This is a genomic window from Nostoc edaphicum CCNP1411, from assembly GCF_014023275.1.
In the GTDB taxonomy this organism is placed as follows: domain Bacteria; phylum Cyanobacteriota; class Cyanobacteriia; order Cyanobacteriales; family Nostocaceae; genus Nostoc; species Nostoc edaphicum_A.
In genome coordinates this window covers 576713-807398 of the sequence record NZ_CP054698.1, presented here as the reverse complement: position 1 = coordinate 807398, position 230686 = coordinate 576713, and the positions used below count along the sequence as shown (strand labels likewise).

Below are 230686 nucleotides of genomic sequence, written 5' to 3'. Positions count from 1 at the left end.
TAATGTTTGCCCCTCCCTTATGCAGCACGCACTTTCAGCATGGGTTAAGTTGCGCTGAACGCAGCCACCCTATATATATTACTCATTAGAGGTGATTCATTTCGTGAGATTTTTAGCATTTATACCAGAATTTATAAAAAATTCGTAATTCTGACTAGCCAATTAGATTTACAACGAAATTTCGTAGCACCTCTAACGTTTGTGGATTTATTTCATGCCCCATGTCAAATTCGTGATATTCCACCGCCACTCCTAGAGACTGTACAGTTTCTCGTGCCTTCAAAGCAGCTTTTAGGGGTACAACTTCATCATATCTCCCGTGGCTGATTAAAATCGGTGGAATCCCACTTTTCGCTGCTGTTAGGGCATCAGGATGTAAATACCCACTCATGACAGCTAAACCTGCTAGGGGTAATTTTGATCCGACATCTAAAGTCATTGCCCCACCTTGAGAAAATCCACATAAAATGGTGCGTGATAAAGGTACGCCAGTGGTACTTTCTAAAGATTCCAAAAAATCTGTTAACAGTTGCCGACTTTCTACCAACCCTTCATACATATTTTCCACCCGCAGGTCATACCATGCCCTCCCTACAGGGGAATAGGGATAAGGATAAGGTGCATTGGGTAATACAAACTGGTAATCAGGTAAGTTGAGCAAGGGTAACAATGATGCTACATCTTCAGCATTAGCTCCCCAACCATGCAAAGTAACAATTAAACCTGCGGGGGGTTGAGAAGTGGCTCTAGGAACGGTAATAACTTGTAAAGACAGAGGTTTACTCCTAAACTTTTACTATTTTAATAAATCCTATCTCTTCAAGCAGACTTAGTATTTAGCTAATTTCCTGCCTGCCAAAGGAGGAGAATAGAAATGTAATTCTTCTTTATACTGCTGTTTCCAGAGAATACCACGTTCTTTTACAGGTTGCCGACGGCTCCCTTTAATTCCATCATAAAGATCATTATAAAAATAAAATTATTCCTATCTTTGGGATTGCAGCAAGGTAGTGATAAAGTATTTTTTACTACCTACTAATTGTTGTAAATTTAATTAATAGTCAATTTTTCCACTTGTAATTTTGAACTGTTTATGTCTAACCTGCCACCACTCAATACAGAAACGATTTGGGCAATTATTGAAGATAAATTTGATGATGCCACAGTTAATCAGTTGCTATGGCATTATTTAGGCTATCGCTATGACTCCTCAACTGCACAATGGGACGCTAGCCAAGTTGCACCAGAATGGCAGAATGATTACCCACAACCACCAGATTTTATGGAATCTCGCCCCGCAACAGTTAAGTTGACTCGTTCTATTCCTGCTGAAAATAAACAAATGTTAAAAGAAAAACTGGGCTTCAAAGGATATAAGATTGGTGAATTTGGACCTCGGCAAACTCGTAGAGCAACAGCGGCAAATTGGTTGTTAAGTTATCTGCAACAAACTAACGGCACAATTCAGTAATCTGATCAGCAGTCATTTGACAAAAAATATCCTATTTTTAACGACTATACCAATCCGATTTGATTGGGTGAAAAACTTTAAGTATATCTAGGGTTATTTCCATAGCCCAATACAGTTCAGATAAGACCAAAACACTTGTAGAGACGGCGATTTATCGCGTCTCGAAAACCCACAATTTTGTACAATTAGCCCTTAACCCAAGCGTATTTTTACGTAGCCCACCACCCGAAGTTTTTGGTGCGTAGGCTACGGTATAACACAAGTCAGTTGCCACAACGGATAGCGCAGCGTAAAGCCTTCTCTTCTCTTTCAGAGACGCTAACGCGAACGAGAGTCTTCGCTTAGAGCAAGTAATGGAGCGTCGATAACCTCTGCAAAGCACTGGCTCTCCTACGTGTATTTAAAAAATCGGCGTTGCATATTTGCGGGATGATTTTGCTAGTTTTGTAGGATGGGCATCTTGCCCGTCCCTTGTATTTCAAGGCGGGTGAGACGCCCACCCTACAAGAATCATCCCTTGATTCAGCAACGCCAAAAAATTAAATATGAGTCTTATATCTACTATATTAGAGTTTAATAAAAAACTATTGATTTAGTTGCTTAATTTTTGCAATTATATGTAATAGGTGTTTAAAAATATTAGTCTTATAGGCGCAATATACAATACAGTAAATCTGTATTGTAGTCAATCAATAAGTGTTAAAAACAGCCAAAAATCAAAAAACCATAGTTAACTTTTATAAAGTTTTTAACAATTATTCCTGAAGATAGAAGCACTGCTGAACTAATTATTTCTCTAGAGCGATTTGCAAATTCAATTGAGCATCAGAGAATACTCCTATCAACCCTTGATATTACAAACACTTCTATGGCAAAGCCAATTGAATTTAATTTATTTGCACCTTACAACAAAGGAGCCGCATTAATTGGTTCTTTTTCTGATTGGCAAGAAATTCCAATGGAAAAAGGTGATGATGGTTATTTTCGTACAAGTGTTGAACTAGAAGATGGCGATTATAAATATAAATTTCGCGTTCAATCAAATTCATGGTTTTTTGAACCGGAACAATGGGTTGAGGTTACAGACCCTTATGCAACAGATATAGATGAACTGAGTGGAAAAGATGATGGTGTTATCCACATCAAAGATGGGCAAAGGATTACTGATACATACGTTTGGCAACATGATGATAAGCCTTTACCTGCTGACCACGAATTGGTAATTTATGAATTGCATGTTGGTGACTTTTCTGGTGGCGAGGATGACCCTTATGCACGAGGTAAGTACAAACATGTCATTGAAAAGTTAGATTATTTGTGTGAACTGGGAATCAACGCTATTGAGTTGATGCCGCTTAAAGAATATCCTGGTGATTATAGCTGGGGTTATAATCCACGTCATTTCTTTGCAACAGAATCAAGTTATGGTTCTACTGCTGGGTTGAAAAAATTGATTGATGAGTGTCATGCCAGAGGCATTCGTGTAATTCTTGACGGTATTTATAACCACTCAGAAGCATCTGCTCCTTTAACACAAATTGACCACGATTATTGGTATCATCACGAACCTCGTGACCCTGATAACAACTGGGGGCCTGAGTTTAATTATGAACATTATGACGAAAAATTAGATATTAAGCCAGCCTGGAAATTTACTGGTGAGGCAATCCGTTTCTGGATTGAGGAATATCATCTTGATGGTATTCGCTATGATGCAGCACGGCAAATTGCTAATTACGACTTCATGCACTGGATTGTTCAAGAAGCCAAAAAAACTGCTGGTGCAAAACCTTTTTATAATGTTGCTGAACACATTCCTGAAACTACCAGCATTACTAATGTAGATGGGCCAATGGATGGTTGCTGGCATGACAGTTTTTATCACTGCATTCTAGAACATATCTGCGGTGATACATTTGATTTAGAGCGTCTCAAAGATGTTATTGACTGCAAGCGCCAAGGCTTCTTGGGTGCCACCAATGTAGTAAATTACCTCACCAACCACGACCACCACCACATTATGGTAGAACTGGGGAACCGTGAGATTTTTAACGAAGAAGCCTTTAGGCGGGCTAAATTAGGAGTAGCCATCCTCATGACTGCTGTTGGCGTACCTTTGATTTGGATGGGAGAAGAATTTGGCGAGTACAAACCTAAACAACCTGAATCATCAAAAATTGATTGGACACTGTTAGGTAATGATCTCAATCGTAGTTTATTTGAATCATACAAAGGTCTAACCAACCTGCGTAAAAGTAATCATGCACTTTACACAGAAAATATTGATTTTATCCACGAAAATGCAGATGCAAAAGTATTAGCTTATACTCGTTGGAATGATGAAGGTTCTCGTGTAGTCGTAATAGCAAATTTCTCAGAAAACTTCCTTGCTGGCTATCATGTTCCTAACTTTCCTAGTGCTGGTACATGGCATGAGTGGACAGGCAATTATGATGTCGAAGCTGGTGATGATGGCATCATAACTGACTTGGGGCCATACGAAGCTAAAGTATTTGTATGGCAGTAAAAATATACACTACAACTCAATCAGTAGTCCAATAGCAAATAAAAAGGGGAAAATATTTCCCCTTTTTCATTTATTATCTTAATCATCTACAGTCTAATTAGAAATTTGTCAAGCACAAAACAGGCTATTTTAAAAGATCATGGGTTTGTGTTACAATTCTGAATTGAAGTGCGTACATAAAATTGCCAAATCATCCCATGCACAACACATTATTTAATAGTAATATCGACAACGCGAACATTGAGAACGATCGCATTTTATTAACTCCTAATGAAGTCAAATCAAAATTACCTTTAACAAAATTAGCAGAACAAAGAGTTTTAGCATATAGACAAGAAATAGAACATATCCTAGATTTTCAGGATCGCAGAAAATTTATAGTAGTTGGCCCATGCTCAATCCATGATCCAAAAGCAGCGCTCGAATATTCTGAGAGGTTGAAAATATTGGCCGAGCGAGTCCAGGATAAGCTGCTACTAATTATGAGAGTTTACTTTGAAAAACCAAGAACAACCGTAGGCTGGAAAGGGTTAATTAACGATCCAGATATGGATGATTCTTTCCATGTAGAGAATGGCTTATTAATTGCACGGGAGCTATTATTAAAAATTACAGAACTGGGATTACCTGCTGGCACAGAAGCACTAGATCCGATCATCCCTCAATACATTAGTGAACTGATTACATGGTCAGCCATTGGAGCACGCACCACTGAATCACAAACTCACCGCGAAATGGCAAGTGGACTTTCAATGCCTGTGGGTTTTAAAAACGGTACTGATGGCAATATTCAAGTAGCTTTGAACGCTCTCCAATCAGCCGGAAACCCGCATAATTTTCTGGGAATTAATCAAAACGGACAGGTGAGTGTATTTCAAACTAAAGGTAATGGTTATGGTCACGTAATTTTAAGAGGTGGTAGTCAACCTAACTTTGATGTAGCAAATGTAAAAGTGGTAGAAGAGAAATTAAAACAGGCAAATTTACCACCGAGAATTGTTATTGACTGTAGCCACGGTAATACCAATAAAGATTACAAATTACAAGGTGCTGTCTTAGAAAATATTATTCAGCAAATAGTGGATGGCAATACATCAATAGTTGGCATGATGCTGGAATCGCATTTATATGAAGGTAGTCAACCAATTACTGGTAAGGAAGAATTAAAATACGGTATTTCTGTAACTGATAAATGTATTGGCTGGGAAGAAACCGAAAAAATTATTTTGGCTGCTCACAAAAAACTTAAATAAACACTAAGTGATATTTTGCCCCGGAAGATACTCTCTGCTTGTGGCGACCCCTTAAAAAAGCAGGGCTATTTTATCCACAAGGGCAAAAAGTTTGTCAATCTGGAGTTTAGAGGTTGTTTGAAAAGTCTAAATTATTACTTGCCTCTGTGACTAGAAGTCGCGGCTACACATACAAAACCCGCCTACGCGGGTTATAAAACAATACGGTTCATTTAAGGGCTAATTGTACAAAATTGTGGGTTTTTGAGACACGATAAATCGCCGTCTCTACAAGTGTTTTGGTCTTATCTGAACTGTATTGGGTTATCAAACTCGATTTTCTGCTAGTCCACGCAGGTGGACTTAGCTTGTGTAGTAGCGAATTATATTCGCTCAAAACTTTTCAAACATCCTCTTAGACTAAAGGTAGGCGATCGCTAACAAAAAAATGTACGTCTAGTTATGATACATTCAATCCAAAGGAGAATCCCTATAGCTTAAGGAGTTACGCGATCGCACTTCCTTATGTAAATGCATTTTACCACTACAGGCAATATCTATTACTGTTACTTACAACTTGTGAGTTAAATCACACTAGCAATCTAAGCACTGAAATAAAATTATATTTATGCATAAAATATTACGGACAAAATGATGGAGTTACTTGAACTAATTTTGGTGCTAGCTACAGTAGTTGGTATTGCAGACGGGAACACAATTTTGGTTAAAGATAATGCAGGACAAACAACCACAATAAAGCTAGCGTGTATTAATGCACCAGAGGCAAATGGTCAGCCATCTGGTTTAGCAGCAACACAAAAGCTAAAACAGCTACTACCACCTCAAACTCCTGTTGTAATTAGAAACACAGAACAACTCAAAAACGGTCACGCAGATGGTGAAGTGTTTGTGAATAATCGGTCAGTAAATCTCCTTTTGGTAGAGTCAGGTAATGCTATAGTTGACCGAGAATCTTTACAAAATTGCTACGAGAGCAAAACCAAATTTTTAATTGCAGAAGCTAATGCTCAAAATAAGCGCTTGGGATTATGGCAACAACCAAAAGTGCGATTGAAGTTTAATGCCAAGTAAGCACTTAATATTGCCAGTTATTATTAATTGCATTTACTTAATTTAGGGCAGCTTTAGAATTGCTGTACTTATTTCATTATTTCCATTTTTTATATTTATTTTTTGTCAAGAGTTGCGTTTTTAATATCACCAATCAATTCATCAATCCTTGATTGAGTAGTGTTCCAAGAACACATAAAACGTACTCCTCCTACACCAATAAATGTATAAAATTGCCAGTTCTTGGCTTTTAAGCTGTGAATGATTTGTTCAGGTAATTTAACAAATACGGCGTTGGCTTCTCTAGGAAACATTAAGTCAACGCCTTCTATGTTTAATAGTTGATTTTCTAAGTATTCAGCACATTGATTAGCATGTCTAGCATTTTTTAGCCAAGCACCAGTTTCCAATAAACCCAACCAGGGAGCGGAAATAAACCGCATTTTTGAAGCTAGCTGTCCTGCTTGCTTGCATCGATAGTCAAAATCCTCTGCTAATGCTTTGTTGAAGAAAAGAATCGCTTCACCCAATGCCATGCCATTCTTTGTACCACAAAAACACAATACATCGATTCCAGTTTTCCAGGTAATTTCAGCAGGGCTTTGATTCATGGCAGCAACTGCATTTGCAAAACGAGCGCCATCCATGTGAATCTTTAAGTTATACTTTTTCGCAACTTCTTTAATACTTAAAAGTTCTTCAATAGAATATAAAGTTCCTAATTCAGTTGATTGTGTAATACTAATAACTTTAGGTTTTGGATAATGAATATCAGCCCGCTTAGTGACAATTGCCTCTATCGACTCTGATGTTAATTTGCCATTTTTACCTTGAGCAAGTAACAGTTTAGAACCATTAGATGCAAATTCGGGTGCGCCACATTCATCTGTTTCTATGTGAGATGTCTCATGACAAATAACGCTGTGATATGACTGACAAAGAGCAGCTAAAGATAAAGAATTTGCTGCTGTACCGTTAAAGGTAAAAAATACTTCACAATCAATTTCAAATAGTTCCCGAAAATAATCTGTGGCTTTTTGAGTCCATTCATCATTTCCATAAGCTGGAACACTACCATAATTTGCCCTAATCATATATTCCAGTGCTTCAGGACAAATACCAGAAGAATTATCACTTGCAAATTGTTCTAATTGGCTACTCATCATTTTTACTTTGATTTTTTAACAGTAATTATTACAATACTAGTAAATATTTTTGGACTTTGCCAACTCCAAGATTGACAGACAAGCCTATTAAACTCTCCAATCATCTATTGAAGAAGAATTCAGAAGTCAGAATTCAGGAGTCATATATAAAAAGTTGAAAATCTGAATATTTTGATTTTCACAAATTAAATTTTATTTTTATATCTGGCATAAACCTATTAATTAGCTTTTTGTTGTCGAGCTTTTCTCTTAGTAGTTATAATACAAGTAAGTACATTTGTACTAATAAACAGTTTTGCTGATGTCTACAGAAAATTAGAGTCTTAGTTTACCCTCACTGAGACGTTTAATTACTGCGGTGTCTTTGTCAGCCTTGCGTTGAGAGTATTTTGAGACGTTAAACATCGCAAATGACTAAATATTATGCTAAAAAAATAAAGTTTGCTAATCAGAATGCTAATCATATACTTATGATGTAGTATACAATGCCCTACCAATAACTATGACATCACTATTGGGCATATTTGTCCTTTGTTAGTTCTCAGTAGTCATTTGTTTATTTTCTACTGACTAATGACCAATGACCAATGACTAATAACTAATGACTGAACCATTGATTGAACTGAAAGGTGTTTCTAAGTCCTTTGGTAGCCATAAAGTTCTAGATAATGTAGACTTGACCATTTACCGGGGAGAAGCACTGGGGATTATTGGCCCATCGGGGACTGGTAAATCAACTATCTTACGAGTAATGGCGGGGTTACTTACTCCCGATGAAGGAGAAATTTATGTGCAAGGAGTGCGGCGAGACGGTTTGATTGAGGATGGTGGCCAGCAGGTTGGCATTGGTATGGTGTTTCAACAGGCGGCGCTATTTGATTCGTTGACAGTGGAAGAGAATGTAGGATTTTTACTTTATCAAAATTCAAAGCTGCCGCGATCGCGCATCCGAGATTTGGTAAAAGAAAAATTGGAGATGGTAGGTTTACCGGCAATAGGCCACCTCTACCCCGCCGAACTTTCCGGGGGAATGCGAAAACGGGTGAGTTTTGCCCGTGCAATTATGTCTAACCCCGATAGTCCCAGCGAAGGCGCAGAAGTTCTACTATATGATGAACCAACAGCTGGACTTGATCCCATTGCCTCAACAGTAATCGAAGATTTAATCCGCCATTTGCAATGTTTACATGGAGTTTGTAGTACTTATGCTGTTGTTACCCACCAAGACAGCACTATCCGCCGTACAGCTGATAGACTTATATTTCTCTATGAAGGTAGAGTGCAGTGGGAGGGTACAGTTAGTGAAATATACAACACAGAAAATCCCTTGATCAGACAATTTATTAGTGGAAGCGTTCAAGGCCCGATTAAAGTCGCCGGCTAGAAACTCAAAAGTGAGGAGTTAAGAATGAGGAATGAGGAGTTAAATTCAACTCCTCACTACTAACTTTTAACTCCTAATTGGTTGTTGGTTGTTGGTGGAGGTAAAAAAATGCGAGGTCTTATGACAAGCCGCTTCGCGTCTGGGCGAACATTTAGAGAAGGTTCTGTGGGGTTATTACTCTTGCTAGGACTAGGGGTATTTGGATTACTTTTTCTGTGGTTAAATAGGTATACTGCTGCTGGTCGTTCATACAAAATTATTGTAGAATTTGCCAACGCTGGCGGAATGCAAAAGGGAGCAGCAGTTCGCTACCGTGGCGTTAAGGTAGGAACTATTTCCCAGGTTAGACCAGGGCCAAATGCCATCGATGTAGAGATTGAAATTGCCCAAACTGACCTAATTATCCCCCGGAATGTAGTAGTGGAAGCTAATCAAAGCGGGTTAATTAGCGAAAGTATTATCGATATCACACCAAGAACAACCTTACCTTCTGGGGTCGTGACTGCTAAACCCCTAGATAAAAGTTGTGATACCAGTCTCATAGTCTGTAATGGCTCTCGGTTAAAAGGTCAGGTTGGTATCAGTGTTGATGCACTCATTCGCAGTTCAACTGAGCTAGCTGCTGTATACAATGACCCAAAATTTTATAGAAATATTAATAGGGTTCTAGAAAGTACCACAGGTGCAGCATCCAGTTTTACTGAGCTAAGTCAGGATTTACAAGGTTTAACCAAAAGTTTACAACAACAACTTACTACCTTTTCCGCCACGGCTAATTCAGTGCAACGGGCGACAAACCAACTTAATACATCCGCGAATCAAACAGTAAATAAATTTGGTGCAACTGCAACTCAAGCAAACCGTTTGCTGAACAACTTGGATAATCTGTTGACAACAAATCGTTCGGCGCTGGTTGGTGCTTTGAACAATATCACCGAAACTAGCAACCAACTGCGTGTTACAGTCAGTACCTTATCACCATCTGTGAATCGATTGACTCAAGGTGAATTACTCAACAATTTAGAAACTCTTTCAGCAAATGCAGCGCAAGCCTCAGCTAATTTACGCGATGCTTCTCAAACTTTAAATGATCCAAAGAATGCGGTGCTGCTGCAACAAACCTTAGATTCAGCACGAGTAACCTTTGAAAATACCCAAAAGATTACATCTGATTTAGATGAATTGACAGGTGATCCTAATTTCCGAAACAATCTGCGGCAATTGGTAAATGGTTTAAGTGGTTTAGTCTCTTCTACACAACAGATGCAGCAGCAAGTGCAAGTTGCTACTACTCTAGATTCTGTAAAAGCTGCTGTGAGCAAACCAAAGAATCTAATTTCTACCCCAGCACCAACCCAACAGGCGACGTTTAATGACAAGTCCTTACCCGTTTACGTGATTAATCCCTCACCGGCTAATTTTGGAAATATCGACACCAACCTTGAAGCAAACCTTAATCCATCTATCCCTAACTCATCCCAAGAAAACCTTTTGAAGCAGCTGCGGGAGTATGGCAAGCAACGGGAGCAACTGGAGACAGGGGAAGAGGCAATACAAGTTGACAATTTTAAGTAAAATATTTTGCAGATTTAGCTAGCAGGGTGGAATACCAATTACTTAAGCTGGATTTAGATCCCCGACTTCTTCAAGAAGTTGGGGATCTGGGCGGCAACTTTTGTAACAAAATCTCCAGAATTAGCGATCGCCATTCCAGTTGAGAGTAGATATAAATCAATTAAAAATTAAAAAACTTCTGCCCCCTGCCCTATTCCCCATTCCCCATTCCCCATTCCCCATTCCCCATTCCCCATTCCCCATCATTAATTCCAATCCTGTTCATCCTTCTTACCGCGACTTTTGTAAATTCCCCCCAAATCGTGAATTTGACGAGTTTTCTCAAAAAGCTCGGCTTCGCTCAAACCCCACTGCTGCAAGACTTTATCTAGGTCTTTTTGGATGTCTCTCGCCCCTGGAAACCCTTGATAACGCATTCGCAGTCTAGCCAATTCTGCTAAGTTATAGTCTGTCGCCTCTTGAGCGAGTAAAATATCAATAAGGGGGCGATCGCGGTTATAAAGTGGATGTTGTTGATCTTTACCTGCCTTTGCTTCAGTCATTGTCAGTCCTGAGTTTAGAGTGCTAAGTCCTGAGTTTTAAGTTTAGCTGACAGTGAAAAACAGGACAGACAAAAGAAAATTGTCAAATACCGAAAACTTAACTGTCAACTTTGTAACTCTTGACTTCCTACATACTCCACTCAGCACTCACTACTAAGTACTCAGCACTCCTAGTAGACGGCAAGTACACCTGATGTCTTACGGCTCTCAACACTGCCACTTAACTTTAAATAAAGTTACATTAGTCCTTAAGAAAATACAAAAAACTTTAGATGAGGGTGAATTTATCTCACCCAAAGTCCAAGCAGCGAGGGAGCAAGAACCCATTATGTTTGAACACTTCACTTCCGAAGCCATTAGAGTAATTATGTTAGCTCAGGAGGAAGCACGTCGCCTGGGACACAATTTCGTAGGAACTGAACAAATTCTCCTGGGTTTGATGGGAGAAGGAACTGGGGTTGCTGCTAAAGTGCTGGCTGAATTAGGCGTTACCCTCAAAGACGCACGTCGCGAGGTAGAAAAAATTATTGGTAGGGGTTCTGGCTTTGTACCACCAGAAATTCCTTTTACTCCTAAGGTGAAAAGCCTCTTCGAGCAATCGTTTAAAGAAGCTCATAGTCTAGGACAGAATTACATTAACACTGAACACTTACTCTTAGGATTAACCGAGGCTGGTGAAGGTGTCGCCGCCAAAGTACTGCAAAATCTAGGGGTTGACTTCAAGGCTGTCCGCAGTGCCATAGTTCGCCGTTTGGGTGAAAATGCACCGGCTTTCGCTGGTAGTGGTAGTCAAAAGCGCACTCAACCGCTAACTATGGAAGAATTTGGCAGAAATTTGACCAAATTAGCCCAAGAAGGCAGACTCGACCCTGTAGTTGGCCGCGAGAAAGAAATTGAGCGGGCAATCCAAATTCTCGGTCGCCGGACTAAGAATAACCCAGTGTTGATTGGAGAACCAGGAGTTGGTAAAACTGCGATCGCAGAAGGTCTAGCTCAACGGATTGTCAACCAGGATGTTCCCGAAACCTTACAGGACAAGCAAGTTATCAGCCTCGATATGGGGTCATTGGTAGCTGGAACTCGTTTCCGTGGCGATTTTGAAGAACGCATCAAAAAAGTCGTGGAAGAAGTCCGCACTGTGGGCAATATCATCTTGGTGATTGACGAAATTCACACCTTGGTCGGCGCTGGTGGTACAGAAGGTGGCTTGGATGCAGCCAACATCCTTAAACCTGCCTTAGCACGAGGTGAACTCCAGTGCATCGGCGCAACTACCCTTGATGAGTATCGGAAGCACATCGAGCGCGATGCCGCCCTAGAGCGTCGTTTCCAACCGATTAAGGTTGGGGAACCCTCAGTAGAGGAAACCGTACAAATTCTTTACGGCTTGCGCGGTGCTTATGAACAACACCACAAAGTCACGATTTTGGATGCGGCACTTGTGGCAGCAGCAGAATTATCAGATCGCTATATTAGCGATCGCTTTTTGCCAGATAAGGCAATAGACTTGATTGATGAAGCTGGTTCTCGCGTTCGTCTGCGGAACTCTCAAAGTTCTCCTAACAAAGAACTCAAGCGTGAACTCGCTGGCGTTACCAAAGAAAAAGAAGCAGCAGTCAGAGTCCAAGATTTTGACAAAGCTATACAACTGCGCGACCAAGAATTAAAACTTGCAGAACAATTGCAAGCAACCTTCACACCAACCGAGCAACCTGTCAACTCGACTGTAGTTGACGAAGAAGACATCGCCCAAATCGTTGCCTCTTGGACTGGCGTACCAGTCAACAAACTCACTGAATCTGAGTCAGAGTTGCTCCTGCACCTAGAAGACACTCTGCATCAGCGGCTTATCGGTCAAGAGCAAGCAGTCTCGGCTGTATCTCGCGGTATCCGTCGCGCCCGTGTCGGACTGAAAAATCCCAATCGTCCCATTGCTAGCTTTATCTTCTCTGGCCCGACTGGAGTCGGTAAAACAGAATTGGCGAAGGCACTAGCTTCCTACTTCTTTGGTGCGGAAGACTCGATGATTCGGCTAGATATGTCGGAATACATGGAAAGCCACACCGTCGCCAAGTTAATTGGTTCGCCTCCTGGCTATGTCGGATACGACGAAGGCGGACAACTTACAGAAGCCGTGCGGCGGAAACCCTACTCAGTGTTGCTATTCGACGAAATCGAAAAAGCACACCCCGATGTATTCAATATGCTGCTGCAACTCTTGGATGACGGCCACCTTACCGATGCCAAAGGTCGGAAAGTTGACTTCAAGAACACGCTGATCATTTTGACTTCCAACATCGGTTCCAAGGTGATTGAAAAAGGTGGTAGTGGTTTAGGCTTTGACTTTGATACTCAAGCCGACGCTAGTTATAACCGCATCCGCACCTTGGTAAATGAGGAATTGAAAGCTTACTTCCGTCCAGAGTTCCTTAACCGTCTCGATGAGATTATCGTCTTCACCCAGCTTTCTAGGGATGAAGTGAAGCAAATTGCTGAAATTATGCTTCGTGAAGTTTCTAAGCGCTTGACAGAAAAGGGAATTATCTTAGAAGTTAGCGATCGCTTCAAAGAGCTTGTAGTACAAGAAGGCTACAACCCTAGTTATGGTGCTAGGCCATTACGTCGGGCAATTATGCGCCTTTTAGAAGATTCTCTCGCTGAAGCAATGCTGTCAGGTGAAATTACAGATGGAGACACAGCGCTTGTCGATGTTGATGATGACTCTAAGGTGAGAGTGCAAAAATTAGAAAAACGAGAATTACTCTTAGCAAATGTTGGCTAATTTTATACCCGATCACTTTTTGTTGTAATATTTGAGAAATACTCTAGCCTCTCATCTAAGTAGAGGCACAAGCAGGGGCATCTCCGACAAACATAAAGTGAAATGGTATTATATCTTTCACCCCTGGTAGAAATACCGGGGGCTTTTTTATCGAACAGAATTCAGGAGTCAGGAGTCATTCTGAATTCTGACCGAAAAAGCGGATAGCGTAGCGTTAGCTAGTCTTGCCTACGGCACGCCAAGGGTGAACGAGCGTCTTGATTCTGAATTCTGAATTCTGCATTCTTCTTCAAGTAATTTTTTTGGATACAACAACACACGGGGACAATACAGTTAGTTCTCAGAGGTTGTTTTAAAAGTATTTTGCTGTGACTTTAGGCACTTATAGATCCCCCCTAACCCCCCTTGAAAAGGGGGGAACCTGAATCAAATTCCCCCTTTTTAAGGGGGATTTAGGGGGATCTAGAATGTTTTGATGACTAAAAAGAGGACTTTTCAAACATCCTCTCAAGACTCCTGCATTAACGTGCTATAAATTTGACCACTTATATACTGTCCGCCTAATTAGCTTAATAAAGTAATCTTTAGCCCTTATTTTAATCTCAAAAAATAAAATAATAGACTATTTAAACTTGCAATTGACCACTAATTTACGAAATCTTTGTTTCTTTTCAAGATGTTAAAAAAATATTTGTCGTTAAAACAAGATAGAAGTAAAAGATTCAAACCATTGGTGAATAGGCTTTTAGCGTCGTTTACCTAATCTTTATTATACTTATGTTTATTCGTACCCTCCTATTTATTTCGTGATAACTAGCTGTTTAAGTGTCTTATCTGTCCTTGCATTTTCACCATAAATTTGAGAATATATTGAAGTTAAGCAAAATCCATCAACATCTATTGAGTAATAACGTCACCACTTACCAAAGTTGACATAGAGAAAACCTAAACGTAGATTTTTTGTTATTAAGTAAAAATTTTAACTAATAAAAAGCCATGTGGTTTTTTGGGAAACAATTTTTACCATCTTGTCACCCTCTGTATGGATTGTCATTTTACTTAATAGCTAAACACGCATTTAGTTTCGTCGATTTCGGCAAGATTTATGTGACTATTTTACTCTTCAAAAAGAAAAAATGTGTTTAAAAACTAGTATAAAATGCTGCAAAAAAGTTACTAAATAGTTCTGTTCTCTGTCTTTAGACATAACTTTATATACCTATATTGACAGAAATAACTTACTATATAAATATATGTAACATGGATGAAAATTTGATTGTGCTTACTAATCCATTGTCATAAATATCATCAGATGTAGTCAGAAGTTTTTACAGATTAAGAAGTTTTTGAAACTTCGGAGTGAAAATTCTGGTACTTGGAGAAAAGTCAGCAGCTTTTCTTGCTTGCATAAGAGTGTTCGTGCAGCTATTAATGCAAAAGATCATTATTGTCTGATAGTGATTTTATTAAAAGCCCTACAGTTCTCATTATCAATCTCGGCTATCGGCTAGTGTTCAGTGTGTATATCGATCTCGGCTATCGGCTATCGGCTAGTGTTCAGTGGTGTATCGATTTATAAGCTAACTGGAAAAACGTAATCATGTAAATTCGGATTTTGAAATGAATCAGGCTAATCAAATAACTGTGCGGTCATGATTTACTATTGTGGCTAAGTTGCCAACGAGTATATGTCCTACACAGAATACGCATCACCAAATAAGGTTGACGCACACTTTGATTTCTTTTGAAAACAAAGGTTAAAAGACCTATTTACCTAAAGTCGAAATCATAACCTTTACCTTTACCTCATCCAAAATGGGAGTTCTGGTTAGTGAAACTTAACTTTAAGAAGGTGATCAGTTAAGGTGTGCGATCGCATCATATTTGAATTGTGGTCATTGTTGCTTCTAATTGTTAGCAGAAGCTACAACTGTCCATTTTTGTGATGCCGCATTATACCAAGTTGCCAAAGATATTTTTTTATAACTTCATTTACAACATTAAATGAAGGCAATGAAATCTCTGGTAAACATTAGGTGAGCCAGGAATATTATTTTGCAAACAAAATAATATCTCTGACAATTTGGTATTACCAAAAATACACAGCTATTAATGATTCACGAATGAGATTGTGATTGTTCAAGCAATTCAAACAAAGGATGTGATTTGCAAATGCTTAATCATGTAGCTATGCAGTGTAAATTTGATGATCTCTTCCAATATCTTCTCATCATTTCTTAATCGCCCCTCTCCCAAACTTGGGAGAGGGGGAGTGATGAGAATTAAAACAACTAACTTAGTTGTAAACAAGCCAAATACTTTTTTTAAACCCAAAAGCAAGGATTAATTTATGGCAATTAGAAATGGAACACCCGATTCCGATACCCTTCAAGGTACCAGTGCAGCTGACACGATTCGTGGCTTTGCTGGTGATGATCTGTTATTGGGATCAGGTGGGAATGACCTCATTCGAGGCGGGGAAGATAAGGATACTCTGTTTGGTGGAGCCGGTGCCGACAGACTATTTGGCGATGCTGGCGAGGACTCCCTCTTTGGTGAGGGCGGTAATGACACCCTCTATGGTGGGCAGAGTGAGGACGATGTTCTTGATGAGAAAAACTTCCTCGATGGCGGCGCTGGTAATGACTTGCTCTTTGGTGGCTTTGAGGATACTCTGTTCGGCGGAGCTGGTAATGACACTCTGACAACTGCTAATAACAGTTTCGGTAAGAGCAATCTCAACGGTGGTGCAGGCGCTGACTCCCTGATTGGCAGTGACAGCTTTATAGAGGGTGATACCCTTGATGGCGGCGCTGGCAATGATTTCCTCGATGGTTTCGGCGGTGATGATTTCCTTATCGGTGATGACACTTTGGGTGTGGCTGGCGCTGATACCCTTTTTGGTGGAGATGGTAACGACACTCTCCAAGGCGATGCTGATAGCTTAAGTGGTGGTGGCAATGACTACCTCGATGGCGGAATCGGCGATGACTTCCTCGATGGTTTAGGTGGTGATGACATCCTCTTAGGTGGGGATGGTTTTGACACCCTCGATGGTGGGGATGGCAATGACAGCCTCAATGGTGGTCTTGGCAGTAGCACCCTAAATGGTGGTCTTGGCGATGACACTCTCCAAGGCGGCGCTGAAGCTGACTTCTTAGAAGGTGGGCCCGAAGAATTTGACGGCGACGACTCCCTTTTAGGCGGGAATGGTTTTGACACCCTAGTGGGCGGTTCTGGCGATGATACCCTGCTGGGTCAAGGTGGTGATGACAATCTTAATGGTGGAACAGGAGTTGATAGCCTTGTAGGCGGTGCTGGCAATGACACCCTCTTCGGTGGACAAGACGCCGAAGAAGGTCAAGCCGCACGCGACACCCTGACTGGCGGTGCGGGTACTGACATATTTGTGTTGGAAGAAGTAGGGTTTGAAGTACCAGATCCCGGCGAACCACCTGTACCTGCTCCTGTAGGCGACATTATCACTGACTTCCAGGATGGTGTAGATTTCTTCCAGGTTGACTTACCGTTTGAGGAACTCACAATCAGCCGTGTTGTTATTAATGGTCAAGCTAGTAGTCGGATTTCCATTGCTGAAACTGGCGAACTGTTAGCGACCGTAATTAACGTGGCTCCTGCACTGATCACAGAGTTCGATTTTCTATCGTAAGAAATGGGCAACCAGGCGGTGTACTTGGGTACCAGCCAAGTAGCACACACCTGATAGTACCCAGAAAATCAACAAAGCAGCCGCAGCGTCACGATAACGTACTGAGCCACTTTTGGGGTTGATTGTTTCAATTTTATCTCTCCTGCTGTCTTTATAGTTGAAGACGGCAGGAGACTAATAGTCTGCCAACCCAAAAATGCAGGGTGAAGATTGGGGAAAGAGATGAAACACCTTTACCGAATGGCACTAAGAAAAGCCCAAAAGCTTGTGTCGTCTCGTTCCCAGCCTGGAGGCTGGGAATGTATTTAAAAGAGGCTCTGCCTCAATTCAAGCTACTGGAGGCAGAGCCTCCCAGAATGGATTCCCAGCCTGGAAGCTGGGAACCAGTTATCTTTTCTTAGTGCTATTCACCTTTACCCTTTTCTCTTTACCCACCAAGTTCCCTTGGAGAACTACTAATAATCAAAGAGCAATGCGAATTTTATTTCTGCATCCAAATTTTCCTGCCCAATTTCGCAATGTAGCTGCTGCTTTAGCCAAAGACAAAGATAACCAAGTTTTCTTTGGAACTACTCGTCAGGAAGATAATTTACCAAGCGTTAATAAGGTAATTTATAGCCCTACACGAGAAGCTCGTCCCGAAACTCATCACTATGTTAGACCTCTAGAAAATGCTGTCCTTCAGGGTCAAAGTGTTTATAGGCTGGCAGAAAAACTCAAAGCCCAAAAATTTATTCCCGATGTTGTCTATGGTCATTCGGGTTGGGGGCCGACTTTATTCATCAAAGATATTTTTCCCGATGCCAAATTACTATGCTATTTCGAGTGGTTTTATCATGCTCATGGCTCCGATGCAGATTTCGATCGCAGCGAACCCTTAACTTCTGACGATAAAGCCCGGATTCGGATTAAAAATGCTCCGATTCTACAGGATTTATATAGTTGCGATCGCGGTCTTTCTCCCACCTATTGGCAGCGTCAGCAATTTCCCTCGGAATATCACAATAAAATCAATGTCCTTCATGATGGCATTGACACAGAATTCTTTTGCCCCAAACCGGGAGCAAAATTAATTCTCCCACGCATCAATCTAGACCTTTCTCACGCCAAAGAAATCGTCACTTATGTAGCGCGGGGTATGGAGCCTTATCGGGGATTTCCCCAGTTTATCGAGGCGGTAGCTTTACTCCAACAACAACGTCCGCATTGCCATGTCGTAATTGTGGGAGAAAACCGTGTAGCTTACGGCAAACAACTACCTGATGGTAAAACCTACAAAGAGGTGATGCTGGAAAAATATGATCTTGACCTGAGCAGAGTTCACTTTACAGGTTGGCTACCTTATTCTGAATACCTGCAAGTTCTCCAAGCTTCTTCTGTCCATGTTTATCTCACTCGTCCCTTTGTCTTGTCGTGGTCAATGTTGGAAGCTTTATCTGTAGGTTGTTTGTTGGTAGCTGCCAAAACTGCTCCCGTAACTGAGGTGATCCAAGATGGTGTTAATGGTCTGTTGGTAGACTTTTTTTCACCCCAGGAAATTTGCGATCGCATTACAGAAGCACTCACCCATCCAGACAAAATGGCCTCAATTAGGGTCAAAGCCAGGGAAACAATCTTAGAGCGCTATAACTTGTCGCAGTTATTACCCCAACATCTGCAATGGATACAACAGCAAGAAAATCAGAGCAGTAATCTAATTTCTCTACATAAAAAAGCTCAGTTAGAACTGATTACCACGACTCAAGATAATCACTCAAATTCATCAACAACACTCTTACAAGTGCATAACCAGACGGTAACAACTCAAGATATTATCCCTCTCTTGAATCGATACCAACTGCTATCAAAGCTCCAGGAAGAACTTTTGATTGATGAAGTAATTACACCCTTTAGCTGCACACCAGAAGAAGAAGCCAAGTGTTACCAAGACTTGTGCAAACAGCATCAATTGACATCAGAAGCTGAACGTCAAAATTGGTTGCGGCAGCAGAATATGACTGAAACACAATTTTTAGATTTAGCAACCCGCAACCTGAGAATTGAAAAGTTTAAACAAGCCACTTGGGGTAGTAAATTAGACTCCCACTTTTACAAACTCAAGCCAAAACTTGATCATGTTATCTACTCTTTAATTCGCCTTCGGGATGCGGCTGTTGCTCAAGAACTTTACTTCCGTCTTGTAGAAGGTGAACAGTCCTTTGCTGAAATTGCAAGGCAATACTCTCAAGGTGGAGAAGCTCAGGCTGGTGGCTTAGTGGGGCCAGTTGCATTGAGTACACCCCATCCCAAACTAGCCCGAATCCTCGCCATCAGCCAACCAGAGCAGGTATCGCCACCAACCCACATCGGAGATTGGTGGGTAATCGTGCGGTTGGAAAAGCTCATACCAGCCCAACTTAACGAACCTATGCAGCAACGGTTGCTCAACGAACTTTTCTCTTCTTGGTTACAAGAGCAACTACAACAACAGACTTTTCAACAACAAGTTGAAGTCCAAAAACCAGCTTAATTTTTTTTAAGGAGCATAATATGACAGCTTTCAACTTTAGTGAACAGAGCCTAGTCGGAAACAATTTTAACGGTCAAAACTTAAATGGCTCCAATTTTTTCAAAGCTACCCTTACAAATGTTCAATTCGTCAATACAGGGCTGCGAGGCACTAACTTTGAAGAAGCAAAGCTATTTAACGTAAATGCATCTGGTGCAATTTTTGCCCCTAATAATAACTTTTCTCAACCAGCTAATTTGTTCAAGGTGACATTAGAAAATGTCAATTTCAGTGGAGCCAATTTGAGACAGGCTAATCTGTCGCTGATTAACACGAAATTCATCAATCTATCAAACGCTAACCTGACTAATGCTAATTTGCGGGAAGCTAATCTCAGTGGTGAACAATCTGAGCGCCCCAACCTGAGAGGTGCTAACTTCACGGGAGCCGATTTATTTAAGGCGAAGCTAAAAGCCGCTGACTTTACAGGTGCAACGCTCGTGAATGCCAGCTTTCTAGAGGCTGAGTTGGATAGTACTATTTTGGTCAACGTCGATGCAACGGGGGCTGACTTTCGTCTGACAAACTTGACCGATTTTACCTTACAAAACTCTATTTTTGATCTGGCTAATTTCAGTGATCTCTCCATCAGTGATGTAGAACTACTAAATCCAACACAGTCAGGTAATGTTAAATTTCGTGGCGCGAATTTCAGCAACGTTTCCGCAGAAGATTTGATTTTAACTGGTGCTGATTTTAGTTCCTTCATAGATGCCAATGGCAATGTTACAGTAACAAACTTGAGTGGGGCTGACTTTGCTGATACTGATTTGAGTGGAGCTAACTTTACCCAAGCCAACGCAGAAGGTCTTTTTTTTAATGGACTTGCCGTTGGTGCAAATTTCACGGATGCCAACTTGAGGAACGCTAATCTGTCTAAAGGGGACTTTACCGATGCCATTTTCGTGGGAGCGGATCTTACTGGTGCGATCGCAGATGATGCAATTGGTCTAGATATTGGAGATGAATTTAACAACACCCTCACCGGAACCAGCAACAACGATAATCTCTTTGGCTTTGCTGGGAATGACACCTTAATTGGTAATGCAGGGAATGATTATCTAGACGGCGGTTTAGGCGCTGATTCTCTATTTGGTGGTGGCGGAAATGACACCTTGTTTGGTGGTGCTGGTGCTGACAATCTCACCGGTGGTGCAGGTAATGACTACCTCAATGGTGGCGCTGGCAATGACACACTTACTGGAGGGAATGGCAGTGATACCATTCGCTATAACTTGGGTGATGGTCAAGACCGAATCAACGAATTTGTAACAGGAGCAGGGGGAGATATCCTTTCTTTCGGTGGTATTGCTGCAATAGATGTGCGTATTGTCAACGGTAATAGTCAGTTCCGATTAGGAGATGGCATCGTGAACAATGCAAATTTTGGTACTGGACAGTTGTTATTCACCCTTTTTGGTACTACCTTTACCCAAGCTGACATTAGTACAAATATTGATCCAAGCAACAGTTCTGTCTTCCAGTTCTCGTAAGCTTATGGAAACCTGAGTCGATAAAATAGGCTCAGGTTTTTGTAATACCTTCGCCAAAAAAAGATCGACTCATGGCGAGATTGATTCTTCTGCCAACAATTCTGATGCTGCTTCACCATTAACAGCATTATCGGAATCACTAGATTTAGAAAACCCATCTGCTACATCTTTGAGAAAACCAGCTACAGGTACTGCTATTACCAAACCTAAGACTCCACCAACATTTGTTCCGACAAGCAAAGCAATTAACACCCATATTGGTCGAATACCAGTAAATTTACCTAAAAGACGTGGTGCGATCGCCTGATCAATTAACTGGTCAATGACAACAGCTACCGCAAAAACCTTTACTGCTAACCAAAAGTTATGTGTGGCTATGATGAAAGTTATTACAACAAGACTGACGACATCACCAAAGGGAATTAAGCTCAAAAGCCCAACTCCCAAACCAAAAAGTAAAGCAAACTGGACTTGAAAACCTAAAAACAATAATGTTATTGAAACACCCATCAGCAAAGCTAAAGTTCCCTGACCAATCAAATAATTTTGGAAGTTTTGCTGAATAGACTGGCTTACCTGTTGAGCTAGACTTCCAGGTAACTTCTTAAATATACCCTCCCAAATTCTTGGGCCATCTAACAACAGGTAAAAAGTCAGCACTACTATGATTAACGCCTCAGAAACACTATCAATTGTATCTATAATAATGCTTAAAAGTTTATCTGAAATAAACTCTAATTCATTGGGTAATTGGTCATTAATTTGCACTAATAACTGACTTAAATTCACATTTATTCTATGTCTAAAAAACCATTCATTTACAATCTGAAGTTTTTCTTCGCTAGAATCAATCCATTGGGGAAAGACTTTAACCATCTCATTAAACTGCTCTAAAATAATGGGCAGTAAAGTGATACCCAGAGCAACGATAATTATCAATGCTGATATAAAAACTAACGCTACTGCATAGCCACGTTTAAGTCCTCGCTTTTGGATAATTGAAACAGGATAGTTTAAAACGAATGCCAGCAAAGTAGCCAAGACAAGAATTGTGACGACAGGTTGAAAATTTTTAACGAGTAAAAATACTAGCCAACCATTAAGAAAAGCTAGAGGAAATAGTAGCGTAAAAATTAACCATCTAAGTAGTTGATTCAGTGAAAAATTCATAGTTGATTTTAAAATCAAAATTATTCTAATTTCTACATTGAACCTGAGAACTAAATATGCACAAGGGGAAATAGTTGAAGAAGAATTCAGGAGTCAGAATTCAGGAACGGAGCCGGAGACGCTCCGCCTCCGGTCAGAATCAAGACGCTCTCTACGAGACGCTAAAAGCGAACGCGGACTCGCTAACGCTGCGCTATCCGCCAGTCATACAGAATACCTTTCCTGTATTCTGACTCCTGACTCCTGAATTCTGTTCGATAAGAAAAATATTTCCCATTCCCTACTATTCCAAATTTTAACTTTCAGCAAAAGCTAAAAATTGCTCCTCATTTATTCGCCCTGCTTGATACAGAGTATTAGTAATTTCTGAAATAGTTAAAACCGCATGACTCCGATAACCATTTTGCTGTAATCTAGCTTTTACCCCTTGTTCATGGTCGATAAATACTACAATATCATTAACATTTAATCCTGCTGATTCTAACTTTCCTGCCCCTTCCATGACACTTTTGCCACTGATGAGAATATCGTCAACTACTACAACTGTTTCACCAGGGTGAAAGTTACCTTCAATTACTCTCCGCGTTCCGTGTGCCTTTACCTCTTTACGAGGGAAAATCATTGGACAATGAAGGCGCAAAGCTAAACCAGTCGCAGTAGGTAAAGAACCATAAGGAATACCTGCTAACCTATCAAAATTCAGGTTTTTCAAAATATCCTCATAAGCTGTGAGAACTTGATTAAAAACTTGAGGATTGGAAATAATTTTGCGTAAGTCGATGTAATAAGGAAATATAGCTCCCGATGCTTGGACAAAGCTGCCAAACATAATGCAGTCAATATCATAAAGTTGTAAAATCAAATCCTGGTGGGGATGCTGATTGAGTAAACAAACATCAGGAAACCACACAGAACATGTGGAATTTTCGTGAATAATTTCAGCTTTTATTTGATTAATTTCTGCACGTAGAGACTGGATTTGCTCAGATAATTGTGTGTTTCCCAACATATCTTGAGGAACAGGAATCAGCAAACCATCACCGTTAGCATTCAAGCCTACTTCTAAAATTTGCTTCAGGCTTTGACCCTCTGCCCAGATGCTACGCGCCATAATAATTCGTTCCGGCGCGATCGCTCGAATAAGTCCTAAAACTTCAGGATTTGTAGTTCCCACTTCCAAACCCAATTGTTCTGGAGTTCCCCAAGTTTTTGATTCTTTTACCACCTGTAAATAAAGAGGTGATTCATTTGTAGGATATTGCTGTAAAGCTTCTGCACCTGGATTAGAAGTACAGCATAAGATAAATACCGCTTTATCAGGATAGACCAAAAAAGGTGCTACATGATCTTGTCCTGTGTAGGGACTGAGAGTGATTGCATCTACCTGCCATTCTGTAAACACAGTCCGAGCAAAAATAGTACTAGTATTTAAGTCACTGTGTTTGGCATCTAAAATAACTGGGATGTGGGCTGGAATAGCTGCTAAAGTTTTGTACAGCAGTTCTAAACCTGGAATACCTAACGCTTCGTAAAAGCCAAGTGTTGGTTTATAAGCACAAACGAAATCAGCAGTTTCAGCAATAATGAATTGTAACCACTTCTCCAAACCAGCGATGAGTTCTTCAGATTCATACCGCACAGGCATCATCTCTGGATTTGGATCAAGTCCTACAAATAGTAAGCTTTGATTTTGCAAGATATTTCCATTCAATTTATCAAAAAAGTTCATATTTTTTAAATAAAAAAGAGTCATTTGTCATTTGTCGTTGGTCATTGGTTATTAGTACCCGCGTCTATTTATCTCCATGACCAGAGTTTTTTTACTAAAACATTGATTCTGTTAGTTGAGTGCCTCCAGCTTTTTGCCCTAATCGAGAGTGAATCACTGCAAATAAGATAACCAGCGGTACTGAGGCAAAGTGAACGATTCGCAATGCTTGCCAATTGCCAAACAAATCCACTATCCAGGGAAACTGAGCAGGTTTATACATTCCTATTCCTGTAAATAAGGCCAGCAGCAAAATAGGAATAATTGCTGTATATGCAATCCGATGCCAAGCATAAATTAGACGCTTAGAATTTTGAGTTTTTTGTAATGCTTTGAAGTCATTAGCACCGACAAACCGATGTCGCCAACGCCGGGTAATTAAAATGTAAATTCCATACCACAAGAGATTTAGGGAGAATAGCCACATTGCTGCAAAATGCCAGTGTCTACCTCCTGCAAGCCAACCTCCTAAAGTAAATATCGGAGGAATGTGCAAACCTGCACGTCCACCAAAAACAGGGTTGGCGTTGTAAATTTGTAGTCCACTGGTGAGCATGATAAATAGACTAATGATGTTACACCAGTGGAAAATTTTGGCTCCTATTGCTTGAGTGGGTGGCTTTCGAGTTTGAGAAGGAACGGTCGAATTCATAAATTTTGATTGATAAAATTCGCTGTTTACCTGTCTTGGTTAAATAGCCTAGCAAGTTTGAGGATGGTTAACTTAGCTTTATTTTCCCATCATTAGATCCAGTATTCTGACATTGATGGTCTACCATCTGCTGTTTTAACTGTCAGTTTAGGTATAGCTAGGGTTGTTCTAAGCTAAATTTTCCAAATTGGGCGATGTCTTACAGCAGTCTGCTCGTAACAACACGATAAATTGCATTCCATCACTTCCTCGCTCAAAGGATTGCTGATGCTTGAATCCCAATTTCTGCCATACCCGTATCGCACGCTTGTTGAATGCCGCAATTGTTACCCGAAAAGCTTTTGGCTGAAATAAACTATCTGCAAATTCCAATACGGCATTGGCATACTCAGCGCCTTTTCCTCGTCCGGTCAAGTCAGGGCGAATCCCCATACCAATATCCAACGCCTGCTCATGGTAATCACCACCACTTACCTGTCCATCTTGTCCAAAAGAACAGTAAGCTACCAACTCGCCATTCTCATCCAGAATACTGTAAAAGGTGTTCTGGGGGTGCAGAATATGTTGTAGTAGATTAGCTTCTGGCTCTGAGTAGTTATATAAATCATAGAGCGGCTCGTATCGCCAACTTAGGAAAGCGTGTGCATTACTCTCATTCATGAGGTTAAAGGTGAACATTACTTTACTCTGATGTTTGTACTACCCTCACCCTAACTTTGAGATGCGCTCAGTATAACTCGACGAGACTAATCCCGAATGGAAGAATGACATTATCTTTTAAGTTACTCAATGGTATTGAGGCTAATAAAAATATTTCTTTCCAATAATAGATATAAGAGATTAATAAGAACTAACTAAAAAATCTATCTTTGGAAAGATGCCCTTTGAATCTTTTGATTCAACAAGAGTATCTAAAGTAAGGTATATACCAATAAATAAACATATTAACTAAATTTAATGATATAAATTTCTTGTATAACATTTATAGCAATGTTTACGATAAGAAAAAACAATAATAAATAATGAAATACAATGCCTAGACTCATAGGAAAACGCTCTAATAATGGAGCAAATACAACTGTTTTAATCATCCTTGTTGCCATATTTGGGGTATTACTCGAATACTTTGGCATGATTGATCTCGTTCCCAGTTTTGGTAGAGAGGGACGATATTTTCAGCTTAAAGGTCAAGTAACCAACGAACAAGTGATTGAACAAGAAAATCAATATAGAAGGGATAGATAAATGCGTAAAGGTAGTGATGTTATAGATAAAGTTGTCGTTACCTACGACACAGGCGAGAAAGTTGTCCGAATTATAGATTTAATTTTTGACCAGAAACGCAATCAACTTTTGGGTTTTCTCGTTGCAGAAAAAGGACTATTTCGAGATGCAAAAGTGATTCCTCTGGAAGAAGTGCAAGCGATTGGGTTAGATGCGATTGTAGTTAACTCGAAAGAATCTGTTGTTAAAGCACATCGTGTCCCTGCAATTAAAGAGATTCTGCACCAAAATATTGTGCTGAGAAAAAAGAGAATTCTGACTACTGAGGGACTTGACCTTGGTGGATTGGTCGATTTGTTCTTCGATGAGCATAGTGGACTGGTGGAAGGATACGAAGTTTCTGGTGGTGTATTTGCCGATGCTTACTCAGGGCGATCGTTCGTTCCTGCTCGTGAAGCCCTGAAAATTGGTTATGATGTTGCCTTTGTACCTCCAGAAACCTCTCAAATGATGGAAGAACAGATCGGTGGTATCCGAGGAGCAGTTCAGGCAACTGGAGATAGATTACAGGAATCAGCTGAGACTACCAATCGCAGACTACAAACAGCATCTCAAACTGTGAATGAGCAGATGCAAAGCTCAGTAGAGAGTATGAACCGTGTGCTACAGGAAGCAAGTCAGAATGCAGGTGAGCAATTGCAAGCTGTAACTGATGCCACTAGCAGCAAACTGCAAGACCTCAATCGAGATGCAACTGCTTCCCTAACAAACAATTTGGTTGATCCTGCCGAGCAAAAGGTATATGTGATTGGCAAGTATGTTGAGCGGGATGTGCTGACTCCAGACGGGAATGTACTGCTACTACAGGGGCAGGAAGTGACGCTAGTCGATGCAGAAGCGGCTGATCGCATGGGTATCCTTGATGAACTCTATCGAGCTACGGGTGGCAGTCTGACTGTCAATATCAGTCGCAATTTGCAAGCAGCAACAGAATCTACTAGCAATCGAATTGGGAGCCTAACTCACAGTAGCGCCGCTAATCTGCGTCACTCGCTTGATTCGCTAGTAGGACATGTGGCGATCCAGCAGGCAAGAGGGCGTAGAGTCGTACAAACAGTGCGTGCCAACGATGGCTTAATTATTGCGGCATCTGGGCAAATTGTAACGGAATCCCTTCTTGATCGGGCCCAGACTTACGGTAAAGAAGCAGAATTGCTGAACGCTGTCGGTCTGACTCTGGCAACGGCAGTCGGTTCTACCGCAAGTGACAGATGGTTAGAAAACAAAGTTCAACTGCGCGACGGGGCAAGTATTGCTCAAGAGAATCTCAACACTTTTTGGCAAGCCTTGAAAGCGAAGGCAGAAAACTTACAAGGACGCGGCACACGAGCAATGAAGAAGCAACGGATTGAACAAGCTCTGGGTCGTCCAGTTACCCGTGTCATTCTTGACCCAGAAGACAACGTGATTCTGAATGTAGGTGAATTGATTACACATCGCGCTGTTAGTCAAGCTGAAGAAAGTGGAGTTCTGAATATCTTACTGAGTTCGGTCTATACCAAGGAGCCACAAATCTCTGATCAGGAGTTACGTGCTTCAGAATATGGAATGGCAGCCTTGGCGCATCATGGTAATGGGGTAAAATGAACAACCGATGCTGTTGGCAACGCTCGTGTTGATAGATTTCTTAAATATTACCTAAAAGCTGGCGTGTTTTCTCATAGCGGCATAGTGTCTTGCTGTTGTATTCATTTCAATGACCAACTCTGTACCTTGACCTAATTGAGAATTACACTTCAGTTTACCTTGATGTTTTTCAACTATAATTTGCCGACTAATTGATAGCCCTAATCCTTGACCTTTGCCTACTGGTTTGGTCGTAAAAAATGGTTCAAATATATGTCTTTGGATATGGGGAAGTATCCCTTTGCCATTGTCAAAAATGCGAATTATAATTTTGTGTTTTTTTCCTAGTCGTTTATCATTTACCCAAGGTTCATTACTATTGACCAATGATAAATGACTGCTAACAATTTCTGTATTAATCAAAATTTTGGGAGTAAAAGAATAATCATGTTTCATCCTCTCTTCTAAGGCATCAATAGCATTAGTTAAGATATTCATAAATACCTGATTTAGTTCACCAGGGTAACATTCGATTAAGGGTAATTCACCAAAAGTTTTAATTACTTCAATCCCGGCTCTATCAGGTTTTTCTTTCAGACGATGCTGTAAAATTCTCAGAACACTATCAATTCCTTTATGCAGGTCAACCTTTTTCATTTGACCTTCGTCGGAGCTTGAAAAATTCTGCAAGGCGAAAACAATTTCTTTGACGCGCTCAGAGCCAGCTCGCATTGACCACAACAATTTTAAAAAGTCTGTTTTCACAAAACTAAGGTCGAGGTGTTGCAGATGTAAGGCAATGACTGGGCTGGGTGTGGGATAGTGATGTTGGTAAAGTTCTATGATTCTGATTAAGTCTTCAGCATATTGACTGGCGGGATGGAGATTGCCGTAGATGAAGCTAACCGGGTTGTTAATTTCGTTAGCCATATCCGCCACCAGTTGACCGAGATTAGCCATTTTCTGGTTTTGCAATAACTGCTTTTGGGTATATTTGAGTTCATCAAGGGTAGTTTCTAGCTGCTGTGATTTTTCCCTAATTTGGTCTTCGGTAGATTGGCGTTGGGCAATTTCTCTTTGGAGTTGTTCAAATTGTTGGTATTGTTGAGTAGCGTAGGCGCAGCCCGTCGTAGACATCGCCTTATCCTGAGTAATATCCTTGTGCGTCCCCGCCATCCGCACTGGTTTCCCGGATTTATCCCACTGAAATACTTTGCCACAAGTCAGAATCCACTTCCACTCCCCGGATTTGGTCAACATTCTGAATTCAACTTCAAACACTGGTGTGCATCCTTGGAGATAATCGTGCAATACCTGGCGAATTCTGGGTAAATCTTGTGGATGTATAAGTTGCTCAAAGGATTTATAATCGTTGTCGATTTCGTCTACTTCATATCCCAGAATGTGCTTCCACTGAGGATCATAATAGGTTTTGTCAGTTATGAGATTCCAATCCCACAACCCCAAGCCACTGGCGATTAATGCCATTTGTAAGGCGGCTTGTGAGTATTGACAAGCATCTAAATTTTCTTGAGATAAGTCTTTTGGTTCTGGCAAACTCGGCGAATCTTTTACTGACAATGGAACTTCCGGTTCATGGGTAGTGGGTTCTTCGATATGCATAGCTGCTGGTACGATGAGGAAGATATCCTGTAGCTCTCTCTCTACGCTGTCTTAGCACCCTGACGATCCTGTTACGGACAAATCGTCTACTTGGTTTTATCGGGCTGTAACTTAGGTTCAGAGATATATCAGCCCATATCATCAACTGGGATGGAATTTAGAAAAAGGTAAACAGACGAATGTAACCTGTGTTGCGATCGCAATGGCAATTTTTTAGAAAAAAAAATAGCTACATTGTGTGCATCTACATTCTAAGATATGTCGAAAAAAAGTAGTTCAAATCACATAAAATTACCTAAAAACTCGGAAATTTTTGTAAAAAAAATTCTATGATTAAGTCACGTCAAATTTTTAAGGATACAAAAAATTGCCAAGGCTTATCTGTAGCTTTTTTGACCAAGACTGGCTGCTCTCTATACAAAGCAGGGTAGATTGAGTTGCAAAGTTTAATGGTGTGAGAAAACGTCATGCTGAATTAGAGTTAATGAGTAATGACTATAGATGAAATAGTATTGCTACTAAAAGCCAGTCAAGCAAACGGTTTAACGACACTCCAAGAGTTGATATTGCGTTCTTCGTGGGAAGGAAAAACCTATGCCAATATAGCCTGTGAAGCTGACTACGGCGAAGAACGTGTCAAGAAAATTGCTGCTCATTTATGGCAATTATTAAGCTGTTTATCCAAAGAACCGATAAATAAGTCCAATTTCCGTCAGACTCTAGAAAATCATCATCTCAGCAAAGCACATCAGCAGTTAGTTAAAGAATTCAACCGAGCAGCTACGGCGATATCCTTAGAATTTCCTAGTGGGTCAGTATCCCTTAATTCCAGATTTTACATCTCTCGCCCGCCAATTGAAGAACTTGCTTACGCAGAAATGGCTGAAGCTGGGAGTGTCATTTGCATCAAAGCACCCAAGAAGATGGGGAAAAGCTCTCTGGTTCTCCGGTTACTTGCACGCGCTAAGAAACAAGGCTTTCACACCGTAACTTTGGACTTTCAGCAAGCAGATAAAGCAGTTTTTGCCAGTTTGGATAAATTTTTGCGCTGGTTATGTGCCAACGTCAGTCGGGAGTTACAGCTAGAACCAAAACTCAATGATTATTGGCACGAAGATATGGGTAGCAAAGTCAGCTGCTCTATCTATTTCCAACAATATTTACTGCCTGCACTCTCAAGTCCCCTTGTTTTGGTATTAAATGAAGTGGATTGGGTGTTTGAGTATCAGGAAATAGCTGGAGAATTTTTACCGTTAGTGCGATCGTGGCATGAACAAGCCAAAAGGGTAGAAATTTGGCAAAAGCTGCGTCTGGTTCTGGTTTATTCAACGGAAATTCTGATTCCCACAAAACTGACTCAATCGCCGTTTAATATTGGTTTAACAATTAATTTACCTCCCTTTACCAAAGAGCAGGTGCAGGATTTAGCCCAACGTCACGGTTTGGATTGGACAGATGGTAAAGATGCCGACAGTTTGATGGCAATGGTGGGAGGAAATCCTTATTTAGTGCGATTGGCACTGTATCACTTTGTGGGTAAAGGTGGATTACAACGGGATTTAAGACAGCTATTGCAACAAGCAACCACAGAAGCCGGAATTTATCACGATTATTTAAAGCAGTATGTGTTAGCACTACGAGATGAGCCAGAATTGGGAAATGCTTTTTATGAAGTAATTAATACTACAAGTTATGTGAAATTAGAGCCAGCATTGGCATATAAATTACAGAGTATAGGGTTAATTAATTTAGAAGGCGATGTCAACGACGGGCTACGCCTACGCAGTACTCCTGCGTGTGAATTATATCGTTTATATTTCCGACAATATCTGAAAAAAAGTGAGCATTTCAACAATAGTTATGTTGAACGGTTGAAACAAGAAAATCAACAGTTGTTTGTCCTCTCTAGCTTAGATGAACTAACTCAATTAGTTAATCGCCGCTACTTTCAAACCTACCTACAAATTGAGTGGCAAAGATCCGCTCGTCAAAGCACTCCCATATCACTGATTTTGTGCGATATTGACTATTTTAAAATTTATAATAAAACTTACGGAAATTCGGCAGGAGATGAGTGTTTACGGCAAATCGCTAATACTATCTGTAACTGCATCAACCACTCACCAAATAATAGCAGTTTTTCATACAGTAAGAGCATGATTTCTTCTACTGCTAGTGCTTTTGTGATTTCCCAGAGAGGAGATTTTAGAGAAGAAAGCAGTAGAGTGTTAGTGGCTCGTTACGGTGGTGAAGAATTCGCCATTCTTGCTCAAGTAGAGATTACGGTTGCAATGGACATTGCCGAACATATTCGAGATCAAGTAAAAGCTTTAGGGATTAAGTGTGAGTATCCTAGCATTGGTGGTTTACCTGCTGCTGTTTTAACTGTGAGTTTAGGAGTGGCTAGTGTTATTCCGGCAATAGAAACTGAGCCTGCTACTTTAGTTAATGCTGCCGAGGAAGCACTCTATAAAGCAAAAAGAAAAGGACGCGATCGCGTTGTAGTTTAATGAAAGCGACGGGAAACTCCATCCCCTTATGGGTGGAGCAGGGATAGTTGCCCCGTCGCTTGGGGCATTGGGCATTGGGCATTGGGCATTGGGCATTTTTCAATTTAGTGGGGGTGCAAAAACGCCGATTATTCAGACGCGAATCGAAAATACTCACATCCCTACTCCCTACTCCCTACTCCCTACTCCCTCGTTAATGCTTGATAGCGACCTAAAGCTATTAAAGGAAAGTATTGTTGATACAGATGATACTTGAGATAAAAATGGCAAGGGAAGCCTGTGCCTGTAAAGTCCGCCTCAAACCAAGTACCATCAGGCTTTTGAGTTGCCACTAAATAGCTAATTCCCCGTTCAATCACCTCAAGAGCTAATTTCCCAGTAGCTTCACCTGCTGCGATCAACCCAATTAAGGCCCAAGCAGTTTGAGATGCAGTACTATTTCCTTTGCCTTTGAGACTGGGATCATCATAGCTGCGGCAAGTCTCGCCCCAACCACCATCTGGGTTTTGACATCCAACTAACCAAGCTGCTCCCCGTTCTATACTGAGTTTATGCCTTTGAGGGTCAATTAATGCTAAGGCTGACAAAACGCCACTTGTACCATAGATATAATTTACACCCCAACGACCAAACCAACAGCCTTCAGTTTCTTGTTCGCGCAGAAGATAAGTTAGCGATCGCTCTAAACTATCACTATCAATTGACAAATCACAAGCACCAAGCATTTCTAGTACTCTAGCCGTAACATCTGCGGTGTTTGGATCGATCATGGCTTTCAAATCGCCATAAGGGATGGAGTTGAGCCAATCTTGATCGTTATCTAAATCAAAAGCAGCCCACCCGCCTGGTTTACATTGCATAGATGCAATCCAGTTTAAGGCCCGAGCGATCGCAGCTTGCTTGATTTTTTCATTGGGAAGTTTCGCTAAATGTAGCGCCATCACCACTACAGCCGAGTCGTCTACATCGGGATAAAAGCGATTGTCAAACTCAAAAGCCCAAGCCCCTGGTTTTCCCTGGCGATTTTTTACAGCCCAATCACCGTAATCCAAAATTTGTTTTTGTAATAACCATTCTCCAGCCTGAACCACAGCCGGATGATCTGGTGCAAAGCCAGATTCTATCAAAGCACGCATCGCCCAAGCTGTATCCCAAACTGGTGAAACACAAGGCTGTACCCGGTAGCTATCTTCTGTTTCAATGGCAAAGTTATCAATTGCTTGCAAACCTCGTTCCACAATGGGATCGCTTCGGTCATAGTCCAGACACCGCAAAGCTAACATTGAATTCAGCATCGCCGGTATAATGCCGCCCCAGTCGCCTGTAGCTTCTTGGCGCTCTAAAATCCATTTTTCGGCGGCTTTGATGCCTTCTTCACGGAAGGGTACTAAATTCAGGCTTTCTGCCAACTTGAAGCCCTGATCAAGGGTGAGGAATAAATCTGTCCAGTCGCCACTTTGGGGTAATTCCCACCGGACTCGATCAACACCTTCAGCGTATAGTTCATCTAGGTTGATAGTTGGATCGGTGATAAAAACAGGTTTGCGATCGCATACAATCAGCAACGGCACAGTACTAGAACGCGCCCAGCTAGACATCTCGTAGATATTGACAGGAAAAGCTTTTGGCAACAGCATTATCCAAGGTGGTAGCGAGGGAATACCGCGCCAGTTGTAGCAGCCAATCAAGGCTAGATGCAACTTGGTAAAAATCCGAGTTTTGCTGATCCCACCGCGTTGGAGAATAAAGGCTTGCGCCCGAATCATCGCCGGATCGTTTGCTGGTACACCTAGCAGCCTCAGCGCCATGTAGGCTTCAACTGAGGTGCTAAGTTCTCCGCCATCACCATAATAAAGTTCCCAACCGCCATGCTCTCGTTGCTCTTGACGCAGATATGCTTCAACTTTGTGTAAAGGTCTGGTTTGGTCTGTTCCCCAAATCTTATGGAGGAGGACGGCTTCAGCAGTGATGGTGACATTCGATTCCAACTCAGCCCACCAGTAACCTGCCGAATTTTGAATCGAAAGCAGATATTCTTGACTGGCTGCGATCGCATCTGCGACTTGATTGACTTTTACCCTGTCTTGTGTTTGCATCAAATACTATTTAACCTCAACACCCAACACTAGTTTTGAATACGACAATCCGATAAAAAAATTTTTCCTATATTCAGTAGACATAGTATTCTGTCTGAGTCGCTGAAAATTTGCAATAGGTCATGGATGTAATTGTATTAGGATTGATGCTCTTATCCTTGACAATTTGGTTAGGATTACTGTGTTTTTGGGGACAATTTTGGCGGACAGACCAACAATTAGAGGTTACAGAAACTCAGCTACAATCTTTACCTGTGGTTTGTGCCGTCGTTCCGGCGCGTAACGAAGCTGAATTGATACCAACTAGTTTGCGATCGCTCCTTCTCCAAGATTATCCTGGTTCTTTCAACGTTTTTTTGGTAGACGATCGCAGCACAGACCGGACAGCAAATTTTGCCGAAGGAGTTGCACACGCTGTAGGTAAACCCCAGCAGTTGCATATTATCACTGGTGAATCACTGCCTCCTGGTTGGTCGGGTAAACTTTGGGCAGTTGAACAAGGTATAAAAAGCGCTAGTAAACTCGCACCTGATTATTTTTTGCTAACTGACGCAGATATCGAACATGATCCTGCTAATCTTCGCCGACTGGTTGCTAAAGCTGTGCAGGAAGATTTAGACCTGGTTTCGGTAATGGTGCGACTTAGGTGTGAAAGCTTTTGGGAAAAACTTTTGATTCCAGCTTTCGTCTTTTTCTTCCAAAAACTCTATCCCTTCCGCTGGGTGAATAATCCCAACAATCCCACAGCCGCCGCCGCTGGGGGATCTATTCTGATCGCCCGTGAAGCTTTAGAGCGAATTGGGGGTATTCAAGTCATTCGCAAAGCTTTAATTGATGATTGCGCCCTAGCTCAGGCTGTTAAGAAAAGCAGAGGAGATAAGGAAAATACCCCATTCCCAATGCCCAATGCCCCATACCCCATGCCCAATCAAGGACGTATCTGGCTAGGATTGAGTAGCTTGACTCGCAGTTTGCGTCCCTATGACTCGCTGGCGACGATTTGGGATATGGTTGCTCGTACTGCCTATACCCAACTGAATTATTCTCCATTACTACTATTGGGAACTTTAGTAGGAATGCCTCTGATTTATCTAGTTCCACCTGTGTGTGTAATTCTGGGTGCAGTTTGGAGTAATTGGGCGATCGCACTTACAGGTTTATTTGGATGGCTGTTAATGGCGTTGGCTTACTACCCCACGATCCGATTTTATAAATGTTCTCCCTGGTTAGCTTTTAGCTTACCTGCGATCGCTTTTCTCTATACCCTGATGACTCTAGACTCAGCACTACGTCACTGGCAAGGACGCGGCGGCGCTTGGAAAGGAAGAGTTTACACCAATCCAGATAATTTATAGTGACTTGTCCTTCTCAAATTACAGTGGCCAAATATAAGGCGCGAAAGCTAAAATTAAAATAAGCCGGAAGTCGTTGATTTCTGCAAGCCGCACACTCGTGACTTTTAGTCATGCGAGGTTCAATAAAAGATTTATGACAACCGCAACACCAACACATAATCCTGTTATTGTCCCCGAAAAGCTGCCTTTTCTGGAATCAATTTGTTGGCAGACAGCCGATGTCTATCGCTTTACTCCAGAACAAATGCTGAGTCGCTATGAGCGTGGCTGGCAGTATCACAATCTATTTAATAATCTTGAAGGTGAAGAACTCAATTTTCTTCAGGAACTCGCCAGACGCTATAAATCCTGGTTGCAAGTTTGTTTATGACCTTTAGGTTTGAACACCATAATCAAATTCTCACAGTTCTTGAATCTTTAGATTCGGACATACTTAGGAAGGGTTCTGCTTACTTCGGTGGCGGAACCCTTCTTGCATTTGAGTTTGAAGAATATCGCTGGAGTAAGGACGTTGATTTTATTGCTTCTGTTGGTACAGAAGGCTATAAGTATCTGCGGACAGTAGTCTTTGAGAGTGGGCATGAAGCATTATTTCGGGATTTAAGTAAAATCCAAGTTGGACGCAGTACAACTGACCAATATGGAATTCGGATGATCGTTTTTGTGGATGATGTGCCGATTAAAACGGAAATTATTGCCGAAACTCGTTTTCAAGTAGACCCACCAAGATATCCGAAGTGGTCACTCGTTCCTTGCTTAAGCCTTAATGACTGTTTTACCTCTAAGCTGCTATCAAATTCTGACCGTTACGCGGATGACAGCGTAGAGGCAAGAGATTTAATCGATCTAGCAATTCTTAGGCTGCAATCTTCAATCCCTCAAGCATCAATTGAGAAGGCTGAAAAAGCCTATCAGGTTATGCGCCCTTTGAAAAGAGCGATCGAACTATTTCAGGGAAGACCGGATTACAGGGAGAAATGCTTTCTCGGTCTACAAGTCGATCAAGCTCAGATACCCAAAATTATCGACGGTATTGATTTACTTTCTACAGATTTAGGTTTATCTCACACCCCAAGAGTTTTTCGAGAAGAACATGATATCTTTGCTGATTTAGAAACACAAATTAGAAAACAAGAAGATTCTTAAACAGGTAGCTCAAGAGTGCTGAGTGCTGAGTCATGAGTGCTGAGTAGGGAATCTTACTTTTTCTACTCATCACTGGCTCAACGCCCCGCTACAGCTAACGGAACTCGGAACTATTCTGCCCAATGCCCCATGCCCAATGCCCCATGCCCAATGCCCCATGCCCAATGCCCCATGCCCAATGCCCAATGCCCTAAATCCTTGAAGCTGTTTGTTTAGCACTCGCAGGGACAACAGGCAATGGTTGAGCGGCTTTCAATACCGCATCCAGCAGCCCTGGAAACAGCATCTCTAAATCTTCACGCCGCAGGATGTTAATGTGATGTGTCCCTTCCTTCCGTGTAAAGACTATCCCCGACTCTCGCAAAATCTTGAAGTGATTGGACATGGTAGACTTAGCGATCGCAAAATCAAACCTCGCACAACATTGTTCCCCCTCAGTCGCCAACAGGCGCACAATCTCTAGCCGCACCGGATCGCCCAATGCATACAACACGCCCGGTAAAGAAATATTTTTTCTATCTGGATGATAAAGGAATTTCATAGTTGCATTATCTCATCAGGTGGCATATATTTTTATTATTCGATATTATCGAATTATAGAATTAATTAGGAAGGCAATTTATGTCATCCATTACAAACGTCACAGAAGCCACATTCAAGCAAGAAGTTTTGGAAAGTGAAATTCCGGTCTTAGTGGACTTTTGGGCACCGTGGTGCGGCCCTTGCCGGATGGTTGGCCCAGTCGTCGATGAAGTTGCTGCGGAATACGAAGGACAGGTAAAATTTGTGAAGCTGAACACAGATCAAAATCCTACTGTCGCCAGCCATTATGGAATTCGCAGCATTCCGACGCTGATGGTTTTTAAGGGAGGTCGCCAGGTCGATACTGTCGTAGGGGCAGTCCCAAAAACTACCTTGAATAAGACCTTAGCACAGCATCTTTAATTTAAGTTAGGGGCATAGGGAATTGGGCATTGGGCATTGGGCATTGGGCATTTGCTCCTCTGCCCCTCTGCCCCTCTGCTCCCCAGTCCCCACTCCCCACTCCCAGATCATTCTGTTTCAACTAACGGGGAAAGAGCGAAATGGACTTGAAATTACAGGGTAAATCCGCACTGGTGAGTGGCTCAACCGCAGGTATTGGTTTTGCGATCGCTCTTGGGCTAGCTCAAGAAGGTGCATCAGTAATTGTCAACGGTCGGTCTGAAGAAAGAGTAACCCAAGCGATCGCTAAAATTAAGCAAAGTACACCGGACGCAAAAGTTTCTGGTGTTGTTGCTGACGCAGCCACTGCATCAGGGGTAGAGAAACTCTTTCAAGAGGTTCCTCACGTTGATATCCTCATAAACAATGTCGGTATTTATGAGCCAAAAACCTTCTTTGATATTACTGATGAAGACTGGTTAAATATATTTGAGGTTAACGTCCTCAGTGGAGTCCGTTTGAGTCGGCAATATCTGCGAAAGCAGCTAGAGCAAAACTGGGGGCGGATAATTTTTATCTCCAGTGAATCTGCTATTCAGATCCCAGTAGAAATGATTCACTATGGCACAACTAAGACAGCGCAACTAGCCATTGCAAGAGGTCTAGCAGAAATGACTATTGGGACTGGAGTCACAGTCAACTCAGTCCTACCAGGGCCAACCCGCTCAGAGGGCGTTGAAGAGTTTATTATCAACCTGGCGCAGGAACGTGGGATTAGTCCAACGGAAGTTGAGGCTGAGTTTTTTCAGAATGTGCGTCCAAGTTCCTTAATCAAACGCTTTGCAACTAATGAAGAAGTAGCAGCGATCGTAGTTTACCTTTCTAGTCCGCTAGCATCAGCAACAAATGGTGCAGCTTTGCGGGTAGATGGTGGCGTTATTCGGTCGATTGTTTAGTGTGGGGCATGGGGCATGGGGCATGGGGAATGAGGAATAGACAGACAAGGGAAATAGCTAATGCCCAATTCCCAATTCCCAATGCCCCATGCCCAATGCCCAATGCCCAATGCCCAATGCCCAATGCCCAATTCCCAATGAGTAAAAATAATTTGGAGATATAACCAATGACAACTGATATCAACTTATTCTCTCCTTGTCAATTAGGGAATCTGGAACTACCTAATCGGATAGTGATGGCACCCTTAACCCGAAACAGGGCAAGTGAGGGAAACGTACCACACCAACTTAATGCTACTTACTACGCTCAACGTGCTTCTGCTGGACTGATTATTGCAGAAGCATCACAGGTAACTCCTGAAGGACAGGGCTACCCAGCGACACCAGGAATTCATTCATCAGAACAGGTGGAAGGATGGAAGTTAGTAACTGATGCAGTACATCAGGAGGGAGGAAGAATTTTTCTGCAACTATGGCATGTAGGCAGAATTTCTCACCCAGACTTACAACCGAATGGAGCTTTACCTGTGGCGCCTTCTGCGATCGCTGCGAAAGGTGAGGCTGCAACCTATGAGGGACCAAAACCCTTTGTTACTCCCCGTGCTTTAGAAACTTCAGAAATACCGCAGATAGTCGAACAGTACCGTCAGGGAGCGGCAAATGCTTTAGCTGCTGGCTTTGATGGAGTGGAAATTCACTCAGCTAATGGTTATTTAATAGATCAGTTTCTCCGCGATCGCACCAATCAACGTACAGATAAATATGGGGGTTCCATTGAGAATCGGACTCAATTCTTGTTGGAGGTGACGGAGGCGGTAACTAGTGTGTGGGATTCTAATCGGGTAGGAGTACGTTTTTCTCCCAGTGGAACTTTTAACGATATGGGTGATTCCAATCCCCTAGAGACATTCGGTTATGCGGCTCAAGCATTGAACCAGTTTAATTTGGCATATCTGCATCTTTATGAAGCCACAGAAGCAGACATCAGACATGGCGGGATAATTGTACCCACTAGTCACATACGCGATCGCTTTACAGGTACACTCATCGTCAATGGTGGTTATACGCGTGAAAAAGGCGATGCTGTACTGGCAAACAAAGCAGCAGATTTAGTTGCCTTTGGCACATTATTTATATCAAATCCTGATTTACCCCGACGCTTGGCTTTAAATGCGCCACTAAATGAACCTAATCAAGCAACCTTTTATGGTGGCGATGAAAAGGGATACACAGATTACCCATTTTGGTCGGCTGCTAATGAGGCGGTAGCTAAAGCGTAATTCGTAATTCGTAATTCGTAATTATGACTTTATGGCTGTGTCTTATATGGGTGTAGCCAAGTTGTTTGTTCTGAAACAAGAATTGAAGAAGAATTCAGGAGTCAGAATAAATCAGTCGGGAATTCAGACCCGCGACTGATTGAAAACCACCAAATCTACGATTTGGTGGGGGTGCAAAAACGTCGGTTATTCATCCGCTTTTTCATTCAGAATACCCAACTGAATTCTGACTCCTGACTCCTGAATTCTGTTCGATAATTTTTATTTTTGTTTCATGAATAAATATATTGGCTTGTATCCTAATTAGGAATTACGAATTATTTGGTCATCACTCAACTATCAGGAGAATCTCATGAGTCCTATCACCCAAACCCAACCTTTAGATGTACCGAGTGCGATCGCTAAACGTCGTTCCATCAAAACTTTTACAACAGACCCCATTGCCCCAGAACTACTCAAGCAACTAGTAGAGTTAACCGTGGCAGCACCCAGCAGCTTTAATATCCAGTCATGGCAAATTATTCTTGTGCAAGATGACGCACAAAAGGCCGCACTAGCAGCAGCATCGTGGAATCAACAGCAAATTATCCAAGCACCTGTTACCTTTGTGTTTGCCGCCGATCCTAATGCCGGTGAAGAAAACTTAACCCCAATTCTAGAGCAAGCTGCCGAAACTGGAGCATGGAATGAAGGCACGGTAAACTATTTCAAAGCCGCCATCCCGCAATTTCAAGCTGGGCTAGGCGACAAGCGACGCGAATATGCCATCAAAGATGCCATTATTGCCGCTACCCATTTGGTGTTAGCAGCAGAAAGTCTGGGATTATCCACTTGTTTTATGAACGGTTGGGTTGAGGATCAGGTAAAGGAAGTCATTGGGGCTGGGGATAATCCAGATTTAGCGATCGCTGTTGTTGTTCCTGTTGGTTATGCAGCCGAGCCACGCTTAAATCCAGGTCGTCTGCCATTCTCCTCCAACGTCTCTGTGGATAGAATCGGTAATCCTTATGCAGGATAAATTTTCCTAAATTGGTATGGGGCATAAGACAAGATGGTAAAAAAGTCGATTTCTGAGCCTCATTAATGGAGTTCAAAAACTCATCAACGAAGCTCAAAGACTCGTGAATGAGTCTTTAATAGTCATTCACAAGTACCTACTCGATCAATTTAGATATTGATCTCTGCTCCACCACTCCCAATACTGTTCGGTTAAGACAAGAGACGCGATGAATCGCCGTCTCTACAATAATCAGTCCTTTGTAGAGACGGCGATTTATCGCGTCTTTGTAATGATTCATCGCGTCTTTGCGAGCTAGAATTTTCATCAAAAAACCTTAACCGAACCGTATTAGATTCACAACTATCTTCAGTTACGCTCAATTCTTAATCTATGAATGTTTTAATCGAATGGCATTAAGAAAAGCTTTAAGCTAGGCAGAATAAGCACTACAGGTTTAAAATATGGCAACAACAGCTTTAATTGTCGGTGCAGGTGATGGACTGAGCGCTTCTTTAGCTCGCCTATTTGCCAAAGAAGGATTTACCGTAGCTTTAGCGGCTCGCCAAATTGAAAAACTCACTCAATTGAGCAGTGAAATTGGGGCGGTTAGTTTCGCCGCTGATGCTTCAAAGCCCGATGAAGTAGAACAGTTATTTATTGATATTGATCATAAAGTCGGTTCCCCGAATGTTGTCGTTTACAATCCTAGTTTTCGGGTGCGGGGGCCTCTTGTTGATCTAGACCCTGGTGAGGTGGCAAAAACCCTAGATATCACTGCTTATGGTGGCTTTCTTGTAGCCCAAGCTGCTACCAAAAGGTTTTTGCAACTTGGTGGCGGTGCTATATTTTTTACTGGAGCCTCAGCCAGTGTTAAAGGTTATCCGCTGTCTGCTCCCTTTGCAATGGGTAAATTTGCACTGCGCGGTTTGGCTCAGAGTATTGCTAGAGAATTAGCACCAAAAAATATCCATGTGGCGCATTTCGTGATTGATGGTGGAATTCGTTCGGCAGTCCGCCAAGATCCAGTGGATAATCCTGATAGTACTCTTGACCCGGATGCGATCGCTCAAACTTATCTCAATATCCTCCACCAACCCCGCAGTGCTTGGACTTATGAAGTAGAACTACGTCCGTGGGTAGAGAATTTCTAGCCTAGACAATTGTTACAAGAAGAGTTTTGAAGGTATGAAAATTGATTTTGGTGCAACTGCTACTGATTATGCAAAACACCGCGCTGGCTTCCCCAGTTCATTATTCAACAAACTGTCTGAATATGGTATAGGTTTACCAGGGCAGAATATTGTTGACCTCGGTACAGGAACAGGAACACTAGCGCGGGGTTTTTCTGATAGGGGTGCTTATGTAATTGGTATAGACCCATCAGTGTCACTTTTAGAACAAGCCATACAGTTAACTGAATCTGTCCAACTCAAAGTAGATTATCGAGTTGCAACTGCCGAGAATACCGAATTACCAGATGCAAGTGCAGATGTGGTGACAGCTGGACAGTGTTGGCATTGGTTTGATCGTCCGCGTGCCGTCCAAGAAATTACTCGGATCTTGAAAGGAAATGGCTCGATCGCGATCGCTCATTTTGATTGGATACCCTTAAAAGGTAATGTAGTTGAAGCCACAGAACAACTGATCAAAGCTCACAATCCAGCATGGAATTTGGGCGGCGGTAATGGATTGTATCCCCTGTGGTTACAAGATATTGGCGAAGGAGGATTTAGAGAAATCCGCACATTTTCTTACGATGTATTTGTACCTTATACACATGAGGCTTGGCGGGGGCGAATTCGTGCTAGTGCCGGTGTGGGAGCCAGTTTGACACCAGAAAAGGTAGAAGTATTTGACCAGGAATTGGCAAAATTACTCGAAGCAAGATATCCCACACCAATTCTTGAAGTTCATCATAGAGTTTGGGCTGCGATCGCCAAATCACCGCAACCTAATTCGTAATGAGGCTACGCACAGTCGCTAACCCTGCGCTAAGGTTGTCAGTTTAAGTATTTTAAATTTCCAGAAATTAAATTATTCAATTTTGGGAGCGCAGATGATCGTTAGATTCTTCCTCCCCTGCTCCCCCCTGCTCCCCCCTGCTCCCCCCTGCTCCTCCTGCTTCCCCTGCTTCCCCTGCCCCCCTGCCCCCCCCTGCCCCCCTGCCCCCCTGCCCCCCTGCCTACATAGCAATGAGATATTTATTTGTAAGTTGTAAGTCCCTTACCTTAATGATGGGTGCGTTGGTCAAATTCTCACTTTGGTCGCCTCCAACAGCTTGACACTGGCATAAATAGCATCAATATAAGGTGTGGGGATTTGAGTGAGTTTTCCCAATTCTGCCACCGCGCCAACAATAGCGTCTATCTCAGTGGGGCGTCCGACTTCAATATCTTGTAGCATTGAGGTTTTGTGGGCACCAACATTTTCTGCCCCATTAATTCGCTGTTCCAAAGTAATACCAAACTTTATACCCAAATTTTCTGCGATCGCTTGAGTTTCAATCATCATCTGTCGCGCTAGTTCACGAGTGAGGGGATAGCGACAAATATCCTCTAAAGTAGCACCAGTCAGGGCACTAATGGGATTAAATGCCACATTACCCCACAATTTGATCCAAATTTCCGTGCGAATTTGATTACGGATTGGTGCTTTGAATCCTGCCTGTTTTAAAGTCTGTGCCAATAATTGAATGCGTTCGGTTTTAGTGCCGTCAATTTCACCGAGAGTAAAGCGATCGCCTTCAATATGCTTAATTACACCTGGTTCAATTATCTCAGTTGCCGGGTAAACCACACAACCGATGGCGCGGTCAGCACCTATACTAGCTTCAATAATCCCATCTGGGTCAACAGATTGAATCCGCGTACCTTCATACTCACCGCCATATTGACGAAAGTACCACCAAGGAACGCCATTTTGGGCTGTTACCACCATCGTGTGAGAATTGTAGAGTGCAGGAAGAAAAGGTGCGATCGCAGGAACACTGTGAGCCTTGACAGTTAAAATTACTACATCTTGTGGCCCTGCTGACTGGATATCACTAGTGGCCAAAGATGGAGTAGCAATTTGGCTGGAACCATCTGCCATGACCAACTTTAGTCCTTTTTTTTGAATTGCCTCTAAATGAGAACCACGCGCAATCACGGTCACTGTTTCACCTGCCAGTGCCAGTTTTGCCCCTAAATATCCACCAATCGCGCCCGCGCCAACAATACAGATTTTCATTTTGTCGAAAAAATATAGATCGTGGAAGACGGTATCCAGTTCAGTTCCAAGTAGTGAGTTTCCCACCTTAAAGTGCTACGGTGTACACACAAGTCCTAAAAACCTAGCTTGATAAGCATTTCCTCGTTCCCAGTCTCCGACTGGGAATGCATTCATTGAGTCTCTGACTCAATACCAGATTGGAGGCAGAGCCTCAACGAGGAGCATTCCCATGCAGAGCATGGGAACGAGATAAACGAGAGAACAATGAAAAATCAAGCTTTTTTTGACTTGTGTATACACCGTAGCCTTAAAGTGGGGAAGATTCACAACTACTACTTCTAACTCATTACTTCTAACTCATTACTTCTAACTCATTACTTCTAACTCATTACTTCTAACTCATTACTTCTAACTCATTACTTCTAACTCATTACTTCTAACTCAGCACTCAGCACTCACTAGCCGCTAGGCTTTGCATCGCTGACAGTAAGTCTTGATGAACAGATTTTGAAGCAGCTACTATCAATCCAGGTAGGCTATAGTTTTTACAAGTATGCAGTGGCGGTAAAGGCGAACCGTCCAGAGTAGTTACAATCCAGCCAGCCTCTTTCGCAATAAAAGCGAGTGCAGCACTATCAAGAAATTTACCCGATTTAATAACTGCTCCACTTAAATCACCGCTGAGAATACCATTGAGATTAGGAATTTGAATATCACTAGAGTAATCAGTCGCTATATCGATTACTTTATATCGATCTTTTAGTAAATGTGCGATCGCATTCATTCCCCATCCCAACAAAATAGAAGGTTTGGCGGATGTTATATGTAACGGGGCACAGGCTTCTAAGTTCATCTCCAGCGTCCCTTTAAAAGCACCTTCGCCTCGAAGGGCGTAAAAATAAATGTTTTGGGCAGGAGAAATGGCAATTACTGCTTCAAAGTCATCCGAATTTAAAATACTGAGAATAATTTGATAATTAGAATGTCCATCCATATAAAACTTCGTGCCATCAATCGGGTCAAGCGTGACTAAGTAATCACCTTCTGAACCGAGTTCGATAGCGCGAAAATATTTGGTGTTGTTAGAACTTTCATATTCTTCGCCATAAAAGCGAATATCTGGGAAAGTGCCCAGCAATACTACTTCTACCAGGTTTTGAATAGCCACATCCGCATCAGTAAGTGCAGCAGCAAAAAAGTTTTTTGCTTGTTCTTTGGCGGGAAGTGCAGCAATTTTTGGTTGAAGAAAATTGGCATAGGCTGCTGCTACTTTGAGATGGGGGAGTAAAGTCTCCAAAATTAATCGAGTAGTTGGTTTTGTGGACATTGCAGCAAACTCCTTTCAGAAATAATCTACCGTTGACAGGGCGATAGAATTCTATATCTAGACAAAATTACGGTATCATGTGGATGTAATGATACCACCGTTGCTATATTACTTTAATCTGTTTGTCTCAAAGAAACTATAGAGAGAATCGCAATTTTTATCGTAAAATTAAGGCTTTAAGACCGAATGTCAACACCTAGCTAAAGTTTCAGTCAGGCTTTAAATTCCCATCTGAAAATCTCTTCTCTACAAGATCCTATGCGTAGCTTGCTTCCCTGTAAGGGTAGGATTTTGAATTGTTATTGATGGTTTTAGGAAACTTTTTCGAGCTTTTTCTGAGTGAATTTGGATAGCTTGTTACGCGTAAGCTAAAAATAGAAGTGGGTTAAGGGATGGTGATTATGGTCGCAGAAAAACTAATGGGTAATTCACTATCTTCTAATCCTAAATTTTTCAAACCTGGTTTAGTTGGCGCAGAAAACATCTCTAGATAACCTGGTTTGGACAAAAAACTAGCGAAAAATGGACTAGAATAACTTCCTTCCGAAGTGGAATATGCAAAACCCTTACCCGTTAACTGCTGAGTATTAAGACTAATTAAATCATCAACATCAAAAGGTTCGTTTCCTGGCATTGGAGTCCCAGGCGCTTGCAAACCAGTAATTATTTCACCATTTCGTGTACCAGTAATTCCAGTAATCAGGTAAAAACCTAAATTGTTAGGGGTGTCATTAGTGGTGAAAGTACCGTTTGCCGCTATGCCAGTACCAGAATAACTCCAGTTCCAACTTAAAGCAGAGGCGGCTGGCATTGTCCCGAAAACTAATCCAAAAGTGGTGGCGAGGACTATGGCATATAGAGCTAGATTTTTCATGGAAGTCGTTAGTGCGATCGCGGATTTTGTAGAAGGTTCCCGTGTATTATACGGAAATTAAGTAAAGATAGTATTATCAATCTTGCCTATTTACCCACTCAGCACTCAGCACTTGGAACTCAGCACTCTTCATTTAGCAGCGATCAAATAACCACGTTAAAGCAGCATCAACATTACTAACCTGTTCTCCTGGCGGGATAGGTGGACGATTTACCATAACAACCTTTACACCCAGTTCTCGCGCTGCAATAATCTTGGCCTTTGTTGCATCGCCACCGCTATTTTTGCTCACGATGGTATCAATCTTGTTATTAATCAGGATTTGTCTTTCATTATTGAGAGTAAATGGCCCGCGATCGCACAATACCATTCCCGGTGGTACTAAAGCTTCATCGCCAGGAGGGTCAATCATCCGCATTAGAAACCAAATTTTCTCTAGATAAGCAAAGGCAGCGAGTTCTTGCCTACCCACTGTCAAAAATACCCGCTGTGCCTGGTTTTGCAGTGCTGTTGCTGCGGCTTCAACGCGATCAACTTCAATCCAGCGATCGCCACTTTCTTTTTCCCAAGGCGGACGAATTAACATCAGACGGGGGACTCCAACTTCCGTTGCGGCATCTGCTGCATTAAAGGAAATCTGAGTCGCAAAGGGATGGGTTGCATCAATTAATAAGTCGATTTGCATGATTCGCAGATAGCTAGCCAACCCCGCCACCCCACCGAAACCTCCAACCCGTAAATCCCCCAACGGTATTGACGGTTCACGGGTGCGGCCAGCTAGAGATGTGATTGCTTCTAACCCTTGGATAGTCGCAACCTTGGCAGCTAGTTCTGCCGCATCTCCCGTCCCACCTAGAATCAAAACGCGCATCATTAAAAAGGAGTCAGAATTCAGAATTCAGGATTCAGAATACTCTACCCATAAACGGATAGGTTCAAGGAAGAATATTTGAATTTATTTTTGCCCACGGTGAAAGAGGTTTTAATCTATACTCAAACTCTCGCGGATTTGCTTTGCTTAACTCTATCCGCCACTCGTACAGAATTCATACTGAATTCTGTTTTGATAAAGGGGGAATTTTTGCCAAAATACCTTTTTTTAGTGCTTCTGGACGCTCTGACCAAGGCAGTAAACCGTCTGCTTTAGCATAGTATTGACTAGCACATTGCAGCACCGCAGAAGCACTACCATCAACTGCTAAGTCACCAAATAAATATGTTAATTTCCCTTTGGCAGCAAAGGCGACTACACAAGAACGATTACAAGCACTCATGCATTCAACTTCCTGAATCGGAAATTCATCTCGTAAGTCCCAATCTTGGGCAAGCTGCTGAAGTTGGTGTAAAAGTTTTTCACCACCACTTTCGCCTAAGCGTTTTCCATTTTGCCAAACACTGGCACAGGTTTTACAAACAAATAAAGTATGATTAGCAACACCCAAAGGATTGGTTGGGGAAATATTTACAGTCGTAGTCATCTGTACCTCGCAGATATGTGAAACTGATAAATCTATTTCGGCGGGCATCCTGACTCACTCAATTTGGTTCCTTAATCTCAAATTAGTTCACAGTTGCGGGACAGCGCCGGATTTGCACCGAACTTTCCCCGTTACCTCTGGTAGCTGACTCCCACCAGAACCGAATAACCTTATCGATCATACACTAGTGGTCTATCGCATTAGTTACGAGGAATGAATAAGTTCGTAGTAAGGACTTTAGTCCTGGATTTTTAAGCACTGAAGTGCTTACTACAAACTCATGATATTTAATGCGATAAATCACTAGTACAACACGGCGGAAATAAACCAATCATTCCAAATCAACGAAACCCTTATGCTGTATTCATTTTTAATTTTTAATTTTTAATTTTTAATTCCGCCTTGCGGTACTAGGGTTATCGGAGAATACGAAACGACAAGCTTTGCGCCAACATCAAACTGGACGACAACCAGACAAAATACTGTGCATATTCACTACTTGTCCAATAACTGCGATCGCAGGCGCACCAAATCCAGTTTGCTCTACCTGCTCTACAATTGTCTCCAAAGTACCAATCAATTCTTCTTGTTCGGGGCGCGTACCCCAGCGCACCAAAGCAATGGGCGTTTCTAAATTCAACCCAGCTAAACTTAATTGTTCGACAATATAAGGCAGATTGTGAATTCCCATATAAATTACAATGGTTTCGGAACCGTGAGCGATCGCACTCCAATTCACTATCGGTCTATACTTACCTGCTGCTTCATGACCAGTTACAAATATCACTGACGAACTATACAGTCTATGCGTCAAAGGTATACCTGCATAAGCTGCTGCTGCAATTCCCGATGTGATACCGGGCACTACTTCCGTTGATATTCCAGCTTTGACTAATTCTGCCATCTCTTCACCACCGCGACCAAAAATAAACGGATCGCCACCTTTTAGCCGTACTACAATTGCATGATCCTGCGCTTTCTCAATCAGCAATTGAGTTGTTTCTTCCTGGAACAGCGAATGTTTTCCCCTCCGCTTACCAGCATTAATTTGCTCGGCTTGGGGATTAATCATTGCCAGAATTGCCGGACTCACTAAGGCATCATAGATAACGACATCTGCACATTCCAACAAACCTTTGGCCTTCAGGGTAATTAAACCTGGATCACCTGGCCCCGCACCTACTAAATAAACCTTTCCCAAATAATTGTTCTCCTGTTTCTCTGTGCGGTTCATTTATCTGTTAAATCCCAAATTAGCTCGGCTAATTCTGCACTTGCTCCCAAGGGCTGCGCCAATTGGAAATTCACCGCAGAAAATTGTAATTTTAGCTCCTCTATTGAGGCCGCGATCGCATCAGTTATTCCACCAGCGAATAAAAAGTATGGCAAAATTGCAATTTCTCTATAACCAGCAGCTACTAACTCTTTCACCCGTGATTCTAAACTAGGAGGCCCAGCCCAATAAGCAGCCACTACTCCCAAACTCGCCGCCATTGCTTCCACAGTTTCTTGAGAACCTGCGCGACGGCTACCATGAGCTAAGAGAATCCATGCTTCTGCTTTTGTCGCAGCTATTTGCTTTGCCAGTAATTTCTCTAAATTGGGGTGAGAGCCTAAATATGGTTGCAACTCAATGATGATATCTTCACCAATAGCCTGTTGTGCTAGGGCTACTTCGGCGGGAATATCTGTCATCACATGCACTCCCGGCAGCAGAAATAGCGGTACAATTTTTAGGCGCTGATCGTTTTGAGGTAGTTTGCGATCATCGCCAAAAGCGCTCTTAGCAAATTGTTGAATCTGCTCGTGTAAAGGCTGAGGACTCATTTCTAAAGCAGCTACACCAACCAGATGTTCGCTATTTAATGAGTTGAGATTTTCTGGCAATTGATTACATACCAGCCCTGCTAGTTGCTGCATAGCAATTTCTGGGCGGCGATCGCGGCTTCCGTGAGATACTAAGAGATAGGCAGATGACATCGGCAAAAATTGAACTTTCAGTTACTATTCTTACTTAATATTAAGTTGGGGGGTATATAGATACCCTGATGAGAAGGAGTCAGAAGACAGAATTCAGAATCCATTCTGGATTCTGGCTCAGGAATTGCTGAATTCTTCTTTGGTAATTATTGAAGAAGAATACTGAATTTTGGATTCTGACTTGTTCTTCAAATTCTCCCCCTTCTGCTTGACTTATTGTTCTTCAGCAGTGTAAGTATAAAATTGATCAAAAGCTCCCACTGTTTCAAATTTATAAGAAGGTATCCAAGAACTTATTTTTAAATCTGTACGGTAAACGCTAAAAATCATGTAATTTTGTCTTTCTGTAGTCCTGGCAATAATTTCTTGGATTTGCGGGTTAGCCGAGTCAACCAACTTATCACAATTAAAACGGATTAAATTTTCTATAATATTCGTAGTATTTTTGCATACATCGGTTTTTAAATATTCTGACAACCTTTGTACTGCATATTTTTCATATTCAACCTGACTGGGATTGGTCTTCGCCATTGTCACACCCAAGGCGGCGAGTCCTGCTGCTGCTCCAGTATATGCAATGATGGTCAATGGTTTCATGTTTGCCAAGTTAAATTCGTTGTAAATCGTTAGATTCCAGAGACTCTAAATCAACTGAGTCCGTTCCTTGAATAAAAACTCTTGATCGCTAGCCAAATTATTGCTATAATTCAAATTGTTGAATGGCGAGCGTAGCCAAGTGGTTAAGGCAGTGGTTTGTGGTACCACCATTCGTGGGTTCAATTCCCATCGTTCGCCCTATATAATTCCATAATGATCCATATATTCCTATAAAAGGTGGGTTGTGGTTCTGAACTTTCATAACCATCACTTTAGCAAGAATCTGTCGTCTATAAGTTCATAGACTTGGAATGGTTACAAATCCACGATGATTAATTAGCTTATATTATCAAGAAGTTGATGTATATAAGCTAATCTACTTTCTAAATGAAAATTAGTATACAGCTTAAATATTGATCCCCCCAAAGATAGAATTTAAATTATTTTTTACCTATACTGATTATCTTTCACTAGCAATTAATCTAATTTTATTCCTTAAGATAGATGATTTTTTTAATTAAATTATTTTTTTGCGAATACAGTTTTCCACTATAAATTTAATACTATTTTTATTATTTCCATAGATTTTTTCAATACCTAAAACTCTAGTGTTAAACAGCAAATAAGATTACAATAGACTGTTAATTGCTGTATGTAGCAATTTGTACTTGATTAACTTTGAAAGTTATTAAGTTAGGTAAACCGAAAAGTTTAAGTATGTCCTGTACCTTTTCGCTTTACCTTACCTAATAAACTTGGCGAACTATTAGGTAACAAGGAATAATGTTAAAACGTCGCGTAATACTAGCTGGTTTGAGTGTACTTAGCTTAACGTTAGCTGTGAGTACTAAAGTCTATGGTAGTTCCACTAGCGGGCCAGATGCTTGGGAGACTGTCTACAATGATGCAGTTGCTGGAGCAACAACGACAATTTCAGTGCCGCTTTTAGGCTTTTTATTGTCAGTTGTCTTACAAATATTCTTCAATTTGGCAGGTTTTTGGGGCGGTTAATTCTTGGTCTCATACCTAAAAGGAGTCTCAATAGAGGCTGTTGCAGTGTAGTTTTTGGTAATTTCTCAGCCTGTGTAGATGCTCTGCGTCTTGTTGCCAGACATCGCCTGAATAAATTTTTCATTTATTAACGCAGATTATCCCATAGCCAAATATTCCATAACCCGTGAGGACTTTTCTTGCTATGTTCAAACCTCGCACAATTTTTAGTGCCTTAAATGCAATTATCCTAGCATTTGCCATCAGCACACTGATATGTATACAACCCGCATTTGCTGTTGGCGGAACTTGTAATCCAACTGTGGGAAACCTACCTATATGCCCAAGTACCGCACCTTCCGAATCAGCTAGTTTTGTTGACCCAACAGCAACAATCATCAATCCCACAAATATTACCTTGGGCGAAAAAGTTTACGTTGCTCCATTTGCCCAGTTAGATGCTACTAATGCTCCTATTAGTATTGCAGCAGATTCTAATGCTCAAGACCAAGTGAAAATCACAGCTTCAGGAACGGGAGTGCAGATTGGCGAGCGTGTCATTATGGCACACATGGCCATTGTCAAAGGTGCAGCTAAAATTGGTACTCAAGGTTCCACAGGGCCTTTTACCGACGCAGTTACCAATACTCAGTTTAGCAACACTGTTCCAGAGACTTTTCTCGCTTTCAACTGTGAAATAGATGGTGCAACTATAGAAAGAAACACAGTAGTAAACTTTCTGGCGCGAGTTGGCCCTGGTGTCACCTTACCTGCTGGTAAAGTTGTCTTGCCTGGTAAAAACGTTACAACAAACCTACAAGCTACTAGCGGCATCTTAGGGAAGGTGGCAAACTTGACACAAGCCGACGTTGCATTAATGGAAGGCATCATTGAAGTTAATGAAGCATTTGCCAATGGATATACAGACTTAGCCAGAGCAGACTTGACCAACGTAACAGGAATTAATTATGCTCCCGTCACCTTCTTTAACTCTGGAGGTCTGCCGCAGATAGGTGGAACTCCAACTCGTAATCCTAACTATCGTAACCGAATTATCGGTAATCTTACTTTCCAAGATTCTTTAGCAACACTCAACCACAATCTAGCTAATAGAATTTCGCTACGTGCTGATGAAGGTGAACCTTTTAATGTTGGGTCAATTGCTGGGATGGCAAACGATGTTGTCTTTCACGCTTTAGAGACTACTAGTTTGACTCTTGGTAATGGAGTTGGTTATGGGCCTCGCGCTCTAGTTCATGGCGGTAGGCAGATTGTCAATGGTGTTGCTAATGGCCCCGAAACTAGCATAGGTGATGCCGTAGGGTTAGGGCCGAACTCTGTTATATTCCGCGCCAGCATTGGTAACAGATCAGCAATTGGGCGAAGAAGCGCAGTATTCAACTCTACAGTAGCTCCCAGAACGCATATCCGTTCTCAAACAATCTATGCAGACAACGGCAACCTGATTTTACCTGTGGAGTGGTAAGCAACTGACTTTCGCATCATGATGAATCGGAAAATATTGTCGGTGCAATTACAATGCCTACGATTGATTGCGCTGTTCACTTTGATATTCGGATTGATACTAGGTGTTGATGACAGTTCATCTATAGCTGCTGAAATCACCTCAAATCAGCCTCAAGTTGTACAACCTTCAGTCACCGGACTTGTCTCTACATTGTCGGATGAAGTCGAGGAATTACCACCAGACTTAATTCGCTGGTCAACTTACTGGCAACTTTGCTGGGAAGCATATCCTGAAGCTAAAGAGTACGAACTACAAACGGTGCTTGTGGAAGGGAAGTCTTCAAAGTTGAAACGTCAAAGCGATCGCTGCTTTCGTATACAAGCTGCATCTAATGAAAACCAAAAATCACAAGGATTACTCAACCGTGATTTGATCTTGCTAATGCATAAAATTCAGCTTGGTTATCGAGTGCGAGCCGTCTTAGATAACAACCGCGTTAGTGAATGGTCTCAAGTAATGGCAGTCGGTGCAACTACTACCTCTGAATTGAATGGTACTCAGCATACCTGTGATAGCGCTTGTGGTACCAACGATAGCACTGAGAGTGAGTTTTTCTAATGTTTGTGGTGCAATCCCAGCGCGAGGATACCCTAGTAAAGGTGCTTGTCCTTCATAAAAGGGAGATTTTCTCTGATGAGAATAGCTTTTGCTATTTGGGAACGCAATGGGTCAATGAGATTTGCGATCGAAAACCCACAATTTTGTACAATTAGCCCTTAACCCAAGCATATTGACATATACATGGTGTCGTTAGTACATACACCATAAATGCCTAACTCAATATACAAATCTGAGACAGTAATAGTCATGCTTCCCCTTGAACCATTGTTTTGTCCTTGTTGTACTCCAGCCATATTACATTTGCTGACTCAATCCGACCTGACTCAGCACTTACTCCAATTAAGAACGAGGTCAGTTTCTGCGCCTATCAGAAGGAATCAAAAACAGTAGCAGCAATCTCTCTATCCGTAGCAGGGCAAACGTATCTAATGTTTACTACAGGTCGCTTGAATATTTAGACTTAGCCCTGTTTTCTCCTTTTGAGAGAATGTAATAACCGAAAGAGTTGCGAAGCTTTGTTTTCCAGTTTTTGTCTTTGAAGAAGGCAGGAAGCAGTATTCCCTTCTGCCAACTGAGCCTCCTGCCCTCTGCCTTTCTTGATAAATTTTAGTTTCTATTAGAAAATAAAGCTTTAAGTCTTGATGAAATCAAAGTTTTAGACTTTGGCTTCGATTATCGAACAGAATAGAGGCGTCAGTCGTCAGAATTCAGCATGAATTTTGACCGAAAAAGCGGATAGTGTCCCCCTTCAACTTATTTACCCTTTTCCCTTCTTCGTGAACATCAGTCACTTCTCTACGAGAACTTCTGCGTAGCTTGCTTATTTTTAAGAGTAAGTTTATTGCCATTTTTATATCAAGATTCCCGACTTTTTGGAAAAGTCGGGAATTTTAACATGAGCATCAGAAGTTTTTGAACACACATTTAACTGTTAGAAAATGCCTAGAAGAATGATAACAGTCAGCCCACAGAAAGCAAGCAAAGAGATAATCAGAATGTTGCCTATACTGTGATCGGAAGTTGTTAACTTATGTGTATTGGTAGCCATATAAATCAACCAGATTTAAACAACCTTGCTGAAATTATAACTAGGGCAAATCCAGATTAGTCTATCTCTGAACAAAAATTGATTTTAATTCGCGGAGCGTAACGAACTATTTTAAGCTTTTGCTGCCGTATTTTCTGCGCTAACATACCCTACGTGTATTTCAAAAATTAAAAACTAGTCCTATAAGTACAGGAATGTTAACATTTTAAAAAAATAAAATAAGTATTGATTTACAAGTCTTACCGAGCTTGAGAGATAAATATTGACCTTATCGGTGTGCTGATAATCAGATAGATGTAAATTGTTGATATAATCAAGTTTAATCAAGAATTTGAGGGCATGATAGATTGCGCCCAAAATATTATTATGCAGTTATTTACTAACATCTATCAAAAGAAATAACAATTGTATTCCTTTAGTTAGATCCAAAAATACTGAGTCATAGATACTTTAAGTAAAGTAGAACATGATTTAAGTGCCTGCTGAAAAGTCTATACTTGTAGGTACACAGATAAATATAATTTATCTGTGTTATTTCATGTTTATATCTTGTTTAAGAAAAGGTAGAGAATTATTTGTCTTACCTTGAAAGTTAACAATGCAAACATCGTTATCTAGTGGAGTTGCCATGTCTGAATTGCTTCAAGCAGTCTTAGATAGTGAAGAAAGAAGTGATTTACGTTCCTTTATTAGTGAATTACGCCAACAAGATAAAAAATACTTGCTGCGGAACGACATACTCAATGTGTATAGTGAGTATTGTTCTAAGTCCCAGAAGCCTGAATCTTTTTATACTTCCTCGGAGTTAGGCAAACTTATTTACTATACTCAGGAAATAATTCAGGAGGACTCAAACTTCTGTTTCATTATCCGTTCTAAGATTGCCAGCCAAGAAGTTTATTGGTTGACATCAGACTTGAGCATTGAGCCGATGACGGTGCAGGATTTGCTGGATTTGCGCGATCGCTTGGTGGACAAATCTCATCCTAACGACGGCGGCTTGCTAGAATTGGATTTCGGCCCGTTTTATGACTACACCCCAGTCATCCGCGACCCCAAAAATATTGGTAAGGGAGTACAATTTCTCAACCGCTATCTATCCAGCAAAATATTTCAAGACTCCAAACAATTGCTGGACAGCTTATTGAATTTCTTGCGGCTGCACCAATACAACGGTGTGCAACTGCTAATCAACGATCGCATTCAATCACAACAGCAACTTTCCGAGCAAGTAAAAAAAGCTATCGGTTTTGTTAATAATCGCCCCGAAGAAGAACCCTACGAACAATTCCGATTCCAATTGCAGTCAATGGGTTTTGAGCCAGGTTGGGGTAATACCGCAGGGCGAGTGCGGGAAACCCTAAATATTCTCGATGAATTGATTGATTCTGCCGATCCTCAAACCCTAGAAGCTTTCATTTCTCGCATCCCGATGATTTTTAGAATCGTCTTGGTGTCAGCTCACGGTTGGTTTGGGCAAGAGGGCGTTTTGGGGCGTCCCGATACCGGCGGTCAGGTGGTTTACGTCCTTGACCAAGCAAAGAGTCTAGAGAAGCAGCTACAAGAAGATGTCTTGCTAGCTGGCTTAGAGGGATTGAATGTTGAGCCAAAGGTGATTATTCTCACCCGCTTAATTCCCAACAGTGATGGTACTTTGTGCAATCAACGACTGGAAAAAGTTTATGGTACCGAAAACGCTTGGATTTTGCGAGTACCTTTACGGGAATTTAATCCCAACATGACTCAAAACTGGATTTCTCGGTTTGAGTTTTGGCCTTATCTAGAAACTTTCGCCATTGACTCAGAAAGAGAACTACGCGCAGAATTTCACGGCACACCTGACTTAATAGTTGGAAACTATACTGATGGAAATTTAGTGGCATTCTTGCTGGCGCGACGATTGAAAGTTACCCAATGTAATGTTGCCCATGCTTTGGAAAAATCTAAATACTTGTTCAGTAACCTCTACTGGCAAGAATTAGAGGACAAATATCATTTTTCTTTGCAATTCACAGCTGACTTGATTGCGATGAATGCTGCCAATTTTGTGATCAGCAGCACCTACCAAGAAATTGTCGGAACACCGGATAGTGTGGGACAGTACGAGTCTTATAAGTGTTTCACTATGCCGGAGTTGTATCATGTGACCAATGGCATTGAATTATTTAGTCCCAAATTTAATGTCGTGCCGCCTGGAGTAAACGAAAATAATTACTTCCCCTACACCCAGACTAAAGACCGGGTGGAGAGCGATCGCCAACGCCTAGCAGAAATACTCTTTACTCTGGAAGATCCCACGCAAATATTTGGCAAACTCGACGATCCTAACAAGCGCCCTCTCTTCTCAATGGCGCGTCTTGACCACATCAAAAACCTCACGGGTTTAGCTGAATGCTTTGGTCAAAGTAAAGAATTACAGGAGCATTGCAACTTAATTTTGGTGGCGGGTAAATTGCGCGTCGAAGAATCAGGCGACAACGAAGAACGTGACGAAATTATCAAACTCTACCAAATAATTGATCAGTACAATCTCCACGGAAAGATTCGTTGGCTGGGTGTGCGCCTGACTAAAAATGATTCTGGTGAAATTTACCGAGTGATTGCCGATCATCAGGGAGTTTTTGTCCAACCAGCTTTATTTGAAGCTTTTGGTTTGACAATTTTAGAGGCGATGGTTTCAGGCTTACCTACTTTTGCTACACAATTTGGCGGCCCATTGGAGATTATTCAAGATAAGGTTAATGGTTTCTACATTAACCCAACGAATTTAGAAGAAACAGCCACAAAAATAGTGGATTTTATCACTAAATGCGAACAAAATCCTAACTATTGGAATGAAATTTCTTTGCGAGGAATTGACCGGGTTTACAGCACTTATACCTGGAAAATTCACACTACCAAGCTGTTATCATTAGCACGGATTTACGGCTTCTGGAACTTTACATCGAAGGAAAATCGGGAAGATTTATTGCGGTACATTGAGGCTTTGTTCTATTTAATTTACAAGCCAAGAGCGCAACAGCTATTAGAGCAGCATCAGTATCGATAGTTTGTCATTTTTTCATTTGTCATTTGTCATTTGTCATTAGCCAAGGACTAAGGGCTAAGGACAAATGACTAAATTGTTAATGCCCGCCAGGTTCGTTGACCAACTACTCCATCTGTTGATAAATTCCGCTGATTTTGAAAGGCTTTGACAGCAGTCTCTGTCAGTGCGCCATAAATCCCATCCACTCTGACGGTATAACCATTAGACACTAACAGCCGTTGTAAGACTCTAACAGCAACACCAGAGCTACCGAAATAAAGAGTCGGCATAGGTTGGCTACTAAACTTCTGGAACCGTCCTGTAGCCTTTACACGAATTCTACCTCCAGCCTGAGCATATTTCTTAGGCTGACCTAAGTTAGAAGAAGCTAGAAACTGATTATTTTTGCCGATTTTCTTAAGTATGTGTTCTTTTGTTAGTGCGATCGCTGAGGGAGAAGTCTGGGAAACCTCATCTGTCTGCATGAATTCAGGTGGTGTGACTTGAGCAGTCATCTCTAACTGACTCTGTTTTGACTGGTTTACGTCATTTTCCATCTGAAATAATTGCTGCTGTGGCAAATTGGCCCCAGATGCTTGTCTTATTGTTAATACGCCCGTCATCATCAGGCCAATTTCACTCATTGTAGTTCATTTTACTTCAAGCAATATTTCTTTTAACTAACAACATTGCTGTTGTCCGGGATAGTTCATACTGACCAAATAAAAAAATCATGTACTAATTTTTTCAGATAATATTATCAGGCTCATGTTTCCTCACCTCCTATTGCGTTTAATCAGACTAATATTATTAGCTTTGTGCTTTTTTTATCTTTAATCCAGCCATCAATATGTCAGATATGATATTTAAATCAACGGTTTAGACAATAACACACTATATGATCATCTGGGAATGTCATGAAACAAATTTGCCTAGTTGTCTTATGCTGGTGCTTGGTATGCTGATGCTGCTTTTATCATATTTATACTGCCACAAAAAATACTGCTGCATTCACTTAGTCAGTTTTTTAATCATTGATCAATGCAACATTTGATAACAACAATCAATTGTTAATTACAAAAAAATTGTCCTCTCTCAGAGGTTATTTTGAAGAAGAAGTCAGCATTCATAAATCAGAATTCAGTAACTCTGGAAGTCTTCAGGCATAATTCCTAAATATCAACTTTTTTAGGAAATTTTTCTCGGAAAGCGCATACTTTAGCTTCAAGATAATGAAACCGCACAACATTGTTGCACGGTCTTAAATTTTAACTAGAGTTTAAACTACTGCACGACAAAATTACATAGGGGCACTGAATTTTTTTATACAATTCTCTTGCCTAGCTTGTGTTAATTTTTATAACATTTTTAAATGTTGAGAAAAGAAGCACCTTAAAAAAATACGTGTAGGCGTAGCCAGTCGTTAGATATCGCTTAGTACGCCTAGTTATGGATACTGAAAAACTTTTTACCTTTTCTCATCTCGCCACAAAGCAATACCACCTAATAAACCAGTGATATTGGGGATGAGTTTGACATTTAACGGTAGCTGTAAATTCACTCTCACAGCTTCACCGCCGCCAATGTAAAGGTAATCATAATTGAACAGATGTTGCAAGGATGCGATCGCTTTTTCTAAACGCCTATTCCATCTTTTATCACCAATTTTTTCTAACTCTGCACGCCCCAACTGCTGCTCGAAAGTCTCTCCTTTGCGAAACGGATGATGCCCCATTTCCATATTCGGCACCAGCTTACCATCTATAAATAAAGCCGAACCAAACCCCGTACCCAGAGTAATCACCATTTCTAGACCTTTACCTGCGATCGCACCAAACCCCTGCATATCTGCATCATTAATCACCCGCACAGGCTTGTTTAAATGTTTTAATAATGCTGTTTCCAAATCAAATCCGATCCAATCTGGATGTAAGTTTACCGCTGTTTCTGTGACTCCACACCGCACCACACCAGGAAAACCGACCGAAACGCGATGAAATTCACCTTGAGCCGCCGCCAACACAACAATTGCATTAATTACAACCTCCGGTGTAGCAGGTTGGGGTGTATCTAAACGTGCCCTTTCCGTTACAGGATGCCCCGTAATATCCAAAACCATTGCCTTAACGCCACTACCGCCAATATCAACCGATAGGGTACGAATCGATCCATTTTCTTCAACCATTGAGTTACATCCTTGTTAATGCTTGGCTTGGTATTTCGTTATTATGCTCTGTTGAATTTGATAATATCTGGATGTTTGGAGAGTCTTTATATTAGGAATTGGGAATGGGGAATGGGGCATGGGGCATGGGGGAGAAGAGAGACAAGGGAGATAAGAGGGACAAGGGAATAAATAACCCATGCCCAATGCCCAATGCCCAATGCCCAATGCCCCATTCCCAATACCCCATTCCCAATGCCCTAAAATATAAATTTAACTAATATGCATAGCTTCATTCCACCAGAACGCTTTTTTCCCTACCTTACCTGGACTGATATTCAGGCAATGCCAGATAAGGAGAATGTGGTAATCATCCAGCCAGTAGGGGCAATTGAGCAACATGGCCCTCATTTGCCTTTGATTGTAGATGCTGCGATCGGTGTGGGGGTGCTGGGAAAAGCAATGGAAAAGCTGGATGCCAGTATTCCCGCTTATGCTTTACCAAATCTTTATTATGGCAAATCTAACGAACACTGGCACTTTCCCGGTACGATTACCCTGAGTACGGCAACTCTCACGGCAATCATTATGGAAGTGGGAGAAAGTATTTACCGGGCTGGCTTTAGAAAACTGGTGTTAATGAACTCCCACGGCGGACAACCCCAAGTTATGCAAATGGCGGCGCGAGATTTGCACGTTAAATATGATGACTTTTTGGTATTCCCCTTGTTTACTTGGCGCGTGCCTCATATAACTAAAGATTTATTGACTCCGAAAGAGGCAGCGCTAGGAATGCACGCTGGAGACGCTGAAACTAGCATTATGTTATCGATTTTGCCAGAACAAGTGAAGCTAGAGAAAGCTGTTGCAGAATATCCACCAGAACAGTCAGAAAGTAGTTTATTGAGTTGGGAGGGTAAGTTACCTGTGGCTTGGGTGACGCGAGATATCAGTAAAAGTGGAGTAATTGGCGATGCGACTACCGCAACAAAAGAAAAAGGCGATCGCATCCTCGAATCTGTCTCTAACGGTTGGGTACAAGTTATTCAAGATATTTATGCCTATCGACAATCAAAAGTAGACGAGGGATAGAAGCTTTTTACTCAAAGTTAAAAATCCAATACATTCAATGCAGGACAGCATCTAGATTTGCTAATGTAAGAATAATGGAAATAGTACTAGCGTCGCTGCTGAAAATCTATCGGGTAGCAAATTTCTATTGAAAGTAATATTAAGAGAAAGAATTATGACGACATTTGAACCCAAGAGCCTCCGCTCTTATAGCCAAGAAGATGTTCAGCAAATTCTGCACTTAGCGATCGCTCGTCAAGCTGATGACAAAGACACAGAATTTTCTTATGAACAGATATTAGAAATTGCTGCTGAGTTAGAAATTTCACCTGAATCTTTAAAATTAGCAGAGCGTGATTGGGTAGTTCAACAGGGCCAAGTTCAACAGCGAAAAGCTTTTGACACATACCGTATCAGAAGATTTCAGAAGCGTATAGGCAATTATGCAATTTTCAATGGCTTTTTGATACTGGTTGATTTAATTGCTGGTGGCGGAATTTCTTGGTCGCTGTATATTTTACTATTCTGCGGATTACCTGTAGGGCTGGATGTCTGGAATACCTTTCAAACCAAAGGTGAAGAGTATGAAATGGCATTCCAAAAGTGGAGTCGCAACCATCAAATCAAGAAAACCATCAGCACAGTTTTGAATAAGTGGTTTAAGGCATTGCAGGCTTAGGAGATTTTCTGGCGTAAGCGTCTGTGTCGTGTCTCGTAAAGGATGTTTAAAAAGTCCTCTTGTCAGTATCAAAAATTTTAGATACCCCTAAATCCCCCGATAAATTGGGGGATTTTGATTCTGGTTCCCCCCTTAAAAAGCTACCATGTATACACAAGTCGAGTTGGGAATCAAATGGCTAAAAAACAAGAGGCTATTAAAATTTATTGATATTCTCTTTAAGAAAATGTAGTCTGTGGCGAAAACTTTCTCAAAAAAGTAAAGGACAAGTATGATTCTTGTCCTGAATGGTTAAAAGAGCAGATTCTACGTCGAATAGGTTAGATAAGATTAATTCTCTGTAGTTGTGGGTGCGTAAAATTGCAAGCGACCGATGCCGAGAAATTGACCAGCGGTTTGCTCACCAGAGGGAAAAGCTTTTACACCAAATAAATAGACGCCATCATAAAAAGGATTGCGGTAAGCTTGTAGACCAATAGTAACTGTCTTTCCTGGTTGGACAGGAGTATCAAAAATTACTGTGAAAGTCTGTTGTTTTTTGTCGCCTTTTGCAGCTTTAAGTGGCAATTTTGAACCTTGGCTATTACGTGTACCTTCAAAAGCAAAAGTATCTTTCTGATTAAATTTAATATCTTCAGTCCCCTGAATCTGGTTAAAGGTAACCTGCTGCAACGGCTCTCCAGCAGTGGCTGGCACTTCTAAAGTGAAATAGTACGTCGTATCCGAAACACTTGTATCGGTGTATGGAGTGCTTGCACTAACTAAACGCGGTGGTTGGGTAAAGGCGATGCCTAGGTTGGGCTGCGCCAACGCGCCATTACTTAGGGTAACTGCATTGGCTACCGAATGAGGTACTAAATATAGTCCAGTACTGACAACAAATAGAGTAAGCTGTTACGCAGCTAGATTGTATAATATTAGATTAAGTAATTAATTTAGTATCAGCCATCTATGCCAGCAAAAAATCATCTTTCCCAAGAGCAGAAGGAAAGGCTACTAAAAACGCTAAAAGAGCATGAAAATCCCTACGTAAGAGAAAAGATTCTGATTTTATTATTAATGAATGATGGAAAAACTTATCAAGAGATTAGTAAGTTTTTAGATATTGCATATCCAACAGTAGCATATTGGGCAGTTCACGGCGATCCAGATAACCTAGAAAGTTTTTTAGATGGAAGAAGAGAAGGGAACTTCCGCAAAGTTACCAAAGAATATGAGGATTTATTATTAGAAATAATTGAAAAAGAGCCACTAGAGTATGGGTATGAATTTGGTCGTTGGACAGCAGCAAGACTAGCTACATACCTCGAAAAGATAACAGGAATTAAGTTAAGTGGTTCACAAGTTGGGAGAATATTAGAGCGAAAAAAGTACGTTTACCTTTGGGCAAAATACAGCCTAGAGGACAAACAGAATCCTGAAATGCGTAAGGCATTTAAAGAAAAATTGTCAGAATACTTAAGAATAACAAAGGAAGCCCCAGAGCGTTTACAGGTATGGTTTTGGGATGAGAGTGGATTTAGTTTAAGAGTGATAAGAAGAAAAAACTGGGGTAAGAAAGGTACAAGGAAACAAATCACAGGTCAAAGAAGAAGAGGAAGAGTAAATATTATGGGAGGGTTACGTTATCACGACAAGAAGAGAATGAATTTTGTGATTAAAAAAGGAAATGCCGATGTATTTTATGAGCAGCTTCAATCTTTGAATAATTTTCTATTGCAAGAATGGATAGAGCAAGGAAATAGAATTGAGACTTTCAATAAATGTTCTGCGAAAATAGTGATTATCTTAGATAATGCCAGCTTCCATAAAAGAAAAGATATTTTAGTTCGTATCAAGGCAGAAATGCCAAATATTATCCTGGAATTTCTACCACCTTATAGTCCAGATTATAATTTGATTGAATTGGTTTGGCATTCAGCAAAAGAATATATAGCTCATAGATTGTTCGAGTCAGTATCACAGCTAGAAGAGTTGTTAAATAAATTGTTAAATGAAGGAGGTCTTATTATTAAATGGGAACGCAAAATTAAAAATAAAGGTAATGCTGTTTATTAAATTTAGCTGCGTAACAGCTTACTAAAAAAATTAGTAACGTACTTCATAATTTATATTTTTACCTCAATGATTTTTCTTTGAGACTCAAATTCTTGAGTCTTGCTTCAAACACCTATATTTAAGCCTGAGTAAACGCATGATTACAGACTCTAAAATCAGCAAATGTAATCAAGCTTATCGGCTATTTATTAGGCTATTTTGCTGTAATTCTAGCACGCAATTTAAAGTTGTCCAGGAATAAAAAACAGATAGTTAAAGTTAAATGAATTACTAATTTTGCTGGAATTTTCATTAGTAAATTCACTCAAAAGTCGATGATTTTACTGGGCTTTAACTACACAAAAACACCTATAAATTGATATATTTACCGTAGTTTACTTATTGCATACATCTCTAAGTCGGTAGATTTTTGTAGTTATAAATAGTAAATTATCTGAAAAAACAATTCCCGCTCTGCCTCTAGTACTGCAAGGCGGAATTAAAAATTAAAAATTAAAAATTAAAAATGAAGACAGCGTAAGGGTTTTATTGATTGGGAATGGGTGGTTTATTTCCGCCGTGCTGTACTAGTCAGATATTGAGTCTCTGACTCAATGAATGCATTCCCAGTCTCCGACTGGGAAGGAGGAAATGCTTATCAAGCTAGGTTTTTAGGACTTGTGTGTACACCGTAGCTTTGCAAAGGGGGGAAATATCCTGTTCTCCCCCAATGCATCGGGGGAGTTAGAAGGGGTGAATTATATGCAGCTTCACAAAGAAACAGTATTAACTGAACTGTATTGCTCTAGAGGACTAGTATTTGATTTTTGAAATGCACGTAGTGGACTGTGTAGGCCAAATAGTGCATTAGACGTAGTTTGGGTGGAGCGGAGTGTAACCCAACATATATAAGGATGTTGGGTTACGCAAAGCCTCCAACCCAACCTACAATTTTTTTGCACCATTTTAGCCTAGACAGGCTACTACAAGACTACCGAGCTTTTTTCAGAAATCAAATATGATTCCTATATAAGAGATGGTGCGTGTAGCTTGCTTCCCCATAGGGGTGTGCTTATCACCAATATTTCGACCATTACCATTGTGAAAATGGGTGTTTTACTAGATTGCTGTTGAAATATCTGAAGTCATCAGAAACTTCTTCTCCAATCCAGGTTGGTAGTTCAATTTGTTGGTTTTCATCACTGAGTTCAACTTCTGCTAAAATCAATCCTTTATTAACACCATCAAACTCATCTATTTCCCAAATTAAACCGCCCGACTCTATTTTATATCTGATTTTTTCTATAAAGGGACGTTCACACAATGTTTCAAGTATTTCTTGAGCATCTTCAAGAGGAATAGGATACTCAAACTCTAATCTGGAATATTTAATATTAGGGCCTTTAATTGTCAAATAACTTTTTTCTCCTACTATACGTATACGTACAGTCCCTTTGTCCTGTGTGGCAATGTATCCTTGACGATAGACACTACCCTCAGCTAATCCTCTCCAGCTATCTCCTCTCACTAAATATTTCCGCTCTATTTCTTTGGCCATTTTATTTATGTGCAATAACTCAGTAAATTTTCTTTTTGAAGTTGTTCTTTCGCTAAAGTCAATGCTTGATGAGCATTTTTAAACTTTGTTTCATCTATAAATTTATTACCAAAGCGCTTTAAATAAGCTTCCAGATACCGAATACGTAAGCGTGGATCAGTCGGACTCTGAAGAAATGGAAGATCAGCTTCAACCATAAACCGGATAGCCAACAAGGGAATAGGGCTACGAAGTGGACGAAAGTTTGGGTTGTGCAAACCAGGACTGTCATTACGTTTATGAAATTCTCCTATCATCAGTCCTGACTCAACAAACAAAGGTTTAAGTTTTTGTTGGACACTATCTATTAGTTTAGTAGCGTCTTCTATATGAACGTCAGGAAAGATAAGTAAAAAAGCTTTATTGATTGCTAATTCCTGCTCTTTAATATCCATTTCAAGAAAGATATCTCGGTAGCGTCCAACAACATCTTCTAATTGTTCTGAATACAAATCTTTTGTGCGAATAACTGCCAGACGAATAGTATTTGACTTGAGAGATAAAGGTACAAAAGGGCAAACTGCACCGGTTCTCCCTAAGCTAGGATGAGGTCTTCCTAAAAAATTTTTCACCCAATCCATAATTTCAATTAAGTAAGGAAGGTCTTCATGTTGCTGGAGTTGTTCGATTTCACGAGTTGTATAGAGTTGCATGATCTTGAGTGAAATGGAATAATTGTTTAATTCTGAATCCAAAATCAGTTTTATAATATTATGTATTGGGAACTAATTATTATCTAAATAAAGAAAAAGCCTTGAACTTTTCTTATTTTGGGTTCATCTGTGGCTTATGGCATATAAAAATTATCTCCCATTTTTGTGAATTTAAAAAAATTTATGCCGATCAATACACAAACATATTTTTGTATCAAGCAACTTGTGTTCATTAATTTTTGGCATTTTAGTCAGAATACATATGTATTATCCAGCAGATGATCCAATTTTTTTTACACTCTTAAGCTTCTATTATTTTTACCAAAACAATTATAAAGTTTATATCTAAATACTTATTCTTACTGTAAAATTTTAATATTGACTTGACAGCAACTATAAAGCTAATATCAAGTTTGTATAATTTTATTTAAGTAAAATATCAAAAATTAAGTCCAATTTTATTGAAAGGACAAAGGGATGGGGAGGCTGGATGATCTGCGGCTTCTAGTGTTCCCCGTATCCCTACTGTTAAAGCTTCCTTCTTCGTAGGGGTATGCAGACTTGTTGGCACAGCCTTTCATGGAGTAGAGGCTGCGCTATTGGGGGAAAACGGCCCTCAGACAACTCTTGGCAACGCACTGGTTCCCTTACAAAAAAATTGGATATTTTTTGAATTGGAAGACCCTTATTTATCAACAAATTCTTTCACCACTGCCATAGCATCAGGAGGAATCTGGGTAATTAAGCGAAATGGGAATGCGGGAGTCGAAGCAAACTGGGCATAATCTGATGTCAGAAACACAGCGTAGTTTTTAGCTTCTGGAGTCATCTGTGCAGCAAAAGCCAAAGCTATAGCTTTAACGTACTTACGTACATCAGCGGCTTGTTCACCCACAACTTCACCGCCACTAATCGGTGTATTCGGTTGTCCTGCCTGATCCAAAGTGGTACTGGGATCTTTTACACTTAGATGAGTACCGCCAAGTATACCAGCTAGCCATTTGGGGGATGGAATTTTGTCAAATCCCACAATCTGTTCAGTTAAAGCTGGGGTGGTTTTATCTACGGAACCTGCTAACACTAGGGTAGGAACTTGCACCTTAGTTAACCCAGTTTCGCCAAAAATCAGAGAAGTTGTTGGATTAAGAGCGATCGCCTGTTTGATTCTAGTATCCCGTAGTTGATAGCTATTTTCTGGCAATTCTTCAGCGATGCACTGCATACCTTCTGCCAGACTCAAGCTAGTCAAGTTCTTTTTGCAGCGTTGTTTGAGATGTTCCAGTTGTAACTCGGCTCCAGCAATTGCTAAAGCTGTACCACCACCAAAAGAATAACCAACAACCATCGCGTTCGTAGTTGCAAGTTTCCCAACAAGGGGATTATTAGCCGTTTGATTGAGCTTTTCTAATTCGTCGAGGACAAAACTAATATCTTGAGGGCGATACAAAAACTCTTGAGGCTTTACAATTCTGGTTTTACCTTGTAATGCCAAGTTAGTATTTGCCTCATTACTACCGGGATGTTCTAAAGCTGCTACTACATAACCGTGGGATGCTAAATGTTCTGCGAGGTAACGCAAGTCGGTGCGGACTGACCCGAAGCCGTGAGAAAAGACAATTACGGGTTTGTCGGGAGTTGCAGCAGTTGACCAGTAAATATCAACTGGGATTTTGCGATCGCGCTTTTGGTCATTTAGGCTTAAGTTGAGTATTTTTACTTGGGCGCTTCCTGGTTGACTCGGATCAAAAGGGAAAGAAACCTGTGGTGTTATGGGGTCGAGTTGGGGAGCGATCGCTAGCATAAATTGTTGAGTACGCCAAAAAGCTGTATTCAAACTCCCTGCAACCACAAAAGCCTGTGGTAAATCAATTTCTAGGCGTTTACTGGGATAAGCCGCGATAAAACTCAGTATAGAAAGACCCTGCGGTGCAGTAGAGCCTAATACTAATCCTGCTCTCAGTGCTTGTACCCCAGCTTTGTCCTTTCGGGCTAAAGCTGTAGCAAAGTCATTGAGAATAGTTGTGCCAATCTGAGTATTAACTAACCGATTAATGGTGACAACATTCATCGGTATATTCATGCCCAGCGCCCCTAAGAAAAAGCGGCGTTGTTCTTCAGATAATCTTTTAGCATAAGGCTGCAAACTTCCAGGTAATTTTCCAGTTTTTGCAGCTTTTTGCAACTCAGCAAGAGAGATGGATTCTGTAAATAAACCCAAACGCACCACAACTGTGTCAGCCGCAATGGCCGAAGCATTTGTCCCGAACGATGTAAGTATAATCGCACCAAAGAAACCCGCAACTGTCTTAAGACTTCTCCAACTTATTCCCATAAATATTTATACCAAGTGTTACTTACGGGAATATAACGGATATTTGTGTATTTGACTACCCCATTAATTGCCTAAAAATAAAAGTAGATTTTTTCCTGAACTTGATTGCGATGTCTACGATGGGCTACGCCTATGCTCTGATCTCCTCAAAGTAACTGCTAATCCAAACAGAGCCACATCAAAAGCATAACAAAAGCAACAAATTGTAGAATTTATTACAGCTAAAAAATTGAGCATAAATCAGTGTTAACAGCCACAAAAGCTCGATTGGTTCTCAGCTAGGTTTAATACTGTAACAGCGACAATCAAAAATTATTTATTCAGAGTAGCTAGATTTATGTATGGGGTCAAAGAAATCAGTGGTAATCCCATCCCAACAAGAGGGATGGAAGGAATAGCCACCTGCCGATTGAGAGGTTATTTTAAAAGTGTTCTACTGTGATTTTAGGCACTTTTAGATCCTCCCTAACCTCCTTAAAAAAGCTAATGACCAATTAACAATGAAAATGACTGTTAGAACTTGTTGCAGAGGTGTTGCAGGTGGATAGTCTTACTGCTGTAGCTGCATTATCATTACTCATCAAATTCTACCAGCCGCCTCAAAACTTTTTCTTAGATTTATGCGTCACAGACTCCGCTATATTTTAATTTTGCTGCTCTCCTTGAGTATTATTACACTGTGGTGGCCTGTGAATAACTCTGATTGCAATTACGAGACTTTTCTCACATCAAAAACTACAAAATTCCAAGTACGCGCTACTAAAGTTATTGTTCAGCCGTGGCGTGGCCGTCACCATGTATATGGCATCTTTATGATTCCTGATGAATACAAACAATCTCCATTTTTTGTGTTAACAGTCCAAGGTGCTGGCAGTTATTGTTCAAAACAATTTGGTTATAGAAAAAACTTTAATGATATCTTGGCTGAACCAGGCACTTATCTGGTGAGGAAATTTATTAGAACTCGAACAGCTCTGCGGCTTATTCTCCAAGGTTTGTACTTCGAGATCAACAATAAAGATAACTGGACGTTAACTTTCCCTGAACCAAACACTAGTACCGCAAGGCGGAATTAAAAATTAAAAATTAAAAATTAAAAATTAAAAATTAAAAATGAAGACAGCGTAAGGGTTTTGTTGATTGGGAATGGGTGGTTTATTTCCGCCGTGCTGTACTAGTCAAGATAATTCATAATACATGAATCAGTTTGGTGGTTGAGTTTCCAAAACTTCGGTCTTCTCTAATAAGGCAGTAGTCGCATTGACTACAATCTGTGCTGCTCCTGTGAAGAACGATCGCTCGATAGTCGCTGGAACATCGCTAGGTTGATGATAGTGGGGAGTGCGTAAATTTGCGGTATCTGTGACCAGCACAGCACCCACACCTTGATACCAAAATGGTGCATGGTCGCTGCGTAGGGTATCGGGTGTCAGTAAACCTTTAAAAGGAATCGGCACTGTCAAGACTGCTGGCAGATTTGATTCTTCTTTATTCAGAGCGATTGAGGGGACGTTCTGCGAGTTTTGAAAGGCATTCAGCAAAGGCAAATGTTCTGTATCACCGACTACTGCCAAAAAGTCGCCCTTGTCGCTAGGTGGGGTAACAGGCAATCCGGCAGGGTATTTTTGACACCCAGGAGTGTAACATGCATAACCTACCATATCCATAACGATCGCTCCGCCTAAATTTTGCAAGCGTGCTGTCTTGCTCACAAAAGCCTGACTACCCAAAAGTCCTATTTCTTCCTGGTCAAAAAAAGCTAGCTGTAACGTCCGTGGTGTGGGACGAGAACCGAGTAACCGAGCTACTTCCAGCAATACGGCTATACCACTGGCATTATCATCGGCACCGGGGGATAAAGCAACAGTGTCGTAATGCGCTCCCACAAGAATTGCTTTAGCGGCTTTGTTAGTTCCTGGGCGTTCAGCAAAAATATTCACACCGTCGGAGAACTTTTCTAATTTAGGTTTCCAGCCTAATTTTGTGAGTTCAGTTGTGATATAAGTGCGAGTAAGCGATCGCTCTTTTGTTGTGTAGCGCTGAAAATTTAACTTTTGGACATGGGTTAACAGTCTGTCAGCAGACACTTGTAGGGCATTGTCAACTTCCTGTAACTCTGGCTGTGGTTGGGGTGTTTCCACTGGAATGTTTTGAACAATTTCTGGTGAGGGACGCTGTTCAAAAAATGTGCTACCTCTGCTACCCACCACAGCAACGGCCATCAGTACCAACAGCATCAGCCAAATCCATTTTTTCATGTAATTTATCCTTGGCTTCCAGACTTAGGGTGAGTTCGACAAGTCTTATTTGACCTCTCCCCCAACCCCTCTCCGACACGGAGAGGGGAGCAAAAAGCTGAATTTTTCCTTGCTCCTCCCTTTCCGTTTCGGAGAGGGAGGCTGGGAGGGAGAGGTTCATCGAACTCACGTCAGACTTAGGGTAGCGCAAATCCCCAGGCAGAATGAATGAATCATCGTCTAGATCAACATCAAAATTTTCTCATAAAGTCTCAGTAGTTTTTTGTTGTTCTGTGTCCGCTGAAATTGTTCCTTTACTTCCAGCGAGTCCGAATAAATACTGGTTTACTCCTTCTGCCTCCTGCCTCTTTCAAGAAATAGTTCTATTTTCTAGATTTTCCTAATTTCTTAAAAGACTTCAAGATAGGTTGAGACTTTAACACTGAAGCTGCATATTCCGCGATAATTTTATGACCAGCAGTTGTAGGATGGATGCTGTCCCAGAATAAGAACCTATCTGGGTTGGCTTTACATTCAAATGATGGAGTAGAAGCTGGTATAGTTATTAAAACTGAGCTTCCTATGCAAGAGTCGAGTACATTTGTAAACTCATATTGTCTAGAATTAGCTAAAAGTTGTTTAAATAAATAATTAACATCTAAAAAAATGATGTTTACATTATTTAGTTCTTGGCTTAAAGAATTGAGGCTTTTAATCAACTCGACATTATATTCACTGGCCGAATCGTTGAGTTGTGTGGAGGTTGAACTATTTCTTGTACCCGGTAAGTCTCCCAAATTGAATAAATTAGACACTAGGATGTTTTTAGCCCCAACATTGGCAAGAGCACGCACCGCTGTTGATATATTTGTAACTGGCTGGCTAGGATTTACAGCACTTTGAGAGTAAAGGAAATCATTTGTACCGCCCCACACTATATAAAGTGCATTTGGGTTAACCGACTTATTAACTGCTGTAAATTTCTTAATCTGAGATAAGACTCCTGTTAAATATAAACCAGGTACAGGAGGTATAGTAACGTTATATAACCCAGATTTAGCACCACCAACAGCAAGGTTAGTAATACCAGAGGGATTTAAGCCCATATCTTGCGCAAGATATTCTACCCAGACTGGCCCATTAGAAAAACGTCCATCTTTGTAAGGTGGCGGGGGAATACCTATACCCAATTCACTTTTTGTGATATTGTAAAAATTCTCATCATCAGAATAACTGTCACCAAACACATAAATCTGTTCAAAATCAGCAGCTTCTGACTTCAGTGTAAACATGAATGAGAATAAGAAAAACGCTGCCATTAAAATTGTGTTTTGCATAATATTTTATTCATGTATTTGAGCAATTTTACAAATGACTGGGCAAGAGCAACTCAAAGATTTATTGCAGTAATTTTTTTGCCTAAAGTAAGCGCAAAAATACGGGTTTTGAGACAGAAGGTAGAGTTGTAAATTGTTTATATCTGATTTAAAGTCCTGCATCGTGTAAGTAAGTCGGCGTAAATAATTAAAGGTTTGTAGTGGGGACTTTAGTCCTCTTTTAAGGGCTAAAGCCCTTACTACGAGATAATTCAATTGAGTTTTACATGACTTAATGTAGTTTGATTTATTCTTGCCCACTTACTTACCTCATTTACTTGCAAAATTCTGTAAGTATTAAAATCATTTCAGACTTAGTTGTTAACTATTGATTGAAAAAGGCAAAAATTAATAAATAAAGCTTTTATATTTTTATATATACTCGCCTAATATTTATTAACCTGTAACAAATATGCTAATTTATAGTTAAGTAAGCCATTGATTTTGACTATATATATTAAATAAATAATTGTTTCAAGTTTTAGTTAAATCTTACTACATAAGTTTTTCTTTAGTTTAGTAAAATCAAGACTTTACTGCCATGTTGATAACTTTGTTATTAATTCAAACTCTCGACATGAATTACTTATTGCAAAACAAACTAGCTATGATTATTTAATATCAGTTTCAAACTTTCAAGTCAATAAAAATGCAACAAATATAGAATTTCTCAAACCCTCAAATACTTAGACAGCCGTAATATACTCTACTTAATATTTACTTTATAAATAGGCTCTCAGGGAAAAGTACTTATCAATCGACAGATGGCTTGTTGTGAGCATCTCACTTTTGTAAAAAGCCTAGCGAATTCCATTTGCGGCTACATGGGACAAAACCTACCTACGCGGGTTTCCAATTTCTTAAGTCCGCCTGCACGGACTTAGTTTGTGTAGCCGCGATTTCTAATCGCCAGGTATATTTGCTTTTTTCTTTCCTCATAAGTAAACATCAAGTTTGACGCTTTGTCTTTTGACAGCGATCGCAACTTCAGTTAAAGTGCCGCACTAGAGGAGTACTGAGTACTGTTAGCGGTAGCGGGGCGTTTAGCCCGTACTAAGCAAAGAAGAAGAGGAAAAAAGTTCTTCTTAATTCTTCAAAATCTTTATTTTGACACTCAAGACTCATGACTCAGAACTCAGGACTTTTTTTATGGTAGATTTACTGCTGATTTCAATCCTGGGGTTCCTGGGGAGTTTTGGACATTGCTTTGGGATGTGTGGCCCTCTAACAGTGGCGTTTTCCCTGTCTCATCAGCCAAAAATAGCGCAAACAGCCTCTTTGGGACGGACATCAACCTTAGAAAAGTCCGACACTTGGCAACAGCAATTAAAATTTCACATTCTGCTAAACCTGGGGCGAATGTTGAGCTACGCTCTAGTCGGTGCTGGCATTGGGGCGTTGGGTTCAGTATTGTTGCAAGGTGGACAGCTAGCGGGTGTTGGCAGTGACTTCCGGCGCTGGATGGCGATTTTAACTGGTGTAATGCTGATTTGGTTTGGCTTAGGACAAGTAAAACCCGATTTACTGCCGCGCATTCCCGTATTACATCCCCTATTGCAAGGTAGTTTACACGATCGCCTCAGTACAGGAATGGTTAAGCTTTCCTTAAAAACCAAATGGTGGACACCAATGCTTTTGGGGATGACTTGGGGTTTAATGCCCTGTGGTTTCCTGTATGCAGCCCAAATTAAAGCCGCTGAAACTGGCAATTTATGGATGGGTACAGCTACTATGCTGGCTTTTGGCTTGGGAACCCTACCCACGATGCTGGGGGTAGGCGTCTCTACATCATTGGTAAGTAAAGACAGGCGCAGTCAGTTGTTTCGATTAGGCGGTTGGGTGACGCTCACCATCGGCATCATCACCTTATTGCGGACTGGTGACACAATGGTAGATTACACCGGACACGCCGCTTTAATTTGCTTAATTTTGGCGCTAATTGCGCGTCCCATTAGTGGCTTGTGGGCTTCACCACTGCTTTATCGCCGGGGCTTGGGGGTGGGATCTTTTGTGCTTTCTGTGGTTCACACCGTCCACATGATAGAACACTCATTGCAATGGAATTTTGCCGCCTTTTCTTTTCTGCCGCCAGAATTTCAGTGGGGTATGGCTGCGGGTGCTGTAGCATTGGTATTAATGTCCCCCGCCGCTTTCACGAGTTGGGAATCTTTGCAAAAATCTTTGGGCAAGCGTTGGCGACAGATTCATCTATTGGGTGTGCCAGCCTTGCTCTTGAGTGCCATTCATGCTGTGTTGATTGGTTCCCATTACCTGGGTTCTTTGCAATCAACTTGGGGAAATAAATTAGCAGCCGTACTGATGGGAATTATTATCCTCAGTGTACTGATAGTGCGTTGGGCAAAGCCCTTGCCGTAGGCATCGCGCTTTTTTTGGTCAAAGTTAGCCGTAGAAAAGTTTTATGTTCCCCCAACCAAATCGCGGTAAATCATCCTTATTTTCTGGCTCCATCCCAACGAGTCAAAAACAGAGGCGTTACCCGCTCAAAAACATTTTTTGGCAGAGTCAAGGAACAATAAAGTATTTATTATTCCTGAGTTGCTTAGTTATATCAATAACTAATCTGTACCCTGCATCTGCTCATAAAGTGGAAGTATCCGGAGATGTCGGCGGTACTCTCCACATTGAACCAAATGATAATCCCCGTGCTGGAGAACCCTCTCAAGCTTGGTTTGCACTTACCCGCAGAGGTGGAAGGGTGATTCCCCTCTCACAGTGTAATTGTGAGTTGGCTGTTTATGCCCAACCATACGCAGCGGGAGAGCCACCACTCCTAGAACCACAGTTAGAACCTGTGTCAGCTGAACGCTATAAAGGCATCCCAGGGGCGGAAGTTGTCTTTCCCAAGCCAGGGATTTATGAGTTGCAACTAAATGGTAAACCCGTTTCTGGGGCAAGATTCAAACCCTTTGAGTTCAAATTTGAAGTTACTGTAGCAGGTGGATCTACACAGAATTCACGAAACCTACGAGATGTCAATGGTGATTTGGTAGAGGGTGAATCTCAAAAATTACCAACTTGGGCGATCGCACTTCCAATCCTCGGATTTATCGGCATCTTAGTTGTCGTACTGCAAAATATGAGGCGGAGTGGGGAGTAGGGAGTGCTGAGTGCTGAGTGCTGAGTGCTGAGTGGGGGAGCAGGGGAAGCAAATAATTATTATTCTTTCCCATTGCCCATTCCCCATTGCCCATTCCCCATTCCCCATTCCCCATCCCCTCCTATTTGTGTCGCTTTTGATGCCACTGCCACGCATGAGTGACAATATCTTGGATGGATAGATACTGAGGTTGCCAGCCTAAGATTGTTCTGGCTTTCTCGCTGGTGCCGATGAGAATTGGGGGATCGCCAGGACGGCGATCGCGTTCTTCTACTGGTATGGAAATTCCTGTTATCTGTTGGGCTGCGGCAATAACTTCTCTGACGGAGAAACCGCTGCCATTACCCAAATTAAAAACTTCGCTATCGCCACCTTTTAATAAATATTCCAATCCCAAAATATGAGCATCTGCTAAATCGTTGACATGAATATAATCGCGGATACAAGTACCATCGGGTGTGGGGTAATCGGTGCCGAAAATTGAGATGGATTCTCTTTTGCCTAAAGCTGTCATTAGCACCAAGGGAATCAAATGGGTTTCTGGGTTGTGATCCTCGCCGAGTAAGCCATTGGGATTAGCACCAGCAGCATTAAAATAGCGAAAACGCACTGATTGGAAACCGTAAGCAACATCAAAATCAGAGAGAATCCGCTCTACCATTAGCTTTGTAGCGCCATAAGGATTAATCGGATTTTGGGGATGGGTTTCTGGAATGGGCACGAATTCTGGTACACCGTAGGTGGCACAGGTAGAAGAAAAGACAAATTTCTTCACAGATGCCGCCAGCATCGCTTCTAACAGGGTGAAAGTACCAAGGACATTATTTCGGTAATATTTGGCTGGGTCAGTCACCGATTCTCCTACGTAGGCGTAAGCAGAAAAGTGCATCACAGCAGAAATATCGTGAGTTTTAAATATGTCATCTAGCAAAGCGCGATCGCCTGTATCCCCAACGATCAGTTCTACCTCTAAAACCTTTTCTACCAGTTCACGATGCCCATAGACCAGATTATCAAGTATGACAACGTTATAACCCGCTTGCTTCAAGGCAAGCACTGTATGGGAACCAATATATCCAGCTCCCCCTGTTACCAAAATGGTAGGCTTTCCAGGCGACATAGTTTTTCCTTTTGAGTGGATTACTCAATTAATTTAGTTTACCGGTGCTACATTACTCTTCTGGAAAATTATAAATAATAGGCGCAGTGTCAAAAAATTGCACTAAAATCACTACGACGGTAGTAGTCTTTGGGTGTGAGGTTTGAAGTATTTTAAGTCAAACAGTGCGATTACAATTTGACAATCAAATAAATCCATTTCCCGGAACCTCTCGGTTGGCCCTTACGGGTGACGTTTATAGCGTCGCTAAAACTAGGAAGTCGCCAGTTGTTTTATACAGGGAAATTATGCACGGCAGTTCCTTCTGGGAAGCCACTCCGTTGCGGGGGTTCCCTCCCGTTGAAGGAAGTGGCGTGAAAACCCCAATCAAAGTGAACTGCCTCACCACCACACTGGCTCACCGCACCAGAAAATTTGAGAGTTAATCTATGTTTCTATTGCTAAGTCGGGTACTGCTGTGGCTGCTGATTGGCACTATCGTATATTCTCTGTTCCAGAGATTTTATCCCTCTGGAACTTTTGTAGGGCGATTAATCTTAGTCGTTATCTTGGTAATCGTAGCCCTGTCATTTCTTAACCCCAACGAACCAGCTGTGGCGTCGTTGTGGAGGATGATATCTTTTCCACTCAAGCCTCTAGGAGCTTCTGTTTTACTGATGATTCTTGCCGCTCAGAAAATCAAAGCAGGTGGAATAGAGAAACCAGGAGGATACTTTATAGGTTGGTCACTGACGATTTTGCTGTTGGCAAGTACACCAGCAGTCGCCTATTTCCTTTATAGAGCACCTCTAGCAATGACAGGTGAAACCTATGTAGCAAGTGCTGCACCAATATCTGGGACACTGGTAGCATTAGGGCAACAAAACACCGCCACGAATATCTCTGATGTGACTGGGGATAGCATTCTTTCTTATAATTTGAGAGTGCCGCCCTACCTATTACAAGGAAATCCTCAAGATATTCGCACACGCGGTTTACGGCTTGAAGACTTTGTACCAAATTCAGAAACGTTGCTATTGACAACAAGAACTTGGGAAAGTTATCTCGCTGAAGTTTACAGGTTCTTGCGTGTTCAGCGGTAATAAAGTAAAAAAAGGGGGTAAAGGGTAAAGGGCAAAGGGCAAAGGGTTGAATTAGTTAGCCCACTGTCCCCAAATAGGTTTTTACCCTTCCCCATTCCCTCTGCATAGCTGCCTGCTGGGACTAGCAGTTAATCTATGATGATAAAGTTGCAAAATTGCTTGAATGGCAAAATCTCGACGACTCGCTAAACTCGGTGCTTACCTACGACCCCATTGGCAAGAAATGTCCTTGGGCATTCTGGCTTTGTTGTCTGTTAATGCACTGGGCGTTTATATCCCTTGGTTGATTCGTGCTGGTGTCGATAAACTCTCGACAACCTTCAGTTGGAACCAAATACTACATTACGTAGTGATCATTGTCTTACTCAGTTCGGCAATGTGGCTAATGCGGATGGCATCCCGCATTTGGTTATTTGGGGTGGGGCGTCAGGTAGAATTTGACCTGAAACAACGGATTTTTGAACACTTACTCAAGCTGGAGCCGGCTTATTTTGCCAGTAATACTGCTGGCGATTTGATTAATCGGGCTACCAGTGATGTGGACAATATCAAGCGGTTATTGGGTTTTGCAGTTTTGAGTTTGGCAAATACTGTGTTTGCCTACGCCCTGACACTGCCTGTAATGCTGGCCATTAGTGTGGATCTCACACTAGCCTCCCTGGCAGTGTACCCTTTTATGCTCTTACTGGTGAGTCTGTTTAGCGATCGCTTACGCAAACAACAAGCAGCAGTCCAAGAGCAACTCTCTGACATCAGCGAACTCATTCAGGAGGATATCAGTGGCATTGCCTTAATTAAAATCTATGCCCAAGAAGCTAATGAACGTCGAGCTTTTGCTAAGAAAAATCAGCAGTTATTGACTGCTAACTTAGAACTAGCAAAAATCCGAAATACACTGTTTCCGTTAATTGGCGGGCTAGCTAATGTCAGTTCACTGGTGATTATCTGGCTAGGGGCGGCGCGGATGTCTTCTGGAACCCTTCAGGTTGGCGACTTTTTAGCACTGTTAATTTATGTAGAGCGTCTAGTTTTCCCCACAGCCCTTTTAGGATTCACAATTACTGCCTACCAACGGGGTGAAGTTAGTATAGATCGCCTTGAATCTATTCTCTCTGTCACACCGAAAGTTAAAGATGCAGCCGATGCGATACATCTACCGATGGCTGAACTTAAAGGGGAACTGACAGCTAAAAATCTCACTTACAATTACCCTGGTTCCAATACTCCAGCTTTAGCAAATATTAACTTTACCATTGCTCCTGGAGAAACTGTAGCGATTGTTGGGGCAATTGGTTCGGGGAAATCTACTTTGGCCAATGCTTTGCCGCGCTTGCTGGATATTGAATCAGGACAGTTGTTTTTAGATGGGCTGGATATTACTAAGATAGCTTTGACAGATTTACGAAGTGCGATCGCCTACGTTCCTCAAGATAGCTTTCTATTTAGCACCACAATCAAAAATAATATCCGCTACGGCGATCCAGTTAGCGAACAAGAGCAGATCGAATATGTTGCTAAACTTGCTCAAATTGAATCAGAAATTAACAATTTTCCACAGCAATACGAAACCATTGTTGGTGAACGCGGTATTACTCTTTCTGGCGGACAGCGGCAACGGACTGCTTTAGCTAGGGCCATGCTGGTCAATGCGCCAGTGTTAATTTTAGATGATGCTCTCTCTAGTGTGGATAATCAAACAGCCACACAAATCCTCAACAATCTCTCCGGTGGTACAGAGCGCAAAACAGTAATTTTTATTACCCATCAATTATCCGCGGCGGCGGCGGCTGACCGAATTTTTGTGATGGAAAAGGGGAAAATTGTTCAGATCGGAAATCATTTAGAACTTTTACAACAACAGGGTTTATACAGAACTTTGTGGAGCCAACATCAAGTTGAGGAATTACTGCGGTGATATAGCAATCTGATTTGATTTCTGAATCACTCGTAGAGGTAAGGGACTGGGGACTGGGGACTGGGAAGAAGGAATAAAGGTATACTGAGTTTTGTTCAAAAATCAAATATGAGTCCTATATCTCAATACGGTTTGGTTAAGGCTTTTTGATGAAAATTTTAGATCACAAAGATTCGATAATTTATCACAAAGACGCGATAAATCGCCGTCTCTACAATAATTGGTCTTTTGTAGAGACGGCGATTCATCGCGTCTTTTGCCTTAACCGAACCGTATTGTCCTATATCTTCAACCACTGTTTCAGTGTAATTGCTGAGTAAATTAAAACTTACTCAGCCCTGAATACTGAGTCAGATGAAGCTAGTACAATCTAGCGTAATTACCACGTTAGTTTTTTGGGGTAGGTGGGTAGTATAAATTACCGAAAAAACTAATTTGGCATATAGTGATGTTCAAAACTAAATTATCATCATTCCGTACTTCACGAGAATTTTATACCTCGAATTTAATGCATCGCCATATTGGTGCGATCGCAGTTCTACTTTTAATCAGCTTGCTGAGTTCATTAAGTGGAACACCAGTTAACCATACCATCTCTAACTACTGGGAAGGCTTTCTCTGGGGACTGGCAGACCCAGTAATTGGCTTGGATTGTTTAGTTGGTATTGTTGCTATTGGCTTACTATCATCTGTGTTTATTCGTGGCGCTGTGATAGTTGGATGCTTTGTCTTAGCAGCAATCTTGGGCATTGTAATTCATCTATCCCAGCTAAATTTTCCAGGTGCAGAAATAGCGATCGCTATTTCTACCATCATTTTTAGTACTATGCTGATGATGCCAAATCAACCAAACTTTGTGGTACTTGCTCTCATGGGCATCAGTGCTGGTTTATTTCAGGGTTACACTGTTGATGAATCTATTATTGGGGCAGGAACGATACCATTAATTGCCTATATAGTAGGTATGATCTTAACTCTGTTTGCAGTTGCCATGAGTGCCAGACAAATTGGTACTGCAATCGGTATGGGAGAAATCAACCGAACTTTACCCTGGAAAATTACCATTGCTGGTTTCGCTTTATGTGCGATCGGCATTGTGTTTTTGAGCAATTCAATTATTTAAATAATATATTTCAATTCAGTGGAATACATTCATTCGTGGGGGCGTACACCTAGCTGTGCGCCCCCACTACGTATTAAAGCAATTCGCAATTCGCAATTACGTTTTGCGTTAGCGAGTCCGCGTTCGCTTTTAGCGTCTCGTAGAGAGCGTCCGGGGATTTAGACCCCGACCCAAAACGGGCTGCCTATAGAGGCAGGGGACTTAAACCCCCAAAGTTCATTAAAACTGGAACAGAACACGCTGTAGGGGTAATTCATGAATTACCCCTACAGCATATAGTTTTGCATAAGTCCCAATACCAATTTGAAAAAAGAATACGACAAATAGATCATTTGTAAAGACGCGATGAATCGCGTCTTTACCCAAGGATGTGTTGCAATCATTAATTTAATTGGTATAAGTACAAAAAAGCCTCCCGGCATGGGAGGCTTAAAAGTTAGCGGAGACAACTTGTAACTACAGCGCAATTACAGCGATCGCTCCTCCTAATGCAGAGAAAATCGCGGAGACGAGTGCTGTGGCAAACAGCCACCAAGCTGCTGTAGCTGCGGCTTTGCGGGTTTCTTCTGCTTGCCGCTGTGCTTGATGCTTTACCTGTTCTAGGCGACGTTGGGCTTCGTGCTGTATGCGTTCTGCACGTTGTAATACTGTGTTGCGGGCCCGTTCAATTTGGTCGATGATCCGGTTGGCATCTTCCTCGGAGATGTCCTCACGAGAACTCATAATTGCCACTAGGGTCTCACGGTCAAAAGAGGAGAGGCGATCGCGCAGAGCATCAAATCCCGCCTGGGGATCGTCAAAAAATGTGCGAACATCGTGCTTGATACTGTCATAGTTAAGTTCCGGGCGATCCAAGGAGTTGAGGTAGTTGCGAATGCGGCCAAAAACCCCGTCAATTGCATCTTGAATACCTCGTTGAATATTCCGCACTTGTTCTACAAATTGATCCCTTACAGATACAATATTGTCGGCAATCCGCGCCGCTTCTTCATCAGAAATATCTTCCCGAATTTTCAGCAGGGCGATGATGGTAGAGCGGTCAAAATGGGAAAGGCGATCGCTAAAACTTTCCACCCCGACTCGTGGATCATGCAACAATAATTGCAAGTCACGTTTGATACCTTCAGGATTGAGTTCTTCTTTGCCTGTTTGGCGCAGATACTCTTCCACATAACCTTTGAATGTTTCCACTCTTTGCTGTGTACGGGTAGCAAGGCGACGAGGCGCACGTACAAAGTTGCGAATCGAAGTTTGGGTGGAATCAATGATTTCATTGACTTGTTGTTCACTCAAATCTTGACGTTGACTGAGCAACTTCACTAGTGTATCCCGGTCTACCTGCGACAACCGACGGCGTAGTGCTACGGTTCCCTCTTTGGGATTTTCAAACAATCTGGTCAAATCTCGCTGAATACCCTCTGGATTCAGTTCTTGTTTCCCAGTATTCCGGAGATAATCTGCGATCGTGGTGGTAACAGAGTCGTATTGCTCTTTCGCCTTATCTGCTAAAGCTTGGGGTGTGTGGCGAATACTGTGCCATGACTCTTCAGCAGTATTGATGATTTGATTAATTTGATCTTCACTCAAATCTTCCCGCTGATTCAACAATTGCACCAAAGTATCGCGGTCAAAGCGAGACAAACGTGCCCGAATTGAGGTGATTCCACCTTGGGGATCTTCCAGTAACTTTTTGAAGTCGGCGCGGATGGCATCAGGATTCAGTTCTGATTTTCCGGTGTTACGCAGATATGATTCTACATTCAGCCACAGGGTTTCTGCTTGATATTGTGCCTGTTCAGCTAGTCCTTTGGATTCTACCAAGACGCGATCGCGTTGTTTTTCCAACTCATCCAGAATGCTGTCTACTTCATATAGCTGGACATCATTACGTTGCAGCAATATCTCCCGAATTTCCTGCCTTTCAATCTGTGCCAGTCGCAATGTCAGGGTTTCATAATCTGCCTCTGGGTCTTGCAACAGAGGTTTGAAATTCTGCTCAATGCCTTCGGCTGTGAAATCTGCTTTTGGAGTAACGAGCAGATAACTTTCCACTGCGCGTTGCAAGTCTTGGACTATCTCTCTTTCTTCGATCGCTCTCACTGTCACTAGGACTTCTTGGCGGACAGTTTCTAACCGATCGGCAATGCGCTGAATTTGTCCTTGGGTGAGCAATCCCCGCTGTTGGAGGATTTTGGCGAAATCATTACTAGATAGTCGTTCTAGTTCCCTGCGGACGATTCCAGGGTCGGCTGCTGGGTCGTAGATGACATCATGAAATTCCTGAGTGATTTTTTCTGGACTCAGTTGCCAAGCATAAGTGTTGTACAGGTAATTTTCGACATCAGCCCGAATTGGACTATAAGGTTGCGATGGCGTTGGCAACCCTAGCTTATCTGCTTCTTGGGTGACTTTCTCTTTGGCAGTGGTGAGGCTACGCAAGATTTTTTCCACATCTAAATCAGACAAATCTGTGCGTCCCAACACGATGCCGGTTAAGGCAGATAGTCCTTGCTGGAGTGTACTTTGAATTGGCCCCGTAGCTGCTTTTTGGTCAGATCCTTTGGAACCACCCTTGTCTGCGACTAAACGATCCAGCTTGGCGTTGAGTTCATCTGTCTTGCTTTGTCCTGGTGGAAGTGATTTCAGATAATCCATCAACTCACCCAAACGGTCTTCCGTGGGTGGTTGCTGACTTACCACTTGCTGCCAAACTTTATACAACGTATCAGCAATGCGGCTAACGTCTTTTTTGGAAAGGTCGGTGCGACTGCTGACTAACTCGATGAACTTTTGGCGGTCGATGTTGCGGATATCTGGAGTCCCTGCGATCGCTTTTAATTGCGGATCGTTGAGTAAATTTTCAAAATCACTCCGAATCTTTGACACATCGAGTTCTGGAGGACGGATCTTTTCTAAGTAATCTTCAATGTTTTCCCGGATACTTACGGGGTCGATGCCGCTTCCTAATTCTCGACGGATAGCGGCGGCGGCGGCTTCAGCTGTCGCGACCACTTGGTTATTCACAGCTTTAGCACCCAGTGCGGCGGTAGCAGTCCCCATAATCGCCTGAAAGCCGGAAGTTGCGGTATTGACGACTGAGCCAATTAAGGAACCCACTGTGGTGGAACTTACCCAAACGAGAATTAAAAAGTAAGCACCCCAAATCACCAAACCGAGAATCGCTCCCAATCCTGGATCTAAGATTACCAGGCTCAATTTTACTGCGAGGAAAGAAGCGATTAATAAGGCGATCGTCACAGTGATTAATGTCCAAATCCCCACTGCTGTGCCGATTTTGCGAATGCTGCCACCCAAACTTCCCACTTCCCCATCATCTGAATCCGAATCAGATGAGTGCCCCAGGTAGGAAATACCGGCTGCAAGGGAGAGATTAGTTAGAACTAGTTGGAAAGCAAAGGCTAGAATCACGCCGGAGATTAAAGCCACAAAAAAGCGCGGCCCGGAAACAAGAGCCGATGCCTGTGCTGGCGTGACGTTTGAGGGATCTCCTGTAATCTGTGCTAGCCACAATAGTGGCTTGTAGAGTCCCAGCATGATTTCCGTACTTTGGAACATTGTATTTCCTTCTTCTAAGGTTTAAATTTGGGGAATTAAGATTTTCTTGAGAAGCAACTCTTAGTATTTATGTTTGTACCTATGGCAATACCTAACTCTTTAGATCAGAATCGTAGAATTTAGCTGTTTAAAGCATCCATCAAAAGGCTGAAACCCTCATCCAGCGGAAGATATAAGTTTTATTGTCTCTTGATGAAAAACTTGATCTAATTGGCAGACAAGATTATGTGTATATAGCTAATTTATAATTTTTAATTAGTTATTTTTAGCGATTGATTGTACATGAATTATAAGCTTTACAATATTTCGTATTTATTTACATAGCTATTTTTTGTCACCCTCTCAAGGTGGATTTGTCTGTACCAATATGTTGTTGATTATCGTCCTAAAGAAGTGTCTATAGTTTGTTTCTACAGGCATAAAGCAGTTTAGTTATAAATAGCTACATTAAAGTTAACAAACACATCTTGAGTACAAAAAAATGGAAACACGTCCTACCACTGATTTATCAGCTGTTGCTAAAGCTTATAACGGCATAGATCGCAACGCATTTTTGTTTGGCTGGACTCCTCAAGCCGAAATCTGGAACGGTCGATTAGCAGCTATTGGCTTTCTTGCCTATTTACTTTGGGATTTAGCCGGTTTTAGCGTTCTGCGCGACGTATTACACATAATTGGTTACTAATAAATAGTCTGCCACAGTCATTCTGACTGATTAAGAACCTATAGGAGTCCGATTTGATTTTTGAACAAAATTAGGCATTTGTAGGGTGCGTTATACTGTCGCTAACGCACTCTGCTGGCGTGGCAAGGCTAAAATGTTCCAAAAAATTGTAGGTTGGGTGGAGGCTTTGCGTAACCCAACATCTTGATAGATATATGTTGGGTTGCGCTCCGCTCCACCCAACCTACGTCTAATGCACTATTTGAAGCTTGCCACGCCGCTACGTATATTTTCAAAAATCAAATATTTACGCCGACTTACTTAGCACTATCCTTACCTAAAGTAAAAACCGAAACAACACATATAAAGCTGAAGCTACTAGTTGTAATAGCATCACTGGAATACCGTAGTGGAGAAAAGTTTTAAACGAGATGCGGCGTCCATGCTGCTCAGAAATCCCAGCGGCTACGATATTAGATGATGCACCTACAAGTGTGCCATTACCTCCTAAAGTTGCACCAAACATCATGGCATAAAACAGAGGTAATACTTCTGGCGGAAACTGTCCTTGAAAGTCTTGTGCTAAAACTTCTGTGGGTGCTAATCCGACAGTCACAATATATTGTTTCAGTAAGGGAACCATCCCCACCACTAGAGGAATATTGGGCACTACGCTAGATAATATTCCCACAAAAAATAATAAAAATAGAGAACCCAGGATAATATTTTTTCCTAAAATTACTGCCAATATTCCTGATAAACCACTGATTACACCTGTTTTTTCTAGTCCTCCGATTAGCACAAAAATACTCATGAAAAATATCAATGTACTCCAGTCTACATCCCGCAAAATGTTGTTAACTGAATCGATTTTGCTATGGTGAGATAAAAGCAAAGCTAAAGCTGCTCCTAACAAAGCTGCGGCAGCAGGTGAAATCGGAACTGGTAGAGATTCTCCGATGACAAAAAATAGCAGGACGAAAAATACAATAACTGCACCGAAGCTTAAAGCACGTGGATGATTTATTTGTGGGTGTGGCAGTTCTTCAAGATTATCTAACTGTGTATTCCAAATTTTACGGAATAAAAATGGCAGTGTTGCAATCACTATGACAATGGCAATCACTCCTCCTAAACTCAATTTCAATAAATAATCTGTAAAGCTGATATTCACAGCATCACCGACAATAAATGTAGCAGGATCTCCAACTAAAGTCAGCAGTCCGGCACTATTAGCAACAAACACCATTAAAATCAATAATGGTACGAAATTTATCCCAATTTCCTCCGCCATTGGTGGAATTAAAGGTGCTAGCAACATTACTGTTGTGGCATTTGGTAAGACTGCACAAATGGGTGTCACAATAGCGACAATACCAAGTAATAGACGTTTGCCTTGTCCTTTCGCTAAGAGTACTATTTGAGTAGCTAAATAATCAAATATCTTGGTAGGCTCAAAAGCCCGTACTAACACCATAACTCCAAAGAATAAACCGAGTGTTCCATGACTGTTACCGATGTAACCAACAGCTTCTTGTAAAGTCATGACGTTACTAAAAACTAACAATAATGCTCCTAGTAATGCTGCAATAGTGAGATGTACCCATTCCGTCATTACTAAAAAAATGACGCTTGTAAACGTAATCACACTAAGGATTGCTTGCCAGTTTTCCACACCCTAACCTCTCGAAGTTTAATTGGTTGAATAGTAGCGAAAAAAGCCACCTATTTATAGGTGACTTATCTGTGATTAAAATTGGATAAAAATTACTGAAATTTGAAATAGCGATTATTCATCAATACAACTGGGAATACCCAAAACGGCGCAGGGAAAATTAGAGCCTAGTGCCTCAATCATTGGGTGATTAACAGAGTTGCAACCTAAAAACAGAATATCGGCATTTTCTGATTCAACAACTTTGGCAAGTTCTGTAGAAATGCAGCCAAAGCGCAAATGAGATTTGAAGCAACCCTGCCATTCTTCAGCTAGACTTCGAGCTTGCCAAAGAATTATATCTGCTTGTTGTAAGGGAGTTACTATTGCCTGCAATTTGGGTTGAGTTAATACCAGTGTGACAGACTTTGATACTTCACTAACTTGACATTCCAATGAAGGCTGTTGTTGTGGAAAGCTCAAGATATTTGGAGCCTGACTGCTTTGATTATCTTCTAATACATAAACAGCTTGAACTGTAACTTCTGCATTAGTAGCTAAACGGGTTTGATGGGCAATCCAAAAGGCAATATCTAATGCCGTATGACTTTTGGGAGATCCGTCATAAGCAACAATTAAATTAACTGCTTTTGAGCTTTGAGGTTTGTTATAAAAAGGTTTTTTAGGTTCTGGCAGCAGTACCATTTGTTCAATTAAGTCATCTCGACCTGTGGCACTTTGCAGACGTGCTAACATTGGCTTGATTTGCACAGTTTTACTTCTCCCAATGAAATGAATTAGTAATGAGAAGCAGGGGGACAAATTTTGGATTTTGGACTTCGGCTACGCTCAGTCGAACGATTTTGGATTTTAAATTGAGTAACGATAACCAAAATCTCAAATCTTAAATCAGTCAAGGAAACCCCAATAATAACTGTATTACAGCCAAACTCTTGGGGGTTCCTTCCATTGCCTACGGAGTTAGCTGACGGGCTAAGACTGGAAGGTGTCTCTCTCTTAGGAGTGCTGTTAGCGGAAGCGGGGTGTTTAGCCCGTGCTAAGTGTTGAGTCCTGAGTTAGAACTTCTGACTCTTAAATTGCTGCTCTCTGCAAGATTAGCCCCAAACATTGGTTCCTCCGTTCCAAATCCAGCTTTCATGAATTTGAATTAGGCTACCCACTAAAAAAAATGATAATCTAATTTACTCGTCTTGGGCAAAATATCGATCAAGGAAATTTAAGGCGTGGTTGCGGAGTTCAAAATATTCTTTTGAGTTTCGCATGGCGGCGCGATCGCGTGGATGCTCAAAAGGAACTTCTAAAATCTCCCCGATACTAGCAGACGGGCCATTGGTCATTAAGACGATGCGATCGGACATATAAATTGCTTCGTCTACATCGTGGGTAATCATCATCACTGCTTGACGATTATTTTCCCAAATATCCAATACCTGCCGCTGCAATTTGCCACGAGTTAGCGCGTCTAGTGCCCCAAAAGGTTCATCCATCAGCAACATTTTAGGACGAATTGCTAAAGCTCTGGCAATACCTACTCGTTGTTTCATACCTCCAGAGATTTCATCAGGATATTTGTCAGCCGCCGCCGTCAAGTTTACCATTGCCAAGTGCTGATTTACAATGCTAATTTTCTCAGCCCGATTAGCATTTTTTAGCACTTCATCCACAGCTAAACGGATATTTTCTCGTACTGTTAACCAAGGTAACAGCGAATAGTTCTGAAATACCATCATCCGCTCGGCTCCTGGCTGACGAATTTCTTTTCCATCTAGCCGGACTGAGCCGGAAGTTGCTTTTTCTAAACCAGCTACTATCTTTAATAGAGTTGATTTACCACAACCGGAGTGACCAATTACAGAAATATATTCATCTTCACCAATTGTCAGATTAACTCCATCTAAAACGACAAAATTCTCTTGATCAGGTGTCGGATAAGACTTGACTAAATTTTCAATTTCTAAAAATCCAGTGCGGGGAAGAACTTCGGTCTGGGTATTAATAGGGAATGAAGTATATTCCATCATCAAATGCTCCCGAAATAATTTAGTCAATCAATTTTGGATTGTTTCCGATCAAAAGGATGCTGGCTGCTGATAGCGCAGCATTAGCGACGTATGATATAAATGGTCGCTGACCCACCCGACCGTATTGAACAGACAGGCTAACTTCAAAGTAGTAGTAAGATATTTGCCGCAGATAAATCGGTAGATCGGGGAAAGAACACTGTTAGCTGGTCTGCTATTGCAATAAATCCAAGCGGTGTTGTGCAAATAAAAATCAAACTGCCTGTGGTAGACGGGCGGCTGCCTGTTGACGCTTTGTAAGACCAGACGCTCGATGACTCGCTAACGCTGCGCTATCATCGGATTTAGTTCCGAATTTCTAGTAATAGGAATGCCTAACGTGGCAAGAGCGGATGAAACGGGAAACCCAAAAGACGAATAAGACCGTCGTTGCTGTAGTTGAAATTGGAAGCTCCTTTTTCAGCGAAGCAAAAAGGGGTATTTCACGACATGAAAAAGTTAGTGGGAGCGTTAGCCCTGATAGCAAAACTATTTAGATAACCCACCGGATCGCTGGGATCGAAGCCTTTCTTATCTATAAATACTTCTGGTGGTTCGACCTTGTAATCATCCTTGGGACACTCAATGCCCATTTCAGATGCTATCTCCCGATATAAATCTGTTCTCCAGCCATCTTCGGCTAGTTCCTCGGCATTTTTGGGGAATTCCTTAATTTGACCCCACCGGGCTGCTTGTGTCATTAACCAGATACTTCTCGATCTCCATAAGAATGTCGAGTGTTCTCCTGGCTGCTTGGGAAGGTTGTCAGGAATATCGAAGAAAATCGTGGTGTCATCGGCTTGGATGGTGCGGTCTTTGCCGTCAAAGCCGCCGTAATTATAGTTGCCCAGAATTCCGGGACTTGTAAATTTCGCAATTGGAGCATCTTGATTTTTGGGTTTAGCACCTGTAAAGGAACGGTCTGTAAGTAGTTCGGCTACTTCTTGGCGATTTTCTACTTTGCTGCAATACTGACAGGCTTCAATCATCGCCTTGACTAAAGAACGATAGGTTTTGGGATATTTTTCGATGAAAGATTGCATCACTCCCAACAAACGATCTGGGTGTCCCAACCAGACTTCTTTACCTTGTGCGAAGGTAAAGCCGATGTTTTCATTACCTGTTATTGCTCGTGTATTCCAGGGTTCTGCAACCATGTAAGCTTGCATGGCACCAATCCGCACGTTTGTTACCATTTGAGGGGGCGGAACGATGATGATCCGAAATTCTTTGAGAGGATCAACACCTGCGGCGGCGGATACGTAGCGGACAAAGTATTCATAAATGGCAGAACTTAATACTACCGCCCAGACTTTGTTTTCTGACGACTGCTTCTCAAAATAGCCTCGGAAATCGCGCCCAAAGGCTTCCAAAGCGCCATCGCCATATTGTTCTTGATATTCGTACCACGGACGCAGCCCAAAATCCCACATGGCTTTGTTCATTGTCATGGCGTTACCATGACGATGAATGGTCATGGCTGCACACAAGGAGGCTTGGCGTGCGCCTTCAGCACCAATTCTGGCGTTGGTGACAGCACCGGATACTACGGGTGAAGCATCCAGGCGACCAAAAATTAAACCGTCGCGGGAATTAGCCCAACTAGCTTCGCGGTTGAGTGTAACGTTCAAACCATATTTGCGGAAGAAACCTTTTTTCCAGGCGATCGCAAATGGCGCACAATCATTAACGGGAACGTAACCAATGGTAAGGTCAGATTTTTCTAGGTCTTGCGATCTAACTACTGGTTGCACGGCTAAGGCTTCTTCAGTTAGTCCTTTAGCTGATCTATCTCCTGAAATTCCACAGGAAGATAGCGCTATTCCGGTTGTGGTTGCTCCGATTCCTTTAATAAAATCTCGTCGAGTCCAGTTATTATCACCCATTTTTGTAGCTCCATTGGTGATCAATTACTCACGCTTCAAGCGCAGAGTATTGTTACATTTTGCTGTTTTGATAGCAGCCGAATTTTGTTAGTTGGCAGTTCTAGGGCGATGGGTTACTAATTCTTGGAGTTTGCCCAAGGCGTAATCTAGGATTAACCCAGTTACACCAATTATCAACACAGCTAAAAAGACTGAACTCAAGTTTAAACGACTCCATTCATCCCAGACAAAAAAGCCGATACCAACACCACCTGTGAGCATTTCTACAGCAACGATTACTAGCCAAGCTATCCCTAAACTAATTCGCAAACCTGTAAAAACATACGGCAAACTTGCAGGCCAAATGATTTTTGTAATTCGTCGCCAACGTGGCATTTCCAGCACTCGTGCCACATCTAAATAATCTTTGGGAACGCTAGAAACTCCTAATGCGGTATTAATAATTGTCGGCCATAAGGAGGTAATAAAGATGACAAAAATGGCGGAAGGATCTGCTAAGTTGAAAATTGCTAAGGCGATGGGCAGCCAAGCTAGGGGCGATACGGGTTTAAAAATTTGAATTATCGGATTAAGTGCTAGCATTGCCGGTCTGGACATCCCAATTAGAAATCCTAGAGGAATCGCTACTACCGCACCTAACAAAAAGCCTATTAATACCCGACGCAGACTTGCGATCAACAACCAACCAATTCCCAAGTTGCCTGGGCCTCTTTGGTAGAAGGGATTTAAGATGTAGTCTAAATTAGCGATTAGCGCTTCTGGTGGAGTGGGCATCAATTCATGGTTGGCAAGTGCAATAATCCACCACAGGACAATTATTCCCAAGAAGCCCAATACTGGTAAAAAGAAGACATCTCTAAAAATGACAGGTTTGGTCTTTTTCCAAACGGCTTGCCCCGCGATCGCCGCGATCGCTGCTAAATTTAGTTGAAATATCATTGACGACCTCAACAGATTTAAGTGCAGGTACAAAAAGTCTGAGCAGTACCAGCCTTGGACACTGATGAGATTAGAACATTATAAAAATGCCGTCTCTTCAGTCTCCTCTCAATGCCTACGAAGTTAGCTGACGGGCTAGGGCTGAGAGATGCCCTTCTTTTAAGAGTGCTGAGTGCTGAGTTCCGAGTGCTGAGTTGAATTTATAAACTCTTCACTTTTAACTCTCAACTCCTCACTTTCTATAAGATTCGCCCCACAATTTGGTTCCTCCGCTCCAACGTCACGCACTGTGATGCGTTGGATTAGGCTGACTTACTCGAATAGATACTAGATTGTCCACATTATAACATCGATATGTAGAACATAACATTAATGCTTTAGTAACTACATCTGTTTTATGATAAATATTGTTTCTTTTAATACTAAAGTTAAGTACCTACATTGGCTTTTCGGTAATCAAGAAAATCTCTAATTTTGGTTATGTTGTGAGTGAACTCCTTACACAGAAAACTAACCAATTTAATTAAGTCAAGTATCAAGCCTGTTAAATGCTAGAGTTTTATTGTCTACTCTAAGATATATATTATACTGCACAGATTTTATCTACGGTTAGTTAATCTAACCAACGAAAGAATGTGTAAAATCTATTTCTTTTGGTAGGTGGAACATATCGATTTTTTTGGTAAATATCCATTTCACTCGCTAAACTATTTGGATATGGAAGTTTACTCATCTATCTCCTAGCTGAATTTAACATAATGGATTTTAGTCAAGTACTGGCTGAAAAAACGGATACCATCCTCAAAAAATGGATTGCAGCGGTTCGTAAGGATAGACGCATTGAAAGTGCTGATGAACTATCTTATACAGCAGTAAAGGATCACGTCCCTGATCTTTTGAAAGCAATGGTGACAGTTCTTTCAAAATCTCAGGATAATGATATTCAGTCAATGGTTATTGCCAGTTTTCAGCATGGAGCGATTCGAGCCGAACAAGGCTTTGATCCAGCAGAAATTGCCAGAGAATATCATCTGCTGCGAACAGTAATATTTGATGCTATACAAGCAGATTTATTGAAGGGAACCCCATCAGAGATAATTCGTTCCATGCGTTTGATTGATGCGATTGTAGATGAAGCGATCGCTCAATGTTTCAAGAGTTATTTTGAGCAACGCTTGCGGGAATTACACCGATTGCAAGCATCACTAACGCTCCATAATGAGGAACTCACGCGGTTAATTAGCGCTAATCAAGAGTATCTTTCCCAATTAGCCCACGAATTGAAACATCCCCTCACTTCCATTATTGGCTACTCGGATCTATTTTTACGCCAACAACGACGCAAGACTGAGATAAAAGACAACTTTACCAATTTAGAACATATTGAGCGAGTACTACGCAATGGTAGACAGTTACTTCATCTGATTAATGATGTACTAGAACTTTCGCGCTATGAAGCGGGGCAGATAAAAATCCAATTAGCGCCTACGGATGTAAGTGAATTAATTGGTAATGTGTGTGAAATGTTAGAACCTTTAGCTGCGGGAAAAAATTTACAAATTGTGGTGGATTGCGATCGCGCTCCCGAAAAGGTAATGGCAGATTCTTTTCAATTGCAACAGATTATCACAAATCTTATTAGTAACGCGATTCGTTATACAGAGTCGGGGACTGTGATTATAATGTGTCAGGTGTTAGAGAACCAGAGATGGGCGATCGCAGTTTCTGATACAGGAATTGGCATCGCACCAGAAAACCAAACCCAGATATTTGAACCCTATTTTCGTGTAAGTGCTAGCGATCGCCCCTATCTTCCCGATAGTACTGGGTTGGGATTAGCGATCGTATCGCGGTTGGTAAAATTATTGCAAGGTCAAATTAACCTAGCCTCGCAGGTAGGTGTTGGTTCTACTTTCACTGTCATTTTTCCTTTGGAAATGGAATTTTAAAAGTATTGGGTGATTGGAAATCACGAATACACAAGCATTGTCCACCTCCGTGGACTAATACAAAATCAAGGATTTCAAACCCACGGAGGTGGGTTTTGTCTGTGTAGCCGCGATTTCCAATCACCAGGGCTTTACAAACCAATACTGTTCGGTTAAGACAAAAGACGCGATAAATCGCGTCTTTGTGATGATTCGGCGGGTTTAAGTCCTGACTTTTCAAGGGATCTGGAAAACCTCTCTCTAAATCTCTCTCCTACAAGGAGAGAGACTTTGAATTTTCCCCCTTCCCGTGTCGGGAAGGGGGCTAGGGGGTTAGGTCTTTCATGGGCTTTTCCACATGACGTGAAAAGTCAGGTTTAAGTCCTGTTGCTTTAAATCAAGCCGCAAGGATGTAAGTCTTGTTCTAAATCCCCGTTACAAAACTGTACTTCCGACTTCTTTAATATCTTTCGATTTCATCTACCGCTTTAGGAACTCCCGCAGTTAACACTTCATGTCCATCAGGTGTAACTAACACATCATCCTCAATACGAATGCCAATACCAACCCATCGAGAATCTGTCTCTGGCTGGTCTTCTGCTAATTTCGTATCTGGCACAATATATAATCCTGGTTCCACTGTCAAAATTTGACCTGGTTGTAAAATCTGCGGTTTATCTTCACCGTGCTGGTAAACACCCACATCATGAACATCCAAACCTAACCAATGACTGGTGCGGTGCATATAATATGGCTTATATTTCTCTTCTTCAATTAACTTGTCAATTTCACCTTTGAGGATGCCAAGTTCAACTAAACCTTCCGTGAGGACGCGCACTGCTGTATCGTGAACTAAGTTGAAAGGATTACCTGGTTGCACTTGAGCGATCGCTTGTTTTTGTGCTTCTAAAACAATCTCATACAGCGTCTTTTGTTCTGGCGTAAATTTACCCCCAACAGGAAATGTCCGGGTAATATCAGAGTTGTAATAACCGTAAGCACAACCGGCATCAATTAGCAGTAATTCTCCATCCTGCATTTGACGATTATTTTCAATGTAGTGCAGTACGCAAGCATTCACACCGGAAGCCACAATAGAAGGATAAGCCGGCCCTAACCCACCCCGGACTCGAAAGATGCGTTCCATCTCCGCTTGGATTTCATACTCATAACGTCCAGGTGCCGCGATTTTTTGGGCATAATTGTGTGCTTCAGTAGCGATCGCAGCTGCTTGACGCATCAATTCTAATTCAGCTTCGCTTTTAATTAGTCTCATGCTGTTGAGGACAGGGCCAGTATCTTCAATAGCGATCGGCCCTGTGCCGCGCTTCGGATAAGTCCGCAGTAAACTTTGGTAATGTTTCAGGATTTGATCGTTAAAAGTGCGATCGCGTCCTAAGTGATAGTAAATCCGGCTGGCTTTTTCTAAATACTGCGGCAACTTTTCATCTAACTCGCTAATCGGGTACGCTTCATCAGCACCATACATTTCCTTCGCTGCATCTACCCCACAAAGATAGCCAGTCCATACTTCCTTTTCGCGATCCTTCGGTTGGACGAACAGCACAAACCGATGTTCTGCATGATGCGGCGCTAACACTGCTACTGCCTGTGGTTCATTAAAACCAGTCAAGTAGAAGAAATCACTGTCTTGGCGATAAACATACTCGACATCGTTGTGCATCACTGCCATTGGCGCACTGCGAAAAATGGCTGTACCATCACCAATTTTTGCCATTAATTGCTCGCGACGCTGCCGATATTCTGCTTGCATAGCTGATGTATGTATTAAAGTATTGTGTTATTTTACACTTTTGGCAACTAACAGGTACACAGATGATGCCTCTTAATAGTTGCTAATCTAAGTTATTCTAACCAATATTTGTTTCCACTCAAGTTATAAATCATTGGATAATAAACAATTATTTTGAAAGACTTAGATCCCCGACTTATTAAAGCAGTCGGGGATCTTGTTGTTATTGAATAATTTAGGATATTTATGAAATGAAATAAATTTTAAACGTTTATCTTATATAAATTCTGGTATTTCATAAATCTAACAACACACAGTATAAAAACTATCTCCACTCAACCCATAATAAAAAAGCGATCGCTTCTAGTTTAATTAAGTCTGTTCAATTAAACATAAAATAGATTTCTGGTTCGTAGGTAGATTTTTGATACAACCTTCAAATGTCAAAGAAAATAGTCATTCTTTATCTATAAGCAATCATATATAAGCTACAAAAAATATTTCGTAATTGCTTATATAGAACTTGAAAATTTTGGGGTACTAGTTTAAAACAAAAAAGCATTTATCTTCAAAGAGTGACATTAATAAATAAAAAATAGTTCTAAAGAAATATTGAAACCCTGGTAAATGTTATTTCGTTACAGAAAGAGATTGCCAAAGAAAGTTAAAAGAATATAACAACCAATAATAAAAATACACCATGCCTGACAATTCAAATTCCTCACCCTTAGGTTTGAATACATCTCGATTGTTATCAGATTCTTTTGCAAAATCAGAAATCTTGACAACTTCTCTTAAGAGTTTAAATTATGATTTAGGGTTTGGAAATAAGAGTTCTTCACTAGCACTAGAAAGTCAAGCGGTGACCGCGCCTGTTAAAACGTCAGCAAATCCCAATCCTAATCCTTACTTAACTAGTGCGGCGATTACTCCTGACTTTAACGGTGATGGTAAAACAGACAAAGTTTGGGTCAATGCTTCAACTGGTGAGATTATCATTCGGTTGATGGATGGCACAACAGTTGTCGAACAGGGTTCTTTGGGTCAATTTGACCTATCGGCCTATGATTACAAAATTGCTGACTTCAATGCTGATGGCAAAACCGACTTCTTATTACGCAATAAGACAACCGGTGAGAATAGCATTGTCCTGATGGATGGCACCAGAGTTGGTAGTGCGGCTGTTCTAAGTAGCGTTGATCCAGCTTGGAGTCCTCAGATTGGAGATTTCAACGGCGATCGCAAAACTGATATCTTCTGGCATAATGCTACAACTGGCGAGAACGCTATTTGGGAGATGGATGGCACCACCGTTCTAAATGCAACTGTTCTAGACCCTACAGACACAGCACTAACTCCTACCATTGTTGATTTTGACGGCAATGGTAAGAGCGATATCTTCTGGCGCAATGCCACAACAGGCGATAACACCGCTTGGTTTATGGATGGTACGCAAAAGACTGAATTTGCTCTGCAATCACAAGATGCCGCCTGGACTGCTAACCTTGGTGATTTCAACGGTGACTTTAAGACAGACATTCTGTGGAGAAACGCTCAAACAGGTGAGAACAAGGTTTGGACGATGAATGGCATCTTAGTCACAGAAGGTGCTTTGGCTACACTTGACTCATCCTGGACTTCTAAAATTGGTGATTTCAACGGTGATGGCAAGACCGATATCTTCTGGCACAATGGAACCACAGGTGCAAACACCGCTTGGTTGATGGATGGCACAACAGTTGCAACTGAAGCTTTCTTACCAGCTAATAACGCGGCCTTGACACCATCTCTTGGCGATTTCAACGGCGATGGCAAGACTGATATCTACTGGCGCGACCAGACAGCAGGTACAGACAACATTTGGACTATAAATGAGACAACAGCCGTTGAGACTCCCATCAGCGACGCAGATAAGCTTGGCCCAGAGTGGTATACATTCTAAAACTTAGGGGCATTGGGCATGGGGCATGGGGCATTGGGGGAAAAACTAACTAAAACTTCTCCCTCATTCCCTCATCCCCTGCTCATCAAAACTTGTAACTCAAAACTTGAATTTCCCCATTTTCCGGCAATTTACCAGGGCTAATGGAAATACTATCTCCATTGCTACGCCGCACTGGCATACCTTGCATCAAGGTCAGAAAATCATCCAGTGGTGAAATATCGCACTTAGCAGCATCGGCGGCTTGTGTCCGGTAATGGGTTGGAATCACGAGTTTAGGATTTAACACTTGAACAGCCTGCTTTGCTTCTTCAGCATTGTAGGCTTTTGCACTGCCTCCCACTGGAATAAATGCTACATCGGGACGCCCCATCAGGATTTTTTGCTCAATGGTAATTGGTGCAGCGGCTCCGCCTAAGTGGAGGATATTAATTCCGCCTTGCTTCCAACTCCAAGCGGTGTTTGAGCCAAACTGCTTACCACCTTTGCGATCGTGGTCTATGGCAATTCCTTGGAACTTAATACCTTTAAACTCATAAACTCCTGGTTCATAGATGAGTTTTGCATTTCCCGGTAGTACGTCCACAGCACCTTCATCTAGTAGTTGACTGCTAATCAGTACTAAATCTGCTGCCACTTTTGGGGGACGATATCCAGCAGTACAGCCGACTGTCCGAAATGGATTGACAAGAATTTTTGCACCGCCACCAGTAAAAAGAAAGCAAGTATGACCCAACCACTGAACTGATAAACCGCTAGATTGTGCGTCAGCTTGAGATTCAGAACCCAAGGTAGTAACTAAAGCTGTGACCAACCCCGCCCCAGCATAGCCCATCAACTGTCGTCGTTTCATTAATTATGCTCTTGACTGTAACTGTTCCAAAAAATTTCGCAATAACTGTTTTCCTGAAGATGTCAGGACACTCTCTGGGTGAAATTGGACGCCCTGAATGTGAGGATAGTTCCGGTGTCGCACTCCCATAATGGTGTTGTCTTCAACCCAAGCGGTGATTTCTAACACATCTGGGCAAGTCTCACGTTCGATTACCAAACTGTGATACCTGGTGGCGGTTAGAGGATTTTCTAATCCCCGGAAAACTCCCACCCCAGTGTGAGACACCTGAGAGGTTTTGCCATGCATCAATTCTGGAGCCGGAATTATTTTACCACCGAATACTTGACCGATGCTTTGATGTCCCAAACAGACACCTAAAATTGGTAACTCTTGTCCTAGCTGTTCAATCAATTCTAAAGAAATGCCAGCATCTTCCGGGCGACCAGGCCCAGGAGAAATAACCACGGCTTCCGGCTTTAATGCCCGAATCTCATCTATGGATATCTTGTCGTTACGAAAAACTTTAATCTCATCTGCAACTGGGAATTCTGCTGCCAATTCTCCCAGATATTGCACTAAGTTATATGTAAAACTGTCGTAATTATCGATAACTATAATCAAAGCTCATCACTCCTGGTTTTTAACACTCATCAGTTGCAAACAGCATAGACAAATATCTCATGCTATTTGTTCGGTAGGTGTAAAAATAACGCTGACGTGGACACGTATATATAAAGCGGCTACTTTACGACAAGCCACTTCGTAAATTTTGAATTGCTTATAATATGTTGTGCAAAGTAAATCGGACAGAGTGTAATTCTCTTACCGAGTCACCTGGCTATGCCTGCGGTAAATGCTCGCCTCCGCAAATCACATTTACAAAGCCGATATAATTAACGTTACCAGAGGAGGGAGCAATAGCGTACCAGCTACTAGCACCGCTACTAAAGCAGAGACAAGGACTGCACCGGCTGCACAATCTTTAGCAATTTTTGCCAGATCATGGTATGTCTGCTTAACGGTTAAATCCACAAGGGACTCGATCGCTGTATTTATTAACTCTAATGCCAAAACTAAACCACTAGTTATACCAATTACCGCTATTTCCACCGCTTGCAGATGTAAAAAAACGCTTAAAGCGATCGCTAAAGCACAAACACTTACATGGATGCGAAAATTACGTTGAGTTTGAAAACTATAGCTGATTCCAGCCCAAGCATATTTAAAACTAACAAATAAATTAGAGGCTACTTTCCAAGAGAATTCTCGTTCGTTAGACACAAGTGTTTGTAACGAGGTAGGCGTTGGTGGTGGAGAAATTTTTTGGGACATAGACTTAAAAATACAAAGATAGAGTTGCTACAGTGGGAATATTTGCCAATCTTAATGGCAGAATTAACTTTGAGGCAATCTTTAGGGAATTTTCCACAGAAGTATTATAAAAGTATTACCAAAAATTGACACTAACGGATACACAAGCTACTGCTATTCAATGTCAATAGTAATACCTATTGCGTTCAGCAATCTCACTTGCTGTTCTAACATTCGCTCCAAACTTTCTTCATCAGGATGATCCCAGCCTAACAAGTGCAATAAACCATGAGCAGCTAACCAGGCTAGTTCAGTTGGTAAACTATGTTCTTGTTGTTGAGCTTGGCGTTGTGCCGTATCTACAGACACAATAATATCACCTAGATATAATGGCACAGAGGTTAGCATTTCTTCGCTTTGAGGAAAATCCACCTCCAAAGCAGCAAAGGCTAAAACATCGGTAGGCTTATTTTGTTGACGATACTGAGAATTGAGTTCTTGAATTTGCGAGTCATCTGTCAAACGCAACCCAATTTCATAACTTGGCGCTGGCGGAATCTGAGGGTGAAGTATTTCCAACCAGTTATTAAACCAATTTTCCCAAGTTTCAGGAGTAATTCGGGCATGGGTGTCCCCAATTTTTACAGATGTTGTCGGGGACAACTCGTAAAAATACTCCTCCACATATAGTTCAACTCTCAGGGGCACACAGTCTCCTAGTCTGAGGTTTACGATTTGTCGTTAGTGAGTTAGGTAAGCAAGACCAACAAGGAGAGCTAAAAGCCCTACAGCAGTCAACGCAAAATGCTTCAGGGAAGTTGCACCCTTCCGCACCATGTTTCGCATGGCGAGTTTTACGTAGCTAGGTTGAGGTTCTGATGAAGGAGAGTTGCTCATAGTTATTTGTCTACAGACTCTTTTATAACTGTAACAGTTGGTCTGGGATAGAATGGCGATCGCCTGTATCTTGCTGAGAAATTTATCAATGAAGGCAGAAGGCAGGAGGCAGAAGGCTTTTATTGTTTTACCTCAGTTGAGGATTCAGCGCCAGAATCAAAATTCCCTTCTGCCAACTGAGCCTCCTGCCCTCTGCCTTTCCTGATAACAAGTAGTAAGTAATCTTAAAAACAATTTACTTACTACTTGTAAATAACCCTCAATTATCAAGGAGTGTTTTCTACTAGTTTATTTTCTTGGCGCAGATAAGCTTGGATGAATGTATCAAGTTCACCATTCATAATATCGCCAATCGCTGTTGTTTCCGTGTTTGTACGCAAGTCTTTCACCATTTGGTAAGGGTGAAATACATAGTTACGGATTTGATTTCCCCAGGAGGCTTCCACCATATCGCCACGAATTTCGGCAATTTCTTGGGCACGTTGCTCTTTGGCTATGACCAACAGCTTTGCTTTAAGGCGATTTAGGGCTTTTTCTTTATTTTGCAGTTGCGATCGCTCTTCTGTACAGCGCACAGCAAGACCCGTGGGAAGGTGAACAATCCGCACCGCAGTTTCTACTTTGTTGACGTTTTGTCCACCTTTACCACCAGACCGAGTTGTGGTGATTTCCAAATCTTTGTCTGGAATATCCAATTGCACAGAGTTATCAATCTGCGGCATTACTTCCACCCCGGCAAAACTGGTTTGTCGCTTACCGTTGGCATTAAAAGGTGAAATCCGCACTAAGCGATGTGTACCCATTTCCGATCGCAAGTAACCATAAGCATAGCGACCAGTAATTTCTAGGGTTGCCGATTTAATTCCGGCTTCATCACCTTCCGACTCTTCAGCCAAAGTTACCTTATAGCCGTGAGCTTCGCCCCAACGGGTGTACATCCGCATCAGCATAAATGCCCAGTCTTGAGCATCTGTGCCACCAGCGCCAGCACTAATGGTCAGTACAGCACCTTCAGCATCATAAGGCCCGGAAAGTAACTGTTGTAACTCCCACTGGTCAAGGTCACGATTCAGTTTAGTGATGGTAGATTCCGCTTCTTGGAGTAGTGCCTCATCGGTTTCTAACTCCAATAACTCAACAACTGCCTTAGTATCTTCTAAATTGGCGTGCCACTGATCGTATTGCTGGAGGTGGGCTTTCAGGTCGTTGAGTTCTTGTAGGGTTTGTTGGGCTTGGGTTTGGTCATTCCAAAATTCTGGTTGAGCAGATATTTTTTCGAGGTCTTGAATTTTGGCTGTCAGTGCAGGTACGTCAAAGATAGTCCTGGGTTTTACCCAGGCGGCCAGACAACGTTTCGATTTCGCGTTTGAGTTCTAAGACTTCCATAGTGCTTGCTGAATGATTGATAGAGCGCTTTGGATTGTTAAATTGCTCTTTATTCTATTGTATTTATTAATTTTAGCTGTAGTTGGGCAAATTCTCCCTGCACTACTTCTAATCAACAAAAATTTATAAGAAGAATTCAGAACTCAGGAGCAAAGCCAGAGACGTTTTCGTTAGCTTTGGTCAGAATGAGCGGATGAATTCTGTACGAGTGGGTGACGAATATTGGTAAAAAGCAAGTGTTTAGTGGGTGAAAAAAATTAAAATATTCTCGCCTTAAAACTCTATCCCTTTATGGGTAGAGTATTCACCAATTCTGAATTCTGAATTCTGAATTCTGACTCCTGTTTTATAAGTCATTTCCAAAATCTGTGATTAATATAATCAGAAAAACAAATAGTCTGATTGCGAACCCCAGTCAAAACAGTAGTTATTGTTACACCCAATCATAAAAAACGCGGATAACATTAGAAAAATCTCACCCAATCAAGAAGGTGAGCGAAAACTGTTTATCTTTGTGTCCTACTAACAGCTGTCCTCTAGGCATGAATTGTTAAGTAATTATCCTAATAATGGATAGAAATTAATTACACCTTGTCTAAAGTATTAGGCAAAAAATTACTCCACAAGGGTGAGGTGTAACTTGACAAAATTCTGTCATTATGCGTTAGTTATTAGCTAAAAGCAAAGGAGTTTGCAATGCATCGACAAATGTGCTGGTTATCTAAGTCTGGTGGCGATGGAGAGAAAATTTTGTATTTGCAGACAGAACCCAATCAGCCTTGGCGTCCCTACACCACTTTTGGACATTTTGCAGTCCCAGATTATCAAATACCAGGTGGTTCTAAAGGTTGGGCAACTTATCAAAAACTTCTGAAAGCAGGTTGGACATTAGTACCTAGCGCAAGGGCAAACGAGTTTGGCAACAGCAGCTACGCAGAGTCAACAATTCAAAATCAATAGTTATTTGTCATTTGTCATTTGTCATTGGTCATTTGTTATTTGTCATTGGTCATTTATCATTAGTTATTCTGCGCGTCGTTGCGTCTCCCCAATTTCTCACTCGCTCACAAACCTCTTGGGGAACCTTCACCGCGAGGATCGGCGGCCCCTTCTAGAGTTCCATCGGGTGTAACCGCGATCGCGTTACCATTACCCCAGGGAGCAGTTTCCTTTATTTTGTGTCCCCGACGGCGTAAGTCTTGCACAGTTAAAGCATCTAAGCCCCAGGATTCGACGCGCAACTCATCTGGTAGCCATTGATGATGTATGCGTGGAACAGAAACAGCCGCACCAACATCCATGTTGTATTCCAGCACATTTAAAATCACTTGCAAAACCTGGGTGATGATGGTGCTACCACCAGGCGCACCCACTGCCATCCGAAAATGACCATTTTCTGTGACAATTGTGGGAGTCATGCTGGATAGAGGAGTTTTGCGGGGTGCAATGCTATTGGCATCGTTACCAACCAAACCAAAGGCATTAGGTACTCCTGGCGCAGCAGCAAAATCATCCATCTCATTGTTGAGGACAATTCCAGTTCTTGGTGTCACTATACCAGCACCAAAACTGAGATTAATCGTGAAAGTCAAACTCACGGCGTTGCGTTCTTCATCCACAACACTAAGATGGCTGGTTTCAGGAGATTCATACCGAGGACAAGGGGATGGGGAAAAACGCAGACATTTGGAATTCAAATCTACTGGCTTGATCTCGATCGAGGGTCTAGCCACTTGCATATTAATTTCTTGACGGCGTTTTTTGGCGTAAGCTGGACTAAGCAGTTCTTGTACAGGGACTTTGACAAAATCAGGATCGCCTAAATATTGTGAGCGATCGCTGTAAGCAATCTTCATTGCCTCTACCATTAAATGTATAGCGTCGGGATGATGCCATCTCAAAGATTTAAAATCGGTATCACCAATAATATTTAAAATCTGCAATAGGTGAACGCCTCCCGATGAAGGTGGTGGCATTGAGCAAATTTTAGCTTGGCGAAAATTTCCACAAACGGGAGTGCGCCAGATTGGTTTGTAGGCTTTGAGGTCTTCTAAAGTAATTAAACCACCATTTTTTACCATATCAGAAGCGATCGCACGAGCAATACTTCCGGTGTAAAAACTTTGGGGATTTTGGGCAATTGTAGCTAAAGTACGTGCTAAATCACGCTGCACTAGCTTGTCCCCTGGTTTGTAAAATTCACCCTTGCGAGTGAATATTTCCCGCAGGGCTGGATTGTTAAGAAGTGCTGGCTGGCTAGATTGGTTTGTTTGCAGATAACGCCAAGTTGCTACATCGCCCAGAATGAAGCCATCTTTAGCGAGTGCGATCGCAGGTTTCATCACCTCTTGCCAAGAAAGCTTACCATAGCGACGATGCACTTCATAAAGTCCCGACACCGTTCCTGGTGTCGCCACTGCTAAATAACCTTTAATACTTGCATTGGGACGCACCTTTCCTTCTGCGTCAAGATACATATTTTTTGTAGCTTTCAGGGGTGCGCGTTCACGGAAATCTAATGCTTTGATGTCGCCAGTTTTCTCAGAGTGCATCAGCAAAAATCCGCCGCCACCGATTCCGGCTGAAAAAGGCTCAACTACAGAAATTGCAAAGGTTGTGGCTACAGCTGCATCCACTGCATTACCACCTTTGCGTAACATCGAAATTCCCGCTTCACTCGCTAGGGGATGGGCTGAAACCACCATTCCCTTTTTGCTGCGTAGGGGTAAAGTTAAAGCAGCCGAGGCGACTTGGCTGTAAACAAAGAGGGTGAAAGAAAAGACTGCGATGGCTACGTGCGTCGCAGGCATCGCAACTGGCTTGGCTTGAGTAACAGTAAGCATTTTTATACCATTTCTCATAAAAACTTATACATATATAGCATCTGAGTGTACTTAATTTATCAGATTTTGATTACCATTGTTTGCGTAGCTTGCTGCCGTAGGCATGGCTCTCCCCTTTGCAAAAGAGGCAGTGGGCAGTGGGCAGGGGGGAATGGTTAGAGCCTATTTATAGTTCAGATAAGACCAAAACACTTGTAGAGACGGCGATTTATCGCGTCTCGAAAACCCACAATTTTGTACACTTAGCCCTTAACTGAATCGTATTGATTTATAAAGTAAATATTAAGTAGGTGTGTTACGGCTGTGTAGGAATTTGAGGGTTTGAGAAAGTCTAATTTAGCCGTAACGCACCATATTCCCAGGTGTCGTACTCTCAGCGATAATGCACGCTACAATTTAACATTTACTTTCTAAATGGTCTTTTACAAATATGAAGAGTATGCAAAGATTTTTTGAAAAGATAGACATCTAAGTAAATATTCGATATTTACTTAGATGTCAGGTTATTTTGATGTTTTCTATTTTTCAGATAGAAATTCAAGGGCGATGCCGACGGCGGCAAGCTAGGCTGACAACGAATGCATAACAATTCCGTGTTTTATGCCATCTCAAGTTTTCCCTATTTTTAAACTAGTAAGACTTATGCATTGACAAAGCAACTAAAATTTTGTGCAGTGCTTAAGACTTAGATAGTCCTCAATACCGGGATAAGTAATATTTGAAAGCGAATTAAAGGGGAAATATTTAATGAACAATTGGCGAGTCTATCTATCTAAAGAGTGAATATTGTATGCCGAAAGATTGAACTTTTGGCAAATTATTTGTGCCATCAAACAGCATTAACTCGATTATTGACAACTGAATTTACTCCAAAAATCCATTCAATCAGGAAAAACTTATGGCAATTATCATTGGAACCAGAGGTAACGACACCCTACAGGGCGCTTTTAATTACGACGGTTACAACGACACCCTAACTGGTGGCGGTGGCAACGATATATTTTTTTTTGACAGCGGCTCAAACTACATTAATAAGATCACCGATTTCGGTGGAGTAGGTAAAGGAACAAACCCAACAGCAGCAGTCATTGCCGAAGTGGATACCTTAAGTTTCCAGGGCTATAGTGGCTTTACTGCCCAAAACTTGCTCCTCGCCCAGAATGGCACAAGTTTGGAAATCGGCTTTCAAGGGTTTGGTAGTAGTTTCTTTGCTAGTTACAAATTCATCCTGGAAAACTTTGCCCTGGAAAACCTGGAAAACCTCACCAAATCTACTGGAGCCACTGTAGATTTGGGTAATATTCTGTTTTATGGGCAAACTACCATCACCGACAGCTTTGATGTCTTCGATGCTAACTCCACTCAAAGCACTGTCTTTAAAAAAAACACAGTCACCTTCCTAAACGACCTATCCAACAATGTTAGTGGCTTTGACAATTCAAATGATGTCATCAATGGTCAAGGGGGTGATGACATTCTTGAAGGCTTAAGTGGCAATGACATTTTGAGGGGTGGCGCGGGCAATAATACCCTCAACGGTGGTGTTGGTGACGATACTTTGTATGCTGACTCCCCCTCAAGCAATAATCTGTTTAATGGTGGCGATGGCAATGATTTTCTCTCCACCTCTGGCGGAAACTACTACAACGCCTACTCACCAAGCTACGACGATCGCTCTTTAGGCAACAATACCCTCAATGGTGGTGCTGGTGATGATACTTTAGATGCTAGCGGTTCATTAGGCGATAACCTCTTAGATGGGGGCGATGGCAATGATTCTCTCTCTATCTCTGGGATTGTAAGGGGTGAGCAGTACACAGACTCTGACTCTGGCTCAGATGGCGATAACACCCTCAACGGTGGTAATGGTGATGATATCTTGAGTGCTAGTGGATCATCAGGCGATAACCTGCTTTTTGGAGGCGATGGCAATGATTTTCTAGACATCTCTGGCTTTATTTACCAAAGATATGACTCCTACTTCAACTCTCGCTCGTCTGGCAATAACCTCCTCTCTGGGGGCGATGGCAATGATACTCTAATAGCCTCTGGTGCCACTGGTAATAACACCCTTAATGGTGGTAATGGCGATGATAGCCTCACAGGCGGTAATGGCAATGATAGCCTTACAGGCGGCGGTGGTAAGGATAAATTTGTTTACGACGGCTTATACGACAACGAGTACTACAGCGACACCATTAATAATGGCACTACTACGATCGCCGATTTTGATGGAGTAGGTAAAGGAACAAACCCCACAGCAGCAGTCATAGCCGAAGTGGACACTCTGATATTCCAAGACGATAGTAACTTCACTGCCGACAATTTACTTCTCACCCAGAATGGCACAAGTTTGGAAATCAGCTTTCAAGGGTATGGTGATACCAGATTTATCCTGGAAAACTTTGCCCTGGAAAACCTGGAAAACCTCACCAAATCTACTGGAGCCACTGTAGATTTGGGCAATATTCTGTTTTATGGGCAAACTACTATCACCGATAGCTTTGATGTCTTCGATGCCAACTCCACCCAAAGCACTGTCTTTAAAAAGAACACAGTCACCTTCCTAAACGACCTATCCAACAATGTTAGTGGCTTTGACAATTCAAATGATGTCATCAATGGTCAAGGGGGTGATGACATTCTTGAAGGCTTAAGTGGCAATGACATTTTGAGGGGTGGCGATGGCAATAATATTCTCAACGGTGGCGATGGCAATGACACTCTCAATGGTGGCACTGGCAATAACACCCTCAATGGTGGCAATGGCAATGATTCCTTAAATTTTGACTCCCTATCTACGTTAGTCACTCAAACAGTAGACGGGGGAGCAGGTAACGACTCTTTGTCTTTCAGTTATAGCAGTGCTACCACGGGAATTACTTCGACTTTCAATCCTACTACTAACATTACAGTAATTTCTTCGACGGCGGACACAACAGTGTTTAGCTACAAGAATATCGAACAATTAAATATCACAGGTACAGACTATGATGATTATCTTTTGGGAAGCAATGGTAATGATACGCTTCGCCCAGGCAATGGTAACGATACAGTAGATGGCGGTGCTGGTGACGATTTATTGGATATTAGTCTTTCAACAGGAAATCACCTCCTCAATGGAGGCGATGGCAATGATTCTTTACAGGCCTTGAGTGACATTTACTACGACGAATTCGGAAATTTTGTTAGCGGTAGCATATCTGGCGATAACACTCTCAACGGTGGTGCTGGTAACGATTATTTGGATATTTACAGTTCAACAGGCAATAATCTATTAGATGGGGGCGATGGTAACGATATATTGGGTGTTTCCAGTGCAGGCAATAATGTATTATATGGGGGCAATGGTAACGATATATTGAATGTTTTCGGTTCAGGCAATAATCTATTAGATGGGGGCGATGGTGATGATTCCCTGACAGCCTCTAGTAACTCAGGTAATAACACCCTCATTGGTGGCAATGGTGACGATACCCTCAGAGGTGGCAGTGGCGATTCTATCCTCATCGGTGGCAGTGGTAATGATAGGCTATTTGGGGAAGGTGGTATTGATACCTTTGTTTTCAATAGTTTCGATGAAGGTCTTGATAGGATACGTGACTTCGTTGCCATTAATGAACTAATTCAAGTATCGGCTGCTGGTTTTGGTGGCGGTTTATCAGCAGGTGTACTTAAGACAAGTCAGTTTACACTTGGAGAATCCGCAACCACTAGCACCCAGCGATTTATTTATAACTCCACCACAGGTGCATTGTTCTTTGACCAAGATGGTAATGCAGGCGCATTTACTCAGGTACAATTTGCAGAATTATCTACTGGGTTGTCACTAACGAACAACAATTTTGTGGTTGTTTAACCATATTGCTTACATCCCCATCCCTCTACAGGATGGGGATGCAAGCAAGCCAAAAAGGAAACGTTCTCAAAGTATATGGATACCGTAATTACACCAGAAAGAATTGAGTTACCACCTGGCGCGGTGTTAAAACTTTTGGGAAACTGGCAAGACTATCAAGTATTGAGTCAGCAATTAGGCGATCGCTCCTCACCTCGCATTAAATATCGAAGAGGAGAAATTTTACTGATGGCACCGCTATCAGAACATGGAAGAGATGCGAGTTGACGTGGTTAAAGAACTTTTTGCATGGACAACAGTAGGGTGTGTCTAGTCTTAAATAGTGCATTAGAAAAACTCTTGTGGGATGGGTGTCTCACCCATTGGCGTCAAGTTAAGCCAAAAATAGCGTACTGATTGGGTGTGGTTCACCCACCAGTTCACCCGCCAGGGATTGTAAATCCCTGACTAATTGCTCAAGTCTACTGAAGTAGACTGAAAATTTTTGCGCTATGAAGTCCTCTTCAGAGGACTTTAGCTATGAGACAGGGATTTACAATCCCTGGCGGACGTGCTGGCGGACATGTTGGCGGACGTGCGGTTTCGCGTTAAGTTGACACCAGTGACAAGATGTCCACCCCACAAGAAAATTTATTGCAACATTTTAGTCTAGACGCGCTAGTAGGGTGTGTTACGACTTTCGTAACGCAAAATTTCAGATTTTCGGTGCGTTACACTAACCCTTAATTACGAATTACGAATTACGAATTACAAATTATTTGAATCCCTTTGATATCCGAAACTCGTGGACAACATCTTTAATATCACGTAATTCCCCCTCAACTAAATAGTTTAACTGTCGCATTTCATCTGCCGAAATCTTTCCAGAAAGTGAGGCGATCGCAGTTCTTAATTCAGGATACTTTTTTAATATTTCTTGTCGGACAATAGGCACTGTTTCATAAGGCGGAAAATACTTTTTATCATCTTTGAGTACAACTAAACCTAAGCGAGAAATCTGTCCGTCAGTAGAATTACCCGCCACCATATCTACCTGTTTTTGAATCAAAGCACGATATATTAAACCCAAGTCCATAATTTGGGGCGATTTGGCAAAACGTAAATCGTAAGTTTTAGCTAATCCTGGAAAACCATCTTCTCGTTCTAAAAATTCATAACCGAAACCGCCACGCCACTTTGGTGTATATTGAGTAGCTTGAGAGAGAGTTTCAATGTTGTTGCGCTTGGCATCTTCACCCCGGATAATCATTGCAAAAGTATTTTCAAAACCCAAGCTTGGCATCACTTCCAGATTGAATTGCTGGGAGTATGCTTGTTTTAATCTTTCATAAACCTCTTTGGGGTCATTAACTGCTTTTTGCTTTAAAATTCCAGTAAAAGCTGTGCCTGTATACTCAATATATGCGTCGATTTTGCCAGCAGTAATAGCACTATGACAAACAAAAGAACCACCCAAACGAGGGCGACGATCTACTTTTAAATTAGTTGTCGCCTCAATTTGTTGTGCTAACAGTTCACCTAAAATATCTTGTTCAGTAAAATCTTTAGAAGCAAGAATAATATTGCCACCGTTATTACTATTTGAACTTGGCGTACAGCTAGTAATTACCAATAACAAGGCAAAAGTTAAAAAACAAAGTGCTAAAAATCTTTTCATAAGAGACAATTTATAAATTAAATTTTAGAGGATACAAGTATTGGGTGAATAGAATTCGCTACTACACAAACATAGACGCTTTGCGGCTTCCCGCAGGGTAGTCCACCTCCGTGGACTAAGAAAAAATTATAGCCACTTTCAATCCGGTAAGGTACAGGTGTGCAAATAGACCTAACCCCCTAACCCCCTTCCCGAAGCGGGAAGGGGGAACAATTCAAAGCCTCTCTCCTTTTAGGAGAGAGGTTTGGAGAGAGGTCAAAATTGTACTTCACGCTTGTCGAGAACCGCTATAAGGGTTTTGTCTGTGTAGCTGCGACTTCTAGTCGCCAGGGCTGGGGGTTAAGTTTAGGGTTAACTTTTAATTTTTAATTTATTCTCCATCCAGCCAATTGCAAAGTCAGCCAGTAATGCAATTCCTGCCGCCGGAACTGCACCAGCTAAAATTAGCTGATCATTTACAACTGATATCCCACGAAAAATAAACACTCCTAAACCACCAGCACCAATTGCCGCTGCAATGGTTGCAATACCAATAGCAATTACTGTTGCTACTCGCACTCCTGCTAAAATTACTCCCATTGCCAAGGGAATCTCAACTTGCAATAACAATTGTCTATCTGTCATCCCCATGCCTCTCCCAGCTTCCCGAATTGCTGGATCGACGCCAGTAATACCTGTGTAAGTGTTACGAATTATCGGCAGCAAGGAATATACAGTCAAGGCAACAATTGCTGGTACTGCACCAATTCCGCCAATTATCGGAACAGGAATGAGTAAGCCAAACAGTGCCAAACTAGGAATAGTCTGGAGAATATTCGCTATGCCAAGAATTGGTTGGCGGAGATAAGTTTTACGTGTAATTAAAATACCTAATGGAATGCCTACAAGTATGGCAATTCCAATGGCAATGCCTACTAAAAATAGGTGTTCTAGAGTATGCTGAAGAATTTCTGGGGCATACTTAACGAGGAAGAAATTTTTCATAGAGTATCTTGCAGGGAACGCAGACATTGAAGAAAGGCGAGACTTTCTGGGTGTTGCGATCGCATAAATTCATCTGTTGTCCCCAATACTACCAATTCTCCGCCATACATTAAACCAATTCTCGATGCCAAAACCAAGGCTTCTTGAATATCGTGGGTGACGAAAACAACTGTCTTGCCTAACTCTTGCTGCAAATGCCGAAACTCTTGTTGCAGTTCTAGACGCGTAATCGGATCAAGTGCGCCAAAGGGTTCATCCATCAACAACACTGGCGGATCTGCTGCTAAAGCCCTGGCTACCCCGACTCTTTGCCTTTGTCCTCCCGATAGTTCGTGCGGGTAACGTCCGGCGAATTGTGCTGGTTCTAAGCCTACTAATTGCAGCAACTCATAAACCCGCGTTTTAATTTGTTTAGATTGCCAACCTTCTAAAGAAGGAACTAAACCCACATTGCGTTCAACTGTAAAATGGGGAAATAAACCAATTTCTTGAATGACGTAACCAATTTTTCGCCGCAGTTTAATTTCATCCCATTCAGTTGTGGGAATGCCATCAAATAAAACTTCGCCTTGTGTAGGTGTAAATAGGCGATTAATTAATTTCATTGTGGTGGTTTTGCCGCTACCACTGCGCCCAAGTAACACCAGTGCTTCCCCTTGGCGGATGGTGAAATTGAGATTTGACACCAAGGGGCGATGATTGCGGCTAAAGGTAACATCGCGGAATTCAACGGCGGTTTGGTTATTTTGCTGCATGGGTGGCTTTTGGTGGACGCTAGCTGTATGTATTATGTGCTGATTTTGCTAGCGTGCTAACCAATACTGTTTGGTTAAAGTGAGAGACGCGATGAATTGCTAAGGCAAAAGACGCGATGAATCGCTAAGGCAAGAGACGCGATGAATCGCCGTCTCTACAATAATCAGTTTGTTGTAGAGACGGCGATTTATCGCGTCTTTGTATTTCTACCGCAGGGATTCAAGGACAAGAGCATTGCAGAAGTTACACCAGCTATGTCATATATGGAGATTGTTGTTTAATTGTTTTATGTATATTCAAGTCTACGGAATTCCCAATTGCAGCACTTGCAAAAAAGCTTTAACGTGGCTCCAACACAACAACATTGACTATGAGTTTATCAACACCAAAGATATACCGCCAACCCATGAGATGATTCAAAACTGGGTAAAGTCTTTGGGTTTTGCTCCCATGCGAAATACTTCTGGTCAATCCTACCGCGCTTTAGGAGATCAAAAAAAGATTTGGACTGATGAACAGTGGATTGACGCATTCACTCACGATGCAATGCTTCTCAAACGTCCACTTTTTGTCAAAGATGGAACAGCTGTGCTAGTCGGCTTTAGAGATGAGGCAGTAGTTCAAGAAAAATTAGGACTTTAGTCAGGGAGCAACGCTCTAACAGTGAGATCGGGGTTAAATTATCAATTACATTGCTGCATCAAGCCGAAGGACAGAAGGTAAGATTAAAAAGGGTTTTAGCCTAGTTAATTTTCTTGATATAGTTCAGGTTTTCCTATTTCCAGTCATTTTACTTATCTCAAACAAGTCTGGCTAAATTAGGATTTACGCGTAAAGATTCTCTGGAACAATTGGGTGCAAAATTTGCTATTAACGCTGCCAATCATACATTAATCGTCCATGACGATCACGTACAAGTTCCCATTCTCCATGACGATATCGTTGTCCTTTATAACCTATGGAACGATAGCGTCGTCTATAATGATGTCGTCGATTCCGCTGGCGTTGATAATAATATCTTCCAGTCCGTTGCCGTCTATGATAACGTCGTCGATTTCGTCGGCGAGCTAACAAAATTTCTTCACTTTGCTCTACAACTAAATTTGTCTGTGCGTCAATACTCTGTTCATTGAGAACATGATTTAGAGTATTATCCTTAGCTTCAGCCAAAGCAGGCGGATAAATGAAGGCTAATAACAGGAACGCAATTGAGGATAGCTTTTTGAAACGATTCACGTCTTTGCTTTTCCTAAACTATTGGTAATCTATTTATTTAATACTTAAGTTGAGTAATTATATCGTTCGTAATTTACAAATTTGATTAGTGCAAATGTAATAGAAGTACTTGTATTAAATGTGAAAAAGTTCAAGGTTAGAAACTTTGGCAGGAGCAGTAATTAATCAAACTAATACCAATTTAATGTGAAGTTACACATATCTTGATCCCCCTAAATCCCCCTTAAAAAGGGGGACTTTGATGGATGTTTTTCCGGTTCCCCCCTTATTAAGGGGGGCTAGGGGGGATCGAATTCTATGCAGCTTCATAAAAAATTGGTATAACTCATTTCTATCAAGTGAAATCCAGATTAATTAGTAGTGTCTTATACCTGCTGCTTTTTTTGTCAAGTAATTTACTCATGTTGCTGACTCTTTGCTGGTCAAGCATTTTGTAGCTTTGTAGCAGGTAGACTATCGTAATTATTCGGTTTCACACCGCACGGTGTTGCAGTATTTAGGAGCGGTAGCAGAAATTATCCACACACTGACTTTTCCTGTTATCTATCTCCCAATACGCTTTAGTTAAGGGTTATTGGTGTAGATGATTGGTTTTTAAGACGCGATAAATAGCGTCTCTACATGAGGATTTCTTTCTAACTCACTCAGCACACTATCATCAGCAACCATGTCTTTGGGATAACGATTTGTAAGCCAAGGCATCTGCTCAAAGTCTCGTATGTCGCTAATGGATGGGGTAGTACTTGGGATTGCCTTGCGGTTACTTTTAAATTTTGTAATGCCAACTAAAAAATTATTCGTTTTTTGCGTAAAGCACAAAGCTTGAGGTGAATAGTATTATATAAAGGTATTTAATATGAATAAACTGGGGACAACAGTAAAAGTCCCCTATATATCTCAAAAACTGCTCTGGCTTTCGTCTAGAGCAGTTTTATATTGCACGGTAGAAGCTAGATTTTGAACTGCACCAAATAGTGAATCATCTAATATTATATCTGGCAGCGTTTACGTGAAGTACACCTGTAGGGGCACAGCATATTCTCTACAACTATGCAGTTTTACTATTCTCATCTGAGGCTTGTTCTGTAACATTTTTCAAGCGGCTTGACCTGATTTTGCGGATGCGATCGCTATTGCGAACACCACCGGCCATCTCATATTCACGGCTGTCTTTGCCATACTTGATTGCAACCACCATTAGCATTTTCTCAGAAAGCTGACTCAAGTTTTTTTCCATCTCTTCAATTTCAGTTCTAGAAGAGTCAACCACAGACAGAGCAGTATTATAAACATCAAGTTTGTTGCGTAACTGCTCAATTGACTCAATCAGTTTTTCCAAATTATAATTTTCGTCAAATTTGATGCTTGGAACAATCGATTTCAGTCCAGCCGATCTTAATTGAGCTTTTTCTAGAATGCGGGATGTGCGTTTTTGACGAGACATGAAATTACTCCTTTAAGATGCTGTTAGAGCTAGCTTGGCTTAATTAAACTGCATTTCGGTTCAGCAGAACTCGCAGTTTTTGCTTATAAAATTTTCAGGTTATATCAGTAATTTTTCGGTATTTAATTAATATATAAAGGTAAAAAATAAACCACTCCCGGCACGAAGAAGACCACTCCCAACACGAAGAACACCACTCCCAGCACAAAGAACACCACTCCCGTCACGAGGAAGACCACTCCCGTCACGAGGAAGACCACTCCCGGCACGAGGAAGACCACTCCCGTCACGAGGAAGACCACTCCCGGCACGAGGAAGACCACTCCCGGCACGAGGAAGACCACTCCCGGCACGAGGAAGACCACTCCCGGCACGAGGAAGACCACTCCCGGCACGAGGAACATCGCTTCAGTTTGTTGTACGTACATGCAAAGCAAAGCGTCTAATGGATGCCTCAAAAATTTGCTTAACTGTCTTAACTGTCCTTGCGTCTTTAATGGCGAGTCCTAGATAATACAAGCACGGTTTTCAAAAAAGCTGTAAATCCTGAGTTAATCGATATATATATCTAAAAAAGGCAGAAAAATGGATCTTGATAATCTAGCTCAAATTTCTAAACGAGATTTAGAAATCATTCAACTACATCAGTTTCAACAACCTATCTACTGTTGTAATGTCACTGCAATTGCCTATGCCTTTACCGCATTGGGATATCTGACAACTGTTGATGAGATTTTTTATGCTACCCAACTGCCGATCGCATCGGTTTTAGATGATGGCATGACGTTAGCAGAAACCTACGATACCTGTCGAACTTACCTTGAAAAAAAAGAAATACCTTTGTCCATTCGGATAGAGCATTTTGATAAACCGAGTATGACACTCGAAGCATTTACCCGTGAAGTTGAAGCCGCCGTTTGTGACGAAACTGATGTCCACATTCTTAACTTCAATACCCGTATTGCCCATGAAAATCCAAGTTTAGAAGGTGGTCACTTCTCCTTATTGGCAGACTATGACCCGAAAACTCAAGAAATAACCATTGCAGATACAAATCCTAAACGGTATACCCGGTTTTGGAAATGCCCAATTCAACGTATATATGCCGCTTGCGTAGATAAAGATTCCTCATCAAATCGCTCTCGTGGCATGATCGTGCTTCGCAGGCTGGAAAAAGCCAATCTAAAAGATAACGGAGTGGTTCACCCATCAGAAATTGCCTTGAACGCTCTCCATTCTGAATAATTAGTTAGTATCACAGCAAACCATTTTTAAAACTTCTGAAAGATAACTAACAAATGTTGATGATGAATATAGCGGTTCTCGAATGGAAGTAATACAGTTTAACCTCTCTCCTAAAAGGCTACGGTGTACATACAAGTTATCAAATTACCCCACCCTAACCCTCCCCTTTACAAGGGGAGGGAACTAGATTTCTTTTTCCCCCCTTTCCAAGGGGGGATTAAGGGGGGTAATTTGACTTGTGTGTACACGTCCTTTTAGGAGAGAGGCTTCAACTCATAACCGCTATATGGCTGCGTAGGCGATGCCTACGGCGGTAAACTACGCAGTTTTTGAGAGATAGATAGTTAGTAGCGTGTTGTAAAAGTGCGATCGCAGTTTAGACAAATCTAATTGCTGCGCTGACCCCACAAGCGTGAAATACAACCTAAAGACTTTGGGCTTGGCAAAAATATAACTGTTAAAATCAGCATAATGGTGTCAAAATGCGAATAAAACACACCCAAAAGGAGAAAAATGCCAGCTATTGTTAAACTACAACTCTCTTTAGAAACTTTAGCAGAAGCAATATTTTCCCTTGATTTAACAGAAAAACGTCAACTTCAAGAACTAATTGAGCAACAAATTTTTGAAGCCGAAGAAGCTTTATACGAAGACGATGCAGATACACTGGCAGAAATTGAAGCAGTTCGCGCTGAGTTTAAAGATGGTGAGTCAGTGACTATAAATGAAAAAAACTAATGATGCACTGAAAATCATTAAAAGAATGATGAAAGAAGATCCAGAATTACAAGAGATGGTTAGAGAATCATCAATAAATGCTCAAGTATCTCAAATCATCTACGATGCACGTAAAGAAGCGGGACTAACGCAGCAACAACTAGCTGATTTAGTCGGTACTACCCAGTCAGTTATTGCTCGATTGGAAGATGCTGACTATGAGGGACATTCTTTGTCTATATTGGCTCGGATTGCAGCAGCTTTAAATCAAAAAGTGGAAATTAAAATGTCACCTAAAGAAGTTGCTTAAAACCCATCATGGCGATCGCTCATTGACAGTCTAGACAATTTCTCTGATGATTTTATGACTAATTGCGATCGCTAACTCATCGACACCAGAGAGAGTTTGTAAATTCAATACCTGCTTGATGGTTGAGTAGCTGTAAATGGCGATCGCACTTCGCTTAAAACTATAGATCCTGCATCCCCTTATACCAAATTGACCAAAATCAGGCTACAGATGCAAGTTAAATCTAACTCTCTTAAATTACGAATTAGGTTGCCGAGCGACTTGTACTGAGCGCAGCCGAAGTAAGCCGAGGTACGAATTATTTCCACCATCGCCCCACATCCACAATCGCATGGGCAATTTCTACTGTTGCTGCTTCCCGACCTAATGCGAAGATAACTGGAAACAATGCTTTGATATCTGACAGCAAATTAGGGCGAGTGTGAAGGGATAGTTCATGAAGTGTATCTTGCCAAAGGGGGAAAAGTTCCGCACCTGGCATTTGTGACAAACTGCCAGCTAAGGCACTCAAGGCTTTGGCACGAGAATCATCAGACCGAATCGCCCTGGCAACAGCAAGGGCTTCTGGCAATAACTCTGGTGGCAGTTTGTCAGCTAAGGCACTCAAGGCATAGGCACGATAATTATCAGACCGAATCGCCCTGGCAACAGCAAGGGCTTCTGGCAATAACTCTGGTGGCAGTTTGTCAGCTAAGGCACTCAAGGCATAGGCACGATAATTATCAGACCGAATCGCCCTGGCAGCAGCAAGGGCTTCTGGCAAGATATCTGGCAGTTTGTCAGCTAAGGCACTCAAAGCATAGGCACGAGAATATTCATCCTGAATCGCCCTGGCAGCAGCAAGGGCTTCTGGCAAGATATCTGGCAGTTTGTCAGCTAAGGCGCTCAAGAAATAAACACGAGAATATTCATCCTGAATCGCCCTGGCAGCAGCAAGGGCTTCTGGCAAGATATCTGGCAGTTTGTCAGCTAAGGCACTCAAGGCATAGGCACGATAATCCTCATGCTGAATCGCTCTGGCAGCAGCAAGGGCTTCTGGCAATAACTCTGGTGGCAGTTTGTCAGCTAAGGCACTCAAGGCTTTGGCACGAGAATCATCATCGTGAATTGCCCTGGCAGCAGCAAGGGCTTCTGGCAACAACTCTGGTGGCAGTTTGAAGGCACTCAAGGCTTTGGCACGAGAATCATCATCGTGAATCGCCCTGGCAGCAGCAAGGGCTTCTGGCAATATATTTGGCAGTTTGTCAGCTAAGGCACTTAAGGCTTTGGCACGAGAATCATCATCGTGAATTGCCCTGGCAGCAGCAAGGGCTTCTGGCAACAACTCTGGTGGCAGTTTGAAGGCACTCAAGGCTTTGGCACGAGAATCATCATCGTGAATCGCCCTGGCAGCAGCAAGGGCTTCTGGCAATAACTCTGGTGGCAGTTTGTCAGCTAAGGCACTTAAGGCTTTGGCACGAGAATCATCATCGTGAATTGCCCTGGCAGCAGCAAGGGCTTCTGGCAATATATTTGGCAGTTTGTCAGCTAAGGCACTCAAGGCTTTGGCACGAGAATCATCATCGTGAATTGCCCTGGCAGCAGCAAGGGCTTCTGGCAATATATTTGGCAGTTTGTCAGCTAAGGCACTCAAGGCTTTGGCACGATAATACTCATCCTGAATCACCCTGGCAGCAGCAAGGGCTTCTGGCAAGATATCTGGCAGTTTGTTAGCTAAGGCACTCAAGGCTTTGGCACGAGAATCATCATCGTGAATCACCCTGGCAGCAGCAAGGGCTTCTGGCAATATATTTGGCAGTTTGTCAGCTAAGGCACTCAAGGCTTTGGCACGATAATACTCATCCTGAATCACCCTGGCAGCAGCAAGGGCTTCTGGCAAGATATCTGGCAGTTTGTCAGCTAAGACACTCAAGGCTTTGGCACGAGAATCATCATCGTGAATCACCCTGGCAGTAGCAAGGGCTTCTGGCAAGATATCTGGCAGTTTGTCAGCTAAGACACTCAAGGCTTTGGCACGAGAATCATCATCGTGAATCGCCCTGACAGCAGCAAGGACTTGTGGCAATATAAGCTGTTACGCAGCTAGATTGTATAATATTAGATTAAGTAATTAATTTAGTATCAGCCATCTATGCCAGCAAAAAATCATCTTTCCCAAGAGCAGAAGGAAAGGCTACTAAAAACGCTAAAAGAGCATGAAAATCCCTACGTAAGAGAAAAGATTCTGATTTTATTATTAATGAATGATGGAAAAACTTATCAAGAGATTAGTAAGTTTTTAGATATTGCATATCCAACAGTAGCATATTGGGCAGTTCACGGCGATCCAGATAACCTAGAAAGTTTTTTAGATGGAAGAAGAGAAGGGAACTTCCGCAAAGTTACCAAAGAATATGAGGATTTATTATTAGAAATAATTGAAAAAGAGCCACTAGAGTATGGGTATGAATTTGGTCGTTGGACAGCAGCAAGACTAGCTACATACCTCGAAAAGATAACAGGAATTAAGTTAAGTGGTTCACAAGTTGGGAGAATATTAGAGCGAAAAAAGTACGTTTACCTTTGGGCAAAAATACAGCCTAGAGGACAAACAGAATCCTGAAATGCGTAAGGCATTTAAAGAAAAATTGTCAGAATACTTAAGAATAACAAAGGAAGCCCCAGAGCGTTTACAGGTATGGTTTTGGGATGAGAGTGGATTTAGTTTAAGAGTGATAAGAAGAAAAAAACTGGGGTAAGAAAGGTACAAGGAAACAAATCACAGGTCAAAGAAGAAGAGGAAGAGTAAATATTATGGGAGGGTTACGTTATCACGACAAGAAGAGAATGAATTTTGTGATTAAAAAAGGAAATGCCGATGTATTTTATGAGCAGCTTCAATCTTTGAATAATTTTCTATTGCAAGAATGGATAGAGCAAGGAAATAGAATTGAGACTTTCAATAAATGTTCTGCGAAAATAGTGATTATCTTAGATAATGCCAGCTTCCATAAAAGAAAAGATATTTTAGTTCGTATCAAGGCAGAAATGCCAAATATTATCCTGGAATTTCTACCACCTTATAGTCCAGATTATAATTTGATTGAATTGGTTTGGCATTCAGCAAAAGAATATATAGCTCATAGATTGTTCGAGTCAGTATCACAGCTAGAAGAGTTGTTAAATAAATTGTTAAATGAAGGAGGTCTTATTATTAAATGGGAACGCAAAATTAAAAATAAAGGTAATGCTGTTTATTAAATTTAGCTGCGTAACAGCTTATCTGGCAGTTCGTCAGCTAAGGCACTCAAGAAACAAGCATAATAATACTCAGACTGAATCGCCTTGGCAGCAGCAAGGACTTGTGGCAATATATCTGGCAGTTTGTCAGCTAAGGTACTCAAGAAATAAGCACAATAATACTCAGACTGAATAGCCTTGGCAGCAGCAAGGGCTTCTGGCAATAACTCTGGTGGCAGTTTTTCAGCTAAAGCACTCAAGGCATTGGCACGAGAAGACTCATCCTGAATTTCCGTGGCAGCAGCTAGGACTTTTTGCAGTGCTAATTCTTGAAGATTTGGTGGCAAATAATTGACTAGTTTTGTCAGCGAGTTAATTTTCTCTTGTGGTTCTGGTTTTTGCAGGGCATAAGCTAGTCCTTGTTCGGGAGTCCACATCTTGTTTTTGACCAACGCTACCAGCAGATTTGCTGGTAGATTAGCTGCCAAACTATTCATTGATGCAGTAATCAAAGCATAACGACACTGCAAGCTTAGTGTTGATTCAGTCCAATTTACTTCTGCTAGTTCCCAGGCACGAGAAATATCTGTGATGTAACCGCCAGTTTGTGCCAATCGTTCTCGCACTTCATACCAGCCATTGCTTCCAGTTGCAGACTCTTCCCGCAATAAGGAGTGAATCTCTTCTACCTGTCCAGCCTTTTCCAAATGCCAAACTAAATACTGATGAATGTAACCATCATCGAGTAAAGTATGCCATAAACCATTCTGGGTTTTCTGCTGATACTTCTTTAAAAAAGCAGCGTGAACATCAGCAAGGCTTAAACCCAACCCAGTTAAATCTCCTGGGCGCTTTGGCTCAGAGGGAGCAGTTAACAAATTACAAGCTAAATCGTGGAATAAGTCATGTAAGCGATAGGTAGGCATACCATCAGCAAGCGGTACTCCTGTTAATAGCAATGCTTTATTCCGTAAATATTGCAACATTTTGGCAGCATCACGCTTATCCATCTGCCACAGCGTTGCCGCCATCATCTTATTAATGTTGACATCCTCCGGCAATACCCCTAACCAAGAGAAATGCTGCTGCTTTTCTGGTGGCATTCTCTTGACACTCAAATTTAATGATGCGGTTAAACTCAGGCGTTTTAAACTAGCCTCATCAGTAATTTCTTCGGCTTCCGGTCGGTCAAAACTTGTTAATCTGGCTACTTCTTGCTGAATATCCGCTAACAGTTCATTCCAAGTCGTACCACAGGCAACTTCGGCGGCTGCAAGTTCCAATGCTAGGGGAAGATAACCAACACCTTTGGCTAAATTTTCTGCTGAGTGACGTTCTATGCCTGTAATCTCGCGTCTTAATTTCTTGGTCAGCAATTCCATTGCCTGGTCTGGTTTCATTATATCCAGACTGTAGGTGTTGGCTGCTAAGGCATCGGCAATGTGACCTTCACGAGTAGTTACTAAAACTTGACAACGCGCCCCACCAAAATTAAAAGCTTGTGCATCTTCGGTATTCCAAGCATCATCCACCACCAGCAACACAGCTTTGTCATAAAGCAGAGTCCGCAAATGCGAGGAAGTTGCTTCAACACTTGTAGGTTTAAAGCTATAGTCTCCTAATGCTTGCACCCAGCCACTAAGTAAAGCAAGCACATTGGGTTGTTGACCTAATGTTGCCCAAAGAATGCCATCACAAAAACGAGATTGTATTTCTGCATTATGGGCTAAAGCCGCCGCTAAAGTAGATTTGCCCACCGAACCCAAACCGTGAATCGCAGTAATTACTAAAGTGCGACTATCAGACAATGAACCATTTAAAAGACGAGTTTTTAAATCATCGCTGTACTCTGGGCGTTCTACAAAGTATGTGGGTAAAGGTGGCGCTTGAAATATACTTGTGTTACCTAACCCCCTAACCCCCTTCCCTACAAGGGAATGGGGAAAATTCCAAGCCTCTCTCCCTGTGGGGGAGAGGTTTGGAGAGGGGTTATTTAATTTCGATTTCTCTGGTCTACTACTTTCCCAAGCCTCATCAAACCGTTTTAAGTTCCTTTCCCTATCTCTTGACCATAGCTTGAGTGTAAAGTGCCATTCGTCAACACCCTTGGTTTGCAGACGGTTATCTTCCAGAATCTTCAAAAAATCCTTCAGCAAATTCAGCGCTTCTCGAATTTGCGCTTTAGTTAACTTGCCAGAATATTTATCTTTTTGGGTCAGCAACTCCAATGTGACTAACGTAGTCTGCACAGTCAGCTTGGGGTTAGCGCTGTCTGCTTCTTTCCAGTCGTACTCAATTTTAAAGTTATCGTCCTCAAATTCTGCATCGGCAAAACAAAGCAACGCCTCCAGCAGACGCTTGACTCGCTTTTGAATTTGAGGCCCATAGGTAATTCGTGGCATTACATCCAAAAAATTGAGTAAGAAGTTTGGGGCTACCCCAGATTGAAACTACTACCCCAAACTCATGTAATCCAGATTCTAAGGCATTTTCAGCGACATTGGGGTATTTGCTTAGGGACACAACCCCAAAGAGAACCTATATCTATCAACTCTTTGGGGTAGAAACAAATGTCAAAAGATGTTCTCGGTAAAATTATTGCTTTGTTGCTGGCAATGCAACTATTCTTGATTGGCTTCCAAGCTAAAAGCCAGATTGACCAAGGTAACTCATCCATTGAGGCGTTGATTTGGATGACTCAACAATATATTTCAGTGCTGGTTAAAATTCGTAGCTTGCAGGATAAAAAAGAGGAAACCGATTCTCAAAAGTAAAAGATGAAGTGCTAGGTGTGTTAACGGAACGCTGTAACGCACCTACGCTGAATAAAAAGACCTCTCCCTGGTTTTACTACGCAAAACCGTCCCTCTCCGACTCGGAGAGGGACAGACTTGAACTTTAGTTCAAGGCAGGGAGAGGTTCGTCTAATTCACGTCACGACGTTAAAAAATTAAGACTCCATCTCAGCCAATTCTAACCAGCGTTCAGTCGCCACATCGATCGCGTGCTTGAGCTTTTCCACATGATCGTACAATTTCTGCACCTGGCTATAATTCCCCGGTGAGACATTCGCCAGTGTTTTCTCGGTTTCTTCTTTCTCAGCCTCTAACTCGGCAATTTTACCTTCCAACTGCTCAAATTCTTTTTTCTCCCAATTGGATAATCTCCGCCGCTTGGTATTCTCTACATCCTTGGGTGCAGCCGCACCATTTTGAACTTCAGTATTTTTCGGCTTTTCCTTAGTGTTCGCAGCTTGCTGCTGTGCCTCTTCAGCCTTCTTATAATCCAGATAAATCGAGTAATTACCTGGATATTGCCGCAGATTACCACCTTCCTCAAAGGAAAATACTGTGTCGATGGTGCGATCGAGAAAGTAGCGATCGTGAGAAACTACAATTACACACCCGGCAAAATCTTCTAAATAATCTTCTAATACTGCCAAGGTCTGCACATCTAAATCGTTTGTCGGTTCATCTAAAATTAAGACATTGGGCGCACCCATCAAAACCCGCAACAGAAATAAACGGCGTTTTTCCCCACCCGAAAGTTTACTAATTGGGGCATACTGCTGATTACCAGGAAACAAAAACCGTTCCAACATTTGCGAAGCGGTAATTTGAGTGCCATCGGTAATTTTGACAAATTCTCCTTCTTCTTTGATGTAGTCAATCACGCGCTGACTTTCATTCAATGCTGTGAGCAATTCTTCAGAATGCTGGTCAAAATAACCGATGTGAACTGTAGTCCCAATTTCTGCAATGCCGGAATCTGGCTTAACCCGTCCAGTAATGATATCCATTAAAGTCGATTTACCAGCACCGTTAGCGCCAATAATGCCGATGCGGTCTTCTGGACTAAATTCGTAGGTAAAATTATTAATCAGAGTGCGTCCATTGTATGCCTTAGAAACGTTATCTAATTCAATAACTTTTTTGCCAATGCGACGACCAACTGTCGAAATATCAACTTTACCCTGAACTTCTTTAAACTCAGTATCCCGCAGAGCGTGAGCGCGGTCAATTCTAGCTTTTTGCTTGGTACTTCTGGCTTTTGGGCCTTTTTTGAGCCATTCCAACTCGCGGCGCAACAAGCCTTGGTGTTTACGTTGACTACTTACGGCAGATTCTTCAGATAAAGCTTTCTTTTCGAGGTAATATGAATAGTTACCTGTATAGGTGTAAATGTCGCCTCGGTCGATTTCAATAATCCGGTTGGTAACGCGATCTAGAAAGTAGCGATCGTGAGTTATTAGAAAAAGTGCGCCGCGATAGCGATTTAAATAACTTTGTAACCATTCCACAGAAAGAGCATCAAGATGGTTTGTCGGCTCATCCATGAGCAAAACATCTGGTTCTGATAGCAAAGCTGATGCTAAAGCAATGCGCTTGCGATAGCCCCCAGATAAAGTACTTATCTTGGCATCAAAGTCAGAAATTCCTAATTTGGTGAGGATGATTTTGGCATTAGTTTCTAATTCCCAAGCACCACTCGTATCCATCCGTTGCATCACCACAGAAAGGCGAGACATGAGTTGACTATCATCTGGATAGTGAACCAATTTATCAGAAAGTTCTTCATACTCGCGTACTAAAGTCGTATGTTCGCCACTGTCAGCGAAAACTTGCTCTAAAACTGTATGATTTTCATCTAAATCTGGCAGCTGCGGTAAGTAGATAATTTTAGAACCGGAGTTAATTAAAATTTGACCGCTATCAATGGATTCTAACCCAGCGATCATTTTTAATAAGGTTGATTTGCCAGAACCGTTAGTACCAATTAATCCAACTTTATCGGTAGCATCAAGGCTAAAGCTAGCATCTTTTAAAATTTCCTTGATGCCAAAGTCTTTTTTGACTGATTGTAGTGTAATAATACTCATAAGATTGAAGTCATTAATTATTTTTCATTAGTGAGTAGGTAAGGTAAATACCTTACCTACATTGTCGAATTCTATACAAATAAGTCCAAGGGAAGGTGTCCATACATTTCGTTGATTCCATCTTCGTCATAAGACTGGCAAGATACTAATACGCCACGATGATGTCCATCATAGGAATCAAGATAACATAAGCCATTTTTACCATTTAATTTGATATAAACTGGGCCTTCGGGTGTCAGTAAATTATTTGGTGGTTCATAACCCAAAGCCAGAGAATAGGTTTTCATTGCCAATATTCCTTCTTCTGCTGTATCTGCACAAATTCCTAATATTTGGTAATCAGTAAGCTTGGTGAGCAAAATTAAGGCATTACGAACTACAACTTTTTCTGATGAGTTGAGGATAGGGGCAATGTCTAGACAGTTGAATTTGTTCAGTAATTTTTTCGCTTCTTCGGCGGTGAGATTCTGAGGATTAGGGGTTGACATAAACTTCGACTATTATCTGGTTGGTTTTTCTGTGGTGTTTGAGTTGGGGCTACTACCGCAAGGCGGAAGTTTGACCCTGAGCGACTTGCCTTGAGCGCAGTCGAAAGGAGTCGAAGGGTCAAAAGTCACTCATGCGAATGGCATTAAGTTAAGATACAGCCCTTGCCTCAACTGGTTCCTAGCCTCCAGGCTGGGAAACAATTCTCGGAGGCTCCGCCTCCATAGCTTGACAAGAGGCAGAGCCTCTCGGAACTAGTTCCCAGCCTAGAGGCTGGGAACGAGGATACAATAAGTCTTTGGGCTTTTCTTAGTGCCATTCGTCACTCATGCTTTAATTCCGGGCTTTCTGGCTGTAATGAAATAGTAGGTTTATTTACACCAACCTGTACTAGCCCAACTTATCCCATTTTGGATTTTAGATTTTGAATTGGGAATAGTCCAATGTATTGTAGAATTTGTCTGAGGTCAGAGCAAACTCCATAATTTTAGACCTTGTTATCTCATGCCCACTTCCCTTTTACGGTTGATTTTGGACATTCCCAAGGTTGAATATAAAGGGCACACCATTTTTTGAGTCATTACCCATAACCAGGACTTTGGGCATCTGAGCGCCGCCAGTCTTCCAAGCTTCAATGGCTTCTTTTTGCAGAACTAACTGTCCTCCTTGGGCTTTGAGTGTCTCTGCTAAAAGTCTTTGAGCTTCTGCTCTCCCTTTGGCGCGATTAACGTCTGCTTGTGCTTCTTGTTCAGCTTCACGTGCTACATAAACTGCTCTTTGCGCCCGTTGTTCAGCAATTTGTTTTTCTTCGACTGCTTTGGCAAATTCTGGTGAGAACGCTAAATCAACTACGCTAGTATCTAATACAATTATCCCATATTTGTCTAAGCGATCGCCTAACGCTTGATCGAAGTCTTCTTTCAATTCACTTCGTTTCGTAATTGCTTCTTCTACTGTTCTTCTAGCTGCGGCAATTTTAAATGCTTCTTGTGTCTGAGGAGCAATGATTTTTGATACAATATTCTCTAATGTTCCTTGCTTCCTTCTAACTTCAACTACCTTTATCGGATCGAGGCGAAAGTTAATTGCAAATCTCGCAGATAAATTTTGCAAATCTTTAGTGGAACTCTCCGCTGGGACTTCAAATTTTTGCACTGTTAAATCATACACATCTATCACAGTGATAAAAGGCGGTTTCACGTGAATACCTTCCAATAAAGCGCCATCTCTCGCTTTACCCAAGATGCTAATTACTCCTGCTTGTCCTGGGTTAATAATGATAAAGGAATTTAGCCCAATAATCACTAGTATTGCTAACACAATTCCCAAAACTGTGGTTTGCCAATTACCAAATTGCTGATTTTTCAAATTCCTCTCTCCAATATTTAGTTAGTCATTGGTCATTTGTCATTGGTCATTTGTCATTTGTCATTGGTCATTTGTTATTTGTTATTTGTTATTTGTTATTCTCCCCCTGCTCCTCTGCTCCCCTTGCCCACTTCTCCCCAGTCCTTGAATAAACTCAGTTACTAGTTTCTCACTAGTACAACACGGCGTAAATTAACCACCTCTTCAAAATCAACGAAACTCTTACGCTGTATTCATTTTGAATTTTGAATTTTAAATTTTGAATTCCGCCTTGCGGTACTAGTCTGTCTGAATCAATCTTCAGACTCAGGACTTAGGACTCAAGACTTTGTTCCGTGGTAATATCAGTGACACGAAATCGCAAAAAGCCGTGGCTACTGCATTAAAATCTCATCGGGCATCAAGAAGGCGTAAACATTCAGCGCATCCTCTCCAGCGTTTGCTTGAGTATGGACACCAGTATCGTAAACAAATTTGGCTGGCGACTACTTATTCTACCCTCAATAAATTTTTCGACTTAGCACCACCCGGCTTAATTGGCGTGGCGGTGGATGTGGTAGTTAAGCAACAGGATTCCATAATTGCACAGTTAGGGGTGCGGGATGTCTTTCAACAATTTTTGATTATTTCCTTCCTGACTGTAATCATTTGGATACTAGAATCGGTTTTTGAGTACGCCTACGCTCGACTTTGGCGGAATTTGGCTCAGAATATTCAGCATGACTTGCGTTTGGATGCATACAAGCATTTGCAAGAGTTGGAATTGGCTTATTTTGAAGAACGCAGCACTGGCGGATTAATGTCTATCCTTAGTGATGATATTAACCAATTAGAGCGGTTTTTGGATGGGGGCGCAAATGATATCATCCAAGTTTCTGCAACTGTTCTAATTATTGGCGCTGCTTTCTTTATTCTGGCTCCTAGTGTAGCGTGGATGGCTTTGTCACCGATGCCATTCATTCTCTGGGGTTCTTTTGCCTATCAACGATTACTAGCACCTCGCTACGCTGATGTCCGCGAAAAGGTAGGTTTTCTCAATACGCGGTTGTCAAATAATATCAGCGGAATTACTACTATTAAAAGTTTCACCTCTGAAGCTTATGAAGCCTCTCGTTTGGAATTAGATAGTGACGCTTATCGCCACAGTAATTCTAAGGCAATTACTCTTTCTGCTGCTTTTGTGCCGTTAATTCGGATGCTGATTTTGGTGGGGTTCACGGCATTACTTTTGTATGGCGGGATGGCAGCGGTTTCGGGAGAAATGTCTGTTGGTGCTTACAGTGTATTAGTGTTTTTAATTCAGCGATTGCTGTGGCCTTTAACTAGATTAGGCGAAACTTTTGACCAATATCAAAGGGCAATGGCTTCTACTAATCGAGTCATGAATTTATTGGATACTCCTATCGCTATTCATACAGGTAATGTAGCCTTACCTATAGATAAAGTGCGCGGTGAAGTGCAATTTAACAATGTTTATTTTGCCTATAAAGATAGATTTCCAGTAATTAAAAATCTGTCTTTGGATATTCCGGCGGGGAAAACCATTGCAATTGTCGGTTCAACCGGTTCTGGTAAAAGCACTTTAGTCAAACTTTTGTTGCGGTTGTACGAAGTCCAAGCTGGCAGGATTACTGTGGATGGTATTGACTTGCAAACTTTGAATTTGCAAGATTTACGGCGCTGCATCGGTTTGGTGAGTCAAGATGTGTTTCTATTTCATGGCACTGTCGCGGAGAATATTGCTTATGGTAGCTTTGAGACTACAGAACAAGAAATCATCACGGCGGCGAAGATAGCCGAGGCGCACGAATTTATTGTTGAGTTGCCCGAAGGTTATGAGACAATTGTGGGGGAAAGAGGACAAAAGTTATCTGGTGGACAAAGACAACGGATTGCGATCGCCCGGGCAGTCTTAAAGAATCCGCCTATTCTGATTTTAGACGAAGCTACCTCGGCGGTGGATAATGAAACAGAAGCAGCAATCCAGCGATCGCTAGAACGGATTACAGTAGATAGAACTACAATTGCGATCGCTCATCGTCTTTCTACCATCCGCAATGCCCATTGCATTTATGTCATGGAACATGGGAAATTAGTAGAGTCGGGAACCCATGAGCAATTGCTGGAGAAAGATGGAATTTATTCCAGCCTCTGGCGTGTACAGTCAGGTTTAAGATAAGTTTCGCCTATTGTCTGTGTCTTCATTACGAATTATTTATGTTTTTTGGTAATAGTCAACCAGAATCAGGTGATACTAAGTGGCGTCGCCAGTTGGATAAGTTTGTCAAAGCAAATCAGCAAGAATTGGCGGCGCTGTTTTGGGGATTGTGGTTAGCAAATGGTGATAGTCAGGGTACTGTTGGTATTGATTTGCAACCAACGCCGCATTTTGTTTATTGTCCGAAAGAACAGATAGAGAATTTAAATATTAGAGTTGAGAATCGGCTTCAGGAAATTTTGGGAATTGTGGAGAATCACAAGCCGGATGTGGAAGTTGTGATGATTGGGATTGGGAAGGGGGAAATTAAGTTAATTCAGTTTGCACCGGAACCAGCGCCACCGATTTGTTTTGAGCAAGCTGGGAAGGATGTGGATGGGTTATTGGATGTGCTGGAAGAGAGGATGAGGGAGGAGTTGAAGCTATAACTAACTAAGGCTTATTTATTTGTATAGCAGAGTTGTTTCTAATCTTCAGGCTTTTTAAAATGAGTCGTAAGATTTCAGATATTATTCTTATTGGCCCAATTAGTACAGGTAAAAGCACCCTTGGAAAACTCCTTGCCCAGAAGTTAGGGATTCCACAGTGTTCTATGGACGATGTACGATTGAATTATTATAAGGAAATAAATTATGATGAGGCATTGGCAAAGCAAATAAGAGAAAAAGAAGGATTTCCAGGTATTTATCGTTATTGGAAACCTTTTGAAGCCTACGCGGTTGAAAGAGTACTTTCAGAATATAGCAATTGTGTTATCGATTTTGGTGCAGGCCATTCTGTTTATGAAGATGACGAACTTTTCAGATGGGTGCAACAAATTTTAGATCCATATATAAATGTTGTCTTGATTCTTCCTTCTCCAGATTTAGAAGAATCTATCCAAATACTTAACGAACGTAATGGTGGGATTGTTAGTAATGGGTTTGATTTGAACGAATATTTTGTTAAGCATCATTCAAATTATGATTTGGCAAAGTTTGTTGTTTATACAAAAAGTAAATCGCCTGAAGAAGCACGAGACGAGATACTTAAAATTGTAAAGCTTTAAAACTGATTACCTTTTAAGTGTCTCTTCTAAATAGGTTACAGCTTTAGCAAATATCTTCTCTGCTAGGCTGTAATCCCGCGATGACAATCTGTAAAGTTTTCACTCTTATGATTCAAAAAAAGCAGCAGGCGAAATGTGAAAAAACTCCGCGAGGCGAGCAATATGCTTAACTGTCAGCTTGCGCTGTCCACTCAAGACTTCAGATACAATAGACTCAGTTTTAAAGATAGGAATTAAGTCTTTTTGTCGCAAACCAAATTCGGCTATTAACGCTTGAAGTAATTCTACGCCATGAATATCAGTTATAGAATGATGTTTTTGTTCGTACTCATAAACCAGAGTACCTAAAACATTGAGATAGTCTTGTTCATCTGGTGTTAATTCACCTTTATCAATTAGAGAATCGATTACTTCTTGCGTAGCCAGCAATTCTTCCTCGGAAGTTACGGGACGGGGAGGAAAAGATGTGAGTAATTTAATATACGTTTTAGTAACAGGTGTTCCAGGGGTCATTTTGCCAGATTCCTGATCGTTTCAATCCCTAATAGGGATTTTGATGAATTGGAACACAAACACTTATGTTCATATTACTATCCAGATATCTGAGAGTTTCAATCCCTAATAGGGGATTTTAAGTAATTATAACTTAGGAATTCTGTTCATGCTGTTGTTCATATATCTGAGGGTTTTAATCCCTAACAAGTATTTTTAAAATTGGTATCCCAAAAGAATCGTTAGCATCAAGTGAACCAATAATCATTTTTCCAATCATCTTTGTCATATTCGGCATGTGTCAGTATATGGCGAATAAAAACTTTTTGGAATTTGTAATCGACCAAAGTAATCAGTCGATAATTATTACCACTTATGTTAAAAACTGTGAAATTACCGACTTGATCGGCTGAGGGAAAAGTTTGGCGTAACTCTACCAAGTTCTGCCACTCTGCTACAGATGTAAGTTTGTACCATAACCGCAGGCTAGTTTGTGCATTAGAGTGCTTTTCCCAAAACTCAGAAAGTCTTGCACGACTGATTATGTGCATAAATTTTTAGTACATAGTATTTTTTCATAGGAGTGTCTTTTGGTTTTTGGTCGGATAGGAGATTATCTTAGCAAATTGCGAAGTTATTGTGGGCATTGTCTAGCTAGCTTTTTAATAAAGGCTATTCACACGCGAGAAAATACTCTAATTGGGGAAACCTAATAAATGTGAAGAGTGCTAAAGTACCCGCGTCGTTTTCCCTCATTGGTTGAAAGCCAGAGGGTTCCTAAACTTCCATGAGGTTTTATGAAAGAGATCAAAAATAAAATTACGAATAAATTAGAGCGACTATTAGAACAATGGTTAGTACCTCGTCTGGTACGGTGGGGAGAATACTTAGAAACCAAAATCAGGCGCTATAAACATCAAGAACTGAAGAGTCAATTAAAATTTAGTGGCTCAGGACTACGATTTAAGCGAGACTTGAGAATTGAACACCCGCAAAATGTATCTCTGGGAAATAAAGTCTACATTGGACAAGATGTCATATTAGATGGACGTGGCGGAATTACAATTGGCGACAATACAACACTTGGATTTAACGTTGTGATTCTCTCTGCAAATCATGACTACCAAAGTAATGATTTACCTTATGAACATAATGTCTATATTCATAAACCTGTAGTTATCGGTCGCAATGTTTGGATTGGCGGAAATGTCCTTATTGTTCCAGGAGTTTCCATTGGAGATGGTGCAATTGTGGCGGCGGGGACGGTTGTAACTGCTAATGTTGAACCTTTAGCAATTGTTGGAAATCAACGGATGAGAACAATTAAATATCGCGACAAAGAACATTACGAACAACTTGCCAATAAGCAAGAGAGTCAGGATAATTCGTAATTCGTAATTCGTAATTATTATCCTATAGCTGGTAGGTACGCATTAATGTGCATTGGTGTCAACTTAACGTGAAAGCCAGCCAAGAAAAAGCCTTTAGATATTGTCTCGTTCCCAGTCTCCGACTGGGAATGCCTGTCTTTGAGGCTCTGCCTCTAGACTTGCGGCAGAGCCGCTTTTGAGTTGCATTTCCAGCCAGAGGCTAGAAACGAGATTTGAAAAGGATTTTAGCTTAAGTTGACACCAATGATTAATGTACCCAACCTAATTTTTATTACACCAATGCTGGCGTATTCGCACGCTTAACTTGAGGTGTTGCAATCATCCGCATTCCGGCGGGTGCGGCTAAAGTTAAACCACGGCGCACAGGACGCACAGGACGTTTATTCACTCGCGATACTTGAAATTCTGACAGAACAGTTGCCAAGACGATTTTCATTTCATACTGAGCAAATGCCATCCCAATACAGCGACGATTACCGCCACCAAAGGGTAAATATTCATAAGGTGAATACTGTCTTTCTAAAAAGCGTTCTGGTTTAAACTGCTTGGATTGTGGATAAACTTCTTCCCGATGATGCGCTAAATAAATGCTAGGGACTATTGCTGTTCCCTCTCGCAGTTCGTAACCCATAATTGTAATTGGAGTCTTCACAATCCGCACGAAAGCATTCATGGCAATTGGGTAGATTCGCAATGTTTCTTGACAAACTGCTGTCAGATAAGGCAATTTAGCTACACTACTTAAATCCGGGTTAACTCCAAGGGTGTTGAGTTCTTGTAGCAATTTCTCCCGCACTTCTGGTAAATGGTCAATCCAGTAAAAAGCCCATGTCAATGCCGAAGCGGTAGTTTCATGTCCTGCAACTAGCAACGTCATCAACTCGTCGTGTAATTCTTCATCTGACATCCCTTGACCATCGTCATAACGAGCAGCCATCATCAAACTCAGGATATCTTGGCGATTTTGATCGGATTCAGCCCGACGTTCTCGAAGCAAAGCGTAAATCAGTTGATCAATTTTTTGCCGTTGTTGGAGAATCCTACCCCACGGACTCCACGCCCCGAAATCTTTTTGGATGAACCGGAAGAAGAAAGCGCTGGACATTATAGGTGAAGTGATTAAGTCTAGTAAGTCACTTAGCGATCGCCTCAGTTCCTCAAAATGCTGTCCATCATTCAAGCCAAATACAACCCGCAGAATAACACGCAGGGTGATTTCTTGCATCGACTCACGGATATTAAAAGGCTTGCCAATTTGCCATTCATTACTCACCTGTCGGGTTATTTCTCGGATATCCTGACCATAAGCCCGCATTCTTTCGCCATGAAAGGGAGGGGCTAATAGTTGCCTTTGGCGCTGGTGGCGATCGCCATCTGATAACATGAAGGAGCGATCGCCAAGCAAAAATCTTAGCCCTATGTTCCCTCTGCCAACCTCAAAATAGCTGGAATCAGCAGTAAAAATCTGCTCTAGTGCTTGGGGTTGACTAAAGTACACAATATGGTTATCGGAGCGACTACTTTTGATTGTGAAAGTGTCACCGTAGATTTTGGCAAAATCATCTATATATTTCACGGGCTGACTAATAAACTTGATCATCCGCAGCCAGCGCGGCATTTGGGGCCCATCAGGCAAATTGTAAGTTGCTGTCATAAAATTTTGTGGAATTGATGGCTTCTGAATTTATTGTTACGAGTTTTCATGTTACTTAGGGTTACAGAAAGCGGTATATTCATGATTGGGGACTAGAGACTGGAAACTGGAAACTGAAAAGAAGATAAAGAGGATAATAATGACTCTTGTACAGACGCGATTAATCGCGTCTCTCTTAACTCAGCACTCAGCACTCAGAACTCAGCACGGGCTAAACGCCCCGCTACCGCTAACAAAAGGCAGCATCGGAAGCAAGCAGTGCCAAAAATCATCGCTATTCTCAACGGTAAAGGAGGAGTCGGTAAAACGACTACCGCAGTCAATCTGGCTGCAAACTTTGCGAAGAAAAAAAAGGTGCTTCTGATTGATGCAGATATTCAAGGCTCTGCCAGTTGGTGGTTTGGGCGCAGTCAGCAGGGAATGGGATTTGATTTATCTCAAGAAACCGATCCCGCACTTTTAAGTGATTTAGGAAAGATAACAGGTTACGATTTAGTAGTGGTGGATACACCTCCCGCCCTGCGCTCTGAAGCATTAGTGGCGGTAGTTGCGATCGCAGATTATCTAGTTTTGCCGACACCCCCATCTGCAATGGATTTAGCAATCCTCGTGGAAACAGTCAAGGAAGCCGTCATCCCCTTGGGAACCCCCCATCGGGTATTGCTCACCAAAGTCGATACGCGCAGTCTGGGAGAAGCACAAGAAGCAAAAAATACTCTGACTCGCTTAGGTATTCCTACTTGTAATACCTTCATCCGTGCCTATAAAGCTCATGAACGAGCAGCACTTGAAGGTGTAGCGATTACTCAATGGCGAGGAGGAAATGCACGGGAGGCGGAATTAGACTACCGCCGTGCAGCTGATGAATTACAGCGTGATTGGAGAAAATAATAATGGCTAGGAAACAAAGTCTCTCTGACTTACTACAAGAAGAGGCGCAAAAATTTACACCCCCAGAAGGTGAATCTGCGATCGAAGTTACAGCAGAAAAAGTTGTCGAAGAACAGGCTGCATCTGATGAGGAATCGTTAGGACAACCACTTGAGCCAGCTTCTACTAAACGCAGTCCTACTAAAGCTGATTTAGAAACAACTGTCAAAGAGTTGACAAGTAATCTAGAAACAAGCCACAAAAAAGAAGCATCTCTTGGACAAGAAATTGCTGATTTGCAATCAAAATTATCTAAACAAAAAACCTTTGCATCAGAACAAAAATCATTACTAGAACAGCTAACAAAAGAACTTGACGAAACCAAAAAAACAGCCCTGCAACTTGCAGAAGCCAATTCCCAGCTTATAGAAGAAATTAATGCTTTAAAACAAACAGCAGAAGATAAATCTAAACTAGCTGTAGCTGTAAAAGAAACTAGTGCGATAAAACCAGTAAAAGACCACTACAATCCACTTAACTACAAAAAATCACATCGATCATCGGAAACACTTGCTCAAGCTCAACCTCAAAATCAACCAAATGAGTATCCCGATAGTTCTAATGAGATGTGGTTACTTGACTAGAGTCAGTTAATCTTGGCTCCTCCTTCCCAACCAGGGAAGGAGGCTGGAGGGTTGTTTTTTGATTGCTGAATTGATACTCTAGATAACAAACTGTTTTAAACGAGTTAATTTTAATAAATAAATTGATAACACAGTAAAAAATACAACAAAAAGTCCTTCAATTATAAAGATTGTACTCAAAGGAGTTCCAATAATTCCTATATCCATGCCAATTTTATAATTATTAATTAATAGAAAGAACAAGTATTGCCAGTATTTATGTAATGAAAATAAACCAAGAGAGTATTTAGATAATTGTTGTATTAATAAATTATTTTTTATTTCTTTTTGAGAATTAACATAACAGAAAATAGTCATAGCTCCACAAATAATGGCAATTCTTCCATAGATACTTGGGTAATAGCCAGATGTACGTAAATAGATGTCATGGGATGAAAACATTATAAATGCAATTAGGTAGTAAAACTTAAAGCTCAATATTCTATCAGGAAATTTAGCTAAGTAAAAAGCTATAGGAACATAAATAACAAAATTTATTAGCCAATGATAAGGAATGCTGATATTTAGTAAGCAACTAGCTTCAAAATAAAATAAACAAAATATTCCTATTGTAAAAGATATAATTTTTCTTAAAGAATCTGATTTTATCAGTTGATATAAAAAAGCAACACTTGTCAAACAAATAAGATTAAATAGAAAATAAAAAACTGAATCTCCAACAAGTGGTAAGCTTGGTTCTAATCCTGTAATGAGTTGCCATGAAAAATTAGGAATTTCTCTCGTAACTATCATAAAAAATATATTCTGAACAAGTACCCAAAATAAGTAAATTTTAATTAACTTAGTAATTCTCTTTTGAAAGTATTCTACGCCATCAGATTTTTGAAAAAATAAGTAAAGAGAAACAATATAAAAAATCGGAACGGCTGTTAAAGATAATTGCAGTTCCAAATCCCTCAAAATTTTAGCCAAAACAAACACAGTAATATGTGTAGAACCATTTAGAATAAATTGAAAAGGTCGTAAATGCCAGATTAAAACAAAAGCAATACTTAATGCTTTTAAGGTGTCCAGACTATTATTTCTTTCCATTCTCATAGCTAGTTCTCTATAACCTGACTGTCTTTTCAAATCTACTCTAATGTACCGCTGTCTGTTTGCTAGACAGCTTTGCGATCGCTCTAGCTACAGAGTTCCCTATAATTATGTGAAAATAACACTATTAAAGAGAAAAATAGTAGCTATGACAAAATCTATTAGCGATAGATGAAAAACTTTACAGTTCAGTGTTAGAGCCTATTTATAAAGTAAATAATTTAGCCGTAACGCACCTGGGAATATGGAGCTTTACGCGCTGCTTTAACACACGCTACAATTTAACATTCACTTTATAAATGCTCTCTTATAGAAAAATTATCGATAGTTGTGCTGACTTGATACCCAATTTTACTGTTCCAACTACAACTCAACTTGAAAGTCTAAAATATGCTCCGCGGTGATTTGTGGTTGTTCCAGGTGTGGAAGATGACCACAATTTTGAATCCAGGTAAGAGTACTGTGTGGAATTGCCATTTTAAATTTCATGGCATCCCCAGTACCCAAAATTTTATCGGAATCGCCCCACAAAATTAGCGTTGGTTGCACAATTTGTGATATTGTTTCAACTCTAAAAGCACTATAACCACCACTTTTAGTAAAAGAAATCAGAGCTTGATTCCAACTTGGCATTTGTAAATGCAATGCCCCACAAGATAATGCATCGATAGAGGCAAGACTTTGATTTTTATATCCAAGGCGAGAAACGCGATCGCGCACCTTCAGATTACTCAAAAACTGAGTTGCTAAATAATCCAACGGGGGAAACATAAATTTACTCAATGGTGAACCACCCGCCAACCCCGCACTATCAATTAACACCAGCTTTTTTACCACTTCCGGGTAAGTCAGCGTAAAATCAATTGCTGTCGCACCCCCCATCGAAGCACCCACCAAAATTATAGGTTGGTTAATCAGGCTTTTCCAGAAATAATAAAGATGGGTTTTAATCGCAGTTGGACTATAGGTTATTCCTGAGAGTCTATCTGTAAATCCAAAACCCAACAAATCCACTGCCCACGTTTCATGATCTTTTGAAAGTGGTGGCAAAAGCCGCCGAAATTCTAATACAGAACTGTCAAAGCCATGAATTAATAAAATAGGAGTGCCACCACTACCTTGCTTGACAAATGTTGTGGTAATTGCTTGATTAGTTAAAGGAGTAGCGATCGCAGCAGTTTGAATACTCTGAGCTAGTGCGATCGAGGCTGGTTCTGTGAGTTGCCCAACTGCTGTAGGAAGAAAATTCGGAAACATAAATTTCAGTTTATCGTACTAGCCTGTATCCACGCATAACTGATTTTGTTAAACAATAAAGTTACACAACCTAAGATGCTGAAGTATTATTTGTAATTTATATATAAAACATAAGTCAGGTAATATCAAAATATTCTAACTCCCAACAGACGAGATTAATCGCTTACAGGACAGACACAATTAATCGCCTGTCTACTCTCCAAAAAAATTATGGCATCAAAGAAAATTTTCCAAAATGTCAAAATAGGGACTAAAGCCACGTACAATTAAAATCGCTTATCCCTTAATCCAGGAGCTAATGCCATGCCAATGGCGGTTGGCGTAATTGAAACTTTAGGTTTTCCTAGTGTATTAGCAGCAGCAGATGCAATGGTCAAAGCTGCCGCAGTCACAATTGTGTATTATGGTCAAGCGGAAAGTGCCCGCTTGTTAGTTGCCGTCCGGGGACACGTTTCGGAAGTAAATAGAGCTGTTGAAGCCGGAATTTTAGCTGGAGAGCAAGTCAAGGTTGGTACAGTAATTACCTACTACGTTGTTCCTAATCCCCCGGAAAATGTGGAAACCATATTACCAATCCATTTCACTGAAGAATCAGAACCTTTCCGCATGTTCTAAGCAATTTTGCTATCAAAATATGTAGCGAAGCTTCGTACAATTAACTTGTAGCCCCCATATCGTTTATTCATACAGGAGATTAATAATGTCATTACAGGCAGTTGGAGCACTCGAAACTAAAGGTTTTCCTGCGGTGCTAGCAGCAGCAGATGCTATGGTAAAAGCTGGTCGAGTTACCCTCGTTGGTTATATCAGAGTAGGTAGCGCTCGCTTTACAGTTAATATTCGTGGCGATGTTTCTGAAGTAAAAGCCGCTATGGCTGCCGGTGTTGAAGCCGCAGAAAATGTTTTTGGCGGTACACTTGAATCCTGGGTAATTATTGCTCGTCCCCATGAAAACGTTGAAGCTGTTCTGCCAATTGGTTACACAGAACAAGTCCAAGGGTATCGAGAATCTGTAGAAAATCCCATTGTTAGATCAAACAATCGATAGATTCAACATCGTGTGGGGGAATTCAAAATTTAAAACGAAGAATCTCCATAAATGAATTTAAAGAGAAGTTTCTTGTCAAGCTTCTGACTATCAAAACTTTAGGGGAATGCATTCTTTCTGTTTTTAGATTTTGCATAAGTTAAATTTTTAAGCAGAGGGAAAGCAACAATCAGAGTCAATAGTCAAAATCAATATTGACTGTTGACTATTCATTGTTAAGAATAACTTGCCAATGTTAGAGGCGTAGTTGTGAGTAAAGCTAGTTTAAAAAAAGATAAATTGCCTATTAATTCCTACCAAGAATAGCGTAGGCGTAGCCCGTCGTAGACATCGCTACATAGCATACTGGGGCTGATTCTACACTACAGCGATATTATTTATCCAAGAATCTATACAATTACTTTTTAATACCGTTTTTTTGTGAAGCTGCATATAATTCACCCCCCTTAATCCCCCCTTGTAAAGGTTACGGTGTACACACAAGTCGAAAAAAGATCAATTTCTCATTGTTATCTCGTTCCTATGCTCTGCATAGGAATGCCTGACTAGAGGCAGAGCCTCTAGTCAGATATTGAGTCAGAGACTCAATGAATGCATTCCCAGTCTCCGACTGGGAACGAGGAAATGCTTATCAAGCTAGGTTTTTAGGACTTGTGTGTACACCGTAGCTTGTAAAGGGGGGAAATAGAAAATCTATTTCCCTCCCCTTTGCAAGGGGAGGGCTAGGGTGGGGTAAAACCTTGCTTAATCAGCTATTTCAGACTTGTGTGTACACCGTAGCCGATGCCTTGGGGGGACTACAGGGGAGTATTATTATGTGCAGCTTCATACAAAATTGGTATAAGACATTATCTTAAACGCTAATTACCGTATATACACTTAACAAAATTAACTTAATACAATTCAGTTAAGGCTTGATATTCCTTAAAAAGCAAGGAATTAAGCCAATTTATCACAGGGGTTAGTGAATCTTCCGAGGTCAAATCTCATTAACACCAAGCATATTGACATTTAACTAAGTATTTGACTAAGTAAGGGATTATAGAGTGTTGAAACTTATACGGGTGAAATAATGTCTGACATTGAGTTAAATTAGATTCGTTCCTCGTATATGTTACAAAATGTCAGATTTCCCCGATCCATCTAGCGCAAAGGTGTATCCTCACCACTCTAGGCAAATTTCTGTTCTCAGTTAAAAACATAACTTTACGAAAATTTAAAATTAGCATAATTGGCCCAAATGCCTGATATGCAAAGGTTTAGGGTATTTTTAAGTAAAAGCAAAACATCAATGTAGAAAGTTTCTGCATAATTTGAGTGAATTAAGACGTAATAAAAGTAGAATCACTGAGCTATTTTCATGAAACTCATGAAATACGGGGCAGCTGCCAGTTAAACAATTAGGTGGGACAAATGGGGGTTGTGATGCAAACTTCAAAATTGAGTTTCGAGGAATGCAATCTCACTATGAAAATGGATATAGAAAAACTGGCTATAGATTGGCAAAAGCGATTGGCTGTGGAATGTCCAGACCAAAATGAAGCTACTAGGCAAAGCATTATTCTCTGGCTATTGGGATCTGACTCAAAACGGTTTGATCTGTTTAATCCGAAAGAACTCGATATCGCCAAGCAAGCGATGGAATATCGCTGGAGGATTTTACGTCAACGCTACTTGGGACTGGGGCGAGAACGTGCTTATCGCAACTTGATCACGCGATTAGGGAGTTTAGTAACATTACGCAATAAGATTCAGACTTGGGTTTCTCTCAGCCGCGATCGCCAGCGCAGTGTGATAGATGTGTTACAAGAAGTACTCCAAGAATTATTGCAAAGCGATAGCCAGATGCAACAGCAAATGGCTGATATTGGCAAATATACAACCGATAGACGATTGGGCGATGCTCTGCTATTTGCCAGTTTAGAAGAATATTGTTTGCGGCCAGTCCGCAATCAACCCCTATTAGCTTATCGATTTGTGAATTATTTACGTCGCACTCAGCGCGGTGGCTTAACCCAAGTACCTGGACGTGACTTGGTTAGACTCGTGTCAGAAGAAATTCTCACAGATGATAATGATAATCGGGTTAACTTAGTCGATAGTCAGGCGATCGCAGAATATCAAGAAGCACAACAACTAGAAGAACAACTTGCGCTGCGCCAGTCAGTACAAAAAGAATTTGAAAATTATTTACAAGAAAATCTGGGAACAGACGCAGTGGAATGGCTACGACTGTATCTGCAAGGAAAGTCCCAAGAAGATATCGCCCGGAGACTAAATAAACAGACTAAAGAAGTTTATCGTCTGCGAGAAAAAATTAGTTACCATGCTGTACGTGTTTTTGCCCTCAAAGGTAAACCAGAACTCGTAGATAACTGGCTCTCAATTTCCTTGCAAGAACATAACTTGGGATTAACGCAAAACCAATGGCAGCAACTTGATGAAAAATTGACTCCTCTAGGGCGGCAAATTCTAGACTTGCGGAAAGCGGGTAATTCAATAGAAACAATAGCTCAACAGTTAAAACTCAAAACTCATCAAGTGTTAGGTGAATGGACAAAAATCTATCTTGCAGCCCAAGCTTTAAGAACCCAAGAGTAACCTGTAGTGGGAGTGGGGATAAGGGAGATAAGGGAGATGAGGGAGAAATAACTAATGCCCCATACCACATACCCTAATCCTCAGTATTATCCACAGTCTATAATCTAAAATTCATATTCTACTTACGTCTACTTAGGTATATATAATTGAAATTTTAACAATCGAACAAAGTATCTTTATTAACTACCTACTCAATTAGAGGCAAAATATTATATACATAAACACCAAGCAATCAAACCTATGTTGTCTTCAGAGGGCGAACTAACAGATACTACAGTAAATGAGTCCCAGGTGCTAACCGCTACACAATTTAAGTGGGAGGAAGAAAGCGATCGCGAACAAATATTTCAACTGATTGATAGTCTTTTGTCCTTTGAAGCTTGCCTCTACCACCAGATTTTGCCCTTTGGATTAGAAGACAAAAACCTCTTGCTAGGTATGGTTCATCCACAAGACAGTGAGGCGCTAGATTACGTTGGTCGCATTTTGTCTTGTATCAATTGCACAATGGTGATTGAGGCGATCGCAGCCGATGCCCACCGCAGAATACTATCAGCCTACCTCAACCATAAGAATACATCTCAGCTAGATGCCCAACAAATACATCAGCCAATAGCGGACTCTCCTTCAAAAAATAGCCCAGCGATCGTTGCTGACACACCTGTTCCTTTCCTAGATGCCGAATCGGAATCAAATCAACAACCAATATTGATGGTGTTTCAGACACAAAAACGTCAACATTCTGGGCAGCGCGTAGACTTGCCGCCTATTCCAGAGCTAGACCAATTATCTCAAACTACGACATTCTTAACCCCTGTTGAGAGCGAAAATTCCGAAGTGACACCAAACAATTTACCGATTTTGCCCACGCAAATTCCCGAACTACTTAGTCCGATTGAGGTACTAACAACACTACCACCGAAGAAATTACTAGAAGAATTACTAGGGCGAATCCTGGCTGGGGGAATTGGTCGGCTGTATTTAGAAAGACAAGCTTACGAAGGCAGAATACTGTGGAGTGATAATGGAGTTTTACAGTCTGTATTAGACAAGCTGCCGCTCTCGGTTTTTCAAGGAGTACTGAATGAATTAAAGCGGTTTGCTTCCCTGCCTGTCACCACAGTTGCAGAACCAAAACAGGTAGAGAAAGAATACGTATATCAAAAAAACCGCTTATTATTGCGTTTGCGAGTCATGCCGGGAATCTACGGCGAAGAAGCAACACTCCAAGTGTTACGAGGAGCAGCATTAAAGTTCTATCAACAACAACAGTTGGCGCGTCTTGGCCGCGATGCTTTAGGAATTTCTCAGCAACTAAGCTTAAAGTTACATGAACTACAAGAAAGGCTTTTACTGAATCCCAGCCTTGATTCTCAGCAATTAGAGGCTTTGGTCGCCCTGAATCAACTAGTCAAAAATTTAGACCAAAAGATCAAAATACTGACACTAGATAGCAATCCACCAACAAACAGCAAATCATAAGTCTGTCAGTGAAACCGCTGATTTCGATCACATACATAATTGTTATGTTGTAATCGAACTCTAGACCGATCAACCTTAGAGATTCATCTTCAATAAATACAAATTTTGCGATCGTATTCTGAGTAAGATTACGGTTTAAACAAACTTATAGTAGCAAAGTTAGTTTCCCACTCTTAAATCCATTTGTTGCAAATATTTCATGCTAACTGAGGTTTTTAGTGAACTTTTCCCCTTAATGAGTACAGCCAATCCACAGACTTTGGAATGGCTACTCAACGTTGCAATTGAACATGAATACCCATCTGGGCGAGCCGTTGTGATGGAAGATGCCTGGGGTAACGCCGTTTACTTTGTGGTTTCTGGTTGGGTCAAAGTCCGGCGTACCGTCGGGGAAGATTCAGTAGCTCTGGCAATTTTTGGGCGTGGCGATTTTTTTGGAGAAATGGCAATTTTGGATGAATCTCCACGCTCAACTGATGTCATTGCTCTTTCATCCGTGAAATTGCTTAGTATCTCCAGAGAGCGGTTTATTCAAATATTGTTTAAAGACCCGCAGTTACATCACCGGATGTTGCAACTGATGGTGCGGCGATTGCGGCAAATTAACCTACGCTTACAAATGCGGTCTTCACCACCAGCAGTCAAACTTGCCCATACCCTAGTGAGTTTAGGCGAAAGTTATGGTCAAGAATCAGACTTAGGAAGAGAAATTTTTAACATTCCCTTTAAAGATTTAGCAGAGGTGACAGAAATCGGCGTTGAAGAAACCACCAAAATCATGGAAAAGCTGCATGAAAAAGGGTGGATCAAAATTGATAGCGCCAACAACATTATTTATCTTGTGAACTTCAAACAGTTGATGAACTTGGCGGGCAAAATTTGATCGCGGTAGCCCCAAAGATGTAAGGATAGAAAGCATGAGAGCGATCGCAGATGTAGGCGCAGAGCTATAATTGATTGATGAGGCAGCAGGTAGTGGAGCGATCGCAGTCACTCACCTGTAAACAGTTAGGTAGCAAACTGCTTTTTAGACAGGTTGATTACCCTTACCTGTTGGATAAACTATATTATGAAACTACTGAGGCGTTTACGCCTTGATTCGCTTTCATCCCCGACTTAAAAGACATTAACCCCTCAAAACCCAAAAGTTTTGAGGGGTTAACTTCGAGGTTTTCAGCATATTTTCTTATAAACTTGGTTCTGACTACCAGCCGCAGCAAATAAAAGTCAAAAATTAAAAGATAAATTTGTCATCATGAGAAAAATTACTCATTTACTATTACCTCAGCACACAAGATGACTGAAGCAACAGCAACTCGCCCCAACACCTACATCCAAGAAACCGAGCCAACGATTCATTACCTGGTGGGAATGTCCCAACCAGAGACTCATCTGTTTGAGGTGACTTTACGCCTTGTAGATTATCCCTCGCCGATTCTTGATTTAAAACTGCCGGTGTGGACACCAGGTTCCTATTTAGTCCGGGAATACGCCAAAAATTTACAGGATTTTGAGGCTTTTGCAGAGGATAAGCCTTTATCTTGGCGGAAGATCAGTAAAAATCACTGGCAGGTAGACAAAACGGGTGTTTCAGAATTAACTGTACGTTACCGCATTTTTGCCAATGAGTTATCGGTACGGACAAATCACCTAGATGCTACCCACGGTTATTTCAACGGTGCGGCAATATTTTTTAGAATACCGGGCTGGGACAAGCAACCCATTCGCGTCACCATTGTACCACCACGCCCGGAATGGCAAGTAACTACTGCTCTACCATCTGTTGCTGAGAAAACAAATACTTTCTTGGCTGGCGATTTTGATACTTTGGTTGATACTCCCTTTGAGATTGGTAGCCACCAATTGTATAAATTTGAGGTATTGGGAAAACCCCATGAACTGGCAATCTGGGGACAAGGTAATTACCAAGTTCAGCAGTTGATTGCTGATATCCAAAAAATTATCCAAGTAGAAGCGCAGATGTTTGGCGGTTTGCCTTATGAACGATATGTGTTTCTGCTACATTTATTTAGCCAAGCTTTTGGCGGTTTGGAGCATAAAGACTCTTGCTCCTTAATTTACCAACGTTTTGGATTTCGCACTCAGGAAAAGTACGATCGCTTTATCCAATTAGTTGCACACGAGTTTTTTCACTTGTGGAATGTCAAGCGCATTCGCCCAAAAGCATTAGAGGTTTTTGATTACGACCAAGAAAACTACACACCATCATTGTGGTTTTGTGAAGGTACTACTAGTTTCTATGATTTGTTAATTCCTTTGCGGGCAGGAATTTATGATGTTAAGTCGTATTTGAATAACTTGGGTAAGGAAATTACCAGATATGAAACAACACCGGGGCGAAAGGTACAACCCGTTTCCGAGTCGAGTTTTGATGCCTGGATAAAACTCTATCGCCCAGATGCCAATAGCGCTAATTCCCAAATTTCCTATTATTTAAAAGGAGAAATGGTATCGTTATTGCTGGATTTACTCATTCGCTCTACTCACGACAATCAGCGCTCCCTTGATGACGTGATGCTGAAAATGTGGCAGCAATTTGGGAAAGATGAAATTGGCTATACCCCAGAAGAGTTGCAGGAAGTTATCGAATCTGTTGCCGGAATCGATTTGACTGATTTCTTTAAACGCTACATTGATGGCACTGATGATTTGCCCTTGAACCAGTACTTAGAACCCTTTGGTTTGCAGTTAGTAGCTGAACAACAGGAAGAACCTTACTTGGGTGTGAGAATAAATACAGAGAATGGGCGGGAGATAATTAAATTTGTCGAAACTGCTTCACCTGCACAAGTAGGAGGAATTGATGCAGGTGATGAGTTATTAGCAATTGATGGGATTAAGGTAACCGGGAATAGCTTAAGCGATCGCCTGAAAGATTACCAACCGAACGATACCATTCAAGTCGCAGTTTTCCACCAAGACGAACTGCGTACCTATTCCATTACCTTGGCGTCACCACGTCCCACTCGCTATCAGGTAAAACCTGTTGAGCATCCTGACTCCAGACAGCAGCAAAACTTTGCTGGATGGCTTGGGGTTGCGATCGCAACTGTTTAATAAAGGGCATGGGGCATTGGGCATGGGGCATTGGGCAAAACAGTTCCGAGTTCCGTTAGCTCTAGCGGGGCGTTGAGCCAGTGCTGAGTAAAGAAGTGAGATTCCTCACTTCTTTACTCAGCACCCAGCACCCAGCACCCAGCACCCAGCACCCAGCACCCAGCACCCAGCACTCAGCACTCAGCACTCAGCACTCAGCACTCAGCACTCCTAAGCCGTTCTTACCGCCCCAGAGTAAATCAAACCCCGTTGTAGATCCAGCGTTATAATCGCCCCATCCCGAATCGCCTGGGTTGCCTCCTTCACGCCGACAATCACTGGTACACCAAGACGTAAGCCAATTACTGCTGCGTGACTTGTGAGACTTTCATCTTCCGTAATAATCCCACCAGCTTTCCGAATTGCCTCGACAAAATCGGCACTAGTGCGGGGTGCAACTAATATATCTCCGGGATTAAAGTTACTAACATCCATGCCAGTATTCGCCACCCGTGCGCGGCCACTCACTGAACCTTGTCCCAGTCCAATTCCCTGACCTAATACCGCCGTCACCACCTCTACCTTAATCAAATCTGTGGAGCCGGAAATTCCTTGGAGTGTACCAGCGGTCATTACTACTAAATCTCCCTCAGACAATAACTTCAACTCCTGAGCTACGTTGATCGCAGCTTGAAATGTCTGACCAGTGGAAGGTAATCCTAGTACTAACAGCGGTTTTACTCCCCACACCATCTGTAGCTGCCGCGCCACATTCACATGGGGTGTCACTGCTAAAATCGGTGTTTGGGGACGGAACTTAGAGACATTACGAGCTGTTGCCCCAGTTTGCGTTAGGGTCATGATTGCTGCTGCGCCTAGTTGTTCGGCAATTTGACCAACAGCTTGACTAATCGCATTAGGAATGGAGCGCCGGGCATCTCTCACAGAACGTAAGTTTAAGTGTTGGGATTCTTCCTGCTCCATACGTTCGGCAATTCGTGCCATCGTCGCCACTGCTTCTACAGGGAAGCTACCCACAGCGGTTTCGTTGGAGAGCATCACCGCGTCCGTGCCATCTAAAATCGCATTTGCCACATCCGACACTTCAGCGCGAGTGGGACGGGGATTGCTCACCATGCTATCTAACATCTGAGTAGCAGTGATGATGGGAATCCCCAAGCGATTTGCTGTGGCAATTAACCGCTTTTGGAGTACGGGAACATCTTCTGCGGGTAATTCCACCCCTAAGTCGCCTCTGGCAACCATTACGCCATCACACAAAGCCAGAATCGCCTCCATTTGTTCGATTGCTTCGTGCTTTTCAATTTTGGCCACTACTGGCACTTGCTTACCTGTACTGGAAATTAGTTCTTTAATTTCGATCATGTCCTGCGGATTGCGGACAAAGGAAAGTGCCACCCAATCGACACCTTGATCTAGACCAAACATCAGATCCTCGCGGTCTTTGTCGGTCATTGCCTTAATTGACAGGTAAACGCCAGGAAAGTTTACGCCTTTGTTGTTAGAAAGTTTACCAGGCACGGTGATCCGACAATGCAAATCACCTTTGTCCCGGTTAATCTCCTCCACAACCATTTCTACTCGTCCATCATCGAGGAGAATTTTTGCGCCAACTGGGACTTCTTCGGCTAAATAATCGTAGGTGACACAGCTAATTTCTTGAGTACCTACAACTGGACGATTTGTCAAGGTGAAGCGATCGCCTTTTGCCAAAACTATAGACCCGTTGTCAAACTTCCCCAAGCGAATTTTTGGGCCCTGCAAGTCTTGAAGAATAGCCACTGGCTGATTTAATTCAAAAGCGGTTTGCCGAATTAAGCGAATACTACGCTGATGGTCGGCATGAGTTCCGTGGGAGAAGTTTAGCCGCAGCGTCGTGGCTCCCGCTTCAATAATCGCCTTGAGCATTTCAGGACTGCTAGTGGCGGGGCCAATAGTAGCGACAATTTTTGTCCGGCGCAGAGAATCTCTTAATTGCATAGGGGCTGAAGTTAGGGAGCTATCTGGGAAGTCATCGTAACTTAAGTGGCATCTCCTTTTCAGTCACTGCTATATCAATAAGATATAAACAGTTAGAGAGGGTTTATGGGAGAGTGGGGGCTGTGGGATAGACTAGATATAGTACATCAATCTTGTATCCATCCTCCCAACGAAAGAGTTTATCCCATCAACTTTTTGCCAATTGTCATACCCCACTTATCAGTAAAGATTAGTTCTTGTCTGGAATCATAGCGTTATTCATCTACTGATATGCAAAGCTGTGGATAAATATTGCTATACAAAAAGTTACAAAACTTTATTGTTCCCTAATATTTATCGTATATTCGTAATGTTTGATTAAGAAGGAGTCAATGTTAGAGATGATCACATCGGAGGCACAAAAGCCACTGACAATCCCGCCAAAGGAATTTTTAGCGCCTCCTGGTGATTTTAATCCCACGCTACTGCTGTTTTTGGTAGCTGTAGCAATGCTGGTGTTATCTAACTTTGGTTACTGGCTTTGGGAATGGCCGCATTGGCTATGTTTTAGCGTTAACACCCTTGCCTTGCATTGTGCTGGAACAGTAATTCATGATGCCTGTCACCAATCTGCCCATCGCAACCGGGTGATGAATGCGATGTTAGGGCATGGCAGTGCGTTGATGTTAGCTTTTGCTTTTCCAGTATTTACGCGGGTGCATTTACAGCATCATGGTCATGTCAACCATCCTAAAGACGACCCAGATCATTATGTCTCTACTGGTGGCCCGTTATGGTTGATTGCAGTGCGTTTTTTGTACCATGAGGTGTTTTTCTTTCAACGGCGACTGTGGCGTAAATATGAGCTATGGGAATGGTTCATCAGCCGCTTAATTGTCGGTGTAATTGTTTATATCTCAGTGCAGTACAACTTTTTGGGTTACATTCTGAATTTTTGGTTTATACCAGCTTTTGTGGTGGGGATAGCGCTGGGATTATTTTTTGACTATTTGCCCCATCGTCCTTTTGCGGAGCGCGATCGCTGGAAAAATGCTCGCGTCTACCCGAACCAAGTTCTCAATATCCTGATTATGGGACAGAATTACCACTTAATTCATCATTTGTGGCCTTCTATTCCCTGGTATAATTACCAGCCTGCGTACTATGTCATGAAGCCACTTTTAGATGAAAAAGGATGTTATCAAACTTCAGGATTGTTGCAGAAAAAGGACTTTTTTGAGTTTGTTTACGACATCTTTTTAGGGATTAGATTTCATCATCACAAAGAAGAGAGTGCTGAGTAAAGCGATGCCTACAGCAGGCTGCACCTACGTCCACTAATGGCTAGCCTTCACAATCAACTGAGTGTGATCGCTGCACAATTCCAGATTTTTGAGTGTGTTCCTTGTGCGATCGCCTCAAAATAACCTCAAAGTAAATCAGGTTTCAGGGACTCAACAGTGAAAAAGACAACTCTAGAAACCAAATCGTCAAATCAAACTATAGCGATTTAATCACTCGCAAATCGCCGCAATAGATTATTGAACAACTCGTCAATTTTCTGTGGATCGGAAACCAGTGTTCCTCGCTCATCGCGGAAAGTGCGATCTCGCTCTCCCTTGAATGACAACCAGTTAAAGCTTGTACTAACAGCAAACTTGGTGTCCATAATGAGAATTTTGGCGTGAGTATCTCCGAGTCGTTTAAGTGTAAAGGTTTTGGAATACTGCCTTGCTAGCTTTTGCAAACTTTCTTCAGCCTGAATATCTATTGGGTATCGATTCTCATCTTTCTCACCCAAGCCATACCCGATGAAAACCTGCACTCCCCGTTTCAGCAGATTCTCAAATTGTTGAAGAAACCACCGATTGACTGATTTAGCTCGAATCCAGGGCGAGATAATCATCAGTCGTTCCTGACTATCCTTTAGGGCTTGCTCCAATAAGGGACGATGGTCATACATATCTAGCCACTGCATAGGCACTGATGCCAGCATTAAATCTAGTTGGGTTTGAAGCTGCTCTATCTGTTTCAACGCATCTTGAAGCTGCTGATTCAAGATTTGCTTCTCTTGATCATCCTGAGTTTGTTCAATCTTCTCCTGAGTCGTTTCAATTTGAGCCTGAATCTTGGCTTGAGCCGCAGTCACTTCTTTCTTTAGCGTTGCAACCCGATCGGCATCAGCTTGAGCGACAAATTCATGTCCCAAAATTTCCTCAGCTAACTTGCGTGGTTCGCTCTGGGTCAACATTTCAGCAATTTTGAGCTTTTTCACTCCACCTGATCGAGCAAAAGCAGTCTCATGTTCAGTGGAGGGAATGCCGTCAACAATAAATGCTACTTGAATTTCGTCGCTATCCTTTGCTTTGTAGACTAATGCTGTTGCAGGTTGAAAGAATGGCGGTTTCTTTTCGATCGCCTTTAATGCCAGCAAATCTCGCTCTTGACGAATTTTAGACTTCCTGTTGTTATCTTCCTCAATTTGTCGAATAATATTATCGATATCCTTCAGCTTTAAATCGGACAATTCTGGAGGACGTTTGGGTGAAGGTTCAATTTCTACAAGACCCTCATCTCGCAGATTTTTCGGTTTTAGCAAGCCTCTCTCTAATCGACCATACCAGCGCGGGATTCGCAGAAGTCCATCGAAGTTAATCTCAAAGGTTCTTTCCTCCGGCACAATAATTCTGGCTTCCTGTAAAGTCTTCTCACCTTTCTTAGTGAGTTTCCAGACTTGAAGTTGTGAAGCGTCAGGAGCAACTAAGTCAATGTCTTCACTGATCCGTAAGTTTACCATTCCCTCCCTGACTGTCGGTAATTCTAAACCCAGAAATTCAGCAATCTCTTCTTCGGACGAAAGACCAATGTTGATTGTCTTGAGAACATACTCTTCAATTGGTGGAATTAGTTTACGAATTTGGGTTAGAGCATCAACAGTAAGCTTATAAACAGGCAATCCGACTTCTTGACAGCTAACTAGATCAAACCCGGAGCGATTATCATAGCGGCGCAAGTCTTCTGAGCTAAGTGATGTAGGTTCATCCAGATTCATGGGTTAAAATCCTCCAGCTTGCAGTCTGTTGGGTTTTGCTCAATGTGCTTCAGAACTTCATGGAGAGGACTATTACTCAGGGAGCGACAAAACTGGTGATCGCCCACAATCACCAAACCAACTCGCCCTCTGGACAAAGCCACATTCAGTCTAGCTTCATCTTTCAGGAATCCAACTTTGCCGCTTTTGTTGGATCGTGTAACTGAATATACAACAATATCTGCCTCTCGTCCTTGAAAGGCATCCACTGTATTGCACTCGATCTTCAACGCTCTGAGGCTATTCTGTTCTGTGTCCAAGCTGCGGTTTAGCAGTTTTAATTGAGCTGCATAACCACTTAGAACTGCTACAGTGTAATCTTTCTGGGCTGCTTGGGCTACTTGATTAAGTTGTTGAAGCCACTGAACAATGACTCTGACTTCACAAGAATTATTGAAACTAGATCCTGAAGCTTGTTCACGGCTATTTGGCAATTTTGATGTGGTAAGCCATGTGACAGGGCGTTCCAGAACTCTACCCAAAGTCCGATCAATCTCTGGGCCATTACTGCTAAGTTCATTTTTGTAGAAACATCTGCTGATCAGCTTTCCAATCGGTTCAACCATGCGGTGCTGAATTGTCAGCATTTTACGACAGCCATCCGGCAATGTTCGTAATAGGCGATCAAACAGTGTTTCCTGAATGTCCTCTCGTGCTAATTCGTACTCTTCCAGAAACTCAACATTCCGACTGGCTTCGTCCTGAAAGGGCGGCAATTGTTTCGGATCGCCTACTAATATCCACTTTTTAGAACGCGCCATCGGCACTAAAACTTCTGTTGCGGTTGCCTTTGAAGCTTCGTCGATAATACAGACATCAAACTCAACGTCAGAAATTTCTCTGGAAATGCCGATGCAGGTTCCTGCAACCACTTGCGATCGCTTGATCAATGGCACCTTAAATCGTTCGTTCCGACCAAACTGTTCAAACCACTCCGTTTGTAAGTTAATTAGCTGTTGGAGCATTTTGGCATTAGGAGCATTGGGATTAATCGCTATCTGACTCCATTGTTCAAACTCTTGAGGAGACATTTTTAATGTTTCTTCTACTTTAATTCCAGCGATATTTTCCAGTTTTTTGGCTTTTTGCTTTTGTTGATTTCGTACTTCCTTTGCCTGTTTTTCTAGCTGTTCAATTTTCTCTTCTAATTGAAACTCCTCAAGTTTCTCCCCAGAAATCTTTCCTTTTTGTCGTGACTTATGATTTCCTTCGTCATTCAATGCAGGAAATTTATTTTCTTTATCCTGCCTACAACTCGCCAGTTCTACCCGCAATTCCTCTAGCTTCAGTGCAATATTTCTCAACTCCTGAAATAGAACTGCTTGCTCCAAATCTTGTTGGGAAATACCACTGCATCCAGACCAATCAGCAAGGAATTTTTGTCCTTTAGCGATCGCCGACTCTCGCCATTTTTCCATCTGTTCTTCTAACAGCAGCAAGTGAATGCCTTTTGCGACTCGCTCATGATTCCCAATCCTAATCAGCTTCAAATTAGGATTCTTTTCTTGAATCCGCTCCAATGCGTTATCAAGGGCAACATGGGTTTGAGAACTGAGCAGAATTCGCGCTTCAGAATTCTGCTGAAGGGTTTGCAGAATCAGTTCTGTAATAAATGTTGTTTTACCTGTGCCTGGTGGCCCCTGTACTAGTAAAAAGTCCTCTGTGGCTAGAGCCGCCCTCACAACTTCCTTCTGGGATTCATTTAGATCCTGAACAAATTGAACCTCTGAGTCGAATTTAGGAGCCTTAATTTCTTTGGGATTGACCAGTAATTCTCGGAGATTAGAACGAACGGCGCGATCATAACGGATTGCATCTAACGCGCTCTTTTGTCGATTCAGAGCATTTTCAGCCAAACGAGTGTCAAACTTAAGTTCACCTTTTTCAGGTAGGCGATCGGGAAAACCAGACCTAACATATAGCTCTAATTTATCATCGAAAATTCTGACTACATCCCCACTCAAAACGCTAAATCCTTTTGAGTTGGTGATGTGGCGGGGTTGTTCGGTGATATCTTTTTCTGGTAATTCTGCCAGTTGAAAAATCACATGATTGCCATTAGGCGTGGCATTTATGTATTTAATTGGTTCTTCTCGCTTTTGTTCCCAATCGGTTTTTGCCCTGAGAATGTCCCACCATACCCGAAAGATCCGCTGTTTTTCTGCTTCAGCCGTTTGCTCTTGAAGATTTGCTTCATGCTCTATGACTGCATCTTGTAGTTCTTGAATAACTTCAATGGCTTCATAAGAATAAGTTGGAGTTCCAAACCTAAATTCATAAGGCAACTCCCAAGCAAGCTCTCGGCGCTGTTCAAGTTGAGAATGAGGTGTATCCCAAGCATTGAAAAGAACAAGATGATTCTTCTGTCTATCATCTATCTTCACATGATATCGATAGGAAATACCATAAATTTCATAGTGATTTCCATCAGAATTGCTGTCAGTATTCTTGAATTTATAGGGACGAATTCCACAACTTACTTCACCATTTATATCGCTCAGAATAATGCTTTGAATTTCAGCTTCAGAAGAAATATCTAGTTCATTTTGAAGGCGGCTTAAGCATTGAGATGTTAACTTGATAAAGCAAGTTTGCTTCTTGGTTAGTTGCTGGCGCGATCGCTTCTGCCCAACAGCATCTAATTCTGCCAACAGTACTTCTGCGTTTCGCTGTCGTTCAGACGGTTCAGTTGAGACAGCACATTGAATAATTTCGCTGACTTCAGGCGGAATATCCAGAGCCGCGATCGCCCTCAAAACACTGTCGTCATCAACAAGATCAACGTCAGTTAAACATTTCAGCGTCACTACCCCAAAGCTAAATACATCACGAGTGAAAGGATAGGAGCCATCATCCTGTTCTGGAGGTGTGAATGGACGCGAACCAAATTCTCTTAATGTGACAGTCGAACGGAAGTATCCCCTGAGCTTGGAGATACCAAAGTCAGCCAGTTTCACTCTTCCATCACTGCCAATTAGAATATTGCTAGGCTTAATATCCCGATGAACAACTTGACGTTCGTGTGAAAAAGCCAGTGCTTCTAACACTGGCCGTCCCACTTTCACCCAGTAGGAATCCCATCCTTCCAGGGGTAATTCTTTGAGCAGAACTGACAGATCCTTATCCATCCACTCTAAAACTAAAAAAGCTTCCCCAGTTTGCTTATCCTGTCCAGAGTCAACCAACTCCACAATCCGGGGATGTTTCAGTTCCTTGAGTGCCTCAGTTTCACGTCTGAAAGACTCAGCTAAAATAGCTCCTTCAATCTGCCCATGTTTGAAGACTTTGACTGCAACCTGACAACCCTCCCTCTGGTAATCGTTTGCTTTATGGACATCAGCCATTCCGCCTGACTTTATATTGGGGAGCAAGACGTAGCGATCGTTGATGATACGAGGTGACATTGTTACGGAGTTTTGCTTTTCAAATTAATTATTCCCTTAACTCCAATTTAAATTCACAGGCATCATCTTGATGGCTTCCTCAAACGCGGAGTAAAACCTCGTCCTTAATATTACAGGAAGTTAACAATGAACACAAACTCAGGTTAAGGCCCTCATCAGTAACAGCAGTGTCATAACGTCATAGATTTAAGTTACATAACCTGACTAAATAATTTACACTTTTGACTTAACTGCTGGCTGTGATGTTTGTAACGGCTGAGGCAAACTCCAGTCGGGACGCAAGCTAGCGGCGTTGCGTAAATAGATATGATGAATTGAGGCGGAGGCTGGTAGATAGGCGTGGATTAAAAACCGAATGCAGCGCTGTAAGCTGCCTTCAACATGCATTTGCTGCACATCCAACATGGCCACATTATCCCAACCAGGACGCGCTCTGGCGATCGCAGCCGGGAAAATCGCATCCAAATCGCGTGTCACAGAGAAAGTCACACTGATCATGTCCCCCGGCTGGAATTGATTCCGGTTTTCCAGTTCATCTAGTAGTTCTGTAACTACCTCTTGGATTACCTCAACAGTATTTTCTGAAGCGGTTGTTGCTCCGCGAATAGCCCGCATTTGCCAGTCCACGCCAAAATCCTCCTTAAAACACAAAAGTGAGGAATTAGGAGTTGAGAATGAGAAGTTAAGATTTTTAACTTATAACTCCTCACTCATAACTCCTAACTCATATTAGGGTCGATATAACCACAGAGGCAAACCACTAGTAGAGACTTCAAATTCGAGCCAATCAATTCCAGATCGAATTCCTGATGAGAACTGACGACTCCCTGGTAGAAGGCGACTCAATAAGGGTTTACGTTCTTCTAGGGTATAGCAGAGAGTTTTTTCCGGATCAAGTCCAACTAGTTCTGCTGTCCAGCGGCGGGCATCTTCTTCTGTGCCCAGGCGGTCTACAACACCTAACTCTAGGGCTTGCTGTCCAGTAAAAATCCGACCATCGGCGAAACTTTTCACAGCTTCTACTGTTAAAGAACGGCCATCTGCTACCGTTTGGACAAACTGCTGATAACTTGTGTCAATCAACTCTTGCAGGATGATTTCTTCTGGTTGAGTCAGTTGCCGATCAAAAGCCAAAATGTCTTTGTAAGGGCCAGACTTAATTACCTGGAAGGAAACACCGATTTTTTCTAGCAAGCGTTCTAAGTTATTTCCACGCAGAATCACGCCAATACTACCCGTAATCGTACCTGGGTTAGCTACTATGTGTTCGGCTCCCACGCCGATGTAGACTCCTCCAGATGCCGAGATATTCCCAAAGCTAGCGACGATTTTGATTTTTTCGCGCAAACGCTTCAGGGCACTGTAGATTTCTTGAGAATCTCCGACTGTACCGCCAGGGCTATCGATCCGGAGCAATAATGCCGGAAACTTTTTTTCTTCTACAGTTTTCAGGGCTTCTAGGACGCGTTTGCGAGTAGCACTGGCGATCGCACCAGTAATTTCAATCCGCGCAATTTGTTTTCTAAACTTGGGCTTAAACGGCCAAATCATGAGCTGTCAACATACCTCGTAATAAATTCAATATAAGATGCCCAACGGTCAGACGCCCTGTTTTTCTCTGTTAAGAAACATGAGCAGGGATTGTGATCATCATAATTTTAAGGAATTTTTTATATTTTTCAGTGAGTTTTATTTTGATATTCTCGATGAATGCTAATCAAGTCCTTAAAGATTGTAGCTAACACAAAATGCTAAACTCTAGTTTAGCGTCCAATGTGATGAATTAGTACAGACTATTTTAGCTTTTTTGCGGGATTCAAAATTTCAAAACCCTTGGTATTATGACTTTTTAAATTTTTTAATATCAATTTAATACGGTCAAACACCCATACTAGTTGTTAGTAATTAATAACTAATAACTAATGATTAATAAATATTAAATCAATAAATTTGGTACTCAATTTAATTCATACAATTTCACTCAGCAACACTAATCTCTATTTAGGTTAAGACCAGTAGTATTTTCACTGTTGTAAATATCACTTTTTCCTATCTTCTACAGCCCATGAGCGCTTTGAAAAGCTATTTTCACTATTTATGAATCTATTCGTAATATTTGATACCGATAATAAACGTACATATCAAACAGTGCGCCGACAAAAGTACAGGTCAAGCTAATTACAACTAATCCACGGAGGGGAGTTCCACTGCCAAAGGTGGCAAGAAAATGCATAATCTCAGTAGCGATCGCCTCAGTTAACTCTTGTAAGCCAGGAAAGTGACCAATGAGCGATAGAAGGAGCAATCCACCACCAACAAAGAACATGGGAGCAACAAAACTAAAAATGATCGTCAGTAGTAGAGAGCGGAGAAAGTTAGTGAAAATAGTCATTTAAGACAAACTCCGTGAGTAGAGATGACAAGAGCTAGATAGCGGTTTGTCAATTTCTACAATACGTGCGATCGCTCCGAAGCAGACAATCTGTCAAGAATCTTAAGTTTTCATTAAAATAAGCGGCTACTAGTTACAGCACATGCTGGGGATATAAAAAATGACTTAAATCTGAAAACACCTTGCAAAATCAAGATTCTAGCCAAGGTTAGCACCTATTTATTGCTTTGTAGCACGTTTAATAACAACTTTATTTTCTGAGAGCATCTTTAATCTAAGTTAATGTTTCGCCTTATCCGGGGAGTGGTGAAGAAGCAGGGGAGCAAGGGAGTAGGGAGCAAGGGAGAAGAAATTTTCCCCTCTGCCCCCCGCACCCTGCCCCTCTGCCTCTTTTCAATGCCCAATGCCCAATGCCCCATTCCCCATTCCCCATGACTTCCGCTATTCTTAAGGCAGTTACCGAGTTAGCTACAGAACATTGAACCAGACTACATCCAAATCCAGTTTAGGGGAATGGAGTCAGCGGCTGCTGGCGGCGATTTTTCTGGGTGGGCAAGTACTAGTTCACCTATTGAGGGGCAAAATCCATCGGCGCAACACCTTAGAACAAATGGCAGCAGTTGGGCCAGATTCCCTATTTATTGCCCTGTTGACGGCTATTTTCGTTGGCGCTGTGTTTACCATTCAGGTGGCACGGGAATTTATCAACTTTGGTGCAGGAAACATTATCGGCGGAGTGCTTTCTGTAGCGTTGACACGAGAACTCGCTCCTGTGTTGACAGCAGTGGTTTTGGCGGGACGAGTCGGTTCTGCCTTTGCAGCAGAAATTGGTACCATGCGAGTCTCAGAACAAATCGATGCCATGTTGATGTTAAGAACAGATCCAATCGATTACCTGGTTATCCCCCGCGTTCTTGCTTGCTGTTTAATGCTACCAATTTTAACCCTCTTGTCTTTGGTAACAGGGATGTTTGGAGGATTAATAATTGCGACAAATATCTACAACCTGTCTGATACGGTATTTTTAGACTCAGCCCGTAGCTTTCTTGGAATCTGGGATATTTTTAGCGCCATGATTAAGGCGTGTTGCTTTGGCATTTTAATCGCCGTAATCGGTTGCAGCTGGGGGTTGACAACAACAGGAGGTGCCAAAGGTGTAGGACAGTCAACTACAACTGCTGTTGTGACTGCCTTGTTAATTATATTTGTTAGCAACTTTTTTCTTTCTTGGTTAATGTTTCAGGGGACTGGCAGTGCATTCTTAGGCTTATAAAACTGAGGAGTGAGCAGTTAAGAGCGGAGCCGGAGCCGGAGCGTCTCCGGTTAGGAGTGTGAGGAGTTTTAACTCATAACTCATAACTCATAACTCCTGCCTCCTAAAATAGGATAGATGCCTCCTACTAAATAAAGCAGGATTTAAGACTGTGACCAGTTCATTCGCTCCTAGCTCCACATCAACTGTGGAACTCAAGCCTAGTTACAATATACCGATAGTCTTGGTGATTGCCGCTATTCCACTACTGTTGGTACAACCGTGGGTAGGCTTAGTTTTCACACTGTTTGGTTTGTTTCTCATGTTTCAGGCGTTAACGCTGCGTTTGCAATTTACCGTCACCAATTTAGATATTTACAGAGGGGAAAAATTAATTCGGCGGTTTCCTTACCAGGAATGGCAAAACTGGCGGATCTTCTGGAATGGAGTCCCCATCCTGTTTTACTTTAAAGAAATTAAAAGTATTCATTTTTTGCCGATTTTATTTGATCCCAACACCCTGAAAAGTTGTTTAGAACAACGTTGTCCGCGTATTTAGTGCTGATTACCATCTGTGCTGAGTCGTTTTGCTCTAAACTCATAACTCAGCACTCATAACTCAGGACTTTTATGGCAGGTCAATTGTAATATTTCTGAAAGCTATTTATTCGCGTCATAGGAATTACACTATTGTTTATGAACCCAGAGGCATCTCAAACCCCAGAACCAATTGATGAGCGGTTGGCAGAAAAACAAGAAGAGAACAACGCAGTTGAAAATCCAGAAAATCCATCTGTTGAGTCAGTAGTAGAAACAGGAGCCAGTAGCTCATCAGAGGACTACACAACTTCTGAGCCACTCATTTCCAATGCAGAAGTGGTAAATTCTACAGAGCTAACAGAAAATTCAAATGGCGAGTTTGTAGCGCAGTTAGAAGCGGAAAATGTCGCACTGGGGTCTGAAATAGGATCAGGAAATCAATCATTATATGCCGAAGCAGAGCTGCGAGTGGCAGAGTTGCAGAGCGCTGAAGCTGCTCTCAAGGAAGAAATAGCCAAGCTGCAAACTTCTTACGAAAGCCTTAAGGCACAGGTGAGTGAAACTCAAACCTCACTGGGACGACTTGTACAAGAGTCACTGTTGCAGTTAGAACAACGCAAACAAACCCTGCAAATTTCTGTAGAACAACTAGAACGCCGTCAAGAACGTATCCGCAACGAGATGCGAACCACTTTTGCTGGTACATCCCAAGACTTGGCAATTCGGGTGCAGGGTTTTAAAGACTATCTCACAGGTAGCTTACAGGATTTGGCCGTTGCCGCCGAGCAGTTGCAACTGACGCCAAGTGTGGTGGAACGAGAAAAACCACCTGTAAAAGAGGCAAAACCAGTTGAAGCTCAACCTGGAATACCCCAATTTGCCCAACAGCAATTTCAAGATACTACAAAGCAAATTCGCCGCCTAATTGACCAATACCGCAATAAACCGGATTATTACGGCCCACCTTGGCAACTACGCCGTACCTTTGAACCAATCCACGCTGAACGAGTTTCTAACTGGTTTTTTACCCAAGGGGGACGGGGTGGTTTGCGGACAATGGGTAGCCGTTTGCAGAATATCCTAATTGCTTCATCTGCGATTTCGATATTACACAAGCTGTATGGCGATCGCGTCCGTACTTTAGTCTTAGCTAATACACCGGAGCGATTAGGTGAATGGCGGCGCGGCTTACAAGACTGTCTGGGAATTGGTCGCCCAGATTTCGGGCCCGACCGGGGTGTGGTATTATTCGAGGCATCAGATGCTCTCGCTCAAAAAGCAGACAGATTGACGAAAGCCAATCAAATTCCCTTAATTATCATTGATGATTCAGAGGAGCAAATCAGTTTGTCATTGCTGCAATTTCCCTTGTGGTTAGCCTTTGCCCCTGACCCCAAAACAGTGAGAAACTATGATGATGATTTTTAATTAGTCATTGGTCATTGGTCATTGGTCATTGGTCATTTGTCATTGGTCATTTGTCATTGGTTATTGGGCAAAACAGTTCCGTTAGCGGTAACGGGGCGTTGAGCCAGTTCCTAGTTCCTAGTTCTGGGTAAAAAGTGAGATTCAGCACTCAGCATTCCTGAGAGTCGTTAGTCATTGGTCAAGAGTAATACCTCTTGACTTTCTTAAATTTTGAATTTTGAATTTTATTATGGCTATTTGGTTAACTCTATGCGGGACAATTGTAGTCATAGCTTACCTGCTGGGTTCTTTTCCCACTGGCTACATTGCTGTGAAGCAGTTAAAAGGTATTGATATTCGGGAAGTTGGTTCAGGTTCCACTGGCGCAACTAATGTACTAAGAACTTTGGGAAAAGGGCCAGGAGCATTCGTTTTAGTACTTGATTCTTTGAAGGGAGTATTAGCGATCGCTCTAGTTTACTGGTTGTTCAATTTTGCCTCTAGTCAAAATTATATCCCCCCAACGGTAGATGTAAATCTGTGGCAACCGTGGATAGTAACTTTAGTTGGGTTAGCTGCCATCCTGGGGCATAGTAAATCAATTTTTTTGGGCTTTACTGGTGGTAAATCTGTTGCTATTAGCTTAGGAATTTTATTAGCAATGAGTTGGCAGGTAGGTTTAGCAACAGCGGGTGTGTTTGCCGTCGTTGTCGCTATATCGCGGATTGTATCTTTGAGTTCAATTGTAGGTGCGATCGCAGTTTCCATTTTAATGGTACTTTTGCATCAACCCTTACCCTATATTCTGTTTGGAATTGCCGGTGGACTATATGTGATTTTGCGCCATCGCACTAATATTGAACGGCTGCTTGCTGGTACTGAGCCAAAAATTGGGCAAAATGTAGCGACAGAACCAGAACAAACTGTATGATTGCCCAACCGCAAATAGATATGTTTTTTACCCCTGTGCTTTATCCGGGAGTTTAGTTTACGAACTAACTTTACCTTTAATTAAACGGTGGAAAAGGCGGCAAGGCCACAAAAAAGCTCCACAAATACTTACTGAGGCGATGGCAGCCACAACTCGCCAACTCGAACTAGGCCCAGTGCTAGACTCTGAAGGTTGGGCTTGTGTGCTTTTAGCTAGTTCTGGCATTGAATGAGATAGCTGACTGGCTGTACTCACCCCTTCAATCGCTGCTCCAATTAGATAAGCTACTAGGGCAATTACTAGCCAGTGATTCATAATATTGCACTGTTTGAACTTTGAGCGTATGCTTGGCAGTGAGCAATCACTTGATTTATCGTACTAATGATTGCCACCTTGCCCTAAAGATAATCGGCCTTCAGCCGTATCGCGAATTAGGGGCAGTTTAGATTTTATATAAGTATTGAGGGTGCTATCTGCCTGAGAATCAAGTACCTGTTTAGCTTTCAGCTGCTGGAGTAGCAATTGTACTAAAGCAGCATCGTCAAATTGGAGCAGAGTGCTAACCTGGGTAGACTCGATTACAGCCCAAAGCTGTTGCATCATTTTTGCAGTTACCATGAGTCTGTAACCTCTTAAGCTTTTCTTTATATTCACACAGATTTGAGATTTGTGGTTAGTTTTTATCTGAAGATTTATAAAGATATAAGCTAATACAGTTCAGTTAAGAAAAATTGTAGGTTGGGTGAAGCAAAGCGCAACCCAACAAAGCTCTGGAAATGTTGGGTTACTCTTCTCCTGTCGGAGACGCTACGCGAACGAGAAGCCCATTACCTCCCCTCTAGAAAAGCCACAATGCAGACATACTGTAAGTATCAGCGCTTATAGGCAGGGGAAACTTCAGTGGTTGTCATTGGATGCTTTTGCTAGAAGTTCACTGTGAAACTCTTGCACAAGCTCCTTCCTGACCAGAAGGATCGGGAAAAATTGCTAAAGTGTGATATTCAGGGTTATTAGTTCCATATATCACTCGAAAAGTATACAATTTATTTTTACCTTGCCCTTCGGTAATAACTGTTAAAAGTGTATTGTCAGTAGGAGGGAGTCCAGGAATATTCAGTTTTTGAATTCGTCTGAGTTGAATTACATTCGCTGCGGAGTTTTTACAATCTTCTGCACTAGTATTAGGTTTTGGTCCAAACTGCATACATACTGGCCCATCAAAATCCATAGTTACCTGCGATGGATCGTTTAACCAAACTTTTTTAATTACTTCTCCAGCGGGTATAAAACTTAAGTTTGTTCCTTGCTGATACGAAATATCGATTGTAGGTATTAGCCCCCCTAAGCCTTGTGCTTGGCAGGAAAATATAGAACGCAGAACGGCGTTATTCGCTACAGCGCGACCTACCAACAAGAACATAGCAACCGAGAAAGTTAAGGAAGCTATCGGTAGGAAATAAGAACGTTCTGGAGTATTTCCTGACAATTTAGTATTCTTTTTCATGGTTGCAAATATCTAAAATTGGTATAAATTCTACCTGCTAAAATTGGGTTGGTTGATTAACGTAGATTTCAATATTTGTGCCAGCGGGTAAAAACCAAATATTAGTTTGTTGTGACATTTGGGCGATCGCTTGTTGATTACGTTGGGCAATCTGGGGTACTACAGAGTTCAAACCACCTTCCACAACCCCGGCTGTCAGGTCGCGTCTATTCTTAGTAACAGTAGTAAGAGTTGTGCTGCTACTGGTGTTGCCGTCAACGGTAGTTTGTGAAGTAAGTGGTTGGAGTTCAGTATCACTACGATTGATTAACTCGGCGGCTTTGCCAATACCTCCCAAAACGAATAGCCCTATATCCATCGAGGCTATAGACGAACTTTGACCAGGAAATTTATTTGCAATTAAAGGTTTACCTTGGGAACCGCGAAGAATAATTGCATTGTTGGGTAAGCTTCGTTCTGTAACGTTGCCATCATTTTGCGAGATAACTTTGACTATGTTCATCTGCAAAAGACCTTGTTCGGAGAGGGAACGAATTTCAGCGAGAAATTCGGTGTTTGCAGGTAGAGCGATCGCACCATCTGTAGATTTTAATGGTTCTTTCAATCGGATCACGAATACATTTTTCTCTTCACCTGCCTCACCACCACCCCCTGACCTAGTAGTTTCCCCAAATATTGCTGTCGCCAACACAGCTTTCGCACTACTCCCAATTGGTACAGATTTCTGTCCCTGCGGTTGGGCTTGACTGACTACAGGAGTCTCTGGTTGTGGGGTTTGCTCAGGATTGGGGTTTGGTGTCTGTTCTGTCTGTTGCTCCGGCTGTGTATTATTTGCAGGTTCAGGAGCCGCTGCTATATTACTGGGTTGATCGGTGGCATTTACTTCACCGTAGCTACCTAACTTTGCCAACCTTGTCCACTCTTCAAGTGGGCTTGGTGGAGGGGGTGGAGTTATACTAACTACCGGTTGAGTGGTTGGCTTTACAACTGGTAGTTGGGCTGATCGCGAAGGTTGATAAGCAGGTACTCTAACGATGCGTTCAACTGGTGCTGGCTGAGGTACGTAAGCTGTTGGTGGGGGTGTTGGGATCACTGTCTGTCTACCTCTGGAAGAAACTGACGGTTCTGGTTGTGAGGCTACTTTAGGCGTAGTTTTGGCCATTCTCAGCTGTTGTTGAGCAGCTTTTACCATCTGTGCTTGTTCAGTCAGAGCTAATTTCGTTTTGAGAGTATCTACTTCAGCTGCTAGCTGCTGAGATATAGATTCATTAGTGGGCTGCTCACGCACTGGTGGAGAAACAATATTTTTTGGCTTTTGACTGCTGCTACCCATCAGTTGGGATAAAAATACACCACCCACCAAAACGATCGCTAAGGTAGCAGCCCCTACCAAGCCTAACTTTGCAAAGGGATTAGATGAGAGTGCTTGCTTAGTCTGAACTTCTTGTGGTTGAGATAGCGACTCTGGCGGCGTTGCAGAGTCTTCTGATTCTTGGGTATAGCTAGAATCGGAAGATTCTTCTTCAAAGCCGACCAACCTTGACATCCGTGATTCCCAATCTAAAGATTCTACTTCTGGTTGGCGATCGTCAGTGGTGAGAGTAAATCCATTCTGAGGAGGTGTTTCGGCAGGAATTGAGTATCGAGTCATGGTAGAGCTTGATTTGGATTTCCAGAACAATTTTTATCTTGGATTTCACAGACATTATAAATTTCTAGTCTGGCTTCACCAAGGCGGTAAGCTGCGAAGTACGACGGTAGGGCTGCATTTGGTAGTGAAGTTGCTGGTTCATCTATAGCTCTAACTAAAATTTGTTTATTAAAGGAAACTGATTTTCCCAACTTATCATAACTGCTAAAAGTTAATTGATTGGCAAGCATCTCTACTTTCCATGTCCCATTACCTATTTTTGTCGGTTGGGAAATTTTTTGGATTACTAATACATTCTCTGCTCCTCTATTAATATTTTCAAATTGGCTATCTGGATTTAAATTAGTAAGTTCTGATTTAAGTTTTTGTTTAAAATCATCAGCTACCAGTTGGGAAGTAATTTCCCACACTTGAGTTGGCGGCTGTTGCTGTGACCAGGTAAGCATTAAGCTCATAGTTTCACCCACAAACCGGCGAATAGCTTCTGGTTGTCGTTCTAAATTTGGTTGGGGGTCTACGGTTATAGTGCGACCATCAACAAGTTGTACTAAACTTCGAGGCGTGAGTTGCTGACCTAACTGTTGTAACATAGACCAGTGAAATATTAGTAACAGCAAGGTGAATAGATGTAAACCAAGTGTTACTACTGCCAACAGTGGTAAGGGGCTATTTTTCTTATTTTCTGGTTTGAGTAATTGCATTAATAATTGATTATATAAATTGAACCATCTTCAAATGAAGTAGAAATCGATTATCTGATAAAACTATCAGATGTTTTTCCAGTCACGCATTGTTTGGATTTATCTTCGTCCAGGTTGTTGTAGTCATCTAGCAAACATAAGTTACGAATTTCATAAATTTCTAGTTTATCAGCACGTACACTATATATTGCTTTTTGTAAGTCTGTACTATTGTTAGCTTGGGGATTACCAAAATAATCTGCTGCTCGGACAAGTAAATCTTTGTTAAAAGGAGTTATGAGTTTTTCACCACCAACTCGGTTTCTTTGAATTAAGTCGGCTACCATACCCACTCGCCATTTACCTGGTGCAATTTCTTTTGGCGGATAAAGTCTCTTAATTACTAATTGTGATGTCATCGCTTGGCTGGGATTTTCAGAGAAAACTTCTGGTGGTGTCATTTCTGCAACTGTGCTTAAGAAACTTTTGCGAAAGTCTTCTGAGAAGGCAAAACTAGCTACCCAACTGCTAGTACTAATCTTTTGACTACCACCTTGAGGTGTATTGATCAGAATTCCTAAATCTGATTTTGGGTTTGCGACTTCTTCAATAGTTTGTGGTGGTAAGGTTCCAGACCAGCTAAACATTGATATCATCGTTTTGCTGATGAATCGGCGAATTGTTTCTGGTTCTCTTGCTAAATCATCAATATTAGCTACTGGTTGACCGTCAATTAATTGTACAAAGTTGGGAGATTTTCTTAAACTGAGTTGGCGAATATTTAGCCCTTGTAAGATGAATAAAAATAAAACTAATATATGTAAACTAAAGGTTGCGATCGCAAAAATTGTCAAAACACTTCCCGTTTTTTGTCTTTTTTCTAGTAAACGCACCATTTCATCATCTCCTCCTGCGAAAAACTTCAGCCATTATATATGATGATTTGCATATAGTCAGCAGTCAGGAAACGAGCCAAAATTAACTTGATTCATTTTTAATTTCTTCAGTACCTAGGCGTAAAAAATTAAAGTTTGTAGTCAGGACTTTAGTGCTAATAATCCTTTTTTTGAGCGATGAATAACTCACTACGGAAATTATACTTACCTACTTATATTCTCTCCTTTACTAAAGAAGCCGTGTTGCTGATAGCACTGAAGACAGCAAAACCGCCAGCAGCAGCCACAATTAAAGATAAAATTGGTGCTAAAATTCCCAGAAAAATGATGAACCACATCAAATCTGGATCAACATTAGCATTTTGACCTGGCCCATTGACAATAACTGCGGCAGTCAGCACAGCAATAATATTGAATGAAATCTTGGCGATTCCAATAGATAAAAACCCAGTCAGCCATGCAAAAATTGGTTTACCAGCGACAGGAAGTAAAGAACCACCTACAGCCAGTGGGCCTAATGCTGCTATCAGCAACATAGTAGCTTCTATCAAATTCTGGAAGGCATATTGTAAGGAAACTAAAAAGTTTTTGATGCTCGTTTGGACTGTAGAACCTAACAAAGAGTTAAATGAGGTTTCTGAGACAATTCCAGTGCCATATCTGATGTTATCTACCTTAGTTTGTAGTCTAACTATCCAGTTTTTATTTCCATAAGTATCTCTATATTTCTGCCAGAGAATGTTGACTTTTTCGGCAGCTTTGACAAAGCATTGACTTTGTTGTTCGCCAGTTAGTGATTGACAAGGACGAAGCAAAGAACCAGCTACTTCTTCAGCAATACTCATATTCAGTGCTTGCTGGTACATTTGCTCTGCATCTGCTGTTACCAATACTTGCTGATTTACAGTGTTTAAAAAATTTCGCACTCCCAGCGTCAGATTAGAAAGTATACTTCCATTGCCTGAATTACTTAAGAGTACTACCACAATAAAAGGCCAAATTAAAGCTGATATGGGACGAGTATATTCGTAGGATATTAAGTCTCTGAGGAATTGTATCATAAAAAATAACAGGGTTCCTACTGCGAAAAAAATCCCCAGATTTGTCAGCGCTCCATACAAATTATCGCTGGTGTTATTTTGTAATAAATCCAGCCATTGTTTATCCCAACCTTCGGCAACACTTTGGGAAGTTGCAGTACCATTATCGAGAATCTGGTCAATGCCTACTTGGGCAAAAATTAGTTGAATAGAAAGTTGCATTTTGAGTTAATGTGCTGTTTTTTATATTTCCTATTTAAGGATTTTAAACAATCTATAGAAAAATGAGAGTTTTTTATCCTCAAATTCTACTTATTAACTTTTCTGCCAAACAAATCTAGTTGAGAAGTTGCTCGCAAAAGTCGTGAGGCTTCTGTAGCTGTTTCTACTCTTCTAGCACGATTCGCCTCTTCTGTCTGTTGAGAAATGTTTGCCAAATTTAAGTTAGAATATTGTAAAGACTGATTAGTTTGTAATGACTGAGCAAATGTTTCAGCGACAATTTTCGATTGTTCTTGTTGGATTTTAATGGTTTCTTGGTTAGTAGTTAGCAATGCTAATACTCCCTGACCTAACAAGTTATCAGCAAGACTTATTACTTGTTTAACTGTTCTGTCAATCTGAGTACTTTCCAGTTGATTTTTAAAGCTATCAATCTGATTGGTAGCATCATTTGATCCAGCAATATCTTGCAGACTTCTCTCTGTATTTTCTAACTTAGTTTTTGTCCGAATTTGTCCATTTTCACCGAGAACACCTACCGCTACTCCACGGGTAATTACACGATTGAGTTCATTGCTAACTAAATTTCCCCGCACTGCTGAATTATTCTCAAAGCGGTTTGATCTAGAGTCTGAATTAGAAGAGTATAGAATCAAATTATCACGAACATTTTTCCCCGCAGCGACAGGGTTAGGTATGTTCAATTCTCCTTTAGAATTACTCAGAGCATTTTGACTCTGTATTTCTACAGGCTTTAAATTTTCGCTCAGATTATATTGAAGGTAGTTTTGCAAATCTGTGGAATATGATTGAAAATCAGTCCAAACCTGACCTAATCCACCTGTCTGAATTTGTGCCATTCCTGGTAGTATTGCCAGAGATAGTAAGGTGAAAGTAAAAATGGTAGTTTTTCGCATACATTTGTGCCTGAAAAAGGTAGACGACATGATGTAGTGAGTCAGGAATTTAGCTTTTTAACTATGATTTATACTTTTTGACTCACTGTTGACTGTTTACAAAACCCGATTAACTACTACGTAGATTCGCGACTAACTGACGTGCAAATGCAGAAATTGCTTCATATTTATCACTGTGAAGTTGCATCATTTGGCTACGTGCAGTTTGTTCATAGGGGTTATTCGCAACTGCTGCTAATTGTTCATAACCTGGATAGTAACGGCAGAATGTATAACTACCGTTATCATCTAGTAGCCATTGGCTATAAACGCCTTCTTTGCGGGGAAAAAAGCTTTCTGAGGCATTGCGAGAAATAACTTGTCGGGGATATTTCAAGATGTCTGCAAAACTATCCACTGCAACTGGTTGAATGCGTCCAATCAATCGTGTTGTCAGGTTTTGCAAAATTTTAGATGCAGCTTTAGATCTAGCAATGGTGTCAGGATCTTGTCCTGATAAGATCACTCTGATACCAGCTTTAGCGCCGTTCGCACAAATTCTGCCAACTAAGTCAGAAATTTGCTCGAATTCAAATAAAATTGGTGCTTCGTCGATAAAGAATATGGAAGCTGGACTACCTAATGCGCGTCGGAGTGCGGCTGAATAGGCACTTAAGGATAGTACTGCTGCATCTTCACTATCTGATAGGTTTCTGAGAGCAAAAACTAAAAGTTGGGCATCGGTAGGAAAGCTGGATGGTGCAGAAATGGCTTGTCCTACGCGGCTAGAAAGCCAAAAGCGCAAGCGCAACTGAATTTGACTGAGGGCGTCTTCTACTCTGCCTGTTAAAGAACTTAGCTGCAAGTGTTCTGGTGAGCAGAAAGAGAGAAAATCTTTTAAAGTGGGGGTTTTTTGCCAAGCAAGAGTACCAAATCCCGCCGCCATCGCCTGTCGATATCGCTCTTTGATACCCTCATCTCTAAAGAAGGCTTCTAAAGCGAGGTTGAGTAGCGATCGCACGGTTTGCGATAAAATTTGACTTTCAGTGGATGATCCTAAAACCATTGTCATTAAGGCTGATTCTAGGAAGGCGGTATAATCGTTGAAGCGATCGCGCTGTTGTTCTGGTTCTAGCGATCGCAAATCTGGCTGTTCAAATAAGTTATTCGATTGTTTGGAGATATCAAAGTACGCCCCATTCCCCTCCATGAACTCTGTGTAGTCAGTGAATGTAGATGTCCCATCAGGTTTAGGGAAATCTAACGCCACAACCGGAATCCCATGAGCCAAAGCCTGAGTTAAAATCCCTGATACCAACACCGATTTACCAGCACGAGTTGTAGCAAACAAAGCTAAATTTTTGTGTTGATTAAATAAATCTAAATGTACGGGTGTTCCGCCTTCTTCAGCAATCAACTCAAAGCCTTGTCTATCACCCTGTTTAGTTAAAACTAGAGGCATTAATCCGGGAACTTCACTGGTTAAATATAGCTGGCGACGGTTGAAGGGGGTTGCTAATAAACCTTCCCAAACTATCGGTAGAGTTTGCAGCCAAATTTTCCAGGCATATTCAGTTTCCCTAATTACCCTAGCTGGACGCTGAAAACAGTTTTCAATATATCTTGTCGCCTCATCTAATTTCTCTACAGTGGGACGATGTACTAAAATGGCGACACTCGTATAAATCGGGACTGCACCTTCATATAACTGTTCTTGCGCTGCTACCGATTTCTTCAACTTTAATTGAGCATTGACATCAATAGTTTTACTTTTTTCTTGAGCCAAAATTGTTGTCATATTTGACTGCTTCAGCACTCGTTGCAGAGTAGTTTTCACCACTGCGGGATTTGCGGCAGTCAACTCACAAAAAATTTCGGTATCTACTACTGTTTCTCTAGCTAACAGTTCCCATAAATAGCGCAGTTGGGCAGATTTATTCGGCCAACCTCCGGGTTTTTCCAGAAACGACAGTGCGCCAATATAGCGATTGTTAACATTAACCCAGCGGCGATCGGCACAAGGTACACTAGATTCCATCAGCAAAGTTGTGCCGTGGATATTTTCTAGAAGCAATTTAGTACTAGCTAAATCTGAATTAACTTGCTCATGCAATCCTTGTTCATCTAAAGTCATTAACTGGGGAATATCTATTGGCTGCGTATCATTAAACCTTTTCCAGATGTCCCCCCAGAGTTCATTAGCAGTCAAAGGTTTAACATCCAATCCCATTTTGTTAGATAAGATTTGTTCCCAGCGGAGAAAACCTTGATTGTAAGCATTTGTAATCAGAGTTTCAATGCGTTGGTTTTCTACTTCTGAGAGATCACCTTTGAATTTTAACCACCATGATTCAGCTTTGACTAAAAGCTTTTCTATCCAATCATCTGCATGTTGCGAGTTGGATTCAATGGTGTAAGTGACATAAATCCGTAAAAATTTGGGCTTACGAATACCAGAAATAGTCAGTTCTTTGACTCTGGCTCTCTCCGCCATCAACAAATATTTGATATCTCGTGATGGCGAATTTCTGATTAGGGTTGCTAATTCTTTTTGACGCTCTTTGTCTGAACTAAAAGAACCCAAGTGTAGGGTCATCCTTTCACCAGTAGGGATGTCTTTTAACCCAGCTTCAATGTTATTAAAAAGTGTATCTATTTGTTCAGGTCTTAAGGTAGTATGAATTCCCTTACAATCAAAACCAAAAACAAAGCAGAACCGATCTTTTTGAGTGCCTTTTGTCAAAAGGTAAGCGCCAATATCGCGTCCATTCATTGCGACACGCAGCATTGTCGCCAAGTGCAAGGCATCTTCAAATGGTGTTAATCTACCTTCATTTCCGGCGACGCCGACGCTTTGTTTTCCGATTTTTTGCTTCATGGTTAACTTCCAGTAAGCTTTGATAACGAGCAAAGCCTCTTGTCCAAGCGGGAACACCTATAAATTTACTTAAAAAACTCCAACTCCTACCACCAGTTAAAATCCACCAAGTTCCTATTCCCCAACCAGTCATTAGTATTGTCCACAACCATTTTTGAAATTCTTCTTGGAAAAGTCCTCCAAAAATTCCATTGATCATAAAATAGGAGGCTAAGGCAATTACCGTCCAAGGAAGAATTTGATCAGCAGGAATTGGCCCTAATGAAGGTTGACTTCCCAGAACCTGGTTGACTGGACGAAATTCTTGTTCCCGCTCTTGAGACATTTGAAATATCTGAATTATTTACTGCGCTTGTGGGCCAATTACAAAGCGTGTGAGTACATCAGCAATGGTAACAGCAACAACGACTAATAGTGGAGTTCTGGCAATACTTTGCCAATCTTCATCTTTACGCACTGCGTTAATCACACCAACCAGAGAAATTGCAATATAGAGTAAGTAAATCGCCCGCAACACATTAAATATCAAACTGATTGCTGTCTCGCTACCACCACCATTTGTTGCTGCACCACCTAAGTTTCTTTTGAAAAACCTTTCAGCTTCCCCAAAAAACTGAGCTTGTGCAGGGGTTGCGAAACAGTCTAACCAAAATAAACTGAAGATAATGGCTGCTGCTAAAATCTGTAATGATATTAGCGATCGCCTTGGTAAATTCACCTGCTGCCCGATTTGCTGGGTGATGACTGTAATTAAACTACCAACTAGTAAACAAAAGAGCAGGATAGGACTTTTTAGACTGATAACGCTTACAAGTACAGCACAAGCAATCAAAAAAGGTACAGATTCAACCAGAATAATCAGGCCGGATTCCACTCCCAGTCTTAACTTATGAGATCCTTTGACCGCATTGCCAGTTAAAGCTTTGAAAAAGTTTCTCTCGTGAGAACTTTGTCTAGACATTTGCTAATTTTCCTATGATGTACTATGAGTGTTGGTTGTCTAAAATTTTACTCGCTACTTGCAATCTAACATGATTGAACATCCATTTTTAAGGAAATTATGAAGTTCGCAGTAAAGTTCTATATTATATACATATAATTATTAAGTTAAGTTAATAGTATATTAATTTTTATTTAAAAAATAAGTGTGCCTGGTTTAAGAAACTAGGTTTCAAGCTTTAAACCAGAACTGTTTCTATCTGAGCGCTTTTCTCAACTACAGGTTGGGTAAGTCGGTAGAAATGTAAAACAATCATCAATAAACTGACGACCACATTTCACACAGATGTAATTTTGTTTACCTCTTTGTTTTCCATTTTTGCGAATGTGGGTTGATGCACACCTTGGACATTCCATAGAGATCGCACTAATTCATATTGCTATTCTGCTACGCCGAAAATATTTTATCCCTCTAAGCAACCGTTTTGTTAGGTGTTATCGATTACCTAACGCACTATAAAATAGTATATCAGTCGCTACAGCCTTGGGGAAATTCGCAACGCGGTGGCTATTTGAGCGTAGAATCCCCGTGCACTCACGCCAGGGAGTATGTCAAAAATTGGTTCTACTAGCCCTTTCAAGGTAACTCGTAAAATCTCTTCTTTTCTCTATGCGTTCTCTGTGTCTCTGCGGTTCAAAAGTAATTTATACAACAAAATAGACGTATAAGACACAGACATCAGTTCACCGCAGGCGTCAGAATTTCGGTGATAAGAGTTTAAAAAAGAGATTTATTCACTAACATTTTTACCCACATTGACAGAAAATACCAAATACGCAATATATATTTTGGTATTATAACTAGGCTTTTCAGCTATTTTTTGCAACGCATGGATTGGGTTGGCTCACACCTATGCAACTAATAAAAGTATAATTAATAAAATACTAAAACAATATATTCTCATTGAAATAATATATGCTGATAAATTTGTAAACTGTATAAATTCTAATAAAGACTTATTAAAACCTCTAAAAAAGAGTTTAATAAGTAAAAGCGTATATCAACGAGAGTTTCAGATTTTACTCTGACAGGAGTAATAAAAAACACCACAAAAACTGCTTTTCAGGCACATCTAAATTACAGAAATTTATTTAAGTTTTTTAATCATTCCATAATGGAATCATGACTAAAGCTTTACTTTAATAGTATACTGTTGATTTCGTTGGCAAAATTTAACCGTTATTAGACATAGCAATCCAAAAAATCCATGAAATCCTTACTTTCTTTACTTCATAATTAGTAGTAGTTAGTGCAAAACTGTTGCGCATCTACATTTAAGAAAGTGGTTTTTGGGATTTGGATTAAATTGCCATTCCAAATTAAGGTAAGTGGGTAAAATTAAACATGGCTTAAAAAAAGACTGAGATTGGCAATTTAGGGATGATTCATAGTACCTGTTAGCCATTGTCTCAGACTAAAGCCACTGAATGTTTATTTATACAAACTTACCTTGAGATGTAGAGTTTTAACTAGCAAATAATCATTTTATAGAGTGGATTAGGAATAGCTTAATTGCCTCTCTATACTTTATGATTTTGCCTTTAATTTCCTCTATGTTATTCAGCGCTTAGTGCAAACTATTGATTTGCTGATAGCTTTTTTATGCCAATTTATTGTGCTTAAAGAGGCTTATTTACAATAGCTAGTTTGGCACTTGATTTTGATTTGATAGGGTGTTGAATCGGAACTTAACTTAAAGGAGCTTGACATGGATTTTTATCGCGATCACCAATCGAAAAATTTGACAAGTTCAATTTCTGTACTTGCCATTACAATTAGTTTAGTAGTGGGTCAATCTGCTACTCATAAATCTGTAGCTCAGAATGCTACATCTCCTGCTGTTGCACCAGCAATCTCCGTAAATGGAGCGGGTGCAAGCACTGTAAATACTTTGTTTGTAGGTACAGGAACTGCCTATCCTTTTTCCCCTAAAGGCTCATGGTTTAACGTTTTCGGTGTTGGAAATCCTCCATCCCTCAATAACAATGTACCCCCAGCCCTAGCCGGATTTCCAAATGGAAGTTATGGCCCACTCAATACAGTTTCCACATTCAGATATGCTCCTGTTGGTAGTGGCGCAGGTTTAACAGCTTTTTTCACTCAAACCCCACCACCAGTACCAACTGGCACACCAGCTCTTAACAATCTTACTATCCTACGCCCAGTCTCTTTTGCGGCTAGTGACGACCCCGTAGCAGGAACAGAAAGAGTTAGTGGCGGACCTAACAATGCAGGTGGTACTACCGCAGACGCTGCCAAATACGTTCAAGTGCCTGTAGTAGGTGTCGGAATCACCTTAGCTTTCAACCGTACTGGTCTTACTGTACCAGCAGCTGGACTTAGGCTTTCACGACCAACTTACTGTGCTATTTTGAACGGCACCCTTACAAATTGGAACGATATTAGAATTAGAAATGATAACGGCGGCGCAATAATTGCAGCCAACTTACCCCTCAGATTTGTACGTCGTAGTGACAATAGTGGTAGTACTTTTGTTTTAAGCACTCATCTCAATACTGCGTGTAAAACTACTGGCACTCCAGGGCTTCCAGCAGCTGCTGTATGGAGTAGAGGAGTGGGTAGCATAAGTGTTGCAGGCACTGTGCCCCCAACACCACCAGCCAATACAGTTGTTTGGCCAACTACTTTCCTATCTGCATCAGGAGGTGGAGGTGTAGCCACTGCAATCACATCCAATAGTGGTGCAATTGGTTATGTGGACAGCGCTACACGTTTAGCTAGAAGTCTGCCTGCCGCAGTCTTACGTAACAGAGCAGGTAATTATACTGCTGTTGCATCAACTTCAATTTCAGCTGCTTTTGTGGGTGCAACTGATGTAGATTCAAGTCCTCGGCGGATTAGACTGCAAGTTATTGATCCAACAGGTACAACTGCTTATCCAATTGTTTCAGCACCTTACCTTCTATTTTATGACAAATACGCAAACGTTAGCATAGCAAATGCTATTAAAGCGCATATCAACTGGGCTTTAGGAGTACCACCTGTTCCTGCTAGTGGAACAGATGTGACAATCAACCCGAACTCTATAGCTACAGCTCGTGGATATGCTCCTCTTCCCGATGCCATTAAAACTCTGTCTCGAAATGTTGTTAATACTTACGTGGATGGTGTTTTTCAACCTTAATACGACTTTTGGAGTTAACCGCTCTTGCCTCCTTTAGATTTATAAATCTCTTGGTAAGGATATGAAGGTTATACCCCAGGATTATATTTAACATCCTGGGGTTTTATTGAGGCAATGATTTAGGATTGACAGATCATTTAATCAGAATTAACAATTCAAAATAAAAAAGTTTGGCAGTCAGACTTACCACTAATTATTTTGCACTAAATCTATAGATTTTCTACAGGTCTTAAGCCCATTTATTTATCTGCTAAATATTAAGATATTTGTGCTACACGGCTACTTGTGAACACATATGATAAAAACACCAAATATTTATAATTAATCGGCTTAACCTACATTTTAACTAATACTAATGTTATTTGTTTAAAAATTTTACACAATACTCCATTGCTAACAACAAACATAAAAGAAAATCATGGCTGATATATTACTCAACCTCTCTAACCTAGATGGCAGCAACGGCTTTAGCATCAACGGTATCAATGCCAATGACTCATCAGGCACATCAGTCAGCAATGCTGGGGACATCAACAGTGACGGCATTGACGACCTAATTATCGGCGCACCTTTTGCCGCTTCCGGTGGAGGACAGAGCTACGTAGTATTTGGCAGTACTAACGCTTTCAATACCAACCTCGACCTCTCATCTCTAGACGGTAGCAATGGCTTTGCCATCAACGGTAGTGCAACTAACTCCTCAGGCACATCAGTCAGCAATGCTGGAGACATCAACGGCGACAACATCGACGACCTAATAATTGGCGCACCAGGTGCTTTACTGGGTGCAGGGCAGAGTTACGTAGTCTTTGGTGGCAACAGCTTGAGTGCCAGCCTTGACCTCTCTAGCCTAGATGGCAGCAACGGCTTTGCCATTAACGGCATTAATGGCGTTAACTCAGATGGCATCTCAGACTCCTCAGGCAAGTCAGTCAGCAATGCTGGGGATATCAACAATGATGGTATTGACGACCTCATAATTGGCGCATCCAGTGCCTTATCGGGTGGGGGACAGAGCTACGTAGTGTTTGGCAGCACTAGTGCCTTTAGTGCCAGCTTCGACCTTGCTAGCCTCAATGGCAATAACGGCTTTGCCATTAACGGCATTGGCACAGACTCCTCAGGGACATCAGTCAGCAGCGCTGGAGACATTAACAATGATGGTATTGACGACCTCATAATTGGCGCACCAGGTACAGGAAAAAGCTACGTAGTGTTTGGCAGCACTAGTGCCTTTAGTGCTAGCTTCGACCTATCTAACCTCAACGGCAGCAACGGTTTTGCCATCAACGGCAATGCCAGTGATTTCTCAGGTGCTTCAGTTAGCAATGCCGGAGACGTTAATAATGATGACATCGACGACCTAATCATCGGTGCGTACAATGCCGTTTCTGGTGCTGGAGAGAGCTATGTGGTATTTGGTAGGAGTGACGCTTTTAGTGCCAATGTTGACCTGTCTAGTCTAGATGGCAGCAACGGCTTTGCCATCAAGGGTATTAATGGGAATGATGTCTCAGGCTACTCAGTTAGTGCGGCTGGGGATGTCAACGACGACGATATCGCTGACCTGATTATTGGTGCACCTTTTGCCTTATCGGGTGCGGGGCAGAGCTATGTGGTCTTTGGTAGTAGTGATGCCTTTAATGCCAACCTTGACCTCTCCAACCTTGACGAGAGCCAGGGCTTTGCCATCAACGGTATTAATGGTACTGACTCCTTAGGTATTTCAGTCAGCGCTGCTGGAGATATCAACGACGATGGTGCAGACGATTTGCTTGTTGGCGCACCTGGTGCTTCCTTGGGAGCCGGGCAAACCTATGTGATCTTTGGTACTCCACAACCAGAACCAGAACCACAACCACAGCCAGAACCACAACCACAACCAGAACCACAACCACAGCCACAAGTTATATTCAACCTCTCTAACCTAGATGGTAGCAACGGCTTTAGCATCAACGGTATCAATGCCAATGACTCATCAGGCACATCAGTCAGCAATGCTGGGGACATCAACAGTGACGGCATTGACGACCTAATTATCGGCGCACCTTTTGCCGCTTCCGGTGGAGGACAGAGCTACGTAGTATTTGGCAGCACTAACGCTTTCAATACCAACCTCGACCTCTCATCTCTAGACGGTAGCAATGGCTTTGCCATCAACGGTAGTGCAACTAACTCCTCAGGCACATCAGTCAGCAATGCTGGAGACATCAACGGCGACAACATCGACGACCTAATAATTGGCGCACCAGGTGCTTTACTGGGTGCAGGGCAGAGTTACGTAGTCTTTGGTGGCAACAGCTTGAGTGCCAGCCTTGACCTCTCTAGCCTAGATGGCAGCAACGGCTTTGCCATTAACGGCATTAATGGCGTTAACTCAGATGGCATCTCAGACTCCTCAGGCAAGTCAATCAGCAATGCTGGGGATATAAACAATGATGGTATTGACGACCTCATAATTGGCGCATCCAGTGCCTTATCGGGTGGGGGACAGAGCTACGTAGTGTTTGGCAGCACTAGTGCCTTTAGTGCCAGCTTCGACCTTGCTAGCCTCAATGGCAATAACGGCTTTGTCATTAACGGCATTGGCACAGACTCCTCAGGGACATCAGTCAGCAGCGCTGGAGACATTAACAATGATGGTATTGACGACCTCATAATTGGCGCACCAGGTACAGGAAAAAGCTACGTAGTGTTTGGCAGCACTAGTGCCTTTAGTGCTAGCTTCGACCTATCTAACCTCAACGGCAGCAACGGTTTTGCCATCAACGGCAATGCCAGTGATTTCTCAGGTGCTTCAGTTAGCAATGCCGGAGACGTTAATAATGATGACATCGACGACCTAATCATCGGTGCGTACAATGCCGTTTCTGGTGCTGGAGAGAGCTATGTGGTATTTGGTAGGAGTGACGCTTTTAGTGCCAATGTTGACCTGTCTAGTCTAGATGGCAGTAACGGCTTTGCCATCAAGGGTATTAATGGGAATGATGTCGCAGGCTACTCAGTTAGTGCGGCTGGGGATGTCAACGATGACGATATCGCTGACCTGATTATTGGTGCACCTTTTGCCTTATCGGGTGCGGGGCAGAGCTATGTGGTCTTTGGTAGTAGTGATGCCTTTGATGCCAACCTTGACCTCTCCAACCTTGACGAGAGCCAGGGCTTTGCCATCAACGGTATTAATGGTACTGACTCCTTAGGTATTTCAGTCAGCGCTGCTGGAGATATCAACGACGATGGTGCAGACGATTTGCTTGTTGGCGCACCTGGTGCCTCCTTGGGAGCCGGGCAAACCTATGTAATCTTTGGTACTCCACAACCAGAACCAGAACCAGAACCAGAACCAGAACCAGAACCAGAACCAGAACCAGAACCACAGCCAGAACCACAGCCAGAACCGCAGCCACAACCGCAGCCACAACCAGAACTACAACTACAACTGGCAAACAGTGGTAATGATGTCTTTAATATCAAAGGTGACGATGATACGGTAACACTCAAAGTCGCGATCGCAGGCAGCAATTCTAACCTGGTGAATGAATTCGGTGTGTATACTGTTGATGATGCTACAGGTAAAATTGACGGTATTGCTCCAGGTGAAGCAGGTTATGCCCGCAAAGCTTTAGAAGAAGGACAGGTAATTCTCTCAGCTATTGCCGACCCACCCAATGGGTTCAGCAACAGTCCTCTAAATGGTTTATTAGAGTTCCCATCTGATACTAACCTGAGATTTTATTTAGTCAAAAACAGTACAACGGAAAATGTGCTCAGTAATATCACTCCAATCACTGATGTACTATTTTCTGATCCCTCCAACCAAAAGATTACTAGTTTAGATAACAATGCATTCTCTTTAGCTTGGAAGGATGGTTCTGGTAATAGCACTAATGATTTTCAGAATCTGGTAGTAACAATTCAGCCTACAAATGACCCGTTACCTTTGGGTACAAGTTTACAAGGTCAGCCACAAGGAGAATTGATTGACTTACGAGATGTTGAACAAGAAGTGGCAGCTATCTTTGTTGTTAACCGAGAAGCTGAATTCAACAATTTTGTTGGATTCTATAAAGTAGCTGATGAAAATGGTGGTATTGACACCAACGGCGATGGTCAGGCAGATATTCTTGTTGGACAAGCTGGTTATGCCCAAGCCGCAGTCCGTCAGCGCGTTGCAGGAATTGATTTATCGGTGAACGACCAAGGTACGGCAACTTCTACTGGCACTTTTGAGCCTGGTTCTATCTTTGCACCATTCATTATCATCAATGGCAGACCTGATGCGATTTTAGATAGCAATTCTAACAATGATCCAGCAGTTTACTTCTCATTTTTGGGTGCTAATGCTGACAAAGTAGATCATATTCGTCTGTTAGGAAATAACACTTTTGGCTTTGAGGATTTAGCAGGTGGGGGTGACAAAGATTTTAATGATGTTATTGTCCGAGCTAATTTGAGTATTATCTAAGTAAAAATTCTCACTGGAGTCGGAGTTTTTCCGGCTCCGCTCTTAAAGTCCAATTGGTATCCACCCTACTTTAGAAGATGATGCGATCGCAGTCATCATTTATCCTTGAACTATTATGATTTTTAGTAAATATTATTACTTAGTAATAATATTTGTTTATCTAAAAGTCGTAGTTTAATACAACCATAATCTTCTTAGCTACCAGATATGTATCGTTCAAAATAGTTGAAAAAGTTCAACTGCCAACTATGTTATGATTAGATATGTTGAGAAATATTTTCGGTCATGTGACTGAACTATATGGACGCCTCTCCGAATCTAAATCTCTACAGCCTTTGATTCTGGAGGTGTTTTATGTCGGTTTATATTGCTAATCTACCCAATAAGACCTCATGAGGTTGAAAATGACGACCTATAACGGGTCTTTTTTATTTAACAAACTGCCTTCTCTAGGAGACACTATGCGAAGGCGAGGCGCAACATATCCTAGACAAGAGAGAAGAAGCAATTATTAAGTACGAGTTTACAGAGAATTGGTATAAGACCCTTATAGATCAGAGTCTTCAGCATTCCAAAAATTGGAATTTTGGTTAGCCGAAGTGTATTGGAATACGTCGCTTGACACTAATACATCTAACTGTCAAAAAAAATGTGCTAAGAAGAATGGACAAGTATAGCGTGTCACAAACCCAGACAACATAAGGATACTATTTGAACTTATGCCAACGGATATAATTACCCGTCCTGAGTCCCTTACAGAAGATTGTTTCTTTACTTATGCCCTTGGGACTGATTTGCATGATACTAATTTGACAGCCAAATATTTACGCCGAATCAGGAAAGAAGATAAACCCTATATCGACATAGCGGTTTCTCCCAGGCCAGGCTATCGGTTTGAGGTGTGCCTTATCCCTGTTGAAGGGTTTGCGAAAGAAACAATATTGACAAAAGATGGGTTTGCCAAAGCTTTAGCGATTATTTGTGCTGTATCTAACAAAGCTAGGAAGCGATTCCCTTCAGGAAATGGACAAGAGATTGTCCGGTGTCAATTTAGCAACTTAGCTGATGCAGTCGCAGTAGCGAACAGATTGTCTGCATTACCCTCTGATATGTATGAAACTCTCGTCAAGCTACCAAATGCTTTGTAAGATCGCGTCCGCTTGAACATTTATGATTAGAACTGATGCGGAGATATTTTAATGGTAGGTAACTAGACAGACTTGAGATTAAAAACTCAATGGTTCATACAAGACTTTTAACCCGAATGTGCAATTTTGATGTTTTTGCACGGTAAACTGTAATTCAAAGTGAGTTTTTTTTATGCCTACAAGTCCTTTGCGTGAAGAACCTCGTAACCAACGAGCGCCTGTAATTCGTACAAGTAATGAATTTATTCTTTTGGAATGGTTAAAGTCAACTGGTCGTCTAATCGAGCGTGAACATCAAGAATCTGAGTATCTAACTGAAGTAGAAGAAATTTCAGAAATGATAGACCTTGACGATATTCCTTATGATCATGACGATGATGATACTGAAATGGATTTAGAAGCCTAGCAGATTAGCCCAATTTTAGAGCTAGGGCGGTTATAAACCGAGGCTACACAAACAAAGTCCGCCTCCGCGGACTAAGGAAAAATTAAGTGTTTGTAATCTGCGTATGTGGGTAAAACCCTGTCTTGACGAGGTTTGTAACCGCCGATTTCACTTAAGTAATAAATAAAATAATTGTCCATTGCCAACTGTAACACCCGCGCGATCGCCTGCTATTTTCCCAGTACCTAAAAAATAATCTACTCTACCTGCACCTTTAATTGCACCTCCAGCGTCTTGGTCAAGAACATAGCGGCTAATAATCTGCTCCTCCATTTTTCCGGTAGGATTAACAAAAGGAATAGAAGCGCGAATCAACGCTAAAGCGCCAGGGGGCATGAGAGATTTATCTGTAGCAATAGAACGCTCTGCTGTTAATGGTACATTGATAGAACCTTGGGCTGGCTCACCGTGATTTTCTTGAAAAAAAACAAAGCTGCGATCGCGCGGAATATAAATATTTAATTCTTGGGGATGCTTTTGGAAATAGTCGAGAATAGTTGGCATAGTTACACCTTCTAGTGGTAATTTGCCATCATTGATTAATTCTCGCCCAATGCTTTTGTAGTTATAAGCGATATTACCCGCATAGCCGATTGTTGTCTGAGTACCATCGGGAAGCTGAATTCGCGCCGAACCTTGAATCTGAGCTAAATATGGTTCAAGGCGATCGCGAAACCAAAACAACTCTAATCCTCGCAATTTCCCTTTTGCACCTTGTAAACCATCTGCTCCTTCTAAGTCTTCACGTGTCGGATGAGGCCTAGGCCAGGAGTTTAAATCAGGAGGTAAGCGATAAACAGGATAGCGATATTCTGCTGTGGGGATGCGACTGGCTGCGTAAAGTGGCTCATAATAGGCGGTGAATAAAACAGCACCTTTGTTATCTGTACCCACTGACTGGTAAAGAACAAATTCCCGCTCGATGGCTTGATGTAATTCTGTTGCAGAATTAGTTTTTAATAGAAGTTCGCGGAATCTTTGCAAACTTTTTAAGACGCGATCGCGCGTAATCCCAGCCACCTGATAGTTTTGATAAGCAGCCGCCGCATTAGCTGTTTGCAGATATTGGAGACTGCGTGCGATCGCACTCAATAGTGCCTTTTTCTCTGGTATTTCTCCATAGAGTACTTCATCCAAACAAGAGCTATCACCTTGACAACAAGTAACTGGTAGTCTCTGAATCAATGGTGATTTTTGCTTTTGGAGAAATGCATTTTGATTTTCAGCAGTCAAGGAGACTGGTATATCCCACTTTTTCACCCTACATTCTGGCGGACTGAGTTCCCAATATGCCAAAGATTGCATCCGCACCAGCAAAATTGACAAAAACACAGGTAAGTTGATGGCAATAATTTTGTTAAATTTTCCTAAACCAGCAAGTGTCTTTTTCATCAAAATTCAAAATCTTTGATATTATCCCACTTTCCTCTAATTCAAAAATCACAAATTAAAACTAATTTACTTGTTTTACACCACCAAAATGTTTTCCCAATGCCCAATGCCCCATGCCCCATGCCCAATCCCTTATTCATTCATATTACGGTAAGTAGCAACTGCGGAAGGCGATATCCGGTTCAAATAGCGGAAAATCCAATATTTGAAAATGGTATCTAAAATCACTGGAAATGTAGCAATGAATAAGAAGATAAAATCTCTATTTGCTGGTAATCCCCAATGGCGTGATACACCTTCTAGGAGGACTTCCCAGCCATGAGGAGAGTGGAATCCTACAAATATATCAGTAAACAAAATGATGATAAATGCCTTAGCACTATCACTAAGTCCATAGACAATATGATCAAAGAAATCTTTGATCACAGCAATAGAAGACTTGCTGACAAGCAAAAGCCAGATAAAAGCAACCACCGAGAAAACATCTGCAAAAACATTTTTGATAGCATTAGAGCTTTCGCGACGAAATTCTTCAGAAATCTCTCTAGCCTTATTTTTCATTTCAGTTTCTATCTGTTCAGGCAACAGTGGAGGGGCTTTGATAATCAGATTTTCAAACTTGAGCCTTTCTTCAAATCTTTGTAATTCGACCAGGGCTTCCTCTTCCATTTCGGAATTAAGGAATATCTGCATTTGCTCACTGCTTCTAAATCGGTCAATAATTGGGCCTACTACGAAAGCTTTTGCTATCTGATGTGTCAAAAGTGGTATGATAATTAATAGTAAAATAAACCTGATAGATATTATTGTTCTTCTTTGAGTCTGACGAAAAGTCTGAATTACATCTTGTTCAGAGTTAGGGTCTAATTCAACTTGCAGACGACTGATAGTACTTAAAATAGAGCGGGGTAAAACGCCCATTGTATCAGCTTTCAGCTTTGATTTAGGTTTTTTATCCGAGTCTCTATTTGGTATTTTTGGTGGTAACGTTGGAGTATTTACGAGCAGCGAATCATCGTCAGATATTACAGAGTTAGCTGCTATGTTTGGAGGCCGAACTACTAAAGCTTTAGAAGTTGTTTGATCGGAAATATTTGTGTATTTGGATGTAACTTGATCGATGAAGTTGAGCTTTTCCAAAACCAAAGAAGGACTTAGATGCTGTATATCTGCTTTCTGAGCAGCTTTTTGATTCTCTTCATTTAGAAACCAACGGCTTGCTCTAAACTCCGTCAACCGCATCCTGACAATTTTTAATAGCTTCTTAAGGTCTGACTCAAAATAATCCATCACGCTATTACTGTACATGGCTGAGTCAATGTCTATTTTATTACCATTGAAATGCTTATCTTCTATTTCCTTAATCTTTAATGCTGCATCGTAAGCTTCATGTAAAGAACGTTCAGGAGTCTGTAAGTACCATCGATAAGTAGCAAGTAAGAAAGAATAGATTTTTTGACTAAAAACAGAGTTTTTCATTGCAGACAATCATCCAGCATTATTTGGTGATTCTTAACCTTAAGTTAACGCACGAGGTATACTAGCAAATCTAAAAGGAGAAAGTTTGTGGTTTCTCATTCGGTTTGGATTGTTGGCACTAGCCGTAGTGGTAAGACGGCTCGTTTGGTAGAGCAATTTTGTAATTGGTTAGAACCTGAGAATAAATACGCTGAATCATTTTATACTAAAAAAACAGGTCGTAAAAAAAGTGGTCATGTACCCGAATTTTTATATCTTAAACAAACAGAGCCGGGAGTTTTAGTCTTAGCTGCCAATGATGACAATCGTCGAGAGTTAGGAGACATAATTGTTACATCTACCTTGGGAAAATATCCGGTTCGTGCCAAGACGCCACTAGGTTTTTTTCAGGATGAAGTTATTTTATTTTGGCCGTTGCTAATTAACTCATTGAACCTGAAAGCACAGTTTCCGGTACGATTGCGGCCAGAAACGGAACAAGAATTAGCAACCAAACTCTGGCGTCCCCAATTAGACGAAGAAATTTTACGAATTGCGGGAGTGAATGAGTCTCGCCTGGTGCGTCGCATCCTAGATTTATTGCAATTAGCAGCTTATAGTGGTACTCCTTGCGAAGATATTGCCCAGATTTTGGCAAAGGGTCTGGGGGAAAATACTACAACTTTAGAGCCGGAATTTTTGGCATCTTTGCTGCTAGATTGGCGTAACTGGTGTTTAGAAAGGGGGTTACTAACTTATGGCATTATTACCGAACTCTATAGTCAATATTTATTAAGCGATCGCAATTACCAACAGCACCTAACTAAACGCTACCAGGCGGTACTGGCAGATGATGTCGATGATTATCCTAGCGTAGCGCGTCTTTTGTTTGAGTTGCTGTTAGATCAAGGCGCAATCGGGGCCTTTAGTTATAATCCCGATGGTGCAGTGCGATTGGGATTGGGAGCAGATCCCAACTATCTAGAAGGTTTAGCAGAGCGTTGTCGGGTAGAAATCTTGACCGGGCCGCCTCCAGAGTCTCTTGGTGAGCAACTCACTGAACAGATGGTGGAATTAGTCACAGAACCGATGATACTGTTGAGTTTACCTGAGATTGTGCATTCAATTCAAACCACCTCCCGCGCCCAATTATTGCGGCAAACAGCCGAGGTAATTGCTAATGCCATTCAATCAAAGCAAGTGCAACCAGAAGAAGTGGCGATTATTGCACCAGGTTTAGATGCGATCGCTCGTTATACTCTAGTAGAAATCCTCATCAAACAAAATATCCCAGTAGAATCGCTGAATGACCAACGTCCCCTAATTAGTTCACCCGTCATTCGCGCCTTACTCACCATGCTGGCACTAGTTTATCCCGGCTTGGGACGCCTTGTAGATCGGGATGCCGTCGCAGAAATGCTGGTTGTATTAAGCAGGAAACAACAACCACCAGAAAACTCCTCACTCCTCACTCCTAACTCTTCACTCAGCACTCAGCACTCAGCACTCAGCACTCAAATTGATCCGGTACGTGCTGGTTTGATTGCAGATTACTGCTTTGTACCGCATCCCGATCGCCCCAACTTGTTACCAGTATCAGCCTTCGAGCGTTGGGATCGAATCGGCTATGCAGCAACCACAGCCTATAATGACATATTACAGTGGTTAGAACAGCAGCGATCGCAACAAGAATTGCGGTTAATTCCCAGTCCCATTTCCCTCTTAGACAGAGCAATTCAGCGCTTTTTGTGGAATGGTAGCAATCTTCCTTACGAACAACTAGCAGCACTGCGAGAATTATTAGAAACCGCTCAACATTACTGGGAAATTGACACCAGACTACGACAAATTGCCCCAGTTGAGACAACGCCTCATACAACTATTATCGAATTTATTCAATTACTGCGACGTGGTACTATCACCGCCAACCCTTACCCCGTGCGTCCCATTGGTGGAGCGAGAAAAGCCGTCACCTTAGCAACTATATTTCAATATCGATCTAGTCGGCGATCGCACCAGTGGCATTTTTGGCTAGATGCTGGTTCACCTCTATGGGCCAAAGGTGGTGCAGCGACGTTATTCGGTGCGCCGTTTTTCCTCCGAGACAGGTTAGGCGAACCCTGGACAGCAGAAGATGAGAAATTGGCAGAAGAACAACGACTGCGAAGAATTTTGACAGATTTACTCTCTCGTGTATCCGAGAGAGTTTATTTGTGTCACAGCGATTTAGCCGTGAATGGACAAGAACAAATAGGGCCACTGTTACCCTTAGTGAATGCTTGTGTAACGGTTATTTCTGAGGCTAATGTTAATTGAATAGCTCAAGCTTAGATCCCCGACTTCTTCAAGAAGTCGGGGATCTCGTTATTCACGAATGATTAGTAATTTTTAATATAAATTTCGTGACCGAAACAGAAAAAGATACAGAGCAACTAAATTTATTAATAGGGATTATTAATTTTGAATTTTGAATTTTGAATTTTGAATTCGGAGCAAAGCGACGTGACTGTGGTTGAGTTTTAACAGGAGAACGAGAAGGAACTTGATCACGCCTTAAGAGCAAAGGAATACTGAGAAGTCCCAAAATAATTACTACTCCGGTCATTATCCAAACCATTAACCTATTTGGTTTATAATCTGCTCGTTCAATTTGCCAGAAAACTTGATTGTATCGCCACGCGGCTAATGCCACAGCCAAAATTCCAAAAATTACCAAAGCAAGACCCAAATTTTCCGAGTTAGATAATGGACTTACCGGAGGTTCTTGTTGAGTAAGAGTAATATTCAACTGGCGCAGAAATATACCAAATCGCGCGATCGCAAAACCAAAGCCAATCAATGAAATAGAAGTGCGTAGCCAAGCCAGAAATGTCCGTTCATTCGCTTGATGCTCCCTTTGACGGTCAGTTTTCGGTATTTTATCCATGAGTAGCTTCTGACGCCAAGTTCCCCTTGAAAAGTATTCATAACATTGAAAACATTGCTGTTAGCGGTAGCGGGGCGTTTAGCCCATTCTGACTCCTGACTCCTGAATTCTGTTCGATAAAAATTTACTCAAACAAAGTGAACTCTGTTTTCTACCACCGCTTTCCCTCCCCTTCTTTGTACAAATACTCTTTTAACTTACTTTTATGGAACTGCTGATATTCATTTAGATTATATTGATGGATGCGAATTCCAAGACTTGATAGCTTACCTTCAAGAACTTGTGCTATTTGATTATTCACATCTGGATAGTAGTGACTACCATCATAAGTATTATATGTTACGGTGGTTATCTCTGAAGGATATGATAAATCGTATGTTATATCGTAACTCTTGGAAGCTTCATAAATTGCCTGTAATTCGCAGTCTAGCAAACCACGAGCATAGCTTTCATTGAAAAGCTTCCAAACTGATATTGGTGGCACATATCCAACAATTTTAGCATTTGGAAATATATGTCGTATTTGTTTGTAATAGGCGATGCGAGAAAAGTTACATTTTTCTTGAGTTTTTTTATCTACAAATTCAGGTTTGTATTTAGGGGCATTAGCAAAAACTTTACCTTGGAAGTCTTGATCGTAGAATCTAATCTCTGTATTTAGCCTAAAAATTGTTTTTAAGGATAACTGCAAAGTATCTAGGGAGAATAGATAAGACTGATAGGCGGGTTTTGGTTCTGCTACCTCAACTTTATTTTTCAAGGCTGTCTTTTTGTCGAAGGTGAAATTGTAAGCGTCTATCCCCACATATATTTTTTGAGGATTAACTCCTTTATCTTTAACGTATTCGGCATATTTAACAAATTCCTCAGCTGTTCCAGCACTGAAAGAATAATTGAAACAAACATTATTCTTGAGTGCCTTACTATTTAACAGAGTTACACGAGAGCTACCAAAAATCAGGCAATCATACTTTCGCCTATCACTATGCAACAATAGATTAGTTTTGGTCAGTCTTTCATTATAGGGAACATTTATTGGATTTAACTTGTTCCCTTGAGTGTACCAGAGTGGATCAACAGCTAAATTTACTACTCCAATAAATGAGATAAGTGTACTTACCATTGTCAAGTAGGTTTTCAAATAAGCAAGCATCAGCTTTGATTCTCCCTAGAACTGAAAATATAAAAACTCACTAACTTTTGTAAGATGCAACAGTGCGATTACAGTTAAAACTGAAATGACTAAGGCATAGGTTTGATTAGGTTGCCACTGTAATCTAGACCAGAAAAGGCTATTAGATGAAAGCTTTTTTACTTTTTCATAATTAAAGACTGGATCGTACTTACCCATCCATTCCTGAACATTAGGTGTCAACCAGACGATCGCAAGTAAAATAGAAATATCAATAATTGCTTTTTTTAATCCTGATTCAATAATTTGAGTACTGAATAAGAAGCCATTTAATCCGATCATGCCCTTGACAATTATGAATGCCGTAGCCATGTTTTCTGCTCTGAAAAATACCCATCCGAAGACAACCGCGACAAATGTTATAAACCAACCAAGTTTTAAACTCAGCCAGTTATCTGTTTTCAAATCATACTTCTTTTGTAAAACATTCCATTCATGATTAATACTTAGATAAGTTCCATGCAATCCACCCCAAAAGACAAATTGCCAACCCTCACCGTGCCAAATTCCTCCCAGCAGCATGGTTATCATTAAATTCAAACTTCGTCTAATCTCACCTTTGCGATTACCACCCAAAGGGATGTATAGGTAATCTCGAAGAAAGTTAGAAAGGGTGATGTGCCACCTACGCCAGAAGTCACTAATGCTAGAAGCTTTATAAGGTGAAAAGAAGTTGACTGGTAACTTAATCCCGAACATCCTAGCTATCCCAATCGCCATGTCGGAATAACCAGAAAAATCAAAGTACAGCTGCAACGTGTAGGCTAGCGCACCAACCCAAGATTCTAAAAATGTGGGGAAAATACCACTAGCAGCAGTATTAAAGACTGGGCTTGCATAAGCAGCAATGTTATCTGCAAAAACAACTTTTTTAAATAATCCCAAACTGAAAATGGTAATACCTACTGCCATATTCTCCAAGTTAAACCGATACACAGTTTTGTCAGTGAATTGTGGCATTACCTCTGAGTGGTGAACAATAGGACCAGAAATTAGTTTAGGGAAAAAGGTGATAAATAGGCAGTAGTCTAAAAATTTAGTATTTTTCGTTTCCCCACAGTAAGAATCAACCAAGTAGGTAATTTGCTGGAAAGTAAAGAAGGATATCCCTAATGGCAGGATAATCTTTTGGAAATTAAAGTTTATACCTAATATATCGGCTGCACTTGAAACAAAAAAATTAGCATATTTGAAGCAACCAAGGATGATTAAATTAGCTATTATTCCTAAAATTATCAGTGTCTTTTTTCTGACTGGTGAGTTTAACTCTTGATTTAGTGTAGAACCTATAAAAAAATTTAAGGCAATTGAACCTAGAAGCAATAGTAAGTATCTTGGATTCCACCAACCATAAAAAAATAAAGAAGCAATCACTAACCAGGCGACTGCTAACCGTTGATAACCATATTTACCAAGAAAGAAAAATATGAAAATAGTAGTTGGTAAAAACAGAAATATAAACTCTAGGGAGTTAAATAACATACATTACACTTTTTCTATTTTGGTTAAATTAAGTAAAAACACGAGGAATATATCATAAGTGCATAGCTTATTTTGGTATTTTTACTGAATTTAATAAAAAGTAACGAAAAACTTCTCGATCAACAGTTCAAGGAAAATGAATGGCTGTGCTGACAATTTTGCGAAAACCCCAAGCGATCGCAAGAATCTTTACAATAGTAAATAAGGTAAAGATATATATCAGAGTCAAAATCAATGGGATTATTCGGATTCGGCAAAAAGTCAGTTATGCCCACACCTGAAGAAGCTTTGTCAGGAAGGGCACAGTCTATGTCAGTACCCGCGGCTCATTATGTCAACAAAAATCCCTTAAAAGCTCCTTTTCCCGATGGATTAGAGAAGGTAATCTTTGGTTTGGGTTGTTTTTGGGGTGCAGAACGCAAATTCTGGCAACTTAAAGGAGTTTACACCACCGCAGTGGGTTACGCTGCTGGTTTAACACCCAACCCCACTTATGAAGAGGTATGTAGTGGAAGAACTGGCCACAATGAAGTAGTGTTGGTTGTATTTGATCCCAAAGTGATTAGTTATGCCGAACTGCTGAAAGTCTTTTGGGAAAGCCACAATCCCACCCAAGGGATGCGCCAAGGTAATGATACTGGCACTCAATACCGTTCGGGAATTTATGTATATTCCGAAAATCAAAAGCAGCTAGCAGAAGCATCGCGGGAAGCTTATCAGCAAGCCCTCAACAGTGCAGGTTATGGCAAAATAACCACAGAAATCTTGGATGCACCTGAGTTCTACTACGCTGAAGCTTACCATCAGCAATACCTAGCTAAAAATCCCAACGGGTATTGTGGTTTAGGCGGGACAAATGTTTCTTGTCCCGTGGGTGTAGTTGAATCGCAAGTTAGTAGTTAGAAATAGAGTTGGTGGGGTAGTCAACTTCACGTGAGTTCGACGAACCTCTCCCTGCCTTGAACTTTAGTTCCAGTCTGTCCCTCTCCGAGTCGGAGAGGGATATGTTTTGTTTAGTTAAGAATATTTGTAGGTTGGGTTTCGCAAAGCCTCAACCCAACCTACACATTTTTATTTTTTGGGCTTAACCGAACCGTATTGCATTATAGTTCAGTAATTTATGAACGCCAGCTAAATACCTTTCTCATCGTAAATATAGCTATACTTGCACCTATTACTCCTAACATACTCGGAATTAAGAATCCAAAACCAGTTAAATTTTCATGAGCAGAAATAATGAATTTAAGTATTTTATTTGGATTCTTGTCTTCAAGATTAAAAATAAAAAAGATTACTACAGCTTCATACCCTGCTATAGCCCCAATTAATAGTCTAAATATTTCAATATAAAAATTTCTTTTACTTGTGATCATTAGAGTAGCTATTCCAGCAATTGCTCCTCCCAAAAAACATGATAAAATTATTACTATAAAAAATATTAATAATTCTTGAGGATCTGGCTGCCACATAATATTAAATTATTTATGGATATAAAATTTTTGCCACTTCAAAATATTATTGATTATCTACAGCTAAACAATTTAATAATAAATCACTTGGCGATGAGTTTCATAAGGTGTATTAGCTATGTCTACGACGGGCTACGCCTATGCGTAAAATACCGAAAGTATTGGAATGGTGCGTTAGCCAAGGGCATAACGCACCCTACAAGATTACGAATTACGAATTAGATGAGATAGGTGCTTTAACACTTTCAGGACAATATATATATCATCACGACTATCTAAAGCAAACAAATCAGATAGATCATATTGTGGAGTTTCAGTTTTTAGCAGTTTGATAAATCTAAATTCATTACCATTGGTGATAAAGCCAAAAACAGGTTTAGCCAAAGTTGCATCTGCCAACATATAAGCCAATGCTTGTGAAATTGCTGGCACTAACGAATAATCTGCTCGTTTTGCCTCAATAACCAAAACCCACAATGGAGGATGCAACACCAAGATGTTAATACGTCCTCTGATAATCGTGCCTTCGTCTTCAGAAGAGATTTTCACCTCTTCTTCTGAGGCAATGTAGAAAGGCGGTTGATAAAAACCTGCTATACGCAATAGTGGAGATAGCACCACCATTTTGACTACAGGTTCTAAAACAGGATATTTCGATAGATGCAAATATTCTGCCTTGACTTCGTTGAGAGATTCCTTTTCTAAGTTACTCAACTCAGGTAAATCATGCCGCCATTCTGAAAAAAAGTCTTCGTCGTCTGCAAGTTGTAGACCAAATTCATCAATCAGTTGGGCTAGGGTGATATCTTTTCCTTGAAGAATTTGAACCATTTGTTCAACCCTTATAATTATCTGCCTAAAAAACCCGGTTGATATTTACCCAAAAGACTGCTTTACAGCGCAGATTTGAGCAAAACGATCGCTCGAATCCACAACATAATACTAATAGGCGCTCCCAGGAGAATACCAGCGATCGCCCAACCTCTCTGATGTGCTTTGAATTGTTCAATACTACGCCACGGTCTACTTTTCCAAGCCCATTCATTGCCTTTAGCACCGAGTGCGATCGCCATTAACCACCAACCATGTGGTACAAAACAGAATAGCCCATACCACACTTGATTAGGCCACATCCACAACCAAGGCATCAAAAATGCCCCCCAATTCCAACCGAGAATTTCCTCTGGAACTGTTTCATTGTGATTATTTATCCCGCACCCAGAATTGTTGATTATTTCTCTTAGCGGCAAAAGTTGATTCCCGTTTACAGATTTGACAGTCAGTCCCGATTTGAGAGCATTCAGCGCTTGGTGGGCACTACTAAATCTTTGTTCGGGAGCGGGTTCTATCAACTTTTGTAGCCAACTGACAAAACTGGGACTGAGATTAACTCGGTCTGTAAATTGCAGTCGCAAATCCTGCTGGGGTAAATCAGAGGGGGAAGTCCCAGTTAACAAATGAATTAAAGTTGCTCCCAGTGCATAGAGGTCTGAAGCCGCAACCGCCCGACCACCAAATTGTTCCATTGGAGCATAACCATAAGTACCCACAACCGTAAAAGTAACGCCCTCTCTTGCCGCTTTATCTTGAACTGCGCCAAAATCAACTAAATAAACCCGATTATCGTCGCCCCAGATTAAATTACTCGGTTTAATATCTCTATGCAATACCCCTGGATTCAACTCATGTAGATACATGAGAATATTTAAAACCTCAACAGCAATTTTTCTCGCCCGCTTTTCAGTAAACCTTTTGCCAACAGCAAGTTTATCCTTGAGTGATTCACCAGGGATATATTCTTGTATTAGGGCAAACCAGAGTGTGCGATCGTCGATACAAAAATAATCAATATATTGAGGGATGCGGGGATGATTTAGCTGTTTAAGTATTTGTGCTTCCCTCTCAAAAAGTTTCAAATCATCCCACTGCACAGTACCGCCAAAAGCCAAAAGTTTGACTACAACAGTGGAATTATCGCCATCAGAGGCTTGTAAATCCAATGCTAGCCAAGTTTGACGAATTCCATTGTTACCGAGTTGGCGTTGAATTTGATAACGGTCTTGTAATATCTGTTCTGGTTGCAGCATCTTACACCTGCTGGCAATTTACTCTGATTCCCTTACTATTCAAGGATAGTCATTATCTGAAGAAACTGTGGGAGCCTGATGATTTTTTGAAAGCAGAAAATATTGTTGTCGTACTGTGTGGAGGCAACAAAAGCACACAGAATCAGGACATCGAAGACGCAAAAGCTTACTGGAAGGAGTACCGTCATTATTTTACAGAATAATTTTTGCGATAGTAAGCTTGATATTCCGCAGATAGCAGCGGTTCCCACCAATCACGATGATTGAGATACCATTCAACAGTTAAACGTAAACCTTCAGCAATCGTTACAGAAGGCGTCCAACCAAGCTGAGTTTTAATTTTGTTCGCATTAATTGCATATCTCCGATCATGTCCTTGTCTGTCTTTGACAAAAGTAATTAACTGCTTGGCTGGATGTACTGGTAAATCAGATGCTAATTCATCCATCATCTGACACAAAAGTTGGACAAGGTTGATATTTTCCACCTCATTATTGCCACCAATATTGTATGTTTCTCCTGGTTCACCACGATTAATCACCACATCCAGAGCCAGACAATGATCGCCCACATAAAGCCAATCTCGCACATTTTTACCATCGCCATAAACAGGTAATGGTTTCCCGATCAAAGTGTTGATGCACATCAGGGGAATTAGCTTTTCGGGAAACTGATAAGGGCCGTAATTATTAGAGCAATTTGTGATAATGGTTGGAAGTTGATAAGTATGATAATAAGCACGCACTAAATGATCGCTACCCGCTTTTGAAGCTGAATAGGGACTATTGGGAGCGTAGGGTGTAGTTTCACAAAAAGCTGGGTCATCTGCGCCCAAACTACCGTACACTTCATCAGTAGAAACGTGTAAGAAACGATAATCAGATGGTTGTGCTTTTATCTCCCAATGTTGCCGAAAAGCTTCAAGCAACGTGAAAGTTCCCACCACATTAGTTTGCACAAAAGCAGCTGGCCCAAGAATTGAACGATCGACATGAGATTCAGCGGCAAAATGGGCGATGGTATCAATATTTTCGGTTAATAATAGCTCGTCTATGATGGTGCGATCGCAAATATCCCCCTGAACAAACCGAAAATTCTCTCTTCCCTCAACCAGCGCCAAATTCAGACGATTCCCCGCGTATGTAAGAGCATCTAACACCACCACGCGATCGTCTGGATAAACCTGACACCAATGATGGACAAAATTCGCCCCAATAAACCCCGCACCACCAGTAACTAATAACCGCCGATTCATCTAACTTCCTCTCTTAATCTCTGTGTTCTCAGCACCTCTGCGATCGCCTGGGGCAAGTCGCTACGCGTCTACGTTTCTATGACTTAAAATATTTCTTCCTCAGTTTCCCGTATATCTTCTGCGCGAGTAATTTTGCCACACGTGTTTTCGTCAAACTCTTAATATTAGATGGTTGCTGGATTTTGTGGTCAAAAAACTCATTCAACTCATCCACAATAACTTGGAAACGCTTAATAATATTTTCAGTCCGATGCTCAACTAAAAACTCTTCAGACAAGCTAAACACTACTGAAGATTCAATCACTTTCATAATACGTTGAACATCATATTCTTGAGAATATCCAGCAATTTTATAGCAATTAAATCCCGGATCTAAGTAATCAGCTAGTCCACCATTGACACTAGAAAATACTTGACAGCCACAGGCAAGAGCTTCCATTGGTTGTAGACCAAATCCTTCACTAACACGCTGTTGTGCCCAGTACTCAGCGGAATCATAAAGATAAACCTTAGCTCGGTTAAATAGCCCAGGTAAATCCTCAACGTATGAATCAACAACCAATACTTTACAACGTTTTTGCAACGCTGGAATCAATTCTTTAATTAAATATTCAGAAGACTTCCGAGCTTGAACTAAAACATCAATATCTCGTTCCAGACCTAAATTTTGAAACTCATCAGAAATTTGATTTGGCAAATAATAAATTAGAGAATTAGGTGATTTTTCTCCCCAATATCCCATTGTATAGCGGCTAACAGTCATGATCGGAATACTCGCAGGTAGCCGAAATGGATAACCTGCACTATGTGCGTGGTAAACGACATTGTATTGCTTAAGTTTAGCCACAAGTTGAGCTATATCAAATCCCCAACTGATGACAAAAATTACATCATTTAAATTTTTCTCTTTTAGTAAATCATCAATGAAAAGCTTACCTTTTTCTCGTTGACGGTAAGTTACAACATCAGCACTACAGAAATTCTGAGCCAGATTAAGTGCTTTTAACTCAGCCCAAAGACCACCACAGGCAAATTTGTCATCTGTACCGGGAAGTAAGAAGTAAAGTTTTCTCATAATTTTTAAGGAAATATTTAACCTTGTGTTCCTACATCCAGGGAGCATTATCCATCAAAGCATCTAACATCTTCTGGAAGTTTTGACGGAACACTACGGCTAATAAACCGCAGAACATTGTAGTTACTGCCATCACCCACCAAAAGTGAGTGACGTGCCATAAGCCGCCGAACAGGGCAAAGATGATTAGTCCAGCGCCAGCGCCCCCTGAAAACAGTAGAGTTGTTTCTTTAGCGGTTTCTTTGAAGGTACGTGGTTTTGATTCCATAAGATTACTCTTGCCAGCCCACTTTAACAAAATGTGCCTCACGCCCCCAAACATCCCGTGTACGAGTAATATTTTCAATTGCTAGGTTAAAAGGAATAGCAGTTGTTAGGTAACGCTGTGCCATAGAACCTAAATCAGGTGCGAGTTCAGCAGCTGTGGTTGCTGCTAACCCCAAACCTATAAGTTGCTCAATTGGGCGAAATGGTAGCAACAGATGCACACCCACAGCTAGTCCAGCCGTTAAGAGCATTGCTACTGATAAATTTGTGCCACAACGGGGATGTACAGCCAAATCCCATTCTCCACTGGTGATGCGATATCGAGCAAGTGTGACCGCACGCCGCAAATCACTAATATTTACCTCACCATAGAGGTAGAATCCCTGCTCAGTAGACAAACCGCCTAATAGTTCATTATCTAGTTGAACCTTAGTGGATTCTGCTCTGCCAGGATAGGCACTTTTTGATTCGCTAAGAACCCAAACGGTAGCGTGTTCTAAGGCGTGAACCTGCCGCAGCATCAAAATTTCCTTCAAACCTGGAATAAACGATAGCTGTTTGAGTAAGTCGGTATCTTGTGTAGGTTGCGGACAGTCTGAAAATTGGTCTTCAATACTCGAAACTTTCTCAGATACAGGTATCGTAAAATCAAAGTTAAAAAATTCAAAGGGAGACGAGCTACCCTGAAAATAAGCGGAAGTATTCATTGGAACACTACTCCCAAAGCCGATGGGGCAACATAGATTTCTTTCAAATGTAACGCTTGCATCACTGAATTGTTGCTAATTTTTCTAGATGATTTTTTGTTTGGGCATTGGGAATTGGGCATGGGGCATTGGATATGGGGCATTGGGCATTGGGAATTCGGAATTATTGTAGATGGTTCTCCCAAGTTCCCAGTTCCCAGTCCCCAGTCCCCAGTCCTACAATCTGTTCTGCTGAATTTGGAAAGTAATTCTGATCTTTATAGTTTCCGAGTCCGAGGGTCAGCTGGCTCCACTAACATAAACTCCGGCTGAGTGAAGGACTCGGAACTTTTGGTAGAGTGTTCACACTGAAAACTTAGTCGTGAGAGGGGAAAAATCAGTAAAACTCAAAATGGGCTTGCATCATACCAGACCAAAGCAATTACGTTGCTACTAGTAAATTGTTTATTCGATCTGGTTAGGTAGAGTACAGCAATTGACATCATTCAAACAGACTTTGCCCCACTGTAAAGCCCAGCGGACAAGGGCTACTCGATTTTCTGTCTCGGTCTTGGTGAGAATATTACTGATATGGTTATCAACTGTACGCTTGCTAATCTCCAGTTTTCCTGCAATCTCTTGGTTAGTTAAGCCAGCGGCTACTAAGTCGATAATTTGCAGTTCTCTGTCTGACAGACTAACGGGGGTCTCAGACTTGCCACCAGCCATGACTATTTCTATCCTCCCTTGGTATATGTACTTAATCGCTCTTTCTAATTCTAGAAGATTCTTTTGTTGGTAGGGGTTTCAAGTGTTAACAGTAATACGATTGTCAATATTTTCTTTGGATTTCAAGTTGACATAAATATAACCTACGCAATCTTTAAAGTAATAAATATAGCTTATTATCGCAAGAATATTGTCTCAGCACTTAGCTCAAAGAAGCGAGAATTAGAAGCATATACATGCTATTAGAGTAATAAAAATTGCTATTTAATTCTATGAAGGACTGGCGACAGATTAGCAAAAACTATTGTAGATTTTATACTGTAAATTCCTAATCCCAAATCGAAATCTAAAATTGAAAATGAGATGAGCAATCCCCGTGTTTTGTGCCTTGGTGAAATTTTGTTTGATTGTTTAGCCGATCAATTAGGGCTAAAGCTGGAAGAAGTGAAATCCTGGACTCCCTATCCAGGAGGGGCACCAGCTAATGTAGCCTGTGCTTTAGTCAAGCTGGGGACACCAGCAGGATTTATCGGAGCCGTTGGTGAAGATGAACCAGGGAATGCACTGGTCAAGCTATTACAAGATGTAGGTGTAGAGACGACGGGGATACAACGCCATCCCACAGCACCAACGCGGCAAGTTTATGTTACACGGGATCTGGCTGGCGATCGCACTTTCGCCGGATTTGGTCAGTATGACACCGCAGAATTTGCCGATACTCGCCTGCAAGCTAAACAATTGTCAGATTCGCTGTTTCAAGAAGCAGATTTTCTGGTTTTAGGTACTTTGGAATTAGCCTATCCTGAAAGTGAAAAGGCAATTCACCGCGCTCTAGAGTTAGCAGAACATTACGACTTGAAGATTGTGCTGGATGTCAACTGGCGTCCTGTATTTTGGAAAGAGCCAAACATCGCCCATCAAAAAATTCCAGAATTATTTAACCGAGTTGATTTCCTCAAACTCTCCAAAGAAGAAGCTGAATGGCTATTTGAAACCGCAGATCCCGGAGCCATCACTTACCGTCTGGCTTCAATTGAAGGGGTACTAGTAACAGATGGAGAAAACGGTTGCACTTACTGTTTAGGTGAAAACGAAGGAAAATTACCTTCATTTTCCATTCCTGTAATTGATACAACTGGTGCAGGGGATAGTTTTTTGGCAGGATTTATCCATCAATTGAGTCAGAATGGTATCCACGGCTTGCGGGATGCAGAAACAGCAAAACGCATTGTCACTTATGCCAGTGCTGTTGGAGCGCTGACTACCATTAAAGCAGGTGCGATCGCTTCTCAACCTACTGCTGCTGAAGTCGAAGCTTTTCTAGCCACACACCAACTTTAGAAACTAGCATAAGTTACTGGGATATCAGCCACCAAAGGCTGATACTCCCGCCTAGAAAATGGATGAAAATTCTTATGCCAAACTTTATACTTTAATAGCTGCATAAACAGCGATGCTGATACCTATAAGTAAATAGAAAGTACAGATTAGCTTAAGGTATTGGTGAAGCATTATGAAAAACATCACAAAATGGCTTTTGGGTTTAGCGATTGTTCCTGCAAGTTTGGTATTGGTATCTAGCCATGCTAAAGCCAGTCAGGTTGCTGGTGAGTGGTTCTTTGGTCTCTGGGATTGTAATATTGACGGTAGACCAGCCCAAATGCAGTGGAAAGTAGTCGATGACCCACAAACTAGTTGTAGTGGTGATGTTTGTTCTACTACTTCTGGTGTCCGTCTCGTCGGGCGGTTTAGTGATAATGGTAGTGCCTGGGTTCCTCTAGGAAAACGTTTTTCCAGCACCCAAAGACAAGATTTAGGTATTCGTTATTTAGGTGCAGAACAAGATAACTGGTATCTCAAATACAACGGTCGTACTAAAATCGCAGATGGTTGGACGACATGGCGGGGTAAGCGCTACCCACTGCAATGTCGTAATCGCAGATAAATATTTGCCAAATTATGAGTACTAAACACGCCAGCACCACATTTTTATTAACTTGATAGGCTATAGCGTTTCCTAGTCTGCTGAGGTACAAATCTCTGCGTACCTCTGCGCTTTACTTTGCGTCCCTTTGCGTTTCAAAATATTATCTGTACCTCACTTAACTGGTAATCGCTATAGTACTTTAGTTAGCGTTAACTTGCTGCCATAGAGTATCAACAGTTACAAACTCATAACCTTGTTGTAGCAGTTGCGGAATAAGAATTTGAATTGTCGCAGCAACATCTTGTCCACCGCAAGCACCATCATGCAAGACAATCATTGAACCATTTTTCACCTGCTGCATAATTCGCTGTACTACGGTGCTGACACCTGGTCGTACCCAATCTTCTGGTACAACGCTCCACATTACTGAACGGTAATTCCACTCAAAGAATAATTTTAAAGTCGCAGGTGTAAATAAACCATTGGGGGGGCGGACATCCCGCACTTGTTCAGGTTGCAGGTTGCAGGCATTGTAGATGGCAGCTTGGGTTTTTTCTAAACTGTCCTTTAGGTCATTTGGGGAAAGCATGGGAAAAGAGCGATGATCGTAGCCATGCAATCCGATCCAGTGTCCGCGATCGCTAACGGCTTTAGCAATACCTGGTGAACGGTTGACACAAATACCCAACCAAAAAAAACTCGCTGTAATATTGTAACGATCTAACACTGCCAAGACTTCGGGTGTGTATTGCGGATGTGGCCCATCGTCGAACGTGAGTGCGATCGCTTTCGTATGAGGATTTCCACCCCAAAGGCAGTTGGGAAAACTCGGCTGGAGAATGCGGTAGAAAATTGGGAAGAGGGGAGCTAGTTGCATTTTGCGTTTATCTACTTTGTAACAAAATTTGTAACAGCAATACTATTTGAGTTATTACTCGTCTAGATTGATGAAAAATCTACGGGTAATCCCTGAATTAAGGGTTAATGTTGCTAAAAGATATACGAGATTATCAGATTCTATTTCTGGGCTTATTCCTAGTCTTGGGAATCGGTACACGAGATTGGACGCTGCGACCAGAATTCATTGGGGTAGCGATCGCCACTTGTCTTGCAACTCAATGGATATTGTCATTAGTCATTAGTCATTGGTCATTAGCGAAGAACATAGACGCCTCAGCGGCTACTCTTCGAGAACGCCAAGGGCGAACCCGCAGGGTAGGACAAAGCCTAAATATTCGCAGTGCCCTAATTACCTCTTTGGGACTGGGCCTGTTGTTACGGGCTGATCACTGGACGACAATGGCAATAGCCGCAGCACTTGCGATCGCTAGCAAATTTATCTTCCAAGTCGGCGATAAGCATTTCTTTAATCCCGCCAATTTTGGCATCATATCTGCCTTGATTCTCACCCCTGATGCTTGGGTTTCGCCGGGACAATGGGGTGAAGAATGGTGGTATGGGCTATTATTTGTCGGCACTGGCGGCATGATTTTGCAGCGCGTTGGTCGCTGGGACACCACAGCAGCTTTTTTGGGTTCCTACTCTTTGCTGGAAGCCATTCGCAATCTCTGGCTGGGTTGGACTTGGGATGTTTACTGGCACCGATTGATGAGTGGGTCTTTGCTGCTGTTTGCTCTATTTATGATTACAGATCCGCGATCGATTCCCAATTCCCGAATTGGGCGTGTAGTTTGGGCAATCTGTATCGCCGGCTTAACTTTTATCCTGCGAAATTATTTCTTTATTTCCACAGCAGTTTTCTGGGCGCTGTTTGCCCTTGCACCATTGACCATTCTGCTAGATGTTCTCTGGTTAGCCCCAAGGTTTGCTTGGCAAGAAAAAGATGAGGAAGCAGGGGAAGAACTTCTAACTCAGCACTCCTAACTCTTGTACAGACGCGATTCATCGCGTCTCTAGTCTCTAGCACTAAAAAAGATAGAGGTATAAAATAATGAAATTTTTTCGACTTTTAACACCATTATTGTTGGCAATTGTAGCTGTTTTGTGCTTTGCACCCGCAGCTTGGGCATTTTGTGGATTTTATGTAGCCAAAGCTGATACAAAACTGTATAACAAAGCTTCTCAGGTTGTGATCGCGCGAGATGGCGATCGCACTATCCTAACAATGGCAAACGACTTTCAAGGCGAAGTCAAAGATTTTGCAATGGTAGTACCAGTACCAACGGTGCTGCAAAAAGAACAAGTTCGCGTCACAGAACCCAAGATTATCGAGCGCCTAGATGCTTTTAGTGCGCCGCGATTAGTTGAATATTTTGATTCAGATCCTTGTGCCCCAGTTTACGAAAGGGAGTTATCAGCAGCGCCAGCGCCAGCAGCAAGCAATCAGTCAGCGCGTAAAAGAAGCAGTGATGATAGTTTAGGTGTGACAGTCGAAGCACGTTTCAATGTGGGCGAGTACGACATTGTGATTCTCAGCGCGAAAGAATCTGGCGGACTGGAAACTTGGCTCAAACGCAATGGCTACAAAATCCCCAGAGGTGCGAAACAATTACTTCAGCCCTACATTCGCTCCTCAATGAAATTCTTTGTTGCCAAAGTCAACTTAGATAAATTCGAGCAATCTGGCTATCAGTTCCTCCGTCCGCTACAAATTTCTTACCAGTCACCTAAATTCATGCTGCCAATTCGTTTGGGCATGATCAATGCTACGACAGAGCAAGATTTAATTGTCTACATTCTCTCGCCCCAAGGACAGGCAGAAATCACTAACTACCGGACGGTGAAAATTCCCTCTGACGCAAACATTCCCATATTTGTCAAAGATGAATTTGGTGAATTTTACAAATCCATGTTTCAAACTATCTACACCAAAGAAGACAGGAAGGTTGGTTTTTTAGAATACGCTTGGGATATGGGTAGTTGCGATCCCTGTTCTGCTGAACCCCTGACCCCAGAGGAACTCAAGCAAGCAGGTGTATTTTGGCTAGATGATAATTCTGCAAGTAATGTACCAGTATCCCCTAACTTTCGTCGTCCCTTTCCTAGAAGCAACGTCTTCATTTCTCGCTTGCATGTCCGCTACACCCGCGACAAATTCCCTGAAGACTTGATATTTCAACAAACTGCCAACAGTGAATCTTTTCAAGGACGCTATGTTTTGCAACATCCGTTCCAAGGGGAACTCAAATGTCAGGCGGGTAGAGAATATAAGCAGTCTTTACCCAAGCGTTTTGAACAAGAGGCGCAAACTTTAGCTAAACTAACCAACTGGAAAATCCAAGATATTCGCAACAAAATGAAGTTGAGTGTAGGTAATCTGAGATATTCTTGGTGGGAAAATTTCTTGTCCTGGCTGGGATTGTATTGAGGGGATTGGGGATTAGGGATTGAGGATTGGGAGACAAAGAGAATTAGAGCCTCAGTCATCCACCTTTAAACTGGATTCATCCACCTCAGATACTCGTTCATCCACCTTTGAACTGGATTCATCCACCTCAGATACTCGTTCATCTACCTTTGAACTGGATTCATCCACCTCAGATACTCGTTCATCCACCTTTGAACTGGATTCATCCACCTCAGATACTCGTCCATCCACCTTTGAACTGGATTCATCCACCTCAGATACTCGTCCATCCACCTTTGAACTGGATTCATCCACCTCAGATACTCGTCCATCCACCTTTGAACTGGATTCATCCACCTCAAAGACTCAAATCTCCCAATGCCCAATGCCCAATGCCCAATGCCCCATGCCCAATCCCCAACATCTTGACGAAAGGTAATTTTTTAGGGCGTTGTTATACGCAATACTAAGATATTCTTGCTTTCTTCGCCAAGATTGTCATGGTTCAATTCGATGAACAGCTCCGCTGCTTAGTTACAGAAGCCTGTGGACACCAACCTGGAAGCCCTCAGCGTCAGAAGCTGCTCACGCAAATTATTCGCTTGACAGCAAATAGACTCTGGAGGGAAAGTACTCCCTACTATCAAGACGCACTACAACAAACTTGGTTGTATTTTTGTCGCAATGTTTGTGAAGGTTTGACAGGTCAGATATATGACCCCACTTATGGTACTGTCATCACCTGGCTGAATGCTTACCTAAAAAGGAGACTACAAGACTTTTACCTGAACCAGAACCGGGAACAAGCCACTACTGTCCCTCTGAGAATTCGTCAGTCTATATCGGGTGGAACAAGTGAAATCATTGACCCTGTAGATAATCTTCCAGCTAACCCCCAAGCACCTCCAATTCTAGAAGACTTGGAGATATGGGCAAAGACGGATTCTGATGGAGAATTGCGTGGTACTTACATTAAAGGGCGTCCAGATGTGAATTGTCAGGTGTTAATTCTCAAGCGCTTACCCCCGGAAGTTAGCTGGAGAGAATTATCTGAGGAATTTGGAATGTCAATTCCGACATTAAGCAGTTTTTATCAGCGCCAATGTCTACCGCGTTTGCGTAAATTCGCAGAATTGGAGGGATTATTGTGAAGGAGGCAGGAGGCAGAGGGCAGGAGGAACAATTAGGCAGGGATTCAGACCCCGCAGAGTGAGAAATGCGGGTTTAGACCCAAGTTCGTTACGGTCACGGGCTTCAGCGCTGGAGTCAGTATTTCCTCCTGCCTCTCCTGATAAATAAGATTGTAGAAGCTCAGAGATAGGTGAGGGATGGGAATGGTAACATTACTCTGGTAGCTCAAGCACCTACAGTTCATACTGTGCCTTCCTGGTTATCACCTACCTCTTGTCATGCTTATGCCTAAAAAAACTAGGATTTTTGGCGCGAATTCTGTAAAAGTTAAAAGGCAAAAGGAGCCAGGGCGTCGCATATTTTCCCTCCGTTACATCTTCGGGGTTTGCCAGTCACTCATTTTAGAAACCAAAAAGACCCTCACAGGTGAGGCTCACTTTTTACATTTACCTTTGTACTTCCTGATCGCTTTACTATGCATTGTCGGTTCACCTGTGCTGGCAAAAGTTCCTGGTTCAATCAATTCCTCATCCCAACCGCCAATAAACAGTCTGACATCGCTGGCTGTATCCGCTGACCCCGCCTCACTACTACAACAGGGCAAAGTTTTATACAGTGCTGGCAACTTTGCCAAAGCTGTAGAAGTGTTGCAACAGGCTGTCCAGGTATATCAGCAGCGAGGGGAGAACCTCGCACTGGCAGCGACACTGAGTAATCTTTCTCTGGCTTACCAGCAGCTCGGTGCATGGAGTCAAGCGCAGCAGGCAATTACAGAGAGCTTAAATTTGCTCAAAGGACAGGATAAAAACCAAAATCTGCAAATACTTGCCCAATCACTAGATATTCAAGGTCGTCTACAACTGTTAATGGGACAGGCTGAGGCGGCTTTATCGACTTGGCAGCAGACGGAACAAATTTACAAACAAGCAGATAATAAAAGTGGCGTAGTGCGATCGCAAATCAATCAAGCACAAGCATGGCGCACCCAAGGATTTTACCCACGGGCTGTCAAAACACTCGATCAGGTAAGTAAAACCTTAAAATCTCAACCAGATTCTATAGAAAAGACAGTAGGTTTGCGATCGCTCGGTGATGCCCTTTTGGTATTGGGCGATTTTGAAAAATCACGTCAGACGCTAGAAGAAAGTCTGACAATTGCTCGAAATCTGCAATCGAATGCTGATATTGGGGCAAGTCTATTCAGCTTGGGGAATCATGCCCGTCAACAACAGAAAAATCAACAGGCGATCGCCTATTATGAACAAACAGTTGAAGCATCTGCCTCACCCCTGACAAAAGTCCAAGCGCAACTGAATCACCTGGGACTACTCATTGAAGATCAACAATGGGCAAAAGTTCAAACTCTCTTACCGTCGATTGAGTCCAAACTCGACCAACTCCCCCTCAGCCGCGCTAGTATTTACGCTCAGGTTAATTACTCACAGAGTCTAGCAAAAGTCAATAGTGGTGTATTACAAGCATCAAGTCATAGTTATTACTCAGGTTTCAGCACAAAAGACTCAGCAGTATTACTCGCCAAAGCCATCCAGCAATCCCACAGTTTAGGAGACAAGCGGGCAGAAGCCTATGCCCTGAAGAGTTTAGGCGGCTTGTATGAAGAAACCAGACAGTGGTCAGAGGCGCAAAAGCTGACTCGGCAAGGATTAGCTTTAGCACAGAGCAGCAATGCACTAGAAATTACCTATAGCTTGGAGTGGCAGTTAGGTAGATTGCTCTGGGCACAAAAAGATATTAATGGTGCGATCGCGGCTTATGATTCTGCTGTAGATACTCTCCAGTCTCTCCGCAGAGATTTAGTAGTGAATAAAGATGTAGTAAACCAGGATGTGCAATTCAACTTCCGAGATAGCGTAGAACCCGTATACCGCCAGTCAGTAGAGTTACTACTGAAATCTCAAGAAGGAAAATTATCAGATGAAAAAATATTGGAGAAAGCACGCGAGCGGATTGAAGCACTCCAACTAGCAGAATTGGACGACTTTTTCCGGGAAGCTTGTCTGCAAGGCCAGAGAGTAGCCCTAGATCAAGTGGTAGACCAAGATAATTCCACGGCTGCCATCCTTTATCCGATTATTCTTCCTGACGAACTCCAGGTAATTGTCAAAATTCCCAAACAACGCCTGCAAAGCTACACTACCAAGATTTCCCAAGCAGAAGTAGAAAAACTCTTAGTAGAACTGCGAAAAAATCTTGTCAATCCCACGGCTACCAAGACAGTCCAAAAGCAATCGCAAGAAGTTTACAACTGGCTACTCAAACCAATTGAGTCAGAATTACAAAAAAGTGGCGTCGATACTTTAGTATTCGTTTTGGATGGGCCATTACGCAACTTACCAATGGCAGCCCTCTACGATGGTAAACAATACTTGGTAGAGAAATATGCGATCGCTCTGAGCGTGGGTTTACAACTCCTCGACCCGAAACCGCTGGTGCAACAGCAGCTCAGAGCGCTAACCGCAGGACTGACTCAGCCACCGCCAGGATTTCCCAAATTTGCACCATTGCTTGCGATTAAATCTGAATTTGACGGCATTACCAAAGCTGGAGTTTCGACAACTAGCCTAGTGGATGGAGATTTTAAGAAAAAGAATTTAGAGAGCGAAATTGGTGCAGCTTCATTCAACATAGTGCATTTAGCAACCCACGGTCAGTTTAGTTCCCGTCTTGAAGACACTTTTATTTTAGATTTTGATGGTCAGATCAATGTCAAGGATTTTGATACTCTCTTCCGCAGTCAGGGTAAAAGCATCGTAGAACTATTAGTTTTGAGTGCTTGTCAGACAGCATCAGGAGACAGCCGTGCAGCACTCGGTCTAGCAGGAGCAGCTGTACGAGCAGGGGCACGTAGTACCATAGCTTCCCTGTGGCAAATTGATGATCAATCAACAGCAATGTTTGTGAGTGCCTTCTATCGAGAACTTAAGAGTGGCAAAATCACTAAAGCCGAAGCAGTCCACCGTGCCCAGCTACAACTGCTAAAACATCCCAACTACAGAGCGCCAAGCTTTTGGTCTGCCTATGTATTAATTGGCAATTGGTTGTGATTTGCGAATGGGGCATTGGGCATTGGGCATTGGGCATTGGAGGAGGCAGGGGAGTGGAATTCAAGAGTATTAAAGACTCATTCCCTATTCCCCATGCCCCATGCCCCATGCCCCATGCCCCATGCCCCATGCCCCATGCCCCATGCCCAATTTTCTAATAATCATTCTCTGTTTTATGGCATAAATTTAGTGAATGCGGGTGATATCTACATAGCAGCATTGATCACTAGGGATTGACTTATGAATAACTCCACCTATCGGCTAGACGATTTCGCTTTAACATTACCCATTACCCAAATGGCTCGCATTACTGCCCAGCAATTTGCTAACCAGCAGCCAAATTCTGAAAAAGCAGAGCAAGTCCGGCTGAATACTCTGGCTGTATGGGTGGTGAATGACTACTTGCAGATGATGGATATTCCTACTAATCTTCAAGCTAGTGACAGCTGGAACCCCATCATGCGCCTTTGTGGAAATGTCGCTGATTTAGAGATTCCCTCAATTGGTCGTCTAGAATGTCGCCCTGTCCATCTGCATCAACGGATATGTTCCATTCCTCCAGAAACTTGGGAAGAAAGGATGGGTTATTTAGTAGTTCAATTTGATGAATCGCTTGAAGAAGCGAAGCTGCTTGGTTTTATCCCTAGTGTGGCAACTGAAACACTGCCTTTAAGTCAACTGCAACCATTGGAAGCGTTTATTGACCACCTGTGGCAACTGCGCCAATCCCCACTCACCTCGTTGGTGAATTTGAGTCAGTGGTTTGCTGGAATATTTGATACTGGCTGGCAGACGATTGAATCCCTGTGGAATGTGCCGGAACTCAGACCAAATTATGCCTTTCGCAGTACTGAAACTTTGGAACTAAATGCCCTAAACCGACCAGAATCTATTACTAAACGGGCAAAACTGATTGATTTGGGTATCCAAATTCTCAACCAACCAGTCATGTTGATTGTAGAAATCAGCCCCGAAAAGGATCAACAAACCAGTATTCATCTGCAATTACACGCCACTGGGAATCAAATCTACTTGCCAGCTGGAGTTCATCTCACTGTACTAGATAGTTCGGGAGCAGTATTTCTAGATGCTCAATCTAGAAGATCAGACAATTATATTCAGTTACAGTTTCGTGGTGAACCCACAGAGCAATTTAGCGTTAAAGTAGCCTTGGATAATACCAGCATTACCGAACATTTCCGAATTTGAAATATGTAGCTATCTTCCCTCTTTGTCGGTATTTTATTAAGTGGTAATTGGTTAATTAAAAATTAAAGATTAAAAATTCAAGCCTGCGTTTGGGGATTTTAAAAAAGTCTGTAAATGCTTGTGGAGCTTGTTATGAGACATTAGAACAGGGGATGGTTTTGCACAGGGAGATAGTGACGGTCATGGGTAAGTTAGTGGTGATGAAATTCGGAGAGGGTAGTTTTGAGCAGGGGTTTGCTGTCACCCTTCAAATTGGTGAAGAACACGAGCGGGCTGCAACAGAAATCACGGGGAGGCTACCTTCATTCCCGGAAATGCCGCTCTACTATAGTCATTGGCAGTCTAGTTATCGGCAGATTGGCAATCGTTATCGCCTCCATGCTGACCAAATGCAGGTGACGAATGTATCGATGATTCAAGACTGCGAAAACACTTCCCATATTTTACGGGCACGCTTTAATATTTGGCTGCGAGCAGAAGAGTTTCGCCCTTTAAGGGAAAAGTGGTTAGAAAGATTGTCGTCCACGGATGAAGTGCGGGTGATTTTGCAAACAGAAAATAGCCAATTGCAGCTATTACCCTGGCATCTGTGGGACTTGTTAGAACGCTATCCCAAGGCTGAAATTGCCATTTCTTCACCATCCTACGATCGCATTCACAAGCCACGCACTTTAAACCAATTAGTCAACATTTTGGCAATTGTGGGCAATAGTCAAGGGATTGACACCCAAGCCGATCAAGCTTTACTGCAACAGTGTCCTAACGCAGAGGTTACCTTTCTGGTAGAACCACAGCGTAAAGAATTGACTGACCATCTCTGGGGAAAAAACTGGGATATTCTTTTTTTTGCTGGGCACAGTTCTAGTCACAGGAATGGAGAAAGCGGTCGAATTTACCTGAATAAAACTGATAGTCTTACCATTGGCGAGTTAAAGTACGCTCTCAAAAAAGCTATTGAAAACGGCTTGCAATTAGCTATATTTAACTCCTGCGATGGATTGGGATTGGCGCGAGAATTGGCTGATTTGCAAATTCCTCAGATAATCGTCATGCGCGAACCCGTCCCAGACCAAGTTGCTAAGGAGTTTTTAAAGTATTTTCTCGAAGGCTTTTCCGGTGGAGAGTCTTTATATCAAGCGGTACGCCAAGCGCGGGAACGTTTGCAAGGACTTGAGGATCGATTTCCCTGTGCAACTTGGCTACCAGTGATTTGCCAAAATCCAGCGCAGATACCACCCACTTGGGATGAATTAAGGTCTACCAAAACTGAAGATATACCAAATTTAGCTTTGTCTAGCAGACGCAGATTTCAGATAAGTTTGTTATCTAGCTTGGCGATTACAGCCTTGGTTTGTGGGGTGAGATTGCTGGGATTCCTGGAAAATCCAGAGATTCAAGCCTTTGACCTGATGATGCGATCGCGCCCTGCGGAAGGACTTGATCCGCGACTGCTAATAATCACAATTGACGATGATGATTTGGCGACTCAAAGACAAAATGGCGAGTATTTGATCGGAGCTTCCATTTCCGAAAAATCTCTCAATAAACTCCTAGCAAAACTGAATCAATACCAACCCCGTGCGATCGGCTTGGATATATATCGTGATTTTCAGGCTAAAGACCCAGATTTAATTACTCGCCTCCAAAAAACTCCGAACTTGGTTGGCGTATGTAAGGGGAGTGATAGCACAGCAAATATCAAAGGCATTAAGCCGCCACCAGAAATCCCTCCAGGAAACTTGGGATTCAGTGACTTTATTCACGATCGCGATGGAGTGATCCGTCGGCATCTTCTGTTCATGAATCAGGAGGCGACATCGTTGTGTTCTGCTCCCTATTCCTTCAGTTTACAACTAGCATCCCTCTATCTACGCCCTTCCGGAATTCAACCAAAGTTCACCCCTAAAGGGAATTTGCAGCTGGGTAAAACTATTTTTCCGAATCTAAAGTCTCGAACTGGTGGCTATCAAAATATAGACGCTAATGGCGGCCAAATCTTACTTAACTACCGTTCTCCAAAACAGATAGCCCAACAGGTGAAGCTAACGCAATTTTTATCTAATTCGGTTAACGCCAGCGCCATCAAAGACCGGATTGTTCTGATTGGTGTGGTGGCAAAGGGAGATTCTCCAGACACTTGGCCTACACCCTATGGCGTTCCTTTAGATGAGCAAATGCCAGGAGTTTTGGTACAGGCTCACATGATCAGTCAGATTCTCAGTGCAGTCCAGGATGGGCGGCCGTTACTACGGGCTTGGTCACTGTGGATTGAAATAATCTGGATTTTGGGCTGGTCTGTGGTGGGGGGAGTCCTGGCTTGGCACAAGCTTTCGTTACCCTGGTTGGTCTTGACAGTCGGTGTTACCTCTAGCGTTTTGTATGTAGTTTGCTTTGGTCTGTTAATTGTGGGTGCTTGGGTACCGTTTGTACCGTCGGCTTTATCACTGGTCACGATGGTTGGCTTGATGTCAATTTATCATTCAAAAACAGAAGTGCGAGTGGGGAGTGGGGAATAGGGAATGGGGAATAACTAAATGCCCAATCTAAAATCTAAAATTGTATGAGGTCAGGTTTTTATGAATTCAAATTCACAACCTATAAAACTGTTTTTATTAGTCGCTTTTAGCTGTACCAGTTTACTAGTTAGCTTGACTCCAGTACAGGGGAAACCAACCCCTAATCGCTCTGATGCTAAAACGACCATTGCTCAAGCCACAACCTATAACCAACCTCCGATTCCACCTGGCCCCCCTCCTGGAGGTCGCGTTCGTGGTGGAGCGAAGCGCGGGGAAGTGGCTGCATGTCCAGTTACTAAACCTGACCTGACTGCTTTAGTGCCCTTTACCGAGGAAGCTAACTCAGTGATCAATGTCTGGGCACAGACAACGGTAGAACGCCCAAGTTGGTTTTTCTATGTGCCATATACCAAAGATTCGCTATATACAGCTGAATTTGTGCTGCAAGATCAGGACTCTAACGAGATTTACCAAAAGGCGATCGCTCTACCGGATAAAGCAGGAGTCATCCGCATTTCTCTACCTACCACTGCTCCCGCTTTAGCAGTAAACAAACAATACCGCTGGTTTTTTACTATTAGCTGTGACAAAGAAAAGAATTCGCCCCCAACTTTTGTTGAAGGAGTAATCCAACGAATTGAACTGAATCCAGCCATAGTCCAAGAGCTACAAACCACAGAACCTCTAAAGCGCTATGCTGTCTATGCCCAAAAGGGAATATGGTACGAGGCAATAACGACGCTGGCTGACCTGCTTCAAAAAAATCCTCAAGATGCGGCACTGCAAGCACAGTGGCGGAATTTACTAGCCAGTATCCGCTTAGATGATGTTGCAGGAGAAACCATTCTTCCAGAAACACCTTAGACTAGAAAAAATACTCAGTTAAGGATTGATTATTTGCAAAACTTTTGGGGTAGAGAGGTTGCATTGCAGCCTCTCTACAGAGATGTTGTTTAGTTTACAGCAGAACTTACTAAACCATTGTGCCTGAGCAAAGCGATCGTACTTGGTTCACGACCCCGGAAAGTTTTAAACACCTCCATTGGATGTTTGCCACCACCGAGTGCCAGCACCGTATCCCGATAACGCCCACCTGTAGCTTTTATCGCTTCTTCATTTTCAAGCCCAGCTTCTTCAAAAGCGGCAAAAGCATCAGCGCTGAGTACCTCAGCCCATTTGTAACTGTAGTAACCTGCTGCGTAACCACCCTCAAAAATGTGCCCAAAAGCACATAGCATTGAATCTTCTGGAAGTGGTGGTAAAACAATAGTAGTCTTGGCTATGCGATGACGCACATCTGCCGGAGTTTCATTGCTACCGGAACGATAGCGGTAGTGTAGTTCTAAATCAACACAGCTAAAGTGAATCTGCCGCAACATAGCAGTACCACTCATATAATTACGCGCCGCTAGGAGCTTTTGATAATAATGCTCCGGTAAAGCTTCCCCAGTTTCGTAATGTTTAGCCATACCAAACAAAGTGGGTCGCTCATAGCACCAGTTTTCCATAAACTGACTGGGTAGTTCTACTGCATCCCACTCGACATTATTGATGCCTGCGGCTCCAGCATAGTCAACCTTGGTGAGCATGTGGTGCAATCCATGACCAAACTCGTGGAACAAAGTTTCTACTTCATAGAAAGTCATCAAACTTGGCTTGCCATCTACTGGCGGAGTTTGATTACATATCAAATAAGTCACAGGTAAGCGGATACCAGTTTCACCATTTTCAGTGATTTTGGCACGATTGATGCACACATCCATCCAAGCACCACCGCGTTTTTCTGCTGGACGACTATAGGGGTCTAAATAAAAGTAGGCTATGGGAGAACCAGTTTCATCAGCTATTTGGAAATAACGGACATCTTCATGCCACACTGGGGCTTTGCCATCGGCTGGGGTGACAGTGACGCCAAACAGCCGCTTAACCAGTCCAAACAAGCCATCTAACACTTGGGGAAGGGGAAAGTAGGGACGCAATTCTTCAGCGGTAAAGGCAAATTTTGCTTCTCGTTGGCGTTCTGCCCAAAAGCTGATATCCCAATGTTTTAAATCTTGATATTCTGCTCCATGTAAGGCGGCGAAAGCTTGGAGTTCTTTTAAGTCTTTGACAGCAGCATCATAACTGGCCTGGCGTAGTTCTTCTAATAGTGCTTCTACTGCCTCAACATTAGGAGCCATTTTACTTGCAAGACTCAACTCGGCATAACTCTTAAAGCCCAGTAAATCTGCGAGTTCTTGCCGTAACTCCAAAATACGCACAATTAACGGGTTGTTATCTAAATCGCCACTAGAAGCGCGAGTGATATGAGCTTTGTAAAGCTTTTCACGCAAATCTCCACGGGTGCTGTGCTGCATGAAAGGGCCGTAGCTGGGATAGTCTAAAGTAATCCGCCAGGGGCCATTTTCTGGTGTGGCCTTTTCTTCTCCAGCCGCACGAGCCGCTTGGGCAGCTAAACTCACCAAACTTGGTGGTAAACCGTCAATTTCCGCTTTTGTTGTCAGGGTTAAACTAAAGGCTTTCGTGGCATCAAGTACATGGTTAGAGAATTTTGTCGAAAGTTCTGCCAACTCCATCTGGATGGCGTTGAAACGCTCTCTTGCTTCTCCTTTTAAGCCAACACCAGAAAGTTCTGCATCTCGAATGGCGGCTTCTACAATACGCTGTTGGGCTAATTCTAAAGTTACCCAACTATCACTACTACGGAGTGCTTTAAAAGCATTATAGATGGGTTGGCTTTGACCGAGCTTGTTAATAAATTGTACTACTAGTGGCTGTACGATTTCATGAGCTTCGCGCAGTTCCGGGCTATTTTTAACACCCATTAAATGATTTACCGCCCCCCAACTCCAGGTAAGCCGTTCTGTCAGCTTTTCTAAGGGTTCTACTAAACCACTCCAAGTAGGCTGTACATTAGCCTCTAAGGTGGCAAGCTGCTGGTCAAGTTCTTCTAGCAACTGATTGAAGGCTGGTACTACTCGTTCTGGTTTAATCTCTGCAAAGGGGGGTAAACCAGTGCCTTGGAGTAACGGATTGTCGAAAATAATGGTACTTGCACTCATGATTTTGTGTGAACTGCGAACGAATAAAAATCAACAATGATTTTTATTTATATATCTTCTAATGTAGCGATCGCTGTGCTATTTAGTATTGCCATTCTGACAAAAATGTAAAAAAAGCGAGAATTCCTCACAAAAGTATCCCGATACAGCTATTTTGTTTAGTATCTGAACAATAAATTGGGGATTGGGGACACGGAAAGAGTTTTCTTCTCGTGCGAACGCTCTTGCAACAAAACTTGGTAGTGGTATGAATCCCCGAAAAATTTTCCCAGTCCCTAGTCCCTAATCCCCAATCCTTTTTCAACCTGACTAAAAATGATGCCTATGGCGGGCTACGCCTACGCAAACAGACATCATCATGTACTATGTCAAACAAGTAACCCGTCTGCCAACATGGGCGTTACCCTGAAAACGTAGTTTCAGCCAAAAAATCCCACGCTTTCAAGACGTGAAAGTGTCCAATTAACTGAGCGCGATCGAGCGTCTTTGCCGAATCGAGAAGTAAAATTCTATATTGCTCTATATTTATGATATTATTTGGCAACTCATCTTTTTACTCGTAAAATCGAAGACAAGATCAAGGTCAGTAGAAAAGAGTCCCTAAATTAATGAGTACGTTAATCAGTCAGGGTGGAAGAACTATCACGAAATTTCAGGTGGTAGACCGGATAAACGATATCGCTTGGCAAGCCCATCAAGGGAGCGTTGCGGCGATTATTCAGCTATTAAACGAAAAGCTAGCCAAGTGTGGTGTCAGAACTAGAGCGATGTTTTCTGATGGTGTCTTACAACTTCTGTGCGAGGCGGCTAGGGTAGAGCAACTTGAGCAATCTCCCCTCGTAGAGCAAATCCAGCAAATTCTTGAGTCCATTGCCCCGCGTCACATTCGCCGAGTCAATATCAACAGCCGGATTGTTCGGGAACAACAATTACTGTGGTTAAAGGAAATAGATAGCGATCGCGAAAACCAATTGCTTTGGTCGCAGGAAATTACATTAATTCAGCCCAACATTGTAAAGCAACTCATTAAAGATTTCACAGAAGCTCAAGCTGAACTAGGAAAACCAAGTTTTCCGAAAACTCCAATCTCTCGTCCTTTAGTACTCATTAACAAAGAAAAATACAAAAATAAACCTCAAACAAAGCTATTAGTAGCGGCTGGTTTATGCTCACTGTTGTTGCTTAGTTGGATTGTTTATGCTCAGTTAGGTGATAAGCTGAAAAACTTAATGCAACTAGAAACTTCCAAATCTTTAACAACAGAAGGAACTAACGAGAAGAAAGCCCAAACACTATCTCCTGCTCCTAACAATAGCCTTTCTGAGCAATCTGACGATCCATTTCCAATATCTGTGCGAATTGCCAACCAAGCTTCTGCATCTGGTAAAACAGCCACAACCTCAACTCAGTGGTTAGAGATAGCTGCTAAGTGGCAACGAGCTTCAGATTTAATGGGCACTGTACCACAAAACCACAGCCGTTATCAGGAAGCTAAGATTCGTACTCAGCTATATAAGAAATATAGTGAGGCAGCGCAGAAAGAAGCCGATAAAAGTAAATCTTAGTTTTTTTTATTGGAAGACTTTGATTACTGATTCGTATTCTAGTAGTGGGAATGGATTATTTACTTTACTTCTCGCACTTCACCCAACCGCGTAAAACGAATTTCAATGCGTCGTCGCTTCGGTTCCGGCTGACGCCTTTCCGGGGGAATGGGAGCAAATTCCCCACTTGGTAATATTAGTTGTGCCGCAGAATAGGCGCGAAATTGAACTCCTGGCATCTTATTTTGTTGCTGGATTTTTAGCAGTTCTTTAACCACTGCAAGGGAACGCATCAATCCTAAATCAGCGTTAGAACCTGCCTTAAGTTTACTAACTGAACCCCCTTGGCTAGCTGCTACTTCTAAATTAGAGTCTAGATTGCTGCTGATAATGCCAATAGGTTGCTCATCAGTGTGCCCAATAATTTCAACTGTATTATCCCTCTTCTGTCACTCTCCGAAAACTTTTGCCATTTCTGAATTCTAGAGCTTTTGTATAGCAAGCGATCGCGCGATTCTTTTCTAATAACAAATACAAGACCTATTTTTTCTTAATAGTATAGCTTGTATTGATTGCCTCATGAGGCTTCTAGCGATCGCTCTCCCGGAGAGTGACAGAAGAGGGATAATGTTATAAGATTTGGTGGTTTGTTCTATATCAGGTACGAGTTTATTTCTGATGTAATCCAACATCGTCTTTGGAATTACTGCACTACCTGGATCGAACCTCGAATTTTCATCTTTAATTAGCAAAATGGGCGGCGTACCTGGATTAGATATTTGCGATATCGTATAATTAGTAGTGGCTATTAATAATAATAGTAACAGTATCATGAAGGCATTGGACATTAAATCTGTAAAAGCCGGCCAAATATTCAAGTCTTCTTTGTAGTCATTATGCCGTGAGCGACGAGCCATAATTTAAGATTTTAATTTTAAATAATATCAATATAATCAGTTAAATTTTTTCTACTTGTTTTTCTATTCCCTCCCTCAATCTGTAAATTTCATCTTTGATATTATTGACATCTTTATTAAAGTCTTGAACATTATTGATTAACATTTCCAATCCTTTTTTATTGATTTCTGTCTGCTGAATAATTCCTTTTACGATGAGATCGCTGACATTTTTATACTCATTATTAAAGCTTTCATTATCTTTGTGAATTACATCTATCAAATCTAATTTAGACCTATCAAATTTAACACCTAACTGATTAGAATATTCTTCAAAATTGGCAATAACAGCCTTAATTTGTTGGTTGTTAGAACCAATTTGTTGAGATAAGTTTAAAATCAAGCGATCGCCTAAAGCTTCGATTGCCGAATTAACTTGATCTGTATAGCTTTTAACAACTTCTATTAACTGTGACAAAGTATCAGCTTTGTTTGCAATTCCTTGCTCTAATTTATCAAGTTTGTTAATCGCTTTTGTAAAACTAGTAGCTCCTTGCTTTAGTTGAGGAATAATTTCACTCAGGGAGTTTTGATTGTTTTGATGTAACTCTAAAACTTGAATTGAAGTTTGATTAGCCTTTTTAACATCTACTGCCAAATTAGTTAATTCTTGACTACAACGCTGAACTTCTATCAACGCTGTTTCAATCAATTTGGTTGTTTGGGATAAACTTGCAGTAGATTGTGAAAATCTTTCTTGCATAGTAGTCAAATTGGCTGTAGATGCTGATAATTTTTCAGGAAAATGACTATTAGCAAATATTTCAGCAGACTGTTTAAATATATGAGATTTTGCATTCAGTTCAGCAATAGTATGCTCAAATTCATTAGCAGCACCAGATATAGTACCAGCAGCTGATCTACTTATGCATAGGCAACTTGTAAGCTTTGCTTATTGCATTACTTCGACGGACAGAGTTCAGTAGACAATGATTTTTATCTAAAATCTATTATCACATATTGTATACATTATGACTGGTGGCTCATAATTTTCAGTCTTGTACAAAATACTGTTGGGGACAATTGAAAAAAATCGACCTTATTCACAAAGGTCGATTTAATCAAAAATCAATCTAAAATCCAAAATGTGTAAGTAAGTCGGCACAATTAAAGCTAACTGGTGGGTGCTGTCCTTTGTCATTGTTCATTGATAAGGGTTTTAAGCCTATTAATGTTTCGTAACATAATTTGGTTTATTCCCACATACTTACTTATGTCCCAATACGCTTGGGTTAAGGGCTAATAGTAGAAAATTGTGGGTTTTCGAGACGCGATAAATCGCCGTCTCTACAAGTGTTTTGGTCTTATCTGAACTGTATGTGACCTATGTCCCCTAATTCAGGAGTTCTCCTGTTTCTTGCAGGGAGTGCAAGCGGCGATAAATGCCCTCGTGACGCAAGAGTTCATCGTGGCTACCCACTTCTACAATCTTTCCTTGCTCCAGTACGACAATTTTATCGGCTTCCCGCACTGTGCTTAGACGGTGGGCAATAATAATAGTGGTACAAGTACCCTGAATCGATCGCATCGCTAGCTGAATTGAACGCTCAGACTCATAATCTAAACTAGAGGTGGCTTCATCAAAAATCAGCACGTCTGGTTCCACTAACAACGCCCTCGCAATTCCCAAACGTTGTCTTTGTCCTCCAGATAACCTGACACCTCGTTCCCCCACAACGGTGTAATAACCTTGGGGTAAGTGCTGCACTACTTCATCAACTCTGGCAATCCTACAGGCTTCCTGAACCTGCTCCAAAGTGGCATTTGTTCTACCATAAGTCAGGTTATCCAAGATAGTACCGTTGAAAATGTCTACTTCTTGGTGAACGATCGCTAGCCTTCGTCTATACTTACCTACATTCAAAGTGCGAATATCTTGACCATCAATTAGAATTTGACCTTCTTTCGGTTCAAAATATCGCAACAGCAATTTCACTAAAGTAGACTTACCAGAACCGGAACGCCCTACTAATGCCACTGTTTGGTATGGCTCAATCAACAAGTTGATATCTTGCAAAACTTGACGGTTGGCATCATATCCAAAACTGACGTGCGATAACTCAACTTTTCCTGTAAATTTATAAGGTGATTCTGTTTGGTTGCTTTCTTCTAAAAGACTAGCTGAATCAGATGCAGTTGGCTCTTGGAGAAATTCGTGAAACCGCAGCATCGAAGAATAACGACGGGCAAACACTTCTGCCAAATTGTTAATAGGTTCTAATTCGGCATAAGCCATGCTAGAAAAAGTTAAGGTCATGATAAAATGACCAAGAGAAATTCTTCCATCTACTGTTGCTGCTAGAGTCAAACCCAGAATAGCAAACACGCAAAACTGAATTACAGTTCTTTGCCAAGTAGCTAGTTTCACATAACCTTTGTGGACACGATACTCAACCACCATTAGTTCACGATCCAAACGTTGCTTTTGCCGCTTCAATTCCTTAGCTTCTGTAGCAAATGCTTTCACCGTTTTAATGTTGGTGATCAGTTCAGAATTCCGACTTTCCGTATCCTCTGCATACTTATCCAGAATAGTTTCGTGCCAAATCAACCGTTGCAAATCCCTCAAGCTCAAGCTAAGAATAACTACAAAGGAAATCAGATATAAAATTGCAATTCGCCACTCAATCACCAAGATAAACACGAAAATTCCCAGCACACGAACTAGTCTAGGAATCAGCTGTCCGGCAACTTCGGGGTACGTAAAAGTGTGGTTAGATATACCTCTAGCTATTCTTCCTGCAATGCGTCCAGGGTTATTTTCATCATAAAATTCCAGTGGGAGAGTAAGAATTTTTTCTATGGCTGTTTGGGCTTTCTGGCGACGCAATCTTAAGGTTATATCCCAATGAAACCAATGGGTTAACCAAGGTTGTGTCGGCGCTCTGACTACGGTGACAACGAAAATTAAACCCAGTAATACACCCAAAGATAGGGTTTTATTAACTGGGTAATTGGTGATGTCAGAAAAAGTTGCGATCGCACTTTGAAGTGGTTTATCCAATGGTTGATTAGACAAAACGTTTAAAATCTGCCCGATCGCATAAGGAACAACCAAATCAATAATTTCGTAAACGCTAGATGCCGCGATACTAAAGAGACTCAGCTTCCAATCAGAGCGAAAGTAATTGACAATATCTTGAAATTTGGCCATGATGCACACCGTCCAAGAGCGCGATCGTAAACTTGGAATTTATATACTACAAGCGTATTACAAAGTAGTCAAGAGTTAGATAACAAATCACTCTTTGGGAGTAGTTGTTAGTTCTTGAGGGACAAATTCTAGGCGATAGCGGTAGAGAGCAACTGGTCGAGAACCAGCTTTAAAGTAATCTGGATCTTGGGGTGAAAGATAGACAGCAGTAACTTGATCTGCTTCAATCGCCGGATTAGATGTTGGAAGTTTATGATAAGCCGTAGTAGATTCTACAGAATTTAAATAGGGACGTGAACCGCCTTTAAATAGTTGTTGAAATACTTCTGTGGTGATGAACTTGCCATCAGGGGTAATTTCTGTGGCCCTTGCAGTCACAATAGAAACTAGTTGGCGACTGCTACGCAAGAACGTAATTTGACGATTAGGTGAATCTGGATCTACTTTGACTAATAACACTGCTTCATCCCCTAAATAAGCTCTTGCCAAATTCAAGCTATTAAACGCTCTATCTGCTACTACAACGGGGGATTTGTAATCTATCTGAGGTAATATTTTTAACCCAGAAATATGTGGTTGCTCTTTCACAAATCTTACTACAAAACTCACGGGCTGATTTAATTGTCGGCGATTACCTTCAAATCCTGGTGTTACAATCTCTGGTGCTAAAGGTGCAGCTAAATCGACTAAAGTACTTGTAACTTTCCAAGAACCAGCCATCCATTCAGGGTAAACCAAATCACCCGAAGCAGGTTGCACTGAAGTTAATTTTTCCCACTGGGGAAAGTTGGTTAACCGTTCAGATAACTCTCCGGCTTCAGCTTCTCCACTCCATAGCAGAAAAAAAGCAATTAAGCAAAAACTCCAAATCGCTTTTATAAAAAACATTAGAAATTTTATATTTAACGTTTATTATTTATTGATTAAAAATTAATCTATAGTATGATTTTAGTGAGAGCGCTTCAAAACGATCTTATTATGTCAATAAGACTATTCTATTGTCACAATTGTTATAGCTTAAATGGATTCAATGTAGATATATCACAACCCTCAAAATCCTTAATATTTCTAGTAACAAGAGTCATGGAATGTATTTTGGCTGTTGCTGCAATAAGTATATCAGCTTGCGAACGGGGTTTACCTTGAGTCCTCAAAAAGCCTCTCAATTCACCCGAACACTTGGCAATTTCTGAAGTGACTGGGAAAATTTGACAGTGAGTTGTAAGAAAGCTTTCAAACCAGCTTTGGATTCTAGAATTAGGCTTCGCTGTTAAACCATAATAAATTTCCTCAATTGTAATAACACTTAAATTAATAGATGTCACAGTGCCGCTCCATGTTATCACCCCTGGATTTGGAATCGGACGAGTCAACTCACTGATAATATTAGTGTCACAAAGATGACTCATCCCCGTCTTCAATAAAAGGATTGTTACGGTCGCTTCGTAGTGGTATCTCTAAGCTATAATCTTCTTCAGTACATAACTGCTGAAGTTCTTTAAAAACTTGAGATAGAGATGTTTTCGTAGCTTTCTGTCGCCAGTTTAAAAATTCTCGAAAAAGCTCAGGATCTAGAATTGCGGCCACCAATTCCTCTTCGGTGTAGATTAGCTGAGGTTCTTGACTAGTCGCATTAATTATTGAGGGTAGCTGTTTTTGGGCTTCCTCAAGTGTCCATTTCATTCTAAAAATCTCCAAGATTTGGAAACATTTCATATAGAGACTTGTCTCAACTTAGCTTATTTTACCAAATTATTATGAGTGTATAATTTAGTCAAATAGTGATTGTCTTATTAAGACATTTAGCGTAACCTGACAGAAATTAAACATTAAATTTCTGCTGGTAAAGGTTGCCAAAGATCCCCATACTTTTCTCGTAGAAACTGCCAAGCTTCCACTTGTCCTGGTTCATATTCTCCTGGCTTACCCCATTGCAAAAATAGGCTTAGAGCAGACTCCTGTTTATCATCTAAAAACCGAATAGCATAGGTTGTAAAATTGCCCCTTTTCGCTTCACCTGTTTCAAATTTTACCTGAGTAATTTTGTCCATATTCAAGTGAAATTCAAAGCCTTCGGTGTGCATATTCGCGTACTTTCCTTTAGGTAATTCTGCATAAAATAACTTTTCTATTTTTCCTCGTGCTTCTAAAACAGCAGCGCTGCTAGTAACAATTAAACGCAAAGTTCCAAGAGTCTCGCAAGCTGTTAAAAATTCTTTTAATGTTGTGGTCATTTGTCATTTGTCCTTTGTCATTTGTCATTTGTCGTTGGTTAAACGATGATTCCTAACTAATGCCCAATGCCCTATGCCCCATGCCCCATTCCCAATCCCTATTTTTCGTATTGTTCATAAGCAGCGACAATGCGCTGAACTAGAGGATGGCGCACAACATCTTTTTGAGTAAATTCGCAAAAAGCAATGCCTTCAACGTGTTTCAAAATTTGTAAAGCCACTCCTAAACCCGATTGTTGATGAAGTGGTAAATCAGTTTGTGTCATGTCGCCTGTAATCACCATCCGCGAACGGAAACCCAGACGAGTTAAAACCATTTTCATCTGAGCGGGTGTAGTATTTTGAGCTTCATCGACAATTATAAAAGCGTTGTTGAGGGTACGTCCCCGCATATAGGCGAGTGGTGCGACTTCAATCACACCGCGTTCCATTAAACTGGGTACTTTTTCTGGGTCGATAAATTCATAAATAGCATCGTAAAGTGGGCGAAGATAAGGATTAACTTTCTGCTGTAAATCTCCAGGCAAAAAGCCGAGTTTTTCACCGGCTTCGACGGCAGGGCGAGTTAAAATTAGCTTTTCCACTTGGTTAGCAAGGAGTGCTTGGACGGCGACAACAACAGCGAGATAAGTCTTGCCGGTACCAGCAGGGCCAATCCCAAAGGTAAGATCACGTCTACGGAGTGCGTCGATATATTGACGCTGGCGGAAGGTTTTGGCACGGACTTCTTCACCCCGACGACTTTTGGCGAGGACATCTCGCTGTAAGTCTTGCAGTTCCCCTTGCCGATCGCTATCTATGGCTTGACGGGCTGTTAAAATATCGGCACTGGTGATGGTATTGCCTTTAATCCAGAGGCCTTCCAGCGATCGCACTAATCGAGAAGCCAGATCAATTTGCCCTTCGGTACCAGAAATCACTAATTCCTGTCCGCGTAGCACTAAAGTGGCTCCTGTTTGCCGAGATAAGATTTTGAGATTTTCTTCTCCATCTCCGACAAGAGCGATCGCACTGGGAACATTTGGCAGCTGAATTGTTAAAGCACCTGCCATAGTATTTCTTAATTGGTGAGGATCTGTATTTGACAAAGGTTAATTTTTCTCGCTAACGGCGAAATTATGCTTTTATTACTTACGTCTTGGAAAAATATTTGCAACAGATTAATCACTTAAGGTTAAATTGGCGGTTAGAAACCGCTTCTACACAAGCAAAACCCACGGAGGTGGGTTTCAAAATCTCAATTTTTCCTTAGTCCGCAGAGGCGGACTTTGCCTGTGTAGCAGTGAATTCTATTCGCTTTCCATCTTTACAAAAATTCTGAGCGGAAGTGACTACAACCGCTCAGATTTTCTCTCTAGTTTCAACCTAGCGGAGGCGTGGTTTAACAATGGGTTTAGGCCCATCATTTGCACGTGGTTCTCTCTTAGTCGGCGGTGGCGATCGCTCTTCTGTCTCTTCATCAAAAGACATACCCTCGCGGCCCGGCGTGGTGCTGCCGTAGATATCCAGGTATGTTGATTGCCCAGCTGCGGCTGCGGCTGCGGCAATTACTGTACGAATCGCCTGAATATTGCGTCCCCCTCGACCAAACACTTTCCCTTTATCTGTGCTTTCAAAGGCGATGCGAACCCAAACCCGATTGAGGGCCTGAGAAATTTCACAATCGACACTTAATGTCTCCGGAGATTCCAAAAACGGCTGCACCAAAAACCGAACCAAATCAACATAGTTGGGACTAGCTGTTGGTAATTTTGTTCCGAAATTATGATGCGGCTGTTGTGGCACTGACCTGTTCAAAAACATTAGCTTTTACTAGAATGCGACGGACGGTGTCAGTGGGTTGAGCGCCTTGTTGTAGTCGCTTGACGATACCGGGAACGTCTAGTCGCACTTCATCAGTTCTGGGGTTGTAGAATCCCAACTCTTCTAGGGGACGGCCATCGCGGCGAGCAAGGTTGTTAATGGCGACAATGCGGTAACTTGCTTCCCGCTTTTTACCGAATCGCTTCAAGCGCAGTTTGATCATGGTTGAAGAATCATTCTCCCGTTGGTTGTTAGATATTAGTTAGTAACTAATTGCTGAGGAAGTAACCTAAATCTGGCTGCTGCCAAGAAATTGAGGGTTAGTTTCCTCTGCTGATAAATTCTGAGGTCGAAATGCTAATTTTAGCACTGCCTAGCATTTGCTGCTATTAGTCATTGGTCATTAGTCATTAGTCATTGGTCATTGGTCATTAGTCATTTGTAAATTACCAATACTCCATGCCCCATGCCCCATGCCCCATGCTCCATGCCCAATAATTAAAGATTGCCGAAGCCTTTTTTCTTTTTATCTTTGGGTTTTTTCTTTTTCGCGCCTGCATCGCCACCATAGCCACGCCATCCGGGGGCTGGGGGACGATTACCAGCACCAGCGAAGGCGTTGCCCATACCGCCACCGCCAAACATTCCCGGCATTCCAGGGAAGCCACCTTGACCCATTTGCTGCATGAGCGATCGCATTTTTTGGAAATCGCCCACCAGTTTTGTCACATCTGACTCTCTATAGCCGGAGCCAGAAGCAATCCGCCGCCGCCGACTGGGAGAACTGGCTAATAAATCAGGGTCGTGGCGTTCTTGGCGAGTCATGGAGTTAATCATCGCCTCACAGCGCTTGAGCTGCGTTTCTCCCTGTTTAAGCTGATCGTCTGAAAGCTTGTTCATCCCTGGGATCATCTTGATGAAGCCTCCCAGAGAACCCATGTTTTTCAGCATCCGCAGTTGCTTGAGAAAGTCAGTAAAGTCAAACTTCGCTGACAGGATTTTCTCCTGCATTTTCTCAGCATCGGCTAAATCAAACTCTTCTTGGGCTTTTTCTACCAGGGTTAGCACATCGCCCATTCCCAGAATCCGCGATGCCATGCGATCGGGATAAAACGGTTGCAGTGCCTCTACTTTCTCACCCACGCCCACAAATTTAATTGGCGCTCCCGAAATCTTTCGCACTGAAAGCGCTGCACCACCACGGCTATCACCATCCATTTTGGTGAGAATCGCCCCAGTAATTCCAATCTGCTCATGGAAGGTGCGGGTAAGATTTGCTGCCTCTTGACCAGTCATCGCGTCCACCACCAACAGAGTTTCATGGGGTTGGACAGTTGCTTTGATGCGGGCTAATTCCGCCATCATATCTTCGTCAATTTGCAGACGCCCAGCAGTATCAATAATTACTGTGTTTACACCTTCTGCCCTGGCGCGTTCTACACCTTGTCGGGCGATTTCTACGGGATCGGCGTCGCTTCCTAGTTCAAATACTGGTACGTCAATTTGCTTACCCAACGTTAGCAATTGGTCGATCGCTGCTGGGCGATATACGTCTGTCGCCACCAACAAGCAGCTACGCTCTAATTTTCTCAGATGTAAGGCTAACTTCGCCGTAGCTGTGGTTTTACCAGTACCTTGCAACCCAGCCATGAGAATAATAGTAGGCTGTTCCTGGGCTTCAGCAATGGGAACATTTTCTTCTCCCATCACCTGCACCAGTTCATCATGAACAATTTTGATGAACTGTTGGTCAGGTCGCACACCAGTAATCACCTCGGCTCCCTGTGCTTTGGCTTCGACTTCGCTAATAAAATCTTTGACTACCTGGAGATTGACATCTGCTTCCAACAAGGCGCGGCGCACTTCGCGCAATGCATCTTGAATGTTGGATTGAGAAATTTTGTCCTGTCCCCGCAGTTTTTTCCAGGCGGATTCTAAACGGTCAGATAATGCATCAAACATAATGTAATTACAGGTAGTTCGCCAATGGAGAATTCTAAAGCGCCGATGAATGCGTTGGCGTAGTCCGCCGCAGGCATCGCGAATTTCCGCTAAAGTTTAAACGTGCTATCTACCAGCTTAATATTTTTCACCGCGACTGTAGCAACCAGATACGGATTGGGGATTGGGGACTCTGATGATTGAATATTGGCTACTGCTGCGATCACTAGCTCGTAATATTATCAGTTAGGTAGCTACGGTAGCCAGCCAAGATGTCGCAGCGAATCAAAGTTTACTCATACTCGATATACCATTCGTCAAATTCATATATTGGTATTGCTCTTGCCGAAAAAGCATTGCAGGGTTTGCCTGTTGATATTGAACGAAGACCAATCTACATACCAAAGGAGCGCGGGATAAAGGTAGCTGACCTGCAAGGACGAACTGAAACCGCCCTTTTATCGTCATATCACAAAGAAGATTGTCTGCGGTGGGCGAAAAAGTACGGCATTGAAATTCGGCTCAAGGAATTTGAAGAATTTGGTAGATGGGTCAAGCGCTGGGAGAAAATGAAGTTTGGCCGCGAAGAACTTCCCGCGAGGGCGTATTACGCTGCTTGTGGAACCGGGAAGGAGCATCTGCTTGATGCCGCGTTCTTTCGAGCGACATACATTGACTTACTTGATGTCAACGATGAGTCTGTGATTAGGAAAGTTGCAAATGATGTTGGGCTGAATGGCGATCGCATTCTTGAGTTAATCTACGGGGAAGCAGCAAAACTTGCAGCAGTGGCAGCTTTGGCAGAATACGAACAATTTGGCTGTCCCGGAGTCCCGACTTGGGTAGTCGAAGGCGAGAGATTTTGGGGAAAGGATCGTGTTGATTGGGTTATCGAAAAGGTAAAAGAATTAACATTACTGTAACCAGAACAGCATTATGGATGCACATCTGTACATAGTTGTCAACTTAATGTAAAACCCTTGTCAAGACGTGATATTGAGTTCATTCACTTAACATTACTCACCGCTTTACCCCACCCCGGCTTTGTCTAAAGCCAAAACCGCCCCTCCCCTTACCAACTGCGGTGTACACACAAGTCTAATTACCCCCCTTAATCCCCCCGATGCATTGGGGGGAAACCGGAACATTTAGTTCCCTCCCCAATGCATGGGGGAGGGTTAGGGTGGGGTAATTCGAGGACTGGTAGTGATTCGATAACTTGTGTGTACACCGTAGCCCCTTACCAAGGAGAGGGGGTGGGGTAAAGCGTATGTGGGATAAGCGTTTGAGCTTAAGTTGACACCAATGACATCTGTGTACCCCTAATTATCTATGTTCCACCCTGCAAAAGTTTCGGGCGATGAAATCCACATTACTTAGTAATGATTTAGGTTTATACCAGCTTCTTTTGCCATTGCTTCTAACCCATTAATTTGTAGGGTTTTAATTGCTTTGGTAGACAACTTTAATCTCACCCAGCGATTTCCAGCTTCCCACCAAACACGCTTGTTTTGCAGATTAGCGTGCTGAAGGCGTTTAGTACGGCGGTGGGAGTGGGAAACAGCAAAAGCGTTATTTGCCTTCTTACCGGTTAGTTCACAGCGACGGGACATAGCAAGTATCTCCAGATTGTTATTTTAATACAGCCTTTCCATTTTAGGTCTTAGGCAGCAGAAGTGGGGAGATGAGGGAGATGAGGGAGATAGGGGAGCAGGGGAAGCAGGGGAAGCAGGGGAAGAATAACCAACCATTAAAGAATTTCCCATGCCCAATGCCCTATACCCTATGCCCCACTCAGCACTATTTACTAGCTTGTTCCGTCAGCTTGGTGAGTACCTCATTTGATCGCTCAACGAAGGATTTCATTCCTTCAGCGTCAAATCCTTTTTGAGACATCAGCGCTAAATCGTAGACGTGTTGGCAAATCAAGTTGACTAACTGATCTGTAGACGATTCACCGTCACCTTGAATGATACTACCTTGGTTCAGATTAGCCAGATTTTGAATTAGCGGGTGAGCAGTATTCACCAGCAAAATGTGATCTTCGGGAAACTCTGCTGTTCCCTGCTGCATCATGGCGTTCATTTCGCGCAGGCGGCGGAGAATCTCTGGTAAAAGAACGATCGCAGGTGGTGTACCTTGAGGATCTTCTGATTTCAACGCTTCGGTACGGATGTTGAGTTTGGGTTTGTTGAGGGATTTCTCAAATAACTCTTTGATCGTCTCACTCCGGGTTTTATTCGTCTTGGGATCGACAATTTCCTTATCTTTATCTTGTTCTAGCAGGGTATTATCTAAATCTGAGTCTACCCGCGTAAACTTGACATCCTGATATTCCCGCTCTAGGAAGTTGATAAAGTGGGTGTCGATGAAGGAGTCCATAAACAGGACTTCCAAACCTTGATTTTTGTACAGTTCTATGTATGTAGATTGGGTCGCTTCATCGGTGCTGTAGAAAACTCGGTTTTCGTTGCGTTCTTTGTTGCGCTCTAGATACTCTTTCAGCGTAGTATAGGGAGCGCTGGGTGCTGAGTCAGAACTGGGTGAAGGAGTCACATCTTGCCAAGCATCACCGTCTGAAGATTGGACTTCAACCACTGGCGTTTCAGCCGCAACTTTTTCTGTCAATTTGGCGGTGGTGCGGAAGACGATGATATCTTCGATTTGTTTTTTGAATTTTTCGTCGTTGAGAACGCCGAATTTTACGAAAGTGCCGAGGTCTTTCCAGGCGCTAATGTACTGTTCGCGGTTATCGCGGAAAAGTTCTTTGAGGCGATCGCCTACTTTTTTGGCAATGTAGTCACCAATTCGCTTCACGGTGCGATCGCCTTGCAAAGCACTCCGCGATACGTTCAGAGGAATATCGGTACTATCAATCACACCCCGCATCGGCATCAGAAATTGCGGGATAATTTCTTCGCAGTTGTCGCTGACAAAAACTTGATTGCAGAATAGCTTGATCTGTCCTTTCGTAACATCTACATCCGGTCGCATTTTCGGGAAATACAGAATCCCGTTAATGATAAAGGGATAGTCAGTATTTAGATGTACCCATAACAAAGGTTCTTCCTGAAAAGGATACAGGTAGCGGTAAAACTCTAAATAATCTTCTTGAGTAAGATTACTCGGAGACTCTCGCCACGGTGCTTTTTGCTTATTTATTACTTCGCCATCGAGTTTAATTGGGACTGGCAAAAAGTCGCAATAAGTCTTGACAAGATTCTTAATTCGTGCTGATTCGAGAAATTCCTCTTCTTCCCCTTGCAGGCTGAGAATAATAGTTGTGCCGCGAGTTGTCCGAGAAGATTCTTCGAGAGTGAAAGCTGGGGAACCATCGCAAGACCAGTGAACTGCCTGCGCTCCTTCTTGGTAGGATAAGGTATCAATTTCTACCTTTTGCGCCACCATGAAGGAAGAGTAGAAACCAAGACCGAAGTGACCGATTATCGGTTGATCTGATTTGCCTTCATATTTATGAATAAATTCTTCAGCGCTAGAGAAGGCAACCTGATTGATATATTTCTTAACTTCATCTGCGGTCATCCCGATACCGTTATCGGAGATGGATAGAGTTTTCTTATCTTTGTCAATGGCAATTTCAATTTCTGGTTCGCCGATATCTCCAGCATAATCGCCGGCGCGGGATACCATTTTCAGCTTTTGGATGGCGTCTACAGCGTTGGATACCAGTTCCCGCAAGAAGATTTGATGATCTGAGTAAAGCGACTTCTTGATGATCGGGAAAATATTCTCAGTATGAATACTGATAGTGCCTTGTTCTAGCATAATTGGTAGTTTTCGATGTTAGTATCTGAAATGATGATAGTAGGTAATACAACCTAGCCATCTGTTTTCCAGGATAAACCCGGAGAACACAGAAGGGCATGATACCAATTAGGATTTTAAAAGCATAGCTGAGGCGATCGCACCTTTTTTGAGCATTGTTTGCCGCCATTTTCTGATTCGGATTCCCCTACTCCCGACTCCCCACTCTCCACAGATTGCTGTTTAAGTATTACTAGAATTTTTCTCCAATACCAAAAAATAATGGTATGGATAAGTAGGATCGATAAATTCTTGCTTAACAGTTAACCCAGCTTTGGCAACAGAGTTTAAAATCCGCGTTTTCGGATAACCTTTTAAACCCATTTCCCAGCAGTGTTCGTCACAGACTGGCGTTGTACTCCAGAATTTTGGGACATTGAATAGTAAATGCCTTGGTCTGCCTGAGAAAGAGGTTTTCACCTGAAACGAGAGGTATTGAGTGCAATAGGGAATTGAAATCACCAAAAATTTCTTAGTTGCAATAGCAAGTTTTCTCAATGCTTCTTCTGACTGTTCGTAGGGGAAATGTTCCAGCACTTGAAACAGGACAATCGCATCAAATTTATCTTTTGGTAAGGAAAAATCTGTAGTCAAATCCAAAATTATTTCTGGCTTAAGGCTGGGGTCAACATCAGCAGTGGAGACGTTGTATCCATTATTCTTCAAGATGTCTGTTAACAGAGAATTAAAAATCCCAATTTCCAGAACGTTTTTTACCTGATTACCCAGCGAAAAAATTAGACGCAACTGGTGATGGTAACTGATGAGGCGATTTTTTGATAAATATTCTGAATTTCTAATATCTAACGAGCTGATGAGTTGCATAAATAAGCCTACCTAATCTGATGGATTGATAAATGTGGTGGGTATACAACTACAGGATTCCCAAAACAATCGTGAAAGTAACAGCACCTAACTAATGAAGAATGATTATTTGCTATGCCCATGAAAAGTCCTAATCCCTTGTTTCTAAAGAATCTTAGATTTTCGCGACTGGAATACCAAGCATCTGTAGTCACCGTCTTCGGCTGTAATCCCCAAGCCAAAACTTCAGCAATCATTTCTCTTAAATAATCATTTTTTGTTTTCCCTTCTTGTTTGTTATATATTCGATAATTTATGGGCACAGATTTACCTAATAGGTCGGTGTAATACAAAGTAATTAATTGAATTCATTTAACTATACGATGATGCTTTCCTAGCAAAAATAACCAATCAACTCTGTTAAATGCGGGTCACTATAAGGCTTGTCAATAACTGTATCGTCTCCACTGACAGTACCGCCTGTTAAATTGATGTACGGCTTTACTTCATTAAATAAATCCTTGGGTTCATACCTTTCCCTTAAAAGGAAACGATTGACACTATCATGAGATAAATATTCCAAAATTTCCGCCAAACGTTTACAACCTGGAGATGTCTATTCTGCCAGTAAAAACAGCGATGGCGGGAGGAAAAGCAACCTCTTTGCAGATACTACCCCGCCGTTTGTTGCAGCGCTTTGTTAGGCTCAGTGGCCGGACAATGGAGGTGGACAGATTTCCATAGTTTGAATCAAGCCATGCTCAATGGTATAACGATGACCAACGTGCTGATCGGAAAGAACTGTTCCAGCTAAGTCGCGCACGACCTGATGCACATCAACTAAAATTCGCCCGGAATCCTCCCGGTGAAAGGAAATCGGCTCAACGTGCGGATTGATGCCGAACCATTGCCTCGTCCAGTAAGCGCGAACTGCTTGATGTCCATGAACATAACCGCCTTCAAACGCTTTCGGCCAAGCCACATCAGGAGTCGTTGTGGCGAGGGCGGCGTCAATATCTCGCGCGTTGAAGGCAGCGTAAGCCGCGCGTATCAGTTCAATTTCTGGTGCAGATTTATCTGGCATAAGAGGTGTGGTGAAGGACATGCAGCTGGGCTTAACAATTCTTATTCAGAACGCTTCTGCATAAGATCCCGCAGCGGGTGGATAGGTTTAATGATTCTGTATAACAACATAACACCTTGAGTTAATAGTCAAGAGTCATAAGTCAATTTTGAGAATAATCACTAACGACCACTAACCAAGTGTAATGCTTAATTAACACTTATTAATTATGCCAAACATTCATTAAGTTGTGAGTAAATTTCGCTAATATCCAACTTTCTACCAATAAAAACAGCTTGATTTTTAGGTGGAGTCTGCCATTCATCAGCATGCAAGCTATAGCGAGGGCCACTCAGTTGAAAAATATGGCGCAAGTCACTATCACTAAACCATAAAATGCCCTTAGCTCGAAATACATCCTGTGGCATCTTTTCGGTGAGAAAGTTCTCAAACTTATGGACATCAAATGGTCTATCATTTTGGAAAGAAATCGAAATAAATCCATCATTTTCTAAATGATGCGAGTGATGTCCATGATGATGGTGTTCATGATGATGGTGTTCATGCTCATGAGTATCTTGGTAATCATTGGCAGTATACTCATTTACTGGAGTTAAACCCACATCTAAAATTAATGGTAACGCTACCTCCCCATGTTTGGTGTGCAGGATTTTTGCACCATTTTTCACATCATGGATAAAATTTTCTACGTCTTCTATTTTTTCTGAAGTCACAAGGTCTGTTTTATTCAAAAGAATAATATCTCCGTATGTAATCTGTTTTAAAGCAGCTTCACTATGGAAATGTTCTTGATTAAAAGCCTCAGCATCTACCACAGTGAGAATGGAGTCAAGGTTTGTTAAATCCCTTAATTCTGTACCTAAAAAAGTTAAGATAATTGGTAGTGGGTCAGCGACACCAGTCGTTTCAATAACTAAATAATCAATCCGGTCTTCTCGTTCTAAAACTCGATAAACTGCATCAACTAAATTATCATTGATAGTACAACAAATACAGCCATTAGTTAGTTCGACCATATCTTGGTCAACAGAAATTAGCAATTGGCTGTCTATGTTAATATCACCAAACTCATTCACGAGTACGGCAACTTTTAAATCTTGTTTATTCTTGAGAATTTGATTTAGCAGTGTAGTTTTACCACTACCTAAAAATCCGGTGATAATAGTAACAGGCATTCCTTTTTTAGGAATTTCAAGAGTTGGGTTTGAAGTTGGTACTGTTAGTTGAGTCATAATCAATTCGAACTTCCGTAAATTTCCATTTTTTAGGATTCGTATCAGGTTCGGTTAAACACTTATAAAATCTGTAGGTTGGATTGATGAAAAAACCGACATTTTATCCTTACTCATGTTGGTTTGAATGGCAGTAAAACCCAAATTAAATTGATAGATTTTATTATAAGTAATCAACCGAATTTGATATCATTAGTAATTGCTACTAATAAATTTTTGCCCTTATCTAGAGCAACATCAAAGCTACTTCTTTGGCAAAGTAAGTCAAGATTAAATCAG

The 230686-nt window shown here is 41.7% G+C and carries 192 protein-coding genes, 1 tRNA gene, 8 pseudogenes and 3 riboswitches (2 of these 204 cut by a window edge); of the genes and pseudogenes, 86 read left to right on the top strand and 115 right to left on the bottom strand.

The window, feature by feature from the left end; all coding sequences use genetic code 11:
- Both isiD and HUN01_RS06155 read right to left on the bottom strand, forming a co-directional pair.
- A protein-coding gene (gene isiD / locus HUN01_RS06160) for a protein IsiD (protein ID WP_181930528.1) crosses the window boundary here: on the bottom strand, position 1 shows a 1-nt sliver of it. Its footprint begins 212 nt before the window's first position; just 1 of its 213 coding nucleotides falls inside the window; the start codon is cut by the window's left edge — 1 of its three bases falls inside, at position 1; its stop codon lies off the left edge, out of view.
- A 153-nt stretch (positions 2–154) separates the two neighbouring features.
- Complete coding sequence (locus tag HUN01_RS06155) at positions 155–760, bottom strand: alpha/beta hydrolase (RefSeq protein ID WP_420832808.1); 606 nt, start codon at positions 758–760, stop codon at positions 155–157.
- A gap of 333 nt (positions 761–1093) precedes the next feature.
- Here HUN01_RS06155 and HUN01_RS06150 point away from each other — a divergent pair, with 333 nt between their 5' ends.
- The 4 genes from HUN01_RS06150 to HUN01_RS06135 all read left to right on the top strand — a co-directional run bounded on the left by HUN01_RS06150 (position 1094) and on the right by HUN01_RS06135 (position 6322).
- Complete coding sequence (locus HUN01_RS06150; protein WP_181930527.1) at positions 1094–1471, top strand: DUF1823 family protein; 378 nt, start codon at positions 1094–1096, stop codon at positions 1469–1471.
- Between the two features lie 868 nt (positions 1472–2339).
- Entirely contained in the window at positions 2340–3998 is a 1659-nt protein-coding gene (locus HUN01_RS06145) for an alpha-amylase family glycosyl hydrolase (RefSeq protein WP_181930526.1), read from the top strand.
- 197 nt (positions 3999–4195) lie between these two features.
- Complete coding sequence (locus HUN01_RS06140) at positions 4196–5251, top strand: 3-deoxy-7-phosphoheptulonate synthase (RefSeq protein WP_181930525.1); 1056 nt, start codon at positions 4196–4198, stop codon at positions 5249–5251.
- 630 nt (positions 5252–5881) lie between these two features.
- Complete coding sequence (locus tag HUN01_RS06135) at positions 5882–6322, top strand: thermonuclease family protein (RefSeq protein WP_238846019.1); 441 nt, start codon at positions 5882–5884, stop codon at positions 6320–6322.
- 95 nt (positions 6323–6417) lie between these two features.
- Here HUN01_RS06135 and HUN01_RS06130 read toward each other — a convergent pair whose 3' ends face one another.
- On the bottom strand, positions 6418–7464 hold the full coding sequence (locus HUN01_RS06130; protein ID WP_181932581.1) for a threonine aldolase family protein: 1047 nt from the start codon (positions 7462–7464) through the stop codon (positions 6418–6420).
- A gap of 604 nt (positions 7465–8068) precedes the next feature.
- Between HUN01_RS06130 and HUN01_RS06125 the strand changes: the two genes are divergently transcribed.
- The gene (locus HUN01_RS06125; protein WP_181930524.1) at positions 8069–8851 is read left to right on the top strand and encodes an ABC transporter ATP-binding protein; all 783 of its coding nucleotides are present in this window, start codon (positions 8069–8071) and stop codon (positions 8849–8851) included.
- A 108-nt stretch (positions 8852–8959) separates the two neighbouring features.
- Positions 8960–10426, top strand: a complete 1467-nt coding sequence (locus tag HUN01_RS06120) for an MlaD family protein (RefSeq protein WP_181930523.1) — start codon at positions 8960–8962, stop codon at positions 10424–10426.
- Between the two features lie 245 nt (positions 10427–10671).
- On the opposite strand, the gene HUN01_RS06115 is transcribed toward HUN01_RS06120, so the two are convergent.
- Positions 10672–10968 (bottom strand): DUF3288 family protein, encoded by a 297-nt coding sequence (locus HUN01_RS06115; protein ID WP_181930522.1) that lies wholly within the window; start codon positions 10966–10968, stop codon positions 10672–10674.
- A 328-nt stretch (positions 10969–11296) separates the two neighbouring features.
- Between HUN01_RS06115 and HUN01_RS06110 the strand changes: the two genes are divergently transcribed.
- From HUN01_RS06110 to HUN01_RS06095, 4 genes are all read left to right on the top strand, one after another.
- Complete coding sequence (locus HUN01_RS06110) at positions 11297–13750, top strand: ATP-dependent Clp protease ATP-binding subunit (RefSeq protein ID WP_181932580.1); 2454 nt, start codon at positions 11297–11299, stop codon at positions 13748–13750.
- A gap of 2350 nt (positions 13751–16100) precedes the next feature.
- Entirely contained in the window at positions 16101–17420 is a 1320-nt protein-coding gene (locus HUN01_RS06105) for a calcium-binding protein (protein ID WP_181930521.1), read from the top strand.
- Positions 17421–17892: 472 nt separating this feature from the next.
- The gene (locus tag HUN01_RS06100; RefSeq protein WP_181930520.1) at positions 17893–19929 is read left to right on the top strand and encodes a glycosyltransferase; all 2037 of its coding nucleotides are present in this window, start codon (positions 17893–17895) and stop codon (positions 19927–19929) included.
- A 20-nt stretch (positions 19930–19949) separates the two neighbouring features.
- The gene (locus HUN01_RS06095; RefSeq protein WP_181930519.1) at positions 19950–21461 is read left to right on the top strand and encodes a pentapeptide repeat-containing protein; all 1512 of its coding nucleotides are present in this window, start codon (positions 19950–19952) and stop codon (positions 21459–21461) included.
- Between the two features lie 69 nt (positions 21462–21530).
- Here HUN01_RS06095 and HUN01_RS06090 read toward each other — a convergent pair whose 3' ends face one another.
- The 4 genes from HUN01_RS06090 to HUN01_RS06075 all read right to left on the bottom strand — a co-directional run bounded on the left by HUN01_RS06090 (position 21531) and on the right by HUN01_RS06075 (position 25711).
- Entirely contained in the window at positions 21531–22631 is a 1101-nt protein-coding gene (locus tag HUN01_RS06090) for an AI-2E family transporter (RefSeq protein WP_181930518.1), read from the bottom strand.
- A 295-nt stretch (positions 22632–22926) separates the two neighbouring features.
- Entirely contained in the window at positions 22927–24360 is a 1434-nt protein-coding gene (locus tag HUN01_RS06085) for a bifunctional orotidine-5'-phosphate decarboxylase/orotate phosphoribosyltransferase (RefSeq protein ID WP_181932579.1), read from the bottom strand.
- 94 nt (positions 24361–24454) lie between these two features.
- Positions 24455–25051, bottom strand: a complete 597-nt coding sequence (locus HUN01_RS06080; protein ID WP_181930517.1) for a cytochrome b/b6 domain-containing protein — start codon at positions 25049–25051, stop codon at positions 24455–24457.
- 168 nt (positions 25052–25219) lie between these two features.
- Positions 25220–25711, bottom strand: coding sequence for a GNAT family N-acetyltransferase (locus HUN01_RS06075; RefSeq protein ID WP_181930516.1), 492 nt, complete (start codon positions 25709–25711; stop codon positions 25220–25222).
- A 372-nt stretch (positions 25712–26083) separates the two neighbouring features.
- Between HUN01_RS06075 and HUN01_RS06070 the strand changes: the two genes are divergently transcribed.
- Positions 26084–26296 carry a hypothetical protein gene (locus HUN01_RS06070; RefSeq protein WP_181930515.1) on the top strand — a complete coding sequence of 71 codons (213 nt, stop codon included), beginning with the start codon at positions 26084–26086 and terminating at the stop codon, positions 26294–26296.
- Positions 26297–27922, top strand: a complete 1626-nt coding sequence (locus HUN01_RS06065) for a PRC-barrel domain-containing protein (protein ID WP_181930514.1) — start codon at positions 26297–26299, stop codon at positions 27920–27922.
- A 51-nt stretch (positions 27923–27973) separates the two neighbouring features.
- Here HUN01_RS06065 and HUN01_RS06060 read toward each other — a convergent pair whose 3' ends face one another.
- Positions 27974–29524, bottom strand: a complete 1551-nt coding sequence (locus HUN01_RS06060) for a sensor histidine kinase (RefSeq protein WP_181930513.1) — start codon at positions 29522–29524, stop codon at positions 27974–27976.
- 491 nt (positions 29525–30015) lie between these two features.
- On the opposite strand from HUN01_RS06060, the gene HUN01_RS06055 reads away from it, so the two are divergent.
- A complete protein-coding gene (locus HUN01_RS06055) occupies positions 30016–32034 on the top strand; it encodes an AAA-like domain-containing protein (protein ID WP_181930512.1) in 2019 nt (672 codons plus the stop codon).
- A 182-nt stretch (positions 32035–32216) separates the two neighbouring features.
- Here the strand turns inward: HUN01_RS06055 and shc are convergent, their stop codons facing one another.
- Positions 32217–34130 (bottom strand): squalene--hopene cyclase, encoded by a 1914-nt coding sequence (shc, locus tag HUN01_RS06050; RefSeq protein ID WP_181932578.1) that lies wholly within the window; start codon positions 34128–34130, stop codon positions 32217–32219.
- A gap of 122 nt (positions 34131–34252) precedes the next feature.
- Here shc and HUN01_RS06045 point away from each other — a divergent pair, with 122 nt between their 5' ends.
- The 3 genes from HUN01_RS06045 (at position 34253) to HUN01_RS06035 (ending at position 36631) form a co-directional block, all read left to right on the top strand.
- Positions 34253–35485, top strand: coding sequence for a glycosyltransferase (locus HUN01_RS06045; protein WP_181930511.1), 1233 nt, complete (start codon positions 34253–34255; stop codon positions 35483–35485).
- A gap of 133 nt (positions 35486–35618) precedes the next feature.
- Entirely contained in the window at positions 35619–35855 is a 237-nt protein-coding gene (locus HUN01_RS06040) for a hypothetical protein (RefSeq protein ID WP_181930510.1), read from the top strand.
- Positions 35852–36631, top strand: a complete 780-nt coding sequence (locus tag HUN01_RS06035) for a nucleotidyl transferase AbiEii/AbiGii toxin family protein (protein ID WP_181930509.1) — start codon at positions 35852–35854, stop codon at positions 36629–36631. The genes HUN01_RS06040 and HUN01_RS06035 overlap by 4 nt, the downstream gene beginning before the upstream one ends.
- A gap of 190 nt (positions 36632–36821) precedes the next feature.
- Here the strand turns inward: HUN01_RS06035 and HUN01_RS06030 are convergent, their stop codons facing one another.
- Entirely contained in the window at positions 36822–37172 is a 351-nt protein-coding gene (locus tag HUN01_RS06030) for an ArsR/SmtB family transcription factor (RefSeq protein ID WP_181930508.1), read from the bottom strand.
- 80 nt (positions 37173–37252) lie between these two features.
- On the opposite strand from HUN01_RS06030, the gene trxA reads away from it, so the two are divergent.
- Positions 37253–37576 (top strand): thioredoxin, encoded by a 324-nt coding sequence (gene trxA / locus HUN01_RS06025; RefSeq protein ID WP_012412473.1) that lies wholly within the window; start codon positions 37253–37255, stop codon positions 37574–37576.
- Positions 37577–37716: 140 nt separating this feature from the next.
- Entirely contained in the window at positions 37717–38511 is a 795-nt protein-coding gene (locus tag HUN01_RS06020) for an SDR family NAD(P)-dependent oxidoreductase (protein WP_181930507.1), read from the top strand.
- Here HUN01_RS06020 and HUN01_RS06015 read toward each other — a convergent pair.
- Positions 38492–38695 (bottom strand): hypothetical protein, encoded by a 204-nt coding sequence (locus HUN01_RS06015; RefSeq protein WP_181930506.1) that lies wholly within the window; start codon positions 38693–38695, stop codon positions 38492–38494. The genes HUN01_RS06020 and HUN01_RS06015 overlap by 20 nt on opposite strands.
- On the opposite strand from HUN01_RS06015, the gene HUN01_RS06010 reads away from it, so the two are divergent.
- Together HUN01_RS06010 and HUN01_RS06005 are read left to right on the top strand one after the other, a co-directional pair.
- Positions 38679–39791 (top strand): alkene reductase, encoded by a 1113-nt coding sequence (locus HUN01_RS06010; RefSeq protein ID WP_181930505.1) that lies wholly within the window; start codon positions 38679–38681, stop codon positions 39789–39791. The genes HUN01_RS06015 and HUN01_RS06010 overlap by 17 nt on opposite strands.
- A gap of 352 nt (positions 39792–40143) precedes the next feature.
- Complete coding sequence (locus tag HUN01_RS06005) at positions 40144–40809, top strand: nitroreductase family protein (protein ID WP_181930504.1); 666 nt, start codon at positions 40144–40146, stop codon at positions 40807–40809.
- A 136-nt stretch (positions 40810–40945) separates the two neighbouring features.
- Here HUN01_RS06005 and HUN01_RS06000 read toward each other — a convergent pair whose 3' ends face one another.
- Positions 40946–41116: a hypothetical protein gene (locus HUN01_RS06000; protein WP_181930503.1), complete on the bottom strand. Its 171-nt coding sequence runs from the start codon at positions 41114–41116 to the stop codon at positions 40946–40948.
- A 136-nt stretch (positions 41117–41252) separates the two neighbouring features.
- On the opposite strand from HUN01_RS06000, the gene HUN01_RS05995 reads away from it, so the two are divergent.
- Both HUN01_RS05995 and HUN01_RS05990 read left to right on the top strand, forming a co-directional pair.
- Positions 41253–41942, top strand: a complete 690-nt coding sequence (locus HUN01_RS05995) for an SDR family NAD(P)-dependent oxidoreductase (protein ID WP_181930502.1) — start codon at positions 41253–41255, stop codon at positions 41940–41942.
- A 34-nt stretch (positions 41943–41976) separates the two neighbouring features.
- The gene (locus tag HUN01_RS05990; RefSeq protein ID WP_181930501.1) at positions 41977–42753 is read left to right on the top strand and encodes a class I SAM-dependent methyltransferase; all 777 of its coding nucleotides are present in this window, start codon (positions 41977–41979) and stop codon (positions 42751–42753) included.
- Between the two features lie 285 nt (positions 42754–43038).
- Here the strand turns inward: HUN01_RS05990 and HUN01_RS05985 are convergent, their stop codons facing one another.
- The 8 genes from HUN01_RS05985 to HUN01_RS05950 all read right to left on the bottom strand — a co-directional run bounded on the left by HUN01_RS05985 (position 43039) and on the right by HUN01_RS05950 (position 50257).
- Positions 43039–44019 carry a 2-dehydropantoate 2-reductase gene (locus HUN01_RS05985; RefSeq protein WP_181930500.1) on the bottom strand — a complete coding sequence of 327 codons (981 nt, stop codon included), beginning with the start codon at positions 44017–44019 and terminating at the stop codon, positions 43039–43041.
- A 430-nt stretch (positions 44020–44449) separates the two neighbouring features.
- Positions 44450–45328: an inositol monophosphatase family protein gene (locus HUN01_RS05980; RefSeq protein ID WP_181930499.1), complete on the bottom strand. Its 879-nt coding sequence runs from the start codon at positions 45326–45328 to the stop codon at positions 44450–44452.
- 385 nt (positions 45329–45713) lie between these two features.
- A complete protein-coding gene (locus HUN01_RS05975; RefSeq protein ID WP_181930498.1) occupies positions 45714–46202 on the bottom strand; it encodes a PEP-CTERM sorting domain-containing protein in 489 nt (162 codons plus the stop codon).
- A 133-nt stretch (positions 46203–46335) separates the two neighbouring features.
- Positions 46336–47073, bottom strand: coding sequence for a cobalt-precorrin-6A reductase (locus HUN01_RS05970; protein WP_181932577.1), 738 nt, complete (start codon positions 47071–47073; stop codon positions 46336–46338).
- A gap of 175 nt (positions 47074–47248) precedes the next feature.
- Complete coding sequence (locus HUN01_RS05965) at positions 47249–47680, bottom strand: DUF1636 domain-containing protein (protein WP_181930497.1); 432 nt, start codon at positions 47678–47680, stop codon at positions 47249–47251.
- A gap of 22 nt (positions 47681–47702) precedes the next feature.
- Positions 47703–47860, bottom strand: a riboswitch (cobalamin riboswitch).
- 274 nt (positions 47861–48134) lie between these two features.
- Positions 48135–48914 carry a uroporphyrinogen-III C-methyltransferase gene (gene cobA / locus HUN01_RS05960; RefSeq protein WP_181930496.1) on the bottom strand — a complete coding sequence of 260 codons (780 nt, stop codon included), beginning with the start codon at positions 48912–48914 and terminating at the stop codon, positions 48135–48137.
- On the bottom strand, positions 48911–49660 hold the full coding sequence (locus HUN01_RS05955) for a sirohydrochlorin chelatase (protein ID WP_181930495.1): 750 nt from the start codon (positions 49658–49660) through the stop codon (positions 48911–48913). The genes cobA and HUN01_RS05955 overlap by 4 nt, the downstream gene beginning before the upstream one ends.
- Positions 49661–49873: 213 nt before the next feature.
- Positions 49874–50257: a DUF4359 domain-containing protein gene (locus HUN01_RS05950; protein WP_181930494.1), complete on the bottom strand. Its 384-nt coding sequence runs from the start codon at positions 50255–50257 to the stop codon at positions 49874–49876.
- 125 nt (positions 50258–50382) lie between these two features.
- Between HUN01_RS05950 and HUN01_RS05945 the strand changes: the two genes are divergently transcribed.
- The 5 genes from HUN01_RS05945 to HUN01_RS05925 all read left to right on the top strand — a co-directional run bounded on the left by HUN01_RS05945 (position 50383) and on the right by HUN01_RS05925 (position 57433).
- A tRNA-His gene (locus tag HUN01_RS05945) sits at positions 50383–50455 on the top strand.
- 585 nt (positions 50456–51040) lie between these two features.
- Positions 51041–51268 (top strand): hypothetical protein, encoded by a 228-nt coding sequence (locus HUN01_RS05940; protein WP_181930493.1) that lies wholly within the window; start codon positions 51041–51043, stop codon positions 51266–51268.
- Positions 51269–51452: 184 nt separating this feature from the next.
- Positions 51453–52733: an LbetaH domain-containing protein gene (locus HUN01_RS05935; RefSeq protein ID WP_181930492.1), complete on the top strand. Its 1281-nt coding sequence runs from the start codon at positions 51453–51455 to the stop codon at positions 52731–52733.
- Between the two features lie 18 nt (positions 52734–52751).
- A complete protein-coding gene (locus tag HUN01_RS05930; RefSeq protein ID WP_238846017.1) occupies positions 52752–53333 on the top strand; it encodes a hypothetical protein in 582 nt (193 codons plus the stop codon).
- Positions 53334–55012: 1679 nt separating this feature from the next.
- Positions 55013–57433, top strand: a complete 2421-nt coding sequence (locus tag HUN01_RS05925; RefSeq protein ID WP_181932575.1) for a sucrose synthase — start codon at positions 55013–55015, stop codon at positions 57431–57433.
- Between the two features lie 68 nt (positions 57434–57501).
- Here the strand turns inward: HUN01_RS05925 and HUN01_RS05920 are convergent, their stop codons facing one another.
- Entirely contained in the window at positions 57502–58056 is a 555-nt protein-coding gene (locus tag HUN01_RS05920; RefSeq protein WP_181930491.1) for a peptidoglycan-binding domain-containing protein, read from the bottom strand.
- 824 nt (positions 58057–58880) lie between these two features.
- Positions 58881–59597, bottom strand: a complete 717-nt coding sequence (locus HUN01_RS05915) for an ROK family protein (RefSeq protein ID WP_181930490.1) — start codon at positions 59595–59597, stop codon at positions 58881–58883.
- Positions 59598–59858: 261 nt separating this feature from the next.
- Here HUN01_RS05915 and HUN01_RS05910 point away from each other — a divergent pair, with 261 nt between their 5' ends.
- The gene (locus HUN01_RS05910; RefSeq protein ID WP_181930489.1) at positions 59859–60668 is read left to right on the top strand and encodes a creatininase family protein; all 810 of its coding nucleotides are present in this window, start codon (positions 59859–59861) and stop codon (positions 60666–60668) included.
- A gap of 154 nt (positions 60669–60822) precedes the next feature.
- A complete protein-coding gene (locus tag HUN01_RS05905) occupies positions 60823–61326 on the top strand; it encodes a 2TM domain-containing protein (RefSeq protein ID WP_181930488.1) in 504 nt (167 codons plus the stop codon).
- 330 nt (positions 61327–61656) lie between these two features.
- Here HUN01_RS05905 and HUN01_RS05900 read toward each other — a convergent pair whose 3' ends face one another.
- Entirely contained in the window at positions 61657–62136 is a 480-nt protein-coding gene (locus tag HUN01_RS05900) for a DUF2808 domain-containing protein (protein WP_181930487.1), read from the bottom strand.
- 141 nt (positions 62137–62277) lie between these two features.
- Here HUN01_RS05900 and HUN01_RS05895 point away from each other — a divergent pair, with 141 nt between their 5' ends.
- On the top strand, positions 62278–63384 hold the full coding sequence (locus tag HUN01_RS05895; protein ID WP_181929500.1) for an IS630 family transposase: 1107 nt from the start codon (positions 62278–62280) through the stop codon (positions 63382–63384).
- Positions 63385–64456: 1072 nt separating this feature from the next.
- Here HUN01_RS05895 and HUN01_RS05890 read toward each other — a convergent pair.
- The 3 genes from HUN01_RS05890 to HUN01_RS05880 form a co-directional block, all read right to left on the bottom strand.
- Positions 64457–64921 (bottom strand): CYTH domain-containing protein, encoded by a 465-nt coding sequence (locus HUN01_RS05890; protein WP_181930486.1) that lies wholly within the window; start codon positions 64919–64921, stop codon positions 64457–64459.
- Between the two features lie 5 nt (positions 64922–64926).
- The gene (locus HUN01_RS05885; RefSeq protein WP_181930485.1) at positions 64927–65613 is read right to left on the bottom strand and encodes a DUF6875 domain-containing protein; all 687 of its coding nucleotides are present in this window, start codon (positions 65611–65613) and stop codon (positions 64927–64929) included.
- A 685-nt stretch (positions 65614–66298) separates the two neighbouring features.
- Positions 66299–67945, bottom strand: a complete 1647-nt coding sequence (locus HUN01_RS05880; protein ID WP_181930484.1) for an alpha/beta hydrolase — start codon at positions 67943–67945, stop codon at positions 66299–66301.
- 620 nt (positions 67946–68565) lie between these two features.
- Between HUN01_RS05880 and HUN01_RS05875 the strand changes: the two genes are divergently transcribed.
- The gene (locus HUN01_RS05875) at positions 68566–69021 is read left to right on the top strand and encodes a hypothetical protein (protein ID WP_181930483.1); all 456 of its coding nucleotides are present in this window, start codon (positions 68566–68568) and stop codon (positions 69019–69021) included.
- Between the two features lie 126 nt (positions 69022–69147).
- On the opposite strand, the gene HUN01_RS05870 is transcribed toward HUN01_RS05875, so the two are convergent.
- The 3 genes from HUN01_RS05870 to HUN01_RS05860 form a co-directional block, all read right to left on the bottom strand.
- Positions 69148–70203, bottom strand: a complete 1056-nt coding sequence (locus HUN01_RS05870; RefSeq protein ID WP_181930482.1) for a M28 family peptidase — start codon at positions 70201–70203, stop codon at positions 69148–69150.
- Positions 70145–70363: a hypothetical protein gene (locus HUN01_RS05865; protein WP_181930481.1), complete on the bottom strand. Its 219-nt coding sequence runs from the start codon at positions 70361–70363 to the stop codon at positions 70145–70147. The genes HUN01_RS05870 and HUN01_RS05865 overlap by 59 nt, the downstream gene beginning before the upstream one ends.
- 202 nt (positions 70364–70565) lie before the next feature.
- A complete protein-coding gene (locus tag HUN01_RS05860) occupies positions 70566–71519 on the bottom strand; it encodes an SGNH/GDSL hydrolase family protein (RefSeq protein ID WP_181930480.1) in 954 nt (317 codons plus the stop codon).
- Positions 71520–72707: 1188 nt separating this feature from the next.
- On the opposite strand from HUN01_RS05860, the pseudogene HUN01_RS05855 reads away from it, so the two are divergent.
- Together HUN01_RS05855 and HUN01_RS05850 are read left to right on the top strand one after the other, a co-directional pair.
- Positions 72708–74003, top strand: a pseudogene (locus HUN01_RS05855) (urease accessory protein UreH domain-containing protein).
- Positions 73978–74676: a hypothetical protein gene (locus tag HUN01_RS05850; RefSeq protein ID WP_238846015.1), complete on the top strand. Its 699-nt coding sequence runs from the start codon at positions 73978–73980 to the stop codon at positions 74674–74676. Before HUN01_RS05855 ends, HUN01_RS05850 begins: the two are co-directional and overlap by 26 nt.
- Positions 74677–74797: 121 nt before the next feature.
- Here HUN01_RS05850 and galE read toward each other — a convergent pair whose 3' ends face one another.
- Entirely contained in the window at positions 74798–75796 is a 999-nt protein-coding gene (gene galE, locus HUN01_RS05845; RefSeq protein WP_181930479.1) for a UDP-glucose 4-epimerase GalE, read from the bottom strand.
- Between the two features lie 164 nt (positions 75797–75960).
- On the opposite strand from galE, the gene HUN01_RS05840 reads away from it, so the two are divergent.
- The 3 genes from HUN01_RS05840 to HUN01_RS05830 all read left to right on the top strand — a co-directional run bounded on the left by HUN01_RS05840 (position 75961) and on the right by HUN01_RS05830 (position 78793).
- Positions 75961–76221, top strand: coding sequence for a hypothetical protein (locus HUN01_RS05840; protein ID WP_181930478.1), 261 nt, complete (start codon positions 75961–75963; stop codon positions 76219–76221).
- 3 nt (positions 76222–76224) lie between these two features.
- Positions 76225–76878 carry a septal nanopore formation protein FraI gene (fraI, locus tag HUN01_RS05835; protein WP_181930477.1) on the top strand — a complete coding sequence of 218 codons (654 nt, stop codon included), beginning with the start codon at positions 76225–76227 and terminating at the stop codon, positions 76876–76878.
- Positions 76879–77041: 163 nt separating this feature from the next.
- Entirely contained in the window at positions 77042–78793 is a 1752-nt protein-coding gene (locus HUN01_RS05830; protein ID WP_181930476.1) for an ABC transporter ATP-binding protein, read from the top strand.
- 158 nt (positions 78794–78951) lie between these two features.
- Here HUN01_RS05830 and HUN01_RS05825 read toward each other — a convergent pair whose 3' ends face one another.
- On the bottom strand, positions 78952–79089 hold the full coding sequence (locus HUN01_RS05825) for a hypothetical protein (protein WP_181930475.1): 138 nt from the start codon (positions 79087–79089) through the stop codon (positions 78952–78954).
- 152 nt (positions 79090–79241) lie between these two features.
- Here HUN01_RS05825 and HUN01_RS05820 point away from each other — a divergent pair, with 152 nt between their 5' ends.
- The gene (locus tag HUN01_RS05820) at positions 79242–79916 is read left to right on the top strand and encodes a HupE/UreJ family protein (RefSeq protein ID WP_181930474.1); all 675 of its coding nucleotides are present in this window, start codon (positions 79242–79244) and stop codon (positions 79914–79916) included.
- Between the two features lie 456 nt (positions 79917–80372).
- Here HUN01_RS05820 and HUN01_RS05815 read toward each other — a convergent pair whose 3' ends face one another.
- Positions 80373–83492 (bottom strand): MFS transporter, encoded by a 3120-nt coding sequence (locus HUN01_RS05815; protein WP_181930473.1) that lies wholly within the window; start codon positions 83490–83492, stop codon positions 80373–80375.
- Positions 83493–83973: 481 nt separating this feature from the next.
- Between HUN01_RS05815 and HUN01_RS05810 the strand changes: the two genes are divergently transcribed.
- Positions 83974–84177: a high light inducible protein gene (locus HUN01_RS05810; protein WP_181930472.1), complete on the top strand. Its 204-nt coding sequence runs from the start codon at positions 83974–83976 to the stop codon at positions 84175–84177.
- A 316-nt stretch (positions 84178–84493) separates the two neighbouring features.
- On the opposite strand, the gene HUN01_RS05805 is transcribed toward HUN01_RS05810, so the two are convergent.
- The 5 genes from HUN01_RS05805 to ntrB form a co-directional block, all read right to left on the bottom strand.
- Entirely contained in the window at positions 84494–85831 is a 1338-nt protein-coding gene (locus HUN01_RS05805; protein ID WP_181930471.1) for an ArsB/NhaD family transporter, read from the bottom strand.
- A 114-nt stretch (positions 85832–85945) separates the two neighbouring features.
- Positions 85946–86566 (bottom strand): universal stress protein, encoded by a 621-nt coding sequence (locus HUN01_RS05800; RefSeq protein WP_181932573.1) that lies wholly within the window; start codon positions 86564–86566, stop codon positions 85946–85948.
- A 199-nt stretch (positions 86567–86765) separates the two neighbouring features.
- A riboswitch (cyclic di-AMP (ydaO/yuaA leader) is annotated at positions 86766–86995 on the bottom strand.
- A 17-nt stretch (positions 86996–87012) separates the two neighbouring features.
- Positions 87013–87849, bottom strand: coding sequence for an ABC transporter ATP-binding protein (locus tag HUN01_RS05795; protein ID WP_181932572.1), 837 nt, complete (start codon positions 87847–87849; stop codon positions 87013–87015).
- A gap of 485 nt (positions 87850–88334) precedes the next feature.
- Entirely contained in the window at positions 88335–89777 is a 1443-nt protein-coding gene (locus HUN01_RS05790; RefSeq protein ID WP_181930470.1) for an ABC transporter substrate-binding protein, read from the bottom strand.
- A gap of 87 nt (positions 89778–89864) precedes the next feature.
- Positions 89865–90716, bottom strand: coding sequence for a nitrate ABC transporter permease (gene ntrB / locus HUN01_RS05785; RefSeq protein ID WP_181930469.1), 852 nt, complete (start codon positions 90714–90716; stop codon positions 89865–89867).
- Between the two features lie 97 nt (positions 90717–90813).
- Positions 90814–91035: riboswitch (cyclic di-AMP (ydaO/yuaA leader) on the bottom strand.
- Positions 91036–91474: 439 nt separating this feature from the next.
- Between ntrB and HUN01_RS05780 the strand changes: the two genes are divergently transcribed.
- Positions 91475–92665, top strand: coding sequence for a sensor histidine kinase (locus HUN01_RS05780; RefSeq protein ID WP_181930468.1), 1191 nt, complete (start codon positions 91475–91477; stop codon positions 92663–92665).
- Between the two features lie 439 nt (positions 92666–93104).
- On the opposite strand, the gene HUN01_RS05775 is transcribed toward HUN01_RS05780, so the two are convergent.
- Entirely contained in the window at positions 93105–94418 is a 1314-nt protein-coding gene (locus HUN01_RS05775; protein ID WP_181930467.1) for an aminopeptidase P N-terminal domain-containing protein, read from the bottom strand.
- Positions 94419–95097: 679 nt separating this feature from the next.
- On the opposite strand from HUN01_RS05775, the gene HUN01_RS05770 reads away from it, so the two are divergent.
- Positions 95098–96339, top strand: coding sequence for an FG-GAP repeat domain-containing protein (locus HUN01_RS05770; protein ID WP_181930466.1), 1242 nt, complete (start codon positions 95098–95100; stop codon positions 96337–96339).
- An 85-nt stretch (positions 96340–96424) separates the two neighbouring features.
- On the opposite strand, the gene HUN01_RS05765 is transcribed toward HUN01_RS05770, so the two are convergent.
- The 6 genes from HUN01_RS05765 to prfB form a co-directional block, all read right to left on the bottom strand.
- Positions 96425–97192: an MBL fold metallo-hydrolase gene (locus tag HUN01_RS05765; RefSeq protein WP_181930465.1), complete on the bottom strand. Its 768-nt coding sequence runs from the start codon at positions 97190–97192 to the stop codon at positions 96425–96427.
- A 3-nt stretch (positions 97193–97195) separates the two neighbouring features.
- Positions 97196–97795, bottom strand: coding sequence for an anthranilate synthase component II (locus HUN01_RS05760; protein ID WP_181930464.1), 600 nt, complete (start codon positions 97793–97795; stop codon positions 97196–97198).
- A 255-nt stretch (positions 97796–98050) separates the two neighbouring features.
- Entirely contained in the window at positions 98051–98506 is a 456-nt protein-coding gene (locus HUN01_RS05755; protein ID WP_181930463.1) for a diacylglycerol kinase family protein, read from the bottom strand.
- A 153-nt stretch (positions 98507–98659) separates the two neighbouring features.
- The gene (gene ybeY / locus HUN01_RS05750) at positions 98660–99187 is read right to left on the bottom strand and encodes an rRNA maturation RNase YbeY (RefSeq protein WP_181932571.1); all 528 of its coding nucleotides are present in this window, start codon (positions 99185–99187) and stop codon (positions 98660–98662) included.
- 39 nt (positions 99188–99226) lie between these two features.
- Entirely contained in the window at positions 99227–99382 is a 156-nt protein-coding gene (locus tag HUN01_RS05745; RefSeq protein WP_084226969.1) for a DUF3285 domain-containing protein, read from the bottom strand.
- A 266-nt stretch (positions 99383–99648) separates the two neighbouring features.
- Positions 99649–100768, bottom strand: a protein-coding gene (gene prfB / locus HUN01_RS05740; RefSeq protein WP_181930462.1) for a peptide chain release factor 2 whose coding sequence is annotated in 2 segments (ribosomal slippage) — positions 99649–100695 and positions 100697–100768 — 1119 coding nt in all. Because the reading frame shifts where the segments join, the coding sequence is not laid out codon by codon here.
- A gap of 696 nt (positions 100769–101464) precedes the next feature.
- Between prfB and HUN01_RS05735 the strand changes: the two genes are divergently transcribed.
- A complete protein-coding gene (locus tag HUN01_RS05735) occupies positions 101465–101728 on the top strand; it encodes a hypothetical protein (protein ID WP_181930461.1) in 264 nt (87 codons plus the stop codon).
- A 104-nt stretch (positions 101729–101832) separates the two neighbouring features.
- Here the strand turns inward: HUN01_RS05735 and ggt are convergent, their stop codons facing one another.
- The gene (ggt, locus tag HUN01_RS05730; protein WP_181932570.1) at positions 101833–103578 is read right to left on the bottom strand and encodes a gamma-glutamyltransferase; all 1746 of its coding nucleotides are present in this window, start codon (positions 103576–103578) and stop codon (positions 101833–101835) included.
- A 931-nt stretch (positions 103579–104509) separates the two neighbouring features.
- Here ggt and HUN01_RS05725 point away from each other — a divergent pair.
- Together HUN01_RS05725 and HUN01_RS05720 are read left to right on the top strand one after the other, a co-directional pair.
- Positions 104510–107470: a beta strand repeat-containing protein gene (locus HUN01_RS05725; RefSeq protein WP_181930460.1), complete on the top strand. Its 2961-nt coding sequence runs from the start codon at positions 104510–104512 to the stop codon at positions 107468–107470.
- A 75-nt stretch (positions 107471–107545) separates the two neighbouring features.
- Positions 107546–107734: pseudogene (locus tag HUN01_RS05720) on the top strand (Uma2 family endonuclease); the annotation flags it as partial.
- A gap of 490 nt (positions 107735–108224) precedes the next feature.
- On the opposite strand, the gene HUN01_RS05715 reads toward HUN01_RS05720, so the two are convergent.
- The 3 genes from HUN01_RS05715 to HUN01_RS05705 form a co-directional block, all read right to left on the bottom strand.
- Positions 108225–109127, bottom strand: a complete 903-nt coding sequence (locus HUN01_RS05715) for a glycine betaine ABC transporter substrate-binding protein (RefSeq protein ID WP_181930459.1) — start codon at positions 109125–109127, stop codon at positions 108225–108227.
- Between the two features lie 351 nt (positions 109128–109478).
- Complete coding sequence (locus tag HUN01_RS05710; protein ID WP_084227410.1) at positions 109479–110111, bottom strand: ABC transporter permease; 633 nt, start codon at positions 110109–110111, stop codon at positions 109479–109481.
- Positions 110108–110866 carry an ATP-binding cassette domain-containing protein gene (locus HUN01_RS05705; protein ID WP_069074829.1) on the bottom strand — a complete coding sequence of 253 codons (759 nt, stop codon included), beginning with the start codon at positions 110864–110866 and terminating at the stop codon, positions 110108–110110. The genes HUN01_RS05710 and HUN01_RS05705 overlap by 4 nt, the downstream gene beginning before the upstream one ends.
- A gap of 141 nt (positions 110867–111007) precedes the next feature.
- On the opposite strand from HUN01_RS05705, the gene HUN01_RS05700 reads away from it, so the two are divergent.
- Entirely contained in the window at positions 111008–111148 is a 141-nt protein-coding gene (locus HUN01_RS05700) for a hypothetical protein (protein WP_181930458.1), read from the top strand.
- Between the two features lie 7 nt (positions 111149–111155).
- On the top strand, positions 111156–111509 hold the full coding sequence (locus HUN01_RS05695) for a Spx/MgsR family RNA polymerase-binding regulatory protein (RefSeq protein ID WP_181930457.1): 354 nt from the start codon (positions 111156–111158) through the stop codon (positions 111507–111509).
- Between the two features lie 228 nt (positions 111510–111737).
- Here the strand turns inward: HUN01_RS05695 and HUN01_RS05690 are convergent, their stop codons facing one another.
- The 3 genes from HUN01_RS05690 to HUN01_RS05680 form a co-directional block, all read right to left on the bottom strand.
- Complete coding sequence (locus HUN01_RS05690) at positions 111738–112103, bottom strand: hypothetical protein (protein ID WP_181930456.1); 366 nt, start codon at positions 112101–112103, stop codon at positions 111738–111740.
- 1048 nt (positions 112104–113151) lie between these two features.
- Positions 113152–113547 (bottom strand): hypothetical protein, encoded by a 396-nt coding sequence (locus HUN01_RS05685; RefSeq protein ID WP_181930455.1) that lies wholly within the window; start codon positions 113545–113547, stop codon positions 113152–113154.
- 122 nt (positions 113548–113669) lie between these two features.
- The gene (locus HUN01_RS05680) at positions 113670–113975 is read right to left on the bottom strand and encodes a hypothetical protein (protein ID WP_181930454.1); all 306 of its coding nucleotides are present in this window, start codon (positions 113973–113975) and stop codon (positions 113670–113672) included.
- A gap of 157 nt (positions 113976–114132) precedes the next feature.
- Between HUN01_RS05680 and HUN01_RS05675 the strand changes: the two genes are divergently transcribed.
- From HUN01_RS05675 to HUN01_RS05665, 3 genes are all read left to right on the top strand, one after another.
- The gene (locus tag HUN01_RS05675; RefSeq protein ID WP_181930453.1) at positions 114133–114792 is read left to right on the top strand and encodes a phytochelatin synthase family protein; all 660 of its coding nucleotides are present in this window, start codon (positions 114133–114135) and stop codon (positions 114790–114792) included.
- A gap of 513 nt (positions 114793–115305) precedes the next feature.
- The gene (locus tag HUN01_RS05670; RefSeq protein ID WP_181930452.1) at positions 115306–115530 is read left to right on the top strand and encodes a hypothetical protein; all 225 of its coding nucleotides are present in this window, start codon (positions 115306–115308) and stop codon (positions 115528–115530) included.
- Complete coding sequence (locus HUN01_RS05665) at positions 115517–115819, top strand: helix-turn-helix transcriptional regulator (RefSeq protein WP_181930451.1); 303 nt, start codon at positions 115517–115519, stop codon at positions 115817–115819. Before HUN01_RS05670 ends, HUN01_RS05665 begins: the two co-directional genes overlap by 14 nt.
- Positions 115820–116117: 298 nt before the next feature.
- On the opposite strand, the gene HUN01_RS05660 is transcribed toward HUN01_RS05665, so the two are convergent.
- Positions 116118–117884: a hypothetical protein gene (locus tag HUN01_RS05660; RefSeq protein WP_181930450.1), complete on the bottom strand. Its 1767-nt coding sequence runs from the start codon at positions 117882–117884 to the stop codon at positions 116118–116120.
- Positions 117885–117950: 66 nt separating this feature from the next.
- On the opposite strand from HUN01_RS05660, the pseudogene HUN01_RS05655 reads away from it, so the two are divergent.
- A pseudogene (locus HUN01_RS05655) lies at positions 117951–119059 on the top strand (IS630 family transposase).
- Positions 119060–119061: 2 nt separating this feature from the next.
- Here the strand turns inward: HUN01_RS05655 and HUN01_RS05650 are convergent.
- Positions 119062–121440, bottom strand: a complete 2379-nt coding sequence (locus tag HUN01_RS05650; protein ID WP_181930449.1) for an NB-ARC domain-containing protein — start codon at positions 121438–121440, stop codon at positions 119062–119064.
- Positions 121441–121608: 168 nt separating this feature from the next.
- Between HUN01_RS05650 and HUN01_RS05645 the strand changes: the two genes are divergently transcribed.
- Entirely contained in the window at positions 121609–121812 is a 204-nt protein-coding gene (locus tag HUN01_RS05645) for a hypothetical protein (protein WP_181930448.1), read from the top strand.
- A gap of 176 nt (positions 121813–121988) precedes the next feature.
- Here the strand turns inward: HUN01_RS05645 and HUN01_RS05640 are convergent, their stop codons facing one another.
- The 3 genes from HUN01_RS05640 to HUN01_RS05630 all read right to left on the bottom strand — a co-directional run bounded on the left by HUN01_RS05640 (position 121989) and on the right by HUN01_RS05630 (position 125771).
- The gene (locus tag HUN01_RS05640) at positions 121989–123917 is read right to left on the bottom strand and encodes an ABC-F family ATP-binding cassette domain-containing protein (protein WP_181930447.1); all 1929 of its coding nucleotides are present in this window, start codon (positions 123915–123917) and stop codon (positions 121989–121991) included.
- 71 nt (positions 123918–123988) lie between these two features.
- Entirely contained in the window at positions 123989–124405 is a 417-nt protein-coding gene (locus tag HUN01_RS05635; protein WP_181930446.1) for a DUF1824 family protein, read from the bottom strand.
- Positions 124406–124922: 517 nt separating this feature from the next.
- Complete coding sequence (locus tag HUN01_RS05630; RefSeq protein ID WP_181930445.1) at positions 124923–125771, bottom strand: prohibitin family protein; 849 nt, start codon at positions 125769–125771, stop codon at positions 124923–124925.
- A 370-nt stretch (positions 125772–126141) separates the two neighbouring features.
- Between HUN01_RS05630 and HUN01_RS05625 the strand changes: the two genes are divergently transcribed.
- Genes HUN01_RS05625 through HUN01_RS05615 form a run of 3 tightly spaced genes read left to right on the top strand, consistent with a single transcriptional unit; the run spans position 126142 to position 129037 of the window.
- Positions 126142–127950 (top strand): ABC transporter ATP-binding protein, encoded by a 1809-nt coding sequence (locus HUN01_RS05625; RefSeq protein ID WP_181930444.1) that lies wholly within the window; start codon positions 126142–126144, stop codon positions 127948–127950.
- A gap of 38 nt (positions 127951–127988) precedes the next feature.
- Positions 127989–128417 carry a beta-carboxysome assembly chaperone CcmS gene (gene ccmS / locus HUN01_RS05620; RefSeq protein ID WP_181930443.1) on the top strand — a complete coding sequence of 143 codons (429 nt, stop codon included), beginning with the start codon at positions 127989–127991 and terminating at the stop codon, positions 128415–128417.
- A gap of 59 nt (positions 128418–128476) precedes the next feature.
- A complete protein-coding gene (locus tag HUN01_RS05615) occupies positions 128477–129037 on the top strand; it encodes a shikimate kinase (RefSeq protein ID WP_181930442.1) in 561 nt (186 codons plus the stop codon).
- 105 nt (positions 129038–129142) lie between these two features.
- Here the strand turns inward: HUN01_RS05615 and HUN01_RS05610 are convergent, their stop codons facing one another.
- Together HUN01_RS05610 and HUN01_RS05605 are read right to left on the bottom strand one after the other, a co-directional pair.
- The gene (locus tag HUN01_RS05610; protein ID WP_181930441.1) at positions 129143–129550 is read right to left on the bottom strand and encodes a helix-turn-helix domain-containing protein; all 408 of its coding nucleotides are present in this window, start codon (positions 129548–129550) and stop codon (positions 129143–129145) included.
- Positions 129551–129777: 227 nt separating this feature from the next.
- Entirely contained in the window at positions 129778–130080 is a 303-nt protein-coding gene (locus tag HUN01_RS05605; RefSeq protein WP_181930440.1) for a type II toxin-antitoxin system HigB family toxin, read from the bottom strand.
- A 246-nt stretch (positions 130081–130326) separates the two neighbouring features.
- Between HUN01_RS05605 and HUN01_RS05600 the strand changes: the two genes are divergently transcribed.
- Positions 130327–130920, top strand: a complete 594-nt coding sequence (locus tag HUN01_RS05600; protein ID WP_181930439.1) for an acyltransferase — start codon at positions 130327–130329, stop codon at positions 130918–130920.
- Positions 130921–131191: 271 nt separating this feature from the next.
- Here HUN01_RS05600 and HUN01_RS05595 read toward each other — a convergent pair whose 3' ends face one another.
- Entirely contained in the window at positions 131192–132574 is a 1383-nt protein-coding gene (locus HUN01_RS05595) for a cytochrome P450 (protein ID WP_181930438.1), read from the bottom strand.
- 258 nt (positions 132575–132832) lie between these two features.
- On the opposite strand from HUN01_RS05595, the gene HUN01_RS05590 reads away from it, so the two are divergent.
- Together HUN01_RS05590 and HUN01_RS05585 are read left to right on the top strand one after the other, a co-directional pair.
- Positions 132833–133465, top strand: coding sequence for a ParA family protein (locus tag HUN01_RS05590; RefSeq protein ID WP_181930437.1), 633 nt, complete (start codon positions 132833–132835; stop codon positions 133463–133465).
- A 2-nt stretch (positions 133466–133467) separates the two neighbouring features.
- Complete coding sequence (locus tag HUN01_RS05585; RefSeq protein ID WP_181930436.1) at positions 133468–134088, top strand: coiled-coil domain-containing protein; 621 nt, start codon at positions 133468–133470, stop codon at positions 134086–134088.
- A 78-nt stretch (positions 134089–134166) separates the two neighbouring features.
- On the opposite strand, the gene HUN01_RS05580 is transcribed toward HUN01_RS05585, so the two are convergent.
- A complete protein-coding gene (locus HUN01_RS05580; protein ID WP_181930435.1) occupies positions 134167–135186 on the bottom strand; it encodes an acyltransferase family protein in 1020 nt (339 codons plus the stop codon).
- 360 nt (positions 135187–135546) lie between these two features.
- Positions 135547–136440, bottom strand: coding sequence for an alpha/beta fold hydrolase (locus tag HUN01_RS05575; protein ID WP_181930434.1), 894 nt, complete (start codon positions 136438–136440; stop codon positions 135547–135549).
- 303 nt (positions 136441–136743) lie between these two features.
- Between HUN01_RS05575 and HUN01_RS05570 the strand changes: the two genes are divergently transcribed.
- The 6 genes and pseudogenes from HUN01_RS05570 to HUN01_RS05545 all read left to right on the top strand — a co-directional run bounded on the left by HUN01_RS05570 (position 136744) and on the right by HUN01_RS05545 (position 144649).
- The gene (locus HUN01_RS05570) at positions 136744–137055 is read left to right on the top strand and encodes a BMC domain-containing protein (RefSeq protein ID WP_181930433.1); all 312 of its coding nucleotides are present in this window, start codon (positions 136744–136746) and stop codon (positions 137053–137055) included.
- 85 nt (positions 137056–137140) lie between these two features.
- Positions 137141–137488: a carbon dioxide-concentrating mechanism protein CcmK gene (locus tag HUN01_RS05565; protein ID WP_069069149.1), complete on the top strand. Its 348-nt coding sequence runs from the start codon at positions 137141–137143 to the stop codon at positions 137486–137488.
- Between the two features lie 1413 nt (positions 137489–138901).
- Positions 138902–140089 (top strand): HetZ-related protein 2, encoded by a 1188-nt coding sequence (locus HUN01_RS05560; RefSeq protein WP_181930432.1) that lies wholly within the window; start codon positions 138902–138904, stop codon positions 140087–140089.
- 240 nt (positions 140090–140329) lie between these two features.
- Positions 140330–140542 (top strand): annotated as a pseudogene (locus HUN01_RS36510) (pilus assembly protein PilB); the annotation flags it as partial.
- Positions 140543–141770: 1228 nt separating this feature from the next.
- Positions 141771–142454, top strand: coding sequence for a Crp/Fnr family transcriptional regulator (locus tag HUN01_RS05550; protein ID WP_181930430.1), 684 nt, complete (start codon positions 141771–141773; stop codon positions 142452–142454).
- Positions 142455–142867: 413 nt separating this feature from the next.
- Complete coding sequence (locus HUN01_RS05545) at positions 142868–144649, top strand: M61 family metallopeptidase (RefSeq protein WP_181930429.1); 1782 nt, start codon at positions 142868–142870, stop codon at positions 144647–144649.
- Positions 144650–144859: 210 nt separating this feature from the next.
- Here the strand turns inward: HUN01_RS05545 and pyk are convergent, their stop codons facing one another.
- Positions 144860–146629 carry a pyruvate kinase gene (gene pyk / locus HUN01_RS05540; protein WP_181930428.1) on the bottom strand — a complete coding sequence of 590 codons (1770 nt, stop codon included), beginning with the start codon at positions 146627–146629 and terminating at the stop codon, positions 144860–144862.
- Positions 146630–147009: 380 nt separating this feature from the next.
- Between pyk and crtR the strand changes: the two genes are divergently transcribed.
- Positions 147010–147912, top strand: a complete 903-nt coding sequence (crtR, locus tag HUN01_RS05535; protein WP_181932569.1) for a beta-carotene hydroxylase — start codon at positions 147010–147012, stop codon at positions 147910–147912.
- Between the two features lie 206 nt (positions 147913–148118).
- Here the strand turns inward: crtR and HUN01_RS05530 are convergent, their stop codons facing one another.
- From HUN01_RS05530 to HUN01_RS05510, 5 genes are all read right to left on the bottom strand, one after another.
- Entirely contained in the window at positions 148119–149660 is a 1542-nt protein-coding gene (locus HUN01_RS05530) for a phospholipase D-like domain-containing protein (protein WP_181930427.1), read from the bottom strand.
- Complete coding sequence (locus HUN01_RS05525) at positions 149657–153103, bottom strand: serine/threonine-protein kinase (RefSeq protein WP_181930426.1); 3447 nt, start codon at positions 153101–153103, stop codon at positions 149657–149659. The genes HUN01_RS05530 and HUN01_RS05525 overlap by 4 nt, the downstream gene beginning before the upstream one ends.
- Positions 153104–153316: 213 nt before the next feature.
- A complete protein-coding gene (gene aroH / locus HUN01_RS05520; protein ID WP_181930425.1) occupies positions 153317–153730 on the bottom strand; it encodes a chorismate mutase in 414 nt (137 codons plus the stop codon).
- A gap of 102 nt (positions 153731–153832) precedes the next feature.
- The gene (sppA, locus tag HUN01_RS05515) at positions 153833–154654 is read right to left on the bottom strand and encodes a signal peptide peptidase SppA (RefSeq protein ID WP_181930424.1); all 822 of its coding nucleotides are present in this window, start codon (positions 154652–154654) and stop codon (positions 153833–153835) included.
- Positions 154655–155198: 544 nt separating this feature from the next.
- On the bottom strand, positions 155199–155495 hold the full coding sequence (locus tag HUN01_RS05510; RefSeq protein WP_181930423.1) for a hypothetical protein: 297 nt from the start codon (positions 155493–155495) through the stop codon (positions 155199–155201).
- A 478-nt stretch (positions 155496–155973) separates the two neighbouring features.
- Between HUN01_RS05510 and HUN01_RS05505 the strand changes: the two genes are divergently transcribed.
- The 4 genes from HUN01_RS05505 to plsY all read left to right on the top strand — a co-directional run bounded on the left by HUN01_RS05505 (position 155974) and on the right by plsY (position 159625).
- Positions 155974–156768 (top strand): MlaE family lipid ABC transporter permease subunit, encoded by a 795-nt coding sequence (locus tag HUN01_RS05505; RefSeq protein WP_181930422.1) that lies wholly within the window; start codon positions 155974–155976, stop codon positions 156766–156768.
- Positions 156769–156919: 151 nt separating this feature from the next.
- Complete coding sequence (locus HUN01_RS05500; protein ID WP_181930421.1) at positions 156920–157306, top strand: DUF3119 family protein; 387 nt, start codon at positions 156920–156922, stop codon at positions 157304–157306.
- A gap of 137 nt (positions 157307–157443) precedes the next feature.
- Positions 157444–158715, top strand: a complete 1272-nt coding sequence (locus tag HUN01_RS05495; protein ID WP_181930420.1) for a DUF3086 domain-containing protein — start codon at positions 157444–157446, stop codon at positions 158713–158715.
- Between the two features lie 229 nt (positions 158716–158944).
- A complete protein-coding gene (gene plsY, locus HUN01_RS05490) occupies positions 158945–159625 on the top strand; it encodes a glycerol-3-phosphate 1-O-acyltransferase PlsY (protein WP_181930419.1) in 681 nt (226 codons plus the stop codon).
- Between the two features lie 57 nt (positions 159626–159682).
- Here the strand turns inward: plsY and HUN01_RS05485 are convergent, their stop codons facing one another.
- The 12 genes and pseudogenes from HUN01_RS05485 to HUN01_RS05430 form a co-directional block, all read right to left on the bottom strand.
- A complete protein-coding gene (locus tag HUN01_RS05485; protein WP_181930418.1) occupies positions 159683–159940 on the bottom strand; it encodes a hypothetical protein in 258 nt (85 codons plus the stop codon).
- Between the two features lie 63 nt (positions 159941–160003).
- Positions 160004–160243, bottom strand: coding sequence for a hypothetical protein (locus HUN01_RS05480; protein ID WP_181930417.1), 240 nt, complete (start codon positions 160241–160243; stop codon positions 160004–160006).
- Between the two features lie 313 nt (positions 160244–160556).
- The gene (locus HUN01_RS05475; RefSeq protein WP_181930416.1) at positions 160557–161129 is read right to left on the bottom strand and encodes a hypothetical protein; all 573 of its coding nucleotides are present in this window, start codon (positions 161127–161129) and stop codon (positions 160557–160559) included.
- 37 nt (positions 161130–161166) lie between these two features.
- Positions 161167–162780: a TrbI/VirB10 family protein gene (locus tag HUN01_RS05470; RefSeq protein ID WP_181930415.1), complete on the bottom strand. Its 1614-nt coding sequence runs from the start codon at positions 162778–162780 to the stop codon at positions 161167–161169.
- Positions 162777–163481: a hypothetical protein gene (locus HUN01_RS05465; RefSeq protein WP_181930414.1), complete on the bottom strand. Its 705-nt coding sequence runs from the start codon at positions 163479–163481 to the stop codon at positions 162777–162779. Before HUN01_RS05465 ends, HUN01_RS05470 begins: the two co-directional genes overlap by 4 nt.
- 50 nt (positions 163482–163531) lie before the next feature.
- Positions 163532–164356: a hypothetical protein gene (locus HUN01_RS05460; RefSeq protein WP_181930413.1), complete on the bottom strand. Its 825-nt coding sequence runs from the start codon at positions 164354–164356 to the stop codon at positions 163532–163534.
- Between the two features lie 212 nt (positions 164357–164568).
- The gene (locus tag HUN01_RS05455) at positions 164569–165618 is read right to left on the bottom strand and encodes a hypothetical protein (RefSeq protein WP_181930412.1); all 1050 of its coding nucleotides are present in this window, start codon (positions 165616–165618) and stop codon (positions 164569–164571) included.
- A gap of 86 nt (positions 165619–165704) precedes the next feature.
- On the bottom strand, positions 165705–166535 hold the full coding sequence (locus HUN01_RS05450) for a hypothetical protein (protein ID WP_181930411.1): 831 nt from the start codon (positions 166533–166535) through the stop codon (positions 165705–165707).
- Between the two features lie 109 nt (positions 166536–166644).
- Positions 166645–169392 carry a hypothetical protein gene (locus HUN01_RS05445; protein ID WP_181930410.1) on the bottom strand — a complete coding sequence of 916 codons (2748 nt, stop codon included), beginning with the start codon at positions 169390–169392 and terminating at the stop codon, positions 166645–166647.
- Complete coding sequence (locus tag HUN01_RS05440; RefSeq protein WP_069074131.1) at positions 169346–169717, bottom strand: hypothetical protein; 372 nt, start codon at positions 169715–169717, stop codon at positions 169346–169348. Before HUN01_RS05440 ends, HUN01_RS05445 begins: the two co-directional genes overlap by 47 nt.
- Positions 169718–169735: 18 nt before the next feature.
- Positions 169736–170353, bottom strand: a complete 618-nt coding sequence (locus HUN01_RS05435) for a hypothetical protein (RefSeq protein WP_181930409.1) — start codon at positions 170351–170353, stop codon at positions 169736–169738.
- 293 nt (positions 170354–170646) lie between these two features.
- Positions 170647–170748 (bottom strand): annotated as a pseudogene (locus HUN01_RS05430) (IS1/IS1595 family N-terminal zinc-binding domain-containing protein); the annotation flags it as partial.
- A gap of 1352 nt (positions 170749–172100) precedes the next feature.
- On the opposite strand from HUN01_RS05430, the gene HUN01_RS05425 reads away from it, so the two are divergent.
- The 4 genes from HUN01_RS05425 to HUN01_RS05405 all read left to right on the top strand — a co-directional run bounded on the left by HUN01_RS05425 (position 172101) and on the right by HUN01_RS05405 (position 179556).
- Positions 172101–173537, top strand: coding sequence for a substrate-binding domain-containing protein (locus tag HUN01_RS05425; RefSeq protein ID WP_181930408.1), 1437 nt, complete (start codon positions 172101–172103; stop codon positions 173535–173537).
- Between the two features lie 418 nt (positions 173538–173955).
- Positions 173956–178002, top strand: a complete 4047-nt coding sequence (locus tag HUN01_RS05420; protein ID WP_238846013.1) for a beta strand repeat-containing protein — start codon at positions 173956–173958, stop codon at positions 178000–178002.
- A gap of 719 nt (positions 178003–178721) precedes the next feature.
- Positions 178722–179150, top strand: a complete 429-nt coding sequence (locus HUN01_RS05410; RefSeq protein WP_181930407.1) for a hypothetical protein — start codon at positions 178722–178724, stop codon at positions 179148–179150.
- A gap of 172 nt (positions 179151–179322) precedes the next feature.
- Positions 179323–179556, top strand: coding sequence for a DUF3134 domain-containing protein (locus HUN01_RS05405; protein WP_069074137.1), 234 nt, complete (start codon positions 179323–179325; stop codon positions 179554–179556).
- A 147-nt stretch (positions 179557–179703) separates the two neighbouring features.
- Here HUN01_RS05405 and mltA read toward each other — a convergent pair whose 3' ends face one another.
- Positions 179704–180987, bottom strand: a complete 1284-nt coding sequence (mltA, locus tag HUN01_RS05400) for a murein transglycosylase A (protein WP_181930406.1) — start codon at positions 180985–180987, stop codon at positions 179704–179706.
- Positions 180988–181119: 132 nt separating this feature from the next.
- Positions 181120–182466, bottom strand: coding sequence for a proton extrusion protein PcxA (locus tag HUN01_RS05395; protein WP_181930405.1), 1347 nt, complete (start codon positions 182464–182466; stop codon positions 181120–181122).
- Positions 182467–182553: 87 nt separating this feature from the next.
- On the opposite strand from HUN01_RS05395, the gene HUN01_RS05390 reads away from it, so the two are divergent.
- Entirely contained in the window at positions 182554–184761 is a 2208-nt protein-coding gene (locus tag HUN01_RS05390) for a PD-(D/E)XK nuclease family protein (protein WP_181930404.1), read from the top strand.
- A gap of 181 nt (positions 184762–184942) precedes the next feature.
- Here the strand turns inward: HUN01_RS05390 and HUN01_RS05385 are convergent.
- The 3 genes and pseudogenes from HUN01_RS05385 to HUN01_RS05375 all read right to left on the bottom strand — a co-directional run.
- Positions 184943–185371, bottom strand: a pseudogene (locus HUN01_RS05385) (YidH family protein); the annotation flags it as partial.
- Positions 185372–185522: 151 nt separating this feature from the next.
- Positions 185523–186524 (bottom strand): hypothetical protein, encoded by a 1002-nt coding sequence (locus HUN01_RS05380; RefSeq protein WP_181930402.1) that lies wholly within the window; start codon positions 186522–186524, stop codon positions 185523–185525.
- Positions 186525–186539: 15 nt separating this feature from the next.
- Entirely contained in the window at positions 186540–188045 is a 1506-nt protein-coding gene (locus tag HUN01_RS05375) for an MBOAT family O-acyltransferase (RefSeq protein ID WP_181930401.1), read from the bottom strand.
- A 140-nt stretch (positions 188046–188185) separates the two neighbouring features.
- Here HUN01_RS05375 and HUN01_RS05370 point away from each other — a divergent pair, with 140 nt between their 5' ends.
- Complete coding sequence (locus HUN01_RS05370; protein WP_181932966.1) at positions 188186–188326, top strand: hypothetical protein; 141 nt, start codon at positions 188186–188188, stop codon at positions 188324–188326.
- Entirely contained in the window at positions 188280–188948 is a 669-nt protein-coding gene (msrA, locus tag HUN01_RS05365) for a peptide-methionine (S)-S-oxide reductase MsrA (RefSeq protein WP_181930400.1), read from the top strand. Before HUN01_RS05370 ends, msrA begins: the two co-directional genes overlap by 47 nt.
- Before the next feature lie 215 nt (positions 188949–189163).
- Here the strand turns inward: msrA and HUN01_RS05360 are convergent, their stop codons facing one another.
- From HUN01_RS05360 to pedR, 8 genes are all read right to left on the bottom strand, one after another.
- Positions 189164–189514, bottom strand: coding sequence for a hypothetical protein (locus tag HUN01_RS05360; protein WP_181930399.1), 351 nt, complete (start codon positions 189512–189514; stop codon positions 189164–189166).
- 204 nt (positions 189515–189718) lie between these two features.
- Entirely contained in the window at positions 189719–190345 is a 627-nt protein-coding gene (locus HUN01_RS05355; RefSeq protein WP_181930398.1) for a restriction endonuclease subunit R, read from the bottom strand.
- A 62-nt stretch (positions 190346–190407) separates the two neighbouring features.
- Positions 190408–191601: a serine/threonine protein kinase gene (locus tag HUN01_RS05350; protein ID WP_181930397.1), complete on the bottom strand. Its 1194-nt coding sequence runs from the start codon at positions 191599–191601 to the stop codon at positions 190408–190410.
- 187 nt (positions 191602–191788) lie between these two features.
- Positions 191789–192856, bottom strand: a complete 1068-nt coding sequence (gene rfbB / locus HUN01_RS05345) for a dTDP-glucose 4,6-dehydratase (RefSeq protein WP_181930396.1) — start codon at positions 192854–192856, stop codon at positions 191789–191791.
- A 76-nt stretch (positions 192857–192932) separates the two neighbouring features.
- The gene (locus HUN01_RS05340; RefSeq protein ID WP_181930395.1) at positions 192933–193931 is read right to left on the bottom strand and encodes a glycosyltransferase; all 999 of its coding nucleotides are present in this window, start codon (positions 193929–193931) and stop codon (positions 192933–192935) included.
- Positions 193932–193962: 31 nt separating this feature from the next.
- Positions 193963–194199: a hypothetical protein gene (locus HUN01_RS05335; RefSeq protein ID WP_069073634.1), complete on the bottom strand. Its 237-nt coding sequence runs from the start codon at positions 194197–194199 to the stop codon at positions 193963–193965.
- A gap of 4 nt (positions 194200–194203) precedes the next feature.
- Positions 194204–194905, bottom strand: a complete 702-nt coding sequence (locus HUN01_RS05330) for a DUF6391 domain-containing protein (protein WP_181930394.1) — start codon at positions 194903–194905, stop codon at positions 194204–194206.
- 444 nt (positions 194906–195349) lie between these two features.
- Entirely contained in the window at positions 195350–195613 is a 264-nt protein-coding gene (gene pedR, locus HUN01_RS05325) for a photosynthetic electron transport-dependent transcriptional regulator PedR (protein ID WP_069073632.1), read from the bottom strand.
- A 363-nt stretch (positions 195614–195976) separates the two neighbouring features.
- On the opposite strand from pedR, the gene HUN01_RS05320 reads away from it, so the two are divergent.
- Positions 195977–196954: a carbohydrate kinase family protein gene (locus tag HUN01_RS05320; RefSeq protein WP_181930393.1), complete on the top strand. Its 978-nt coding sequence runs from the start codon at positions 195977–195979 to the stop codon at positions 196952–196954.
- Between the two features lie 172 nt (positions 196955–197126).
- The gene (locus HUN01_RS05315) at positions 197127–197558 is read left to right on the top strand and encodes a DUF6006 family protein (protein ID WP_181930392.1); all 432 of its coding nucleotides are present in this window, start codon (positions 197127–197129) and stop codon (positions 197556–197558) included.
- Positions 197559–197739: 181 nt separating this feature from the next.
- Here HUN01_RS05315 and HUN01_RS05310 read toward each other — a convergent pair whose 3' ends face one another.
- Positions 197740–198417 carry a polysaccharide deacetylase family protein gene (locus tag HUN01_RS05310; protein WP_181930391.1) on the bottom strand — a complete coding sequence of 226 codons (678 nt, stop codon included), beginning with the start codon at positions 198415–198417 and terminating at the stop codon, positions 197740–197742.
- 107 nt (positions 198418–198524) lie between these two features.
- On the opposite strand from HUN01_RS05310, the gene HUN01_RS05305 reads away from it, so the two are divergent.
- Together HUN01_RS05305 and HUN01_RS05300 are read left to right on the top strand one after the other, a co-directional pair.
- Positions 198525–199424, top strand: a complete 900-nt coding sequence (locus HUN01_RS05305; protein ID WP_181930390.1) for an RnfABCDGE type electron transport complex subunit D — start codon at positions 198525–198527, stop codon at positions 199422–199424.
- A gap of 67 nt (positions 199425–199491) precedes the next feature.
- Entirely contained in the window at positions 199492–200868 is a 1377-nt protein-coding gene (locus HUN01_RS05300; RefSeq protein ID WP_181930389.1) for a DUF2330 domain-containing protein, read from the top strand.
- A 51-nt stretch (positions 200869–200919) separates the two neighbouring features.
- Here HUN01_RS05300 and HUN01_RS05295 read toward each other — a convergent pair whose 3' ends face one another.
- Entirely contained in the window at positions 200920–201204 is a 285-nt protein-coding gene (locus HUN01_RS05295; RefSeq protein ID WP_181930388.1) for a hypothetical protein, read from the bottom strand.
- Positions 201205–201347: 143 nt separating this feature from the next.
- Here HUN01_RS05295 and HUN01_RS05290 point away from each other — a divergent pair, with 143 nt between their 5' ends.
- From HUN01_RS05290 to HUN01_RS05265, 6 genes are all read left to right on the top strand, one after another.
- Complete coding sequence (locus tag HUN01_RS05290; RefSeq protein WP_181930387.1) at positions 201348–201998, top strand: sigma-70 family RNA polymerase sigma factor; 651 nt, start codon at positions 201348–201350, stop codon at positions 201996–201998.
- 258 nt (positions 201999–202256) lie between these two features.
- Positions 202257–205043 (top strand): CHAT domain-containing protein, encoded by a 2787-nt coding sequence (locus HUN01_RS05285; protein ID WP_238846010.1) that lies wholly within the window; start codon positions 202257–202259, stop codon positions 205041–205043.
- The gene (locus HUN01_RS05280; RefSeq protein ID WP_181930385.1) at positions 205040–205201 is read left to right on the top strand and encodes a hypothetical protein; all 162 of its coding nucleotides are present in this window, start codon (positions 205040–205042) and stop codon (positions 205199–205201) included. Before HUN01_RS05285 ends, HUN01_RS05280 begins: the two co-directional genes overlap by 4 nt.
- A gap of 82 nt (positions 205202–205283) precedes the next feature.
- A complete protein-coding gene (locus tag HUN01_RS05275; RefSeq protein WP_181930384.1) occupies positions 205284–206252 on the top strand; it encodes a DUF1822 family protein in 969 nt (322 codons plus the stop codon).
- Between the two features lie 182 nt (positions 206253–206434).
- Positions 206435–208768: a CHASE2 domain-containing protein gene (locus HUN01_RS05270; protein ID WP_181932567.1), complete on the top strand. Its 2334-nt coding sequence runs from the start codon at positions 206435–206437 to the stop codon at positions 208766–208768.
- 60 nt (positions 208769–208828) lie between these two features.
- Positions 208829–209632, top strand: coding sequence for a DUF928 domain-containing protein (locus tag HUN01_RS05265; RefSeq protein WP_181930383.1), 804 nt, complete (start codon positions 208829–208831; stop codon positions 209630–209632).
- Positions 209633–209721: 89 nt separating this feature from the next.
- Here HUN01_RS05265 and HUN01_RS05260 read toward each other — a convergent pair whose 3' ends face one another.
- The gene (locus HUN01_RS05260) at positions 209722–211830 is read right to left on the bottom strand and encodes a M3 family metallopeptidase (RefSeq protein ID WP_181930382.1); all 2109 of its coding nucleotides are present in this window, start codon (positions 211828–211830) and stop codon (positions 209722–209724) included.
- 608 nt (positions 211831–212438) lie between these two features.
- Between HUN01_RS05260 and HUN01_RS05255 the strand changes: the two genes are divergently transcribed.
- Positions 212439–213395 carry a hypothetical protein gene (locus HUN01_RS05255; protein WP_181930381.1) on the top strand — a complete coding sequence of 319 codons (957 nt, stop codon included), beginning with the start codon at positions 212439–212441 and terminating at the stop codon, positions 213393–213395.
- A gap of 59 nt (positions 213396–213454) precedes the next feature.
- Here HUN01_RS05255 and HUN01_RS36345 read toward each other — a convergent pair whose 3' ends face one another.
- The 12 genes from HUN01_RS36345 to ffh all read right to left on the bottom strand — a co-directional run bounded on the left by HUN01_RS36345 (position 213455) and on the right by ffh (position 223483).
- Positions 213455–213667, bottom strand: coding sequence for a hypothetical protein (locus HUN01_RS36345; RefSeq protein WP_338044525.1), 213 nt, complete (start codon positions 213665–213667; stop codon positions 213455–213457).
- A gap of 228 nt (positions 213668–213895) precedes the next feature.
- Positions 213896–214291 (bottom strand): hypothetical protein, encoded by a 396-nt coding sequence (locus HUN01_RS05245; RefSeq protein ID WP_238846003.1) that lies wholly within the window; start codon positions 214289–214291, stop codon positions 213896–213898.
- A gap of 40 nt (positions 214292–214331) precedes the next feature.
- On the bottom strand, positions 214332–215033 hold the full coding sequence (locus tag HUN01_RS05240; RefSeq protein ID WP_181930380.1) for a hypothetical protein: 702 nt from the start codon (positions 215031–215033) through the stop codon (positions 214332–214334).
- Between the two features lie 630 nt (positions 215034–215663).
- The gene (locus tag HUN01_RS05235; RefSeq protein WP_181930379.1) at positions 215664–217484 is read right to left on the bottom strand and encodes an ABC transporter ATP-binding protein; all 1821 of its coding nucleotides are present in this window, start codon (positions 217482–217484) and stop codon (positions 215664–215666) included.
- 87 nt (positions 217485–217571) lie between these two features.
- Positions 217572–218372 (bottom strand): DUF6816 family protein, encoded by an 801-nt coding sequence (locus tag HUN01_RS05230; protein ID WP_181930378.1) that lies wholly within the window; start codon positions 218370–218372, stop codon positions 217572–217574.
- Between the two features lie 122 nt (positions 218373–218494).
- The gene (locus HUN01_RS05225) at positions 218495–218857 is read right to left on the bottom strand and encodes a type II toxin-antitoxin system VapC family toxin (RefSeq protein WP_238846001.1); all 363 of its coding nucleotides are present in this window, start codon (positions 218855–218857) and stop codon (positions 218495–218497) included.
- 19 nt (positions 218858–218876) lie between these two features.
- Entirely contained in the window at positions 218877–219167 is a 291-nt protein-coding gene (locus HUN01_RS05220; RefSeq protein ID WP_181930376.1) for a prevent-host-death protein, read from the bottom strand.
- A gap of 146 nt (positions 219168–219313) precedes the next feature.
- Entirely contained in the window at positions 219314–219718 is a 405-nt protein-coding gene (locus HUN01_RS05215; protein WP_181930375.1) for a ChuX/HutX family heme-like substrate-binding protein, read from the bottom strand.
- Between the two features lie 98 nt (positions 219719–219816).
- Positions 219817–220770 carry a PhoH family protein gene (locus HUN01_RS05210; RefSeq protein ID WP_181930374.1) on the bottom strand — a complete coding sequence of 318 codons (954 nt, stop codon included), beginning with the start codon at positions 220768–220770 and terminating at the stop codon, positions 219817–219819.
- A gap of 313 nt (positions 220771–221083) precedes the next feature.
- The gene (locus tag HUN01_RS05205; RefSeq protein ID WP_181930373.1) at positions 221084–221521 is read right to left on the bottom strand and encodes a KH domain-containing protein; all 438 of its coding nucleotides are present in this window, start codon (positions 221519–221521) and stop codon (positions 221084–221086) included.
- Positions 221481–221744, bottom strand: a complete 264-nt coding sequence (gene rpsP, locus HUN01_RS05200) for a 30S ribosomal protein S16 (protein ID WP_094328165.1) — start codon at positions 221742–221744, stop codon at positions 221481–221483. The genes HUN01_RS05205 and rpsP overlap by 41 nt, the downstream gene beginning before the upstream one ends.
- Positions 221745–222019: 275 nt before the next feature.
- Positions 222020–223483, bottom strand: coding sequence for a signal recognition particle protein (ffh, locus tag HUN01_RS05195; RefSeq protein WP_181930372.1), 1464 nt, complete (start codon positions 223481–223483; stop codon positions 222020–222022).
- Between the two features lie 251 nt (positions 223484–223734).
- Between ffh and HUN01_RS05190 the strand changes: the two genes are divergently transcribed.
- Positions 223735–224385 (top strand): DsbA family protein, encoded by a 651-nt coding sequence (locus HUN01_RS05190; RefSeq protein WP_181930371.1) that lies wholly within the window; start codon positions 223735–223737, stop codon positions 224383–224385.
- 453 nt (positions 224386–224838) lie between these two features.
- Here the strand turns inward: HUN01_RS05190 and rpmB are convergent, their stop codons facing one another.
- The 7 genes and pseudogenes from rpmB to HUN01_RS05155 all read right to left on the bottom strand — a co-directional run.
- Complete coding sequence (gene rpmB / locus HUN01_RS05185; RefSeq protein ID WP_094350731.1) at positions 224839–225075, bottom strand: 50S ribosomal protein L28; 237 nt, start codon at positions 225073–225075, stop codon at positions 224839–224841.
- Positions 225076–225262: 187 nt separating this feature from the next.
- Positions 225263–227248: a molecular chaperone HtpG gene (gene htpG / locus HUN01_RS05180; protein ID WP_181930370.1), complete on the bottom strand. Its 1986-nt coding sequence runs from the start codon at positions 227246–227248 to the stop codon at positions 225263–225265.
- A gap of 222 nt (positions 227249–227470) precedes the next feature.
- Positions 227471–228112, bottom strand: coding sequence for a class I SAM-dependent methyltransferase (locus tag HUN01_RS05175; protein ID WP_094350733.1), 642 nt, complete (start codon positions 228110–228112; stop codon positions 227471–227473).
- Positions 228113–228216: 104 nt separating this feature from the next.
- Positions 228217–228749, bottom strand: a pseudogene (locus tag HUN01_RS35190) (transposase family protein); the annotation flags it as partial.
- A gap of 48 nt (positions 228750–228797) precedes the next feature.
- Complete coding sequence (locus HUN01_RS05165; RefSeq protein ID WP_069068489.1) at positions 228798–229175, bottom strand: nuclear transport factor 2 family protein; 378 nt, start codon at positions 229173–229175, stop codon at positions 228798–228800.
- A gap of 206 nt (positions 229176–229381) precedes the next feature.
- A complete protein-coding gene (locus HUN01_RS05160) occupies positions 229382–230407 on the bottom strand; it encodes a CobW family GTP-binding protein (protein WP_181930369.1) in 1026 nt (341 codons plus the stop codon).
- Between the two features lie 226 nt (positions 230408–230633).
- Positions 230634–230686, bottom strand: a pseudogene (locus HUN01_RS05155) (porphobilinogen synthase); its annotated part runs 181 nt beyond the window's last position; the annotation flags it as partial.

Bases quoted from the DNA above. Each gene is read 5' to 3' on its own strand.
- HUN01_RS05270 (WP_181932567.1), top strand. From the start codon at position 206,435: ATGGGTAAGTTAGTGGTGATGAAATTCGGAGAGGGTAGTTTTGAGCAG.
- HUN01_RS05580 (WP_181930435.1), bottom strand. From the start codon at position 135,186: ATGAGAATGGAAAGAAATAATAGTCTGGACACCTTAAAAGCATTAAGT.
- HUN01_RS05665 (WP_181930451.1), top strand. From the start codon at position 115,517: ATGAAAAAAACTAATGATGCACTGAAAATCATTAAAAGAATGATGAAA.
- HUN01_RS05695 (WP_181930457.1), top strand. From the start codon at position 111,156: ATGTATATTCAAGTCTACGGAATTCCCAATTGCAGCACTTGCAAAAAA.
- HUN01_RS05245 (WP_238846003.1), bottom strand. From the start codon at position 214,291: ATGGCTCGTCGCTCACGGCATAATGACTACAAAGAAGACTTGAATATT.
- trxA (WP_012412473.1), top strand. From the start codon at position 37,253: ATGTCATCCATTACAAACGTCACAGAAGCCACATTCAAGCAAGAAGTT.
- HUN01_RS05595 (WP_181930438.1), bottom strand. From the start codon at position 132,574: ATGACAGCAACTTACAATTTGCCTGATGGGCCCCAAATGCCGCGCTGG.
- HUN01_RS05260 (WP_181930382.1), bottom strand. From the start codon at position 211,830: ATGAGTGCAAGTACCATTATTTTCGACAATCCGTTACTCCAAGGCACT.
- HUN01_RS05460 (WP_181930413.1), bottom strand. From the start codon at position 164,356: ATGGTGCGTTTACTAGAAAAAAGACAAAAAACGGGAAGTGTTTTGACA.
- HUN01_RS05715 (WP_181930459.1), bottom strand. From the start codon at position 109,127: ATGAAAAGATTTTTAGCACTTTGTTTTTTAACTTTTGCCTTGTTATTG.
- shc (WP_181932578.1), bottom strand. From the start codon at position 34,130: ATGCAAACACAAGACAGGGTAAAAGTCAATCAAGTCGCAGATGCGATC.
- HUN01_RS36345 (WP_338044525.1), bottom strand. From the start codon at position 213,667: ATGCGTTCCCTTGCAGTGGTTAAAGAACTGCTAAAAATCCAGCAACAA.
- HUN01_RS05375 (WP_181930401.1), bottom strand. From the start codon at position 188,045: ATGTTATTTAACTCCCTAGAGTTTATATTTCTGTTTTTACCAACTACT.
- HUN01_RS06060 (WP_181930513.1), bottom strand. From the start codon at position 29,524: ATGCATATCGAAGAACCCACTACCCATGAACCGGAAGTTCCATTGTCA.
- HUN01_RS05995 (WP_181930502.1), top strand. From the start codon at position 41,253: ATGGCAACAACAGCTTTAATTGTCGGTGCAGGTGATGGACTGAGCGCT.
- HUN01_RS06010 (WP_181930505.1), top strand. From the start codon at position 38,679: ATGACAACTGATATCAACTTATTCTCTCCTTGTCAATTAGGGAATCTG.
- HUN01_RS06075 (WP_181930516.1), bottom strand. From the start codon at position 25,711: ATGAATGAGAGTAATGCACACGCTTTCCTAAGTTGGCGATACGAGCCG.
- cobA (WP_181930496.1), bottom strand. From the start codon at position 48,914: ATGAACCGCACAGAGAAACAGGAGAACAATTATTTGGGAAAGGTTTAT.
- HUN01_RS06115 (WP_181930522.1), bottom strand. From the start codon at position 10,968: ATGACTGAAGCAAAGGCAGGTAAAGATCAACAACATCCACTTTATAAC.
- HUN01_RS05560 (WP_181930432.1), top strand. From the start codon at position 138,902: ATGGGGGTTGTGATGCAAACTTCAAAATTGAGTTTCGAGGAATGCAAT.
- HUN01_RS06005 (WP_181930504.1), top strand. From the start codon at position 40,144: ATGAGTCCTATCACCCAAACCCAACCTTTAGATGTACCGAGTGCGATC.
- HUN01_RS05265 (WP_181930383.1), top strand. From the start codon at position 208,829: ATGAATTCAAATTCACAACCTATAAAACTGTTTTTATTAGTCGCTTTT.
- HUN01_RS05955 (WP_181930495.1), bottom strand. From the start codon at position 49,660: ATGTCATCTGCCTATCTCTTAGTATCTCACGGAAGCCGCGATCGCCGC.
- ccmS (WP_181930443.1), top strand. From the start codon at position 127,989: ATGTTTTTTGGTAATAGTCAACCAGAATCAGGTGATACTAAGTGGCGT.
- HUN01_RS05305 (WP_181930390.1), top strand. From the start codon at position 198,525: ATGTTGCTAAAAGATATACGAGATTATCAGATTCTATTTCTGGGCTTA.
- mltA (WP_181930406.1), bottom strand. From the start codon at position 180,987: ATGAAAAAGACACTTGCTGGTTTAGGAAAATTTAACAAAATTATTGCC.
- HUN01_RS05370 (WP_181932966.1), top strand. From the start codon at position 188,186: ATGGCTGTGCTGACAATTTTGCGAAAACCCCAAGCGATCGCAAGAATC.
- HUN01_RS05435 (WP_181930409.1), bottom strand. From the start codon at position 170,353: ATGTCTAGACAAAGTTCTCACGAGAGAAACTTTTTCAAAGCTTTAACT.
- HUN01_RS05920 (WP_181930491.1), bottom strand. From the start codon at position 58,056: ATGAGTGAAATTGGCCTGATGATGACGGGCGTATTAACAATAAGACAA.
- HUN01_RS05495 (WP_181930420.1), top strand. From the start codon at position 157,444: ATGAACCCAGAGGCATCTCAAACCCCAGAACCAATTGATGAGCGGTTG.
- HUN01_RS05650 (WP_181930449.1), bottom strand. From the start codon at position 121,440: ATGCCACGAATTACCTATGGGCCTCAAATTCAAAAGCGAGTCAAGCGT.
- HUN01_RS05915 (WP_181930490.1), bottom strand. From the start codon at position 59,597: ATGGTTGAAGAAAATGGATCGATTCGTACCCTATCGGTTGATATTGGC.
- HUN01_RS05455 (WP_181930412.1), bottom strand. From the start codon at position 165,618: ATGCAACTTTCTATTCAACTAATTTTTGCCCAAGTAGGCATTGACCAG.
- HUN01_RS05980 (WP_181930499.1), bottom strand. From the start codon at position 45,328: ATGTCCACAAAACCAACTACTCGATTAATTTTGGAGACTTTACTCCCC.
- HUN01_RS05425 (WP_181930408.1), top strand. From the start codon at position 172,101: ATGGATTTTTATCGCGATCACCAATCGAAAAATTTGACAAGTTCAATT.
- HUN01_RS05565 (WP_069069149.1), top strand. From the start codon at position 137,141: ATGTCATTACAGGCAGTTGGAGCACTCGAAACTAAAGGTTTTCCTGCG.
- HUN01_RS05330 (WP_181930394.1), bottom strand. From the start codon at position 194,905: ATGAATACTTCCGCTTATTTTCAGGGTAGCTCGTCTCCCTTTGAATTT.
- HUN01_RS05605 (WP_181930440.1), bottom strand. From the start codon at position 130,080: ATGCACATAATCAGTCGTGCAAGACTTTCTGAGTTTTGGGAAAAGCAC.
- HUN01_RS05965 (WP_181930497.1), bottom strand. From the start codon at position 47,680: ATGACTACGACTGTAAATATTTCCCCAACCAATCCTTTGGGTGTTGCT.
- HUN01_RS05470 (WP_181930415.1), bottom strand. From the start codon at position 162,780: ATGACTCGATACTCAATTCCTGCCGAAACACCTCCTCAGAATGGATTT.
- HUN01_RS05465 (WP_181930414.1), bottom strand. From the start codon at position 163,481: ATGCAATTACTCAAACCAGAAAATAAGAAAAATAGCCCCTTACCACTG.
- HUN01_RS05790 (WP_181930470.1), bottom strand. From the start codon at position 89,777: ATGGGTGATAATAACTGGACTCGACGAGATTTTATTAAAGGAATCGGA.
- HUN01_RS05315 (WP_181930392.1), top strand. From the start codon at position 197,127: ATGAAAAACATCACAAAATGGCTTTTGGGTTTAGCGATTGTTCCTGCA.
- HUN01_RS05290 (WP_181930387.1), top strand. From the start codon at position 201,348: ATGGTTCAATTCGATGAACAGCTCCGCTGCTTAGTTACAGAAGCCTGT.
- HUN01_RS06095 (WP_181930519.1), top strand. From the start codon at position 19,950: ATGACAGCTTTCAACTTTAGTGAACAGAGCCTAGTCGGAAACAATTTT.
- HUN01_RS05215 (WP_181930375.1), bottom strand. From the start codon at position 219,718: ATGACCACAACATTAAAAGAATTTTTAACAGCTTGCGAGACTCTTGGA.
- HUN01_RS05335 (WP_069073634.1), bottom strand. From the start codon at position 194,199: ATGGAATCAAAACCACGTACCTTCAAAGAAACCGCTAAAGAAACAACT.
- HUN01_RS05570 (WP_181930433.1), top strand. From the start codon at position 136,744: ATGCCAATGGCGGTTGGCGTAATTGAAACTTTAGGTTTTCCTAGTGTA.
- HUN01_RS05795 (WP_181932572.1), bottom strand. From the start codon at position 87,849: ATGGAATATACTTCATTCCCTATTAATACCCAGACCGAAGTTCTTCCC.
- ntrB (WP_181930469.1), bottom strand. From the start codon at position 90,716: ATGATATTTCAACTAAATTTAGCAGCGATCGCGGCGATCGCGGGGCAA.
- HUN01_RS05895 (WP_181929500.1), top strand. From the start codon at position 62,278: ATGCCAGCAAAAAATCATCTTTCCCAAGAGCAGAAGGAAAGGCTACTA.
- HUN01_RS05175 (WP_094350733.1), bottom strand. From the start codon at position 228,112: ATGCAACTCATCAGCTCGTTAGATATTAGAAATTCAGAATATTTATCA.
- HUN01_RS05220 (WP_181930376.1), bottom strand. From the start codon at position 219,167: ATGAAATGGACACTTGAGGAAGCCCAAAAACAGCTACCCTCAATAATT.
- HUN01_RS06140 (WP_181930525.1), top strand. From the start codon at position 4,196: ATGCACAACACATTATTTAATAGTAATATCGACAACGCGAACATTGAG.
- HUN01_RS05670 (WP_181930452.1), top strand. From the start codon at position 115,306: ATGCCAGCTATTGTTAAACTACAACTCTCTTTAGAAACTTTAGCAGAA.
- HUN01_RS05525 (WP_181930426.1), bottom strand. From the start codon at position 153,103: ATGTCACCTCGTATCATCAACGATCGCTACGTCTTGCTCCCCAATATA.
- HUN01_RS05285 (WP_238846010.1), top strand. From the start codon at position 202,257: ATGCTTATGCCTAAAAAAACTAGGATTTTTGGCGCGAATTCTGTAAAA.
- sppA (WP_181930424.1), bottom strand. From the start codon at position 154,654: ATGATTTGGCCGTTTAAGCCCAAGTTTAGAAAACAAATTGCGCGGATT.
- HUN01_RS05885 (WP_181930485.1), bottom strand. From the start codon at position 65,613: ATGCAACTCTATACAACTCGTGAAATCGAACAACTCCAGCAACATGAA.
- HUN01_RS05635 (WP_181930446.1), bottom strand. From the start codon at position 124,405: ATGTCAACCCCTAATCCTCAGAATCTCACCGCCGAAGAAGCGAAAAAA.
- HUN01_RS05530 (WP_181930427.1), bottom strand. From the start codon at position 149,660: ATGAATCTGGATGAACCTACATCACTTAGCTCAGAAGACTTGCGCCGC.
- HUN01_RS05990 (WP_181930501.1), top strand. From the start codon at position 41,977: ATGAAAATTGATTTTGGTGCAACTGCTACTGATTATGCAAAACACCGC.
- HUN01_RS05710 (WP_084227410.1), bottom strand. From the start codon at position 110,111: ATGAAAAATTTCTTCCTCGTTAAGTATGCCCCAGAAATTCTTCAGCAT.
- HUN01_RS05350 (WP_181930397.1), bottom strand. From the start codon at position 191,601: ATGCTGCAACCAGAACAGATATTACAAGACCGTTATCAAATTCAACGC.
- HUN01_RS05950 (WP_181930494.1), bottom strand. From the start codon at position 50,257: ATGAAACCATTGACCATCATTGCATATACTGGAGCAGCAGCAGGACTC.
- HUN01_RS05910 (WP_181930489.1), top strand. From the start codon at position 59,859: ATGCATAGCTTCATTCCACCAGAACGCTTTTTTCCCTACCTTACCTGG.
- rfbB (WP_181930396.1), bottom strand. From the start codon at position 192,856: ATGAATCGGCGGTTATTAGTTACTGGTGGTGCGGGGTTTATTGGGGCG.
- HUN01_RS05700 (WP_181930458.1), top strand. From the start codon at position 111,008: ATGAATCGCCGTCTCTACAATAATCAGTTTGTTGTAGAGACGGCGATT.
- HUN01_RS05935 (WP_181930492.1), top strand. From the start codon at position 51,453: ATGTTCAAACCTCGCACAATTTTTAGTGCCTTAAATGCAATTATCCTA.
- HUN01_RS05300 (WP_181930389.1), top strand. From the start codon at position 199,492: ATGAAATTTTTTCGACTTTTAACACCATTATTGTTGGCAATTGTAGCT.
- HUN01_RS05640 (WP_181930447.1), bottom strand. From the start codon at position 123,917: ATGAGTATTATTACACTACAATCAGTCAAAAAAGACTTTGGCATCAAG.
- HUN01_RS05680 (WP_181930454.1), bottom strand. From the start codon at position 113,975: ATGTACGTACAACAAACTGAAGCGATGTTCCTCGTGCCGGGAGTGGTC.
- HUN01_RS05160 (WP_181930369.1), bottom strand. From the start codon at position 230,407: ATGACTCAACTAACAGTACCAACTTCAAACCCAACTCTTGAAATTCCT.
- HUN01_RS05820 (WP_181930474.1), top strand. From the start codon at position 79,242: ATGTTCAAAACTAAATTATCATCATTCCGTACTTCACGAGAATTTTAT.
- HUN01_RS05610 (WP_181930441.1), bottom strand. From the start codon at position 129,550: ATGACCCCTGGAACACCTGTTACTAAAACGTATATTAAATTACTCACA.
- HUN01_RS05765 (WP_181930465.1), bottom strand. From the start codon at position 97,192: ATGAAACGACGACAGTTGATGGGCTATGCTGGGGCGGGGTTGGTCACA.
- HUN01_RS05860 (WP_181930480.1), bottom strand. From the start codon at position 71,519: ATGCAAAACACAATTTTAATGGCAGCGTTTTTCTTATTCTCATTCATG.
- HUN01_RS05810 (WP_181930472.1), top strand. From the start codon at position 83,974: ATGGAAACACGTCCTACCACTGATTTATCAGCTGTTGCTAAAGCTTAT.
- HUN01_RS06090 (WP_181930518.1), bottom strand. From the start codon at position 22,631: ATGAATTTTTCACTGAATCAACTACTTAGATGGTTAATTTTTACGCTA.
- HUN01_RS06080 (WP_181930517.1), bottom strand. From the start codon at position 25,051: ATGAATTCGACCGTTCCTTCTCAAACTCGAAAGCCACCCACTCAAGCA.
- HUN01_RS06055 (WP_181930512.1), top strand. From the start codon at position 30,016: ATGACTATAGATGAAATAGTATTGCTACTAAAAGCCAGTCAAGCAAAC.
- HUN01_RS05445 (WP_181930410.1), bottom strand. From the start codon at position 169,392: ATGAAGCAAAAAATCGGAAAACAAAGCGTCGGCGTCGCCGGAAATGAA.
- HUN01_RS06125 (WP_181930524.1), top strand. From the start codon at position 8,069: ATGACTGAACCATTGATTGAACTGAAAGGTGTTTCTAAGTCCTTTGGT.
- HUN01_RS05380 (WP_181930402.1), bottom strand. From the start codon at position 186,524: ATGCTTGCTTATTTGAAAACCTACTTGACAATGGTAAGTACACTTATC.
- HUN01_RS05340 (WP_181930395.1), bottom strand. From the start codon at position 193,931: ATGAGAAAACTTTACTTCTTACTTCCCGGTACAGATGACAAATTTGCC.
- HUN01_RS05615 (WP_181930442.1), top strand. From the start codon at position 128,477: ATGAGTCGTAAGATTTCAGATATTATTCTTATTGGCCCAATTAGTACA.
- msrA (WP_181930400.1), top strand. From the start codon at position 188,280: ATGGGATTATTCGGATTCGGCAAAAAGTCAGTTATGCCCACACCTGAA.
- HUN01_RS06085 (WP_181932579.1), bottom strand. From the start codon at position 24,360: ATGAACTTTTTTGATAAATTGAATGGAAATATCTTGCAAAATCAAAGC.
- HUN01_RS05585 (WP_181930436.1), top strand. From the start codon at position 133,468: ATGGCTAGGAAACAAAGTCTCTCTGACTTACTACAAGAAGAGGCGCAA.
- HUN01_RS05405 (WP_069074137.1), top strand. From the start codon at position 179,323: ATGCCTACAAGTCCTTTGCGTGAAGAACCTCGTAACCAACGAGCGCCT.
- HUN01_RS05875 (WP_181930483.1), top strand. From the start codon at position 68,566: ATGCGTCACAGACTCCGCTATATTTTAATTTTGCTGCTCTCCTTGAGT.
- HUN01_RS05165 (WP_069068489.1), bottom strand. From the start codon at position 229,175: ATGCCAGATAAATCTGCACCAGAAATTGAACTGATACGCGCGGCTTAC.
- crtR (WP_181932569.1), top strand. From the start codon at position 147,010: ATGATCACATCGGAGGCACAAAAGCCACTGACAATCCCGCCAAAGGAA.
- HUN01_RS05475 (WP_181930416.1), bottom strand. From the start codon at position 161,129: ATGAAAAAGAATACTAAATTGTCAGGAAATACTCCAGAACGTTCTTAT.
- HUN01_RS05925 (WP_181932575.1), top strand. From the start codon at position 55,013: ATGTCTGAATTGCTTCAAGCAGTCTTAGATAGTGAAGAAAGAAGTGAT.
- fraI (WP_181930477.1), top strand. From the start codon at position 76,225: ATGTTTCTATTGCTAAGTCGGGTACTGCTGTGGCTGCTGATTGGCACT.
- HUN01_RS06065 (WP_181930514.1), top strand. From the start codon at position 26,297: ATGCGTAAAGGTAGTGATGTTATAGATAAAGTTGTCGTTACCTACGAC.
- HUN01_RS05395 (WP_181930405.1), bottom strand. From the start codon at position 182,466: ATGAAAAACTCTGTTTTTAGTCAAAAAATCTATTCTTTCTTACTTGCT.
- HUN01_RS05600 (WP_181930439.1), top strand. From the start codon at position 130,327: ATGAAAGAGATCAAAAATAAAATTACGAATAAATTAGAGCGACTATTA.
- ffh (WP_181930372.1), bottom strand. From the start codon at position 223,483: ATGTTTGATGCATTATCTGACCGTTTAGAATCCGCCTGGAAAAAACTG.
- HUN01_RS05450 (WP_181930411.1), bottom strand. From the start codon at position 166,535: ATGCGAAAAACTACCATTTTTACTTTCACCTTACTATCTCTGGCAATA.
- HUN01_RS05880 (WP_181930484.1), bottom strand. From the start codon at position 67,945: ATGGGAATAAGTTGGAGAAGTCTTAAGACAGTTGCGGGTTTCTTTGGT.
- HUN01_RS05480 (WP_181930417.1), bottom strand. From the start codon at position 160,243: ATGGTAACTGCAAAAATGATGCAACAGCTTTGGGCTGTAATCGAGTCT.
- rpmB (WP_094350731.1), bottom strand. From the start codon at position 225,075: ATGTCCCGTCGCTGTGAACTAACCGGTAAGAAGGCAAATAACGCTTTT.
- HUN01_RS05905 (WP_181930488.1), top strand. From the start codon at position 60,823: ATGACGACATTTGAACCCAAGAGCCTCCGCTCTTATAGCCAAGAAGAT.
- HUN01_RS06070 (WP_181930515.1), top strand. From the start codon at position 26,084: ATGCCTAGACTCATAGGAAAACGCTCTAATAATGGAGCAAATACAACT.
- HUN01_RS05830 (WP_181930476.1), top strand. From the start codon at position 77,042: ATGGCAAAATCTCGACGACTCGCTAAACTCGGTGCTTACCTACGACCC.
- HUN01_RS05360 (WP_181930399.1), bottom strand. From the start codon at position 189,514: ATGTGGCAGCCAGATCCTCAAGAATTATTAATATTTTTTATAGTAATA.
- HUN01_RS05850 (WP_238846015.1), top strand. From the start codon at position 73,978: ATGTTCCCCCAACCAAATCGCGGTAAATCATCCTTATTTTCTGGCTCC.
- HUN01_RS05775 (WP_181930467.1), bottom strand. From the start codon at position 94,418: ATGCAAGCAGAATATCGGCAGCGTCGCGAGCAATTAATGGCAAAAATT.
- HUN01_RS06040 (WP_181930510.1), top strand. From the start codon at position 35,619: ATGACAACCGCAACACCAACACATAATCCTGTTATTGTCCCCGAAAAG.
- HUN01_RS06120 (WP_181930523.1), top strand. From the start codon at position 8,960: ATGCGAGGTCTTATGACAAGCCGCTTCGCGTCTGGGCGAACATTTAGA.
- pyk (WP_181930428.1), bottom strand. From the start codon at position 146,629: ATGCAATTAAGAGATTCTCTGCGCCGGACAAAAATTGTCGCTACTATT.
- HUN01_RS05685 (WP_181930455.1), bottom strand. From the start codon at position 113,547: ATGTCTCGTCAAAAACGCACATCCCGCATTCTAGAAAAAGCTCAATTA.
- HUN01_RS05755 (WP_181930463.1), bottom strand. From the start codon at position 98,506: ATGTCCCAAAAAATTTCTCCACCACCAACGCCTACCTCGTTACAAACA.
- HUN01_RS06150 (WP_181930527.1), top strand. From the start codon at position 1,094: ATGTCTAACCTGCCACCACTCAATACAGAAACGATTTGGGCAATTATT.
- HUN01_RS05545 (WP_181930429.1), top strand. From the start codon at position 142,868: ATGACTGAAGCAACAGCAACTCGCCCCAACACCTACATCCAAGAAACC.
- HUN01_RS05780 (WP_181930468.1), top strand. From the start codon at position 91,475: ATGGATTTTAGTCAAGTACTGGCTGAAAAAACGGATACCATCCTCAAA.
- HUN01_RS06130 (WP_181932581.1), bottom strand. From the start codon at position 7,464: ATGAGTAGCCAATTAGAACAATTTGCAAGTGATAATTCTTCTGGTATT.
- HUN01_RS05275 (WP_181930384.1), top strand. From the start codon at position 205,284: ATGAATAACTCCACCTATCGGCTAGACGATTTCGCTTTAACATTACCC.
- rpsP (WP_094328165.1), bottom strand. From the start codon at position 221,744: ATGATCAAACTGCGCTTGAAGCGATTCGGTAAAAAGCGGGAAGCAAGT.
- HUN01_RS06020 (WP_181930507.1), top strand. From the start codon at position 37,717: ATGGACTTGAAATTACAGGGTAAATCCGCACTGGTGAGTGGCTCAACC.
- HUN01_RS05485 (WP_181930418.1), bottom strand. From the start codon at position 159,940: ATGAATCACTGGCTAGTAATTGCCCTAGTAGCTTATCTAATTGGAGCA.
- HUN01_RS05310 (WP_181930391.1), bottom strand. From the start codon at position 198,417: ATGCAACTAGCTCCCCTCTTCCCAATTTTCTACCGCATTCTCCAGCCG.
- HUN01_RS05190 (WP_181930371.1), top strand. From the start codon at position 223,735: ATGTCGCAGCGAATCAAAGTTTACTCATACTCGATATACCATTCGTCA.
- HUN01_RS05645 (WP_181930448.1), top strand. From the start codon at position 121,609: ATGTCAAAAGATGTTCTCGGTAAAATTATTGCTTTGTTGCTGGCAATG.
- HUN01_RS05745 (WP_084226969.1), bottom strand. From the start codon at position 99,382: ATGAGCAACTCTCCTTCATCAGAACCTCAACCTAGCTACGTAAAACTC.
- HUN01_RS05440 (WP_069074131.1), bottom strand. From the start codon at position 169,717: ATGTCTCAAGAGCGGGAACAAGAATTTCGTCCAGTCAACCAGGTTCTG.
- HUN01_RS05725 (WP_181930460.1), top strand. From the start codon at position 104,510: ATGGCAATTATCATTGGAACCAGAGGTAACGACACCCTACAGGGCGCT.
- HUN01_RS05240 (WP_181930380.1), bottom strand. From the start codon at position 215,033: ATGCAAGAAAGATTTTCACAATCTACTGCAAGTTTATCCCAAACAACC.
- HUN01_RS05930 (WP_238846017.1), top strand. From the start codon at position 52,752: ATGATGAATCGGAAAATATTGTCGGTGCAATTACAATGCCTACGATTG.
- HUN01_RS05205 (WP_181930373.1), bottom strand. From the start codon at position 221,521: ATGTTTTTGAACAGGTCAGTGCCACAACAGCCGCATCATAATTTCGGA.
- htpG (WP_181930370.1), bottom strand. From the start codon at position 227,248: ATGCTAGAACAAGGCACTATCAGTATTCATACTGAGAATATTTTCCCG.
- HUN01_RS05410 (WP_181930407.1), top strand. From the start codon at position 178,722: ATGCCAACGGATATAATTACCCGTCCTGAGTCCCTTACAGAAGATTGT.
- HUN01_RS05320 (WP_181930393.1), top strand. From the start codon at position 195,977: ATGAGCAATCCCCGTGTTTTGTGCCTTGGTGAAATTTTGTTTGATTGT.
- HUN01_RS05550 (WP_181930430.1), top strand. From the start codon at position 141,771: ATGCTAACTGAGGTTTTTAGTGAACTTTTCCCCTTAATGAGTACAGCC.
- HUN01_RS06110 (WP_181932580.1), top strand. From the start codon at position 11,297: ATGTTTGAACACTTCACTTCCGAAGCCATTAGAGTAATTATGTTAGCT.
- pedR (WP_069073632.1), bottom strand. From the start codon at position 195,613: ATGGCTGGTGGCAAGTCTGAGACCCCCGTTAGTCTGTCAGACAGAGAA.
- HUN01_RS05575 (WP_181930434.1), bottom strand. From the start codon at position 136,440: ATGTTTCCGAATTTTCTTCCTACAGCAGTTGGGCAACTCACAGAACCA.
- HUN01_RS05815 (WP_181930473.1), bottom strand. From the start codon at position 83,492: ATGTTCCAAAGTACGGAAATCATGCTGGGACTCTACAAGCCACTATTG.
- HUN01_RS05675 (WP_181930453.1), top strand. From the start codon at position 114,133: ATGGATCTTGATAATCTAGCTCAAATTTCTAAACGAGATTTAGAAATC.
- HUN01_RS05355 (WP_181930398.1), bottom strand. From the start codon at position 190,345: ATGGTTCAAATTCTTCAAGGAAAAGATATCACCCTAGCCCAACTGATT.
- HUN01_RS05510 (WP_181930423.1), bottom strand. From the start codon at position 155,495: ATGACTATTTTCACTAACTTTCTCCGCTCTCTACTACTGACGATCATT.
- HUN01_RS06145 (WP_181930526.1), top strand. From the start codon at position 2,340: ATGGCAAAGCCAATTGAATTTAATTTATTTGCACCTTACAACAAAGGA.
- HUN01_RS05210 (WP_181930374.1), bottom strand. From the start codon at position 220,770: ATGGCAGGTGCTTTAACAATTCAGCTGCCAAATGTTCCCAGTGCGATC.
- ggt (WP_181932570.1), bottom strand. From the start codon at position 103,578: ATGCCTGCGACGCACGTAGCCATCGCAGTCTTTTCTTTCACCCTCTTT.
- galE (WP_181930479.1), bottom strand. From the start codon at position 75,796: ATGTCGCCTGGAAAGCCTACCATTTTGGTAACAGGGGGAGCTGGATAT.
- HUN01_RS05420 (WP_238846013.1), top strand. From the start codon at position 173,956: ATGGCTGATATATTACTCAACCTCTCTAACCTAGATGGCAGCAACGGC.
- HUN01_RS06135 (WP_238846019.1), top strand. From the start codon at position 5,882: ATGATGGAGTTACTTGAACTAATTTTGGTGCTAGCTACAGTAGTTGGT.
- HUN01_RS05235 (WP_181930379.1), bottom strand. From the start codon at position 217,484: ATGGCCAAATTTCAAGATATTGTCAATTACTTTCGCTCTGATTGGAAG.
- HUN01_RS06045 (WP_181930511.1), top strand. From the start codon at position 34,253: ATGGATGTAATTGTATTAGGATTGATGCTCTTATCCTTGACAATTTGG.
- plsY (WP_181930419.1), top strand. From the start codon at position 158,945: ATGGCTATTTGGTTAACTCTATGCGGGACAATTGTAGTCATAGCTTAC.
- HUN01_RS05735 (WP_181930461.1), top strand. From the start codon at position 101,465: ATGCATCGACAAATGTGCTGGTTATCTAAGTCTGGTGGCGATGGAGAG.
- HUN01_RS05865 (WP_181930481.1), bottom strand. From the start codon at position 70,363: ATGAACCTCTCCCTCCCAGCCTCCCTCTCCGAAACGGAAAGGGAGGAG.
- HUN01_RS06030 (WP_181930508.1), bottom strand. From the start codon at position 37,172: ATGAAATTCCTTTATCATCCAGATAGAAAAAATATTTCTTTACCGGGC.
- HUN01_RS06105 (WP_181930521.1), top strand. From the start codon at position 16,101: ATGGCAATTAGAAATGGAACACCCGATTCCGATACCCTTCAAGGTACC.
- HUN01_RS05970 (WP_181932577.1), bottom strand. From the start codon at position 47,073: ATGCGCGTTTTGATTCTAGGTGGGACGGGAGATGCGGCAGAACTAGCT.
- HUN01_RS06035 (WP_181930509.1), top strand. From the start codon at position 35,852: ATGACCTTTAGGTTTGAACACCATAATCAAATTCTCACAGTTCTTGAA.
- HUN01_RS05975 (WP_181930498.1), bottom strand. From the start codon at position 46,202: ATGAAAAATCTAGCTCTATATGCCATAGTCCTCGCCACCACTTTTGGA.
- HUN01_RS05800 (WP_181932573.1), bottom strand. From the start codon at position 86,566: ATGTTAGCACGTCTGCAAAGTGCCACAGGTCGAGATGACTTAATTGAA.
- HUN01_RS05770 (WP_181930466.1), top strand. From the start codon at position 95,098: ATGCCTGACAATTCAAATTCCTCACCCTTAGGTTTGAATACATCTCGA.
- HUN01_RS05230 (WP_181930378.1), bottom strand. From the start codon at position 218,372: ATGTTTTTTATAAAAGCGATTTGGAGTTTTTGCTTAATTGCTTTTTTT.
- HUN01_RS05870 (WP_181930482.1), bottom strand. From the start codon at position 70,203: ATGAAAAAATGGATTTGGCTGATGCTGTTGGTACTGATGGCCGTTGCT.
- HUN01_RS05985 (WP_181930500.1), bottom strand. From the start codon at position 44,019: ATGAAAATCTGTATTGTTGGCGCGGGCGCGATTGGTGGATATTTAGGG.
- HUN01_RS05940 (WP_181930493.1), top strand. From the start codon at position 51,041: ATGTTAAAACGTCGCGTAATACTAGCTGGTTTGAGTGTACTTAGCTTA.
- HUN01_RS05890 (WP_181930486.1), bottom strand. From the start codon at position 64,921: ATGGCCAAAGAAATAGAGCGGAAATATTTAGTGAGAGGAGATAGCTGG.
- HUN01_RS06100 (WP_181930520.1), top strand. From the start codon at position 17,893: ATGCGAATTTTATTTCTGCATCCAAATTTTCCTGCCCAATTTCGCAAT.
- HUN01_RS06000 (WP_181930503.1), bottom strand. From the start codon at position 41,116: ATGAAAATTCTAGCTCGCAAAGACGCGATGAATCATTACAAAGACGCG.
- HUN01_RS05255 (WP_181930381.1), top strand. From the start codon at position 212,439: ATGAGTACGTTAATCAGTCAGGGTGGAAGAACTATCACGAAATTTCAG.
- HUN01_RS05705 (WP_069074829.1), bottom strand. From the start codon at position 110,866: ATGCAGCAAAATAACCAAACCGCCGTTGAATTCCGCGATGTTACCTTT.